This window comes from uncultured Megamonas sp. (genome assembly GCF_958438645.1).
Taxonomy (GTDB): Bacteria; Bacillota; Negativicutes; order Selenomonadales; family Selenomonadaceae; genus Megamonas.
In genome coordinates, this window is the sequence record NZ_CAUBSM010000001.1 from 1 (window position 1) to 230686 (window position 230686).

222 protein-coding genes, 1 pseudogene, 1 CRISPR repeat array, 3 riboswitches and 1 other annotated feature (1 of these 228 cut by a window edge) are annotated in these 230686 nt (G+C 31.4%); of the genes and pseudogenes, 64 read left to right on the forward strand and 159 right to left on the reverse strand.

The genetic code is table 11. From position 1 onward, the window contains the following. Positions 1-174: 174 nt before the first annotated feature. The 13 genes from Q5I67_RS00005 to Q5I67_RS00065 form a co-directional block, all read right to left on the reverse strand. Positions 175-1872 (reverse strand): phosphoethanolamine transferase, encoded by a 1698-nt coding sequence (locus tag Q5I67_RS00005; protein ID WP_302485956.1) that lies wholly within the window; start codon positions 1870-1872, stop codon positions 175-177. 178 nt (positions 1873-2050) lie between these two features. Next, positions 2051-2773, reverse strand: coding sequence for a SagB/ThcOx family dehydrogenase (locus Q5I67_RS00010; protein ID WP_302485957.1), 723 nt, complete (start codon positions 2771-2773; stop codon positions 2051-2053). 15 nt (positions 2774-2788) lie between these two features. Next, positions 2789-3490 carry a bifunctional phosphoribosyl-AMP cyclohydrolase/phosphoribosyl-ATP diphosphatase HisIE gene (gene hisIE / locus Q5I67_RS00015; protein ID WP_302485958.1) on the reverse strand — a complete coding sequence of 234 codons (702 nt, stop codon included), beginning with the start codon at positions 3488-3490 and terminating at the stop codon, positions 2789-2791. Further along, positions 3490-4248, reverse strand: a complete 759-nt coding sequence (gene hisF, locus Q5I67_RS00020) for an imidazole glycerol phosphate synthase subunit HisF (RefSeq protein WP_008538428.1) — start codon at positions 4246-4248, stop codon at positions 3490-3492. Before hisF ends, hisIE begins: the two co-directional genes overlap by 1 nt. Before the next feature lie 3 nt (positions 4249-4251). Beyond that, positions 4252-4983, reverse strand: coding sequence for a 1-(5-phosphoribosyl)-5-[(5-phosphoribosylamino)methylideneamino]imidazole-4-carboxamide isomerase (hisA, locus tag Q5I67_RS00025; protein ID WP_008538429.1), 732 nt, complete (start codon positions 4981-4983; stop codon positions 4252-4254). Between the two features lie 7 nt (positions 4984-4990). Next, a complete protein-coding gene (gene hisH, locus Q5I67_RS00030; RefSeq protein ID WP_296897066.1) occupies positions 4991-5611 on the reverse strand; it encodes an imidazole glycerol phosphate synthase subunit HisH in 621 nt (206 codons plus the stop codon). A 32-nt stretch (positions 5612-5643) separates the two neighbouring features. Beyond that, positions 5644-6249, reverse strand: a complete 606-nt coding sequence (gene hisB, locus Q5I67_RS00035; protein ID WP_302485959.1) for an imidazoleglycerol-phosphate dehydratase HisB — start codon at positions 6247-6249, stop codon at positions 5644-5646. A 14-nt stretch (positions 6250-6263) separates the two neighbouring features. Next, on the reverse strand, positions 6264-7331 hold the full coding sequence (gene hisC, locus Q5I67_RS00040; RefSeq protein WP_302485960.1) for a histidinol-phosphate transaminase: 1068 nt from the start codon (positions 7329-7331) through the stop codon (positions 6264-6266). Continuing rightward, positions 7324-8673, reverse strand: coding sequence for a histidinol dehydrogenase (gene hisD, locus Q5I67_RS00045; protein ID WP_302485961.1), 1350 nt, complete (start codon positions 8671-8673; stop codon positions 7324-7326). Before hisD ends, hisC begins: the two co-directional genes overlap by 8 nt. Beyond that, on the reverse strand, positions 8674-9336 hold the full coding sequence (gene hisG / locus Q5I67_RS00050; protein WP_296896771.1) for an ATP phosphoribosyltransferase: 663 nt from the start codon (positions 9334-9336) through the stop codon (positions 8674-8676). It lies immediately after the preceding gene. Between the two features lie 19 nt (positions 9337-9355). Further along, positions 9356-9907, reverse strand: a complete 552-nt coding sequence (locus Q5I67_RS00055) for an HD domain-containing protein (RefSeq protein ID WP_302485962.1) — start codon at positions 9905-9907, stop codon at positions 9356-9358. Then, positions 9907-11097 (reverse strand): ATP phosphoribosyltransferase regulatory subunit, encoded by a 1191-nt coding sequence (gene hisZ, locus Q5I67_RS00060; RefSeq protein ID WP_302485963.1) that lies wholly within the window; start codon positions 11095-11097, stop codon positions 9907-9909. The genes Q5I67_RS00055 and hisZ overlap by 1 nt, the downstream gene beginning before the upstream one ends. A 29-nt stretch (positions 11098-11126) precedes the next feature. Beyond that, positions 11127-11414, reverse strand: coding sequence for a YerC/YecD family TrpR-related protein (locus Q5I67_RS00065; RefSeq protein ID WP_302485964.1), 288 nt, complete (start codon positions 11412-11414; stop codon positions 11127-11129). A gap of 377 nt (positions 11415-11791) precedes the next feature. Here Q5I67_RS00065 and Q5I67_RS00070 point away from each other — a divergent pair, with 377 nt between their 5' ends. From Q5I67_RS00070 to Q5I67_RS00090, 5 genes are all read left to right on the forward strand, one after another. Then, positions 11792-12361, forward strand: coding sequence for a biotin transporter BioY (locus tag Q5I67_RS00070; protein ID WP_302485965.1), 570 nt, complete (start codon positions 11792-11794; stop codon positions 12359-12361). 23 nt (positions 12362-12384) lie between these two features. Further along, positions 12385-13053 carry a dethiobiotin synthase gene (gene bioD, locus Q5I67_RS00075; RefSeq protein ID WP_204922228.1) on the forward strand — a complete coding sequence of 223 codons (669 nt, stop codon included), beginning with the start codon at positions 12385-12387 and terminating at the stop codon, positions 13051-13053. A gap of 52 nt (positions 13054-13105) precedes the next feature. Beyond that, positions 13106-14458 carry an adenosylmethionine--8-amino-7-oxononanoate transaminase gene (bioA, locus tag Q5I67_RS00080; protein WP_296896788.1) on the forward strand — a complete coding sequence of 451 codons (1353 nt, stop codon included), beginning with the start codon at positions 13106-13108 and terminating at the stop codon, positions 14456-14458. Between the two features lie 138 nt (positions 14459-14596). After that, positions 14597-15502, forward strand: a complete 906-nt coding sequence (locus Q5I67_RS00085) for a hypothetical protein (RefSeq protein WP_302485966.1) — start codon at positions 14597-14599, stop codon at positions 15500-15502. Positions 15503-15518: 16 nt separating this feature from the next. Further along, positions 15519-17429 (forward strand): TonB-dependent siderophore receptor, encoded by a 1911-nt coding sequence (locus tag Q5I67_RS00090; protein ID WP_302485967.1) that lies wholly within the window; start codon positions 15519-15521, stop codon positions 17427-17429. Between the two features lie 126 nt (positions 17430-17555). Here Q5I67_RS00090 and Q5I67_RS00095 read toward each other — a convergent pair whose 3' ends face one another. Further along, positions 17556-18035, reverse strand: a complete 480-nt coding sequence (locus tag Q5I67_RS00095; protein WP_302485968.1) for a hypothetical protein — start codon at positions 18033-18035, stop codon at positions 17556-17558. A 42-nt stretch (positions 18036-18077) separates the two neighbouring features. Beyond that, on the reverse strand, positions 18078-18347 hold the full coding sequence (locus Q5I67_RS00100) for a hypothetical protein (RefSeq protein ID WP_302485969.1): 270 nt from the start codon (positions 18345-18347) through the stop codon (positions 18078-18080). A 195-nt stretch (positions 18348-18542) separates the two neighbouring features. On the opposite strand from Q5I67_RS00100, the gene murQ reads away from it, so the two are divergent. From murQ to Q5I67_RS00125, 5 genes are all read left to right on the forward strand, one after another. Beyond that, positions 18543-19448: an N-acetylmuramic acid 6-phosphate etherase gene (gene murQ, locus Q5I67_RS00105; RefSeq protein WP_302485970.1), complete on the forward strand. Its 906-nt coding sequence runs from the start codon at positions 18543-18545 to the stop codon at positions 19446-19448. A 13-nt stretch (positions 19449-19461) separates the two neighbouring features. Further along, positions 19462-20850: a PTS transporter subunit EIIC gene (locus Q5I67_RS00110; RefSeq protein WP_302485971.1), complete on the forward strand. Its 1389-nt coding sequence runs from the start codon at positions 19462-19464 to the stop codon at positions 20848-20850. Between the two features lie 4 nt (positions 20851-20854). Further along, entirely contained in the window at positions 20855-21922 is a 1068-nt protein-coding gene (locus tag Q5I67_RS00115) for a DUF871 domain-containing protein (RefSeq protein ID WP_302485972.1), read from the forward strand. Between the two features lie 51 nt (positions 21923-21973). Next, positions 21974-23110: a restriction endonuclease subunit S gene (locus Q5I67_RS00120; protein ID WP_302485973.1), complete on the forward strand. Its 1137-nt coding sequence runs from the start codon at positions 21974-21976 to the stop codon at positions 23108-23110. A 1250-nt stretch (positions 23111-24360) separates the two neighbouring features. Then, a complete protein-coding gene (locus Q5I67_RS00125) occupies positions 24361-25308 on the forward strand; it encodes a reverse transcriptase family protein (RefSeq protein WP_302485974.1) in 948 nt (315 codons plus the stop codon). 214 nt (positions 25309-25522) lie between these two features. Here the strand turns inward: Q5I67_RS00125 and Q5I67_RS00130 are convergent, their stop codons facing one another. The 10 genes from Q5I67_RS00130 to Q5I67_RS00175 form a co-directional block, all read right to left on the reverse strand. Continuing rightward, positions 25523-25879: a hypothetical protein gene (locus tag Q5I67_RS00130; protein ID WP_302485975.1), complete on the reverse strand. Its 357-nt coding sequence runs from the start codon at positions 25877-25879 to the stop codon at positions 25523-25525. A 103-nt stretch (positions 25880-25982) separates the two neighbouring features. Further along, positions 25983-26846: an alpha/beta hydrolase gene (locus Q5I67_RS00135; RefSeq protein WP_302485976.1), complete on the reverse strand. Its 864-nt coding sequence runs from the start codon at positions 26844-26846 to the stop codon at positions 25983-25985. A 233-nt stretch (positions 26847-27079) separates the two neighbouring features. Beyond that, the gene (locus tag Q5I67_RS00140) at positions 27080-28315 is read right to left on the reverse strand and encodes an LL-diaminopimelate aminotransferase (protein WP_296922283.1); all 1236 of its coding nucleotides are present in this window, start codon (positions 28313-28315) and stop codon (positions 27080-27082) included. 166 nt (positions 28316-28481) lie between these two features. Continuing rightward, positions 28482-28835 carry a 50S ribosomal protein L20 gene (gene rplT / locus Q5I67_RS00145; RefSeq protein WP_008538460.1) on the reverse strand — a complete coding sequence of 118 codons (354 nt, stop codon included), beginning with the start codon at positions 28833-28835 and terminating at the stop codon, positions 28482-28484. Between the two features lie 36 nt (positions 28836-28871). After that, complete coding sequence (gene rpmI / locus Q5I67_RS00150; protein ID WP_008538462.1) at positions 28872-29069, reverse strand: 50S ribosomal protein L35; 198 nt, start codon at positions 29067-29069, stop codon at positions 28872-28874. Then, complete coding sequence (infC, locus tag Q5I67_RS00155) at positions 29056-29610, reverse strand: translation initiation factor IF-3 (protein WP_296922279.1); 555 nt, start codon at positions 29608-29610, stop codon at positions 29056-29058. The genes rpmI and infC overlap by 14 nt, the downstream gene beginning before the upstream one ends. 26 nt (positions 29611-29636) lie before the next feature. Further along, positions 29637-29775 (reverse strand) — a sequence feature (ribosomal protein L20 leader region). Between the two features lie 107 nt (positions 29776-29882). After that, entirely contained in the window at positions 29883-30383 is a 501-nt protein-coding gene (locus tag Q5I67_RS00160) for a hypothetical protein (protein WP_302485977.1), read from the reverse strand. 93 nt (positions 30384-30476) lie between these two features. Beyond that, a CRISPR array of direct repeats spans positions 30477-31429; the repeat unit is 30 nt; unit sequence ATTCAAATACAACTATTGTTTCTATTAATC. Between the two features lie 179 nt (positions 31430-31608). Then, complete coding sequence (locus Q5I67_RS00165) at positions 31609-32514, reverse strand: dihydroorotate dehydrogenase (protein WP_296898873.1); 906 nt, start codon at positions 32512-32514, stop codon at positions 31609-31611. Then, positions 32514-33278 carry a dihydroorotate dehydrogenase electron transfer subunit gene (locus Q5I67_RS00170; RefSeq protein WP_302485978.1) on the reverse strand — a complete coding sequence of 255 codons (765 nt, stop codon included), beginning with the start codon at positions 33276-33278 and terminating at the stop codon, positions 32514-32516. Before Q5I67_RS00170 ends, Q5I67_RS00165 begins: the two co-directional genes overlap by 1 nt. A gap of 99 nt (positions 33279-33377) precedes the next feature. Next, positions 33378-34292 (reverse strand): DMT family transporter, encoded by a 915-nt coding sequence (locus Q5I67_RS00175; protein ID WP_302485979.1) that lies wholly within the window; start codon positions 34290-34292, stop codon positions 33378-33380. A gap of 457 nt (positions 34293-34749) precedes the next feature. Here Q5I67_RS00175 and Q5I67_RS00180 point away from each other — a divergent pair, with 457 nt between their 5' ends. Further along, positions 34750-36126 (forward strand): dihydroorotase family protein, encoded by a 1377-nt coding sequence (locus Q5I67_RS00180; RefSeq protein ID WP_302485980.1) that lies wholly within the window; start codon positions 34750-34752, stop codon positions 36124-36126. 63 nt (positions 36127-36189) lie between these two features. Here the strand turns inward: Q5I67_RS00180 and thrS are convergent, their stop codons facing one another. Next, positions 36190-38103 carry a threonine--tRNA ligase gene (thrS, locus tag Q5I67_RS00185; RefSeq protein ID WP_302485981.1) on the reverse strand — a complete coding sequence of 638 codons (1914 nt, stop codon included), beginning with the start codon at positions 38101-38103 and terminating at the stop codon, positions 36190-36192. 610 nt (positions 38104-38713) lie between these two features. Between thrS and Q5I67_RS00190 the strand changes: the two genes are divergently transcribed. Together Q5I67_RS00190 and Q5I67_RS00195 are read left to right on the forward strand one after the other, a co-directional pair. Next, complete coding sequence (locus Q5I67_RS00190; protein ID WP_302485982.1) at positions 38714-39331, forward strand: DUF1349 domain-containing protein; 618 nt, start codon at positions 38714-38716, stop codon at positions 39329-39331. Positions 39332-39345: 14 nt separating this feature from the next. Beyond that, entirely contained in the window at positions 39346-40146 is an 801-nt protein-coding gene (locus Q5I67_RS00195) for an ElyC/SanA/YdcF family protein (protein WP_302485983.1), read from the forward strand. Between the two features lie 63 nt (positions 40147-40209). On the opposite strand, the gene cobD is transcribed toward Q5I67_RS00195, so the two are convergent. From cobD to rpmB, 15 genes are all read right to left on the reverse strand, one after another. Further along, the gene (cobD, locus tag Q5I67_RS00200) at positions 40210-41286 is read right to left on the reverse strand and encodes a threonine-phosphate decarboxylase CobD (RefSeq protein ID WP_302485984.1); all 1077 of its coding nucleotides are present in this window, start codon (positions 41284-41286) and stop codon (positions 40210-40212) included. 3 nt (positions 41287-41289) lie between these two features. Next, positions 41290-42150 carry a hypothetical protein gene (locus tag Q5I67_RS00205; protein WP_296898857.1) on the reverse strand — a complete coding sequence of 287 codons (861 nt, stop codon included), beginning with the start codon at positions 42148-42150 and terminating at the stop codon, positions 41290-41292. A gap of 14 nt (positions 42151-42164) precedes the next feature. Beyond that, positions 42165-43496, reverse strand: coding sequence for a TrkH family potassium uptake protein (locus Q5I67_RS00210; protein WP_302485985.1), 1332 nt, complete (start codon positions 43494-43496; stop codon positions 42165-42167). 25 nt (positions 43497-43521) lie between these two features. After that, complete coding sequence (locus Q5I67_RS00215; RefSeq protein WP_302485986.1) at positions 43522-44880, reverse strand: TrkH family potassium uptake protein; 1359 nt, start codon at positions 44878-44880, stop codon at positions 43522-43524. A gap of 12 nt (positions 44881-44892) precedes the next feature. Then, positions 44893-46164 (reverse strand): DUF445 domain-containing protein, encoded by a 1272-nt coding sequence (locus tag Q5I67_RS00220; protein WP_302485987.1) that lies wholly within the window; start codon positions 46162-46164, stop codon positions 44893-44895. Continuing rightward, positions 46164-47414 (reverse strand): DUF445 domain-containing protein, encoded by a 1251-nt coding sequence (locus Q5I67_RS00225; RefSeq protein WP_302485988.1) that lies wholly within the window; start codon positions 47412-47414, stop codon positions 46164-46166. Before Q5I67_RS00225 ends, Q5I67_RS00220 begins: the two co-directional genes overlap by 1 nt. Positions 47415-47611: 197 nt before the next feature. Beyond that, a complete protein-coding gene (nspC, locus tag Q5I67_RS00230) occupies positions 47612-48754 on the reverse strand; it encodes a carboxynorspermidine decarboxylase (protein WP_302485989.1) in 1143 nt (380 codons plus the stop codon). Positions 48755-48879: 125 nt separating this feature from the next. Continuing rightward, complete coding sequence (locus tag Q5I67_RS00235) at positions 48880-50079, reverse strand: saccharopine dehydrogenase family protein (protein ID WP_008538479.1); 1200 nt, start codon at positions 50077-50079, stop codon at positions 48880-48882. A 29-nt stretch (positions 50080-50108) separates the two neighbouring features. After that, positions 50109-50978 carry an agmatinase gene (speB, locus tag Q5I67_RS00240; protein WP_302485990.1) on the reverse strand — a complete coding sequence of 290 codons (870 nt, stop codon included), beginning with the start codon at positions 50976-50978 and terminating at the stop codon, positions 50109-50111. Further along, positions 50959-51819, reverse strand: a complete 861-nt coding sequence (gene speE, locus Q5I67_RS00245) for a polyamine aminopropyltransferase (protein WP_015562656.1) — start codon at positions 51817-51819, stop codon at positions 50959-50961. Before speE ends, speB begins: the two co-directional genes overlap by 20 nt. A 7-nt stretch (positions 51820-51826) precedes the next feature. After that, positions 51827-53254 carry an aminotransferase class I/II-fold pyridoxal phosphate-dependent enzyme gene (locus tag Q5I67_RS00250; RefSeq protein ID WP_302486185.1) on the reverse strand — a complete coding sequence of 476 codons (1428 nt, stop codon included), beginning with the start codon at positions 53252-53254 and terminating at the stop codon, positions 51827-51829. Positions 53255-53322: 68 nt separating this feature from the next. Further along, positions 53323-54114: an adenosylmethionine decarboxylase gene (speD, locus tag Q5I67_RS00255; RefSeq protein WP_296898839.1), complete on the reverse strand. Its 792-nt coding sequence runs from the start codon at positions 54112-54114 to the stop codon at positions 53323-53325. A gap of 28 nt (positions 54115-54142) precedes the next feature. Next, positions 54143-55030, reverse strand: coding sequence for a YitT family protein (locus Q5I67_RS00260; protein ID WP_302485991.1), 888 nt, complete (start codon positions 55028-55030; stop codon positions 54143-54145). A gap of 592 nt (positions 55031-55622) precedes the next feature. Next, complete coding sequence (locus Q5I67_RS00265; protein ID WP_296898836.1) at positions 55623-56867, reverse strand: methionine gamma-lyase family protein; 1245 nt, start codon at positions 56865-56867, stop codon at positions 55623-55625. Positions 56868-57000: 133 nt separating this feature from the next. Further along, positions 57001-57189 (reverse strand): 50S ribosomal protein L28, encoded by a 189-nt coding sequence (gene rpmB, locus Q5I67_RS00270; RefSeq protein WP_008538486.1) that lies wholly within the window; start codon positions 57187-57189, stop codon positions 57001-57003. Between the two features lie 381 nt (positions 57190-57570). Between rpmB and nadE the strand changes: the two genes are divergently transcribed. The 9 genes and pseudogenes from nadE (at position 57571) to Q5I67_RS00315 (ending at position 65786) form a co-directional block, all read left to right on the forward strand. Further along, positions 57571-59469, forward strand: coding sequence for an NAD(+) synthase (nadE, locus tag Q5I67_RS00275; RefSeq protein WP_302485992.1), 1899 nt, complete (start codon positions 57571-57573; stop codon positions 59467-59469). Further along, positions 59466-60038, forward strand: a complete 573-nt coding sequence (gene rsmD, locus Q5I67_RS00280) for a 16S rRNA (guanine(966)-N(2))-methyltransferase RsmD (protein WP_302485993.1) — start codon at positions 59466-59468, stop codon at positions 60036-60038. Before nadE ends, rsmD begins: the two co-directional genes overlap by 4 nt. Positions 60039-60041: 3 nt before the next feature. Further along, positions 60042-60539 (forward strand): pantetheine-phosphate adenylyltransferase, encoded by a 498-nt coding sequence (gene coaD, locus Q5I67_RS00285; RefSeq protein WP_296898960.1) that lies wholly within the window; start codon positions 60042-60044, stop codon positions 60537-60539. A gap of 26 nt (positions 60540-60565) precedes the next feature. Beyond that, entirely contained in the window at positions 60566-61060 is a 495-nt protein-coding gene (locus Q5I67_RS00290) for a hypothetical protein (protein WP_296898961.1), read from the forward strand. Positions 61061-61157: 97 nt separating this feature from the next. Continuing rightward, a pseudogene (locus Q5I67_RS00295) lies at positions 61158-63718 on the forward strand (TIGR03960 family B12-binding radical SAM protein). Between the two features lie 160 nt (positions 63719-63878). Next, a complete protein-coding gene (locus tag Q5I67_RS00300; protein WP_296898962.1) occupies positions 63879-64259 on the forward strand; it encodes a universal stress protein in 381 nt (126 codons plus the stop codon). 34 nt (positions 64260-64293) lie between these two features. Next, the gene (locus Q5I67_RS00305; protein WP_302485994.1) at positions 64294-64797 is read left to right on the forward strand and encodes a gamma carbonic anhydrase family protein; all 504 of its coding nucleotides are present in this window, start codon (positions 64294-64296) and stop codon (positions 64795-64797) included. A gap of 18 nt (positions 64798-64815) precedes the next feature. Next, positions 64816-65274 carry a nucleoside-diphosphate kinase gene (gene ndk / locus Q5I67_RS00310; protein ID WP_302485995.1) on the forward strand — a complete coding sequence of 153 codons (459 nt, stop codon included), beginning with the start codon at positions 64816-64818 and terminating at the stop codon, positions 65272-65274. A gap of 14 nt (positions 65275-65288) precedes the next feature. Next, on the forward strand, positions 65289-65786 hold the full coding sequence (locus tag Q5I67_RS00315) for a cob(I)yrinic acid a,c-diamide adenosyltransferase (RefSeq protein WP_302485996.1): 498 nt from the start codon (positions 65289-65291) through the stop codon (positions 65784-65786). Positions 65787-65826: 40 nt separating this feature from the next. Here the strand turns inward: Q5I67_RS00315 and Q5I67_RS00320 are convergent, their stop codons facing one another. The 19 genes from Q5I67_RS00320 to Q5I67_RS00410 all read right to left on the reverse strand — a co-directional run bounded on the left by Q5I67_RS00320 (position 65827) and on the right by Q5I67_RS00410 (position 82404). Continuing rightward, positions 65827-66327 (reverse strand): Gx transporter family protein, encoded by a 501-nt coding sequence (locus Q5I67_RS00320; RefSeq protein ID WP_302485997.1) that lies wholly within the window; start codon positions 66325-66327, stop codon positions 65827-65829. 9 nt (positions 66328-66336) lie between these two features. Next, a complete protein-coding gene (locus Q5I67_RS00325; RefSeq protein WP_302485998.1) occupies positions 66337-66708 on the reverse strand; it encodes a NusG domain II-containing protein in 372 nt (123 codons plus the stop codon). Next, positions 66705-67649: an FAD:protein FMN transferase gene (locus Q5I67_RS00330; RefSeq protein ID WP_302485999.1), complete on the reverse strand. Its 945-nt coding sequence runs from the start codon at positions 67647-67649 to the stop codon at positions 66705-66707. The genes Q5I67_RS00325 and Q5I67_RS00330 overlap by 4 nt, the downstream gene beginning before the upstream one ends. 144 nt (positions 67650-67793) lie before the next feature. Beyond that, positions 67794-68492 carry a flavodoxin gene (locus Q5I67_RS00335; RefSeq protein ID WP_302486000.1) on the reverse strand — a complete coding sequence of 233 codons (699 nt, stop codon included), beginning with the start codon at positions 68490-68492 and terminating at the stop codon, positions 67794-67796. Positions 68493-68548: 56 nt separating this feature from the next. Next, complete coding sequence (locus tag Q5I67_RS00340) at positions 68549-68926, reverse strand: MerR family transcriptional regulator (RefSeq protein WP_296898969.1); 378 nt, start codon at positions 68924-68926, stop codon at positions 68549-68551. A gap of 22 nt (positions 68927-68948) precedes the next feature. Continuing rightward, positions 68949-69188 carry a hypothetical protein gene (locus tag Q5I67_RS00345; RefSeq protein ID WP_296898971.1) on the reverse strand — a complete coding sequence of 80 codons (240 nt, stop codon included), beginning with the start codon at positions 69186-69188 and terminating at the stop codon, positions 68949-68951. Between the two features lie 109 nt (positions 69189-69297). After that, positions 69298-69516: a hypothetical protein gene (locus tag Q5I67_RS00350; RefSeq protein ID WP_302486001.1), complete on the reverse strand. Its 219-nt coding sequence runs from the start codon at positions 69514-69516 to the stop codon at positions 69298-69300. 89 nt (positions 69517-69605) lie between these two features. Then, positions 69606-70211 carry a LysR family transcriptional regulator gene (locus Q5I67_RS00355; protein WP_302486002.1) on the reverse strand — a complete coding sequence of 202 codons (606 nt, stop codon included), beginning with the start codon at positions 70209-70211 and terminating at the stop codon, positions 69606-69608. Positions 70212-70278: 67 nt separating this feature from the next. After that, a complete protein-coding gene (locus tag Q5I67_RS00360) occupies positions 70279-70554 on the reverse strand; it encodes a hypothetical protein (protein WP_302486003.1) in 276 nt (91 codons plus the stop codon). A gap of 348 nt (positions 70555-70902) precedes the next feature. Further along, positions 70903-73506, reverse strand: a complete 2604-nt coding sequence (gene cas3 / locus Q5I67_RS00365; protein WP_302486004.1) for a CRISPR-associated helicase Cas3' — start codon at positions 73504-73506, stop codon at positions 70903-70905. 69 nt (positions 73507-73575) lie between these two features. After that, entirely contained in the window at positions 73576-74415 is an 840-nt protein-coding gene (cas5b, locus tag Q5I67_RS00370) for a type I-B CRISPR-associated protein Cas5b (protein ID WP_302486005.1), read from the reverse strand. A 3-nt stretch (positions 74416-74418) separates the two neighbouring features. Beyond that, on the reverse strand, positions 74419-75336 hold the full coding sequence (locus Q5I67_RS00375) for a type I CRISPR-associated protein Cas7 (protein WP_220450892.1): 918 nt from the start codon (positions 75334-75336) through the stop codon (positions 74419-74421). Positions 75337-75350: 14 nt separating this feature from the next. Then, positions 75351-77183 (reverse strand): hypothetical protein, encoded by a 1833-nt coding sequence (locus Q5I67_RS00380; RefSeq protein ID WP_118204335.1) that lies wholly within the window; start codon positions 77181-77183, stop codon positions 75351-75353. Positions 77184-77213: 30 nt separating this feature from the next. Next, positions 77214-77906: a CRISPR-associated endoribonuclease Cas6 gene (cas6, locus tag Q5I67_RS00385; protein WP_227152664.1), complete on the reverse strand. Its 693-nt coding sequence runs from the start codon at positions 77904-77906 to the stop codon at positions 77214-77216. Between the two features lie 75 nt (positions 77907-77981). Beyond that, complete coding sequence (locus Q5I67_RS00390; RefSeq protein ID WP_118035805.1) at positions 77982-78194, reverse strand: hypothetical protein; 213 nt, start codon at positions 78192-78194, stop codon at positions 77982-77984. Positions 78195-78558: 364 nt separating this feature from the next. After that, a complete protein-coding gene (gene codA, locus Q5I67_RS00395) occupies positions 78559-79812 on the reverse strand; it encodes a cytosine deaminase (protein WP_302486006.1) in 1254 nt (417 codons plus the stop codon). 43 nt (positions 79813-79855) lie between these two features. Next, a complete protein-coding gene (locus Q5I67_RS00400; RefSeq protein WP_302486007.1) occupies positions 79856-80608 on the reverse strand; it encodes a creatininase in 753 nt (250 codons plus the stop codon). Positions 80609-80644: 36 nt separating this feature from the next. Continuing rightward, a complete protein-coding gene (locus Q5I67_RS00405) occupies positions 80645-82117 on the reverse strand; it encodes a sodium/solute symporter (RefSeq protein WP_302486008.1) in 1473 nt (490 codons plus the stop codon). A 116-nt stretch (positions 82118-82233) separates the two neighbouring features. After that, on the reverse strand, positions 82234-82404 hold the full coding sequence (locus Q5I67_RS00410; RefSeq protein WP_302486009.1) for a hypothetical protein: 171 nt from the start codon (positions 82402-82404) through the stop codon (positions 82234-82236). A 316-nt stretch (positions 82405-82720) separates the two neighbouring features. Between Q5I67_RS00410 and Q5I67_RS00415 the strand changes: the two genes are divergently transcribed. After that, positions 82721-83911 carry a PucR family transcriptional regulator ligand-binding domain-containing protein gene (locus Q5I67_RS00415; RefSeq protein WP_302486010.1) on the forward strand — a complete coding sequence of 397 codons (1191 nt, stop codon included), beginning with the start codon at positions 82721-82723 and terminating at the stop codon, positions 83909-83911. Positions 83912-83980: 69 nt separating this feature from the next. Beyond that, positions 83981-84463, forward strand: coding sequence for a prolyl-tRNA synthetase associated domain-containing protein (locus Q5I67_RS00420; RefSeq protein ID WP_302486011.1), 483 nt, complete (start codon positions 83981-83983; stop codon positions 84461-84463). On the opposite strand, the gene Q5I67_RS00425 is transcribed toward Q5I67_RS00420, so the two are convergent. Continuing rightward, the gene (locus tag Q5I67_RS00425) at positions 84458-84895 is read right to left on the reverse strand and encodes a GNAT family N-acetyltransferase (protein WP_302486012.1); all 438 of its coding nucleotides are present in this window, start codon (positions 84893-84895) and stop codon (positions 84458-84460) included. The genes Q5I67_RS00420 and Q5I67_RS00425 overlap by 6 nt on opposite strands. 70 nt (positions 84896-84965) lie before the next feature. After that, the gene (locus Q5I67_RS00430; RefSeq protein ID WP_266286458.1) at positions 84966-86186 is read right to left on the reverse strand and encodes a class I SAM-dependent rRNA methyltransferase; all 1221 of its coding nucleotides are present in this window, start codon (positions 86184-86186) and stop codon (positions 84966-84968) included. A gap of 131 nt (positions 86187-86317) precedes the next feature. On the opposite strand from Q5I67_RS00430, the gene Q5I67_RS00435 reads away from it, so the two are divergent. From Q5I67_RS00435 to Q5I67_RS00470, 8 genes are all read left to right on the forward strand, one after another. After that, positions 86318-86755, forward strand: a complete 438-nt coding sequence (locus Q5I67_RS00435) for a GNAT family N-acetyltransferase (protein WP_302486013.1) — start codon at positions 86318-86320, stop codon at positions 86753-86755. A 172-nt stretch (positions 86756-86927) separates the two neighbouring features. Next, positions 86928-87686: a class I SAM-dependent methyltransferase gene (locus Q5I67_RS00440; protein WP_302486014.1), complete on the forward strand. Its 759-nt coding sequence runs from the start codon at positions 86928-86930 to the stop codon at positions 87684-87686. Between the two features lie 29 nt (positions 87687-87715). Next, a complete protein-coding gene (locus Q5I67_RS00445; RefSeq protein WP_302486015.1) occupies positions 87716-88453 on the forward strand; it encodes a class I SAM-dependent methyltransferase in 738 nt (245 codons plus the stop codon). Positions 88454-88500: 47 nt separating this feature from the next. Further along, positions 88501-89436, forward strand: coding sequence for an ABC transporter permease (locus Q5I67_RS00450; protein ID WP_117584944.1), 936 nt, complete (start codon positions 88501-88503; stop codon positions 89434-89436). A 1-nt stretch (position 89437) separates the two neighbouring features. Continuing rightward, positions 89438-90247, forward strand: coding sequence for a nickel transporter permease (gene nikC, locus Q5I67_RS00455; RefSeq protein ID WP_302486016.1), 810 nt, complete (start codon positions 89438-89440; stop codon positions 90245-90247). A gap of 19 nt (positions 90248-90266) precedes the next feature. Beyond that, complete coding sequence (locus Q5I67_RS00460; protein ID WP_302486017.1) at positions 90267-91808, forward strand: ABC transporter substrate-binding protein; 1542 nt, start codon at positions 90267-90269, stop codon at positions 91806-91808. Between the two features lie 18 nt (positions 91809-91826). Next, the gene (locus Q5I67_RS00465) at positions 91827-92600 is read left to right on the forward strand and encodes an ABC transporter ATP-binding protein (RefSeq protein WP_302486018.1); all 774 of its coding nucleotides are present in this window, start codon (positions 91827-91829) and stop codon (positions 92598-92600) included. A 20-nt stretch (positions 92601-92620) separates the two neighbouring features. Continuing rightward, positions 92621-93376, forward strand: coding sequence for an ABC transporter ATP-binding protein (locus Q5I67_RS00470; RefSeq protein ID WP_302486019.1), 756 nt, complete (start codon positions 92621-92623; stop codon positions 93374-93376). A 133-nt stretch (positions 93377-93509) separates the two neighbouring features. Here the strand turns inward: Q5I67_RS00470 and Q5I67_RS00475 are convergent, their stop codons facing one another. The 23 genes from Q5I67_RS00475 to Q5I67_RS00585 all read right to left on the reverse strand — a co-directional run bounded on the left by Q5I67_RS00475 (position 93510) and on the right by Q5I67_RS00585 (position 115736). Continuing rightward, positions 93510-94511 carry an alpha/beta hydrolase gene (locus tag Q5I67_RS00475; RefSeq protein ID WP_302486020.1) on the reverse strand — a complete coding sequence of 334 codons (1002 nt, stop codon included), beginning with the start codon at positions 94509-94511 and terminating at the stop codon, positions 93510-93512. 135 nt (positions 94512-94646) lie between these two features. Next, positions 94647-96155: an IMP dehydrogenase gene (locus tag Q5I67_RS00480; protein ID WP_302486021.1), complete on the reverse strand. Its 1509-nt coding sequence runs from the start codon at positions 96153-96155 to the stop codon at positions 94647-94649. Positions 96156-96316: 161 nt separating this feature from the next. Further along, complete coding sequence (gene glmS / locus Q5I67_RS00485; protein WP_302486022.1) at positions 96317-98146, reverse strand: glutamine--fructose-6-phosphate transaminase (isomerizing); 1830 nt, start codon at positions 98144-98146, stop codon at positions 96317-96319. Between the two features lie 341 nt (positions 98147-98487). Further along, positions 98488-99837 carry a phosphoglucosamine mutase gene (gene glmM / locus Q5I67_RS00490; RefSeq protein ID WP_296899854.1) on the reverse strand — a complete coding sequence of 450 codons (1350 nt, stop codon included), beginning with the start codon at positions 99835-99837 and terminating at the stop codon, positions 98488-98490. Positions 99838-99855: 18 nt separating this feature from the next. Beyond that, entirely contained in the window at positions 99856-101457 is a 1602-nt protein-coding gene (locus tag Q5I67_RS00495) for an NAD(P)/FAD-dependent oxidoreductase (RefSeq protein ID WP_302486023.1), read from the reverse strand. A gap of 35 nt (positions 101458-101492) precedes the next feature. Beyond that, complete coding sequence (locus tag Q5I67_RS00500) at positions 101493-102440, reverse strand: YbbR-like domain-containing protein (protein ID WP_302486024.1); 948 nt, start codon at positions 102438-102440, stop codon at positions 101493-101495. Next, a complete protein-coding gene (gene cdaA / locus Q5I67_RS00505; protein WP_302486025.1) occupies positions 102437-103258 on the reverse strand; it encodes a diadenylate cyclase CdaA in 822 nt (273 codons plus the stop codon). The genes Q5I67_RS00500 and cdaA overlap by 4 nt, the downstream gene beginning before the upstream one ends. 93 nt (positions 103259-103351) lie before the next feature. After that, positions 103352-103879 carry a type 4a pilus biogenesis protein PilO gene (gene pilO / locus Q5I67_RS00510; RefSeq protein WP_302486026.1) on the reverse strand — a complete coding sequence of 176 codons (528 nt, stop codon included), beginning with the start codon at positions 103877-103879 and terminating at the stop codon, positions 103352-103354. 2 nt (positions 103880-103881) lie between these two features. Then, entirely contained in the window at positions 103882-105078 is a 1197-nt protein-coding gene (locus tag Q5I67_RS00515) for a PilN domain-containing protein (RefSeq protein ID WP_302486027.1), read from the reverse strand. A gap of 1 nt (position 105079) precedes the next feature. Continuing rightward, positions 105080-105529 (reverse strand): hypothetical protein, encoded by a 450-nt coding sequence (locus Q5I67_RS00520; RefSeq protein ID WP_302486028.1) that lies wholly within the window; start codon positions 105527-105529, stop codon positions 105080-105082. 19 nt (positions 105530-105548) lie between these two features. Then, positions 105549-106145, reverse strand: a complete 597-nt coding sequence (locus Q5I67_RS00525; RefSeq protein WP_302486029.1) for a hypothetical protein — start codon at positions 106143-106145, stop codon at positions 105549-105551. Beyond that, positions 106099-106461, reverse strand: a complete 363-nt coding sequence (locus Q5I67_RS00530) for a hypothetical protein (RefSeq protein WP_302486030.1) — start codon at positions 106459-106461, stop codon at positions 106099-106101. The genes Q5I67_RS00525 and Q5I67_RS00530 overlap by 47 nt, the downstream gene beginning before the upstream one ends. Beyond that, on the reverse strand, positions 106458-106901 hold the full coding sequence (locus Q5I67_RS00535; RefSeq protein WP_302486031.1) for a hypothetical protein: 444 nt from the start codon (positions 106899-106901) through the stop codon (positions 106458-106460). The genes Q5I67_RS00530 and Q5I67_RS00535 overlap by 4 nt, the downstream gene beginning before the upstream one ends. A gap of 6 nt (positions 106902-106907) precedes the next feature. Further along, positions 106908-107381 (reverse strand): prepilin peptidase, encoded by a 474-nt coding sequence (locus Q5I67_RS00540; protein WP_296896271.1) that lies wholly within the window; start codon positions 107379-107381, stop codon positions 106908-106910. 50 nt (positions 107382-107431) lie between these two features. Further along, positions 107432-107839: a prepilin-type N-terminal cleavage/methylation domain-containing protein gene (locus tag Q5I67_RS00545; protein ID WP_302486032.1), complete on the reverse strand. Its 408-nt coding sequence runs from the start codon at positions 107837-107839 to the stop codon at positions 107432-107434. Between the two features lie 42 nt (positions 107840-107881). Beyond that, entirely contained in the window at positions 107882-109099 is a 1218-nt protein-coding gene (locus tag Q5I67_RS00550; RefSeq protein WP_302486033.1) for a type II secretion system F family protein, read from the reverse strand. A gap of 4 nt (positions 109100-109103) precedes the next feature. After that, a complete protein-coding gene (locus Q5I67_RS00555; protein ID WP_302486034.1) occupies positions 109104-110138 on the reverse strand; it encodes a type IV pilus twitching motility protein PilT in 1035 nt (344 codons plus the stop codon). Then, complete coding sequence (locus Q5I67_RS00560; protein WP_302486035.1) at positions 110086-111339, reverse strand: GspE/PulE family protein; 1254 nt, start codon at positions 111337-111339, stop codon at positions 110086-110088. The genes Q5I67_RS00555 and Q5I67_RS00560 overlap by 53 nt, the downstream gene beginning before the upstream one ends. A gap of 148 nt (positions 111340-111487) precedes the next feature. Next, a complete protein-coding gene (locus Q5I67_RS00565) occupies positions 111488-112348 on the reverse strand; it encodes a shikimate dehydrogenase (protein WP_302486036.1) in 861 nt (286 codons plus the stop codon). A gap of 38 nt (positions 112349-112386) precedes the next feature. After that, positions 112387-113916 carry a YifB family Mg chelatase-like AAA ATPase gene (locus Q5I67_RS00570; protein WP_302486037.1) on the reverse strand — a complete coding sequence of 510 codons (1530 nt, stop codon included), beginning with the start codon at positions 113914-113916 and terminating at the stop codon, positions 112387-112389. 99 nt (positions 113917-114015) lie between these two features. Further along, on the reverse strand, positions 114016-114609 hold the full coding sequence (locus tag Q5I67_RS00575; RefSeq protein WP_302486038.1) for a UbiX family flavin prenyltransferase: 594 nt from the start codon (positions 114607-114609) through the stop codon (positions 114016-114018). Beyond that, positions 114606-114959, reverse strand: a complete 354-nt coding sequence (locus Q5I67_RS00580; protein ID WP_302486039.1) for a YraN family protein — start codon at positions 114957-114959, stop codon at positions 114606-114608. The genes Q5I67_RS00575 and Q5I67_RS00580 overlap by 4 nt, the downstream gene beginning before the upstream one ends. Before the next feature lie 9 nt (positions 114960-114968). Continuing rightward, the gene (locus Q5I67_RS00585) at positions 114969-115736 is read right to left on the reverse strand and encodes a ribonuclease HII (protein ID WP_302486040.1); all 768 of its coding nucleotides are present in this window, start codon (positions 115734-115736) and stop codon (positions 114969-114971) included. A gap of 199 nt (positions 115737-115935) precedes the next feature. Between Q5I67_RS00585 and fba the strand changes: the two genes are divergently transcribed. Both fba and guaA read left to right on the forward strand, forming a co-directional pair. Beyond that, on the forward strand, positions 115936-116901 hold the full coding sequence (fba, locus tag Q5I67_RS00590) for a class II fructose-1,6-bisphosphate aldolase (RefSeq protein WP_204921818.1): 966 nt from the start codon (positions 115936-115938) through the stop codon (positions 116899-116901). A 139-nt stretch (positions 116902-117040) separates the two neighbouring features. Then, positions 117041-118561: a glutamine-hydrolyzing GMP synthase gene (gene guaA, locus Q5I67_RS00595; protein ID WP_296899419.1), complete on the forward strand. Its 1521-nt coding sequence runs from the start codon at positions 117041-117043 to the stop codon at positions 118559-118561. 614 nt (positions 118562-119175) lie between these two features. Here guaA and Q5I67_RS00600 read toward each other — a convergent pair. After that, a complete protein-coding gene (locus Q5I67_RS00600; RefSeq protein WP_302486041.1) occupies positions 119176-119577 on the reverse strand; it encodes a C-GCAxxG-C-C family protein in 402 nt (133 codons plus the stop codon). Positions 119578-119761: 184 nt separating this feature from the next. On the opposite strand from Q5I67_RS00600, the gene mscL reads away from it, so the two are divergent. Then, complete coding sequence (gene mscL, locus Q5I67_RS00605; RefSeq protein WP_296898430.1) at positions 119762-120220, forward strand: large conductance mechanosensitive channel protein MscL; 459 nt, start codon at positions 119762-119764, stop codon at positions 120218-120220. 59 nt (positions 120221-120279) lie between these two features. On the opposite strand, the gene Q5I67_RS00610 is transcribed toward mscL, so the two are convergent. Then, complete coding sequence (locus tag Q5I67_RS00610; protein ID WP_302486042.1) at positions 120280-121899, reverse strand: alpha-glucosidase; 1620 nt, start codon at positions 121897-121899, stop codon at positions 120280-120282. 71 nt (positions 121900-121970) lie between these two features. Here Q5I67_RS00610 and Q5I67_RS00615 point away from each other — a divergent pair, with 71 nt between their 5' ends. From Q5I67_RS00615 to Q5I67_RS00630, 4 genes are all read left to right on the forward strand, one after another. Continuing rightward, positions 121971-122831 (forward strand): AraC family transcriptional regulator, encoded by an 861-nt coding sequence (locus Q5I67_RS00615; protein ID WP_302486043.1) that lies wholly within the window; start codon positions 121971-121973, stop codon positions 122829-122831. A gap of 159 nt (positions 122832-122990) precedes the next feature. Then, a complete protein-coding gene (locus Q5I67_RS00620; RefSeq protein WP_302486044.1) occupies positions 122991-125222 on the forward strand; it encodes an alpha-galactosidase in 2232 nt (743 codons plus the stop codon). A gap of 133 nt (positions 125223-125355) precedes the next feature. Then, complete coding sequence (locus tag Q5I67_RS00625) at positions 125356-126342, forward strand: Gfo/Idh/MocA family protein (RefSeq protein WP_296898421.1); 987 nt, start codon at positions 125356-125358, stop codon at positions 126340-126342. Between the two features lie 44 nt (positions 126343-126386). Continuing rightward, positions 126387-127082 carry a YitT family protein gene (locus Q5I67_RS00630; RefSeq protein ID WP_302486045.1) on the forward strand — a complete coding sequence of 232 codons (696 nt, stop codon included), beginning with the start codon at positions 126387-126389 and terminating at the stop codon, positions 127080-127082. Between the two features lie 71 nt (positions 127083-127153). Here the strand turns inward: Q5I67_RS00630 and tnpA are convergent, their stop codons facing one another. Next, complete coding sequence (tnpA, locus tag Q5I67_RS00635) at positions 127154-127603, reverse strand: IS200/IS605 family transposase (RefSeq protein ID WP_302486046.1); 450 nt, start codon at positions 127601-127603, stop codon at positions 127154-127156. Between the two features lie 190 nt (positions 127604-127793). Then, a complete protein-coding gene (locus Q5I67_RS00640; RefSeq protein WP_302486047.1) occupies positions 127794-128690 on the reverse strand; it encodes a LysR family transcriptional regulator in 897 nt (298 codons plus the stop codon). A gap of 137 nt (positions 128691-128827) precedes the next feature. On the opposite strand from Q5I67_RS00640, the gene Q5I67_RS00645 reads away from it, so the two are divergent. Then, a complete protein-coding gene (locus Q5I67_RS00645; protein ID WP_302486048.1) occupies positions 128828-130144 on the forward strand; it encodes a sodium-dependent transporter in 1317 nt (438 codons plus the stop codon). A gap of 77 nt (positions 130145-130221) precedes the next feature. Here Q5I67_RS00645 and Q5I67_RS00650 read toward each other — a convergent pair whose 3' ends face one another. From Q5I67_RS00650 to recG, 7 genes are all read right to left on the reverse strand, one after another. Then, entirely contained in the window at positions 130222-131469 is a 1248-nt protein-coding gene (locus tag Q5I67_RS00650; RefSeq protein ID WP_296922769.1) for an MFS transporter, read from the reverse strand. 121 nt (positions 131470-131590) lie between these two features. After that, positions 131591-132487, reverse strand: a complete 897-nt coding sequence (locus Q5I67_RS00655; RefSeq protein ID WP_296899819.1) for a LysR family transcriptional regulator — start codon at positions 132485-132487, stop codon at positions 131591-131593. 143 nt (positions 132488-132630) lie between these two features. Then, on the reverse strand, positions 132631-133350 hold the full coding sequence (locus Q5I67_RS00660; protein ID WP_302486049.1) for a DUF169 domain-containing protein: 720 nt from the start codon (positions 133348-133350) through the stop codon (positions 132631-132633). Positions 133351-133487: 137 nt separating this feature from the next. Next, complete coding sequence (locus Q5I67_RS00665) at positions 133488-134525, reverse strand: aspartate-semialdehyde dehydrogenase (RefSeq protein WP_302486050.1); 1038 nt, start codon at positions 134523-134525, stop codon at positions 133488-133490. A 26-nt stretch (positions 134526-134551) separates the two neighbouring features. Then, a complete protein-coding gene (gene dapB, locus Q5I67_RS00670) occupies positions 134552-135346 on the reverse strand; it encodes a 4-hydroxy-tetrahydrodipicolinate reductase (RefSeq protein WP_302486051.1) in 795 nt (264 codons plus the stop codon). A gap of 102 nt (positions 135347-135448) precedes the next feature. Next, positions 135449-136135: a TVP38/TMEM64 family protein gene (locus Q5I67_RS00675; RefSeq protein ID WP_296895920.1), complete on the reverse strand. Its 687-nt coding sequence runs from the start codon at positions 136133-136135 to the stop codon at positions 135449-135451. Positions 136136-136179: 44 nt separating this feature from the next. Then, entirely contained in the window at positions 136180-138261 is a 2082-nt protein-coding gene (recG, locus tag Q5I67_RS00680) for an ATP-dependent DNA helicase RecG (RefSeq protein WP_302486052.1), read from the reverse strand. Positions 138262-138453: 192 nt separating this feature from the next. Here recG and Q5I67_RS00685 point away from each other — a divergent pair, with 192 nt between their 5' ends. Together Q5I67_RS00685 and Q5I67_RS00690 are read left to right on the forward strand one after the other, a co-directional pair. Further along, entirely contained in the window at positions 138454-138936 is a 483-nt protein-coding gene (locus tag Q5I67_RS00685; protein WP_302486053.1) for a copper amine oxidase N-terminal domain-containing protein, read from the forward strand. Positions 138937-139105: 169 nt separating this feature from the next. Next, positions 139106-140260 carry a TAT (twin-arginine translocation) pathway signal sequence gene (locus Q5I67_RS00690; RefSeq protein WP_302486054.1) on the forward strand — a complete coding sequence of 385 codons (1155 nt, stop codon included), beginning with the start codon at positions 139106-139108 and terminating at the stop codon, positions 140258-140260. Between the two features lie 207 nt (positions 140261-140467). Here the strand turns inward: Q5I67_RS00690 and aspS are convergent, their stop codons facing one another. From aspS to rplU, 12 genes are all read right to left on the reverse strand, one after another. After that, positions 140468-142270, reverse strand: a complete 1803-nt coding sequence (gene aspS / locus Q5I67_RS00695; RefSeq protein ID WP_302486055.1) for an aspartate--tRNA ligase — start codon at positions 142268-142270, stop codon at positions 140468-140470. A gap of 22 nt (positions 142271-142292) precedes the next feature. Beyond that, complete coding sequence (gene hisS / locus Q5I67_RS00700; protein ID WP_296896070.1) at positions 142293-143555, reverse strand: histidine--tRNA ligase; 1263 nt, start codon at positions 143553-143555, stop codon at positions 142293-142295. A gap of 24 nt (positions 143556-143579) precedes the next feature. After that, positions 143580-145070, reverse strand: a complete 1491-nt coding sequence (hemZ, locus tag Q5I67_RS00705; RefSeq protein WP_302486056.1) for a coproporphyrinogen dehydrogenase HemZ — start codon at positions 145068-145070, stop codon at positions 143580-143582. Further along, positions 145067-145531, reverse strand: a complete 465-nt coding sequence (locus Q5I67_RS00710) for a Fur family transcriptional regulator (RefSeq protein ID WP_296896073.1) — start codon at positions 145529-145531, stop codon at positions 145067-145069. The genes hemZ and Q5I67_RS00710 overlap by 4 nt, the downstream gene beginning before the upstream one ends. A 206-nt stretch (positions 145532-145737) precedes the next feature. Then, positions 145738-146805 carry a branched-chain amino acid aminotransferase gene (locus Q5I67_RS00715; protein ID WP_296895766.1) on the reverse strand — a complete coding sequence of 356 codons (1068 nt, stop codon included), beginning with the start codon at positions 146803-146805 and terminating at the stop codon, positions 145738-145740. Between the two features lie 126 nt (positions 146806-146931). Then, entirely contained in the window at positions 146932-148161 is a 1230-nt protein-coding gene (locus Q5I67_RS00720) for an AMP-binding protein (protein WP_302486057.1), read from the reverse strand. 18 nt (positions 148162-148179) lie between these two features. Next, positions 148180-149319 carry a thiolase family protein gene (locus tag Q5I67_RS00725; RefSeq protein ID WP_302486058.1) on the reverse strand — a complete coding sequence of 380 codons (1140 nt, stop codon included), beginning with the start codon at positions 149317-149319 and terminating at the stop codon, positions 148180-148182. A 4-nt stretch (positions 149320-149323) separates the two neighbouring features. Next, complete coding sequence (locus Q5I67_RS00730; RefSeq protein WP_296895769.1) at positions 149324-149869, reverse strand: biotin transporter BioY; 546 nt, start codon at positions 149867-149869, stop codon at positions 149324-149326. A 5-nt stretch (positions 149870-149874) separates the two neighbouring features. Continuing rightward, a complete protein-coding gene (locus tag Q5I67_RS00735; RefSeq protein ID WP_302486059.1) occupies positions 149875-150438 on the reverse strand; it encodes a hypothetical protein in 564 nt (187 codons plus the stop codon). A 153-nt stretch (positions 150439-150591) separates the two neighbouring features. Continuing rightward, entirely contained in the window at positions 150592-150870 is a 279-nt protein-coding gene (gene rpmA / locus Q5I67_RS00740) for a 50S ribosomal protein L27 (RefSeq protein ID WP_008538610.1), read from the reverse strand. 6 nt (positions 150871-150876) lie between these two features. Continuing rightward, positions 150877-151197, reverse strand: a complete 321-nt coding sequence (locus tag Q5I67_RS00745; RefSeq protein WP_008538611.1) for a ribosomal-processing cysteine protease Prp — start codon at positions 151195-151197, stop codon at positions 150877-150879. Further along, the gene (gene rplU, locus Q5I67_RS00750; RefSeq protein WP_022227966.1) at positions 151197-151508 is read right to left on the reverse strand and encodes a 50S ribosomal protein L21; all 312 of its coding nucleotides are present in this window, start codon (positions 151506-151508) and stop codon (positions 151197-151199) included. The genes Q5I67_RS00745 and rplU overlap by 1 nt, the downstream gene beginning before the upstream one ends. Positions 151509-151748: 240 nt before the next feature. Here rplU and Q5I67_RS00755 point away from each other — a divergent pair, with 240 nt between their 5' ends. Together Q5I67_RS00755 and Q5I67_RS00760 are read left to right on the forward strand one after the other, a co-directional pair. Further along, positions 151749-152642 (forward strand): MBL fold metallo-hydrolase, encoded by an 894-nt coding sequence (locus Q5I67_RS00755; RefSeq protein WP_302486060.1) that lies wholly within the window; start codon positions 151749-151751, stop codon positions 152640-152642. Between the two features lie 109 nt (positions 152643-152751). Then, positions 152752-153183, forward strand: a complete 432-nt coding sequence (locus Q5I67_RS00760; protein ID WP_296895772.1) for a MarR family winged helix-turn-helix transcriptional regulator — start codon at positions 152752-152754, stop codon at positions 153181-153183. 65 nt (positions 153184-153248) lie between these two features. On the opposite strand, the gene rnc is transcribed toward Q5I67_RS00760, so the two are convergent. The 12 genes from rnc to Q5I67_RS00820 all read right to left on the reverse strand — a co-directional run bounded on the left by rnc (position 153249) and on the right by Q5I67_RS00820 (position 162810). After that, positions 153249-153959, reverse strand: coding sequence for a ribonuclease III (gene rnc, locus Q5I67_RS00765; protein WP_302486061.1), 711 nt, complete (start codon positions 153957-153959; stop codon positions 153249-153251). 14 nt (positions 153960-153973) lie between these two features. Continuing rightward, on the reverse strand, positions 153974-155215 hold the full coding sequence (fabF, locus tag Q5I67_RS00770) for a beta-ketoacyl-ACP synthase II (RefSeq protein ID WP_296896997.1): 1242 nt from the start codon (positions 155213-155215) through the stop codon (positions 153974-153976). Between the two features lie 16 nt (positions 155216-155231). Beyond that, positions 155232-156176: a nitronate monooxygenase family protein gene (locus Q5I67_RS00775; protein ID WP_296896995.1), complete on the reverse strand. Its 945-nt coding sequence runs from the start codon at positions 156174-156176 to the stop codon at positions 155232-155234. 86 nt (positions 156177-156262) lie between these two features. After that, positions 156263-156493 (reverse strand): acyl carrier protein, encoded by a 231-nt coding sequence (locus tag Q5I67_RS00780; protein WP_008538619.1) that lies wholly within the window; start codon positions 156491-156493, stop codon positions 156263-156265. Positions 156494-156543: 50 nt separating this feature from the next. Then, positions 156544-157287 (reverse strand): 3-oxoacyl-[acyl-carrier-protein] reductase, encoded by a 744-nt coding sequence (gene fabG / locus Q5I67_RS00785; RefSeq protein WP_296896991.1) that lies wholly within the window; start codon positions 157285-157287, stop codon positions 156544-156546. A gap of 1 nt (position 157288) precedes the next feature. Beyond that, on the reverse strand, positions 157289-158233 hold the full coding sequence (fabD, locus tag Q5I67_RS00790; protein WP_296896986.1) for an ACP S-malonyltransferase: 945 nt from the start codon (positions 158231-158233) through the stop codon (positions 157289-157291). A 42-nt stretch (positions 158234-158275) separates the two neighbouring features. Continuing rightward, positions 158276-159223, reverse strand: coding sequence for an enoyl-[acyl-carrier-protein] reductase FabK (gene fabK, locus Q5I67_RS00795; RefSeq protein ID WP_302486062.1), 948 nt, complete (start codon positions 159221-159223; stop codon positions 158276-158278). 3 nt (positions 159224-159226) lie between these two features. Further along, a complete protein-coding gene (locus tag Q5I67_RS00800) occupies positions 159227-160231 on the reverse strand; it encodes a beta-ketoacyl-ACP synthase III (RefSeq protein ID WP_296899728.1) in 1005 nt (334 codons plus the stop codon). Next, positions 160212-161246, reverse strand: coding sequence for a phosphate acyltransferase PlsX (gene plsX, locus Q5I67_RS00805; protein WP_296899726.1), 1035 nt, complete (start codon positions 161244-161246; stop codon positions 160212-160214). Before plsX ends, Q5I67_RS00800 begins: the two co-directional genes overlap by 20 nt. After that, positions 161243-161818, reverse strand: a complete 576-nt coding sequence (gene fapR, locus Q5I67_RS00810) for a transcription factor FapR (protein ID WP_296923462.1) — start codon at positions 161816-161818, stop codon at positions 161243-161245. The genes plsX and fapR overlap by 4 nt, the downstream gene beginning before the upstream one ends. A gap of 254 nt (positions 161819-162072) precedes the next feature. Then, on the reverse strand, positions 162073-162252 hold the full coding sequence (gene rpmF, locus Q5I67_RS00815; protein ID WP_008538627.1) for a 50S ribosomal protein L32: 180 nt from the start codon (positions 162250-162252) through the stop codon (positions 162073-162075). 54 nt (positions 162253-162306) lie between these two features. Beyond that, on the reverse strand, positions 162307-162810 hold the full coding sequence (locus Q5I67_RS00820) for a DUF177 domain-containing protein (protein WP_302486063.1): 504 nt from the start codon (positions 162808-162810) through the stop codon (positions 162307-162309). A 149-nt stretch (positions 162811-162959) separates the two neighbouring features. On the opposite strand from Q5I67_RS00820, the gene Q5I67_RS00825 reads away from it, so the two are divergent. Then, positions 162960-164198, forward strand: coding sequence for a nucleotidyltransferase (locus Q5I67_RS00825; protein WP_302486064.1), 1239 nt, complete (start codon positions 162960-162962; stop codon positions 164196-164198). A gap of 7 nt (positions 164199-164205) precedes the next feature. Here the strand turns inward: Q5I67_RS00825 and rodA are convergent, their stop codons facing one another. From rodA to Q5I67_RS00895, 14 genes are all read right to left on the reverse strand, one after another. Beyond that, the gene (gene rodA, locus Q5I67_RS00830; protein WP_296898308.1) at positions 164206-165324 is read right to left on the reverse strand and encodes a rod shape-determining protein RodA; all 1119 of its coding nucleotides are present in this window, start codon (positions 165322-165324) and stop codon (positions 164206-164208) included. A 109-nt stretch (positions 165325-165433) separates the two neighbouring features. Then, positions 165434-165991, reverse strand: a complete 558-nt coding sequence (gene yfcE, locus Q5I67_RS00835; RefSeq protein ID WP_296923172.1) for a phosphodiesterase — start codon at positions 165989-165991, stop codon at positions 165434-165436. A gap of 140 nt (positions 165992-166131) precedes the next feature. Further along, positions 166132-166809 carry a transaldolase family protein gene (locus tag Q5I67_RS00840; protein ID WP_302486065.1) on the reverse strand — a complete coding sequence of 226 codons (678 nt, stop codon included), beginning with the start codon at positions 166807-166809 and terminating at the stop codon, positions 166132-166134. Between the two features lie 11 nt (positions 166810-166820). Beyond that, entirely contained in the window at positions 166821-167768 is a 948-nt protein-coding gene (locus Q5I67_RS00845; RefSeq protein ID WP_302486066.1) for a glycyl-radical enzyme activating protein, read from the reverse strand. Next, the gene (locus Q5I67_RS00850; RefSeq protein WP_302486067.1) at positions 167731-170067 is read right to left on the reverse strand and encodes a formate C-acetyltransferase/glycerol dehydratase family glycyl radical enzyme; all 2337 of its coding nucleotides are present in this window, start codon (positions 170065-170067) and stop codon (positions 167731-167733) included. Before Q5I67_RS00850 ends, Q5I67_RS00845 begins: the two co-directional genes overlap by 38 nt. A gap of 118 nt (positions 170068-170185) precedes the next feature. Beyond that, positions 170186-170950 (reverse strand): DeoR/GlpR family DNA-binding transcription regulator, encoded by a 765-nt coding sequence (locus tag Q5I67_RS00855; RefSeq protein WP_302486068.1) that lies wholly within the window; start codon positions 170948-170950, stop codon positions 170186-170188. A 130-nt stretch (positions 170951-171080) separates the two neighbouring features. Further along, positions 171081-172274, reverse strand: a complete 1194-nt coding sequence (locus tag Q5I67_RS00860) for an acetyl-CoA carboxylase biotin carboxylase subunit family protein (RefSeq protein ID WP_302486069.1) — start codon at positions 172272-172274, stop codon at positions 171081-171083. Positions 172275-172328: 54 nt separating this feature from the next. Continuing rightward, positions 172329-173081, reverse strand: a complete 753-nt coding sequence (locus Q5I67_RS00865; protein WP_289146554.1) for an alpha/beta hydrolase-fold protein — start codon at positions 173079-173081, stop codon at positions 172329-172331. 70 nt (positions 173082-173151) lie between these two features. Then, on the reverse strand, positions 173152-173928 hold the full coding sequence (locus Q5I67_RS00870; protein ID WP_302486070.1) for an alpha/beta hydrolase: 777 nt from the start codon (positions 173926-173928) through the stop codon (positions 173152-173154). A 372-nt stretch (positions 173929-174300) separates the two neighbouring features. Beyond that, positions 174301-174768 carry a 6,7-dimethyl-8-ribityllumazine synthase gene (ribE, locus tag Q5I67_RS00875; protein ID WP_008538641.1) on the reverse strand — a complete coding sequence of 156 codons (468 nt, stop codon included), beginning with the start codon at positions 174766-174768 and terminating at the stop codon, positions 174301-174303. Positions 174769-174832: 64 nt separating this feature from the next. Further along, a complete protein-coding gene (locus Q5I67_RS00880) occupies positions 174833-176032 on the reverse strand; it encodes a bifunctional 3,4-dihydroxy-2-butanone-4-phosphate synthase/GTP cyclohydrolase II (RefSeq protein WP_018999070.1) in 1200 nt (399 codons plus the stop codon). An 18-nt stretch (positions 176033-176050) separates the two neighbouring features. After that, positions 176051-176698, reverse strand: coding sequence for a riboflavin synthase (locus Q5I67_RS00885; RefSeq protein WP_302486071.1), 648 nt, complete (start codon positions 176696-176698; stop codon positions 176051-176053). A gap of 18 nt (positions 176699-176716) precedes the next feature. Beyond that, positions 176717-177829 carry a bifunctional diaminohydroxyphosphoribosylaminopyrimidine deaminase/5-amino-6-(5-phosphoribosylamino)uracil reductase RibD gene (gene ribD / locus Q5I67_RS00890; protein WP_302486072.1) on the reverse strand — a complete coding sequence of 371 codons (1113 nt, stop codon included), beginning with the start codon at positions 177827-177829 and terminating at the stop codon, positions 176717-176719. A gap of 133 nt (positions 177830-177962) precedes the next feature. After that, positions 177963-178079, reverse strand: a riboswitch (FMN riboswitch). 53 nt (positions 178080-178132) lie between these two features. Beyond that, positions 178133-178939 carry an MBL fold metallo-hydrolase gene (locus tag Q5I67_RS00895; protein WP_302486073.1) on the reverse strand — a complete coding sequence of 269 codons (807 nt, stop codon included), beginning with the start codon at positions 178937-178939 and terminating at the stop codon, positions 178133-178135. A 266-nt stretch (positions 178940-179205) separates the two neighbouring features. Here Q5I67_RS00895 and Q5I67_RS00900 point away from each other — a divergent pair, with 266 nt between their 5' ends. The 8 genes from Q5I67_RS00900 to Q5I67_RS00935 all read left to right on the forward strand — a co-directional run bounded on the left by Q5I67_RS00900 (position 179206) and on the right by Q5I67_RS00935 (position 186756). Next, the gene (locus Q5I67_RS00900) at positions 179206-180165 is read left to right on the forward strand and encodes a polyprenyl synthetase family protein (protein WP_302486074.1); all 960 of its coding nucleotides are present in this window, start codon (positions 179206-179208) and stop codon (positions 180163-180165) included. Positions 180166-180195: 30 nt separating this feature from the next. Further along, on the forward strand, positions 180196-180543 hold the full coding sequence (tatA, locus tag Q5I67_RS00905) for a twin-arginine translocase TatA/TatE family subunit (protein WP_302486075.1): 348 nt from the start codon (positions 180196-180198) through the stop codon (positions 180541-180543). Positions 180544-180620: 77 nt separating this feature from the next. Then, positions 180621-180812, forward strand: coding sequence for a twin-arginine translocase TatA/TatE family subunit (locus Q5I67_RS00910; RefSeq protein ID WP_296896188.1), 192 nt, complete (start codon positions 180621-180623; stop codon positions 180810-180812). Positions 180813-180823: 11 nt separating this feature from the next. Continuing rightward, positions 180824-181618: a twin-arginine translocase subunit TatC gene (tatC, locus tag Q5I67_RS00915; RefSeq protein WP_296896190.1), complete on the forward strand. Its 795-nt coding sequence runs from the start codon at positions 180824-180826 to the stop codon at positions 181616-181618. A 46-nt stretch (positions 181619-181664) separates the two neighbouring features. Beyond that, on the forward strand, positions 181665-183125 hold the full coding sequence (locus Q5I67_RS00920; protein ID WP_302486076.1) for a menaquinone biosynthesis decarboxylase: 1461 nt from the start codon (positions 181665-181667) through the stop codon (positions 183123-183125). After that, positions 183118-183966 (forward strand): 4-hydroxybenzoate octaprenyltransferase, encoded by an 849-nt coding sequence (locus tag Q5I67_RS00925; RefSeq protein ID WP_296896193.1) that lies wholly within the window; start codon positions 183118-183120, stop codon positions 183964-183966. The genes Q5I67_RS00920 and Q5I67_RS00925 overlap by 8 nt, the downstream gene beginning before the upstream one ends. 17 nt (positions 183967-183983) lie before the next feature. Further along, on the forward strand, positions 183984-184850 hold the full coding sequence (locus Q5I67_RS00930; protein WP_302486077.1) for a bifunctional 5,10-methylenetetrahydrofolate dehydrogenase/5,10-methenyltetrahydrofolate cyclohydrolase: 867 nt from the start codon (positions 183984-183986) through the stop codon (positions 184848-184850). Positions 184851-184883: 33 nt separating this feature from the next. Continuing rightward, positions 184884-184969, forward strand: a riboswitch (ZMP/ZTP riboswitch). A 116-nt stretch (positions 184970-185085) separates the two neighbouring features. Then, positions 185086-186756: a formate--tetrahydrofolate ligase gene (locus Q5I67_RS00935; RefSeq protein WP_302486078.1), complete on the forward strand. Its 1671-nt coding sequence runs from the start codon at positions 185086-185088 to the stop codon at positions 186754-186756. 78 nt (positions 186757-186834) lie between these two features. Here Q5I67_RS00935 and Q5I67_RS00940 read toward each other — a convergent pair whose 3' ends face one another. Then, positions 186835-188019, reverse strand: coding sequence for an MFS transporter (locus Q5I67_RS00940; protein ID WP_302486079.1), 1185 nt, complete (start codon positions 188017-188019; stop codon positions 186835-186837). Between the two features lie 166 nt (positions 188020-188185). Then, positions 188186-188271: riboswitch (ZMP/ZTP riboswitch) on the forward strand. 78 nt (positions 188272-188349) lie between these two features. On the opposite strand from Q5I67_RS00940, the gene Q5I67_RS00945 reads away from it, so the two are divergent. Both Q5I67_RS00945 and Q5I67_RS00950 read left to right on the forward strand, forming a co-directional pair. Continuing rightward, positions 188350-189591, forward strand: coding sequence for an OFA family MFS transporter (locus Q5I67_RS00945; protein WP_302486080.1), 1242 nt, complete (start codon positions 188350-188352; stop codon positions 189589-189591). Positions 189592-189737: 146 nt separating this feature from the next. Next, positions 189738-191309: a serine/threonine-protein kinase gene (locus tag Q5I67_RS00950; RefSeq protein ID WP_302486081.1), complete on the forward strand. Its 1572-nt coding sequence runs from the start codon at positions 189738-189740 to the stop codon at positions 191307-191309. Here Q5I67_RS00950 and Q5I67_RS00955 read toward each other — a convergent pair whose 3' ends face one another. Then, entirely contained in the window at positions 191310-193301 is a 1992-nt protein-coding gene (locus Q5I67_RS00955; protein ID WP_302486082.1) for an ATP-dependent DNA helicase, read from the reverse strand. It abuts the gene before it with no gap. A 102-nt stretch (positions 193302-193403) separates the two neighbouring features. Here Q5I67_RS00955 and Q5I67_RS00960 point away from each other — a divergent pair, with 102 nt between their 5' ends. Next, a complete protein-coding gene (locus tag Q5I67_RS00960; protein ID WP_302486083.1) occupies positions 193404-193829 on the forward strand; it encodes an XRE family transcriptional regulator in 426 nt (141 codons plus the stop codon). Between the two features lie 301 nt (positions 193830-194130). Continuing rightward, entirely contained in the window at positions 194131-194796 is a 666-nt protein-coding gene (locus Q5I67_RS00965) for a hypothetical protein (protein ID WP_302486084.1), read from the forward strand. An 82-nt stretch (positions 194797-194878) separates the two neighbouring features. Here the strand turns inward: Q5I67_RS00965 and ileS are convergent, their stop codons facing one another. Continuing rightward, complete coding sequence (gene ileS, locus Q5I67_RS00970; protein ID WP_302486085.1) at positions 194879-197992, reverse strand: isoleucine--tRNA ligase; 3114 nt, start codon at positions 197990-197992, stop codon at positions 194879-194881. A gap of 512 nt (positions 197993-198504) precedes the next feature. On the opposite strand from ileS, the gene cysK reads away from it, so the two are divergent. Then, complete coding sequence (gene cysK, locus Q5I67_RS00975) at positions 198505-199434, forward strand: cysteine synthase A (RefSeq protein ID WP_302486086.1); 930 nt, start codon at positions 198505-198507, stop codon at positions 199432-199434. A 119-nt stretch (positions 199435-199553) separates the two neighbouring features. Beyond that, positions 199554-200846: an O-acetylhomoserine aminocarboxypropyltransferase/cysteine synthase family protein gene (locus Q5I67_RS00980; RefSeq protein ID WP_302486186.1), complete on the forward strand. Its 1293-nt coding sequence runs from the start codon at positions 199554-199556 to the stop codon at positions 200844-200846. Positions 200847-200895: 49 nt separating this feature from the next. Here Q5I67_RS00980 and Q5I67_RS00985 read toward each other — a convergent pair whose 3' ends face one another. From Q5I67_RS00985 to Q5I67_RS01045, 13 genes are all read right to left on the reverse strand, one after another. Beyond that, positions 200896-201654 (reverse strand): SDR family NAD(P)-dependent oxidoreductase, encoded by a 759-nt coding sequence (locus Q5I67_RS00985; protein ID WP_302486087.1) that lies wholly within the window; start codon positions 201652-201654, stop codon positions 200896-200898. 106 nt (positions 201655-201760) lie between these two features. Continuing rightward, complete coding sequence (locus Q5I67_RS00990) at positions 201761-202036, reverse strand: HU family DNA-binding protein (protein ID WP_008538666.1); 276 nt, start codon at positions 202034-202036, stop codon at positions 201761-201763. 219 nt (positions 202037-202255) lie between these two features. After that, on the reverse strand, positions 202256-203713 hold the full coding sequence (mazG, locus tag Q5I67_RS00995; RefSeq protein WP_302486088.1) for a nucleoside triphosphate pyrophosphohydrolase: 1458 nt from the start codon (positions 203711-203713) through the stop codon (positions 202256-202258). A gap of 193 nt (positions 203714-203906) precedes the next feature. After that, positions 203907-207212: a transcription-repair coupling factor gene (gene mfd / locus Q5I67_RS01000; protein WP_302486089.1), complete on the reverse strand. Its 3306-nt coding sequence runs from the start codon at positions 207210-207212 to the stop codon at positions 203907-203909. Between the two features lie 203 nt (positions 207213-207415). Continuing rightward, positions 207416-208063, reverse strand: a complete 648-nt coding sequence (locus Q5I67_RS01005; RefSeq protein ID WP_302486090.1) for a response regulator transcription factor — start codon at positions 208061-208063, stop codon at positions 207416-207418. Then, positions 208056-209417 carry an ATP-binding protein gene (locus Q5I67_RS01010; RefSeq protein ID WP_302486091.1) on the reverse strand — a complete coding sequence of 454 codons (1362 nt, stop codon included), beginning with the start codon at positions 209415-209417 and terminating at the stop codon, positions 208056-208058. The genes Q5I67_RS01005 and Q5I67_RS01010 overlap by 8 nt, the downstream gene beginning before the upstream one ends. A gap of 98 nt (positions 209418-209515) precedes the next feature. Beyond that, positions 209516-210415 carry a phosphate/phosphite/phosphonate ABC transporter substrate-binding protein gene (gene phnD, locus Q5I67_RS01015; RefSeq protein ID WP_302486092.1) on the reverse strand — a complete coding sequence of 300 codons (900 nt, stop codon included), beginning with the start codon at positions 210413-210415 and terminating at the stop codon, positions 209516-209518. A gap of 369 nt (positions 210416-210784) precedes the next feature. After that, positions 210785-212128, reverse strand: coding sequence for an MFS transporter (locus tag Q5I67_RS01020; RefSeq protein WP_302486093.1), 1344 nt, complete (start codon positions 212126-212128; stop codon positions 210785-210787). Between the two features lie 206 nt (positions 212129-212334). Next, positions 212335-213942 carry a CTP synthase gene (locus Q5I67_RS01025; protein WP_302486094.1) on the reverse strand — a complete coding sequence of 536 codons (1608 nt, stop codon included), beginning with the start codon at positions 213940-213942 and terminating at the stop codon, positions 212335-212337. A 33-nt stretch (positions 213943-213975) separates the two neighbouring features. Further along, the gene (gene rpoE, locus Q5I67_RS01030; protein ID WP_018999104.1) at positions 213976-214323 is read right to left on the reverse strand and encodes a DNA-directed RNA polymerase subunit delta; all 348 of its coding nucleotides are present in this window, start codon (positions 214321-214323) and stop codon (positions 213976-213978) included. A 43-nt stretch (positions 214324-214366) separates the two neighbouring features. Beyond that, a complete protein-coding gene (gene argS / locus Q5I67_RS01035) occupies positions 214367-216022 on the reverse strand; it encodes an arginine--tRNA ligase (RefSeq protein ID WP_302486095.1) in 1656 nt (551 codons plus the stop codon). Between the two features lie 69 nt (positions 216023-216091). Then, positions 216092-216505: a DUF1934 domain-containing protein gene (locus tag Q5I67_RS01040; protein WP_296897178.1), complete on the reverse strand. Its 414-nt coding sequence runs from the start codon at positions 216503-216505 to the stop codon at positions 216092-216094. A gap of 80 nt (positions 216506-216585) precedes the next feature. Then, on the reverse strand, positions 216586-217494 hold the full coding sequence (locus Q5I67_RS01045) for a DUF2156 domain-containing protein (protein ID WP_302486096.1): 909 nt from the start codon (positions 217492-217494) through the stop codon (positions 216586-216588). Positions 217495-217725: 231 nt separating this feature from the next. Between Q5I67_RS01045 and Q5I67_RS01050 the strand changes: the two genes are divergently transcribed. From Q5I67_RS01050 to Q5I67_RS01070, 5 genes are read left to right on the forward strand one after another with little or no spacing between them, the layout of a single operon-like run. Further along, positions 217726-218127: a cytidine deaminase gene (locus tag Q5I67_RS01050; RefSeq protein WP_296897181.1), complete on the forward strand. Its 402-nt coding sequence runs from the start codon at positions 217726-217728 to the stop codon at positions 218125-218127. 51 nt (positions 218128-218178) lie between these two features. Beyond that, positions 218179-218820, forward strand: coding sequence for a deoxyribose-phosphate aldolase (deoC, locus tag Q5I67_RS01055; RefSeq protein ID WP_302486097.1), 642 nt, complete (start codon positions 218179-218181; stop codon positions 218818-218820). Between the two features lie 19 nt (positions 218821-218839). Further along, positions 218840-220021, forward strand: coding sequence for a NupC/NupG family nucleoside CNT transporter (locus Q5I67_RS01060; RefSeq protein ID WP_296897184.1), 1182 nt, complete (start codon positions 218840-218842; stop codon positions 220019-220021). Between the two features lie 14 nt (positions 220022-220035). Continuing rightward, complete coding sequence (gene deoB, locus Q5I67_RS01065; protein ID WP_302486098.1) at positions 220036-221226, forward strand: phosphopentomutase; 1191 nt, start codon at positions 220036-220038, stop codon at positions 221224-221226. Between the two features lie 26 nt (positions 221227-221252). Further along, positions 221253-222554 (forward strand): pyrimidine-nucleoside phosphorylase, encoded by a 1302-nt coding sequence (locus Q5I67_RS01070; RefSeq protein WP_302486099.1) that lies wholly within the window; start codon positions 221253-221255, stop codon positions 222552-222554. A gap of 53 nt (positions 222555-222607) precedes the next feature. Here the strand turns inward: Q5I67_RS01070 and ahpC are convergent, their stop codons facing one another. The 9 genes from ahpC to Q5I67_RS01115 form a co-directional block, all read right to left on the reverse strand. Further along, positions 222608-223171, reverse strand: a complete 564-nt coding sequence (gene ahpC, locus Q5I67_RS01075) for an alkyl hydroperoxide reductase subunit C (protein ID WP_302486100.1) — start codon at positions 223169-223171, stop codon at positions 222608-222610. A gap of 187 nt (positions 223172-223358) precedes the next feature. Then, positions 223359-224381 carry an aldose 1-epimerase family protein gene (locus tag Q5I67_RS01080; protein WP_302486101.1) on the reverse strand — a complete coding sequence of 341 codons (1023 nt, stop codon included), beginning with the start codon at positions 224379-224381 and terminating at the stop codon, positions 223359-223361. A 3-nt stretch (positions 224382-224384) separates the two neighbouring features. Then, positions 224385-225701, reverse strand: coding sequence for an L-fucose:H+ symporter permease (gene fucP / locus Q5I67_RS01085; protein ID WP_296897192.1), 1317 nt, complete (start codon positions 225699-225701; stop codon positions 224385-224387). A gap of 338 nt (positions 225702-226039) precedes the next feature. Further along, entirely contained in the window at positions 226040-227341 is a 1302-nt protein-coding gene (locus Q5I67_RS01090; RefSeq protein ID WP_296897193.1) for an anaerobic C4-dicarboxylate transporter, read from the reverse strand. A gap of 81 nt (positions 227342-227422) precedes the next feature. Continuing rightward, positions 227423-228361, reverse strand: a complete 939-nt coding sequence (locus Q5I67_RS01095) for a sugar-binding transcriptional regulator (RefSeq protein WP_302486102.1) — start codon at positions 228359-228361, stop codon at positions 227423-227425. 124 nt (positions 228362-228485) lie between these two features. After that, positions 228486-228878 carry a 30S ribosomal protein S9 gene (gene rpsI / locus Q5I67_RS01100; protein ID WP_091695066.1) on the reverse strand — a complete coding sequence of 131 codons (393 nt, stop codon included), beginning with the start codon at positions 228876-228878 and terminating at the stop codon, positions 228486-228488. A 20-nt stretch (positions 228879-228898) separates the two neighbouring features. After that, the gene (rplM, locus tag Q5I67_RS01105) at positions 228899-229339 is read right to left on the reverse strand and encodes a 50S ribosomal protein L13 (protein WP_296899320.1); all 441 of its coding nucleotides are present in this window, start codon (positions 229337-229339) and stop codon (positions 228899-228901) included. 199 nt (positions 229340-229538) lie between these two features. Then, complete coding sequence (locus Q5I67_RS01110; protein ID WP_296899322.1) at positions 229539-230453, reverse strand: LysR family transcriptional regulator; 915 nt, start codon at positions 230451-230453, stop codon at positions 229539-229541. Between the two features lie 32 nt (positions 230454-230485). Then, positions 230486-230686 carry the 3' portion of a trimeric intracellular cation channel family protein gene (locus Q5I67_RS01115; RefSeq protein WP_296899325.1) on the reverse strand. Its footprint extends 432 nt past the window's final position, so only the last 201 of its 633 coding nucleotides appear in the window; its start codon lies off the right edge, out of view; its stop codon occupies positions 230486-230488.

The following is a 230686-nucleotide window of genomic DNA, read 5'->3' on the forward strand; positions in this document are numbered from 1 at the left end:
ATTAAAAATATAATACAATAAAAAACAATGATATCGAATCATTGTTTTTTAGCGAACTTATATCCCCATAAATAAATTTAGGGGCTTTACGCTCGCATTTGGTAAAATTCAGATTTAAAAATTATAAAATTCAATTAAAAAATCTCCACCATAGAATATAGTGGAGATTTTATTTTATCTTTTATCTTTTATTTCTTTATCATAGTCCATGCCATCAAAAATACGCGGTCTATTTTCATTAAAATTATTATTTACAATACTTCTTGTAGGATCAAATTCAGCCGTTTTTATATCTGCTAAATCCATAACAGTATGAATCATATCATCTGTCATATAAGGTCTATCTGCAGCAGCTTTTATTTGTTCCCATTTTTCCGGATATTTTGCCCTGAATTTTTCTGACGCCCACATGATAACTGGTATTTCAATCATATGATGTGTAGGATTTTCCTCAATATGACCTGACATATCTTCGCCTTCATCATACACAGCTTCACCATGATCAGGAACATAAATAACTAAAGTTTCACTGTCACGGAATTTATCAATAATGCTACTTACTATATAATCATTATAATAAAGTGCATTATCATATTGAGCTACGATTTCTTTTTTACCATCTGTAATTGGCAAATTGATATCATCTTTACTAAATTTACTGAAACTATAAGGGAAACGATTATAATATAATCCATGTCCCCCCATCAAATGAATTACATAGAAATTTTTATCTTCACTTCTATTGGCTATAGCATCATCGATGAGTGGGAATAATTCACCATCAACAATACCATAATCTTCTCTCGAGTCACGAATACGAGTAAATGCACTTACATCACTATGAGCGGCATAAATCTGAGCTACATTTCCCCATATACCTGAAGTTTCCTGATTGGATAACCAATATGTCTTATATCCTGCTGTATTCATTACATCAATTAAATTATTGTAATGATACCATTCTTGGTCTGATTCGCGATTACAAAATGTAAATAGCTTACTCAATACAGCAATTGTAGTAGAATGAGGACTAACTACATCACGAAATACACTGATTTCACCTTTTTCATTTAATTCATCAAGATTTGGTGTATTTGGTAAATAATAGCCATAAAGATGCATATGGTTTCTATTTGTAGACTCGCCTAAAATAAATACAATATTTTTTATCTGACTATTATTTTCCGTAAGTTCCACTTTACTATTTACTTGAGAAGATAATTCTTTATATGCTTGCATATTTCTTACAGCAACAGAAGTTGAAGCATATACCCTTTGCACGGGCAAAACTTCATCATCCCAGATAAAATCTGTATATACAGTAAACATTCTTATAGTATAAAACACGCTTAAAACCATCAAAGTACACACTATACCTGATTTTGTCTTTTGTTTTAAAGTAATTTTTTTCAGTGGATTATATTTATATAAGCCTACAATCAAAGCAATCAAAACAATGACAGAAGCCACTCCCGAAAAACCTATATACATAGAGAAAAATTCTGTAGCTTCTCGCATATTAGTTTCTAAAGCAGAATTTATAATACCTGTACCGATTAAAGCCTTATAGCAATACATAGTGAAAAACTCACCAATAAAAATAAGCCCTATTGGTATAACCAATACTGCTTTTACAATCTTTTGCAAAAATCTCTTTGGCAATAAATCAATAAAACAAGTTATTATCAATGAACCTAACCATACAGAAAAAATATATCCAATAGCCACATCTATTTTGTCTTCATCAAAAAGTGACCACGCTGTAGTTAAACTATTAATTATAAATAAAATCATGATAAACATAAAATGTTCATCAAAAATTCTTTGTAAATAACCTGTAAGTTTTCCTATAAAACCTTTATTTAACAACACAAAACGCCCTTTCTTAAGTCTATTTATTTTATATGTAAAATTTTTGTAAATAACTAAAATAAATATATACTATAAAAATTATTTTGGCAATAAAAAAGAATATTTTTATACTAAAAACCTCAAGAATTATTATATAACTCTTGAGGTTTTACTTATTTCTAGATTATGCAATTAAAAATTATTTACCTACGCCAGCTCCGTAGACAACAAATTGATTTTCTCCATCGAAGCCAAGATTTTGATTTAAAACTTCATCATCAAAAGCACCTAATGCACATACTTTTATTTTCATTGTTTGAGCAGCTAAATATAGATTTTGACAAACATGTCCAGCATCTAAATAAATATAGCGATATGCTCTTTCGCCGAACATACAAGCCATTCTTTCATAAACAGCAGTCCATAAAAATACTACATCTGCATTATTAGCTACACCTACTGTAGAAAACTGACTACAGATTTTTTCTTCAATATCTTCTGCATCAGATACTAATAATAATTTGTGTTCCAATGGTAAGAAACGATATAAACCTGGTTTTATACCTTCAACACGGCGAATATATAAAAACGTTTCTAATGCATTTCTACCGCCAGCAGATGGTACATTTCTAATAGTCTTTGTCTGCATTACCATTTTTACGCCCTGAGTACACCATAAAAGATATGATAATTCTTTATTAGATAACTCTTTCGTATCATCATATTGACGAAGTGTAGCACGAACTTCTATCATTTCCAAAAAATTCACCTGACTATCAGGTAAAATATCTGGATCTACAAGGTCAACTAATACAGCATCTTTTGCATATGGCAATTCAAATGGTGGCAATTTATCTATTTTTTTTGCTGTGCCACGTTTCCATGCAGAATCTTTCATATAATCAAGCCTAGCTTGTCCCATCATCAATTCTCCTCATCAAGATTTATTTTTTTTGATTTCTTTCTTGCCAAATCTATGATATTCTCCACCATTTCTTCTGCTCATCAATTCAGCTAATAAATCATCTGGAGTAATATTATGATATGCCAATAAAACAAGACAATGATACCATAAATCGCTCATTTCATAAAGAATTTCTTCTTTATCCATATTTTTAGAAGCAATTATTGTTTCAGTGCATTCTTCGCCCACTTTTTTCAAGATTTTATCTTGACCTTTTTCAAATAAATAATTTGTATATGAACCTTCTACTGGATGAAGTTGACGGTCTTTGATTGTATCATACAAATCATTTAAAACTTTCGTAATAGATGTATTATCCTGCGGTTGAGCCATAGGAACTAAATCTTTACTATCTGGGAATAATCTGCGATCAGTAAAGCAAGTATATGTGCCAGTATGACAAGCCATACCTGTTTGATGAACTTTTACCAATAAAGTATCGCCATCACAATCATAATAAATTTCACTAACAGATTGTTTATTGCCAGAAGTTGCCCCTTTATTCCAAAGTTCTTGGCGAGAACGGCTATAAAACCAAGTATATCCTGTTTCTATAGTTTTTTGTAGTGATTCTTTATTCATATATGCAAGCATCAAAACTTTGCCATTAGCTTCTTGCACTACAGCTGGTACCAAGCCTTTTTCATCAAATTTTACTTTTTCAATATCTATCATTACAATCTAACCTCCACACCACGAGATTTTAAGTATTCTTTTACTTGGCGAATACTAAATTCTCCATAATGGAATACTGAAGCAGCAAGTACTGCATCAGCTTTTCCTTCTGTTAATACTTCGTAAAAATGTTCTAATTTTCCTGCTCCACCTGAAGCAATTACTGGTACATTTACAGCTTCTGAAACTGCACGCGTAAGTGGTATATCATAACCATTTTTTGTACCATCAGCGTCCATACTTGTGAGCAAGATTTCACCCGCTCCCAAAGAAACTGCTTTTTTCACCCATTCTAAACAATCTATTCCCGTTGGTGTTCTACCACCATTTATATAAACTTCCCAAGAGTTTTCGCCATTTCGTTTAGCATCTACAGCAAGCACGATACATTGATTGCCAAATTTTTCTGCTCCTTCTTTGATTATAGAAGGATCTTTTATCGCTGCTGTATTCATCGATACTTTATCTGCACCAGCTTTGAGCATTTTTCGCATGTCTTCTACAGTTCTAATTCCTCCACCAATAGTAAATGGAATGAAAACTTGACTTGCACAATCATTTGCTACTTTTACAATAGTATCACGTTGTTCATTAGAAGCTGTTATATCTAAAAAAACAAGCTCATCTGCCATTTCTTTATCATATACGGAAGCAAGTTCTATAGGATCGCCTGCGTCACGCAAAGAAACGAAATTTGTTCCTTTAACAACTCGTCCTGCTTTTACATCAAGACAAGGGATTATTCTTTTTGTGTACATTATTTATCCCTCCTTAGCTATTTTTATAGCCTCTTGTAAAGATAAATTATCTGTATAAATAGCTTTACCTACGATTACACCTTCAATGCCATCTTGTTCATAGCCTTTTAAAATTTTAATATCTTCAATAGAAGATACTCCGCCAGAAGCTACTACTTTTACTCCGCTATAACTTGCAAGTTCTGCTGTTGCTTTTGCATTTACACCAGATAAAGTGCCATCACGAGAGATATCTGTATAAATAATATGTTTTACACCAGCTTCAGCCATTTTTTTAGCTAATTCTTTCGCTTCCACATTGCCAGATACACCCCAGCCATCAACAGCTACGATACCATCTTTAGCATCAATGCCTACAACAATGCGTTCACTGCCATATTTTTTGCAAGCATCTTTTACCAATTGAGGATCTTTTACAGCTACAGAACCCAAAATAACACGGCTAACACCCATATCTAAAACTTGTTTGATATTTTCCATAGTGCGAATACCGCCACCGAGTTCTACAGGAATATTCACTGTTTTTAATATCATTTCTACAACATCTAAATTCTGTGATTTTCCCTTTAAAGCTCCATCTAAATCAACTAAATGAAGATACTGACCGCCTTCATCTTCCCATTTTTTTGCCATGATTTCTGGACGTTCAGAAAATACAGTTTCCTGATTAAAATCACCTTTTACAAGGCGTACACATTTACCATTTCTAATATCTATCGCTGGAAAAATAATCAATCTTCATTCACCCTTCTACAAAATTTTTAATAATTTTTAAACCAATATCACCTGATTTTTCAGGGTGAAATTGCGTTGCTAATACATTATTTTTTCCTACAGCAGCTACCACTTCTTCACCATAACTAGATTTAGCCAAAATTATGGATTTATCATCTGGACAAGCCTGATAGCTATGTACAAAATAAACATATGGTTCTTCTTTCAATCCTGCAAATAAATTAATATTTACATTTTGATTATTTTCTTCATCAATGACTATAGAATTCCAACCCATATGCGGAATTTTTAGCCCAGGAGCATTTATTTTTTTTACTATGCCTTTGAAAATTCCTAAGCCCTTTACCCCTGGTGATTCTTCACTGCCTTCAAACATGATTTGCTCACCTACGCAAATTCCCATTACAGGCTTTCCTTTGTCGATTGCTTCCAAGACAGAATCTTTTAATCCTGATTGCTCAAAATTTTTCATACAATCACCAAAAGCCCCCACACCAGGAAGCACAATCTTATCAGCTTTTTCTATTACTTTGGCATCACTTGTAAGCACTACATCTGGAGAAAATTTTAAAAATGCTTTCTCTACGCTAAATAAATTGCCTACACCATAATCTACAATTGCAATCATTAGAATAACTCCTTTAACTAAAAATTTTTATCTTATTCTAATACTCCTTTTGTTGAAGGAATTTTATCTAATGCTCTTTGATCGAATTCTACAGCGTGTCTTAAAGCATGACCTAAAGCTTTAAATACACCTTCTACTTTATGATGAGAATTTTTTCCATACAATACTTTTATATGTAATGTAATTCCAGCATTAAAAGCAAAAGCTCGCATAAATTCTTCAACAAGCTCTGTATCAAAACCGCCAATCATCGGAGCTAATTCACCCATATCACACACTAAATAAGGTCTACCACTTATATCTAAAGACACTAGAGTTAATGCTTCATCCATAGGAACATAAAATGTTCCATAGCGATTTATACCACGTTTATCGCCGATTGCTTCTTTAAAAGCTTGCCCTAAAGCAATACCACAATCTTCTACACTATGATGACCATCCACTTCTATATCACCATCACAGATGATATCCATATCTATCAAGCTATGTGCTGATAATAAAGTCAACATATGGTCAAAAAAGCCGATTTTAGTCTTAATATTTGATTTTCCTGTACCATCAAGATTTATCTTTATATCAATAGATGTTTCTGCTGTAGTGCGTTTTATAGCACCACAGCGTTTTTTATTTAAATCCATACCATTCAATCCTTTTAATTTTGACTTTCTACAAAATCTTTTATAGCTTTATAAATAGCATCATTTTCTGGTCTAGTTCCCATAGAAATACGCAAACAATTTTCAAGTCTAGGAGCATTGCCAAAAGAACGCACACCAATACCGATATTTTCAAGATATTCATTTAAAGCTACAGCTTTATCATATTTTATCAAGATGAAATTAGTTGCAGATGGATAAACTGTTATTCCATCAATTTTGCTCAACTGTTCGCTCATGCGTTTTCTTTCTGCCACTGTCATTTGAATGCGTGGAATATATTCATCTCTCATTTGATACACTATATCAGCAGTGATAGCAGATAATACATTTACATGATATGGCATACAAGCTTTGCCTACCATTTCAATAATTTTTTTATCAGCAATCAAATAACCAACTCTAGCACTAGCTAAACCATAAGCTTTAGAGAAAGTTCTTGCAATCATCAAATGTGGATAATCTTTTAAAAATCTCATTGCAGACTCGCCATCAAATTCTACATATGCTTCATCAATGACTAAAGCACAATCAATATTTTTGGCTACATATTCAATATCTGCCATAGGAATTTTTGTACCAGTAGGATTATTTGGGGAACAAATAACAGCAAGAGAAGCTTTATTTTCTTTTACAGCATTGACAAAATCACTTGCATTGAACGTATAATCATCATTTAAATCCACAGGTACACCAATGGAAGCGCTAAATTTGGCATAGATTTTATACATGGAAAAAGATGGTTGTGGATATACTATTTTTCTGCCTCTACCACCAAAAGCGAAGAATAATTTTTCCAAAATTTCACTTGAACCATTAGCGATTAAAATATTTTCTTTTGCCAATCTGAAATTATCGGCTATCTGTTCAGCTAAAGTTTCCACCTGTTCATTAGGATAACGATTGAATGCTACTGTTGATAATCTTCCCATCAATCTCTCTTCAATCATTGGTGGTAAATTCATATTAGACTCATTTGCATTTACTTTTATATTCCAATCACGCTCTACTACATCGTAGCTAGGCATATCTTTTAAACCAGTTCTATATTTTAATTTAATCAATTTTTTCACCTCTTAATTTTATTGCATTTGCATGAGCTTGTAATCCTTCTGCTTCAGCTAAACGTATGATATCAGGACTTACTTCTTGCAAAGCTTTTTGTGTATAAGAAATTATACTTGTGCGTTTCATAAATGTTTCTGTATTCAATACAGAATAATAGCGTGCTGTGCCACCTGTAGGAAGTACATGGTTTGGCCCTGCAAAATAATCTCCAAGTGGTTCAGGAGAGTACGCACCTAAAAATACTGCACCTGCATGACGCACATATGGAAGCAAACTAAATGGATTTTCAGTCAAAATTTCCATATGTTCTGGTGCAGAATAGTTTGCCAGTTCCATTGCCTGCATGAGATTTTCAGTCAAAATGATGCGACCATTTCTTTCTAAAGATGCTTTTGCAATTTCTTTTCTAGGCAATTTAGCTAATTGTTTTTCTACTTCTGCCAAAACTTTATCTGCTAAAGCTTCATCATCAGTGAGTACAATACTAGAAGCGAGCATATCATGTTCTGCCTGACTTAACATATCTGCTGCTGTATATACTGGATCTGCTGTTTTATCTGCTACGATCAAGATTTCACTAGGGCCTGCTAACATATCAATATCACAATGTCCATATACTGCTTTTTTGGCAAGAGTTACGAAAATGTTACCAGGACCTGTGATTTTATCCACTTTGGGAATAGTTGCTGTACCAAAAGCCATAGCAGCTATAGCTTGAGCTCCACCTATCTTATAAATAGCATCAACACCTGCTTCTTTTGCAGCTATCAATACATACGGATTTAATTTTCCATCACGAGATGGTGGTGCCATCATGATGATTTCTTTAACACCTGCCACTTTTGCTGGCATCACATTCATCACTACAGATGATGGATAAGCTGCTGTTCCACCTGGTACATAAACACCTACTCTATCTAATGGTATTACAGATTGACCTAATATAGAGCCATGATTTCTATATGTAATCCATGAATTTGGTTTTTGTTCTTGGTGATATCTACGCACATTTTCAATAGCTTTACGCAAAGAATTTACGATATTTTCATCAGCCACTTCATATGCTTGAGCATATTCTTCTTGTGTTACTAAAAATTGTTCAGGTGTGAAATCTGCTCCATCTAATAATTTTGTGTATTTAATTATAGCTTCATCGCCATTGTAGCGAACTTCATTTACAATGCGTTCTACAATCTGATTTGCAGACAAATCTTCACCATATAATTCTTTATTTTTTTCACGAATACGTGGATTTAATTCAACTTCATCAAAAGCGGCTTTATCCAATGTTTTTTGTACTGCCTTCAATCCCAATTCTTTTACTTTTAAAACTTCCATTTATTCATTAGCCCCTTTCAATTCCATTTCCAAATCTTTTACTAATTTACTGATGCGGTCAAATTTCAATTTAAAACTTGCACGATTAGCAATCAATCTAGCACTGGCTTCAGCGATAAATGCTATTTCTTCTAAATTATTTTCACGAAGTGTAGTTCCAGTTTCTACTATATCGACGATGCTTTCAGACAAACCTACGATTGGCCCTAGTTCGATAGAACCATTCATTTTTATATATTCCATCTGCATGCCTTTACTTGTGAAAAATTGTTTTGCCACATTAGGGAACTTAGTTGCTACACGTGTATGTGTATAATCTGTCAATTTTGCTCTTTTTTTATCTTTTGGTACAGCCATCATCAAATGACATCTACCAAAACCTAAATCCAATAATTCATAAACATCTTTTTGAGCTTCCATCAACACATCTTTACCAATAACACCTATATCCGCTGCCCCATGTTCTACATATGTAGGTACATCAGCTGTTTTAGCTATGATAAATTTTAATTTTAATTCTTCATTGGTTATGACTAATTTTCTTGATTTTTCTTCTAAATTTTCTGCAACAAAACCAACTTTAGCAAATAAATCTTTAGCTAAATAAAATAATTTGCCCTTTGGTAATGCTATCGTTAAATATTGCATATCGTCTTTAATCATAAAATCTAACCTCTTTTTATCAATTTAAACTGTCCGCTAAACAAAGTATCTGTAGTTCACTACAAGCTTTATTATCGATTTTATCATGATGATATCTTATTATTTCAGCTATATCATTAAGCCCTAATTCATTTAATTTTTCAGCTCCAAGTTGAGCATGATTGTAATAAATATACAAAGCATATCTTCTTTTTTGCCAAAAACTTTTTGCTTTATTTGCTTTCAGCCCTTTAGCCACACTAGCCCAGCGTTTACTCTTTTGTGGTAAAAATTTTCCTAAAAGCACATTTATTACTTTATCCATCAAACAAATATCTTCAGCTGTTCTTCCTACATCATGCAGTAAACAAGCTCTTATCAATAAATCATCATCAATATTTTTATACTGCTCTTGTTTTTTTATTCTCTGTGCTGTATATGCTACATTTAATACATGGCGTTGGTCATATACTCGCATAGCAAAAAATAATTTTTGTTCTTCATCATTTAAATATTTATCAATAAATACTCTGTCTTCTACTGTCAACTTAGCTTTAATAGCTCGCCAAAATTGTCTTACACGCTTAATCATTATTCTAAATAAATTAATTCCTTAAATGATTTATTATTGACATAAAGCTGAGCCTGTTGTTTTGTTTGATTTGTCATTGCCAATTCCACTACTTTGCCCTCAGCTCGCAATTCATTTACCATAGCTATAGCTTCAGTTAATTTATTATCAGCATAAGCAACATATACATCTTTTTGATTTTCTTTGATATTTTCTTCTAAATCATTTTGCTTAGCTAAAGCTAACATCAATCTTTCTATACCCATTGCAAATCCTGTAGCAGGGCAATCTGTGCCAAAATCAGATAACATTTTATCATATCTACCACCACCGCAAATTGGATAACCTATCATCGGTGCATAGATTTCAAAAATCATACCTGTATAATAATCAAAATCGCGGATAACACCTAAATCAAATTTTACAAAATCTGCTAAATTATATGCTTTCAATAAAGTATAAATATCATGTAGATTATCTAAAGCTTTTCTACTTTGTTCATTCAATGCCAAATTATTTGCTACTTCTAATACTTCTTCTTTTCCCTGTAACATTGGTATTGATTTTAATGCTTCTTTAGCTTGTTTAGGCAATTTTGTATCCTCTACAGCTCTAGCCAAGTCCACTAAATTTCTTTGCTCTAAAGCTTGTCTAATCTGATATTGTTTTTCTTTAGATAAGCCCATTTGTTGCATGATGCCATTGATAAAATCAACTTGACCTATACATACTTCAAAATTTTTCAAGCCCACTTTTTGCAGACTATCTATTGCTAAAGCTATTATTTCAGCATCTCCTAAAGCTTCAGCTACTCCCATTAATTCTACGCCAGCTTGATAAAATTCACATTGACGACCTTCTTGAGTCTGCTCATAACGATATACATTACTGATGTACGAAAGTTTATATGGAAGAATATCATCACTCATTCTACTAGCTGCTACTCTTGCTATCGGTGTTGTCATCTCATGACGAAGAGCTACAGTTTTATTATTTTTATCAAAGAATTTAAATAGATGTGTTTCAATCCCACTGCGATTATTAATTGTTAAAGTATCTACATATTCAATTGTTGGTGTAACAATTTCATCATAACCCCAAAGACTAAAATTTTTTGCCAATTTAGATTCAATTTCACGTTTTACTTTTGCATCTTTTGGCAAAAAATCTCTTGTTCCATATGGGATTTCTAATAATAGACCTTTATTCATAAAAAATATTCCTCCATTCATAACCTTTGTTATTTTAAACGGTTTAATACCGTATCATAACCATCTGCTCCATAATTTAAGCAACGCTTCACTCTGCTAATTGTTGCTGTACTTGCTCCTGTTCGTTCTACTACTTCTTCATAAGTATGTCCCGCACGAAGCATTCTAGCTACTTCTAATCTCTGAGCCAAAGCTTTTAATTCACTAACAGTACAGATATCTTCAAAAAATTGATAACATTCTTCAACGTTATTAAGAGTTAACATCGCTCTACACAGCTGATCAGTTAAACTATCTTTTAACTTAGGATTTACCATTTTTTTACTTCCTTTACTTTTTTACTTTATCACTTTACTTTGCGAAAATTTTATATATATGATAAGTCAATTATTAAAAACTGTCAAGTCTTTATCTGCTAAATAATTGTATATATGTAAACATTTATCATCAATAAAAACCATTTATTTTTATGTTAACCATTATTTAAAATAAGTTGACATTATTTTTAATCTATGCTAATTTTATACTTGTTTATTATTCTTTTATATAAAAAATAATAAACATTTAATAGCTATTAAAAATTTTTACATTATAAAATTATAAAATTTAAATTTTATCTATGATGATTTTCAAGTTTATTTTATTTTGAGAGCAAAAGTAATCTAAACGTAAATTTTTTTAATTGGTGATTTTTATGATATTAACAAAGAAAAAAGAAATCTTATCCACGAAAAGTATGATTTTATCGGCTTTATTCGTAGCTTTAATCACAATTGGTGCTTTTATTAAAGTTCCTGTTCCAGTTTGTCCTTTTACTTTGCAATTATTATTTACTACTTTAGCTGGACTTCTTTTAGGAGCTAATCTTGGTTTTGTCAGTGTCTGTGTTTATATAATCATTGGCTTAATCGGTATTCCTATTTTCACTGAAGGCGGTGGCCCTGGATATATTTTTCAGCCAACTTTTGGTTATCTAATTGGTTTTGCCTTTGGTGCTTATGTCGCTGGCTATCTCACACAAAATCGCACTAAATTATCTTTCATTTATCTACTATGCGTTAACTTCCTCAATCTTTTAATCGTCTATGCCTTTGGTATGGTCTATGTATATATCATCAACAATTTTTATTTAAACACTCCTATTGGTATTTGGCCTGTAGTTTTATATTGTTTCTTATTAGCTGTTCCTGGCGATATTGTTCTTTGCATTCTCGCTGCCATATTAGGTAAAAAATTAATACCTAATTTAAAACATTATAAATAAATTATTTAGAAAAGAGATGTCTTATGAGTAAAGGTCTTTTTATTACTGCAACTGGTACTGATATCGGCAAAACTTATGTTACTGCCTTATTAGTAAAAAAACTTCGCGAAGCTAGTTTCAATGCTGGCTATTATAAAGCAGCTTTAAGTGGTGCTGATAATATCGCTGAAAGTGATGCTGGCTTTGTCAATCGCATTGCCAATATCCATCAAGATGAGCAAACTTTATTATCTTATCTATATAAAAATGCTGTATCTCCTCATCTAGCTGCTAAAATCGAAGGCAATCCTGTAGAAAAAGATACTGTAATTTCTGATTATGCTACTGTACAAAAAAATTATGATTATGTAACAGTTGAAGGCAGTGGTGGTATAATCTGCCCTATTCGCTATGATGATAAAGCTAAATATTTTCTCACAGATATCATAAAATGGCTACATCTTCCAACATTGATTATCGCTGATGCTGGTCTTGGCACTATAAATTCTGTAGTGTTAACAGTGGAATATTTAAAACATCAAAATATTAAAGTACAGGGAATTATTTTAAATAATTACACTGGTGGCATTATGCAAGAAGATAATATCAAAATGATTGAAGATTTAACTGATATCCCTGTCATAGCTTTAGTAAAACCAAATGATAAAGATATCGATATTGATGCTAAATTTTTAGCAAGTTTATATTTATAATTAAAAACTAACTACAATTAAATATTAAATTCAAAAGAAATGGATTGATTTTATGTGTAATATTAATTGGATAGATGAAGATTTAAAATATATCTGGCATCCTTGCTCACAGATGAAAGATTATGAAGAATTAAAACCTATCGTTATCGACCATGGAAAAGGTTCTTATCTTTATGATATCAATGGCAAAGAATATATCGATATCATCAGCTCATGGTGGTGCAATCTCTTAGGACATGCCAATCCTAAAATTAATGAAGCAATCAAAAATCAATTAGATAATCTAGAACATGTTATTTTTGCCAATCTCTCACATAAGCCAGCTATCAAACTTTGTCAGGAATTGATTAAAGTCGTGCCTAAAGGTTTATGCAAATTCAATTTCAGTGATAATGGCTCTGCTTCTGTAGAATGTGCTTTAAAGATGGCTTTCCAATACCATTATCAAACAGGCAATCCGCAAAAACAGCGTTTTATGTGTTTATCCGAAGGTTATCACGGCGAAACAATAGGTGCTTTATCTGTAGGTAGCATGGATTTATATGCGAAAATCTACAAACCAATGCTCATGAATGCTGTACATACATCAGCACCAGATTGTTATCGTTGCCCTTATCATCAAAATCGTGAAACTTGCAAATGTGAATGCTTCGTGCATGCCGAAGAAGATTTCGCTAAATATGGCAATGAATTAGCGGCTGTCATCGTTGAACCACTCATTCAAGGCAGTGCAGGTATGCGAATTTATCCGCCACTTTATCTAGAAAAACTCCGCAAACTCTGTGATGAATATAATGTATTATTAATCGCTGATGAAATCGCCACTGGCTTTGGTCGCACAGGCAAGATGTTCGCGTTTGATTATACAAATGTTTCCCCTGATATCATGACTATCTCCAAAGGCTTGACAGGTGGCTATATGCCAATGGCGATAACTGTAACTACACAAAAAATCTATGATGCTTTTTATGCAGATTATAATGAAGGCAAAGCGTTTATGCACAGCCATACTTATAGTGGCAATCCATTAGGCTGTAGTGCTGCTTTAGCTGTACAAAAAATCTTGCGTGAAGAAAATATTTTAGCCAAAGCTCAAGATACGGCAAAATATCTCCATGAAAAATTACAAGCAACTTTTGCTAATCATAAAAATGTCGGTGAAATCCGCCATTTAGGCTTGATAAATGCCATTGAACTTGTAAAAGATAAAGATACAAAAGAAGCTTTTGACAGCAAAAAACGACTTGGCTATCAAATATATAAAAATGCCCTCCAAAAAGGTTTATTGCTTCGCCCTCTAGGTGATGTATTGTATTTCAATCCGCCATTAAATATCGATAAAGAAACATTAGATAAAGCTATCTCTATTTGCAGTGCATCTATAAATGAAATTTTAAATTCCTAAAATTAAAGACTATATTTAGACTAAAAAAATCTCTTAGTTTAAATATAGTCTTTTTTTATATATCTTTCCCTATAATTTCTTGATAATGTAGTTATAAAAATTATATACTATAAAAAACTACATTTTTAGGGTATTCATATGATTTTACGTAAACAACGAAAAAAATTAAAATTGCGTTTGCAAGCATTTAAACAAAGACCTTTTTTATACTTACGTCATTTTTTACTCATCATTATTTTTCGTTTCTTAGGTGTCATTATCTGCTTATTTTTCACTGTTTTGCCATTACCACTCAGTAATTTTATTCAGCATTTGATGAATCTAAATCTATCGCTCAATTCATTGAAAGATATCATCTCTTCTATAAAACAAATTGCCACTAATTTTCATAATTTAATACCTTCAACTAATGATATTCTACGCATAATGAAATCTTTCTTGCTGAATTTTTCTCCTACCAATCTCTATAATATCTTACGCAGTCTACCTCATGATTTACGTCAATTTTTTTTGCAATTATTTGACTATTTACGTCAACGCTTAAAAGACATCCGTTTATTTATTAGGTCTTTATTTCCTTTGCGACAAGCTTTTTCACGACTTCATAAATTCATCATCACTCATGCCAATTTGGCTAAACGTCTCTTACGCAATCTTTTAATGATGTTTTTCAACGTATTATTGATTAAATTACTATTTTGGATAATTATTCCTCTACTCGGTATCAGCACCATTTATTTTATTGGTGTAGATATCACTTTAATCATCATCGCCACTTTGAGTTTATTGACTTCACAATTAGGTACTTTGATCGGTAAATTAATTACTAATACGCTCATTCATCTATATGATTTAATTCAAAGACGAACTTCAAAGATGAATATATTCTTATTTCTCATAGCTTTAATCTATCATAAAATATCATTATTAATCAAAAAAATCCGCTTAAGATTAATCTATCTTTGCAGTTATTTTCTACGAAAAATATGTTCATATCTCATTATTTTTTACCTTTATTATAAAATCCAACGACAAAAATTCTAATTAAGGAGCATCTTCTATGTATTACAAAAAATCTCTTTCTTTATTACTAACTCTCAGTGCATTTGGCTGTTTTATGCCTACTACATTTGCCAATGAAACACCCAATGCTCACAGTCTAGTAGAAAACAATAATCTCATCGCTACACCTAGCTATACTACAATCATCACCAAAGAACAAATCCATGATAATCACTATAAAAATCTAGCAGAAGCTCTTTCCTATGCTAATGGGGTAATTGTAAATTCAGGCTCACTGAATACTTCTCATATGGTAGTACGCATTGATGGAGATGATAGAGTTGCTATCTTCGTCGATGGTCGTCGCATGAATATGAATAAAGGTATCATGAGCGGTCGTGCTTCCTATGATTTAGATTTATTGCCTTCAATAATGAATGTAGAACGCATAGAGATCATTCATGGTGCTGTAGGTTCTACATATTTAAATTATGATACTCCTGGTGGGGCTATCAATATCGTCACTAAAAAAGGCGATAAACGCGAAACAACTGTTGATTTAGCTGCCGGTGAACATGGTTCTTGGAAAGCCAAAGCTATAACAAGTGGCAGTTTAGATGGTTGGTCATGGGTGGCTACTGGTGGCTTTGATAATGTCGATTATATGAAATATAAAGGCACTGATGATCACAATCATGAAATGCCAAATTCTGACAACAATCGCCGTGAAATGGCTTATCGCATTGATAAGAAATTGACCGATAACACTTCTTTGACTTTTGACTATGGTCATCTAAGCAATGATACAGGTACATGGATATCCAAAAATTATCCACAGGATTATAATTATGAAAAATTAATCAACCATTTCGCACTCACTTATAATTATAAAGAAAATACCGATACTCCCGCATTTTTAGCCATTTACCACTATTATACTCAAGGAGATAGCTATATTCCTACTGGCTTCATCAATCAAGAAGATGAAAAAACTTATAGTCGCTGGGAAAACACTACGCAAGGCATTGATTGGCATGATGCTTGGAAAATCAGCAAAGACCATACTATTTCTGCGGGACTTACTTATCGCAAAGATGAAGTCGATAATATCAACAATGATTATAGCAATATTTTCAGTAGTAATTATAATGAATCCATGGATAATTTCTCTGTTTATCTACAGAGTACTCGCCGTTTTGATAAATTAACACTTACAGGGACTTCTTCTTATAATGATAATAGCGAATTCGGTGGAAAATATGTTTCTAATGGTGCTTTAGATTATAAAGCTGATGATAATACTACTTTTTATGCTTCTTTAAGTCAGATTTATGCTACACCATTTTTAGATGATTTATATTTTCACAATGATTATATCCAAGGAAATCCTAATTTGCGACCAGAAACAGGTCATAAAGGCAGTCTAGGTGTACGTTATAAATTAGATTCAACAAGTGATATTAATTTCAATGCTTTTGTTGAAAACATCGATGATCCCTTGGGCTGGAAATATGAAAATGATAAATTCCGTGCTGTAAATTTTGAAAATCAGAAAAAACGTGGTTTCCAATTAGAATATAATAAAATCTTCAGTCCAAAATACGATATGTCTCTTGCTTATGCCCGTACAATCACTCATACTGATTTTGCCGACGGCAATGGTAATCAAACTGATGTCAGTGCAGTAGCTCCAAATAGCTATAAACTTCGTTTTAGCTACCATGACGACACATGGCACAATAATATCTTATTAAATGCTGTATCTGGTAGAGATACGAATTATTATAGCGACAGTAATTATTATATACTCGACGCTAATCTCAATTATAAAATCAATGACCAATGGTCTACGTATTTAAAATTAGCCAATATCACCAATGTATCATATGAAACTATCGGTTCTTTCTTGGACGGAGATTGCCCTGCTCCTGGTAGAACTGTACTCATGGGTATGGAATACACTTTCTAATTAAAATCTAAAATACAAATAACAAATAAAAAATAAAAAGGTAGATTAATTTATATATTTAATCTACCTTTTATTTATTTTGCTTGTTTATTTTGCGATATTTAATTTTCAAATCATCTAATATTATTAAGTGTTTTTGGCAATGATAGCACCGATTACACCGCCGATTAATACTGCAGCTGTGATATCGCCTTTATCATAATCTTTGTCACTATCATCATCACGATCATCTCTGTCATCACGGTCATGACGTGGAGGTCTATCTTTGTCCCAATCATCGTCATCATGACGAGGAGGTGGTGGATTCCACTTATCTTCATCATCTTTATCTGGACGAGATGGTCGTTTATCATTTTTATCTTTATCATCACGAGGAGGTGGTGGATTTTTCCAATCCTTATCCTCATCAGAGCGTCCACGATTCCAGTGATCATCTTTAGCAAATCCTGCTGTATCAAATTGCTGTTCATAAGCAACATTTGTATTCAAAGATGCAGCAGATACTTGGCTCATACTGAAAACATAACTCACTGGACTGCATAAGAAACAAGATAATGATACAGCCGTTATGATTTTCTTTGCTCTCTTGGAAAATAATTCTTTCATTTTGCTACCCTCCCTATCTAAAAATTATATACATATTAAACATCAAGTATTTTTAGCAATTACTGCACCAATTACGCCACCGATTAACACAGCAGTTGTGATATCTCCTTTATCGTAATCATTATCATCATCATGTTTATCGTGTCTATCGTGTTTTGGTGGTGGTGGAGGTGGATCATGTCTTTCTTCATGACGAGGAGCTGCACTTACAGTTGATAACTCTACAGCATAACTTACAGGGCTACATAAAAAACATGCTAGAGCTATTACTCCAATAAATTTTTGCAAACGTCCTTTAATTAATTTTAACATATTTACACAACCTTTTATACATCTTTTTTTATTTATGTACATCTTATATATTAAATATATCATGAGAAAATTAAATTATACTTAAAATATTATTTAAAATTAATTAAAAAATCCTAGCTTATCCTTGCCAATAAAAAAGCCATTATCTATAATGAAAAAATGTATTAAATATTTTTAAAGGAGTATCTTTTATTTATGATAAATTTAAACAATCTCTTAACTGAAAAACGCAATCCTTATACATTAAATATTGATAATGTATCTACTTTGGAAATGTGTATGCTTCTAAATGAAGAAGATAAACGCGTAGCTATTGCCGTTAGAAATGTTTTACCTCAAATTGCCATGGCTGTCGATGAAATCACCTCTCGCCTCAAAGACGGCGGACGCTTATTTTATATCGGCGCTGGTACATCAGGTAGACTTGGCATCTTAGACGCTGTAGAATGTCCACCAACTTATAGCACTGATCCGGAAATGGTACAGGGAATTATCGCAGGCGGTTATAATGCAATCTTCAAAGCCCAAGAAGGTGCAGAAGATTCTTTGACTCTTGCTCAAGAAGATTTACAAGCAAAAAATTTATCCGCCAAAGACTGTGTTGTCGGTATCGCAGCCAGCGGTAGAACTCCTTATGTAATCGGTGGACTAGATTTTGCCAATAGCATAAATGCCTTGACTATCGCCATCAGTTGCACTAGTAATAGTGAAATCAGCTCTCATGCCAAAATCGCTATCGAAGCTTTGACTGGCCCAGAAGCAATCACAGGTAGCACACGCATGAAAGCAGGTACTGCCCAGAAAATGATTTTAAATATGCTCTCTACTTGCACCATGATAAAATTGGGCAAAGTATATAGTAATCTAATGGTTGATGTAAAATCATCTAATAAAAAACTCGAAGAAAGAGCAAGACGCATATTGATGGAAGCTACTAATTGCGACCGACAAACTGCTATTGATACCTTAGCCATCACCCAAGGCAAAGTAAAACCTGCAATTTTAATGCTACTTGCCAATATCTCCTATGAAGAAGCACTCTCTAGCTTAAATAATAATGAAGGTTTTATCTCCAAATCATTAAACAGTATGAAAAAATAATTGCGAGGTTTCTATGAATTTACAACAAACAGCTTTTGCTATCTATGAACTTATGAAGTCATTTTCTATCTTAAAAATAACTAATTGTATGACTAGACTTCGCTTACAATTAAAAACAGAAGATATCACTAATTTACCGTTAAAAGAATTAAAAAATATTCCCAATGTCTTAGGCGTAAACTTAAATGATAATGAACTACAAATCATCTTAGGCCCTGGGAAAGTAAATGAAGTAACGGCTGAATTCAAAAAATTATATGCAAATAAAAATCTTGAAACTAATGCTCAAAATACAAATCAAGATACAAATAACGAACAAAAACAATTTGGCAATGCCGAAGAACTTCATCAACAAATCCGCAAAAAAAATGCTACACCTTTTAAATTATTATTAAAACGCATTTCTAATATCTTCATGCCACTTATACCTGCATTTATCGCTTGCGGTCTAATCACAGGATTATTAAATATCGCCTTAAAAATTGATCCTACTATCACAAACTACCCAGCAATCCAAGTTTTACAAATAGCAGGAAATGCCGTATTTTTCGGCTTAAATCTTTTTGTCGGTATCAACACCGCCAAAGAATTCCACGCTTCTCCTATGCTCGGCGGTACTATGGCAGCTATCATCACACACCCCATGCTCAACAATATCAGCCTATTTAATATAGATTTACTAGCAGGTCGCGGTGGTATCGTTGCCGTCTTATTAGTAGTAGCTTTTTCCTCATGGTTAGAAAATAAATTGCACAAAATCGTGCCAAAAATTTTAGATTTATTCTTAACACCACTACTTGTAATCTTAATCGCCACTTTCCCTGCTCTATTCATCTTACAACCTATCGGCGGTATCATCGCTGAGACTATCGGCGTACTCGTAACATCTGCAATCAATTCTGGTGGTGCTATCACTGGCTTTATCATCGGCGGTATCTTCTTGCCACTCGTTATGACAGGTCTTCACCAAGGACTCACACCTATTCATGCTGAACTGCTCAATCAATATAGTGTTACTATCCTTCTGCCTATCTTAGCTATGGCAGGAGCAGGGCAAGTCGGTGCTTCTATCGCTGTATATCTCAAAACTAAAAATCAAAAATTAAAACAAACCATAGCTTCTGCCCTTCCTGTCGGCTTTATGGGCATTGGCGAACCTTTGATTTACGGTGTAACCTTACCACTTGGCAAACCCTTCATCTCTGCTTGTATCGGCGGTGCTTTTGGTGGTGCAGTGCAAGCATTTTTCCATGTAGGTGCTACCTCCATTGGTTTATCTGGTCTACCACTCACAGCTAGCACAGACAAAATGCTTTATTATCTAATCGGACTTTTCACAGCCTATATTTTCGGCTTTATCGCCACATTAATAATCGGCTTTAACGATCCTATTGAGGAGTGATATTTTGCAAAACGGCATTTCCATTTATCTTGGCTTAGATAATACATTAGCAGAAAATTTAAATCTAATTCATCTAGCCCATAAATATAATCTCAATCGCATTTTTACCTCATTTCATATACCAGAAACAGATATTTCCCATTTCCAACAAGATTTACAGACAATTTTAGAACTCACACAGAAATATAATATGGAAGTAATCTGTGATGTATCGCCAAATACTCTAGCTTTATTAAATTTAGATACATTAAATATCCAAGAATTAACTACTCTTGGCATAACTACACTTCGCTTAGACTTTGGCTACAGTGCCGAGCAAATAGCCCAATTAAGTCATCAAAATATAAAATTACAATTCAATGCCTCAACCATCACTCAAGAATTTCTTGATGAATTAAATCATTACCAAACAGATTTCCAACATATTGATGCACTCCATAACTTTTATCCTCGTGAAGGCACAGGTCTAAACGTAAAAAAATTACAACAACAAAACGAATTACTTCATAAATATAATATTTCCGTAGGTGCTTTCATACCTAGCTATAATAAAGCTCGCTCACCAATCAAAAAAGGCTTGCCAACATTAGAAATGCACCGCTATCAAACAGCCAGCCTTGCCATGCGACATCTAAAATTACTAGGTATCGACTCCATTTTTATCGGCGATAGCCTACCTACAGAAGACGAAATCCAAGAATTAGCCAATTTAACTGATGAATATATCTTATTAAAAGCAAAAAATTTAACACAAAATAAAGATATACTAAAAACCCTACAACAAAGCACTTTCACCGCTCGCCTAGATGAAGCAGACGGAGCCATTCGCACCCAAGAAAGCAGGGCATTATTCAAACAAATATATATCTGCCCTGAATATATCGCCCCTAGAGAAATAGGCTCTATCACCTTAGATAATGCCCTTTATGCACGCTACGCAGGAGAAATGCAAATCATCACCCATGCACAAAAAAAAGATAATAAAATCAATACCATTGCTAAATTATTAGACAGCGAATTAATTTTATTACCTTATATAAAACCAAATAGCAAATTTAAAATAAAAGTTTAAATTAAATTTCTAGCTAAAAATAACAAGTTTCAAAGATTGGAGGTTGATATATTGAATATACCAAAATTAAGATTTAAAGATAATAACGGTAATGATTATCCACAATGGGAAAAGAAATTAATTAAAGATATCTTAAAAATTTATCATGGTAAAGATTATAAAAATGAACCTAATGAAAAAAAATTATATCCTGTTTTAGGAACAGGCGGAATTATTACTTATATTGATAAATTTTTATGTGATTGGGAATGTGTTCTTATCGGCAGAAAAGGAACTATCAATAAACCTCAATATATGAAAACACCTTTTTGGTCTGTAGACACGCTTTTTTATTCTAAACCTAAACTAAAACAAAATCCTAAATTTCAATATTATTTATTTCAAAATATTAATTGGAAAATTTATGATGAATCTACAGGAGTACCTAGTTTATCCGCTTCAACAATAGAACATATTAATAGATTTATTCCAACATATGCTGAACAAGAAAAAATTGCTAGTTTTTTTAGTACAATAGATAAAAAAATAGAAAACCTAACAAATACTATCACTAGCCTAGAAAATCAGAAAAAAGGTTTACTACAACAAATCTTTAGCCAAAAACTACGTTTTAAAGATAAAAACGGCAATAATTATCCTAATTGGGAAAAGAAAAAACTTGGCGACATTACTACATCTTATTCTGGTGGAACACCTTCTGTTAATGTAAAAGATTATTATAATGGAACTATTCCATTTATAAAATCAGGTGAAATTCATAATAGTTTTACTGAAACATTTATTACTGAAACTGGCTTTAATTCATCATCTGCAAAACTTGTAAAAAAAGGTGATTTATTATTTGCTCTTTATGGTGCTACAAGTGGTGATACTTCTATTTCTAAAATTAATGGTGCTATAAATCAAGCTATTTTATGTGTACGTAGTACTACATTAAATTTACATTATTTATATCAATTATTAAATTTTTATAGAAATAAACTTCTTAGTATTTATTTACAAGGTGGACAAGGTAATTTTTCTGCTACCATATTCAAAAATCTAATATTTAATTTTCCTTGTTTGGAAGAACAAACAAAAATAGCAGATTTCCTTTCAGCATTTGACCGCAAACTCGATAACCAAAAAGCCCAGCTAGAACACTGGCAACAAATAAAAAAAGGACTATTACAACAAATGTTCGTATAGTCCGATTACTTTTCTTTCATAACTAAGAAAAACACCAAAAGAACAACAATAAATAATACCAAACTTTTTCCGCATTTTAAAATTTTAATAGTAACGCCAGTCATTAAAAATCTTTAATAACACCTAACCATTTCCCGCATTTTAGCATCTTTTTACGGTAGCTATTAGCTATTGGCAAAGATAAAAATATAGCTACGCTTTTAGTTCTACTGTTTGAGCCTTGCGAGTTTTAAGCGTTGTATGCAATGATAATTTTTTCCAAAGCTAAAATTTATCTGCGGTGATTTTAACATAGTTCTTAGTGCTTTAGCACTCTAGAAATATGTTATGCAACTTGTTGTGATTTAGTTCGTTTCTTTATCACTAAAGAAATGAACAAATATCTATTTTATATTTACTTTTCTTTCATGAGCAAGAAAAGTAACAAAAGAACTCTACCTCCCGATATCAATTTTTCTTTGTCAATTATAAAACCATGACTATAACGCTCTAAACTCGCTTCGCTCAAACAGTAGAGCTAAATTCATAGTCATGGTTTTATTCTTGCCAATAGCCTACGGCTACCGCAAAATTCGCTAACGTGAGGAATATTTGGTTATTATTTTATCTTGAATATTTTTATAAATAATACGTTATTTTTCCGTATTCTAAAATTTAACTCACTACTAATAAATCTAATAGTTTAACCATTTGACATTATTTTTTTATTTTGCTATTATGATATTCATAGCTATAGTAACTAGCATGGTATCTCCCGATTTTTGGAACTATATGTTCGTGGAGTAAATATTTTAATTTACTCTATTTTTTAAGGGCACATGCAATAACACTTGCTACTCTTTGTGCAACAGCAAGAGCTCCGGCGGGAGCCTTCGCTCTTGCTTAGAAACAGTTAGATGGGTTAAACTATGTTTGCACCAACTCCTTTTGCGGGAACAGACTAACTTACTACTAAAGTAGAATTGTCTGGGAAAGGAGTGATATAATATGAATTTATTATTTTTATTGTTACTCATTCATAGTAATTTTCATATTAAGCAAATAAATATGTCAAAAGAATCTTTACAGAATAAAGTAAAATTATTTGCTTATTTATCTAAAGGAATATATTATTCTTCTATGTTTATAAAAGAAAATATATCTGATTTCCTAGATTTCCTAGATAATCTATTTTAATATATTTCTTTAGTTTATATAATATGAAAAGCCCATCTAACATCTTAAAATAATTTATTTGGAGAAATTTTATAATGATAAATAAAAATAAATTATATAGATATGATATTTCCCAATCTGCCTTATATAAGTGTCATAGCAAGAGTAAATTATCTGAATTTTTAAAAATAAACATTAAGGATATTAACAAAATTATTAAATATTATACATTTAATCTTCCTAAAAAAAATTCTTCTAAATTTCGTCAAATTTCTGCACCTCAAAAAGATTTAAAAATTCTCCAAAAAAGATTATTATATTTAATAAAAAGAATTAAACGACCATCTTGGCTATTTTCAGGAGAAATGGGTAAATGTTATTTAGACAATGGTAAATATCATCTAAAAAATTCATATGTTCTAACAATAGACATTAAATCATTTTATGAAAATTGTACAAGAAATGCCGTTTATCTTTTTTTCTTAAAAAAAATGCAAACTTCTCCCGATGTAGCTAAAATTTTAACTGATATAACAACACTTGAAAAAAAACTTCCTACTGGTACTCCAACTAGCCAACTTATAGCCTTTCATGCTTATGAAGATATGTTTAATGAAATTAATAACTTAGCTAAATCGTATAATTGTCTATTTTCTTTATATGTTGATGATATGACTTTTTCTAGTTCTAAACCTTTTGATCCTAAAATATTAACATATAAAATAAAAATTATATTACACAAATATAAACATAATTTAAGCAGTAAAAAAGTAAAATATTATTCTAAAAATATGGCTAAAGATATTACTGGTCTTATTTTAGCAAAAGATAAGCAACTCGCTATTCCCAATAGATTACAAAAAAAAATTTATGATAATTTTCTAGAAATAAAAAATTACGAAAAAATGACTATTCATGATAGAAAAATAATAAAACTAATTAACACATTAAAAGGACAACTCCAATCTGCTAAAAATATAAATCCTAATGTTTTCCCTGAGATAAGTAAAATAGTAAATTCTATAAATTATAAAATTAAATAAAAAGCCAAACATGAAATATGTTTGGCTTTTTTATATTTGTTTAAATAATTTATATTACTATTATCTAAAAAAATTTATCTAAATTCATACTTTTGTCATTTTCCCCCGCATTTTAACATCTTTTTATGATAGCTATTAGCTATTGACAAAGTAAAAAGTGCGTGAGCGGGTGATTTCTTTGGTTCGTTTCTTTGCCACTAAAGAAATGAACATATCATTTTTTTATCTCATTTATCTTTTCAACACTTAAACCTGTTACATCAGCAATAAAATTAACATCACTGCCATTTTCTAACATTTTCAATGCAATTTCTATTGCTTTATCTTCTGCACCTTTTTTTAGTCCTTCTTTTAACCCTTTTTCCAATCCTTCTTTTAGTCCCTCTTGGCGATTATATAAGATTGTAGAGTTATAATCTCTTATCGCTTTTTCTTGTATTTCATATTGACGTCTTTTTATCTCATCTTGTGAAAATACCATCTCATAATTTAAAGCTTCTTTTATTACAGGATTGTTCATAGCTATCGCCTCTCTTTGTTCATCTATACATTTAGATAAAAAATACTTCATTTTTACTATACATCAAATCATTATCTAATAAAAAAACTGTACCCTAAAATATTTTATATCCATCTTTTAGGGTACAATCCATTATTTAATAACTTTTTTCATATTAGAGTAAATATTTTCTTAATCCTTCGATTATCATCTGTTGTCCATATTTACCTTCTTCTTCAGAATGTACAGTAAATCCATGTCTTGCATTCATGAATTTTCTTACTGTTACTTCTACACCATTGTGTGCTAATCTCATCGCATAATCAATACCTTCATCACAGAGTGAATCTATTTCACAGACAAGCATCACTGTAGGTGGTAATTTACTTAATTCTTCATCACTTGCAAATATTGGTGAACAATGTGGATCTACTGACTGTTCACTAGTGCAATAACAACTATTATAAAGTACAGAAACATTTGGTGGAATAGCACCATCTATAATTGGTTTTGTATATGGATTTTTGGCAAGGTCTATTGGTGGATAATCAAGCACTTGACATTTAAACGCAAAATCGTTTGTTTCATTTGCCATCATAGCTACAACAGTTGCGATATTTCCACCAGCAGAGTGACCGCCAATTGCCATATTATGTACATCTATATGGTATTTATCATTATTTTTTACATAATAATTTACTATATCGTATACATCTTCAATACCCTGTGGCCATGGATTTTCTGGTGCTAAACCATAATCCATGCTAATTACACAGATATTCAATGTATCACTGATTGCACGAGATAATCTATCATCTTGCTCTAAAGAACCAATGACAAATCCGCCACCATGAATATCAAAATAAACTGGAAGTGGTTTATCTAAATTATTTACATCCATACCAGTTGGATAATATACACATGCTCTATATACACCATTGCGTGTATTAATTTCTTCTATCATTCCAGAAACTTTCACATCTTTTACGGATTTTTTATAATTATCCTTCATATCTTGTACTGCTTGCGGTACTTTCACAGCACTCGCCTCCCCTGTGTTATTGCTTGCAATAAAAAAAGGAACTAATAATACACATATTGCAAACATAAATTTTAAATATTTCTTCATTCTCATTTATAATCTCCTTTCTTTTAATAAATACTATATATAAATTATAATAAACAAATTTTTAGAAATCAAATTTTTATGTATAAAAAAAGGTTTTCCATGCATATTAATTACATAGAAAACCTTTTTAGTTTATATTTTTATTAAAGTTTTAATTGAGTTTTGATGCGTTCTACAGCTTTTAATGTATTTTCACGGCTACCAAATGCAGTGAGACGGAAATAGTTTTCACCAGATGGGCCAAAACCAGATCCTGGAGTACCTACGATATTTGCTTCATGAAGAAGTTTATCGAAGAAGTCCCAAGAAGTCATGCCTGCTGGTACTTTAAGCCATACATATGGAGAATTTACACCACCAAAAACAGTAAGACCAAGGCTTGCTAAACCTTCACGGATAATTTTTGCATTTTCCATGTAATAGCCAACCATTTCTTTTACTTGTTTTTGTCCTTCTTCAGTAAGTACAGCTTCTGCACCACGCTGAATGATATATGCTGTACCATTAAATTTAGTTGTATGACGACGATTCCAAAGAGGATTTAATGCTTGTTCTTTACCATCTTTTGTATAACCTTTAACAGCTTTTGGTAATACGATATAACCGCAACGAGTACCTGTGAAACCTGCTGTTTTGGAGAAAGAACGGAATTCAATAGCTACTTCTTTTGCTCCTTCGATTTCATAGATTGTATGAGGTACATCATCTTCTGTAATATAATAAGAATATGCAGCATCATATAAAATAATTGCTTTATTTTCTTTAGCATATTTAACCCATTTAGCTAATTCTTCACGGGATAAAGTTGTACCAGTTGGGTTATTAGGACTGCATAAGTAAATCATATCTACATGCTGTTTTGGAAGTTCTGGTGTGAAATTGTTTTCAGCAGTACAAGGCATATATACTACACCTTCGAAAGTACCATCTTCTTTTACAAGACCAGTACGACCAGCCATGATGTTTGTATCAAGATATACAGGATATACAGGGTCAGTAATCGCAATAGTATTATCTACACCAAAAATTTCTTGGATATTACCGCAGTCAGATTTTGCACCATCACTAACAAAAATTTCATCAGTTTCGATATCTACACCACGAGATTTATAAATTACATCACGAATTTTTTCACGTAAGAAAGCATAACCTTGTTCAGGGCCATATCCACGGAAAGTTTCTTTATTAGCCATTTCATCAACAGCTTTATGCATAGCTTCGATACTAACTTGTGGTAATGGTAATGTAACGTCACCAATACCTAAGCTAATAACTTCAGCTTCTGGATTTTCTGCTTTAAATTTTTGTACACGATGTGCAACTTCAGCAAAAAGGTAACTACCTTGCAATTTTAGATAATTTTCATTAACTAATGCCATTTATAATCCTCCTAAACTTTTTTTATTTATCACATAAATAAAATTCATTCTTATTTATTATACAGTATTTGCCATATTTAAACAATGTATACTTGTTCACTTACTTTTAAACAAAATAAAAAAGCCGTCTCTAATTCAAGATTAGAAACAGCTTTTATTTTTTATATTAGAGATTGCTTTTTGCAACTTCAACAAGTTTAGCAAATGCAGCTGCATCGTTGATGGCAACGTCAGCTAACATTTTACGGTTAACCTGAACACCAGCTTTTGTTAAACCGCAGATGAAACGGCTGTAAGACATACCGTTTGCACGAGTAGCAGCATTGATACGAGCGATCCAAAGTTTACGGAATTCACCTTTTTTCGCACGACGGTCTCTACGTGCATAGTAAAGAGCTTTCATAACGAGTTCGTTAGCTTTTTTGAACTGTTTGCTTCTAGCTCCTCTATAACCTTTAGCTAATTTTAAGATTTTTTTATGACGTGCATGAGCGGTTACGCCACTTTTTACTCTTGGCATTATTTACCCTCCTAAATTTCAACAATAAATGATTAATTAAGCGTATGGAAGCATTTTGCTTACGCGTTTATGATCAGCAGCAGTGATGATAGCTGCTTTACGTAAATTACGTTTACGTTTTGGTGATTTCTTTTCTAAGATATGGCTTTTGAAAGCTTTATTACGTTTGAATTCACCAGAACCAGTAGCTGTAAAACGTTTAGCTGCAGCTCTGCGAGTTTTAATTTTTGGCATTAGTGTTTCCTCCTTTAGTTTGCACTTTAGGTGCTAAAATCATAATCATATTTTTACCTTCAAGTTTAGGTTCGCGTTCAACAGTAACAGCTTCTTGCATTGCTTCAGCGACCTTTAATAAAAGCTCTTTACCCATTTCTGGATGAGAAAGCTCACGGCCACGGAACATGATTGTAGCTTTTACTTTATTGCCTTCGGCAATAAAACGCATAGCATTTTTAACTTTGAAGTTAAAATCGTGTGTTTCAATACCAGGGCGAAGTTTTACTTCTTTTACATTGATAACCTTCTGTTTTTTCTTCGCTTCTTTTTCACGTTTTTGTTGTTCATAGCGATATTTACCAAAGTCCATGATTCGGCAAACAGGTGGTTTTGCTTTTGGAGCAACTTCTACTAAGTCTAAATGAGCTTCTTCAGCTTTGCGAAGAGCATCTCTAGTAGACATAATTCCCAGCTGTGCACCCTGAGCATCTGTCACACGAACTTCTCTAGCGCGAATTTCGCCATTAATTCTTAAAGTTTCTTTACTAATAGAAAACACCTCATTATTTATATATTATTTTTATTATATACACAAAAAAGAGGATGACGCACGTCACCCTCTGCTATTACAAATTAAAATATACGTCAAACGTTTTTGTTTTAATTAGTAACCCTAGTGACTAGCACGCCATAAGGTGAGAAGCGGTGACTTCTTCTTGTGCAATACGTTGCATCTCAGATACAACATATGTTAATATAACATAAACTTTATATACTGTCAATAAGTTTTTTATAAATACAACTATTGTTTCTATTATTTATTATTTATTTTTATTTTGGATAAATACTTTCGATTGACTGATAAGCTAAATTGATTAAATCATTTTTAGAAATAGGATTTTTTACTAATATTGTAGTAGAGAATAATATATTATTTTTTATATAGATAGTATATATATATGATTTTTTACTATCTTTAGTAATGTAAATAATTCCCTTTTTTATAGGTATAGTTTCTATATAGTATATACCATTAATATTATTTAATATATTGTTTTTCCATTCATCAAGAAAATTATCATTATTTATATCCAATGGAATATGATGTATAGATAATATTTTATCTGTAATTGGTTTGGCTCTAAAAGTATAAATTGTATTATCTTCTGTTGTTATAGATAACGGAAATGCTCTATTTTGAAATATACTTTTTATAGGACTAGATGTATTTAGTGTAGCATTGAATAAATCATCAGAAATAGTTACAGTATTAGCCGATACTGGAACACAAAAAACAAATAATAAAAGAAATATAATAAGAATTTTTTTCATTTACAAAACTCCTTTTATTTATTCTTGGTCAATTTTTCACCTTCCTTATCCCAATATAATATAATTTTTCCATAAAATTCTTATTTGTTCTTGTCATAATAACGTATCTTATTTCTATTAATCTTTTTGCAAAATTACATTACCACACACACAACGTTTCCAAAATTCAAATACAACTCTTGTTTCTATTAATCTATCCTACCCCAGAACCTATCGGCTACAAAATGGTATTCAAATACAACTATTGTTTCTATTAATCTCAAGTTAAGCTTAAAGCTTTAGTTAACACAGATGAATTCAAATACAACTATTGTTTCTATTAATCCGAATAATCTTTTTTCTTCGTCAGCTAATTTAGCGAATTCAAATACAACTATTGTTTCTATTAATCACATCTATGGTATATTTACAGCATATATCATAGATAATTCAAATACAACTATTGTTTCTATTAATCTTATTTCCTTCTTGTATATAACAACTTCCCCACTGTATTCAAATACAACTATTGTTTCTATTAATCCCTTATTTTCTATATTAACTAAATATATCTTTTTCCATTCAAATACAACTATTGTTTCTATTAATCTCATAAATGATTTTTACCGACATTTGGTCGATAAATTCAAATACAACTATTGTTTCTATTAATCTTATGTATCTATGGTGTAACAAAAATTAAAGATATATTCAAATACAACTATTGTTTCTATTAATCATGTGTTATAAGGTGCCATTCTTTACAATTAGGGCATATTCAAATACAACTATTGTTTCTATTAATCATATTGGGGCTTTTCTTCTTGCCTGCCCCTTATCTATTCAAATACAACTATTGTTTCTATTAATCTTGCTTATACAGACGCGGGCTTTTCGGCGTATTTTAGATTCAAATACAACTATTGTTTCTATTAATCTGATTGAAAGCTGTTTTGCTGGATTTATAAAAACATTCAAATACAACTATTGTTTCTATTAATCACATGCAGTATTTTCTAATATTCCACTTAGCACAAATTCAAATACAACTATTGTTTCTATTAATCCCTATATTTATTAATATTTCTTTTTTTATTATAGTCTCTAAAGTCTTGCTATTCAAGGATATAAAAAAATTTTACCAAGTGATTTTAATTTTTATTAGTTATATAAAAAAATAGCCTATAAAGCTTATATTTCTTAGCTTTATAGGCTATTTAGTAAAAATTCACTTGGTAATTTTTATTTAATCTTGTAATGCTCCTACAAGTTCATTTACATCTTCAATATTGTGTTTTTGCATATATTCAGCAATGCCGTCAGCAATTACTTTTAAAGCTGATGGATCAATGAAGTTATGTGCTCCTACTGCTACTGCTGTTGCACCTGCAAGCAGGAATTCAATAGCATCTTCAGCATTTGTAATACCGCCCATACCGATGATTGGAATATTTACAGCTTTTGCTACTTGCCATACCATGCGAAGTGCTACAGGTTTTACAGCTGGGCCAGAAAGACCACCTGTGATATTGCCAAGTAATGGTCTTCTTGTATTGATATCTATTGCCATACCAGTCAATGTATTAATCATAGAAATAGCATCTGCACCAGCTTCTTCTACTGCTTTTGCCATTTGTACAATATCTGTTACATTTGGAGAAAGTTTTACAATTACAGTTTTCTTTGTATGCGTTTTTACTGCATGAGTTACAGCAGCTGCTGCTTTTGGATCTGTACCGAAAACGATACCGCCTTCTTTTACATTTGGACAAGAAATATTTACTTCTACAGCATCTACGCCGTCAATATCCAAACGCCATGCCATTTCCGCATATTCTTCTACAGAACCTGCGGAAATATTCACGATAACAGCTGTATTATATTTTTTAATTTTTGGTAAGATATCATAGATAAAAGCATCTACACCTGGATTTTCAAGACCGATACAGTTGAGCATACCAGCAGGAGTTTCTGCAATTCTAACACCTGGATTGCCAGCACGAGGTTTTGGTGTAACGCCTTTAGTAACGATTGCACCGATTTCATTTACATCAAGAAAATCTTCATATTCTCTACCAAATCCGAATGTTCCTGAAGCTCCCATTACAGGATTTTTTAATTCAAGATTACCAATCTTTACAGATAAATTCATCAAAATACCTCCTTAGCTTCAAAAACTGGGCCTTCTGTGCAGACTTTACGACGTTTTTTAGTGAGTTTACCTTCAAAAGTACAACCAAGACATACACCGATACCGCAAGCCATGCGTTTTTCTAATGATACTTGGCAATCAATATCATATTCATAAGCGAGTTTTGCCACGCCTTCCATCATGATATTTGGACCACAAGTATAAATACAGTCAATATTATTTTCTTTTAAGATTTCAGGCATTAACTGAATAGTGAAACCTTTAAATCCTACAGAACCATCATCTGTTGTGATATAAATTTTATCTGCATATTCTTTTAAATATTCTTCCCAGAATACTTCATCTTTATTTTTACCACCGATTAGTAAAATAGGTTTTTGGTCTTTGAGTAAGCGAGATAAATAGATAAGTGGTGCAATACCTACACCGCCACCTACGAGTAATGGTCTACCTTCTTTTAATTTAAAACCATTACCGATAGGGCCTAAGATACTGAATTCTTCGCCTTCTTTTAATCTAGCATATTCAGCTGTACCTTTACCTACGATACGATAAATTAAAGTGATCGTTCCTTCATTTTTATCTACGTCAGCAATACTGAAAGGACGACGCAAGAAATTTTCACTATGCAAAGTTTTTACATGAACAAATTGTCCAGGTTCGGCAAGATTTGCAATTTCTGGAGCTTTGATAACCATGTGTTTTACATTTTCATTTACTGCTTTGTTGAGCAAAATTGTTCCTGTTACTACAAGCTTTTTCAAAAGAAACCCTCCTATTTTTTTACACATTATACTTTATAATCATAATACTATATAACTAATTTTTTCGCAAAATTTCTAGCTAAAAATCTATAATTATATTTAATTAATTTTTCTTTGTATATTCAACTTATCTAAAATCTGTTTTGTATGTGTCGTTATATATACTCCTAATAGAATAACCACTGCCCCCAAGCATTCTTCAATAGTGATTATTTCATTTAACATTATTGCAGCTGTAACAATACCGACTATAGGCATGATATTCAAAAATATTGAAGCTGTACTGGCACCTACATTTTTTACGCCAATATTCCAAAATATCATTGCTCCTACACCACCGAGCCATACAATATATGCAAATGAAGCCATGGCTTTCCAAGACAAAGCAGGTATAAATAAACCGCAGATAAAATATCCATAGATTGCAATAAAAATTGCTCCAAATACACCTGCCCATGCTGTAACAGATAATACAGACATTTTCTTCATCACACGAATACTTAGCAAACAATAAATCGCCCAACTAGTCTGAGCTACGAAAAATAATATATCCCCTAAATTAAATGAAATATGTAAAATAGCATCTAAATTGCCATTGCTGATCAAATACAATGCTCCTGATATAGAAATAATTATTCCTAACCATTGCAGTAATGCCAATCTTTCACGCAAAAATATAAATGCCAACAAAGAAGTAACCGCTGGTGTAAGTGCCGCAATCAATGTAGCATTAGCTACGGTGGAATACTGTAGCCCCGTAAATTGTGAACCATTATTCAAACTAACACCTGTTAATCCCATAATCATAAGTGGTAACCAACAACTTTTCGGCGGTATAAAATCCTTTTTATGTGTAATTTTCATCAATAAAAATAAGGTAGCACTGAGTAGTAAATATCGGAAAGATACTAAAGTAGGTGGGTTCATCTCCGCTACAATAAATTTCACCACTACAGGCTGAAAACCCCATAAAATCCCAGCTAAAGATAATAATACATAAGCCTTATTCTTCAAAATAACATCTCCATTTAACTAAAAACCTAAGTCATCATTATAACATATCCCCATAACTAGATTAAATACAAAATATATTCTAATATTTATCACTATGCTATAATAAGTTATTATTACTTTTCTTTTATGAACAAAGATTATTCATTTTTCTTTTATATAAAAGAAAAACGAAGCAAAAAGAAAAATCCCGCGATATTGATTTTATCTTTATCAATAGCTTTCAGCTACCGTAAAAATCTGCTAACGCGGGTATGTTTTGTATTATTCTTATATCATATATAAGAAAATAATATATACTATTTATTTCTCAAATTATAAATCTTATCTGCGGGATTTTTAACGTAATTTTTATTATTTTTAGCATTTTAAAAATATGTTATGCTATTTGTTATGATTTAGTTTATTTTTTATACAAAGGAAAAATGAATTTTATAATTCTTAGGAGGGATATTTTTTTATGTATGATTTAGCGTTAAAAAATGGTTTTATTGTTAATGAAAATGAAATCTATCTAGGAAATATTTATATACAAGATGAGAAAATTGCTGAAATTTCTTTAGCTGATAAACCTGCTAATAAAGTTTATGATGTAACTGGCAAATATCTTTTACCTGGCTGTATTGATACGCATTGTCATTTTCGTGATCCTGGAACTACTGCTAAAGAAGATTTTACAACTGGTACACAAGCAGCTATTGCTGGTGGCGTAACTACTGTATTTGATATGCCCAATACTAATCCTTCTGTTTTAAATGAACAAGATTTATTGCAAAAAGCAAATTATTTTGCTCCTAAAGCTTTTGCTGATTATGGCATCTGGGGACTTTCTTTAGGTGAAATCAATCTTTGTGATTTACCTAGACTCTGTGAAGCCGGTGCTAGTGCTGTAAAATTTTTCTGGGGATATGCTATAAATGCCAAGACTAAAGCTTTAATTTATAATTATGATCCTAAAGATGAAGATATTATCCCACCTCTTGGCGACGGTGAAGTCTATGAAATCTTTGAACAAATGGCAAAAACAGGTAAAATAATCGCTATTCATGCTGAAAATATCGAATTAATCCAGACTTTAACTAAACGTCTTCAACAATCTAGCAGAAAAGATTATGAAGCTTTAATCCAATCTCGACCAGCTCTAGCCGAAGCTTTGACTATTCAAACAGCTAGTCTACTTGCTAAAACCACTGGTGCTAGACTTCATATTCTTCATTTGACTTCTAAAATGGGAATGGAAGCAGTAGCTCAAGCAAAGGCTAATGGCGTAAATATAACTGCTGAAACTTGCCCGCAATATCTATTTTTATCTGCTAAAGATTATGATAGTGTAGGACCAATGATGAAAGTATATCCTGTCATCAAACATGAAGAAGATAGAGTTGCACTTTGGCAAGGATTGAAAAATGGCACTATAGATTTTATTGCTTCTGACCATGCACCGCATATCATCAGTGAAAAACAAGGTGATTTATTCTCTATTCCTGCTGGCATGTGCGGGGTAGAAACTATGCTTCCATTAATGCTCAATGAAGTAAATAATGGTCATATCACTTTACCTTTCTTGGTGAAAGTCATGGCTAAAAATGTAGCTACTATCTATAATTTACCAAATAAAGGTAATTTAGAAATCGGTAAAGATGCCGATATTGTGGTTGTCGATATGAATAAAATCGATACTATTGAAAATGAAAAACTTCACAGTAAACAACCTCTTACTGCTTTTGCTGGTAGAAAAATCAAAGGCTGGCCAATTAAAACATTTTTACGCGGTCAATTAGTTGTAGATAATAATAAAATCTGCCAAGATAAAGCTTGTGGAAAATGGATAAAATAATTAAATTTTAAAACAAAAAGCTCTTAATAGTTAAAAACTATTAAGAGCTTTTATTTTTATTAATTACTGAGCTTTTGTTTTGATTTCTTCAAGAAGATTATTGATGAATGTATCAGTATCCATTGTAACAGTATCTTTTTCACGGCGTTTACGAACAGAAATATTTTTATTTTCTAATTCAGATTCACCTACGATAATGCTGTATGGAATTTTTTTAACTTGAGCTTCACGGATTTTATAACCGATTTTTTCATTGCGGTCATCAACTTCTACGCGAATGCCGAGGTCAAACATTTTGCGTTTGATTTCATAAGCATAATCAACATATTTATCGCTGATAGGTAAGATTTTAACCTGTACAGGAGCAAGCCAAGCAGGGAATGCACCAGCATAGTTTTCAATCAAGATACCGATAAAACGTTCGATACTTCCGTATACTACACGGTGAATCATTACTGGACGATGTTTCTGACCATCTTCACCGATATAAGTGAGGTCGAATTTTTCAGGCATTAACATATCAAGCTGAATTGTACCGCACTGCCAAGTACGACCGATAGAGTCAGTTAAATGGAAGTCGATTTTTGGACCATAGAAAGCTCCATCGCCTTCGTTGATAACATATTTAAGACCACGATGTTCAAGTGCATTTCTAAGTGCATTAGTTGCAGTTTCCCAAACTTCATCAGAACCCATGGAATCTTCAGGACGTGTGCTGAGTTCTGCATGATAAGTTAAACCAAATGTACTATAAACTTTATCGAATAAGTCAATAACTTTTTGAATTTCGCCTTCAATTTGGCTAGGTAACATGAAGATATGAGCATCATCTTGTGTAAAGTTACGTACACGCATTAAACCATGTAATGCACCAGATAATTCATGACGATGTACAAGACCAAGTTCACCGAGACGAAGTGGTAAATCACGATAGCTATGTTGCTGTGTTAAATATACAAGCATACCACCTGGGCAGTTCATTGGTTTGATTGCATAATCTTCATCATCAATTTTAGTGAAGTACATATTTTCTTTATAATGATCCCAGTGACCAGAAGTTTCCCAAAGTTTACGATTTAAAATCATTGGAGTTTTAATTTCTTGGTAACCGAATTGACGATGAATTTCACGCCAGTAGTTAATAAGTTCGTTTCTGATTACCATACCATTTGGATGGAAGAATGGGAAGCCTGGACCTTCTTCATGTAAGCTGAATAAATCAAGTTCTTTACCGAGTTTACGGTGATCGCGTTTAGCTGCTTCTTCAAGCATTTTTAAATAAGCATCTAAATCAGCTTGTTTTTCAAATGCTGTACCATAGATACGTTGAAGCATTTTATTTTTTTCACTGCCACGCCAATAAGCACCAGCAACGGATTGTAATTTTATTGCTTTTACTTTACCTGTAGATACTACGTGTGGGCCTGCACAAAGATCAGTGAATTCACCTTGACTGTACATAGTGATCATAGCATCTTCTGGTAAATCATTGATTAATTCTACTTTATAACTTTCGCCTTCAGCATTGAAGAAATCAAGTGCTTCTTGACGAGTAACTTCTTTACGTACAATTGCTAAATTTTCTTTAACAATTTTTTTCATTTCTTTTTCAATTTTCGCTAAATCTTCAGTGCTGAGCTGATGATCCATATCGAAATCATAGTAGAAACCATTGTCAATTGCAGGGCCAATTGCAAGTTTTACATTTTTATCGCCATAAAGACGTTTTACAGCTTGAGCTAAAATATGAGAAGCACTATGACGAAGTGCCCAACGACCATCTTCATCTTCAAAAGTTAAGATTTCTACTTGATGATCTCCATCTATAACAGTCATTAAATCTTTAGTTTCTCCATCAATTTTGCAAGCTAAAGCTTTTTTTGCTAAAGAATTACTAAAGGATTTTACAAAATCAAGAACAGTAGTGCCTTCAGCTACTTCACGAACAGCACCATCTTTTAATGTGATATTTGCCATTTTTTATTAACCTCCTAAAAAATAAAAAGCCTCCATCCCAAAACTAGGGACGAGGCTTGTAGTTCGCGGTTCCACCCTGTTTGCCATAAAATATGACCAACTCAAAAATGATAACGGAATTTCTCCGGTAAAACTTAATAAATAAATCTAAATTTATAGTTCAGCTCTACAGTTTGAAAGTGGTAATTAAAGAGTACGTTTAAGAAGTTTCCAGCCTCGACTTCTCTCTCTGTAAACATATAGTTCTTTAATCATGTCTTTCGCATTACTTTTATATCTTTATGATGTTCTCATTATAATAAACCAATTTACCAATGTCAAGAGCTCAAATCCTTCAATATTTAAATTTAAAATACAAAAAAATACAAAATAAAATATATCTATAATATTTTATCACTGTATAATAATATTCATTTTAATCTAAATTTAATCTTACCTTTAATCAATTTTTAATCTAATGAGATTATACTTTATTTATAACTCAATAAAGTTATATAAGTTTTTGCTCTCCGATAGGTTTTCTCTCCCTATCGGCTTTTTTTTATTTTCATGATATACATATACAAATTTAAAATAATTCATATATACTATAAATAAAGGAGATGTTACCATGTTTTTTAATGTAAATAAATTAAATTGGACTCGAAAACCATCATCATACACCATAACTAATGATAAAATCGAAATCATAACTTCACCGCATACTGATTTATGGCAAAGAACATATTATCATTTCAGAAATGATAATGCTCCTGTACTTCAAATAAATACAAGTGAAGAATTTTTTTCTTTTATTGTTAAAACAGATTTTGATAGCAAGATACGATTTGACCAATGTGGTATAGTTGTGTACCTAAATAGTGAAAATTGGCTCAAAGCTTCTGTTGAATATGAAAACGAAGAAATTCAACATCTAGGCAGTGTCGTTACTAACAAAGGTTATTCCGATTGGGCAACAACTGTCATTAATAGTTCTATAAAATCCATTTGGTATAGATTAAGTCGCCGAAAAGATGATTTTCGCATAGAATGTTCTTTTGATGGCATAAATTATGAACAAATGCGTGTATGTCATCTTTGGGAAGCTTCTGGTGATATCCAGTTTGGCATCTACGCTTGTAGCCCAGAAAATTCTTCATTTAAAGCTACATTCACTGATTTTAAAATGACTGAATGTGTTTGGCAAGCCCATGATGGTCAACAACCTGATGAAGATTTAGCTGATTAAAGGAATGTTATTTTATGAATACAAATACATTTATCGCTAAAAATTTAAATACGCTCATTGATTTTCTAGCTAAAAGAGATTTGACTGCACTTTCAACTGAGAATTTACAACAAAAGTATAATTTATCGCAAGTAGATTTACTGATTTTATTCGGTGGTTCTATTCCTGAAGGTGCTGATGTATTTGCTAAAGCTCATCAACAGAACATAGCTAAAAATTACCTTTTAGTCGGCGGAGCTGGTCATACTACAGAAGCACTCCGCAAAAAAATGCAATCATCTTTAGTCGATATAGATATCTCCACTAAATCAGAAGCAGAAATCTTTGCTCTTTATCTAAAAAACAAATACAATATCGCAGATTGTCTACTTGAAACTAAATCGACTAATTGCGGTAATAATATCACTAATACTCTAGAACTTTTAAAAAATCTAGATTTAAAACCCAAATCCATCATTTTTATGCAAGATGCCACTATGCAAAATCGCATGGATGCAGGTTTTCGAAAATATTGTCCTTGTGATACTACTTTGATCAATTATGCCACCTATAAAGTTCATTTCACTGTTCAAAATGATAAATTATGCCTAAAACAAAATAATATCTGGCAAATGTGGCATATCGATAAATATATTGAACTACTCATGGGAGAAATACCTCGTCTTACAGATAATATCAATGGTTATGGCCCTAAAGGTAAAGACTTTATCGCTCATGTAGATATACCGCAAGAAGTCCATAGTGCTTATCAATATCTCTATCAACATTTAAATATAAAATCTCGTCAAGCAAATCCGCTTTATGCTACAAAATAAAGAAAGTGTCTACTAATTATATTTTTATCATATTAACAAAATATAATTTAGTAGACACTTTTTTTAAGCTAAAATCTCTGTCAAAGCATCAATTAATTCATCATTTTCTTCACGAGTTCGCACTGCAAAACGCACGAAATACTCATTTAATCCAGGATAATTTTCACAATTGCGAATAGCTATGCCATATGATAATAATTTTGCTTTAAATTCATTTGCTGTCATATTCGTTTTTTCTATATTCACTAAAATAAAATTAACAGTTGGCTCATATACTTTCAACTTATCAAAATTAGATAATTCTTCATATAAATAATTTATTTCCGTTCTCGTATATGTTCTACTGCGACGCTGATATACTTTATCTTCCAAAGCCACCATACCTGCAACTTGTGCTAAAGTATTTACATTCCATGGGTCTTTTGCCTGATACAGTGGATCTAAAACTTCATGGTCTGTAGCTGCAAAGCCTAGACGAAGTCCAGGTAATGCATAAAATTTAGTTAAAGAATGCAATACAAATAAATTATGATATTTTTCCACTAGAGGAAGCACAGAAAAAGCCTCACTAGTTTTGATAAAATCCATAAAAGACTCATCAACAACTACAAAACAGCCATTATTTTCAGCATGTTCAATCAAAAGCTCCATATCTTCTACAGTATATAATGTACCTGTTGGATTATTAGGATTGCCGATAAATAAAATATCATTGCCCTTTATATTTACGATTAAATCCCTCATTGGAGAATTAAATTCCTGTTTTTCAGATAGCATCACATAATTTATATTTGCTCCTGAAGCTTTTGCTGCTCGTTCATATTCGCTAAATCCTGGCGATATAATCAAAGCATTTTTAGGCTTTAAGATATGACAAAGCGTATACAATAATTCTACTGCACCATTGCCTACAATGACTTTATCTGCACTAATACCATATGTATCAGCGATTTTGCCACAAAGTTCTCTAGCATCTGGCTCTGGATAATGAATTATATCATCTATATGTTCGACAATTGCTTTTCTTATATTTTTTGATAATCCATAAGGATTTATATTAGCACTGAAATCTATGATTTTATCTAAATTTTCCTGTGCCATTATTTTTTTCAAATCTCCACCATGCTCAAACTTTTGCATAATTTACTCTCTTTCTATGATAATTCCACCAGAAATCATTTTTACTAAATTTAAATAATGTAAATCAAAACATTCACTCAATATCTTTTGTTTACATTCTTCAACTATCTCATCATCACAATCATCATTAAATAATACGCCGATGACTGTACCACTATGAGCGACATTTACACCAATTGCTTGATAGCCCTCTGATATTATCATGATATCTTCTAACTGCTTTTTATATAATATTTTTTGATTAGCATACGCACTCATAACGCAAGCTTTACCAATATATTTATTGTTTTTTTCTTTAAAGCCAATACGCAAACAATCCAAAGCTTCTTTGATAACATTTTCATTTTCTCGATATAATTTTTTTAAATCCTTGCGACGATTAAATGATAAGGTATCTACTTTACCACCACAATCAAACATCAAGATTTTGATTTTTGGTGCTAAACCTAGATGCTCTAAAACTTGACCATTTAAATGATTATATCTGACAATTCCCTTACAGAAAATACCATCTGTAGGCTCAATGCTCGTAGCAATCTTCGATATTTCATCTTGAGACAACTGTCTTTTACAAGAAAGGGCTGTCAATTGACAAATGCTCGCAATATCTGCACTACTTGAAGCCATGCCCTTTCCAGTCAACAATTCTGTAGTTAAACAAAATTTTGCATAAGATTTAGTGCCTAGATAATCAAGAGTTTTATTACGTGCTAAACGAGCTTTATATGGTAAATAAGAAAAATATTTTGTTATACTCGCCTTGGTATACATTGAAATCGGACAAGTAACTAAAAAAGGTATATCATCAATCATGCCTTGTACTAATTCGCCACAAGAACCCGGTATTTTAACACTAAGACTCATGCAAACAATTCCCCTTAACCAATAATAAATTTATCTTCAGGATAGCGAATTTTATTTTTCTTCTTGCGAATAACAAGAGCCATCGCAAAAGAAATAATCCCAATTCGTCCCATTAACATCACAAAAATAATTACAATTCTACTAGAAGCATCCATTTCATTTATCGTTCCTGTAGGTAAACCTACAGTAGCAAACATGGATACAGATTCAAATAAAATTTTAGACAAAGCAATATCTTCTGTCAAACATAAAAACATCGACATCAAAAATACTACAATCGCACTGACAAAGAAAATACTCATCGCACGGAAAATGACTATCGGTGGTACAGTTCGCTCAAAGATAACTACATCTTCTCTACCGCGAATAAGTGACCAAATGGCAGCGAAGATAACAGCTATAGTAGTAGTTTTAATACCGCCACCTGTTGAAGCTGGTGAACCGCCTATAAACATCAAAAACATGATCAATAATAAACTAGGCTCAGTCAATGAACCTATATCGAGCATAGAAAATCCAGATGTTCTAGCCATCGAAGCCATAAAAGTACTTACCATGATTTTATCAAATATACCTAAATCGCCCAAAGTATTTTGATTGCCATATTCCAAGATAAAAATAAATACACTACCTGTAACAATCAAAAAGCAGGTGGTAACAAGTACAAGCTTACTGTTAATACTTAATTTTTGCCATTTACGTTTTTGATAAACATCTAACAATACTGCAAATCCCAATCCACCACAAACAACTTCTACTAATAATACTAAATTAAAAAATGGATGAAAAATATAATCTGCAAAATTATTTCCGCCTAAAATATCAAAGCCTGCATTGCAAAAAGCTGATATCGAATGCCAAAAACCAAAATATATAGCTGTAAGCATATTATAATCTTGACAAAAAATCATGGTTAAGATTACGCCACCTACAAATTCAAAGACGAAAGTCATCTTCACAATACTGATTACAAGTCGTACTACACCAGCCACCGACCATCTTTGCAATGATTCTTGAATCAATAATCTATCACGCAATTGAATGCGTTTCCCCATGACCACTGCCAAAATGGTAGTTATCGTCATGATACCCAATGCACCTATTTGCACCAAAATAATAACTATCATCTGTCCAAATATCGAAAAATTATCACCCAGATTAAATATAGATACACCTGATACACATACTGCTGAAGCAGACATAAATAAAGCATCAACAAAACTCAATGGCTCTATATTCACTACTGTAATCGGCAACATCAATAATAATGTACCCGTTAAGATAATTAAGCCGTAACTACATAAAACAATCTGATATGGATTTAATTTTCTAACATATTTCATCATTTTAATTTAAACCTAATACTCATAATCAACCTACCCCAATGCGTTCAGAAGGATATCCTATTTTAACTTTTTTGCGATTACGCATAGCTATTGCCATCAAAAAAGTCAATACTCCTAAACGACCAATAAACATTATTAAAACTAACATTAATTTACCATAAATTGTTAAACTAGATGTAATACCTGTAGATAATCCTACTGTAGCTAATGCCGATGTAACTTCAAACAATATTTTTATAAATGAAAAATCTTCTGTCAAACATAAAAACATTGTCCCTAAAACTACTAAAGCTGCTGCTATATAAAAAATAGCCAATGATTTTACAATCAAATCATGTTCAATACGTCTTTTAAACAATGTAACTTCTTCATTGCCACGAATAATAGAAGTAACCGTTGCAAATATTATCGCAAAAGTTGTAGTCTTTATCCCACCACCAGTAGAACCAGGAGATGCACCTAAAAACATCAATATGATGAGGAAAAACAATGATGCTTCATGTAAAGCTCCTGTATCCATCAAAGTATATCCTGCTGTACGTGCAGTCGTCGATAAAAAGAAAGTTCCTATCAACTTATGCCACCAATCCCAATTGCCAATTGAATCTGCATTATTATATTCTAAGAAAAATAATACAATTGTACCAACTACTAATAAAATTAATGTCGTTAACAGTACAACTTTTGTATGCAAAGAAAACTTTTTCCAATCATGCTTTTGATAAAGTTCTACCGTTACGCCATAACCTATACCGCCTAAAATAATCAACAAAGCTATGACAATACAAAATAGTGGATCTGTATTATATCTAAAAATATTTGTACCACCAAAAATATCAAAACCCGCATTACAAAATGCTGATATCGAATGCCAAAAAGCCATATATATCCCATGTATTCCATAATCAGGATAAAGTCTAAACGATAATACTACGCCACCCACAAATTCAATACATAAAGTAGTTTTGACCAATAATTTAATTAATTTTACAACGCCCCCGACAGTCAACCTATTCAATGATTCTTGGGCTATCAATCTACTTCTAAGTTGAATACGCTTTCCCAAAATCAAGGCAAATACTGTCGTCATTGTCATTACTCCAAAACCGCCAATTTGAATCAATATAATAATTACTAATTGCCCAAATGTAGAAAAATATTGACCAGTATCCACTACAATTAAACCAGTAACACATACAGCTGATGTTGAGGTAAATAAGGCATCTACAAAAGATAGCGAATTACCATCTTTAGAAGCCATGGGAAGCATCAATAAAAATGCTCCCACCAATATCAAGCCTAAAAAAGAAAATACCAACACTTGATAGGGGCTTAACATCAATAGCCAATTATTAATACTCTTGGGAATTTCTGCTCGTTGCAATATTTATTCCTCCTAATTATTCACTAACTGCAATACCCAAAAAGCAAAAAAACCAATGATACCTCCGACAATAGAACCATTTAAACGAATCCATATCATATCTGTTTCTACTTTGTCATAAACTAATTCATTTAATTGCTTATCTGTTAATCCCTCTAAAAATTTACGTGCTAATTCTAAGATTACATCTTCACCTTTTAAAGCACTGCGATGAACAACATCCAATACGAAACGATTAATTTTCGATTTAAATTCATTATTAGTATTTAATTTTTCAATACATCTATCAATTTCTTCTGCAAATATATGCTCTATAGTTTGATAAAGTTTATTGCTCTTATTACCACTAGCCAATAAATATTCACAGACATTGCGAATTGAATTTTGCACAATTTTTTGCACTACACCCATATCAACAAAATTGTCACGTAAATTTTCTAAACTATTTATCCAATTTTCATCTTCACGAATACCTTTTAAAATAGATTCATACAAATCTATAAAATTCGCATATAATTCGCTATCTTTATCACTGACTTCTTCCAATAAAGTCAAAATACGCTCATGTATTATCAATGATAATTCTTCTGGATCTAAAGCATTTGTCGCTAAGGCAAGTGATAACATCAATCCACCTAGACCACTTCCATATTGCTTTTGATAATTTTCTATAAAAGCATCTATCTTAGCTTTACCATCTCTGCCAGCAAAATAGCCTTTTAATAGATTTATACTCTTATCTACAGCTAATTGACTATTCTCCGATTTTAAAAGAATATCTATCAATTTATTAGACAGATTACTCATAGACTCTTTTAATATTATCTGAGCTAATTTTTCACTATTTTTAGCAGCTACTTTGGAAGCATCTACTTCGGAAATTTTTTGCAATAAAAAATGCATTACTTCATTTAACACATATTGTTTATTCTCTGGTTTTTTTATCCATTTCAAGCCCCAAGATAATAAATCAGCATTGCAGATACGTCTATAAATTTTTCGCTTAGATAAAAACTCTGTCTGCAACATCTTCACACAAGAATTTATAAACGCATTTCTACGTCTTGGCAATATTGCTGTATGAAAAGGAAATCCGAGTGGCTTTTTAAATAAAGCTGTTACTGCAAACCAGTCTGCTATTCCACCAACTAAACTTGCTTCACTACAAAATAATAACAATTCAAAAATAATATACTGCGGATATAATGTCTTCAGTGCCAAAACTACTAAAAAACAAATAAATAATACGCATAATGTTTTATCTGCCTTATTAAATCTGTCCATCAACCACACATCCTTTCTACAACAAAGGATATTACATACAATCCCATACCGGCAATAGCACCGACTACAGAACCATTTATACGTATCATCTGAAGGTCATCGCCCACACGTTTTTCTACCAAATCCACAAATTCCTGCTGTGAATATTTCATCAACTCATCTTTAATGTAATCTAAGCCCCATTGTGAATTATTTTGGATTATCTTCGTTATTGTATTAATAAAAAAATTATTTAATCTAGCTTGCATTTTATCATCCACAGCTAGTTTTTCAATAATACCATCAATATAATCTTCTATCTGTTTCCATAATTGTTCTCTATTTTCATTATTTTGACAAAAACTATCTATCAAAGATACTAAATGATCACTAAAATCAAATTTCTTAACAAAGAAATAATGTTCTAATTGAGCTACTTTTAATTTATAACCACTTCGCTTGCCTAAACTTTCTATTTTTTCAGCAAGAACAACTTTTAAATGTTCACGTTCTTTACTGTCATAATCCAATAATAAATTAGTATATTCATCTATTTTATCATTTAATTTTTGCGTTAAATTTTCACTAGATAAATCCACCATATCAAACATAAAACTGCGTTTTTGACTATCACCAATGTATTTTTGTTTAATTATAGATACATTATCGTCAATCATTTTATGTAGACTATCTTTTGCCAATAAATTAGGCATTATAGCCCTAACCATTTTTATGAGATAATCTATACATCTATCACCTGCTGGTGTTTTGATAAAAGCTAACAAAAACTGAATGATAAGTCTTGCTATATTAAAGTTTTTGCGACGACTTTTCAACGCACTTGCCAAAGAATAACCGACTTTTTTAGTATCTAGTGAATTAATTACCTGCATAACTAATTCTTTTAATGCTACTTTGGCCTTTTCTTTGCCACCTCTTTGAGCATACTCTACTACCATCATTGCCATATTATAATTTTTGACATTGCTGATGATATAATCTGGATTTAATAAATCTCTACCAATAAATTTTACTAGTTCATCCATGATACGCTCACGATTTCGAGGTAAAATTTCTGTACGATAGGAAATAAATCCAAGAGGTTTTCTAAATAAAGCTGTTACTGCAAACCAGTCTGCTAAACCACCAATCAAAGCTGCTAAAAAGCCATGATTTAACAATAAACCCCAAAAAGAATTTAAATTATATGTAGCTATAAATCCTAAAAACATGATGACTAAAACCAATGTAGCCTGCGTTTTTTTCGACATAGTAAACCTCCCTTTCCCAAATGATATACAGTTATTATACCGCAAATGTAAATTTTATAAAATATTTTCAGTAAATTAACTACTATATTAAACAGAAGTCAAACAAAAATAAAGATTATTCAAGCTAAATAAATCAACTTAAATAATCTTTATTTCATTAAATATCATAAGATATAACTAAATTTATAATTAATAATTTAGGACAATCTCATTTTAAAATCTTCATAGCCAAAAGATTTTACTACTTCGATAGTATCATCTTCATGTAAAACGGCAATATCTGGAAGTGGCATACCATTGAAAGTATTATTTTTTACCATGGAATAAATAGCCATATCACAGAAGATAATTTTATCGCCAACTTTTAAAGGTTTATCAAAAGAATATTCCCCTATGATATCACCTGCAAGACAAGTAGGACCACCAAAACGATAAGTATATGCTTTCTCGTTTGGTTTTCCTGAATTAATTACTTTTGGTCTATATGGCATTTCCAATACATCAGGCATATGACAAGCAGCAGAAGTATCTAAGATTGCAATATCTATATCATTATGAATAAGCTCTAATACTTCGCTAACTAAATAACCAGCATTTAATGCCACAGCTTCACCAGGTTCTAAATAAATTTCTAAATCATATTTTTCCTTCATATGATTAATGCAATTTATCAAAAGTTCAATATCATAATCTTCGCGAGTGATATGATGTCCACCACCAAAATTGAGCCATTTTAAATCATATAAATATTTGCCAAACTTCGCTTCAATAGCATCTAAAGTAGTTTTTAAATCATCAGAATTTTGTTCGCAAAGCGTATGGAAATGAAGCCCTTTTAAGCCTTTTAATTTTTCTGGTTCAAAATTATCAAGTGTAACGCCTAAGCGAGAACCTTTAGCACATGGATCATAAATAGCATGGCCTTCTTGTGTAGAACATTCTGGATTAATGCGAATACCACATTCTTTGCCTTTGGCTAAAGCTATATCTTTATATTTTTCCCACTGATTAAAGGAATTAAAAATTATATGGTCGCAAATCTCCACGATTTCAGCAAAATCTTTTTCTTTATATGCTGGGGAAAATATGTGATTTTCTTTACCTTTCATAAATTCATGAGCCAATTTTGCTTCAAAAATTCCACTTGCTGTAGCACCTTTTAGATATTTGCCAATCATAGGATAAAAATAAAACATGGAAAAAGCTTTTTGAGCAAGTAAAATATGACAACCTGTTCTATCTTGTACCATTTTTAAAACTTCAAGATTTTCACGAAGTTTTTTCTCATCCATGACATAACTAGGAGTTGCTACACTTTGTAATTTTTCTTCTAATTTCACTAAATCACTTCCTTAAAATTAATAATTTAATACATTATAATCTTTATTCTCTTTAAAATCCTAATTTATTTAAATAAGACAGTACACCAATGGCATACTGTCTTATTTTTATTGATAAATAAATTTTATTCTACTAAATCAGGGTTGAAGCTTTCTTTCCATGGAAGACCCCATTTATTAAGAGCGTCCATAAATGGATCTGGATCAAATTCTTCAATATTATATACACCTGGTTTTTTCCATGTGCCGTTCATGATAAGCATTGCACCAATCATTGCTGGAACACCAGTTGTATAAGAGATTGCTTGAGAGCCAACTTCTTTATAGCATTCTTGATGGTCGCAAACATTGTATAAATAATATGTTTTATCTTTGCCATCTTTTTTACCTTGGAAAATACAGCCGATATTTGTTTTGCCTACTGTGCGAGGGCCAAGGCTAGCTGGATCTGGAAGTACAGCTTTTAAGAATTGAAGTGGCACGATTTTATGACCTTCAAATTCGATAGGTTCGATAGAAGTCATACCTACATTTTCTAAACATTTTAAATGAGTTAAATAAGACTGACCAAAAGTCATGAAGAAACGAATACGTTTGATGCCTTTGATATTTAAGCCCAAAGATTCAAGTTCTTCATGATGGAGTAAATACATGTCTTTTTCGCCAATTTCTGGGAAGTTGTACACGCGTTTTATTTCCATAGGTTTGGTTTCTACCCATTTACCATCTTCCCAGTAGCTACCATTAGCAGAAACTTCACGAATATTGATTTCAGGATTGAAGTTTGTAGCAAATGGATAACCATGGTCACCTGCATTACAATCCAAGATATCAATATAGTTAATTTCATCAAAATGATGTTTCATTGCATAAGCAGAGAATACGCCTGTTACACCTGGGTCAAAACCACTGCCTAAAAGTGCAGTAATTCCAGCTTTTTCAAAACGTTCACGATAAGCCCATTGCCATTTATATTCAAATTTAGCAGTATCTAATGGTTCATAATTTGCAGTATCCACATAATGAACTTTAGTAGCAAGACAAGCGTCCATGATTGTTAAATCTTGATATGGAAGAGCTAAATTGATTACTACATCTGGTTTAAATTCATTGATTAAATTAATAAGTTGATTTACATCATCAGCATCTACTTGAGCTGTAGTAATTTTTGTTTTGCCACCGCTTAATTTTTCTTTTAAAGCATCACATTTGCTTTTTGTACGGCTAGCAATACAGATTTCTTCGAATACATCACTATTTTGACAACATTTATGGATAGTAACACTTGCTACGCCACCACAACCAATAATTAGAGCTTTACCCATTTGGCAAATTCCCCCTTTTATAATAATTTTTATTTATTATTTATATTATAATCTAAAGCCAATAAATATTCACGTAATAATTTTAAAGCCGTAGCAGTAGAGATACCACTTTGATCATATGGTGGAGATAATTCTACCATATCACAGCCTACTACATTGCATTTATTAGCTACTAAATTCATAGCACGACGAAGTTCATCAAAAGATACTCCACCAGCCTCTGGTGTACCAGTACCCGGGAATACAGCTGCATCTAATACATCTAAATCCACGGTAAAATAAACAGGTTTTCCTTTTAATTTCTCTACAACATCTTTTAAACCTACAAAATCAAAACGTCTAGTCTGTACATGCTCTTTGCCCCAAGCAAATTCAGCACGTTCACCACTTCTAATACCGAATTGATAAATTTTATTATCACCAACGATATCCCATACACGATGAAGCACTGTAGCATGAGATAATTTAGCTCCTAAATAATCATCACGAAGGTCAGCATGTGCATCAAAATGAATGATATGCAAATCATCATATTTTTCTGCTACAGCACGCACACTGCCTAAAGTAACTAGATGTTCGCCACCTATCATAAGTGGAATTTTACCATCATCTACAATCTGACGAGTAAAATCTTCAATATCTTTTAGTGCATTTTCCACACTGCCAAAAGGAAGTTCTAAATCTCCGCCATCAAAAACATAGGCATCTTCTAAATCTAAATCAAGATATGGGCTAAAAGTTTCAAGACCATATGATTCTGCTCTCATAGTACGACTAGCAAAACGAGTCCCTGGTCTATATGAAGTCGTAGAATCAAATGGTGCACCAAATAAAACTATCTTCGCTTCATCATATTCTCTATCACAACCTAAAAATGTCTCAATGTTTTTCTTCAACATCTTCCATTAATTCCTCCACATAATTTGGTAATGCAAATGATGCATTGTGTAAGTTCGCATTATAATAGCGAGTTTTCAAACCTAAAGCATTCCATCTTTTAGCATCAAAATCTAAAACTGGATGATACTTTTTGGACGCAAAGCCAAATAACCAATGACCAGATGGATAAGTAGGGATATGTGCTTGATATACTCTACTTATAGGGAAAGATTTTACAATGCGTTGATGAGCTCTTTGCATAGCAAAAGCATCTTCATCATAAAATGGGCTTTCATGCTGATTTACCATAATGCCATCTTCTTTTAATGCTTTATAGCAATTTCCATAAAATTCCTTAGTGAATAAACCTTCCCCTGGGCCAAATGGATCTGTAGAATCAACGATAATTAAATCATATTCATTATCACAATGGCGAATGAATTTCAAGCCATCTTCAAAATAACAATGCAAGCGTTCATCATCAAAACTGCAAGCTGTCTGTGGTAAATATTTACGGGAAATATCCACAACACGCTCATCAATTTCTACTAAATCAACTGACTCTACATTTTTATAACGCAATAATTCACGAGCAGTACCACCATCACCGCCACCTATGATGAGCACTCTCTTAGGATTAGGATGCACTGCCATAGGTACATGAACTATCATTTCATGATAAATGAATTCATCTTTTTCAGTTAGCATTACATAGCCATCTAATACCATCATGCGACCAAATTCTTTAGACTCAAAAATATCTATACGTTGAAACTCAGTCTGTTCAGAATGAAGTTGTTTATCAATCTGAATAGAAAACTTTACATACGGTGTATGTAATTCACTGAACCATAAATCCATTTATCTATCACTCCTTAATTACATTTAAACGTTTTATTTCCATATCTTCAGGGCCTGTCATAGAACAGCCTTTATCTTTAGCATAGTGAATATATTCTAAAATCTCTGGTGTAATTAATTCCCCTGGTGCCAAAATCGGTATTCCTGGTGGATAACACATTACAAATTCACTGCATACTTTACCACAGCTTTCATCTAATGGTAAAGATACTTTTTCACTATAAAAGGCATCTTGCGGTCCACACATTACTTTAGGGCTGATATATTCAGCTTCTAACATGCCCTTATGGTCTTTTTTATAATTTCTGCGAATTTCAGCTAACGCACTTACTAAGCGTTCAATATCTTTGGCTCTATCACCGACTGATACATAAGCTAGTAGATTGCCGATATCACCAAATTCTGCTTGAATATCATATTCATCACGCAATAAATCATATACTTCAATACCAGCAAGACCTACAGGTAATGTATAAATAGCTAATTTAGTAGTATCAAAATCAAAAACACTATCACCATTTATCTTTTCATCAGCATAAGCATAATAATCGCCGATATTATTGATTTCTTGTCGTGCATAATCAACTAAATCAATTACAAAATCGAATATTTCACTGCCATGTACGGCTAAATTAGAACGAGAAATATCAAGACTAGACATCAATAAATATGAACCACTTGTAGTTTGTGTCAAATTTATAATCTGATGAACATAACCTGCTTTTACATTTTTGCCAGTGAGCAAAAATGAACTTTGGGTAAGCGAACCACCTGATTTATGCATACTTACAGCAGCCATATCAGCCCCTGCATGAATAGCAGCTACAGGCAATCGTTTATTAAAATAAAAATGTGTTCCATGTGCTTCATCAGCTAATACTAACATATTATGTTCATGAGCTACTTTTATAATTTCTTTTAAATTTGAACAAATGCCATAATATGTTGGATTATTTACTAAAACTGCTTTGGCATCTGGATTTTCTCTTATCGCTTTTTTTACATCTTCAACTGACATACCAAGTGATATACCAAGTTGTTTATCCATTTGCGGATTAATATATATTGGAATAGCTCCACACAAAATCATTGCATTTATAGCACTGCGATGAACATTTCGCGGTAAAATAATCTTATCTCCACGCTTACATGCTGTCAAAATCATTGTCTGTACAGCTGACGTAGTCCCACCTACCATGAAAAACGCATGCTCTGCTCCAAAAGCATCTGCTGCTAACTCCTCAGCTTCTTTGATTACCGAAACTGGGTGACATAAATTGTCTAATGGTTTCATTGAATTTACATCTACAGATAAACATTTCTCGCCTAAAAAATTTAACAAAGCTTTATTTCCTCTACCTCTTTTATGCCCTGGCACATCAAAAGGTACTACACGCATTTTTTTAAATTTTTCTAAAGCTTCCAAAACAGGCATTTTCTTTTGTGCTTGTCTATCCAATAATTTCACCAACCTTCTTTAATCAATCAAAATATACAAAATTTCTAAAAAACATTTGTACCACTAAAAATCTCTAACATCTCCCGACGCAAACGATTGCTTATTTCCAATCTTGTTTTTGGTGGTATCTCATAGATATCAGTATTAAATAAGTAATTACTTAATTCTGGCTCTTTAATCAACATTCTTGTATGAAATAAATTTGCCTGATAAACATTTATATCCATTGCATCATAATTCAATAAAGTATCTGGCATAATATAATCTTGAATAGATGTTATCTTATGATCCATAAATAATTTTCTACCACTGACATCACGTGTAAAACCTCGCACACGATAATCCATGGTTATTATATCAGAATCAAAATTTCCAATTAAATAATCAAGTGTACTAAGTGGAGTAATTTCCCCACAAGTAGAAACATCTATATCTACTCTAAATGTAGCAATACTTGTCTCTGGATGATATTCCGGATACGTATGCACTGTAATATGACTCTTATCCAAATGACCTAAAACAGTTTTTCCTTTTACACTATCCTCTAAAACATCATCATTTTTAGCTAATCGCATATTTTCATCTGCTAAAAGAATAGTTACGCTGGCACCTTGAGGATCATAATCTTGACTAGATACATTAAGAACTCTAGCACCTATCATTTCTGCTACATTTGTTAAAATCTTTGTCAAACGTTCCGAATTATATTGTTCATCTATATATTTAATATAGTCATGTTGTTCTCTAGGTGTTTTGGCATAGCAAACATCATAAATATTAAAGCTCAAAGACTTTGTCAAATTATTAAATCCATACAATTTAAGTTTTTCGGCCACTTACCATCGTTCCCTCTTTCTTTTATATCTATGTCTTTTTAATCGTTATTTCTTTCGGATTTTTTATCGTAAATCCATGTCCGGTTACTTCCGATGTATCAGTAATAATCATAAATGCTGTAGGATCAATAGCTGACGCTATCAATTTTATTTTACTAACTTGAGTTAAACTTACTACTACAAAAATAACTTTTCTATCTTTTCTACTATATGCACCTTCACCATGCATAAAAGTAACACCACGTCCTAAATATTGCATAATGCTACCTGCCATGAGCTCTGCAAACGGCGATACAATAATTATTAATTTCTTTCTATTAAAACCTGCTACTACTTTATTAGTTATTTCACCTACAATATACATATTAATCAATGTATATAAACCAATGGAAACATTAAATAATACTATACCAACTAAAATAATAATCAGATTAAAACCAAATACTACTGTTCCTAAATCAAGAGAATAATATTTTTTAATAACGGCTCCTAACACATCGAAGCCACCACCATTAGAATTAGCTCTAAATACAATACCACAACCTATACCTACAAGTACACCACCAAAGACAGAATTAAGTATAGGATCTTCTACAATGTGATAATTACCGATAAAACTTGTCGCATCAATGGCAATAGATAACATCACTGTTCCAATAATCGTATCTATTGCATATAATTTACCAAAAACTCTATATGCTAAATACACAATTGGAATATTATATACTATCAACTGTAAACCGATTGGCAAATCAATGAGATAATAAACAATAACAGCAATACCACTAAGCCCACTAGCAAGCAATTTTGCAGGAATAATAAACGTACTATATCCCAGACCTGCAATCAACGAACCAATCAATATTTTGAAATAACGCCAAATATGCGTATTTGCTAATTCTGAAATATGTTTCATCTTTCTCCTCCTGTTAAAATTTTAAAGTTATGTAAATATCGGCAAAATGTATTTTAACATATTTAATTTATTATTTGTACCATTTTCACATAATCTTAACAATACAAAAATAAAGCTATTTTTTATCAAATAAACATATTCCAGGCAATCTAAAAATTATTTTTCATTTTTCTTTATAAATCAACATCTAATTTATATTCTCGCTTACACTTCCTATTATTTATTTTAACTTATCTAATTATATAAAGCTATTCTAAAAAAAATTTATTTTTATTTATATATTGAAATTGATTATCATTTATGTTATATTAAGTATAAGCTTTTCCTTGACTCTCCAATTATGATATATATACAAGCAAAAAAGGCACGATATAACGTGTCTTTTTTTGTTATTTTAAAATATATATTTGCTAAATAAAAATTTTTATAAATTAATTTGTTTTAGGTATTGAAAATCATTATCATTTATGTTATATTAAATACAAGCTTTTCCTTAGCTCTCCAATATAATATATACACACAAAAAAAGACACGAAAAAACGTGTCTTTTTTTGTATTTATATTGCATTTACTTCATATATTATTTATAAACTCATTTATTTAAATCTTCTACCGCTTGACCTGCACCCATTATAGCAACTAAAGAATGTTCAAAAGTCAAGGCACCTTGAAGATATACATTATATGGTTCACGAATAGGGCCATCTGCACTGAGTTCAATAGAAGCACCTTGTACAAAAGTACCTGCTGCCATGATAACTTGATCTTCATATCCTGGCATATCCCAAGGTTCTGGAGCTGCATAAGAATCAACTGGAGAATATTTTTGAATTCCCTGACAAAAAGCAACTAATTTTTCTTTGCTACCCATTTCAATAGCCTGAATAATATCATTTCTCTTTGTATCTGGTGCAGGTAATGTTTTAAATCCTAATAAATCAAAGAACGCAGCGGCAAAAATAGCAGATTTTACAGCCTGTGCCACTACATGAGGAGCTAAAAACAAACCCTGGAATAATAAGCGATTATTTGCAAGAGAAGCACCAAGTTCTGCTCCCATACCTGGAGCAGTCATACGATAAGAAGCAAGCTCTACTAAATCTTTTCTACCTACAATATAGCCACCTGTCGGTGCAATCCCGCCACCTGGATTTTTAATTAAAGAACCTGCTATGATATCAGCACCTACTTCAATAGGTTCTTTTGTATCCGTAAATTCACCGTAACAATTATCTACATAACAAATACAATCAGGATTGATTGCTTTGACAAATTTGCAAATTTCACCAATTTCATCAACGCTTAAACTTGGACGCATCATATATCCACAAGAACGCTGAATAACTACCATTTTTGTTTTTGTAGTGATTTTTTCCTTAGCTACTTCAAAATCAACTCTGCCATCTTTTAAAGGAACTTCATCATACAAAATGCCAAATTCTTTAAGTGAACCAGGACTATCAGTTGCATAACCGATAACTGTCTGCATAGTATCATATGGTGTGCCTGTGATATAAATCAATTGATCACCAGGACGCAATATACCAAATAAAACAGTAGCTAAAGCATGTGTACCAGATACAAATTGAGTACGCACTAAAGCCGCTTCTGCTTTAAATACTTCTGCATACAATTCTTCGATTTTATTTCTACCAATATCATCATAGGCATATCCAGATGTAGTATTGAAATGTGCTTCAGATACTTTTACTTTTCGCATTGCATCAAGAATTTTTAAAGTATTGACTTCTGCAATTTCATCAGGACGTGCAAAATATTCTTTACATAAAGCTAAAGCTTTTTGTCTAGTTTCAATAATTTTTTCAGAAAATGCCATTTTTTTCTCCTACTATTCTTTTTTATTAATTATCCAATATTTATTTTACTTATAATATTAATTTTATGTTAGCAATAAAAAATAAGCTGCTTAATATTAAGCAGCTTATTTTTTATAATGTCCGTTAAGACCATTAAGCACGCTGGATTTTACCAGAACGCATGCAGCTAGTGCAAACATTAACACGTTTAACTTCACCGTCAACAACAGCACGTACACGCTGAATGTTTGGTTTCCAAGTGCGTTTAGTTTTTAAATGAGAATGGCTTACATTCATTCCTGCTCTTTCACCTTTAGCGCAGATTTCGCAAACATTTGCCATTTAGCACACCTCCTTAAGGAATGGAAGATAGAAAATAATTACTAAGTCATGAACTGCCTTCTATAATAATAACCATAATTTGCATTATATATTATTATAGTTGACTTCTTGCTTCATCAAATTCGTTACCTACTATCTCCACAAGCTTAAATTCGGGTTGTTCGTGCCCTATTGTCTTGACGACTACATATTTATTATATCTAATAAAAATCATGTCGTACTTTTAAAAAACACAGTGCTAACATTATATCATAGAAAGAATTTAAATTGCAAGCATTTTATTTACATATATCTCTATTTATCTGCCCAATTACTTGTAAATCAATACAATTCGTGCTATTGTAGTAACATAATTATTTAAATAATAAAGGCGGTTATTTTATGGTAAAAATCTGTTTCAGCCAAATTGATGTTGAACCAGGTCATCCTGACCTAAATGTAGAGCGTATGCTTCAAGCAATTGCTGAAGCTAAAAAAAATAATACAGATATTATAATTTTCTCTGAAATGTGTATCCCTGGATATTTATTAGGTGATACTTGGGAACAAACAGCATTTTTAAAGGATTGCTTGAGCTATGGTGACGATATTATCGCAGCTTCTCAAGATATTTGTATCATTTTTGGTAATATTGCTGTTGACTGGGATAAGAAAAATACTGATGGTCGCGTTCGTAAATATAATGCTTTATATACAGCCTATAATGGTAAATTAATCAAACCTGAAAAATCTCCATATCCATTTGTCATCAAAACTCTATTTCCAAATTATCGTGAATTTGATGATAGTCGCTATTTCTTTAGTCTTCAAAGTTTAGCTAATGAATTAAAAACTGATTTGACTGATATTTTATCTCCTGTAAAAGTAAATATCAAAGGTCAAGATTTAAATTTAGGCTGTATCTTATGTGAAGATGGTTGGAGTGATGATTATGCTTTTGCTCCAATTGATATACTCTGTCAGAATTATAAATTAGATATGTTGATCAATATATCTGCCTCTCCTTATACTTTTGGCAAAAATAATAAACGCCATCGTGTATTCGCAAAACAAGCAAAAGACAATAATATTCCTTTAATATATGTAAATAATATTGGTATTCAAAATAATGGTAAGACTATTTATACTTTTGATGGTTCTAGTACTGTTTATGATGAAAACGGAAATATCATTGCAGCTTGCCCTGCTTACGAAACTAAAAATAATTATATAGAATTACTTCATAATAATACTTATAATCCACTTCCAGTACCTCAAAAAGATGATATTTCTAATATTTATCAAGCATTACATTATGGTATCAAAAAATTCCTTAAAAATATTCATATGCAAAAGGTAGTCATCGGTATCTCTGGTGGTATTGATTCTGCCGTTGCCTCTGCTCTTTATGCAGATATCTTAGGTGCTGAAAATATTACTTTAATTAATATGCCTAGTAAGTTTAACTCTGCTACAACAAAAGGTCTTTCTAGCCAATTAGCTAATAATCTAGGCTGTAATTATGCTATCGTGCCAATTCAAGAAGTTGTTGATTTTACTGTAAATCAATTTGAGCATACCGATATTACTAATTTAGCTACTAATGATGTTCATAAGGTACAAGTATCTTCTTTTGTCAAAGAAAATATCCAAGCTCGTGACCGCTCAGCTCGCATTTTAGCTGGCATGGCAGCTAGCATTGGTGGTGGCTTTACTTGTAATGCCAATAAAGCAGAAACTACAGTAGGCTATTCCACTTTATATGGTGACCAATCTGGATTTTTAGCTGGTCTTGCCGATTTATGGAAATATCAAGTATATGAATTAGCACATTATCTAAATGAACATGTATATAAACGTGAGGTAATCCCTCAAGGCATCATTGATATCGTTCCTAGTGCTGAACTTTCTAGTGAACAAGATGTAGATGCTGGCAAAGGCGATCCTATTAAATATCCATATCATGATTATCTATTCCGTGCTTTTGTCGAAAGCTGGCAAAAAATCACTCCAGAAGATATTCTTCTTTGGTATAGTGAAAAAACGTTAGAAGAACATATTGGTTGTGAAACAGGTCTTGTAGATAAATATTTTGCTACAGCTAAAGATTTCATCAGCGATTTAGAACGCTGGTGGAATTTATTCACAGGAATGGCTATAGCTAAACGCATTCAAGCACCACCTATTTTAGCTATAAGTCGTCGTGCTTATGGCTTTGACCATCGCGAATCTCAAAATGGCCCATATTATACAAGAGCATATAAACAATTAAAAGCTAAACTATTAGGTGATAACTTATGAGAATAATCACAGGTTCAGCTCGTGGGGCAAAATTAAAAGCCCCTAAAGGGCAAAATACACGACCTACAGCTGATAGAATAAAAGAATCTTTATTCAATATATTAGGCTCTTTTATTTATGATAAAAATGTTTTAGATTTATTTTCTGGAACTGGTAATTTATCTTTAGAAGCACTCAGCCGAGGTGCTAATCATGCCATTATGGTAGATTGCTCATTAGATAGTATCTCTGCTATTAAATTTAATGCTACACATACAAAACTCATAGATAAATCTACTATTTTAAAAGCTGATGTATTTTCTACGATAAAAAAATTACATCTAAAGCAAAAAAAATTTGATATAATATTTTGTGACCCACCATATCATCAAGATTTATGCTTAAAAGTTTTGCAAATGCTCCATGAATATCCTTTATTAACTGAAGATGGTATAATTATCATGGAACATGCTATTGAAGATAATCTTCCTTCAGATTTTCACCAATATACTTTATTGCGTAATCAAAAATATGGTTCCACTACACAAATCAGTATTTATGAATTAAAATCAAATAAAAGTGAGGATTAACTTATGACTATTGCTATCTGTCCTGGAAGTTTTGACCCTGTAACCAATGGGCATATTGATATATTTGAACGAGCTTCTAAAATGTTTGATGAAGTAATTGTCGGCGTTTTCAATAATATAAATAAACATCCTTTATTTACAGTTGATGAACGTGTGGCATTATTAAAGCAAGCTACTGCTCATATACCAAATGTTAAAGTCGATTGTTTCGCTGGTCTGCTCGCTGATTATGCACATCAAAAAAATGCTCATGTAATTGTTCGCGGTCTACGCGATGCCAATGACTTTCTCTATGAATTTCCACGTGCTATGCTCATTAAAAACATGGCTCCAGATATTGAAAATATCTTTTTGACTACTGATAATAAATATTATCATGTATCTTCATCTGCAATTCGCGAATTAGCACAATTCGGTGGAGATATCACTCATTTAGTTCCTCATTGTGTAGAACTCGCTATTCATGAAAAAATCAAACGAGTACCTACATCAATAAAATAATTATAAATTATAGAGGTAAAATTATTATGGATTTATTAGACTCCCTTAATGAATTACAAGAACTTGTAGCTAATTCCTCTCGCTTTCTTTTAACTAATAAATGTTTAGTAAACGAAGAAGAACTCATTCGTCTTATAGATAATATTCGCAAAGAATGGCCATCTGCACTAAAAGAAGCAGAAGAAATCAATGCTAATCGAGATAAAATAATCGAAGATGCCCGTACAGAAGCAAAAAATATCATTGAACAAGCAAAAGTATATGCTCAAAAGAAAGCTTCTGAAAATGAAATCACTTTAGCTGCTGAAGCTAAAGCTAAAGAAATCTTAGAAAAAACATATAAACATTCAGAATCCATGCGTAATGATTCTGTTCAATATGCTGAACAAGTATTTGACCATATGAGTGTTTATATCCAAAACATTTTAAATACTGTTCAAGTAGCTAAAAATGGACTTCAACATGTAGGAATTCCTGAAAAAGAAGAAACTGACGAAAAACAAAAAACTACTGAACAATAAAATTGATTATTACTTGTATATATTATATTTTAAAGCTACTGTATAAAAAACAATCTTTCTTATACAGCAGCTTTTTTCATGAAGAAAGGATATTAAATTGATTAAATTAGACCCTTCTATTTTACAAACCGTTACTAAACCTGCTCGTTATACTGGCGGTGAATTAAATGCTGTACACAAAAATCATGATGAAGTAGATTGTCGCTTTGCTTTATCCATGCCTGATGTTTATGAAGTAGGTATGTCTAATCTAGGTTTAAAAATTCTCTATGAAGTATTAAACGAACGTCAAGATACTGTAGCTGAACGCGTTTATGCTCCTTGGCTTGATATGGAAGCTAAAATGAGAGAACATAATATACCGCTCTATGCTTTAGAATCTTTTACACCAATCAAAGAATTTGATTTTGTCGGCTTTTCTCTTCAATATGAAATGATTTACACCAATGTCTTAAATATGTTAGACTTAGCCAATATTCCACTTTGGCAAAAAGACCGTACAGAAGATGATCCATTCATCGTCGGTGGTGGCCCTTGCGTATATAATGTTGAACCTGTAGCTGATTTCTTTGATTTCTTTGTCATTGGTGAAGGTGAAGAAGTTTTAAATGAAATTGTAGAAACTTTTATCACTTGGAAAAAACAAGGTAAAATTGGTGGTAGACAAGGATTTTTAAAAACACTTGCAAAATTAGATGGCATCTATGTTCCTTCATTATATGAAGTTCATTACAATGAAGACAATACTTTTAAAGAAATTTTGCCTCTTTGCCCCGAAGCAAAACCTGTAATTAATAAACGTGTAATCAAAAATTTCCGCGACTCTTTCGCTATCAAAAAACCAGTATTGCCTTACATTGAAATTGTTCATGATCGTGTAATGCTTGAATTATTCCGCGGTTGTACTCGTGGTTGTCGCTTCTGTCAAGCTGGTATATCTTATCGTCCTGTACGTGAACGTACTGCTGATCGCTTACGCACTATTGCTAAAGAAATGCTCGATAACACTGGTTATAATGAAATGAGCCTCACTTCTTTAAGCTCTGCTGATTACTCCTGTCTTGGTGAAATCGTAGATGACCTCATGGAAGATTACAAAAATGAACGTGTATCTTTCTCTTTACCATCGCTTCGCATTGACAGTTTCTCTATTGACCTTGCTCATAAAATGCAACAAGTACGCAAAAGCGGTTTGACTTTCGCCCCTGAAGCTGGTACCCAAAGATTACGCGATGTAATCAATAAAGGTGTTACGGAAGAAAATCTCATGGAAGCAACTGGAGCTGCTTTCCGTCATGGTTGGAAAACAGTAAAATTATACTTCATGATGGGCCTGCCAACTGAAACTGATGAAGATATCATCGGCATTGCTGAACTTGGTGCCAAAGTTGCCAAATTATATCGCTATATCACTAAACGCCGTGATATTCGCGTTACAGTCAGCGTATCTTGTTTTGTACCGAAACCATTTACGCCATTCCAATGGTTCCCGCAAAATACTCTCGAAGAGTTCCAACGTAAACAACAATTATTAAAATCTCATATCACTGATCGCTCTATTCAATTTAACTATCACACAGCTACAACTAGTATTTTAGAAGGTACTATCTCTCGTGGTGATAGACGTCTTAGCAAAGTAATCTATCAAGCATGGTTAGATGGAGCAAAATTTGATGGTTGGAGCGAAGAATTTAAATACGATGTTTGGATGAACGCTTTTGCAAAATGCAATATTGATCCATATTTTTATAATATGCGTGAATATAAATTTGATGAAAAACTTCCTTGGGAACATACTACTCCAGGTGTTAGCAAAAAATTCTTATTGCGTGAATATGAAAAAGCTACAAAAGGCGAATTGACTAGAGATTGTCGTCATGGTAATTGCAATGCCTGTGGAATTTGCCCAACACTTGGCACTGACATGGATACTATTAAATAATTATCTATTAAGTTTATGGAGGCTTTTATTAAATGATAAAATATCGCTTAGAAATAACTAAAGGCGAGTCTGTAAGATATATTTCCCATCTTGATTTTGCATCTTTAATGCAACGTGCTATTTGTCGTGCACATCTTCCAGCTGCTTACTCAGAGGGCTTCAATCCTCATATGAAAATATCTTTTGCTTCTGCCTTATCTGTAGGCATAACAAGTGAAGCAGAATATATGGATTTAGAATTAAAAAAAGATATTTGCCAACCTGAGTTATTCGATAAACTCTCTAAAGCATTACCACCAGGAGTAAAACTTTTACGAGCTAAACAAATTGATATGCGTGCTAAAGCATTGATGTCCATCGTTGATGAAGGTTCTTATTTTATATCTTTACCTTGTAAAGATGATTTAAATACAATAACAAATGCAATTGAAAAATTTAATCAAGCAAAAGAAATTATCATTATTCGTGAAACACCTAAAAAACGTAAAGAAATAGAAATCAAACAATATCTTCCTAAAGCTATGAAATATACTTTAAAAGATGATACTTTAAATATTTCTTTAAATATAAAAATCACATCTACTGGTACTACAAAACCAAATGAAGTCTTAGATGTATTAAAAAATGAATATAAATTAAATATCGCTGTAGAAAATGCCTTAGTTTGTCGTACAGGATTATATAATCAAGGAAAAGCTTTAATAGATGTAGATTAAGAAAAAATCTCTTAATATATTTTATTAATATATTAAGAGATTTTCTTTATTCTTAATTTATTTCTAAACAAAAAAAGGATTTTCAAAAATTATCACGAAAATTAATAATATAAGAAATATGAAATAAAACTTTATGTCCTATCATAAGGAGGTTTTTTTTATGAGTAAAATTAATAAAATCCTAGTTCCTGTAGATGGTTCCGACAACGCTTGTAAAGCAGTTGACCAAGCAATTTCCTTAGCAGAAAAAGCTGGGGCATCTCTTGAATTTGTTTATGTATCTAGCCATATCAATGAACACATTCCTAGTGATATCGTTTTTGATCGCATTTGGGAAAAACTTCCAAAAAATGTTACTGCAACAAAACATGTTGAAACTGGTTCTCGTCCAAAAGCTATCATTCGTGTAGCTCAAGAAACTAATTCCGATATTATCATCATGGGTAGCCGTGGTCTTGGTATCTTTAAAGGTGCTCTTATCGGTAGTGTAAGTCAAAAAGTCATTGAAGATTCTCCTATTCCTGTAATGGTCGTAAAATAATCACAAATTATTTTTTAGTTAGGGGATTTTTCTGATGATTCAAGCTTATAAATCACATACACCAAAAATAGCCAAAACAGCATATGTTCATCCAAGTGCTGTAATCATCGGTGATGTTACTATTGGAGAATATTCTAATATTTGGCCTGGTGCTGTACTACGTGGAGATTTACAACCTATCGTTGTCGGTGATTATACAAATATTCAAGATAATGTAACCGTTCACGTAATGAGCAATGCACCTACTTATATTGGCAACTATGTTACCATCGGCCATAATGCCGTTATTCATTGCAGTAAAGTCGGCGATAATACATTAATCGGCATGGGTGCAATATTACTTGGATATTCTGAAATCGGTCACAATAGTATTATCGGGGCTGGCTCACTTGTTACCGAAAATAAAAAATTACCAAATAACTCCATGTTATTTGGCTCACCTGTAAAAGTAATCCGTGCTTTAAGAGAAGATGAAATTGAAGCACTTCATGTATCAGCTTTACATTATAAACTTTTAGCTGATGGATACAAAGAATAAAAATAGGAGTTGTCTTTTATGCGAGAAAGAACGTTGGTATTAATTAAACCTGATGCTGTAGTAAATTATCATATTGGAAATATTATCAGTCGTTATGAAAAAGAAAAATTCGATATTGTAGCTATGCGAATGCTTGAAATGGATGATTGCATAGCTTCCAAACATTATGCTGAACATGTGGGTAAACCTTATTATCAACGTTTAGTGGATTTTATGGCTTCAGATAGAATTGTCGCTCTAGTAGTCGAAGGTGAAAATGCTATCGAACGAGTTCGTGAAATCCATGGTAAAACAGATCCTACTTTAGCAAAACCAGGAACTATCCGCAGTGATTTTGCACTTTCTAAAACTGTAAACTCTGTTCATGCCTCCGATAGTCCTGCTAGTGCTGAACGTGAAGTTCATGTATTCTTCAGCGAAACAGAAATTTATATACCAAACCATGATATCGACTTTAGCGTATATGATGGTGATTGATTAAAGGAGAAAATATGTCTATTTGTACAAAAACAGGCGATAAAGGTACTACTTCTTTATTTACTGGAGAACGCGTTGCCAAAAATTCATTGCGTGTACAAGCTTATGGTACTGTTGATGAAGTAAGTTCTGCACTTGGTCTTGCTAGAGCTTTTGCCCAAAAAGAAGAAGTTAAACAACTTTTATTACAATTAGAACAAACTAATCTAAAATTAATGGCTGATTTAGCTAGTATTACTGATAAATATTATATAACCAATGAAATTATTTCTAATATTGATCAAAAAATTATCGAATTCGAAGCTAAATTACCAGCTCTTACAGCATTTATTATGCCAGGAAATACACAATCCGGTGCATTTTTAGATTTAGCACGTACTACTACGCGTAGAGCCGAAAGAGAAGTTTTAACTTTAGCTGAAAAAGAAGCAATTAATGAAAATGTAAAAATTTATTTAAATCGTTTATCTGACCTTTGCTTCCTTCTCATGCGTGTAGAAGAAGAATTATAATAAAAAATCCTATTGCTAAAAATTTTAAGCAATAGGATTTTTATTTTTGCATTAATACAGCTCTATTTTTGAGTAAATATTGTGTACATAAGCCAATAAATAAACCTGTAATCATTGCTGATAATAATAGCCATAGTAAATACATCATAATCGCTAAAGTCTTTGTTATAAATACTGCTACAATTATTTGTCCTATATTATGTGCACAAGCTCCCAACATACTAACTATAAAAATATATTTTTCTCCCACTTTATCATGTAATATAGCCATTATTATAAAACAACAAATACCGCCAGCTAAACTATACATTATAGCCATAAGATTGCCACTAAATACACTACCTAAAATAATTCTAGCCATCAATACCAATAATGCTTCTTTTGCTCTATATCTATAAATTACATATAAAGTCACTATATTTGCTAAACCTAATTTTATACCTGGAAGTGGCAAAGGATTTGGTATCTGTAATTCTACAATAAATATACTCAGTGCAATAGCAGTCAATAAAGATAATTGCACTAAATTTTTTGTCTTCATCACTATCACCTAATTCGCCGTAGCATCAATTTTTTCATCATCATTTACATATTGAATTACTAAATGATTGGGCAAACACACTATAGGAATAAATGCTGATTTTAAAATTCCCATATTTACACATATTTTATCAGGACAATCAGCTTCAATTATGCTTATCTTTTTATCTTTTATTTGAATTATATTTTTATGACCTTGAAAATCTACCTGTATTAATTCATCTTCACTTTCATCTAAATCCAAAGTATAAATTATATTTCCATCTTGAATTATCTCCACTGTATTTGTTTTTTCGGCAAAACTATTTCTTAAACCAATAAAAACAGCAATAAATATAATCACTAAAACAATACATATTACTGATTTATTAATATTGTTCATAAAGTTACCACCACCATATGATAATCTTTATATTTATCTTGCAAAGTAAAACTATCAACTAATTTTTCAGTTATATATATTTTTTTATCATCAGTAATCAATATCATCTCAAATGCATCATTTTCATCTTTACTTTGCTTCCAATAATTAATGGCTTCATCTACTCCCATTACAAATAATGCTGTGGATAAAGCATCACCTAATTTTCCTTGTTTCGTCACAATCGTTACGGAATTAATATGCTTATCTGCTGGTTTTCCTGTTTTTCCATCTAAAATATGCCAATATCGTTTATTATCTTCACCGATAAAATATCGCTCATAATTTCCTGAAGTTACGATCGCACAATCCGCTAATCTTAAAATACCTATATAATCTTGACTATTAGGTGATTTAAGGCCAATAGTCCATAAATCACCATTTTGTTTTGTTCCCAATAATTGAACATTACCACCTAAGTTTATTAAGGCAGACGATATATTATTTTCCTTCAAAATTTTTATGATTTCATCACCTATATATCCTTTAGCTACTGCTCCTAAATCAATCTGCATACCTTCTGGCAGATATATTTGATTTTCTTTTAAACTGACTTTCCTATAATCTACATAATTTAATAAATCTTTTATTTTTGTTTCATCAGGTATTTGGTATTTTCCTGTAGTAAAGCCCCATTCTCTAAGCACTGGATATATAGTCGGTTCTAAAGCTCCGTTTGTCTTTTCTGCCATCTGTAAGGCAAATAAAACTACATTTTTAGTATCTTCACTTAACTTTATATTTTGTTCTTGATGATGATTTACTTTATAAATTTCACTATTTTCATCAGTAACTGATAATAATTTTACTAATTCATATATTCTCGTTTTTATTTTCTCATTTAAATCCAATGGATATAGAGAAGGTTTTTCATATATCACCCATGAAATTTGCGTATCCATTGCTAAAATAGTATCTTTTTCTATTATCGTTTTATTTTCTATGAATATTTTATATGTACCAAAAATAAGAAAGGACAATATAATCACTACAAAAATATATAATTTTTTCTTCATCATTGTCTGTCCTTTCTTATAAATTTATATTTAATAACCTAATCCATTTAACCATTCATCAACTTCATCTTGACTAGACTGTACATTTTCAGCTCTAATAGTTATACCGTCTATCACATTTGCCTTTGGTTCCATTTCTTTTATAGTATTTATAGTATTAGAAAAAGCACTACCACCAGAAGTATTAAATGGAATAATAGTCTTATTACTTAAATCATATTCATCAAAAAAACTATACATTGCCATTGGCATATCGCCCCACCAATTTGGATATCCTATGAAAATAGTATCATAATCATCTAAATTTGTTATATGATTTGCGAGCTCTGGACGAATATTATTTTCACGTTCTTGCTTTCCTTGATTAACTGTTTCATCATATGTTAATGGATATTTATTTACTGTCTGTACAGAAAACATATCGCCCTTTGTTTTTTCTTGAATAATATGTGCTACTATACCTGTATTTCCAGTATTTTCATTATTCCATTTTTGTATACTAGCACTAGCCGAAGCATCTACATCTTGTGGTAATTCACTATTTTCACCATAAGCAAAATACACTATCAACGGTTTTTTCGCATTTGTATTGCCCTCTGTTTGTGTTTCTTCCATATTTGTTGAAACAACAGGTTGAGCATCCTGTGTATCTTTCACTTCTTCATTTGCACAGCCCATAGCTACTAAAGACATCAATGCCATTGAAGTTAATATCATTATTTTTTTCATAATTATTTTCCTTTCTTCTATCCTTATAAAAATCAAGAATATTCAAATATTTTTATTTAAAATATTAAAGCATCTGTCTTAGGTACTAAAATATTATCATAATTATTAATTTGATAATTTGCTTTTTCTATCATAGATTGTAAATTTGACATTTTTTTCAACAGTATTTGCTTAGATTTTATTAATAAATTTTTGCGTTCTTGATATGTATTATTGCCACATTTTGCCAAATTTATATACTCTATAATGTCGTTTAAAGACATTCCACTATTCTTTAATATTTGAATAAATTTTATCCAATTAATAAAATTTTCATCATAATTACGTTTTCCACTACTATCTCTTGGTACATTAGGTAATAATCCTATTTTTTCATAATATCTTAAAGTATCTGCTGATAAACCCATTTCTTGTGATATTTCTCCAATAGTCATATTTATTTTCTCCTTATCACTTTCACTTATACTTATTCTTTTTTATTAAATAAATTACATAATCTATACAATCTAAGTTCTTTTGCATTTCATGAATTGCTTCTAATAATATAAATCTTTTTTTCTTCAAAAATTTTATCTGTTCACTTCTTTCAACTTTAGCTATACTTTCTAAAAAATGATTAATTTGTTTAAAATCTAATTCTCTTAATAAATCTAATTTTTCTAAAGAAATATTTCGATCTTTTTTTATTACTACCATATATACCACCAAAAAAATAATGTGAATGTAATTTAAATATTTTCTATCTCAACTTACATTCACATTATAAAATAAAAATCCAATATATGTCTAATACCTATTTTTAATATTATCGCATGCTTAAAAAGCATTGCATATATTCAATAAATTTTGTTGTAGCCAAATTAAAAGGTTGATGCCTTTTCCAAACTAAAACACTATTAGCTATCAGAGCTGGATATAGTGGTATACATTTTATCTCACTTTCATCTATAAATGGCAATGAGCCTTTAATAATTAAAGCATTTCCCAATCCTTTTTTTACCATAATACTTGCATTTGTACTCATATTACTTGTAAATGAAATACTCAATTTATCATAATATTTGCCAAACCAATGTGCTAATTCATTTTTTGCTTTTGGTCTACGTGCTAATATTATTTGTCTTTTGGTCTACATGCTAATATTATTTGTCTTTTACTCAATTGCTCTGCAGTAACAAAATCTTGCCTAGCTAATTCATCATCAGCTCTCATTACAGCACCCCATACTTCTTTTGTCTGCAATCGAATATATTCATACTTTTCTATATTCACAGGCTCTAACAATAAACCAATATCAATTAATCCTTTATCAATTTTTTCTTTGATCTCATCTGCATTTGCTGTATATAAGTCATAAACAATAAGAGGATGCTTCTTTTTAAAACCAGCTAATATATCTGCTAGTGTAGATACAGAACTTAATTCTCCACAGCCTAAGGAAATCACACCATCTAACATCTCATCTTGTTCATTTAATTCCTGTTCTGTCTTGTCCACTAAAGAAATTATTTCTTCTGCTCTACGTCTTAATAACATTCCTTCATTTGTTAAACTAATCTTTCTAGTTCCACGATCAAATAATTTTACACCAAGATCATCTTCTAATTGGGCTAATTGTCGACTCAATGTTGGCTGAGTAATATGTAATATATTCGCTGCTTTTGTTATATTTTCTTCCCTTACTACAGTTAAAAAATATTTTAATACTCTAAATTCCATAAAATTCACCTCACAATATAATTATATAAAAAAAATGCACTAGAAAAAATTCTAATGCATTTTTTATTTAAAATTTTATCTGATATACTAAAGATTTTACTACTGCATTTGTTAGATCTTTATCGTCCATATAATTAATTGCTGTTGAAGCTAAGAATAATTCCAATGCACTTATTTTTGTCAATCGTTGCACCTCATTAGCAACTAAATATCCCGCTGCTAACTTCAATGCTTGATCATCTTTTAAGTCATCTTTTAAATCATCAAACGCATTTGCACTAACAGTCATAGTAGACATCACCATAATACAAATAGTAACCAATAATATTTTTATTTTTGTCAAATATATACCTCCAAAGTCATAGTTTGTATATTATAACAAAAATAATCCTTTTAGTCTATAAAAATTATTAATAGATTATATATTTATTCATAATAATTTATTATCATTTTTTGTTTAAAAATATCTATATATATCCATTGCTAAGTTCATTTAAAACAACCTTTGTTACTATTAATCTAATCGTTATATTTACCCTAGTATCTACAACAGCAAATTCAAAAACAACATTTATTGATATTAATTCCTTATTTTTAAGATCTTATATTTTATACTCTAATTTAAACAACATTCTAGAAAAATTTTACCCAACATAATAAATCTATATTATTAATAAAATATATTTATGCTTCATTTTTTAATATATAATATCTCTCTATTAAATTTATCTTTTGTAAAATATTTATCGCCATCTTCTAAGCAAATAATATTACCCATTTGTTCATAAAATTTTCCTATATGCAGATTATGTTTACTAACTTGATAGATAAAATTATTCATTTTGCTTGTAATTCTAGACAATTCAATTTTCCATTCGGCATAAGACATAGTTTTTCTGCCATTTTCCCATAAATCTACATAACTATCCCAAATTTGTTTTCCATCTAAAATTTCGCCATCAACACATAAAGTCCTAATTAGATAAATTTGTACCATATCCTGTGTATCATCAATCAATTTCATATGAGTAGCTATACTTTCATAATTTAAATCAGAAATATCTTTTATAAATTCATCAAAATGATAGCCATATTTTTCCATGGTAGTTTCTAATACTTTTTTATAATACTCATCAAACAATTTTAATTCTAAAACCTTTTGCATATTTACATCTTTTAATACAATACTTTCACTCAATCGAACATCATCTATATATATATTGCTTGCTTCATCAACTTCAAAAAAATATGCTATACCTTCTTTTTTGCAGGAACGATTTATTCTGCCCAAAAATTGCTCTTCACTATCTAACTTTGATATATTTTTATATCCAATATCCATATCTATATCTACACCAGCTTCGATAACTTGTGTAGATACTAAAATTATAGTATCTGTAGCTTTTTTGACTTTATCTAAAATTCTCTTTCTTTCTGCTATGCTGTCATCACCAGACAAATACTCTATCTGTACATCTTTAAAATCTTCATTTTCTTGTAAATCTACCCAAAAATCATGTGCTGTTTTCTTCTTTATAAATTCAATCAAAATTTTCTTATCTGATTTCAGATATTGTTTTAAATGTGTTTTTAATTCACCTAATATATCATCTTTATCAATTTTTAATAAATCATAATTTAACTTTACACGATTTTTAAAACAATCCACTGCAAAAAATCTACTCGAGATTTCCAGCAAATCTACTGCTTGTGCTTGAAATCTCGATAAAATATCCAAATCAGGCAAAGTAGCAGACATTATAATGATTTTAATATTAAACATCTTCGCTAATTCTTTTAAATAACATATTATTTCTGACCAAATTTTATTTTTATAACTCTGGATTTCATCTAAAACAATTACACTATTTGACAATTGATAGAAAGCAAATACATCACTTTGTCTGTTACCAAAGATAATATTAAATAAGCTAACATGTGTCGATAAAATCATAGGATAATTTAAAAATTGTCTATCAAGTAGGGCTTTCTGATAAACATTTTTTTCTTCTCTAGCATTTAAATCATTTTTTAATACTTTTATCGGCGTTATTGAATTTATTACTGCAATATTTTGTTTAATGTCTTCATTATCAGCAAAAACCTTCTCTAAAGTTTCTAAGTTTTGTTCAACTAAAGTATTAAAAGGATAAATATAAAATATCTTTTGTAATCTCTTATCATGTTGCATTAATTTAAAACTAGCATTAATAGCTGTATTACTTTTACCACTACCTGTTGGAGCTTCTAAATAAAAGATATTTTCATCAGCATTAGCTTTTATATTTTCTTCTACTTCACAAAAAATCTCACTACGCAAAATATTAATATCTTTTACCGTATTTAATTTTTCATCAGATAATGGATATTTAGTTTTTTGATACTTGCGAATGTTTTTTAATAAAGAAGTATCTTCATAGAATTTATTCCAATATCCTATATTATCTAAATCAGATACTTTACTAAAATCCATATCATTCATAAATTCTGATGTAGCATAATAATCACTAGCAACCAACAAAGAATATATCCAACGTATATACATAGATAAATATATACATTGTTCTTTACTTCTCCCTTTACTTGTGTTATTCGTACATTTTTTTCTTTTAAATTCATTTATTAATAATTTTGTATCATTATTTTCTAAATTTAATTCATATTTATATAAATTATTTTCTGATATTACTTTAATAAATTTGTCCATTAATGACTCTTTATAATTATCATTTTCTTCTAAAAAAATCTTTTTTAAAAATTTTTCTATTTCATTTAAATTACTATGATGTCTTTCTATAATATAGGCATGATACAATAAAAATTCTTTCATCAAATCTCTTATTTTCTTTTTAGAAACTTCTTTCATTAGTTTACTTCTAAAATATGATAAATAGCTAATTGATGAAATAAATGAATGATTTGCATCTATAAATGCTTCATTTCGACTTATTTCTTTATTTCCTATTTTTATTACTTGATAGTTTGGATTTACCTTCCCAATATCATGAAAAATAGCAATACCTTTTATCATTTCTTTTAATATTTTTTTAGCATTTTCTATTTGTTCGTCATTTTTTAACTTATCTTTTAGCATAAGATTGCAAAATCTTTCTAATATCTCATCACCATTTTTAGTTATCCAAAACTTAGCAAAATATTTTTCTGTTCTTTTTATATGTTCTAACAAAGTTTCATATATTTGTTCTCCCTTTTTATCTTTTTCATTTTTAGGTTTTTTATGTGCTTTATACTTATCTACATTATCTATTAACTCATTTAGAATTTTATAGTCCACCTAAATCACCTTCTAACTAACAAAAATTTTTACAACACTTGTTTCCATTAATCAATTAAATACACTTAATCAATAAAATATAATATATTTATCTTCTATTTCTTTTTTATTTTTATCTTGTATATGATATACCTTTCTATCTTCCTCCAACTCTACCAAATTTCCAGTATAAACAAATCTTTGAAGTTTATAATTATTTGTTATCTCATTTATATTGTATGGTAAAGCTTCTTCATATTTAAAAATACCTTTAGGCATAGGTTTTCCTTGAGATTTCCAATCCTCTAATTCTTCTCTTTCTAAATCTAATATATCTACATCATCTCTAAAAACAAAACTATCAATTCTATACATATCATCTTCTATAGTTTTTGCTTCTTCTACACCTAAATATTCAATATCCGCAAAATGGTCATTTGTCCCCAAATATGGATAAAATTTACATTTATGATTTTGTATAGCTTCTTTGATTTTTTTAGCTTCTTCACAATCTAGCAAAATACAAATTTCCCATTTAGGATTTTCAAGCCATTGTTCTTTTACAATCAAATTTACACCATACTCTATTTTATTTTTTTTATCTAACTCTTTAGAACCTGCTCCTGTTGAATTATTAAAAATCTGTATTTTTTTAGTAATGACGCCTTTAGGATTTAAAGGTAAAATAGCAATCTTCAACTCTTTTAATTTCTCATAGAATTCTGGATAAGCTGGTTTCAAATCTATCTCTTCTTTTATAGATAAAATATCTTTCATCTGACTATAACCTTTATATCCTAAGATAGCCCCTAAAATACCTAATAAAGCTATTCTATGAATATTGCCATAAGTGAAATAACAATACGTATTTACTTCGGGCTTTTTAAAAAAAGCACTCTTTCCACTAAGTTTAAATTTCAAAATTTCCATTTATTACACCTCTTTAGAGGTTATAATATTAAAATGTTTAGCAACTTTTCTATTACTATTTACTAATTCTGTAGTATATGGATTATAATAAATTTCTACAGATTTAATTTGCTGACTCATATCATTCAATATATTTGTTAATGCTTCTAAATCTATGATATTTTTATCTTCACCTTTTTCAAAAGTTACATATTCCGATAAATTAGGTAAATAAGCATCACTTTCCGTTTCTACAAAAACAGCAAATTCATTTTCACAACCCACTTTAGAATTTGTTGCAAATGCTGTGGCAGATACTAATGCTGTACGCTTAAAATTTTGATAATCTTCTTCTGTATAACCTTCTGTAACACCTAAATCTACTAATTCTTTATAAGCAAGTGGATTAATCACAAATGGATAAAAATAATGTGCTTCTTCACTTGTGATTTTTGTTCCAATTGTTGAATTCTTTGCTTTTTTATCCGTTTTATCTCTAAACGGAGATAATATCGATTGTACATTTACGTTACTTTTATTGTATCTATTAATTCCTTGACCAATTTGCACCGCACCTGTAATTGCAATATTACATTCTTTTTGTGCAAAAGTGGCACCAAAATTTTTTATATCTACTGCTGTCATTAAATTAGATAATACTTTTTCTATAGATTTAAAATCATCTTTACCAAAAACTTGTATATAACGTTCTTCTAAAGTTTTAGGAAGTAGCTTTTCATTTAAAGACTTAATATAAATTACTTTTTTACTTTCATTATCCCACATTTTTTTCATTGGATATTTTAAAGCCTTATCACTAGCAAATATAGTTCCATCACTTAAAGACTTTGGATAACCAGAAAAATCTGCATTCCAATTTCCCATAACTGAAGAAATACCTAAAATACCATATACTCTTTTATTCATTGTTTTATTTTCCATTTTATATCCTCCCATTATTGTAATGCATTATTATATAATATGTTTCCTCTTAAAAAACCATATTGAATCATATCTTCATTTATAACAATATCTTCATGTGAAATTGTATAAGCCAATATCATTGCATATAGATTATTTATTTCTAATTTATTAATTTCAATAATATAATTATATTTTTTATACATAGTTTCTAATTTATTAATTATCATTCTATTACTTCTAGAATCTAATATAGGATTAGCTAAAGCATGTGTTTTTTTACTAGTTTTACTTAAAGATATTAAATACGCTGTAAATAAGCCTATTGCATAGTAATATTCATCATCTGTTTTTATTTCTGAATTTGCTGTTGTATCAATCATTTTTTCATTAATATTTTTCACTATATCTGATACTAATTCTTTCATAGTCTTTTCTCCTTCTTCTCTATAATAATCTTTAAATGACCATCTTAAATTTAATTGCTTTATAGCATTCAACAAATCTCCTTGTACTACACTATTTATTATTAAATCTAGAGAAAACTTATTTACTACTTTGTTAAAGTCATTATCAATACCTTTATATACCCAATCAAAAATAACATTACGATATATAATTATTACTCTTTTTAAAACACTATCTTTTACACTAATGTCATTTGCCTCAGTAAAATAATTCGTCAATAAATACTTAGAAAAAAATATATTATTTATTAATTTTCCTACATCAGTTCTTTTTGTATAAATGCCTATATCTTTCATATACTCTGGATATTTTTCTATATTCATCTTGAAAAAATCTTGATAATTAAAATTCAAAAGTAATTTATCTTGATAATTTACTAAATTATCTTGAGCTTGAATTTCTAGTTCCTTACCCTTTTGAATACGCAAATAATATCCTGCTTCTATACCTGCAAATTTTTCTCTTTCTTCTTTATCACCATATGCTTCTATTTTGTTATTAACTATATCAACATATACATTATTTTTACCATCAGAAGCTAAATTCATCAGATATTCAAAAAATTGTTTTTGCAACAACGCTTCTTTCATATCTAATAAATATGGTATAAATACCTTTCTAGTTTTTATTTTTAAAAATGGCTTTTTATCATTCATATTAATACCATAATAGGGTAATCCATATCTATCTTTATCTAAGCCTTTTTGTATATTTATAATATATTCACTTTTATTATAAATGTTAGGATAAATATAACGATTATCTTCTTGAATAAATAACTCTCTATTTTCATTTTTAATATCTTTTTCATCTTCATTTACTTCAAAAACTTCAAAGAAAATTTTAAGATATTCTTTTTTTTCTAAATCAACATTTATCAATTTATCAATAGAAAAAATATGCTGTTTTATCCAACTTCTACACTTTTCTAATAATTCTCCATCTACAGCACTATATTCTTCTTCAAAATTTTTATAAATTTTACTTGCTTCTTTAGATTTAGATTTTTTATATTTTTTTTCTAAAGGATTTTTTAAAGTATCATAATAATTATCAATAATTACTTCTGTCAATTTTCCAGTAACAATACTTTCTTTTTTTACTGCAAAAGCTAAATAATTATTAGAATGAATCACTTTTTTACTATCTATTGGCTTATTCATAGAAATTAATTTACTGTGATAATCATAAAAACAAATATCACTTAGTAATGTATCATCTGTACAAATTAAACTTCTTGTTTCTTTAGTTTTTTTATCAAAATTTATATCTGCATTTTTAACAGTACCATCTTGTTTTACAATTATATATGAGCCATCAGCAGGAATATATCCTTTTAAATTAAGATTATCTTCATTCTTCAACATCTCTGTAAAAACATCTAAACATTCTTCAAACATAAAATTCCTCCTTTCTTTTAAATAAAAAATTTATAACCAACGATAATTCAAAAATCCGCAACCACGAGCGTTCATTTCACCCAGACCAACACCTAAAGCAAAATACCATAAATCTTGAGCACGCTTATTATCTGCCACTTGTATTTGAACTTTATCGCCCAACAGCTTTATATTTTTATATTCCATAGCAATTGGCTTTTTATTTTTTAATTCAATCATAGTGTACAAATCAAAATTTTCATCAATTTTTTCATTATGATAAGCATTCCATTTTTTTATTAAATTAACTTTTAATCTTTGCTCAAATTCCGTAAAATTTATAGCCTCTTTCCAATAACCTTTTTCTGTTTTTATGATCATAGGCGTAAGCGTATATACTGTTTCTAACATTTTTTTTGGCAACACTCTGATTTCTGCTACTAATCCTTTAAATTCCTTAGTATAGTTATTCACACATACTAGCTTAAAATACTTTGCTAATTCTAAATCTACTGTACGAATTGTTAAAGTATATATCCTTCCTTTTTTATAAACCCGATCTTTTTCTACTGGATATAACTGATCATAACAATAATTTTTAAAACTATTCTGTTCATGAAAATTCAACCACTCTTCATCAGTCTTAAAACCTGAATCAATAAAAGCCGTTATCTTTTCTTGAATTTTATTAATAGCAATATCTTCTAACAAAAAAATCTTCATTCGTATTTGATATACTTTCATCAAATTGCTCCTTTCTTATTTTGTAAATATTGTGAGCTATCTATTAAATTTAAATAGCCCACAATATTTACAAATTTAATATTTAAGTGCTAGATAATCTTTAACAGCCTTTTCTAATAGTTTTCCACAATCAATATTTTCTGTTCTTATAATATAATCTAAATTCCTAGAAACTTTTATTCTTTTTTCTACTGTTTTATCTTTATATTTTTCCAATACTCTAGTTATAATGTCTTCTTTAAAATCATCGCTATTAAATAAAGACTTTAACTCAATTACATTTCGCATTGCTTTTCCTCCCAAAATATATTTATTTCAAACTTTAAAATAAATATATCATAAAATATTACCTATTTCAAGTCTCGGATTATTAGTATTTTATATATAAATGATTAATTTTATAAAAATATACAAATTGAAAAAAATACCTTTTTCTTATATAATATTTTTATTGATTAAAATTAACATTTTGTATTTGAATGATTATTAGTATTTTCATTCTAGATTAACTGTAACATTTGATGTTTTCTATGTTCTAAGCTATATATCCTACTAAAACTTTTAAGTTTGGCACGATATGACAAAAAAACTGTAATAATTTGAGAAAATACTCAATTATTACAGCTTTTGTTTTACTAAACATTATTTTAATTTAAGATAATAATTCAATATCAGTATTTACTTTTTCTGGAATTTTATTAAACAAATATTTTCCGTTTCTAATAGAAGCTAATACACCTGCACGTTCACAAACTGCTTCAAATTCACTTTTAGCATTAATAACAATAAAATTAGCATCTTTTCCAACTTCAATTCCATAAACATCATCTAGGTTCATAGTTTTAGCTCCATTTATTGTTATTAAATCCAAAGCATTATCAATTTCATCAAAAGACATCATCTGGCAAATATGAATTCCATGGTCTAAAATATTCATCATATTTCCATTTCCTAAAGGATACCATGGATCTGACATGGAATCTTGAGCAAAGCAAACATTTATATGATTATCATTCAATTCTTTTACTCTCGTCAATCCTCTGCGTTTTGGATATGTATCCTGACGACCTTGGAGATAAATATTTTCTGTAGGACATGAAATAAAATTCATTTTTGTTTTACATAATAAATTCATTAATCTAAAAACATAAGCATTATTAGCCGAACCTAATGAACAAGTATGACTAGCTGTAGTCTTCTTATCTATTCCCTCCATATATGTAAGAGCTGCTAATAATTCTACATAACGAGATTGATCATCATCTGTTTCATCGCAATGAACATCTATTAAGCGATCATATTTTAAAGCTAATTCAACTGTTTTATGAATAGATTTTTCACCAAATTCTTTAGCATATTCAAAATGAGGTATTGCACCTACACAATCAGCTCCCATTTTTAAACCTTCTTCGACTAATTCTACGCCATTTTTATATGCATACATTCCTTCTTGCGGAAAAGATACTATCTGAATTGTCACTATATCTTTTAATTCTTCTTTTAACTCTAAAATAGCTTCTAATGCCTCAAAATTTTTATTAGTTACATCTACATGTGTTCTAATATATTGAACTCCTGCTAATACTTCTTTTTTTATTGCTTTTTTAGCTCTATATTTTATATCTTCTTTTGTGAATTTAGATTTTGTTTCACTCCAACGTTGTATACCTTCAAATAATGTTCCGGTTTTATTAGTTGCTCCTTCTAATTTTGCAGTAAATACATAATCTAAATGTATATGTGGGTCTACATACGGAGATACTACTAGATTTCCTTTTAAATCAATAATATTATAATCATCTTGTGGTTCTATTTTACCAATTCTTTCAAATTTGCCATCATTAACTAATATAGATTGTAATTCTTTATTTCCTTTTAAACGAACGTTTATAAATAAATTTTTCATAATATATATCTCCTATATGTTATACCCTAATAATATAAAATTATTATAAATTAAATTCTTTTTTACAAATATTTACTAATTCAGGAAGTACTTTATCCACTATAACTTTCCCTTTTTCAGCACTAGAATAAGCACAACTTGCTAATGCTCCTGATTCTGGTACATCATCTTTTTTCAATGGATATCTAAAATAAGGCAATGCATTTGTTGATACTACATCCACTGTTCTATCCATTTTACAAAGTTCTGGTGCAAAATATAACATCAAAGATGTTTCTGTTACAGCTGCATGTTCTAAAGCCCAACCAGGAAAAGGTACTTTATCGAATATCAAATCTATCACATCTTCAGGCATTGGATCCCACCAATTAGATTCAACTATTGTTGCTGCTCCATTTGTTTCTCTATTGACTAAATCCATTGCTTCAACTACAAATGCTTCATTTTCAAAATGTGCATTCATAATGAAAATTTTTGTAAATCCATCTCTTACTAATTCCATCAATATATCATGAACTAAATAAATTAAAGTATTTCCATTTAAATCTATTGTTCCTGGGAATAATGGACCGCCACCACTTAAAGGTTTTGATTTATAACCATAAACGATTGTCGGCATCACTACTCCATCTATTTCTTCAGCTAAATGTAGAGAAAATTGTTCTGCTATTTTAGCATCTGTACATAAAGGAAGATGTAGGGCATGTTGCTCTGTTGAACCGATTGGTAAAATAACTACTTTATCTTTTTTATCATTGAATTCTGGCCAAGTTAAATCGTGCATATAATACGACATATAAATTCCTCTTTCCTTTAATAATCTAACAAATTATTATTTAGCTTCCGCTACATTACTGATTAAAGCTCTATTCTTTTTATTAATAAATACAGAAATTACTACCATACATATAGCGGCTACAACAATAGCCATCAAACCTGCAAACCAAAAATTAAAACCAACTACATAATTGAAAATGATATAAGCAATTGGTCCAACAATAGATGAAACTATTGCTCCTTCTTTAGTAGATTTTTTAGAAACAATAGCTGCAAATAATGGAATACCAATGCAAGAACCTATTCCACTCAATCCTAAGTACAATACAACAGATAAAAATTCTGGTGGATCAACATAATTAAATGCAAAACAGATAAATGCTACTACTACAATCGCAATTCTAGTAACTAAAACTTCTTTTTCTGGTGAAGCATTTTTGTTTATAGTTTTAGAATAAAAATCTCTACCTACTGCCTGACCAATTACCAATAAAACAGAAGTTGCTGTAGACATCATGGCTGCAAAAATACCAATCATCATAAAAGCTGCAACTGCTGTAGGCAAAAGATTTATTGCCATTGTTACGGTTAAATAATCGGCTTTAACATCTGGGAATAACACTCTACCAGTTAAACCTGCAATATAAAAACTATTGTAAACAACACTTAAAATTAAAGCTGTAATTAAGAATGTTCCAATTGTTTTTCTTTTTACATTTGGTATAGCTAAAAAACGAGAACATAAATATGGTTGACTTATAAAGATAACACACCAAAAAACAAAATTACCAAAAACACCAGATAATGACATTTGTGCATCAGGTGCTTCATCTTGTACAACTCTTAACATATTAGGATCAATTTGTGCTAATTTTTCTTCTAAACCACTAAAACCACCAACGGCATTTAATGAAACAACCAATAAAACTATACTAATAACTAACATCGGTAAACCTTGTACAAAATCAGTCCAAGCTACAGATCTTAATCCTCCAACAATAACATAAAAAATAATTACAACTGTTATAATAGCTAATCCCATATTAAAAGAAATCCCAGTAAAAGATTCTAATAAAACAGCTGCTCCTTTAAATTGAGCTACTAACGGAAAAATATAAAATATAGAAACTACACCTGCAATTATTAAACGCAATGCTGTACTATTATATCTTTGTCCTAAGTATTCAGGAATGGTTAATGAGCCCAGTTTTTCTGCTTGCTGTCTCATTTTTGGCATAAGCAATACAGCTGGAATGATTAAACCTGGCACAATAGCAATAACTACCCAATAATATGGCCAACCCACTGTAGACATAATCCCTGGATCTCCCATGAAACAAGCTGCACTAATTGAAGATGTCACATAAGAAAAGGCTAATACTACTGTAGGAGTGCTGTGTCCACCTAGATAATATTCAACATCAGCAGATACACCAGATGCTTTTTGTTTACTAGAAAAATATGCTACTATTCCTACAAAAACTAAAAATCCAAAAAAGAATATTATTGATAATTCCTGTAACGTCATTATAGCCTCTCCTTTTTATAAAAAATAAAAAAAGTTTATAGAATATATTTATTGATATTTCAATTTATATATTCTATAAACTCCATTGTTTATTATTAATTTTCTACTATTCAATTTTATACCCCAAGAGCTTGTGTTTCTTTCATTTTAATTTGTTTTACTTCTTTCGCCATTTGAACGTCACCTGCATCTAATGGTTCTTTTTTATACATAAAATTTAAAACTACACCCAAAGATAATACTGCTGTAGCAGCCTGACAACCTAACATAATTACCCATGTTTCCATAATAAATTCCTCCTTAAAGTAAAAAAAGCTTATACAAAAATAACTACTGATTTATATCGTAATTATTAATGTATAAACTTCATTGTTTACATTTTATATTATTTTCTTGATGTTCATATCATATCTATTTATGACTTAAAAGTCAATATTATTTATTATAATAGCATAAAATTTATACTATTTTAACAAAGATATTTCATATATTTTGTGCAAAACTTACAAAATACTTTCTCTTATAATTATAAAATCATGATTATACTATATTATATATGCTATAATTTTTCACATATATTATCCCTTATTGGAGGTATTCCTTATGTTTCAATGTAAAGATTTATTTAAATTACCATCTTTATCTAAAATGAAAATAATTGCAGGAAATAAAGGTTTACATAAAATCATTCGCTGGAGTTATAAGGCAGAATCCATTCATCTTGCAAAATGGGTACATGGTGGAGAACTTTTGATTGTCAGCAAAATGGTTATTCATGAAAAAGATTTTAATCTGTATAATTTTTTAAAAGAGGCTATTTCTTTAAATATATCTGGTGCACTATTACTCATTGGGCCAAATTATATTGAGCAAATTCCTCAATCTGTCATAGACTTAAGTAATCAGAAACATTTTCCTTTATTTCTTATACCATGGGATACTCCACTTGTTGATATTTTTGAAGAACTAGGTCATGCTATTGCTAGTATTAATTTGATTAATGACAAACACAAAGATTTATTATTTAGCATCATTTTTAATAATAATCTATCTCTTGATTATCTAAAATATCAAAGTCAAGAAGTAAATTTTCCTTTTGATGGATATTTACAATTCTTTGAGATCAATTTTCTTTTACCTCAAAGTGAAAATGCCATTATTTTAAATGATGTAGATAAAGATACTATATGTCAATTTATTCATACATTATTTGAAAATGAACATATTCCCATTTTATCCTCTAGTTATACTAAAAATATCATTGCTTTAATTAATGTTAATAATACTTCTCTTGATACATTAAATACACTTTTCCCGCAAATATTAAACTATATTAAAGAAAATCATCCCAATTATATTGTAAATATCGGTATTGGTACACGACAAAAATCCTTAGAAAAATATAAACTCAGTTACGAACAAGCTTCAAAATGTATTAATCTAGCCATCAAGCAAAAACAAAAAAATATGATTTATTATTATGAACAATTAGGTTTATATCAATTATTTTATGATATAAATAACAAGACGCTATTAGAGAATTTTGTGCATAATATACTATCTAATTTAATAGCTTATGACAAAAAATATAATACTAATTTAATACAAACTTTAGAAGTATATCTAAATAAAAATTGTAATTTAAATCAAACAGCTGAAACATTATTCATTCATCGCAATACCATAAAATATAGATTACAACGTATTGAAGAAATTACTAACACTTCTTTAGATGATGCTTTCACTCGTTTAAATTTTTTTAACGCTATCTTAATCAAGAAATTTCTCCAATAAAATGATAATCTCTTATTTTTCATTATGATATAATATCTTTACTTATAAAAAATTAAAGGAGATTTTATTTTGAATAAGGCTGAAATCTTACAATATCTTACTGATAAACAAATACCTTTCACTAAATATGAACATGAACCTATATTTTCTGTAGAAGAAGGCGATAAATCCAATCTTCCTAATCGTGAAAAAGTCATTCGCAATCTATTTTTATGTGATGCCAAAAAGAAAAACTTTTATCTTGTTTCTTTATTTGTGCATAAAAATATCAATCTTAAAGAATTAAGTGAAAAAATTCCTAGCAAACGTCTTAGTTTTGCTAAACAAGAAGCCATGGAACAAATGCTAGAAATAAAACCTGGTAGCGTTACACCACTTGCCATATTAAATAACAAGGATAAAAATATCTTAATGATATTTGACAGTGAATTACAAAATCAAACAATAGGTATGCATCCTATGGAAAATACAGCCACTGTATTTTTAAAATTTGAAGATTTATATACTCTATTACTACCTCATGGTAATGAAATTCGCATTATTGATTTATAAGGTTTTTATAAATAATAATTGCCGATTTTCTTTTAGAGAAATAAATTCATGATATATTTCAAATTCTAACTTTTTGTGAAGTTTTATACTAGCTATATTCTTTCTAGCTACTTGAGCAGTAATTACCTTATATCCATAAAATTTAGCTATATTTTGTATTAACAGTATACTTTTAGTTGCTAATCCTTTATTCCTAAATGGTTTAAAAATTTCTACTCCTTCGCTAATTACAGTACTAGTATGTTGATATAATGATATCATACCCACTATCTGTCTATTTTCTACAATAGCAAATATCTCAAAAAATTTATTTTTATATTTCAATAAATTCCATTCTCTTATTATCTGTTTAAATTGTTCTTCTTTTAAATTAGGCATATAATATTTTGTCAATTCAAGATAATCATTTTCATTAAAATGTCGTAAATACAATTATTTACACCTCTAAATAGTTATTATATAGTAAAGAGGCAAATATCAAAAATATTTGCCTCTCTTCTAACTATACGATCTGGAATAAATAGAATTTAAGATAATAAGTTTCTGGAATACCAAATACAATTGGATGGTCAGGAGATTGCTGACGTGCTTCTATCTGACGAAGTGTTACTTTGGCATCACTTGCTGCTTCATTTAACATTTTTAAGAATAAATCTTCTTTCATGAAATGAGAGCAAGAACAAGTTGCTAAATATCCGCCACGTGGCAACAATTTCATTGCACGTAAATTGATATCTTTATATCCACGATAAGCATTTGTTACAGTCGCATGAGATTTTGTAAATGCTGGTGGATCTAAGATGATAAAATCATAATCTTTATTTTTTTCTTCAATAAGTTTTGTTAATAAATTAAATACATCAGCTTTAATCGCTTTTGCATTATCAAGCCCATTCATCTCAATATTTTTATTAGTCATATCTACTGCTTCTTGAGAAATATCCACAGCTGTTACAGATAATGCACCGCCACTAGCAGCATTTAAAGCAAATGCTCCTGTATGCGTGAAGCAATCTAATACTTTTCTGCCTTTTGCTAAATGAGCTACAGCTCTACGATTGTATTTTTGGTCTAAGAAAAAGCCTGTTTTTTGTCCGTTTTCTACATCAACATTATATTTAATATTATTTTCAGTAATGACTAAAGTTGTATGTTCCTTACTTTCGTCTAATAATGGATGTTTATAAAATCCTTTGTATTCTTCCATACCTTCAAGTTTGCGGATTTTAACATCATTGCGTTCATAGAAGCAATTTATTTCTTCGCCATATTCACGCATGATTTCAATTACTTTGCTAAAAATAACATCTTTGCGAACTTCGATACCTAAAGATAAAACTTGTGCCACTAATACATCTTCAAAACGGTCAATTGTAAGTCCAGGGAAACTATCTGCTTCACCAAAAATCAAACGACAGCAGTTGAAGTCTTCACCCATTACTTGACGGCGATAATCTATAGCATAACGCACGCGACGTTCCCAAAATGCTTCATCAAATTTATCATTAGCATTTGTGGAAATAATTCTTATGCGAATTTTAGAATTATCATTAATAAAACCTGTGCCAAGGTATTTGCCTTTATTTGTAAGTACATCAACTAAATCGCCATTTTCATAAGTGCCATCGATGTCGATTACTTCATCGCCAAAAACCCATGGATGACCATGTTTTACAGAACGTTCTCCTTTAGGCGTAATTTTTATTTTTGTAAATTCTCTCATTTTCTTCGTCCTTTTCTTTAAAACTACAAATAAAATATTATGCTCTATTATATCAATTCTTATTAAAGCCTTCAAATATAATCTATAATAAATTAAAATATATTTATCACCTTAGCGAAAGGAGTTTCATTATGTATCTAAAAGAAATAGATTATTCTTTGCGAAATGAAACACTCATAAATAAATTGACAATTATTTGGCAAAAATCAGTTGAAGCTACACATTTATTTCTTTCTCCTCTAGATATAAAAGATATTTTGCCTCAAGTAGTTATAGGATTAAAACAAATTCCGATTTTACTCGTATCATTTACAGATGATGATGAGCCTATCGGTTTTGCTGGAATTGCTGACGATAAATTAGAGATGTTATTTTTAAGTCCTGATTATTTTCAACAAGGTATCGGCTATAAAATGATTTCCACAGCCATACAAGATTATCAAATTAAATATGTTGATGTAAATGAACAAAATCCTAAAGCTCTAAAATTTTATCTGCGACAAGGTTTTACTATTTTTAAACGTTCACCTGTAGATAGTGATAACGCCCCTTCCCCATATTACATCTAAAAAAATAAATCTAAGCTATAAAGAAAATCTTTCCTAGCCCTGTATTTTCAAGGAATAATCTTCTTTATAGCTTTTTTCATTTTTCGCTTATTTATATCCCCTAGTAGAGCTTGTGGCTGAATATTTATCGTTTTATACTAATTTACATAATCATACAATGGTGAGGATAATTATGACAAAATTATTACAAGAAATACAAACTTATTGGACAAACCGTGCCGAAGGATATTCTCAAGTCAATCAAGGCGAATTACATAGTGAACAAAAATATAAATGGCAACAAACTTTATTGCAATACATTCCCTTTAAAGCTAATAAAAATATAAAAATCTTAGATATTGGCACTGGCCCAGGCTTTTTTGCCATCATTTTAGCTCAATTAGGTTTTGACATCACAGCTATTGATTATACTGAACAAATGCTTTTAGAAGCTAAACAAAATGCAGAAAAATTCAGCGAACAAATCAAATTTCAACAGATGGATGCTCAAAATTTAAACTTTCCTGATGAAAAATTTGATATCATCGTTACACGCAATCTGACATGGAATTTAGAAAATCCACAACAAGCTTATAGTGAATGGTATCGCATCTTAAAAAAAGATGGCGTTTTATTAAATTTTGATGCTAATTGGTACAACCATTTATTTGATGAGCAAAAACGACAAGCTTACGAAGAAGATAGAAAAATGGTTGCCCAAGCTCACATGGATGACCACTATACTTGCACCGATATTGATGCTATGGAAAATATCGCCAGACAAATTCCTTTGAGCAGTATAAATCGACCTGATTGGGATAGAGAAATTTTAACTAAAATCGGTTTTACTACGATAAATATTATTCCAGACATTTGGCAACAAGTATGGAGCGATGAAGAAAAATTAAATTATGCTTCCACGCCAATGTTTTTAATTAAAGCAATCAAGTAATCTAAATCAATATTAAATGAGGAATTTTTATGGAAACAAAAATCAAAGATAGAATTGTTAATTATTGGACAAAACGCAGTGAAAATTTTGCTCAATTGCGACAAGAAGAATTGCATAGTTATATGTCTGAATTATGGCTCACTGAAATCACTAAATATTTACCGCAAAGACCTTGCAAAATCCTTGACGTTGGCACAGGTACTGGCTTTTTTGCCAATCTACTTGCCCAATATCATCACGAAGTAGAAGGCATTGATTTAACAGCTTCCATGATTGAACAAGCTAAACAATCTTTAACAAAACTTCAACAGCATGATTATAAAATCAATTTTCAAGTGATGGACGCTGAAAATCTTTATTTTGCAGATAATACTTTTGATGTCGTCATCTCTAGAAATCTCACATGGACTTTGCCCAATCCACAAAAAGCTTATAGTGAATGGTATCGCGTATTAAAACCACAGGGAATTTTATTAAATTTTGATGCTGATTATGGCAATGAGCAATTTTATCAAACTAAAATAGAAAATCTACCTTTAAATCATGCTCACCGCCAAGTGAAACCAACACTTATGCACGAATGTGATTTAATCAAAAATAGCTTAGAAATATCTTCAAAAATACGTCCTGATTGGGATTTACGCATTTTAAAACAACTTCAATTCAAAGATGTATTTGCTGATACAAATATTGGTCAACGTATTTACAAACATCAAGATAAATTCTACAATCCTGCTCCTGTATTTTTAATCTACGCACAAAAATAAATTAATTATTTATTATTACTCTATTTATATTTTATATGGGAACAATCATGAAAAAATATATATTACATCGTTTACTCTATTTAATACCTATTTTATTAGGTATTACTTTATTCACTTTTATTTTATTGCATTCAACTAATGATATTGTCGATATCATGGAACTAAATCGTGGAGTCGTTTATTCAGAAGCCACTAAAACACAAATTCGCCAAGATTTAGGCTTAGACCAGCCGATATTTATTCAATATCTAAATTGGCTATTATCCATATTATCTGGCAATATGGGAACTTCTTACCTTTCTGGAAAAGATGTTTCTTCTCTATTTTTTGATAAATTGCCACAAACTTTATATTTAACACTTAGCTCTATCTTATTGACTCTATTGATATCTTTGCCACTTGGTATTTTATCAGCGATTAAACAAAATAAAATAATTGATTATATTATTCGCCTATTTAGCTTTATCGGCAATTCCTTACCTGGATTTGTAGTGGCTTTGATTTTAATTTATATTTTCTCCGTACAATTAAAATTAATTCCTGTTTTAATTGATAATAATTTTATCGGTCTTATTTTGCCTTCCATAGCACTTGCCTTGCCTATGAGTGCAAAGTATATCCGCCAAATCCGCATTGTAGTCATTGAGCAACTTCATCAAGATTACGTACGCTGTGCTAAAGCTCGTGGTTTAAAATTATCTACAATTTTAATTCACAGCATTTTAAAAATGATTACACTTCCACTTTTAACGCTTATCTGTCTATCTATTGGTTCACTTTTAGGTGGCAGTGCCATCATTGAAACTATTTTCCGCTGGGACGGTGTCGGCAAATTAGCTATCGATGCTATCAATCTTCGCGATTATCCCATCGTTTTAGCATATGTATTTTATCTCTCTCTTATCTATATGTTTATCAATCTGATTGCAGATATCTTATATCATTATTTAGATCCTAGAATAAAACAACAATGGAAAGCTTAATATGAATACTAATTTTAAATTTTATTTATTAACTTGTGCTATTTGCATTTTACTATTCATCACTATCTTAGCACCATATATCGTACCGTTTGATCCTTATGAACAAAATTTGGCCAATACACTACAAGCACCTAATGCCATACACTTACTCGGCACAGATAAATATGGTCGCGATATCTTTTCTCGCATCTTAATCGGTGCTCAAACGACTATTTTTTCTTCATTATTTCTCGTCATTATATCAAGTGTTTTCGGTTCTTTAATCGGTGTTATCTGTGGTTATTTTGGCAAAAACTTAGACAATCTTTTAATGCGAATCACAGATATTTTTCTTGCTTTTCCGGGAATTATCTTTGCTATCGCTTTAGTTGGTATTTTAGGTGGTAGTATTTTCAATGTCATACTGGCACTTTCATTGATTTCCTGGCCAAAATTTGCCCTGCTTGCTCGCAGTCAAACTTTAGTTTTAAAAAATTCTCTATTTATTAAAGCAAGCATTATCAATGGTTCTAGTGATTTCAAAATTATCTACAAACATATTTTACCTAATATATTCCCCATTTTACTCACTACGGCCACTTTGAATATCGGTACTATGATTATGGAAATTGCTGGTCTATCTTTTTTAGGCTTAGGTGCTATGCCTCCATCAGCAGAATGGGGTGCCATGATGAGCAGTGGTCGTATTTTTTTACAAATTGCTCCATGGATGATTTTAGCTCCTGCTGCTGCTATTTTTCTCACAGTATTACTATTTAATCTATTTGCTGATGTACTTAATGATAAACTAGATCCTAAACAATTATCCTAAAATAAAATAGGAGGTTTTCATGTCTTTTTCTAAAGTCCTAGCATTATGTTTATTTTTAATAAGTTTTTATTTAACAGGTTGTACTTCCGATAATACTACTTCTTCCACAGAAAAAGTATTTCATTTCGGCACTACTGCCTATGGTATTGAAATGGGCAATACTGGTCTAAATCCGCACCATGATTATTCTGGCTGGTCAGCAGTTCGCTATGGTGTTGGCGAAACTTTATTTAAATTTAATGATAAAATGCAACTTGAACCATGGCTTGCTAAAAGTTATGAACAATTAGATGATTATACTGTAAAAATCACCTTAAAAGATAATATTAAATTTTCTAGTGGTAGAGCCTTAGATGGTCAAGCTGTCAAAGAATGTCTAGAAGATTTAATCAAAAATCATGACAGAGCTCCTTTTGATTTAAAAATTGCCTCAATCACAGCTGATGGTCAAGATGTCATCATTAAATCACAAGAAAAAGTCCCTGCTCTTTTAAATTATCTCAGTGATCCTTATGGTGCTATTATTGATATGCAATATGGCATCACCGCTGATAACAATATAGCTGGTACTGGGCCTTTTATCGCAACTAAGGTATCAGATAAACAAATTGAACTTGTAAAAAATCCTAATTACTGGAACGGCAATGTAGCCATGGATAAAATAATCATAACTGAAGTAGTAGATGGCGATACACTCACTATGGCATTGCAAACTGGAGAATTTGATGCTGTTCAAGGTCTTCCTTATGCCAATTTAGATTTGTTCCAGAACAATCCTGATTATCATGTGAGTTCAATAGCTACTTCTCGCTGTTTCTTTGCCCAAATAAACTATAACAATCCTATACTTCAAGATTATAATGTTCGCAAAGCTATAGCTATGAGTTTAGATAAACAAGGTTTTACGCATAATCTACTCCAAGATAATGGCTCTATAGCCATTGGTGCTTTCCCAGATAATTTCATATTTGGTGGCGATAAATTACAAACTGTAAATTACAATCCAACAGAGGCTAAAAAACTATTAGCTCAAGCTGGTTGGATAGATAATGATGGAGATGGCTATGTTGATAAAAATGGACAAAAACTCATGCTTCGCTGGCTGACTTATCCTGGTCGCCAAGAATTGCCCTTACTTGCAGAAATCGCTCAAGCCAATCTAAAAACTATCGGCATCGACTTAAAAATCAACAATACTATCAATCAACAAGAATTTTTAGCTAGTGGAAACTGGGATATCTATGCCAGTGCCTTTGTAACTGCACCGACTGGCGATCCAGAATATTTCTTCACTACACATTGTCTCCAAAATTCAGCCAAAAATCGTGGTAAATATTATAACGATAAATTAGAAATCTTAGCTCAAAAATTGCATAATGAATTCGATAGTCAAAAACGAGCTGACTTAGCTGTTCAGATGCAACAGATTTTATTAGATGATTATGGCTTTATCTTCGCTTCTCATTTAAAAATGTCTTTTGTCTCTAAGTCCAAGGTCATAAATTTTGTAGCTCATCCTAGTGATTATTATGAAATCACTGCCGATTTAGACTTTAAATAATAAATAGGTAGGTCAATCATGTCCTTATTAACTATTCGAGATTTAACTATTTCCCATAATAAACAAAATATCTTAAAGAACATTAATCTAAAATTAAATACTGCTGAAATAATTGGAATTGCTGGCAGTTCTGGTTCTGGAAAAACTACTTTATTAAATAGCATTTTACATCTATTGCCACAAGATTTTAATATTCAAGGTGAAATCCATTGGCAAGATAAAAATTTATACGACTTAAAGGCAAAACAATTAACTCATATCTATGGAAAAGAAATAGCCTTTATTTCGCAAAACCCGCAAACGTTTTTTTGCCCTGTCCGCACTATAAAAAGTCAATTCATTGAAACCATATCAGCACATCAAAAAATCACAGCTGATGAAATCATCTCTCAAGCATTAGATATTTTTACCAAAATAGGTTTAAATGACGGCAAAAATATTTTAAACACCTATCCCTTTATGTTATCTGGTGGCATGAACCAACGCATTAACATCGCCTTGACAATGATGTTAAAGCCTCAATTATTAATTGCTGATGAGCCTACTTCTGCTTTAGATGTCATGTCCCAAGCTAAAGTTTTGCAAGAATTATTATTGATGAAACAAAAATTAAATACGAGCATTTTATTCGTATCTCACAATTTAAAAGTTTTAGCTAAAATAGCAGATAAAATCATCATCATGCACCAAGGCAAAATAATTGAACAAAATCCCACAGAAATTCTTTTAGCCAATCCACAAGAAGATTACACTAAAAAATTATTACAAGCCATTATCACACTAAAAAAATAAACACCTAAAGAGGTGCTTTTATGCAAGAAATTTTAAAGGTCGTTAACTTAACTAAAAACTATCTAAAAAATGACCATGATTTTAAAGCTTTAGATAATATAAATTTCACCTTACAAAAAGGCGATAGCCTTGCCATTGTCGGCGAAAGTGGCTGTGGCAAATCTACATTAGCCAATATTTTAATAAGACTTGAAACGCCAACTACAGGAGAAGTATTATTTAAAGATAAAAATATCCATCAATATTCTAGACAAGAATTAAAACAATTTTATCGCCAAGTACAAATGGTCTTTCAATTACCTCAAGAGTCATTTAATCCTCGTCAACGTCTAGGCGATAGTATTATCGAGCCACTCATCAATATTGGTACAAATAAAGCTCAAGCAAAACAAATTTTAGATGATTTATTAACTAAGGTAGCTTTACCCTTGGAGATAAAAGATAAATATCCTCATCAAATAAGTGGTGGTCAATGTCAGCGTTGTGCTATAGCTAGAGCTATTTCTATTAAACCTCAAGTTCTAATCTGTGATGAAATAACATCTGCATTAGATACGATAACGCAAATGGAAATCTTAAATTTACTATTAAAACTTCTCCAAGAATTAGATTTAAGCATTATTTTTATCTCTCATGATTTAGCTTTAGTCCAAAAATTATGTAATAAAATATTGATTATGTATCAAGGGAAAATCATTGAACGAGGCTTAACATCAGAAATTCTCACAAATCCTCAAGAAGAATATACAAAAGAATTAATCAATATTTGCAGTTAAAATAAAATATAATCCAGTAACGAGAGTAGATATACCTTTTACTTTTTAAATATTCCATATCTGCTACACGTATATTCAATTTAGCAACAAAAAAGGTAACAGAACAAATAATTCTGTTACCTTTTTATTTTTATCATTTAAATTTTTCATTTATAAATTGAGCAATCTGTTCGTTCATGGCTTTTGATTCTGGTAGTTCTGGCAACAATATATCCCAATCATGTGACATACCAGGATAGATTTTTTCTGTTACTTGTACGCCAGCAGCTTTAGCATGAGCACTAACAAGTGCTGTATCATCTAAAAGTAATTCATCTCCGCCCGCTATGATAAGCATTGGAGAAATGCCCGTTAAATCAGCATATGCTGGTGATACATAAGGATTTGTTATATCAATATTTTTAGCATAAGATGAATTGCTTACTTCTGTTAACATGAATTTATTTTTAGAACCGAGTATTTTATCTTTTTCAAAATTATTTGTATGTGCCGGTAAATTTGTTCCTAAATATGTCCAAGGTGAAAGCAATACAATCGCCTTAGGTTGAGGAATTTTATTATCACGTAAATACACAGCTAATGCTAATGATAAATTACCACCAGCAGAATCACCCATTAAAATTATATCATCTGCTTTATAGCCCATTTGTAATAATCCTTTATATGCTTTTACAGCATCTTCTAAGGCTGCGGGATATGCATTTTGTGGTGCTAAACGATAATCGAGCATAAATACAGTGACATTTCCCGCTACTTCCGCTTTGTGCAAGCCCCAATCACGATAAGTATTATTTAATCCACCAACATATCCGCCACCGTGCAAGAAAAATAAAATGCGATCAGTCTTTGTCGTTGTAGATGTGTATTTTTCTACAGGCACGCCATCAAATGATAATTTTTCCTGCTGCCAACCATCTGGCACAATGTATTCTTCTGCAACAGGTCTTGAAGAATTGAAAAAGTTTGTAGTCTTTTCATCAATATAAGCTACCTTAGCTTCGCCTGAAATATTTAATGTTTGTACATTAGAAAACGGATTCACACGTGAAGCCTCTGAAAATTGCATTCCTAAGAATAATACACATGCTGTCATAGGCAATACAATCATTTTTTGCATAACATTTTTTAAGTTCATTTTCATCACTCCTTTTTAATTCATTTTGTTTATAATAAAACATGGTGTTAACTCTAAGTCAAGCATAATAAAAGATTGCATCAGTTTTCACCAATGCAATCTTTTATTCATTTTAAATTATAGTTTAAATCAAAATCAGTCATTACCTCTGAATTTATCTTTAAGAATAACGTCATGTGAACCGCCTTCTACGATACTTGTTGCAGAAACTAATGTGAGTTTTGCTTTTTCTTGGAATTCTTTAATAGTTAAAGAACCGCAGTTGCACATTGTAGAACGCATTTTGCTAAGAGTTAACATTACATTGTCATGTAATGGACCTGCATATGGAACATAGGAGTCAACGCCTTCTTCGAAGGATAATTTTTTATCTCCACCAAGGTCATAACGTTGCCAGTTACGAGCACGATTAGAACCTTCACCCCAATATTCTTTTAAGTAAGTACCATTGATACGAACTTTATTTGTTGGGCTTTCATCAAAACGGGAGAAATAACGTCCGAGCATGAGGAAATCTGCACCCATAGCTAATGCAAGAGTCATATGATAGTCATGTACAATACCACCATCAGAACATACAGGAATATAAATACCTGTTTCTTTATAGTATTCATCACGAGCTTCAACTACATCAATTAAAGCTGTAGCCTGTCCACGACCAATACCTTTTGTTTCACGAGTGATACAGATAGAACCACCGCCGATACCAACTTTTACGAAATCAGCACCTGCTTCAGCTAAGAAACGGAAACCATCTTTATCTACTACGTTACCAGCACCGACTTTTACATCGTCACCAAAGTTTTCATGAATATATTTTAATGTAATTCTCTGCCATTCAGAAAAACCTTCAGAAGAGTCAATACAAAGTACATCAGCACCAGCTTTTAAAAGTGCAGGAACACGTTCAGCATAATCACGAGTGTTAATACCAGCACCTACAAGATAGCGTTTGTTATTATCTGTAAGTTCTAATGTATGTTCTTTGTTATCTGTATAGTCTTTTCTAAATACCATATAACGTAAACGCTGATTTTTATCAACAAGTGGTAACATATTTAATTTATGTTGCCAAATAAGGTCATTTGCCATAGACAATGTAGTAGTATCTGCATCAGCATAAATCAATTTTTCAAATGGAGTCATAAAAGTTTCTACTTTTGTATCCATGCTCATGCGACTAATACGATAATCACGACTAGTTACGATACCTACTAATTTTCCAGTTGGTGTACCATCTTCAGTAACAGCCATTGTGGAATGTCCAGTTTTAGCTTTCAATGCTAATACTTCGCCTAAAGTTGTAGAAGGCATAATATTAGAATCACTACTTACAAAACCAGATTTGTAATTTTTAACTCGACTAACCATTGCTGCTTGGTCTTCAATGCTTTGGGAACCATAAATAAAGGAAATACCGCCTTCTTTTGCGAGTGCAATAGCCATTGTATCATTAGATACAGCCTGCATAATAGCGGAAGTCATTGGAACGTTAAGCTTTATTTTTGGTTCTTCACCTTTTCTGAATTTTACAAGTGGAGTTTCAAGAGAAACATTTGCAGGGATGCATTTATCAGAAGAATAACCTGGAACTAATAAATATTCTCCAAAAGTATGAGATGCTTCTTTAAAATAATATGCCACGACAATACCTCTTTCCTTATTTTTTATAGTACTAGTATAACGCAAAATAAAATGTAATAAAAGTATTTTCTCGATAATAGTCTTTTTTTTCTTATTTGTCAACTACTATTAAACAAATTTAATAAAAACGGCTGTATTTTGTACAGCCGTTTTACATTTTTTTATTCTACAGTTACAGATTTAGCAAGATTACGAGGCTTATCTACATCACAACCACGAGTAATTGCTGCATAATAAGCAAGTAATTGTAAAGGTACTACAGTTAAAAGTGGGATTAATAATTCATCTGTAGATGGAACTTTGATTACATGGTCTACATATTTTTCAAGTTCAGTATCATCTTCAGAAGCAATACCAATTATCACTGCATCACGAGCTTTTACTTCTTTAATATTACTTAAAGTTTTTTCATATACACCTTTTTGTGTAGCAATTGCAATGACAGGTACACCTGATTCAATCAATGCGAGTGTTCCATGTTTTAATTCACCGGCAGCATAAGCTTCTGCATGGATATAGGAAATTTCTTTTAATTTTAAAGAACCTTCAAGTGCTACATTATAGTCTAAAGAACGACCAATATAGAATACATCATCATTAAATGCATAATTTTTAGCAAAAGTTTTAATTGGTTCTACATCTTCTAAAGTACGACCAATTTCATCTGGAAGTAAACGAAGCTGTATTAAAAGTTCGTGAGTTCTTTCTGCTGTTAAAGTGCCTTTTAAACCAGAAATATACATAGCAAATAAGAACATAGCTACAAGCTGAGTTGTATATGCTTTTGTAGAAGCTACAGCGATTTCTGGGCCAGCCCATGTATACATTACCTGATCAGCTTCACGAGCGATAGAAGAACCTACTACATTTGTAACAGCTAAAGTTTTTGCACCAAGACGTTTGGATTCTTTAAGTGCTGCAAGTGTATCACTTGTTTCGCCAGACTGACTGATAACAATTGTAAGTGTATGTTCATCAATGATTGGATCACGATATCTAAATTCAGAAGCAATATCGATTTCTACTGGTATACGAGCTAATTTTTCAATGTAATATTTACCTACAAGACCAGCATGATATGCTGTACCACAAGCTACAATATAGATTTTATTAAAGTTTTCTACATATTCTTTAGTCCACTTTAATTCATCTAAAACAACTTGTGTATTTTCTTTATTAATGCGTGGAGAAATTGTATCTCTTACTGCTTTTGGCTGTTCATGGATTTCTTTTAACATGAAATGTTCATATCCGCCTTTTTCAGCAGCTTCTGCATTCCAATTTACTTCAAATACTTTTTTAGTGATAGGATTACCTTTTCTATCTGTTACCCAAATACTATCTTTTTTTACTACCGCAATTTCACCATCATTCATGATATAAGTACGACGAGTATACGCAATGATAGCAGGAATATCAGATGCTATAAAGTTTTCCCCTTCACCTAAACCGATAACAAGTGGATTGTCTTTTTTTGTACAAATAAGTGTATCTGGATGATCTTGACACATAAATGCAAGAGAATACGAACCTTCAATTTTATTTAAAACTTCATTTACAGCCTGTAAAAAATCACCTTTGTACACATCTTCAAGTAAATGAGCTACTACTTCAGTATCTGTTTCAGAAACAAATTTATGTCCTTTTGCCATTAACTCTTCTTTCAAAGACATGAAATTCTCAATGATACCATTGTGTACTACAGCAAATTTACCGGAACAATCTGTATGTGGATGAGAATTTACATCAGATGGACGTCCATGAGTTGCCCATCTAGTATGACCAATACCAATTACACCTTCAGGAATATGATTTTTGATTTTTTCTTTTAATGCAGCCAAACGACCAACGGATTTTGCTACATTAATTTTTTCACCATCAAAAATAGCAATACCAGCAGAGTCATATCCTCTATACTCTAATTTTGTTAATCCATCAATTAAGAAATTAACCGCCTGCTTCTCGCCAACATAACCTACAATACCGCACATAAAATATGCCTCCTAAAATATTAAATTTTTGAAGATATATTTTCTGTATAAATCTTTTGCTGTATTGTCCTTTTAATCACTTAAAAGTTTTGCCAGCTACTATCGACTAGATTAAGCCGAGAAGCATCCGCTGATATTTTCGACGACTTCTTCCTCGTACTCTATTTCATAAATATAAAACAGAGCCAGCGCTAAAGTTTATAAAACCCTTTTATTATCTTTATATACAAAAATATATCAAATGAGCATGCACTGATTTATTTCATCTTTGTGCATGCTCATATTTTAAATATAAGTTATATATTTGTCAATAGAAATAAATTAAATATATTTTTTCCTATTTAACCTTGCTGAGCTTTTACTACATCAGCAATTTTATTGCAAATTTCTTCTAATTCTTTTTGATCTGGACCTTCTGCCATAACACGAATTAATGGTTCTGTACCAGATGGACGTACTAAAATACGGCCATTTTCACCTAATTGCTGTTTACCTTCTTCAATAGAAGCTTTTATAGCTTCATTATCTTCCCAACCATCTTTAGTGGCAACTTTTACATTGACTAAAAGTTGTGGATAACTAGTCATGATTTTTGTAATTGCAGAAGCTTTATGTCTTGTGCGTTTTAAGTAAGATAATACTTGAAGTGCTGTAACAGGGCCATCGCCAGTAGTGGAAAAATCAGTGAAAATAATATGACCAGATTGTTCTCCGCCTAAATTATAGCCATTAGCAAGCATATTTTCTAATACATATCTATCGCCCACTGCTGTAATTTCTGTACGTCCGCCATTTTCTTTAATAGCTTTATGGAAACCGATATTTGCCATAACTGTAGTAACTACAGTATTATCTTTTAATTTGCCTTTGCCCATCATATAAATAGCACAAGCTGCAATCATATGGTCACCATCGATGAATTCACCATTTTCATCGATACATAAGCATCTATCAGCATCACCATCATGAGCGATACCAATATCGGCTTTATGTTCTTTAACAGCTTCCTTCAACGATTCTAAATGTGTTGAACCGCAATTATCGTTGATATTAACGCCATTTGGTTTATCGTGAATTACGATTACATCTGCACCTAAACGGCGTAGAATTTTTGGCATAGCTTCATAAGCTGCACCATTTGCACAGTCTAAAACAATTTTCATGCCTTCTAATTCAATATCAGTAGTTTTAGTTACGAAAGATACATATTCATCTAATAAATCATGACGATAAATTACATTACCAATTTTATCATCTGTTGGACGATATAAATTGTCATTATTTTCAATTTCATGTACTAATGCTTCGATTTCATCTTCTACTGCATCAGGCAATTTATAACCATCGCCACCAAAGAATTTAATACCATTATCATGGAATGGATTATGAGAAGCAGAAATTACGATTCCTGCATCAGCTTTATGTTTGCGAGCCAAATAAGCTACAGCTGGAGTTGGCATTACACCTGTTAATACTACATTACCACCAGCAGAACAAATCCCAGCAGATAAAGCTGCTTCATACATTGGACCAGATAAACGAGTATCTCTACCAATATAGATTGTGCAAGCCTCTCCATCTTTTTTTGTAAAATAAATAGCAGCAGCACGTCCTAACTTATAGGCCAATTCTGGTGTTAATTCTACATTTGCCTTACCTCTAACACCATCAGTTCCAAACATTCTAGCCATAAAATAAACCCCTCTCAATTATTCTATAATATTTTCTATATAAGCATAAGCTGCATTTACGCCGTCAACAGCAGCACTCATTATACCGCCAGCATATCCAGCACCTTCGCCTATAGGATATAACCCTTTTATATTTTCAGACATATAACTTTGTCTATTACGGATAATTCTACATGGTGCAGAAGAACGCATTTCTACACCTGTCATCACTACATGCTCACCTGCAAAACCTGGAATTTTCTTATCAAAATTAGGCAATGCTTCAGCTAACATCTGCGTTGTAAAATCTGGTAGACATTCGCGTAAATTGCAAATCTTTACTCCTGGTTTATACGTTGGTTCTACTAAAAAATTATCATCACTTACTTTATCTTTTAAGAAATCACCAACAGTTTGCACTGGTGCATGATAATTTCTACCGCCACAAATATATGCCATTTCCTCATAATGACGTTGAAAAGCAATGCCATCTAAGACATTATGACCAAAATCATCTGGCGTTACATTGACGAGCAAAGCACTATTTGCAATACCAGAATTGCGTTTATAATTACTCATACCATTTACAACAACTCTACCTGGCTCTGAAGCAGCAGCTACTACTTGCCCACCTGGACACATACAAAAAGAATATACACTTCTACCTTTTTGGCGATTATTATATGTCAATGAATAATCTGCTACTGGCAATAATTCACTTTTATAATCTTCACCATATTGAGCTTTATCAATTAAATCTTGCGGATGTTCTATGCGGACACCAATTGCAAAAGGCTTTGCTTCCATGGATATTCCCTTGGAATATAACAATTCATACGTATCTCTTGCACTATGACCAATACCTAAAAATACATCACTTGCTGTAAATTTTTCTTTATGATTAATTTCAACTCCACAGATTTTATCATCTTTTATTATAAAATCTGTAACTTGCGAATTAAAGAAAATTTCTCCACCTAAAGCTTTTATCTTTTCACGAATATTTTTTACGACAACACGTAAAATATCTGTGCCAATATGAGGCTTATGCAAATATTTTATTTCTGGTGGTGCTCCAGCCTCTACAAAAGCTTCTAATACATCTGTAATTTTACTATCATTTATGCGAGTTGTTAATTTACCATCAGAAAAAGTTCCTGCTCCGCCTTCGCCAAACTGTACATTAGAATTTTCTTTTAATTGTCCACCTTGCCAAAATTTTTCAATATCTTGATGTCTAGTATCCACATCACTACCACGTTCAAAAATAAGTGGTCGATATCCATTTTTAGCTAAAACTAATGCCGAAAACATTCCCGCAGGGCCAAAACCAATTATTATCGGCCTAGATGTTTTACTTTTTTGACAATTAATTTTATCTGCTTTCTTTGTAGTTACAATTTCTACATTCTTGTCTTTTTTTAATCTAGCTAAAACTTTATTTTCGGCAATATTAACTTTTACATCTAATATATACACAAAATAAATTGGAGCTCCTTTATACCTTCTAGCATCAATCCCCTTACGAACAATTACCACCTCATCAATATGTTGAGGTGGTAACTTTAATCGTTTTGCAACTAAATTATTTATCGGAGATTGGTCATTAAATGGTACATTAAAATTTTTAATTCTTATCATTTAAAAACCTACTTCACTTCATTTTATTATTAAATTTATTGATTTGTTTTATTATCAGTTTTATTTTCTTTTGCCTCTATTTCTACCAATACTGTCACTTCCTGATTAGGAACATTTACATTTTCAGGAACAATTAATTTAACAGTTTGTTTTGTAGATTTTGTAATATTTGCTAAAGATATATTTTCTGTAGATAAATATGTCATATTGCCGATTATATCAGCACTTCCACTGACTTCTATCTTTTCAGGTTCTACTTTCACAGATTTTAAAATATATCCCATAGGTAAATCAGACATTATCGTTGGCTTTATATCTACAATTTTTTTATTTAGACCTTTAGCTAAAATAATAGAAACATCTACTGTTTTCGGCAATAATTTTACGCCTTCTACCTCTTTATCTTTGTCATTAACTGCAATAAGAGGAACTGTTACACTAAAGTTTTCACTATTTCCATTTACACCGATATAACCAACTGCTGCTGTAACCTTATTCAAAATACTTATAGGTCCTTCAATTGTTATATTTTGTAAAGATTGTTCTACACTAGCTACTACTTTACCATCACCAGGAATACCTGATAAATTCAAGCGGACTGGTATTTCTTTTTGTTCTATCTTATCCACATTTACAGATACCTTTGTTGTTCCCAAAGATACCAATTCGAAGCCACTTGGTAAAACCGTCTGTATTTGCAAATCATGAATACCATTTTCTACACCATTTAAATCTACATATGCTTTAAAATTAGAAGTTTCTATATTTGAAAACAATGATCTTGGTGCACGTACTCTGATTTTTACTTCTTCAACATCTTTAGATATTTGATATCCGTCTGGTGCATTAACTACACTTATTGGCACTGTATAAGTGTTTTCAATTTGTGGATTTTGATCATTCATTACAAAAATCCAACAACCAATCGCTACTATAAGTGCTAAACATTTTTCAGGAAGATTTTTTCTAAAAAAGTTTATCATTTTTTTTGCCTCCATTTCAAGACAACATCTTTCAAAGTCGTCTTTCTTGGTGAAAATATTGGCATCAAATATTGTTTTAACTGTTCAGAATCTAAATGACGATATATTCTTCCTGATTCTGCCACTGAAATCGTTCCTGTTTCTTCACTGACAATAACGACTACAGCATCACATTGTTCAGACAAGCCAATCGCTGCACGATGACGTGTTCCAAGCTCTGTACTCAATGATCTATCATCTGTCAATGGCAACAAACAACCTGCAGCAATCAAACGATTACCACGAATAACTGCTGCTCCATCATGTAATGGAGTATTAGGAATAAATACATTCAATAAAAATTCAGAACTTACAATCCCATCTATTTGAATACCACTTGCACAAATATCATTTAATCCCATGGTACGTTCAAGTACAATCAAAGCCCCTGTTTTTGTAGATGACAATTTCGTAACAGCTTTATCTAATTCTGATACTAACGAACAAGCTTCTTCATAATTTAATAGCATTGAACGTTTAAAAAATCTGCCTTCACCTATATGCTCTAAAGCACGTCGCAACTCTGGTTGAAATACAATCGGCAAAGCTACAAATAATAAAGTAACCGTCTTTTGCAATAACCAGTTTATAACATGCAACTCTAACCAACTAGTGATGATTGTCAAAAGCAATAATATCAATAAACCTCTTGTCAACGTTATCGCTCGTGTATTTTCCAGCATTTTATATACTCGATATAAAATAAATGCCACAATTAAAATATCAAAGACATCTAATATGCCTATAGTTTTTATAAGACCTTCTAGCTGTATCAACATATAGATTTCTACTCCCATCTATATTAAGTATAAAAAATAAATATAAAAATATTTTATTTAATTATAACAGATTTTGTTTATCTTTATCTATTATTAATTATTCGCATAAATTTGTAAAGTTAATTTCGCATTTATCGCATTATTTTGTATAAAAATATTGCTATCTTGTATACTTACTAATCTATTATTTAAACTCAATTGATGTAAAAAATCAACTATGGAAAAATAATTTCCCTGTAAAGTAATCTCTATTTCTTGTTGTACTACATTATCTTGCATTTGTTTTTCTTTAGGTGATACCTCTACAATATCAATAGCTGAATATTTTGCTATATCATTTAATTGCAATAAAAATTTTTCTTCATATATATCTGAAGGTATTTTTTCATCTAGTAAATTTAAATTAAAATTTATTTTCTCTCTGTATTTATCTATATTTTGATTTTTAGCCATAAAATCATGATAATTTTTCAATTCTTCCTGTTGCTCGTTTTTTATATTCACTAAATTATCTATTCTAACCTCAATTATATTTTCTAAAAAAAATAGTACCATTACCCAAAGACTAATGATACTTATACAAATAATTAAATGCTTATAATCCTGATATTTATATTTCATCTTTACCTCATCACTATATTCATTTCAAAATCAATTAAATCATCATTTTCATTAAATTTTATTTCTCCCATCTCACTGGTTGCAAAAAATTTTATTTCTGTTAATTTTTCCTTATATTGAGCTATACTTTGATAATCCTTTGCCTTTCCTTTGATAAATATTTCTTTACCTTTTACTTTTATATCACTTAAAGCTACATTATCTACAGTTTTTGCACCTAAATTAATCAATATAGCATAAATATTTATAGATTTATCCTCTAAAGTCTTCACTAAATTTTGTTTTTCTTTAATCGTTGATTCTTCTTGTTTTAATTCATTAATATCATCGATATCTCTTTGTACTAAAGCTAATTCTTCTTTTACTACTTGTGCCTGATTTACTACTCGATAATATTTTGCAATTAAAAAGCCACCAAAAAAGCAACTAATAGATAACAATACAGTAATCAATAATAAATATATATTTTTCCAATTAAAATAACTTATTAATTGTTTTTTAGGTAAAAATTCTTGATATTTTTTCTGTACAAAACACACTAAAAGCTTACAAAAATCATCAAATATTTCTATTTGTTCTTGCTCATCTTGTATATATTCTCTATCTATCTGCAATTCACAACTAAAAAAATTATCATCTTCTCTACTTGAAAACACTGATATATACTCATCTTTCTGCTGTTTATAAATTTTTATCTCCTTAGAAGCAAATATACTCATTATTTCAAGATTTTGTTCCTCAGCAATTCGTTGCCACATAGCAATCAATTCTTTATCTAGCAAAGCAACATTTATATCATAACCATCTTTTAACACTTTTATATCATATGTATAACAATACTTTTCTATATTTATATCTTCTTTTAACTCCCAATATAAAGCTTTCTCCACTTCTGCTATAGGTATCTGAGGAAAATTATACACTAAACGCTTTTGCCATTCATCGGCAAAATTTATTGCTAAATATTTTATTTTTTCCCTTTCTTGCTCACGACAAAACCTATACAAAACCTCTTGATAAAAATAAATATCTTCATTATTTTCTTGTATTTGTTCTTTATGAAAATGAACAATTTGCCATCTATCATCTGTTATTTTTTGTACTGTCGCTAAATATATTTCTTGCCTTTTAATATAAATAAAAATAAATCTATCCAAATCATTTACATATAAATTTCTTCCTATTTTCTTTAATTGCAATTTAACGTTCCCAACGCTGTACAATACAATCATCGTCTTTCTTTTGCAGATATATAATATTTTGATTGGTAATATCATTTAAACTACTTTCTACAATTAATTTATAAATATTATCCTTCTCTGTTTTCAATAAATACGCTTTTATTTGCACTTGTTCATTCAATTTTTCATCTATAAATACTCGTTTATCTATATAAAAAATCTTGTCCATGTCATCTATTTCATTTGCTCTTGAACAAATTTCTTGCCACCTTGTTTTATCACCTTTAAAGTCTTCAATCATTTTCAAACTTTCACTTATAGTATAATTTTCTACATTTACATTGATTTTTAATAGATTTAAACTATCATTTTCTATAATACTCATTTTATAAATACATAATGAAAAAATTGTCATCATGCTCAAAACAATAAGCATAGATAAACTTATCGTCCCATCTTCTTTTTTCATGGTCATGACCTCATTTAAACTAAGGACCTATGTTTTCTGATGCATTTTGATTTCGTTGCAATATTACCGTGACGAGCTTAAACTCTTGATTTGTTCTATACGTTGTACCACTCACTTCCAATTGATATAAATCATCACCTATTTTTTGACAACTATAACTTATATTATCGTTGCCAAAATAATTGCCACTATTTAAAGGTTGCTTTGCTCGAATAGTATAAATCCCATTACTTAATTTAGATACTTCACAACGATAAATAATCGCACCTTCTTTACGAAAACCAATATACTTTTCCATATCATCAGAATTGGCTGTAGCTCTTCTTTTCGTTGCAATAATCAATGTTTCTCTTTTAGCAAAATCTATTTGGTCTATAATCTCATCAGCATAAGTGATTTCCGTCACCATACTTTCAAAAACACTCTTTGTCTGTTGTTGCAACATCCAATTATCCACATAGGCTAAAATATTTTCACCAATTGCTTGTGCTACAATTAAAATTACAATCAATAAACTAAATATAATTGGCAAAATAATCAATGTATTAATTAATAAAAATCCTCTATCATCATTTAATAATTTCTCGTCTTTGATATTCAATTTGTTCTTTATCATGATATTGCCATTTTATTTTCACACTAATTTCATATACATTATCTGCTAAATTCTGTTCATTTTTATTTACGCTATAATTCATGCCATCATATTCAATTTGACTTGGTATGATATCTTCCTGTTGCCTTTCCATGAGGTTTAAATATCCCCAAGCCAGATATATCGCTGTCATTCTATAGCCATTGTTCATTTGTTGATTTCTCAATAAAGCTACACAAGTAAATACCATCACTATACTCATCATCACACTTATCAAAATCAACACTTCTACACTAAAAAATCCATTTTCATCATCCTGTAATTTTAAATTTTTCATGATGACTCCTCATAAGCATTTACAATGCGAATTCTTCCTACACGACTAATCACAATATATTTTGCTATATTTCCTCGATAAACTTTTATCGTTTTATTCGGCCAACTATTATATAAACTATTTTGACGAAAAACGTATAAATTGGCATTATCCTCAAAATCCATTCTTATATCATTAGATAAATAATGAACTTCTTCCGCTGCATTTTCATTTAATTTCAATATATATTTATCTCGATAAATATAACAAATAGGTCTAAAATCACTATCTTTCATATAATGGTAATTTCTCGAACGCTCTTGTATATTCATCAATACATTGACTAAATTTATCGCTTCACTATCCACTTGTTGCTCTTCACTAGCAAAATCTATAAACATCACACTTTGCGTACATAATGCTATAAATCCTGCTATTATGATCAATTCTACATACCACATCTATTATTAACCTATCAAATTAAACCACAAATTTAATATTCTATCAGCTTCCCAAAAAGCTATGATATTGCCTAAAATAAGCATAGGTGCAAAAGATATTCTGTCTTTTTTATTTACTTTATCTATATTCTTCAATAAAAAATATACTGCTATTATTCCGCCAATAATAAAGCTCAAATATATAGCTACAATACACTGCGGATAATTACACCACAATGACAAAACTACAGCTAATTTTAAATCTCCTGCACCCATTAACTGCTTTGGATAAAAATATATTGTTCCAAAAATAATTAAATTTATCATTATCGACCAGATTACATTTTTTAAATCTACATCAAGAACAATCAATCTAATAGTTAGAATTATTGATAAACAGCATAAACTTTTATTTTTTATCTTCAATATTTTAAAATCTACCCAAGCAATCTTTGCTAAATACATGCAAATAATCAAATCAAAAATATATTCTATCACCATTTAAATCTTTACCAACTTTAACGACAGCCCTTAATTTTAATATTTAACCTTTATTCATTTCCGCTGTTTTTACCAAATTCCACCCTAGTTTTTCCCATAAATGTAGCATTTGTTTTATCTGAATTAAGACTATAATTTTCACCTGTTTCATTAGCAGTCAATACTCCATTTACATATACATCACCTGTAGGTGCTTTCACATTATCCACATCAATGTATTCACTTAAATCACTTATATCTTGTGGAGCTTTATTATTTTGCACTTTATACATAGCAATTGCCGTATCCAAAGATTGCAAATCAGCCTGTACTCTAGATGTATTTGCCATAGCCAATGATTCATTAAATTTCGGCAAAGCTATTGCTGTTAAAATAGCAATGATAGCTACTACAATCATCATTTCAATTAAAGTAAAACCATCTTCATTTATTTTCAATTGTCTTATTTTATTCATCATTTTTATCATTCTTTCTCTCATTAAAACTTTATAATACCGCTCTTACATGCCAATATTATTTATTAAATCAAATAAAGGCATAATAATAGCTATAACAAATATTCCCACTATAACGCCTACACTTACCATTAAAACTGGCTCTAACATCTGCAAACATATTTTTATAGTATTATCTATTTCTTTTTCCCAAAAGACTATCAAATATGACAACATTTCTTTTAACATACCTGATTTTTCACCAATATCTATAAATTCCTGTAGAATATTTAAATTTAATGATACCTTAGCAAAAGAATTTGCTAGTGAAAAACCTTGTATTATCAAATTCTGCACAGATTTTAAACTATCTTGAATCAATATATTTTTATTACTAGCTAACATAATATTTAATGTTTCATCTATACTGATACCGCTATTCAACAAAAATGCTAATTGATGCACTATATTCAATAAATAATACTTTTTCAAAAAATCACCTATTAACGGGAGTTGTAAAAAAATTTTTTTTGATTTTAACTTAAAATCATCTTTTTGATTTAAAATCATGATACTTATAAAAATAAACATCAATACTATACAAAGTTTTAAAAAATGTGATTTTACATTCAAACCAATCGATAAAATAGCAGCTGTCAAATAAGGTAAATCAATATGCATACGTTGAAAAATATCTGCAAATGCTGGAATAACTAAAAAAATCATCAGACCAATTACTATACATAAAATAAACAATAAACATAAAGGATAAATACATATCTGTCTTATTTTTTGTTTTAATTCATATTGTTTAACTAAAAATTCTCCTGTATCTTTCAAAGCATTTGCCAATAATCCTGTATGTTCGGCTATCTGCACTGAACTTACTAGATAAGCTGGTAAATTAAACTTTTGCCAAATCGATGATAAACTAGCTCCTTCTTTTAATCCCATTATTGTCTTTTCAATAAAAATTTTCATCATTTTATCTTGTAAATTATGCTGTACTATTTGCAAAGCTTCTATGATATCTATACCGGACTCTAAGATAATTGCTAATTGTTGACAGAGCAAAATTATATCTTTTTGCGTAATATTTTTATCTTTTCCTATACTTTGTATATATTCTTTTATACTATAGATATTATTATTATGGATAGCTATTATTAAATATTGCTCATGCTTTAAATAGTCAATTACTTCTAATTTACTATTTGCCACTAAAGAGCCTTTAATTAAATTGCCACTACGATAGTCTCTGGCCTCATAAAAAAATTTTTGCATAATTCTAACCCATATATTGTTTTACTTTATTTTCATCTACCAATTTTGTCTTAATTAATTTCAAAATATCATCTCGCATAAATTGCATTCCCATTTTTTTACTCAATTGCATCTGTGAAATTAATTGTGCTAATTGATTTTTAGCGATTAAATTTTTTACAGCCATGCTCGCCAATAAAATATCCATGCAACAAACTAAATCATTATTTAATGTTGGCACCAACTTTTGAATAATAATGCTATTTAAAGAACTAGCTATTTGCATACTAACAGCTTCTATCTGTTTTTGATTAAAAAAACTTTCCATTCGTATTATCGCTTCCACTACTGAAGAGGCATGTAGTGTTCCTAATACTAAATGACCTGTTTCAGCTGCATTTAAACAAGCCTTCATTGTTTTTGAATCTCTTATTTCACCTACCATGATCACATCTGGATCTTGTCGCATTGCCATTTTTATAGCATCACTAAAATTTTCAAAATCTACATGGTATTCTCGTTGATGAATTAATGATTTTTTATTCGTAAATACATATTCAATAGGCTCTTCTAACGTTATGATATGTTTGTATTTATTTTGATTTAAATACTCTATCATCGAAGCTAATGTCGTAGATTTTCCTGTTCCAGTAGCTCCACAAATTAAAATCAATCCATTATCATTATGCAAAATATTTTGTAAAATTTCTTGCTGGTAAAATTCACTTATAGATTTTACTTTGTCATTTATCAATCTAATAGCTAAACTGTAACCTTTATAAATAGCATAAATGTTTATTCTAAATCGATGCTTAGCAAATTCATAAGCAAAATCAATTACTTTTTCGCTTCTAAATATATTTTGTTGTCTTTCATTTAATATCGTAGTTATTATTTCCTCAAAATCTTTACTCAAAAAAATTTCATCTGCTAATATTTTTAATTCACTCTTTTGGCGATAATATATATATTCATTTGTAGTCAAATGAACATCTGACCATCTTCCTTCAATTGCTTTTTGCAAAACTTCTAGGAATTTCTTCAATTTGATATACTCCATTCAATGTCTTCCAAACTTCTGGGGCTGTTGTTATTCCCTGTAAAATTTTCATTTTTCCGTCGTCTAATAAAGATTTAAAATTCGTTAACATCACCTCTCGTTTAAAATTTACATCAACATCATCTTTACTTATCATCTGCCTCATTTTTTCTGTTGGTCTTAAAATCTCTTGAATAGCTATCTGCCCTAAAAAACCTGTATGATGACAATATTCACAGCCTTCACCTTTATATAAATCCATACCTGAATAAAAATCTTTTCCCAAAAGTAATGCTTCTAATGAATTTGTATTTGGCTTATAGCTAACTTTACATTTAGGACAAATCTTTCTCACCAATCTCTGTGAAGTCATGCCTAATAAAGCAATACTAAGCATCACAGGGCTAACGCCTAAATCAATCAATCTAGCTGGCACACCTAGGGCATTTTTAGTATGCAAAGTAGTCAATACTAAATGACCTGTCAAAGCTGTAGTTATTGCCTGTTTTGCTACCACTTCATCTCTTATTTCCCCTATCATTACAATATCAGGATCTTGCCTGAGTGAAGCCCTCAATGCCACCGCATAATCCATGCCTGCTTTTTGATTTACCTGCATTTGATTTATGCCTTCAAGATTTAATTCTATAGGATCTTCAATAGTGATAATATTTGTATCTTCTTGATTTAAATAATTCAAACTAGCATAAAGTAAGGTTGACTTTCCTGAATTTACAGGGCCAGTTATCACGATAAGACCACTTGAAGCGTTTATCATCTCCTTAAAATATTTTAAATTTATCGCCGAAAACCCCATTTGATTTAAACTCAATAAATCTTTTTTATTGCCTAATAATCTTAAAACCACCTTTTCACCAAAAATTATGGGAATCGTCGATATCCTAATATCTATATTTTGAGCAGAAAAAATAAATTTTCCATCTTGAGGTAACCGTTTTTCGGCTATATCTAAGTTACTTATCAATTTTAAATATGATATTAAAAAGTTACTGATCTTATTTGAAGCTTTATATATCAATACTAATTTACCATCTATTCTCAAGCGAATTTGTAGATATTTTTCCTGTGGCTCCAAATGAATATCACTAGCTTGCAATTTATGAGCATATTCTATTACACAATCTATAAAATCACTTACTGGAGATTTATTGCGATAACCTTGCAATATATTATGCTTTCCTTGTAATTCTAAATTTCGCATAATTTTTGAAGATATCTGCTCTAATCTTTCTCTTATTTGCTCTGACAAACTTTTCATCTTCATTTCTAAATTTCTAAAAAAAATAGATGTACAGGCCTCATCTCAATCTCACCCATACATCTATGTTCATAGCGGTCTAAATAAACCCTTATTTATTTTTATTTAAATAATCATGTAATGTTTTTACCATGATATCTACATTTATATCTTTATCAGTCCATAAATGAAGTGCTGCTGCTCCTTGTTCTGCTAACATTCTTTCACCATTTAATATCTTATGTCCATATGCTTTTGCTTCTTGTAAAAATTTCGTTTCTGCAGGAACATATACAATATCATAGACAAAAGCTGATTTTTTTACATTTTCCCAATCAACTGGTGGTTTACTATCAATATTTCCTTCCATGCCCAAAGGTGTAGTATTCACCAATAAATCCGCTTGAGCTAAATACTGTTTAAAGTTTTCACTATGCCAATCACATACTTTTATATCAATTAAATCATTAAAATCATTTGCTAATAATTGTGCTTTTGCTGGATTTCTAACAGCTAAGACAATATTCTTTATCTCTTGCTTAATCAAACCACAAACAACAGCTCTACAAGCTCCACCAGCTCCCAAAATCACAGCTGTTTTATCTTTTATTTCCACATTTTCCTTTAATAATGGAGTGATAAAACCAATAGCATCTGTATTATATCCATATAATTTTCCTTCTTTTATATGTACAGTATTTACTGCTCCGATTAATTTTGCCATCTCATCAATTTCATCTAAATACTTCATAATATTTACTTTATGTGGAATAGTTACATTAAAACCTGTAAAATTTAACGCTTTTAATCCTGCTACTGCATTTTCTAATTCATCTGGAGCTACAGGCATAGCTATATATGCATAATCAATACCTGCTTCTTGAATAGCTGTATTTTGAATTACTGGTGACAAAGAATGTTTTATAGGATAGCCGATTACGCCTAAATTTTTTGTTTTTCCTGTGAATACCATAATTTTCGCTTCCTTTACTTTTAAAATTTACGTTAAGTTTAAATTTTTTCTTGTAAATTAAAGTTATTACGATATTGAACGGCTTCTGCTATATGCTTATCTTCAATAACGTCACTATCATCTAAATCAGCTATAGTTTGTGCCACTTTGATAATCCTATCGTAAGCTCTAGCACTCAATCGCATCTGTTCAAAAACAATTTTCAACATATCTTGTGCTTTAGTTGTTAATTTACAATATGATTTTATCATAGCATGTGACATCTGAGCATTACAAACTATTTTAGTCTGAGCGAACCTTTTTAATTGTATCTGCCTTGCCTTTTCTACACGTTGACGTATTTGAGCTGAAGACTCTGCTTTTTTATCTGTTACAAAATCTTTATATTCCACCCGTGGCACTTGAATTTGTATATCTATCCTATCGAGCAGTGGCCCTGATATTTTCTTTGTATAGCGTTTTATTTCATAATCACTACAAGTACAATTGCGTGTATTATCATATTTATAACCACATGGACAAGGATTCATTGAAGCTACCAATATCATTCGTGATGGAAATTTCAAAGAAGCATTTACTCTAGTGATCACGACTTCGCCGTCTTCTAAAGGCTGTCTTAGAGCTTCTAAACTAGCTTTACTGAATTCCGGCAATTCATCTAAGAATAAAACACCATTATGACTTAAAGTTACTTCTCCTGGTTTTGGTATAGTACCGCCACCGATAATACCTGCACTAGAAATCGTATGATGAGGACTGCGAAAAGGTCTTTTTGTCACTAAGCCACTATTTCGCGATAATAATCCAGCTATACTATAAATCTTAGTTACTTCTAAAGCCTCTTGATATGTCATTTGCGGTAAAATTGTCGCTAAACGTTTGGCAAGCATCGTTTTTCCTGTTCCTGGTGCTCCCACCATCAAAACGTTATGTCCACCTGCTGCCGCTATTTCTAAAGCCTTTTTAGCCAAAAACTGCCCTTGTACATCAGCAAAATCTTCATTAAATTTTATATTTTGTGATATTTTATTTTCTCTTTTTGCCGGTTTTAATTTTTTTCTGCCTTGCAAAAAATCTATCAGTTCAGATAAATTCTCTATTGCATATACTTCAATACCATCTACCAATAAAGCTTCTTGTTCATTTCCTTTTGCTACCAAAAATCTTTTTAAATGCAAATCTCTACATAAAATAGCCATAGATAAAATACCTGTTATAGTTTTTACTTGACCATCTAACGATAATTCAGCAGCTAATAAACTATCACTGCAACAATCTTTAGGTAAAAATCCATATGCTTCTAAAAGAGCTATTGCTATCGGCAAATCCAAAGATGAACCATTTTTTCGCAAATCAGCAGGAGCTAAGTTTATAGTCACCTTTTTCGGCACCAAATTAACATTTGTATTTCTAATAGCAGGACGAACTCTCTCTTTTGCTTCCTTTACTGCCACATCAGCCAAACCAACTATTTCAAATTTTGGTAAACCATTTGCTACATCGGCTTCAACTTCTATAAGTACACCATCTATGCCTAATGTTGTCGCTCCATAAGTCTTAGCAAACATAAAATCACCCCATAAAATTTGGGGTGATTTATCAATTTTACTTTTCTAAGTTTTACTTTTATACAGTTAATCTATTAATAAATTATCCCCAATAAAACTCTAAATCTCATCAGGTCCTGTCCAACGTTCAAATAAATCATTATCCACATTTAAAGCATCGCAAATTTTACCCACTAACATATCAACTAATTCTTCAATAGTTTTTGGTCGATGATAAAAGCCTGGACATGCTGGCACTATTCTTGCTCCTGCATGTGATAATTTCAACATATTTTCTAAATGAATAGCATGTACTGGTGTTTCTCTTGTCACTAAAATAAGCTTACGACCTTCCTTTAAAGTTACATCAGCTGCTCTAGTAAGCAGATTTCCCGCAATGCCATTTGCTAGTGAACCCAATGTCTTCATCGAACAAGGTACAATAACCATTGATTCACAAGGAAATGAACCACTTGCTATTGCACTATCAATTCGACTCACATCATAAACCTTATGAACCATTTGTGTCAATTGAACCATAGTTAAACCACATTCATACTCCAATACTTCAAGACCTGCTTTTGAAGCCACAAAATGCACCTCAATCCCGCTATTTACAAGGACTTGTATCAATCTATAGGCATAAATTGCACCACTTGCTCCTGACACACCAACAATAATACGTCTTTTTCGCTTAAAACCCTTTATTTTCAAACCTCAAACGCTCCTTTCAAATGATTAAATTTCACCTTATTATCATCATAGTGAAATACCTCTAGTATATCAAATCTATAATCAAATTCTGCATTAAAATTATCATTAATATACAATTGTGCTGTTTTCATGATTTTTTGCTGTTTTTGATAATTCACAAATTCAGCAGGAAATCCAAATGCAGTATTTTTTCTAGTCTTTACTTCAACAAAAATAATTGTATTTTTCTTTCTTGCTATAATATCTATTTCGCCAAATCTACTATAATAATTTCTCGTCAATATTGTATAATTTTTTGCCTTTAAAAACTCTACAGCCTTATCTTCTCCCCATAAGCCCATGTTTTTCATACAAATACCTTATTTCTGCATCACCATTGATTTTATTGGCTCAAATGATCTTCGATGAATTTCACATGGTCCATACTTTCTTAAAGCTTCTAAATGTTCACTTGTTCCATACCCTTTATTTTTAGCAAAGCCATATTGTGGATAAATCTTATCAAATTCATTCATCATTCTATCTCTTTCCACTTTAGCCACAATAGAAGCCGCTGCAATAGAAGCAGATTTTGCATCACCTTTTACTATTGATTGATGATAGATATCCAAACTTTCTAAAGGCATAGCATCAATCAATACAGCATCAGGCTTAGGGTTTAATCCATAAATAGCTTCATACATACCATTCATAGCAGCTTGATAAATATTTACTCTATCTATAGTTTTTTCGTCAATAATCGCTCTATTTACAGCTATCGCATTTTCCATGATAATATCATAAATCTTCTCACGTGTTGCCTCGGATAATTTCTTAGAATCATTTATTTTCTCAATGAAAAAATTATCTGGTAAAATAACAGCGGCTATCACTACAGGTCCAGCTAAAGGCCCTCTCCCCACTTCATCTACACCAGCTATTAATTTATAACCATTAGCTCTACATTCATTTTCGAAAGTATATAAATTAGCTACACGCTCACGTTCTTTCATTTCACGTTGATAACTTTTATATATACTTTGCACACCTTTACGAGTATCATTTTTTATCGCTGTTAATAATTCTTCATTGCAGTCTTTAACAATTAAATCTTTTATCTGTTTTATAGATAATTTTTCAATATTCATATACTCACCTACTCAAACAAAAATTATATTTATTTTAAAATTATATCATAATGCATTTAACTATAATTCATTATAAAAAATATTTATAGATTACAAGAATTATCTGAATTAAATAATTTTCAGATTTTGATATACAAATAAACAAATTTTATGCTATAATAGTCTTGAAATTTAAATTTTGTCTATGGGGGTTTTTTTAATGCCATTAGTAACAACAAAAGAAATGTTTAAAAAAGCGTATGAAGGCCACTATGCTATTGGTGCATTCAACGTAAACAATATGGAAATTGTTCAGGGTATCACTGAAGCAGCTAAAGAATTAAACGCTCCTTTAATTCTTCAGTGCTCCGCTGGTGCTAGAAAATATGCTAAACATCAATACCTTGTACACCTTGTACAGGCTGCTATTGAAGACACTGGTCTTCCAATCGCTTTACACCTTGACCATGGTGCAGATTTCGAAACTTGCAAATCTTGTATCGATGGTGGTTTCACTTCCGTTATGTTCGACGGTTCCCACTACAGCTTCAAAGAAAATATTGAAAAAACAAAAGAAGTTGTTGAATATGCTCACGCTCATGGCGTAGTAGTTGAAGCAGAACTTGGTCAGTTAGCTGGTATCGAAGATGATGTTAAAGTAGCTGCTCATGAAGCTCATTACACTGATCCTAACGAAGTTGAAGAATTCGTTAAAGAAACAGGTGTTGACTCCTTAGCAATTGCTATCGGAACTAGCCATGGTGCTTACAAATTCACTCCTGACCAATGCACAAGAAATGAACAAGGCATTTTAGTACCACCTCCACTTCGTTTCGACATTCTTGAAGAAGTTGCTAAACGTCTTCCTAACTTCCCAATCGTTTTACATGGTGCTTCTTCCGTTCCTCAGGAATTCGTTAAAATCATTAACGAAAATGGCGGTCATATGCCAGATGCTGTTGGTGTTCCTGAAGACCAACTTCGCAAAGCTGCTTCCATGGCTGTTTGCAAAATCAACATTGACTCCGACCTTCGTCTTGCAATGACTGCAGGTATTCGTAAACACTTCAACGATCATCCTGATCATTTTGACCCACGTCAATATGTTGCTGACGGTAGAACTAACATCAAAGCAATCGTTTCTCACAAAATTAAAGAAGTTCTTGGTTGCGACGGTAAAGCTTAATTTTAAATTAAATTTCGCTTAATAAATAGCAACAAATATAAAAGCTCTCTTTACAGAAAAACTACTGTATAGTAAACTATTTTTGTAAAGAGAGCGTTTTTTATTATTAGGAGGTAAAAAATTGAGCACAATTCATGAAATGGTTCTCGTTATTGACTTTGGCGGTCAATATAACCAATTAATTGCACGTCGTGTTAGAGAATGCGGTGTTTACTGCGAAATTGTTCCTTATGACTATACAGTAGAAAAAATTAAAGCTAAAAATCCACAAGCTATTATTTTCACTGGCGGTCCTAGCAGTGTTTATGCTGATAATACACCACAGGCTGATCCAAAAATCTTTGAACTTGGTATTCCTGTACTTGGTATTTGCTATGGACATCAATTCATGGCTCATAATCTCGGTGGTAGCGTAGCTCATGCTGAAGCTGGCGAATATGGTAAAATGGATATCACTCTTGATACTAATAGCGTTTTATTCGATGGTATCAATGCTGATGAAATTTGCTGGATGAGCCATCGCGACTATGTAGAAAAAGTTCCAGAAGGCTTCAAAGCTATTGCTCATACTAAACATACTCCTGTCGCTGCTATGTGCGATGACAGTCGTAAATTATATGGTGTACAATTCCACCCAGAAGTTGAACATACTCCATTTGGTCAACAGATGATGAAAAACTTCTTATTCAAAATCTGTGGCTTAAAAGGCGATTGGACTATGAGTTCTTTTGCTCAAAGCAAAATTGCAGAAATCAAACAAATCGTTGGCGATAAAAAAGTATTATGTGCTTTAAGCGGCGGTGTTGATTCTTCTGTTGCTGCTGTTTTAGTTCACAAAGCTGTAGGCAAACAATTAACTTGCGTATTCGTTGACCATGGTTTACTCCGTAAAGATGAAGGCGACCAAGTAGAAACTATTTTCCGCAAACAATTCGATATGAACCTCATCCGTGTTGATGCTAAAGATCGTTTCTTAGGTAAATTAGCTGGCGTTTCTGACCCTGAAAGAAAACGTAAAATCATTGGTGAAGAATTCATTCGTGTATTTGAAGCTGAAGCTAATAAACTCGGCAAAATTGATTTCCTTGTTCAAGGTACAATCTATCCTGATATTGTTGAAAGCGGTACAAAAACTTCTGCAACAATCAAGAGCCATCACAATGTTGGCGGTCTTCCTGAAGATATTCAGTTCGACCTTATCGAACCACTTCGCGAACTCTTCAAAGATGAAGTTCGTGCAGTAGGTGAAGAACTCGGCATTCCTCATGACCTCGTATGGCGTCAACCATTCCCAGGTCCTGGTCTTGCTATCCGCGTTCTCGGCGAAGTAACTGAAGATAAACTCGCTGTTGTTCGTGAAGCAGATGCTATCTTCCGTGAAGAAGTAGCTAAAGCAGGTCTTTCCGAAAAAATTTGGCAGTATTTCGCTTGTCTTCCAAATATCCGCTCTGTAGGTGTTATGGGTGATAGCCGTACTTATTGTCACACTGTAGCACTTCGTGCTGTTACAAGTAGCGATGCTATGACTTCTGAATGGGCAAGAATTCCATATGAAGTATTAGACACAGTTTCTCGTAGAATTGTAAACGAAGTACCTGGTGTAAACAGAATAGTTTATGATATAACTTCTAAACCACCAGCTACAATTGAATGGGAATAAGATAAAAAATATAGCTAAGTCCTTTATTTTAGGACTTAGCTTTTTTTATCATAATTTATTGTTATAGTTTCAGACATATATCTTATGCTCTTTAATCTTATTATATCTAAAATTTACCAACCTAAAATTTATAAAATCTTCACAAAGCTTGATTTCATTGACCTACTCAAATCTAATATATTATCTATCATTTGCTGGTAAAAATTATAAAAATCTTGCAATATCAATAGTTTATAACTATAATGTAATTAATAAATCCTAATAACATTAGGGGATAAATATCAACAGATGCTGTACGAAAACTTTCTTGCTTCTCTAAATTCTCTATACGCTATTTTTAGATAAATATCAACAGATGCTGTATATCGAAAATTAAATATGTATTAGTATAGCGGTTATTGTTAATAAAACACCGCCTTATTTTGATATATAACTATTAGTCAAAACTAATTGGTATTTTGCTATATTCATATATAGCGATTAAAATTAATGTACTATAAATTTCAAATTGAATTATGTAAAACAATCTATATTATATAAAAAAGAAACATATAAAAAATATAGCTAAGTCCTTAATTAAGGGACTTAGCTTTTTTATTTTATAAGATACTATTTTATTTAAAATAATGTTTCTTTAAAATTTTATCTGCTACTTGTACGCAATCTTCACAAGATAAAATTTTATTCTTCTGCATATTTTTCAAATCTCTACAATATATTGAACCACATTTTTCTTTAAATAATTTTGTTACTTCCTGAAATTTATTATATGTATCTTGTTTACTTTTCAATGGAGAATTTTTATCACCTGCACTATTAGCTAGACTTATTACTAAAAACATGCCTGTAACAGCTCCACAAGTATCTCTTAATCCTCCCATGCCAGAACCAAATCCTTCTGTTAATTTAAATGCTACATCTTCTGACAAACCTAATTTTTCACAATAAGCACAAACAATAGCTTGACAACAATTATAATTATTATCTATAAAATTTTCCATTACTTTATTTTTCACAAAAAGTCATCACCATTCTTAAAAATATGTATTTATTATACTTATTTGTATTTATATTTTATAGATAAAATAATGCACAATATTTGTTAAAAAATGACTTTTTATCTTCTTATTATTTATCTTTATAAGTTATACTTTATAAGTTATAATTATATACATTATATTCAGAAAGGTTCTTGTCATTATGAAAAATTTCTTTATTGAATTTAAAAAATTTGCTTTTAAAGGCAATATGCTTGATTTGGCAGTTGGTATGATTATTGGTACTGCTTTCACAGGGCTTGTAAATTCCATTGTAAAAAATTTAATCATGCCTATAATCAGTATTTTTACTGGTGGTATTGATTTTAATAATATGTATCTGCCACTCAGTAAAGCAACTTTTGCACTCGCTGAAAAAGGTGCTGACCTTGAAACAGCCAAAAAAGCTGGTGCAGTTTTCGCTTATGGGGCTTTTTTAACAGATTTTCTCCAATTCTTAATTTTGGCTTTTGTAGTCTTTTGTCTAATCAGACAGCTAAATAAATTAATCCCTATTCCTAAAGAACCGCCAAAAACAAAAATCTGTCCATTTTGTAAATCACAAATTCCTCACGATGCCGTTAAATGTCCTAATTGTACCTCTGATTTACCGACAACTTAAATACACATAAAGAAAGCATAGTCTAATCACAACGATTAAACTATGCTTTTCTATTTATATTATTTCTGCCACTGATAAATTACTGCTTCATATGGTCTTAAATGACCTTTTGTCAAATCTGTTATTGTATCTTCATAATTGCTGATTAAGATTTTTCCTGTGCCTTCCAAACTAAAATCAACTTCTTTATCATAAAAATTACATACTATAAGCCAAGTTTTATCTTCATATTTTCTTGTATAAGCAAAAATATTTTTATCTTCAGCTAATAATAAATCATATTCACCATAAATCATAATAGGATTTTCTTTACGCATCTTAATCAATTTTTGATAACAATAAAAAATAGAATTTTTATCAGCTAAAGCTTTTTCTACATTTATATCTACATAATTGCTATTCACTCTATACCATGGTTTAGCTTTGCTAAAACCAGCATTTACATCACTATTCCACTGCATAGGCGTTCTTGCATTATCTCTAGCTTTGGCACGCAAAGATTTTAAAATTTCTTCTTTAGGTATATTATTAGCCATTCTTTCTCTATATGCATTCACAGATTCAATATCGGCAAAATCAACTAAATCATTAAACTCAATATTGGTCATGCCGATTTCTTCACCTTGATAAATATATGGTGTTCCCTGCATACCATGAAGCAATATCGCCAACATTTTCGCAGACTGCACGCGATATTCTTTGTCATTACCCCAACGAGATACAATTCTTGGTAAATCATGATTATTCCAAAATAAACTATTCCAGCCCTTGCCATTTAATTCTTTTTGCCATTTAGTAAATACTTTTTTCAACTCAATTAAATCAAGCTTTTTCAAATTCCATTTATCTGCTCCTTCTTGGTCAAGCATAATATGTTCAAATTGAAATACCATACTCAATTCATGTCTATCTGGACTGGAAAATAACTGTGCTATCTGCGGATTTGCACCCCAACATTCACCCACAGTCAATAAATCTTTGCCTTGCAAAGTTTCTTTATGCATTTCTTGAATATATTCATGCAATTTAGGCCCATTTTCTTTGATTTTTAAATCTGGAACTTTACCAATCATATCAATAACGTCCATTCTAAAACCACCAACACCTAAATCGATCCAAAAATTCATCATCTGCCAAATATCTTTACGCATATCTTTATTTTCCCAATTTAAATCTGGCTGTTTTTTACTAAAAAAATGCAGATAATATTCTTGAGAAGCTTCATCATATGCCCATGCTGAGCCACCAAAACAGGATAATAAATCATTAGGTGGATTGTTGTTCTCACCTTTTCGCCAAATATAATAATCACGGTATTTGCTATTTTTATTTGCCTTTGCTTCTATAAACCATTTATGTTCATCTGAAGTATGATTTACCACTAAATCCATGATTATTTTTATATTATGTGCTTTAGCTTCTTTCAATAAAGCTTTCATCTCGTCTAATGTCCCAAATTCTGGAGAAATATCATAATAATCGGAGATATCATAGCCATTATCATCATTAGGTGAACAATATACAGGGCTTAACCAAATTACTTCTATACCCAATTTTTCCAAATAATCCAATTTAGAGCGAATACCATTGATATCACCGATGCCATCATTATTGCTATCACAAAAACTACGAGGATAAATTTGATAAACAACAGATTTTTGCCACCATTTTGTTTCCATAAAAATCACCTTTTATTTCTTATCTATTTTATTATATTATAATATTAAATTAAATTTTGAGGTTATTTATTATGGAAAATTCTCACGTACTTCAAATAACAAAGCGTCATTTTTCTGATTTATATCTATGTTTTTGTGGCTCTGCCAAATGTGAACCCAATCATAGTTTCGGTCCTGGTATCCGCGATAATTATATCATTCACTATATAACTAAAGGTAAAGGAAAATACTATGTAAACGATACTTGCTACGAATTATCTCAAGGTCAAGGTTTTCTCGTCGAACCACATTCACAAGTATTTTATCAGGCCGATAAAACTAATCCATGGCATTATCTTTGGATCGGTTTTAATGGCACTAAAGTCACTCAATATCTAAATGATATCAACCTTAATTCTAAGCATTTAACATTTCAATGCAATTATAGGGAAGACTTAAATAAAATCGTTCAAGATATGCTTTCTAATAATAATTTTGCCACTAGTAATCAATTTTTATTAGAAAGTTTGCTTTATGCTTTTTTCTCTATTCTAAGTAAAGATATCAAACCTGTATTGCCAAGCAATGATAATAATAATTTTTATGTAAAAAAAGCCATTGAGTTTATTGAAAATAATTACACCAATAAGCTTAAAATTACTGATATAGCTAAATATGTTTGCATCACTAGAAATTATCTTTATCTACTATTTCGTAAATATTTAAATGTTTCTCCTCAAGAATATGTGACTAATTATCGCATAACTCGTGCCGAAGAACTATTAAATAGTACTACATTATCTATTGAAACCATCTCTAATTCTTGTGGCTATCAAGATCCTCTAGTTTTCGCCAAAGCTTTTAAAGCCAAAAAAGGCTTTACGCCTTCACAATATCGCAAAAAGTTTTCCCAAGAATATTTTTATAATCAAATAACAAATAACAAAAAATAGAAACTATAAGTTTTATATTTATAGTTTCTATTTAACATTTAAACTGATTTTCTCAACAACAGTATATTTATTTTCATAAAATTCTTATATATAATAATTTATAGATATCACTTATAAAAACCAATAAAATCCTATATCTATAAAGGAGTATATATAATTATGCAGATTTTATTTAATGAACAAAACCGCACTTTTCATTTAACTAATGATAAAATTAGTTACATTATGACTGTACTTCCTAATGGTCATCTAAGCCAAGTTTATTTTGGTAAAAAAGTACATGACAAAGCAGATTTTTCCTATTTAATTCAATCTTGTGCTCGTCCAACAACTTCCTATATTTCTGAAGAATTCCATAATATTATATCTTTGAGCCATATTCGCCAAGAATATCCTGTTTATGGTACTTCTGATTATCGTCAGCCTGCTATTGAAATTTGCCAGCCAAACGGCAGTAAAATTTCAGACTTCCAATATCAAAGTTATTCTATCAGCAAGGGTAAACCAAAACTTGAAAATTTACCTGCTACATATACAGAAAACGATGATGAAGCTCTCACTTTGACTATTCATTTGCAAGACTCTGTAACTTTGATTGCCATAGATTTGCTCTACACTATTTTTGCTCAAAATGGCATTATTGCCCGCAGTGCTAAAATATACAATCAAGGAAAAGATGATGTTCACTTAACAACAGCTATGAGCCTTTGTCTTGATTTACCTGATTGTAATTATGACTGGCTTCAATTTTCAGGATCATGGGCTAGAGAACGTCATTTAAAAGTACGTAAATTAGAACAGGGCATCACTGCCATCAATTCCACTCGCGGTCATTCTTCCCATGAACACAATCCATTTATTATTTTAAAACGACCTACTACAGATGAAAATAAAGGTGAAGCTATTGGTTTTAGCTTAATCTATAGCGGTAACTTCTTAGCTCAAGCAGAAGTTGATACTCATGATGTTACACGCATTCTAATGGGTATCAATCCAACTACATTTGATTGGAAATTAGAACCAAATACATCTTTCCAAACTCCAGAAGCAGTGATGATTTACACTGATGATGGCTTAAATAATTTAAGTCAATCATTCCATAAATTATTCCAAAAACGCCTTGCTCGTGGCTATTGGCGAGATAAAGTAAGACCTATTTTAATCAATAATTGGGAAGCTACTTATTTTGATTTTAATGAAGATAAACTCGTAGCTATTGCTAGCAAAGCTAAAGAATGTGGCGTAGAATTATTCGTATTAGATGATGGCTGGTTTGGCAAACGCACTTCTGATTATGCAGGTCTTGGCGATTGGTATCCAAATACTGACCGTTTGCCAAATGGCATCAAAGGCCTTGCAGAAAGAATTGAAAATCTCGGCATGAAATTCGGTCTTTGGATTGAACCAGAAATGACTAATATGGACTCCGACCTCTATCGCAATCATCCAGATTGGATTTTACATGTACCTGGCAGACACTCTTCTGAATGTCGTCATCAATATGTTCTCGATTATTCTCGTAAAGAGGTAGTAGATTATATCTATAATTTACTTGCTAAAATCTTACGTGAAGCTAAAATTTCCTATATTAAATGGGATATGAACCGCAGTATTACAGAATGTCATTCCGTAGCTTATCCTGCTGATAGACAAGGAGAAATCTTCCATCGTCATATCTTAGGTGTTTACGATTTATATGAACGCTTAACTTCTGAATTTCCTCATATTCTCTTTGAATCCTGTGCTAGTGGTGGTGCTAGATTTGATCCAGGTCTTTTATATTATGCTCCACAAGGCTGGGCAAGTGATGACTCCGATGCTATAGAACGCTTAAAAATCCAATATGGTACATCTTTTGCTTATCCTATCAGCTCTATCGGCAGTCATGTTTCTGTTACTCCTAACCATCAAGTATATCGCCTGACACCTCTTCATACTAGAGCAAACGTTGCTTACTTTGGTACTTTTGGCTATGAGCTTGATTTAAATAAATTAACTCCAGCTGAACAAGAAGAAGTAAAAGAACAAATTAAATTCATGAAAAAATATCGTGAAGTTTTCCAATTTGGCACATTCTATCGTTTGAGCAGTCCTTTTGAAAATAATGTAACTGCTTGGATGGTAGTAAGCGAAGATAAAGAAACTGCTATTGTCGGTTGGTATCGTGTATTAAATGGTGTAAATTTGCCATATAGCAGAATTTATCTCCAAGGTTTAAATCCAGATTTCTGTTATCAGCAAAGCATTGATGGTAAATCTTATTTCGGTGATGAACTCATGAATATCGGTCTTGTAATTGATGATCCAAGTGCAGGTCAAGCACATGGTGATATGGCTACAAGCTGTGACTTTGATTCTAAAATTTATGTATTAAAAGCAATAAATAAATAAATAAAAATTTTAAGGCTTAGTTTTCAATTGATTAACTAAGCCTTTTACTCATATTATTTATTATTTTACTATTTCTTTATAAATTTATTTTTTTTATAATAATAATAAATATATATTTAGGAGGATAAACGTTATGACTTCTACCAAACAATTAAATTGGGCTGTTTTAGGCACTGGTGTAATCGCTAATGAAATGGCTCAAGCCCTGCAAAACATGGGCAAAAAATTATATGCGGTCGGCAATCGCACTCATAGTAAAGCCATTGATTTTGCTAAAAAATACGGTATTGAAAAAGTTTACGATGATTTTCAAGATATCTTCACCGATCCTGATGTAGATATCATTTATTTAACAACTCCACATAATACACATTATCCATTTATGAAAAAAGCTCTTGAAAATCATAAACATCTATTTGTAGAAAAATCCATTACCTTAAATAGTGATGAATTACATGAATGCGTTAAACTTGCTCAAGAAAATAATTTGATTTTAGCTGAAGCTATGACAATCTGGCATATGCCTATTTATAAAAAATTATGGGAAATAATACATAATAATGAACTTGGTAAAGTACAGATGATCACTATAAACTTTGGTAGTTTCAAAGATTATAATATGACTAATAGATTTTTTAATAAAAATTTAGCTGGTGGTGCTCTACTTGATATCGGTGTATATGCCCTTAGTATCACACGCAGTTTTATGCAAAGTAAACCAACAAAAATTTTAAGTCAAATGCTTCCTGCACCTACTGGCGTTGATGAACAAGCTACTATTTTATTGATGAATGAAGATAATCAAATGGCAACAATCGCTTTATCACTTCACTCTAAACAACCAAAACGAGCTATGATTAGCTGTGAAAAAGCTTATATTGAAATCATGGAATTTCCTCGTGCTAATAAAGCCGTAATTACCGATGCTGTTACAGGTGAAAAACAAGAAATTATCTTAGGCGATACAAAGAAAGCTCTTCAATATGAAATGGAAGATATGGAAAAAGCAATTTTAGAAGGACAAACTGACCTGTTGCAATTTACTTATACGCAAGATGTCATGGATATCATGACTAAATTACGTCGTGAATGGAATTTAATATATCCTGAAGAAATGTAATCAATATTTTTATCAAAATAAAAAATAATCTAAAAGAGGTCTTTATGTCTACATTTGCTAGTGATACATCAAAACGCAGTTTAAAAAACTGGATTATTGCACTTGGTATTTTATTACTTGGTCTAATCATTGCCCATCTGGGGATTTCTTTATTTTTATTATCTGAACTCGGTACAGATACTTTTACGGTATTTATTCAAGGACTTGCTCGAACATTTAATTTATCCGTAGGTACTTTTCATGTCATTGTCCTATGTATTTTATTAGTCATCATGCTTCTTACCACAAAAGGTTATGTAAAACCTGGCACTATTTTATGTGCTTTTTGCGGTGGCCCAATCATCGATTTTTTCACATGGCTCTTAGGTGATTTTGTCAATGCAGATTCTACTTTACCATGGCGTATTATAGCTATGATTTTAGGGTGCATTATTTTATCTATCGGCATGTCCATTGTCATCAAAAGTAACGCTGGTACTGGCCCTAATGATTTGATAGCCATTATCTTAACTGATAAATTACAAAAATTTCAATTTCGCTGGGTACGTATGACTTGTGATTTATTTTTTGTTATCTTAGGCTATATCTTAAGTGGTACTGTTGGTATAGGTACAGTCATAGCTGCTTTTTTAACTGGTCCACTTGTGCAGTTTTGGCTTCCTAAAAGTGAATTTTTAATTAAACAAGTTTTAAAAGAGTCAGTACCACACGTAAAACGTGTGGCTTGCACAAGCCTATAAGGCTTTTAACAATAGCCAGCGCCTAAATGACGCTGGCTTTCTCTTCGTTCAAGCCATTGTGCACTGATTACTTAACAATCCCTAAAGGGATCATTTAATTCTTTTGTGCTTATTTTATCCATCATTTTATCATACGTATCTTGTTCTCTTATATATTTCGCTATTGTTGCTTCATTTAGTCCTACTGTCGATACATAATATCTTGTTGACCAAAAATTATTGTTTCCAAATTTATATTTTAAATTTCCATGTCTTGCAAATATCATCATTGCACTTTTTCCTTTTAAATACCCCATAAAATTTGATATACTCATTTTTGGTGGTATCTTAACCAAAATATGAATATGATCCGGCATAGCTTTCCCTTCTATTATCTCTATGCCTTTCCACTTACATAAATCTTTTATTATTTGTACAATATCTCTACGCAATTTATTATATATAATTTTTCTTCTATATTTTGGGGTAAATACTATATGATACTTGCACATCCATCTTGTATGTGCTAAACTTCTTTCCATAGAAATTCTCCTCTCTTTAATAATGACTTGAACACTTATTATTTTAATAGAGGAGAATTTCTATTTCTATAAGAAACTTATTAACCACTCGTAAAACGAGTGGTTTTTTGTTTCGCACGCTCTGCGTACTCAACTAACTAAAGTACATAATAAAATTTAAAGTCTATAGCAAAAGCTATAGACTTTTATTTTAACTAAAATTCTTTCTTTCATATTCATAATCTTTGATTAAATCCATCATGACCTTCATAGGTGCTGTAACCCATTTATGCTTATGATAAATTAATTGTCGCCATACTTTAAATACTTCTGGTATATTTATTTTCATCAATTTATGTTCATGAATTTGCGATTGAACTGTAAATTCTGGTAAAAAAGAAATGCCTGCATTTTTCTCCACCAAAGATTTTAAAATCTCTACATTTCCCAATTCCAAAAAAGGATTTATTTCTAGTGATTTAGAAGCTAAATATTCTTCTAAATGTCTGCGATAACTCATATCTTTTTCTGTAAGTAAAAAATCTTCGCCCATTAAATCCTCTATTAAACAATTTTTCCCTGCTAATCTATGCTTAGGACTAACTACAAAAAATACTTCTTCTTTTTTCTCCATTACAGTAACTATTTCTGAAGAATAAATTCTTTTATCTAGAGTATAGACTAAATCTGCTTCATTATGTCTTAATTTATAAAATAAACTATCCGTACCAGCTGTATATAGAGTTATTCTTATCTTTGGATACAATTGATGAAATCGCTCTAATATTTCAGGGAAAAAAGTATTCGCTATAGACTCTGCCATGGCAATTCTCAATTCTCCCGACTCTATAGGTAAGTTTTTCAATGCTTTTTTTGCATCTTCACTAGTCCTGATAATTCCATGGGCATATTTTAAAAATTCTTGTCCTGCATTTGTCAATCTTACTGTTTTATTAATTCGTTCAAATAATAAAATATCTAATTCTTCTTCTAATTTTTGAATTTGTGCTGTAACAGTTGATTGTGAATAATTTAATAACATTGCCGCTTTTGAAAAACTACACTGTTCTGCTACATACAAAAAAGTCTTTAAATTTCTTAATTCCATTTTTTATATCTATTGCTCCTAATTATCTATCGAAAAAACTGAATTATATTATAGAAATTATCGTTTTTACAAATAATATATATACAAGTTATAATTATAAATGATTTTTCTTAATAATTCTATAAAGGAGTTTTTCTATGGATAATATACATCAAAATGGAGGATTTAAAAGCAGTACAGGCTTTATCCTTGCTTGTATCGGCTCAGCTGTTGGTATGGGAACGATTTGGATGTTTCCCTATCGTCTAGGTGAATATGGAGGCGGTGCGTTCTTAATCCCTTATATTTTATTTTCTATCTTATTTGGACTTGTTGGTTTATCAGCAGAATTTGCCATAGGTCGCCGTGCTAAAACTGGTACACTTGGTGCTTATGAATATTGTTGGAGCAAAATCAAACAATCAAAATTAGGTTATTTGCTCGGTTGGATACCGCTTCTAGGCTCACTTGGTATCGCTATCGGCTATGCTATCATCATCGGTTGGGTTCTTAGAGCTTTATGGTGGTCTATCACTGGTGAAATGTTGTCTGGTCATCATGAAGTATTTTTACAAGAAGTCACTGGTGAATTTGGCAGTGTATTTTGGCACACACTTGTTATTGTAATAACTGCTATGATTTTAATGTTCGGCTCTACATCGGGAATTGAAAAAGTAAATAAAATTTTAATGCCTTTATTTTTTGTCTTATTTTTAATCTTAGCTATTCGCGTGTATTTCTTACCTAATGCTAGTGCTGGATATGAATTTTTATTTACACCGAATTGGGAATATTTAACACATATTGAAACATGGGTTATGGCTATGGGACAAGCCTTCTTTTCTTTATCCATTACAGGTTCAGGTATGATTGTCTATGGTACATATTTACCAAAAACAGAAGATATTCCTAAAGCTTCCATTCGCACAACTTTTTTCAATACTATAGCTGCTCTCCTTGCTGCTTTCGCTATCATCCCTGCTGTTTTTGCTTTCAATATTGCACCAAATGCAGGCCCAACACTTATGTTTATCACTCTTCCTAATGTTTTTGCTCAAATGCCATTTGGTCAATTATTTGCTATATTATTTTTCATTTCTGTAGCTTTTGCAGGTATCACTAGTTTATTAAATATGTTTGAAGCAGTGAGCGAATCCTGGCAGACAAGATTTAAACTCTCTCGCAAAACAGCTGTTATGCTATGCTCAATCATCGCTCTATTTATTGGTGTATTCATCGAAGCTGAGCCAAAATTTGGCCCTTGGATGGATGTTGTAACTATTTATATTGTTCCATTTGGAGCTGTTCTTGGTGCATTTTCTATTTATTATATCTTAGGATATAAAGAAATCCGCCAAGAATTGGAATTCGCCCGAAAACCTCTCGGTGCATATTTTGGATTTACAGCTAAATATATCTATGTACCATTAACAATTATAATTTTCATCCTCGGTATTATTTACGGTGGTATTTAAAAAAAAGCGTCAATAAGATTTTTACTTATTGACGCTTTTCTATGGATAAAAACATTATTAAAATGAAGGGCAGCTATTTATTTTTCATCAATTGCCATTTTAGCATTTGCATGAAATTCTTCTGTTATTTCTTCTTTGCCTGCATAATTCTGTTTTCTTGAACCATACATGACAAAATACATAACTAGACAAATAACAGACATCACACCAGTTAACATATATAAACCTTCAAAACCAAGCATTGGTCTTAATACACCGAGAATATAAGGGCTAACGCCAAGGCCTAAATCCAAAGCTACAAAATATGTGGAAATAGCGACACCTACACGATGATTTGGTGTTAATTTTATACAAATAGCTTGACCATTAGACATAAATGTACCATATCCTAAACCTACAAATACACCAGCTAATAATAACATCCAAGCAGTTTGTGTACCACTTAATAAGAATAAACCTATTGCTAAGCAGACAAAGCAAGGATACATAACATAGTTTTCTCCTCTGGCATCAAATATAATACCAGTCATTGGACGAGAAATTGTAATTACTACAGCATAAACTACAAAGAAGAAAGTGCCTGCTTCTACTAAATGAATTTCTTGTGAATAAGCTGCTAAAAAGCTCAATACACTTGCATAACAAAAAGCAACCCAAAAACCTATGAAGGAAATTACAGATACTTTGCTTTCTACAAAATTATTTACAGAGATTTTGCGAAGTTTAGCTTTTTCATCTGGAGAAAGTTCAAGCTCTTTGATATTGAGGAAGAAACAACCTATTACACATAAAACAATTAAACCTACACATAATTCAATGATAGCTGCAAAAGAAGTTCGTGTCATCATAAACATGCCAATAAATGGGCCAACAGCGGCAGCTACACTTGTAGATAAACCATAATAATTTATGCCTTCACCTTTACGTGAAAGAGGTATACAGCTAGCAATAATTGTACTTGTCGCTGTGGAAACTACACCATAGGCAAAACCATTTGCTAAACGAATAATATACATTATCATTAAATTTGGTATGTAAAAATAAAAAACAGTCGTTATCAAATATAAAGCCATACCAGTATATAGCATTTTCTTTCTACCAAATAATTCAATTTGTTGTCCTGCCAATAATCTAGCAATTAAAGTACCGACAATATAGATACCAGAAGCAAGACCAGCTTCAGCTAGACTAGCATTTAAATCATTTTTAGCAATGACAGCAATTATTACCATCAATAAATAATAAATCAAATAAACTAAAAAATTAATACCAGTGTCCAAAAGGAAATCTTTTGTCCACAAACGTTCTTTAGAGGAACTACTCATGCTCTCATCTCCAAAATCTTAATTAAAGGATATTTCATATTGTATACATCCACTTTATATTTGTATAGCTTAAGATACTAATGAGAGTCATCAATATTTTTTATCTAAACCTAATTAAAATTTATCTATTTTCTTGATATAAATCTAAAATATAATCTACAAAAATTTCGATACTCTTAATCTTAGGATTTTCATGTTTATATAGTAAATATGAATCAAAATTCAATGGTTCTAGCAATTCATAATAACCTTTTTTGATGCCTAATTCCTGTAATAAACGCTTTGATATCAATGTTCCTACTTTATTATGATCGCAATAATGAACTATCGCATATGGTGTAGATAATCTAGCTTCAATATGTGGTTTTATATCTAATTCTACAAAATAATTTTCAAGGGCATTTGTCATAAAATAATCTGGTGAATGTGTGACAAATGAATTTTCTTGGATTGTATTAGCTGTTATTTTCGCTTCTGATATATTTAAACATGGTGCATAATATACAAATTCATCTCTACAAAATAATCTCTTTTCACAGCCATCTACATGCATTTGTGGTAATAAAAATGTAGAAGCTATATCTATTTGTCCATTTTCTAATTTCTTCAACATGGATTTTGCTTCTAAATTGTATATATTAAAGCAAATATTATTATCATTATGTTGTTTAAAATAACTGATATGCCTATTCATTAAAATATCACCTAAGGACATCAAAGCTCCTATATTGATATATACAGCTTTTCCTGTAAACTTTTGTAATTCATCGATAGCTTCATCTAATTCATCAATTATAGGTATGATTTTTTGCAGAAAAAACTCACCTTCTCTAGTCAAATCACTGCCACGATTAGAACGAGTTATTAATTGTATATTAAGCATTTCTTCTAATTTTTTCATCTGAAAACTAAATGCTGATTGAGTAATATTTGCTCTATGTGCTGCAGTTGCAAAATTACGCACTTTACCATAAATAATAAAATTTTCTAATTGTTGTATACTAGGTCTTTCCTGCATTTTGACACCTCATAATAAAATTTTATTCTCTATTATATACTATATTTCTACAACATCAAATAAAAAATTAACAAAAAAGACAAAGCAATAATCTCATTTATATTATCCTTTGCCTTTTTTGTATATTAAATCTTATTTATTTTTTATTCTATGCGTTTAGCTAAATTTTTCCATGTAGTTTTAGTCAAAAAGCTTTCTTCTACCTGTGTTTCTAATTGTATATAACGATAATATGGTATACTAAATGACAAAATTTCTTTATCTATACATTTTCTAGCAGATGGATCAGTCAATCCGATCGTACATTTTATACTATTCTCTTCAAAAATTTTTAAAGCAAACAAAATAGATTGTGCACAGCCTGCACCAAATTTTAGCTCTACATTATCTTGCGTTTCTTGGTCATAATTTGCTAAGACTGTAAGAGCTGATAATTGGTCAGCATTTACTAAAAATACAATTATTTCTGGTTGATTTTCATCTTTTATCAATTCTAATGGCTTGAAAACTACATATTTTTTAGAATTTATTTTTGGCACATTCATAATAAAATTTCTCGCAAGTTCAGGGTTTTTCTTATAACACTCTCCTTCTTCGTCATCATTTGCTCCTGTGGATAAAAAATATTCTATATATCCTAAATCATACGCTTTCAATCCAAGACCTGCTCTGCCACCCATACAAGCAGTTGTCTCTTGTGAAAAAATTGCTGTTTTGCCTTTAGAAGCAGCATTTAACATAGCTATCACACAGCCCCAAACACCTTCTTTAAATTGCAGTGCATTATCTTCTTTTATATCCGTTCTATATACTGCAATCGGTTGATTTTTTAATTTTATCGCTTTTGCTATTTTACTATCCATTATTTTCACCTCGCTAAAATTTATTTTCTATCTAAAATTATACTATGAATAATAGAAAAAATAATAAAAAAAAAGCAGTTTACGAATATTTTATATCCATAAACTGCTTTTTATTTATAACTATATATTATTTTATATTATTTTTCTAACATATCGTTTTTAATCATGTATTCAGCGATTTGAAGTGCATTTAATGCTGCACCTTTTCTAATCTGGTCACCGCAAAGCCATAAGTTTACAGCATTAGCTACAGAATAATCTTTGCGGATACGTCCTACATAAACATCATCTTTACCAGATGTCATGAGAGGCATTGGATATTCCATTTCTGCTGGATTATCCTGAACTGTTACACCATCAAATTTTGCTAAAGCTTCTTTGATAGCATCTAAACTTACTTCTTTTTCAAGTTCTACGTTAACAGATTCAGCATGGCTACGATATACAGGTACACGAACTGTTGTTGCTGTAATACCGATTTCATCATCTTCTAAAATTTTATGTGTTTCATTGATCATTTTCATTTCTTCTTTAGTGTAAAGATTATCTTGGAACACATCAATCTGTGGAATTAAGTTAAATGCAATCTGATAATGTTTTGGCAGAGAAGCACCTGGTAAAATATTAGCTACTACTTCTTTGCCTTCTACAATAGCTTGTACTTGGTCTTCAAGTTCTGCCATAGCTTCTTTACCGCCACCAGAAACAGCCTGATAAGTAGATACTACAATACGTTTAATTCTTGCTAAATCATAAATCGGTTTTAATGCCATTACCATGATGATAGTGGAACAATTTGGATTTGCAATAATACCTTTATGACGAGCAATAGCCTGTGGGTTTACTTCTGGAACAACGAGTGGAACTTCTGGATCCATGCGGAATGCACTGGAGTTATCGATTACTACTGCACCAGCTTTTACAGCAGATGGAGCAAATGTTTTACTTGCAGCACCGCCAGCAAAAAGAGCAATATCAATATTTTCAAAAGAATCATGAGTTGCTTCTTCTACTGTATATTCTTTGCCCATAAATTGAATTTTTTTACCAGCAGAACGATGAGATGCTAATAATTTTAATTCATTAAAAGGGAAATTTCTTTCTTCAATAAGATTTAAAAATTCTTGACCTACGGCACCTGTTGCCCCTAAAATCGCCACATTATATTTTTTCATTTATATCACCTATCCAATATTAATAATTAGTCCATAATTTTATCTAAATTACAAGTAAGTCCTGCATTAAGATCCATAATTTTTTTACAAGCAAGTACAACACCTGGCATGAAAGAAGTACGGTCAATAGAATCATGACGAATAGTCAAAGTCTGTCCTAAACCACCAAAAATTACTTCTTGATGAGCTACATAGCCTGGAAGACGTACACTATGAATTCTCATACCATCATACTCTGCCCCTCTAGCACCAGCTAATTTTTCTTTTTCATTTTCATGACCTTGTTTATGACTTTCACGAACCTGTTTAATCATTTCAGCAGTAACAAGAGCTGTTCCTGATGGAGCATCAAGTTTATTATCATGATGAAGTTCAATGATTTCTACATCTGGCATATATTTTGCTGCTTCGCAAGCCATTTTCATCATGAGTACAGCACCGATAGCAAAATTAGCTGCAATAAAGCAAGGTGTATTATTTTCTTTGCCTAAAGCATCTAATTGAGCTTTTTGTTCATCAGTGAGTCCAGTTGTACCAATTACAGGGCGAACATGATTTTTAATAGCGATACTTGCAGTATTAAATACTACAGATGGCTGAGTAAAATCTACCATAACATCTGGATTTGTTTCTTTAATAGTAGCTTCTAAATCAGTAGACACGATGATTCCTGTTTTTCCACAACCAGCTTTATCACCAACATCCATACCGCCAACTATATCTACAGCTCCCACAAGCTCTAGTTCACTATCTTTCATTACAGCATCAACTACGGTACTGCCCATACGACCGCAAGCACCATTTACAATAACTTTAATCAAAATAATTCATCTCCTAGTAAATTATACGATTTTAACTATGAACAATATTATAATGGGAAAAGACTTTAAAATCAATATGTTTCATCTTATTTATGGACTTTATTATGCTGTTTTTCTCTCTTTTCTTCTGTTATAGTACCATATTGCACCATAAATAATACATACTAACACTATTACAATCATTAAGCGGTCTAAGTTATTTTTATAGTTAACTACATCATGACCTATCACCACTTCAAGTGCAGTAGAGGGAAACTTTCCAATCAAATTTGCCAAAGCATAATCTTTTAAACTAATGCGACTAACAGCTCCAAGTGCAGTCAATATTCCTGAAGGAAAATACGGCATAGCACGTAAAATAAGCATTACTTTAAATCCATTTTTACCACTGAATTCATCTGCTTTTTTTAGATACTTAGATTTGGCAATTAATTTTTCTGCTGAAGAACGCAAAATTGTTCGCATCAAGATAAAAGATATTATTACACCCGCTGTTTCAGCAAGCCATGATAAAATAATTCCCGGCACTATACCAAAAAGTAAGCCATTAGCCGTAGATACAAAAATCGAAGGCAAAAAGCCCAGTGCATTTATCAGTACATCTAATAAAAAACTAAATACCATCGCCCATATACCATATGAAGCAATATAATTTACAGTTTCTTGCATATTACCACTTGTGGCTACATGCCAAAGATCACCATAAAAATTAGGATTTAAAATATAAATAACAACAAATATTGCTATCAGAATAAATGCTGTAATTATTTTTATTGTAGACTCTTTCATTAACTTATATCCCTTCTTTATCTTAAAATTTAGCTATTAGATATCTACACATCAGAAATATTTAAGAATTTATGTTTATATTGTAACTCTAAAATTTCATTTAATGCTCTTTTATCTATGCCATAATCAATAGCTCTTTGGGCTTCCACTCTTGCATTGACTAAGACATTTACATCATTTAATACATCTGCAATTTTTAAATCAGGTAAACCATGTTGCATTGAACCAAAAAATTGCCCTGGCCCACGTAATCGCAAATCTTCTTCAGCCAAAACAAAACCATCAGAGATCTTCTCCATGAGATGCAATCGCTCTAAGGAATTTGCATTTTTGCCACGATTGATCAAAATACAATAAGAAGCATACTCTCCTCTACCGATACGACCACGAAGCTGATGAAGCTGAGCCAATCCAAAGCGTTCAGCACCTTCAATCACCATAATATTAGCATTTGGCACATTTACACCGACTTCAATCACTGTAGTTGATACTAATACATCTATATCGCCAGATAAAAAACTTTGCAATAAATTTTCCTTCTCTTTTGGTTTTAATTTACCATGAAGCAAAGCACAATTCAAGCCGTATAAATAACCTGAAGTAAGCTCATCATATATCATTTCTACAGAAACAGCATCACTATTTTCGCTATCTTCAATCAATGGACAGACTACATAAGCTTGTCTTCCTTTGGCCACTTCATCTTTTACAAATTTATAAATTAAATTTCTTCTATCTGGCATACGCACAAAAGTTCTTATAGGCTTTCTGCCTGGTGGTAATTCCTTGATAAAAGAAACATCTAAATCACCATATACTGTAAGCGTCATTGTTCTTGGAATAGGTGTGGCTGTCATCACTAATACATCTGGCAAAAATTCTTCTCCTTTTGCCTCTAATTTTGCTCTTTGATTTACACCGAAACGATGTTGTTCATCAGTTACTACTAGACCTAAATTTTTAAATACGACATTATCTTGTATCAAAGCGTGTGTACCAATGACTAAATCCATTGTACCATCAGCTAAACTTTCTAATATTTCTCGTTTAGCTTTAGTTTTCAAACTTCCAGTCAATAAGCCTACATGTATATTCAATGGCTCTAATAATTCTTTTATCTTGCCATAATGTTGCAATGCCAAAATTTCCGTTGGTGCCATCAAAGCTCCTTGGTATCCATTTTCAATAGCTTTTACTAAAGAAAGTATGGCTATTACTGTTTTCCCTGAACCTACATCACCTTGTACTAAGCGTTGCATCTGCACATCTTTTTGCATATCTAAACAGATTTCTTGCCAAACTTTTTCTTGTTCTGCTGTTAAATTAAATGGCAATTTATTTTTTACTGTTTTTACTAATTCACTATTAGATAAAAATTTTATGCCTTTATGTTTTACCTGATGTTGCTTTTTCAACAATAATAAACCTGCTTGAATTAAAAATAATTCTTCAAAAATTAAACTCTTCTTCGCTTTTTCTAATTCTTGTCTTGTCTGAGGAAAATGTATCTTTTTGATAGCCGTCTGTTTATCGAATAAAGCATATTTTTCACGAATAAAACTTGGCACTATATCCTCTACTAAAATATCTTGAGTACAAACCTGCTCAATTAAATTGCGAAAATCTTTTGGCTTTAAATAATCTGGAAGTGTATATATAGGCATAAAAGCACAAGGGCCATCATTTATTTCACTATTTATATTATCGTTATCTATGATATCAAAAGAAATAATCTGACTTATGGCAAGTTGACCATATCCACCATAGGCATAGCCTACTTTACCATGTACAAATAAACTGCTTTTTTGCACCTTTAATTTCTTTTTTAAATAATCTTGATTAAAAAAATTAAGCTGAACAACACCTGTATCATCAGCTAACATTATAGTTAATAATTTTAATCCTCGCCTTGTATTTTTTTCTGCCATAGCCATGATTTTACCCTGAATATTTACTACTTCTCCGACTTTTATTCTGCCGATAGGCATTATCTGACTCTGGTCTTCATATCGTCTAGGATAATATGTGATTAAATCATATATATTTTCTATACCTAATTTTTTTAAAGTTTGTGCCTTTTTAGGGCCAACTCCTTTTAAAAATTGTACATTTTCTCGTATATCCATTTATTACACCTATCTATAAAAATTAATTTTAATTATAACATATTTAAAAATCCACTGCTTTAACTTATTTTTTAATCCTATTTTAATTTTTTTGTAATTGATTTTAAAGTCTATTATGTTCTAATATATATTAGAGTTTTATTAACCTTATACGATAAATTTCTAAACTTAATACTTTTAGAAGGTGATTTTATGAAATTAATTTCTCGACTAATACTTTTAGCTTGCTTTACTTTGGCTATATTTACCTATATTCTACCAGTTGAAGCCACCTCTACAAATGGAGAAGCTACACAAATTCAACAACAAGATGAAATCATTGTGAATGGCACTAAAATTAATGCTTATCCTATCGTCATCAATAATTGTACATTAGTTCCCGCTCGTGATGTTTGTAAAAATTTAGGCTTTACTATTTCTTGGAATAACAATAAAGAAACTGCTACCATTAATAGTAAAAATATGAAATCCACTGTAAAAATAGGTCAAGATTTGTATACTGCTCAAAGCACTATTGCCATCGGCATGACTGCACCTATATCCCTTGGTTCTGGGCCACTGCTCATCAACGATAAATTATATATTCCAGCAGAAATTTTTCGTATACTACAAGGAAATGATCCTAATTGTTTAGTTTATACTGACCATCAAATAATTTTAAATACTGTTGAATAAATTAAAAAGCATTAAGATATATTTTATATACTTAATGCTTTTTTATCTATTTTTTGCAAAAGATTTACTGAAATTTAGCATAAATTAAATTAAAATTACACATTTCATCTTTATACTTAAATTAACTTAAAAATATCGCTTAAAACTTAGCAGATTGGAATGTTAATATATGCAAAATTTATCTCGTCGTAATTTTTTTAAATTAGGTGCTGGTGTTTTGGCCGGAGCAGCACTTTTTGATTTAACAGGATTAAACCATAAAGCTTTCGCTCAAAAAATAACACCTTCTAGTTTTAACATAAATCCCGTTAAATTATCTGATTTACCACCAGCTACAAAAGCACCACTCAATTCTCAGCTAGTTAATAACGCTTATGATTACATAATCTCTAGTGTGGAAAAAATAACAGATAATAAGCTTCGTCAACAAACATTAGATTTAATCAAAGATACACATCCTAAATTTATGCAATTATACACATCTTCTACAGATGTAACTAATATTTATAATGAGCTTGCTAATAAAGGCTTAATTGATACTTCCATCATCAGTCCTGAACAATTATTTCCACCATTAAAAACTAAAAATAATCCACAAGATTTTATCACTGCTCCTGGTAGTGGCTATTCTAGTCATCATGCTTATCCTGGAGGACTCCCAACTCATACAGCAGCAAATCTCTCTATTTCTGAGGGCATAGTTAATACTTATAAATTAATCTTTGGTTATACAGTGAATAATGATATCGTATTATCTGCTCAAGCATTACATGATTTAGCTAAACCATGGGTTTTCCAATGGAATGAAGATGGAACTTGTCTTCCTGAATATACAATCTGCGGTACTGGTGCACATCATATTTTAGGAATTGTAGAAGCCATTTATCGCAATTTACCTGCAGAAGAAATCATAGCTCAAGCTTGTGCTCATAATCATCCTGGCAGTGATAAAGATGAACATGATGTAGTAAATTGGATAAAAACTGCTAGCATTATCGCTCAAAAAAATCCTGTAAAATATGGTTTACTTGATAAATCTGGAGATAAATTACCTACACCACAACATCAAGAAGGTTATATCGTCCACTTAGGCGACCATGACTGGGTATTGAGTGGTATTGTTGCTAAAAATACAGTAATCTATCTCAAAGAAATTGCTAAAACTGATTATAATTTTTCTGATAAAGACTTAAACGGTCAATTATTCAACGATTTTAGAAATTATATTGGTGCACAAGTTTCTTTTATGTATTTGCATAATCTCATGGCTCAAAATGGCCTTGAAGATGTTCGCAATCTTGTTCATCAAATAGTTTTAAAATAAAATATTAAAATCTTACCAATCCTAATGACTCCTCTTATTGTCATTTATATAAAAGCCATAACTCTTCAACCCTTAGAGTTATGGCTATTTTCTTTATTATTAAGTAAATCATATACGAATAAAAAAAGAACAGACAAAAACGTCTGTTCTTTTTTATCTTATGCTATCAAATAAAATATTAAAATTTATCTTTAATAATCTATATGATTAATTTTCAGCTTTTTTCTTAGGAGCTACAGCAGTACGAATAGAAAGTTCACGTAACTGTTTTGCATCAACTTCAGAAGGAGCCTGTGTCATTAAGCAGCTAGCACTTTGAGTTTTAGGGAATGGAATAACGTCACGAATAGAATTGCGTTTAGCCATAAGCATAACCATACGGTCAAGACCAAATGCAAGTCCACCATGTGGAGGAGTACCATATTTGAAGGCATCAAGCATAAAGCCGAATTTTTCATGAGCTTGTTCTGGAGTTAAGCCGATTGCTTCAAATACTTTTTCTTGAGTATCGCTATTGTAAATACGAAGGCTACCGCCACCGATTTCTACACCATTTAATACCATATCATATGCTTTTGCTTTTACGCGACCAGGATCAGAAATGAGATATTGTACATCTTCATCACGTGGTGCAGTGAATGGATGATGCATTGCTTTCCAACGTTTATTTTCTTCATCATATTCAAACATAGGGAAGTCAACAACCCAAAGGAATTTATATTCGTTTTCATTGATAAGACCACGACGACGGCCCATTTCAAGACGTAATTCGCCAAGAGCTTGAGCTACTACAAGTGGTTTATCTGCAACTACGAGTAATAAGTCGCCTGTTTGAGCATTAGTTGCTTCTTTGATTTTCTGGAATGTTTCTTCGCTGTAGAATTTTTTGAATGGAGATTTGATTTCTGTTTCAGTGTACTGAATCCATGCTAAACCTTTTGCACCATATCTTTGAGCATATTCTACAAGACCATCAAGTTCACGGCGAGGAATATTTGCATAGCCATCAACTTTGATAACTTTAACCTGTCCGCCATTATCAAGTACAGATTTAAATACTTTAAAGTCAGAGCCTTTAACGTATTCGGAAATATCCATGAGTTCCATGCCAAAACGGATATCTGGTTTATCGGAACCATATCTTTCCATAGCTTCGTCCCAAGTCATACGTAAGAATGGAGTCTGTACTTTTTCACCGATAGTTTTTTCAAATAAACCGGATACTAAGCCTTCCATTAAGTTTAAGATATAATCTTGGTCAACGAATGACATTTCAATATCGAGCTGAGTGAATTCTGGCTGACGGTCAGCACGTAAGTCTTCATCACGGAAGCAACGTACGATTTGGAAATATTTTTCATAACCAGCTACCATCAATAACTGTTTGAAAATCTGTGGAGATTGTGGCAATGCATAGAATTTACCAGGATTTACACGACTAGGAACTAAATAGTCACGTGCACCTTCTGGAGTACTCTTTGTAAGCATTGGTGTTTCAATTTCTAAGAAACCATGTTCATCAAAGTAATCACGCATTAATTTTGTAACGCGATGACGAAGCATGATATTTTTCTGCATTTCAGGACGGCGAAGGTCTAAATAACGATATTTTAAACGAACGTTTTCATCAACATCAATACCATCTTGAATATAGAATGGAGGAGTCAATGCTTTATTTAAAATACGTAATTCTTCAGCATAAATTTCAATTTCGCCAGTTTCCATATTTGGATTTATTGTTTCTTTATCACGTAAAGAAACTTTACCACGTACAGCTACTACGAATTCAGAACGAAGGGATTCTGCTTTTGGAAATTGGTCTGCACCAATTTTATCTTCAGCAAAAACGAGCTGAACAAGGCCACTTCTATCACGTAAATCAATAAAAATAAGTCCACCATGGTCACGACGGTGAGATACCCAACCGCATAATACTACTTCTTGACCTTCGTTTGTGGCACGAAGTTCACCACAATGGTGAGTTCTTTTCATACCTTCCATTGTTTCCATTTTACTAATTCCACCTCAATAATTATTTTGTTAATGTAGTGAGTTTATTAAGCAATTCATCTATAGAGATTGTTTCTTGTGTACTTTCATTCATATTTTTAAGTACAACAGAATTTGCTTGCAATTCATCTTCACCTAAGATAATAGTGAATTTTGCATTTGCTTTATTTGCTTGTTTCATTTGAGCTTTCATACTACGTCCTGCAAAGTCCATAGCAGCTTTAAATCCAGCTCTACGCAAATTAGCTAAAATTTCAAATGCTTTTGCCTGTACAGTATCACCTAAAGCTACAATAAATACATCTGTATCATAATTAGTTTCAGGTAATAAATTTTGCATTTCAAGAGCGAGTAATACTCTTTCAAGACCTGTAGCAAAACCTACAGCAGGTGTAGATTTACCGCCACATTCTTCAATAAGACCATCATAACGGCCACCACCTAAAACGGCAGATTGAGCACCAAGTGGTACATATTTTAATTCAAATGCAGTTTTAGTATAGTAATCAAGACCACGTACAAGACCTGGATCTAATTCAAATTCAATACCTGCAGCTGTCAAAAATTCCTGTACTTTATGGAAATGGTCGCTACATTCATCACAAAGACAATCAGTAATAGCAGGAGCATTTTCAGCAAGTTCTTTACATCTTTCGTTTTTGCAATCTAAAAGACGCATTGGATTTCTATCATAACGAGATTTACAATCATCACACATCTCATTGATTACAGGTTTGAAAAACTCTTGCAATTTTTGACGATATACAGGTCTACATTTTGGACAACCTACAGAGTTTAATAATAATTTTATATCTTTAAGCCCTAAATCTTTTAGGAACTGTACAGCTAAAGAAATGATTTCAGCATCAACAGCTGGATTTGCTTCACCTAAAGCTTCTACACCAAATTGATGAAATTCACGATAACGACCAGCTTGTGGGCGGTCATATCTAAACATTGAACCAATGTAGAATAATTTGCATAAATTTGTATCTGCATATAATTTATTTTCTAAATAAGAACGTACTGCTGCTGCTGTATTTTCAGGACGAAGAGTAATACTTCTATTACCTCTATCTGTGAATGTATACATTTCTTTTTCTACAACATCAGTAGTTTCACCTATGCCACGCTGAAATAATTCAGTATGTTCAAAAATAGGTGTTCTGATTTCACGGTAGCCATATTGACCACATAATTTTCTGATTAAATTTTCAAGATATAACCAATTTCCTACTTTATCAGGGAGTATGTCTTTTGTTCCACGAGGAGCTTTTGTCAACATATAAAATATCACCTCTACATAATTTTAGTCGCCATAAGCTTCTTTTAAAAGCATTGCTCGGCGGTCAATATATTTATCTATACTATTTAAATAAGTATACAAATCTTTTGCATTAAAAGATGTTTGCAATCTTTTTCCTGGATAAGTAATCTTACTAGTTGCTGCACCGCCAACACCTAAGATAGTCTGGCGTTCACCCATTATTTGAATATTATATATGCCTTCTTGTCCTTTTTTACTATAGCCTACATTTTCTAATTGACCACTCATATATCCTTGACGATAAATATAATAAGGTATTAAACCATATTCATCAATAGCAGTAGTGATTATTTTAGCCATAGCTTGAACCGTTTCATCATCAGGCAAAACAATATTATCTCTTATGAGTTTTAGCTCTGAACCCTTTTTCAAAGCCAATGCATGCAATGTTATATCATCTGGAGCTAAATCAATTACTTTATTAATCGTATCTTGAGCATCTTTTGTATCTTCTCCAGGAAGTCCAATGATTAAATCCGTATTCACATGCTTTATACCAGCTTGTCTAACCTGCTTAAACGCACGCAAAATATCTGCTGAAGTATGTTTTCTGCCAATCAAAGTCAATGTTCTATCTTGCATTGTCTGTGGATTTACACTAACTCTATCTGCACCGTATTTCACTATGGATTTTGCCTTTTCCAGACTCAAAGAATCAGGTCTACCTGCTTCCACAGTGAACTCTTCAACATAATCGCCTTTAAATGATTTAGATACTAATGATAATAAATCATCAAAATCATTTTCATTTAAACTTGTAGGAGTGCCCCCACCTATATAAATACTTTGAACTTTAAATTCATATTGTTCAATTAATGCCTTAATTTTAGCAATCTCATAATTTAAAGTTTGTAAATACTTACGAGTCACTTCACTACTTGGCAATATACTAGATGGAAATGAACAATACAGACAACGAGATGGGCAAAATGGTATGCCAACATATACACTGATTAATTTAGGATCATTTGCTTTAGCTAAAAAAGGCAATTGTAAATAAGCAATATCCGTAATTAAATTTGCTTTATCTATTTGCACTTCATAATCATCTTGCAAACGCTTTATTAAACCTTGACGGTCTAATCCTTGCTCCATCAAGCGATGTACTATTTTTGTTGGTCTAACCCCATGAAGAATTCCCCAAGGAGCTGTTTTGGCCTGTAAATCTTCACAGAAGATATGATATAAATTTAATTTAATTAAACGATTAGTCCCTGCTTTTAGACTTTCATCTTCATGTAAAAAACTTTGTCTTGTATAAGTCCATATTTTATCATCTTTTCGCAAAGTCAAAACTGTTTTTACGCCATTTAAAGCTACATTATCTGTATTATTTTCTATTTTTAATTCATCATAATCAAAAATAGCATCTTTTACATTATCAATATCAACTTTAAATAATACTAGAATTTCTTTTACTATTTTTACAATAATTTCTTTTGTACTATTTAAATAAAAATCTTTTATCTTCACGATTTCACTTCACGCTTTTTCTGACATTCTTCACAATAACCAAAGAATTTCAACTGATGATCTACAATCTTAAAATTACATTTATCTTCTATTTTTTGTTCAAGATTACCCAATAAATCATCTGTAAATTCTAAGACTTTACCACATTCAACGCAAATCAAATGATGATGTTGATGCTCATTAGGACTTGCATCATTTAACTCATAGCGACGACAACCATCACCAAAATCAAGGTAATTTAAAATATTTAAATCACTTAATAATTCTAAACTACGATATACTGTCGCTAAGCCAATTTCACATTTTTGCTCTTTCAAAATAAAATGCACATCTTCTGCACTTAAATGCTGACTTGGTCTATCTAAAAATATCTGTAATACAATTTTTCTTTGAGGAGTTAATTTATATTGAGGACCCGCTAATTTTTGCTTTAAATCCTCCATAGTTATTTTTACAGGCACTAAAAACCCTCCTTTAATCTCTGTTAGTTTCAAATATATATATTTTAGCAAAAATATACTTATATTACAAAGTTTTTATTATGATTATTATAACATTTTCTGAAAAACCCTTTCAACCAAGGTAAGAACTCTTAAATTTTTAAACAAAAAAGCTCCCGAAAATAACCTCGAGAGCTTTTCTTTATAAATATATTTCTTTAATTAAATTAGTCTACAGTTGTTACTTTATCAATGAAGCCATGAACGTCTTTTTCTTCACCGCTCTGAAGACCTGTGATATAATCGAACATTTTCTGAGCGAATGGTCCAATTTTACCATCATTGATAGTCATTACTTTATCTTTATAGCCAAGTACGCCAACAGGAGAAATTACAGCTGCTGTACCAGAACCAAATACTTCTTCTAATTTACCATTTTCGTAGTCTTCTACTAATTCATCAATAGTGATAGGACGTTCTTCTACATCCATACCCCATTCTCTAGCTACTGCAAGTACAGTTCTTCTTGTAACACCATTTAAGATTGTACCATCTAAAGCAGGAGTTACGATTTTGCCATCGATTTTGAATAAAATGTTCATAGAACCAACTTCACCGATGTATTTACGATGTACGCCATCTAACCACAATACTTGGTCATAACCATTTTTGTGAGCTTCAAGTCCTGCATGAAGACTTGCTGCATAGTTAGCAGGAGTTTTTGCTTCACCTAAACCACCTTTTGTTGCACGAACATATGTATCTTCAACCATGATTTTTACTGGAGCAAATCCATGTGCATAATAAGCAGCTACTGGAGAAAGAATGATATAGAATTTATATCTTTTAGATACGCTAACACCTAAGAATGGATCATCAGCAAAAATGAATGGACGAATGTAAAGACTTTGACCTTTTTTATTTGGAACCCAATCTTTTTCGATAGTGATTAATTGATGAAGTGCATCATAAACAAAATCAACATCGATTGGTGGAATATCAAGAATACGAGCTGAATTATTTAAACGATTTAAATGGTCTTTTGTACGGAAAATAACTACATCTTTACCTTGACGGAAAGCTTTCATACCTTCAAAGATTGCTTGACCATAATGAAGTGTTGCATTCGCTGGGCTAACTTTTATTTCTTCATAAGGTACAATCTGAGCGTCATGCCATCCTTGACCTTCATCATAAGTCATTTCAAACATATAATCAGTAAAATGTGTTCCAAAACCGATAGTGGAAACATCAACTTTTTCTTTTAATGTTTTTGTTTCAACAAATTTAACCATAATTACATCTCCCTAATTGATAGTGTATTCATTGTACAACTTATCTTTTACATAGTCAAGAAAAAAGTTTACATATTTACATATTTTTTACTATTTTTTTTATAACTTATGCTGATTATTATATCATTATATCTTATTTTTAATTATTTCGTTTAATTTCAATTTATCTATTTTCCCGCTTTCATTCTTAGGCAAACTTAATACTTTTATAAACTTTTTCGGTATTTCGTATTCACTAAGATATTCTCTTAATTTATTTATTATCTCCGATTTTTTAGGTAAATCATCTTTAACAACAACAGCTATCATTATATCTATATTATTCTGATTAATTATGGTTATTGCTACTTCTTCTAAAGATAATTTATCTTTTAATATATTCTCTATTTTATATTCAGAAATTTTTATACCATTTAAGTTACAAATATCATCTTTTCTTCCTAAAAAATGTAAATTTCCATATTTATCAATATAACCTCTATCTTTTAAAGAAAAAGGTCTTTGTATTCCCTCAACACCATAAGGTGTATCAATCATTATCTCTTCATCTTTAATAAAGACTTTTACTCCCTTAAAAGGTTTACCTATACAAGTTTTATCCTCGGTCATATTATCATCTTGAATATATGATATGTAATTTAATTCACTAGCACCATAATATAAAGTTATTTTTACATTAGGAAAAACTTTTTTCAATTCTTCTGCCTGAAATTTTCCCATACTTTGTGAACCACTAATTATAGCCTTTAGTCTTGCATTTTTATCGCTTATGATTTTAGGCAACAATAATAATTTTGATGGTATTAAATAAATTGTATTTACTTTATTTTGTTCCATCATATTCACCCACGTTTTAGGAGCAAATTTTTCAGTAGCTACAATTGAACCACCTACAAATAAAACACTCATATATATATTTAAATTTCCTGTGAAAGCCAAACTTCCTTGGCAAAATATCACTGTATTCTTATCTATATTAAAGATTTCATTTTGCTTTGGGAAAAAATCCACCCAACTACTAAAACTTCTCCACAATAATTTACTTTTTCCCGTAGAACCAGAAGTCATTACTCCCATGCAAGCATTTGAAGGAATATCCTTTACAACAAAATCTTGATTTTTGCTTACATTCGTAGCAATAATTGGCACTACATTTGTACCACTATAAGCAATAAACGTACATAATTGATCTACAATTAAATCTTCATAAATAAACTTATATTTATCTGTATAATCTATATGTCCTCGTATTTTCTCAACTTTCTTTATTAAATCTTCATATGAAAAACTATCCTTATCTGTTACCAACGCTTTATCTTGCAAATTTTGTCGTTTCAAAATAGATAAATAATCCATAGAATTCACCTCTATCTTTTAAAGATATTCAATCGTCATTGCACTGCCCAATCCTCCAGCACCAGCAATACTACAACAACCTAATTTTCCTTTTCTATATTCCAAAGATTTTATTAAATGTAATAAAATCATAGCACCTGACACTCCATAAGGATGACCATATGCCAAAGCTCCGCCAAAAATATTATATCTATCTATCACTTCTGGAAAATTACGTTCAAATAATACATCAATAACAGCAAAAGCTTCATTTACTTCAAAACAATCTATATTTTTTATATCCATATTTTTTTGCATTAATAATTTCTTTATAGCTTTAATACTACCCATTGGACTAAGCATAGGATTAACACCACAAGCACAATAGTCTAAAATTCTAGCTTGTGCTTTTTGTCCAATTTTCTTTAAATATTCTTCTGAACATACTATTACAAAAGCCGCTCCATCATTAATCAAACAAGAATTTCCTGCTGTCGTTACCTCTCCATTTAGCAATAACTTAGGCATTCTTTTTAACAATCTTTCACTCATTTTAGCTCTAATACCTTCATCTTTATCACTATCATTAATTGAAACAACTATATCATCTAATAAATGTTCTTGTCTTGCTCGTACTGCTCTTTCATGACTTTTTAATGCCCATAAATCCAATTCTTCTTTAGTTATATTTTCTTTTATTGCCGTATATTCAGCTCCTTCAAGCATTATAGTCTCTCGATGATTATTTGGTATAAATTTTGCTACTGTATAAAAGCTATTTTCAGTATAATCAGGATGGTTTTTATTATATCCACGTATTGGCTGAGTTGAACTACTCTCAAAACCACCAGCTATTATCATATCCGCTTGCCCAGAAGCAATTTTAGCATAAGCTACTGCAATACTTTCTAAACCACTACAACATTGCATATCTACAGTAAAAGCAGGTACATTTTCATCTATACCTGCTTCAAGTGTCATTAATCTAGTAATATTACCGCCAGCTCCCACTCCATTACCAGCTATTATATAATCTATATCCTTATCTTCTATTTTATATTTCTCTTTTAAATTTTTTAGTACCTTCGCTCCCAAAATTTCAGCTGGAATATATCTATACATACCATTACATAAACCAATATAACTACGAAGACCACCTAATATATATACTTGTTTCATAATCTTAATATCCTCTATTAAAAATTTTCCCTATAGGTCTGGCTAATATTACAGCCACAATGCACTTTACAATATCTAATGGAATAAAAGGTAATACTCCTGTTAAGAATACTGCTTCCCAATTCATATCTGTTAATAATTTCAATTGAATTGCACCCAAAAGATAAATCACTGGTATACCTAAGCCTACCCCTATTGAAGCATATCGCTTAAAATTATATTTATTTCCCTTAAGCCAAGCTATCAATACGGCAGCAACTAGATAACCCCAAATATAACCACCTGTTGGTCCAAAAATTTTAGCAGGTCCTGCTGACCCGCCTGTAAATACAGGAATACCCACAAGTCCTATCAATATATACACAAACATAGTGATAAAAGCCTGTTTCGGTGATAATAAAAAAGCTACCAAATTAACTACTAAAGTCTGTAAAACTATTGGTGACAAAGAAAATGGTAATGGTATTACTATATATGCTGAAACACAATTCATCGCTATTAATAATGCTAATCTAGTCAATTCTAACGTTTTATTGGAATAATTACTCATTTTTTCTACCTACTTTTTATTACAATATTAAATACATTTTTTCCATTTACATATGCCTTTAATTTATCTTCAACTGCATACACTCTTAGTACATCTTCAGAAAATACAGGAGCTAAAAAATCTACCTGCCAATGTAGCATTTCTATTTTTAAAAAATTTTGCAAAGATAGAGCCATTAATAATCCAGGCACTATAGGATTTTTAGTTTGATGAATAATATTTTTATCTCCACTTAATTCAACATACTTCTTTATTTCATCATCATTAAAACAATGCTCATAAATACAATTTTTGTCCATTAATTCTTTTGAAAATTCATCTTCTTTTTCATTTGAACTTTTTACTATAGCTCTTTTAGGTAATAATAATAATGTCTTTAATTCTTGCTGTATTTTACCTGCATTATCACTACCTAATACCTGCATAATAGCCTTATTTTTCTTATGCAATAATAAGTTATTACTAAATAAATCAACGTCTTTTCGAATATGTATCTCTGCTCTGGCTAATAACCACCCGCCAAAAAAAGAATTATCGCAATCTGCTAACTTTTGAATAAGCTTTATCATTATCTTTCAACCTTTTACACTTAAGTTTTATTTTTTTAATCCCTTAATATTATATTTAAGCTAAAGCTATTAGTCAACCTATACAAAATTTTAGTTGACATTAATGATAAAAAAAAGCCGTATTCTTTTTAGAATACGGACTTTATTTCTTAATTATTCAGCATATACGCTGATTTGACGGTTGTAACGACCTTTACGTTCGAAAGCAACACGACCAGCAATTTTAGCGAATAAAGTATCATCTTTACCGATGCCTACGTTAGCACCTGGATGGAAATGAGTACCTCTCTGACGAACTAAAATGCTACCTGCAGTAACGATTGTACCAGCGTGTTCTTTAACGCCAAGACGTTTAGATTCACTATCACGACCGTTACGAGTACTACTAACACCTTTTTTATGAGCGAAAAGCTGTAAATCAAAATTGAACATTCAAATTCACCTCCTGATATTTAGAACAGAAACGTTTTTCGGATTAGATTTCTCTATTTCCGCAAAACCAAGTACAGCTACAGCAAAGACAGCTTCTGTTAAATCATCAGCTTTATCTTTCAGAGCCACACTTAAATATCCGGGCTTTACATCATAATTTATTTCACGATGTAAATGTTTTGCCAAACCTAAAATAACTGACTGAGCCAATGCAGAAATCCCAGCACATACAATATCTTGACCATATGCGCCTGCTCCTGCATGTCCTTCTACTAAAAGACCGATGACTTTATCATCATCTTGACGCATTACAGATATTTTTATCATTATGCTTCGATTTTTTCAATAGTTAATTTAGTGAAAGGCTGACGATGACCCTGACGACGACGATAGTTGGATTTAGCTTTGTATTTGAAAACTAAGATTTTTTTAGCTTTATCTTGTTTTTCAACTTTTGCAGTGATTTTAGCACCTTCAACAACTGGAGTACCAACTTTAACATCTGCATCATTAACAACAGTTAAAACTTGATCAAAAGTTACAACATCGCCTTCATTAGCTGCGATTTTTTCAACAGTGATAACGTCACCTTCGGAAACACGATACTGTTTTCCGCCTGTCTGGAAAATAGCGTACATTCAATTACACCTACCTTAATTAATACTCGCCAATTACGGTTAGTCAAAGACTATTTATAAACCTTTTTGTGCGGTTGGGAAACCTTAATTTCTTAAGGCTTACATCTTGAAATTCTATCATATTTAAACTAATAATGTCAATAAATTTATTAAATAAATAAAATTATTATTTGACAATAGTACGTATACATATTAATATAAAATCATACGTATACGTATTATTATTAAGGAGGTTTATTTATGTATTATATTGCCAAAGCAAAAAATATTTTATTTACACTTGTTTGCTGTTGTATCTTGCTTTCTAGCTCAGCTTATGCACAAGACACATCGCCAACTTCCCCACCACCTAATTTACCTAGTGAATTATTCGATAATACTCCCCTAACGCCTACAAAAGTTTTTGACAATCTTTATTGTATAGGTACAAAAAGTGTCGTAGCTTGGGCATTGCAAACTTCTGATGGCATCATACTCATTGATTCCATGTGGGATAATAACGATGCTCAATTGATCATTGATGGCATGGAAAAATTAGGATTAAATCCTCATGATTTAAAATACATCTTAATCTCTCATGGTCATGGTGACCATTACGGTGGAGCACAGTATTTAAAAGATAAATATAATGCTAAAATCTTTATGAGCAACACTGATTTTTATTATATGAATAACACTTTTGATGGTGCAAATGCTGCTCGTTCACCAAAATGTACTGTAGATGAATTCTTAACAGATGGACAGAAAATCACTCTAGATGATACTACTGTCACTATAGTATCCACTCCTGGTCATTCTCCTGGTTGTGTCTCTTTTATATTCCCAGTAAAAACTCAAGGTAAAACTTATATGGCTGCTCAATGGGGTGGCACAGGCATTCCTAAATCCATAGAAAACAAAGTCCAATATAAATCTTCCCTAGAACATTTTACTCAATATTGTCATGATAATAATGTAGTTGTTGAAACTACTGCTCATTTATTTGCCGATAATGGTTATGCTAAATTAAATAATGTAGTAAATTCTACTTCCATAGAAAATAATCCATTTTATCTAGGTCAAAAAGGCATTGATAATTATCTCAATAACTTATCTTTAGAAATAGATAGAGCCATCGCTAATTCTATAAAATAAATATCTAAATATAAAAAAGGAGTCTAAATATCTTAGACTCCTTTATCTATCTTCACCTTTATATTTTATGTTACAATAAAATATATTTAAAACTTGAGGTGTTATTTTAATGTTTCTCGAAAAATCTTTAGGATATACAATTTGTACCATAGCTAGAAAAATTCATCAAAATTTGACACATAAATTTTCCCCATATAATATTACTCCAGAGCAATGGGTAGTATTAAATCAAATTCACATCAATAAAAATATATCCCAGAAAAAATTAGCCGATATTATACAAAAAGACCCTAATAATGTAAAAGTTCTTGTCGACAAATTAGAACAAAAAGAATTAATTAAGAGATCTCCCAATCCTGATGATAAAAGAGCATTTTCTCTATCTACAACCGATAAAGGCATTAATCTCATCAATACTTTAAATCAAGTAGATATTTCTGTAATTTCTGATGTAGAAAAAAGCTTGACTGAACAGGAAAATATTCAATTATTGAAATTATTATCTAAGATTGAAAAAAATTTTTCATCTTCACTAAAATAAAATATTTAACAAATAAAAAGGACTAAGACAAATGCACACATTATCCTCATTTGTCTTAGTCTTTTTTATTTTTCTATGCCATATTTTTTTAAAGCTTCATAAGCTGCATGTTGTTCAGCTTCTTTTTTAGTAGTACCTTTTCCTTTGCCATCGATTTTTTTATCAATAACTACAGCAAATTCAAAAATTTTCGCATGATCAGGACCTGTCTCTGATAATAATTTATATTCGACATAGAGACCTTTTCCTTGTACTACTTCTTGTAAAATAGTCTTATAATCTTTTAAATTATAACCATATTTTACAGCAATAAATTCCTCTTTTAACTTATCAAGCACATATTCATAAGCTGTCTGCCAACCTTGATCTAAATAAATAGCACCAATGATTGATTCAAAGGCATCTGCTAAAATCGATGGACGATGTTCTCCACCTGTTAAGCGTTCACCTTTACCTAACAATAAATACTGCCCAACATTTAAATTCATAGCAAGTTTTGCTAAACTTGTTTCACAAACTACAGAGGCACGAGCCTTCGTCATTTCACCTTCTGGCATTTGACTAAAAGTTTTAAATAAGTATGTGCTAGAAGCTAATTCTAGCACAGCATCACCTAAAAACTCCAAACGTTCGTTATGAAGACTATGGTCTTTAGCCTCATTAGCATATGAAGTATGTGTCAAAGCCTGATTTAATAAGTTCAAATCATTAAACTTCACACCTAATATAGAGACTAATTCCCCTAATTTCTGTTTGCGTTTTTCTGATAAATTCATTTATAAAACCTGATTTACTTAAGTTTTTTCAATAAAATAGCTGCATTATGACCGCCAAAACCTAAAGAATCAGAAATAGCTGCATTGATAACTCTTTCTCTAGCAACATTTGGTACATAATCTAAATCTAATTCTTCATCTGGAGTTTCATAGTTGATTGTAGCAGGCATAATATCATTTTTAACAGCTAAAGCTGTAGCGATACATTCAATACCACCAGCAGCACCAAGAAGATGTCCTATCATAGATTTAATAGAGCTGATAGATAATTTATACGCATGATCACCAAAAGCACGTTTAATAGCTGCTGTTTCAGTTCTTTCATTTAATGGTGTAGATGTACCATGAGCATTGATATAATCTACATCTGTTAATTCAAGACCTGCATCTTTTACTACATTTGTAAAGCAACGAGCAGATTGTTTTGCTTCTGGATCTGGGCTAGTCATATGATAAGCATCAGAAGTTGCAGCATATCCAGCAAGTTCAGCATAAATCTGAGCTCCACGAGCTACTGCATGTTCATAACTTTCTAAAATAACGATACCTGCACCTTCACCCATAACAAAACCGCTACGATTTTTATCAAATGGACGAGAAGCTTTCTGTGGATTATCGTTCATATCTGTGCAAAGTGCTTTCATGGAAGCAAAGCCTGCTACTGGAAGTGGAGAAATACAAGCTTCTGTACCACCAGCAACCATCACATCAGCTTCACCACGCTGAATAACACGCATAGCATCACCAATAGCATTTGTACCAGTTGCACAAGCAGTTACAGGGCAAATACTAGGGCCTTGAAGACCAAAAGTAATAGAAGTCATTCCAGCTGCCATATTACTAATCATCATAGGTACGCAGAAAGGACTTACACGATTTGGCCCTTTAGTAAAAATAGTATTATATTGATCGTGTAGTGTTTCAATACCACCGATACCACTACCAATAAATACACCAATACGTTCTTTATCTTCTTTGGATAAATCCATATTTGCATCATCAAATGCAAGTCTAGTTGCTGCAATAGCAAACTGAGTATATCTATCCATGCGTTTTGCTTCTTTTTTATCAATAAAATCAGAAGCATTAAAATCTTTTACTTCTGCTGCAATCTGTGCTTTAAAATCGCTAGCATCAAAATGTGTAATTTTATCTATCCCACTTTTACCAGCAAGAAGACCTTGCCAAAAAGCGTCTTTACCAATACCGATAGGAGATATTGCTCCTAAACCAGTAATTACCACTCTATTTGTCAAAACAAACACCTCTCATTTAATCTATTGCCGCAACTTCTGATTTTATTCTAGAAATTATTTCCTTAACTGGCAATATTTCTTTGATTCTGTGTATATATTCGCCTGTAAATACCAGACCATTTTCTACGTCTCCCTGTTCTGCACGAATCAATGAATCAATTATACAGAAATTATGCTTACAGTTCTTTAGACATGCCCTACATCCTTTTGGAGGAACTGGACCCACCATTATTTTATCTGCAAATGGATTTCTTACAGCACGTCCTGGAAGACCTACTGGACTGTGTATAACTACAATGTCGTCCGGTTTAGATTTCAAATAAAAATTCTTCAATGCCGGAGCAGCATTGGATTCTTCACTGGCAGCAAAGCGTGAACCCATTTGTACACCACTTGCGCCCATCTTTATAAGATCAACAATGTCTTGGCCAGAAAGTACTCCGCCTGCCGCAATAACAGGAATATCTACCGCTTTTGTAATATCCGGAATTAATTCACGTATAGATGTGCTAGTTCCTAAATGTCCACCAGCTTCTTTTCCTTCAACCACAATAGCAGTAGCACCAAGACGTTGGGATATTTTCGCTAATTTAACAGATGAAACAATCGGTACGATTGGTGTACCAGATTCTTGTCCAAGACCAAACATATCGCGGGAAAATCCTGCACCAGCTACTACAAGGTCAATACCTTCGTCAATAGCAGTTTTTACAACTTCACTAAAACCTCTAGCTGCAACCATGATGTTAATACCAATAATTCCAGACGTTAAAGATCGCGCCAAGCGAATTTCATACCTTAATTCATCAGTAGGCATACCAGATGCAGCAATTAAACCAATACCGCCTTCATTGGCGACAGCAGCTGCAAGTCTTGCCGTTGATAATCTAACAGCCATACCACCCTGAATAATCGGTACTTTTGCAATTTTATTGCCAATTTTCAATTCAGGAAGTTTCAAAATAACTCCTCCAATCCGCTTTTCTTCTATTATCTTTAGAAAGTCCCGTGGAGTAACCACGGGACTTTTCTAAGAAAACGCTAAAATTATTTATTTTGGTCTATATAGGATACAACATCCTGAACTGTTTTAATTTTTTCAGCAGCTTCGTCTGGAATTTCAATACCGAATTCTTCTTCAAAAGCCATGATTAATTCAACAATATCAAGAGAATCTGCACCTAAATCGTCGATGAAAGTAGAATCAATATTAACTTCATCAGCTTCAACGCCTAACTGATCAACAACGATATCTCTTACTTTATCAAAAGTAGCCATTCCTCGTCACCTCCTCCTCAGAATAACCTTTTTTATTTATTTATTCATTATTACATTACCATACCGCCATCTACATTGACAACCTGTCCTGTAATATATGAAGCCTTATCAGATGCCAAAAATACTACTGCATTTGCAATATCTTCTGGCTGACCCATTTTACCAAGTGGTATAGAACCTACTACTTGGGCTTGTGCTTTTTCTGGCATAGCTGCTGTCATATCAGTAGCAATAAAACCAGGAGCTACAGCATTAACGGTAATACCACGACTAGCCATTTCACGAGCTAAAGATTTTGTAAAACCAATTACACCAGCTTTAGCAGCAGAATAATTTGTCTGACCTATATTTCCCATTATACCAGAAACAGAACTCATATTGATGATTTTTCCAGAACGTTTTTTCATCATATATTTTGCTACTACTTTTGTACAGTTAAAAATACCTGTCAAATTAGTATTGATAACAGCATTCCAATCCTGAGATTTCATGCGAATGAATAAACCATCACGAGTTATACCTGCATTGTTAACTAAAATATCAATCTGACCAAATTCAGCTATTACTTTTTCTACCATTTCACTAGCAGCCTGTTCATCACTAACATCAGCTTGAACAATCATGGCCTTACCGCCCATATCAGTAATTATATTCTTTACTTCTTCGGCAGCAGCCACATTTCCTGCATAATTGATAGCTACAGTAGCACCTTCCTTTGCAAGTTCAATAGCAACTGCACGACCAATTCCACGAGATGCTCCTGTTACTAATGCAACCTTACCATCTAAAAGCATATTATCGAACCTCCTTGAAATAGTCAAGAGTTTTTTCAAGAGATTCTATATTTTCTACGTTTAAAGATTTCAATTTACGGTCAATACGTTTATTAAATCCACATAAAACTTTACCTGGACCTACTTCAACATAAGTATCAGCACCAAAATCTTTCATTGTTGCGATACAATCTTCCCATTTTACAGGGCTTGCAGCTTGTTTTACAAGACTTACTTTAATATCTTCTGCTTTTGTTAAAGCCTCAGCTGTAACATTTGTTACTACTGGAATAGTAGCATCAGATACAACTACTTTATCAAGTTCTACAGCGAGTTTAGCTGCTGCAGGTTCCATTAATTTACTATGGAATGGGGCACTAACTGGTAAAATAACACATTTTTTAGCACCAGCTTTTGTCATTTCTTCACTAGCTTTTTCTACACCTTTAGCAGTACCTGCAATTACAATCTGACCAGGGCAGTTGAAGTTTACAGCCTGTACTAAGGAAGTTGTGTTACTTACTTCTTCGCAAATTTCCACAATTTTATCACGATCAAGACCAATTACAGCTGCCATTCCGCCTTCGCCAACAGGAACAGCTTCTTGCATGTACATACCACGTTTATGAACGAGATATACTGCATCTGCAAATTTCAAAGAACCTGCTGCTACTAGTGCAGAATATTCTCCTAAACTATGACCGCCTACGATTTCTGGAGTAATTCCATTTTCTTTTAATAATTCATTGCAGATAACACTCATAGTCAAAATAGCAGGTTGAGTATTTGCTGTAAGTTTTAAATCTTCTGCTGGGCCATTAAAGCACATGTCCATGATAGAATATCCAAGTGCTTCGTCAGCTTCTTTAAATAACTTTTTCGCAATATCATATTTGTCATAAAAATCTTTACCCATTCCCACTACTTGAGAACCTTGTCCTGGAAATAAAAATGCGAGTTTACTCATTTAGTAATCACCCTTTCACCATTATTTTTATAAATTTATTATTTATTTGCAAGAATTCTGTGCGTTTTCCATCACTTTAGCAAGATTATTTACAATATCATCTATAATTTCTTGAACAGGTTTTATTTCATTCAGCATACCTGCAATCTGTCCAATCATTACAGAACCCATTTCCACATCGCCTTTTCTTGCTGCGAGATTTAATCCGCCTGCACCTAATTTTTCAATTTCTTCAACTGGTGCATTTGCTTTTTCTAATTCATCAAATTTACGTGTTAATTTATTCGCTATAACGCGTACAGGATGTCCTGTAGAACGGCCTGTTACTACAGTAGAGCGATCTTTTGCACGTAAAATTAATTTTTTATAATTTTCATGAGCAATACATTCACTAGATACTACAAATCTTGAACCCATTTGTACACCACTAGCACCAAGTGCAAATGCTGCCATCATTCCACGGGCATCACCAATACCACCAGCTGCAATAACTGGAATATCCACTGCATCTACTACTTGTGGTACAAGTGCCATAGTAGTGATTTCACCTACGTGTCCACCACTTTCTGTTCCTTCAGCAATAATTGCATCAACGCCAGTACGAACTAAACGTTTTGCAAGTGCGACTGATGCAACAACTGGTATTACTTTAGTACCAATTTCTTTAAATGCAGGTATATATTCACCTGGATTACCTGCACCTGTTGTTACAACTGGTACACGTTCATCAAGCACCACTTGAATGACTTCTTTAACAAATGGAGACATAAGCATTATATTTACACCAAATGGTTTATCTGTCCATTGTTTTACTTTTTGTATTTCGGCTCTCAAAAGATCAGGAGGCATATGTCCTGCTCCAATAATACCAAAACCACCAGCATTAGAAACGGCAGCAGCTAATTCTGCTGTACCAAGCCAAGCCATACCGCCTTGAAATATTGGATATTTTATATTTAATAATTTACAGATAGGATTATTTTCGAACATTATTTAGTCCTCCTTAGCCCATTTCATAATGCAAGATGCCCATGTAAGACCTGCACCGAAACCAGAAAGAGCTATGATTTCACCTTTTTTCAATTTCCCAGATTGATAAGCTTCTGCCATTGCAATTGGAATTGATGCTGCTGATGCATTTCCATACTTTTCTATATTTACAAATACCTTATCCATTGGTAAATGCAAACGTTTCGCCGCAGATTCAATGATACGAATATTAGCTTGATGTGGAATTAAATAATCAATATCTTCTTTTTGCAATCCTGCACGTTCTAAAGATTTCAATACTGTAGAGCCCATTGCCTTTACAGCAAAACGGAAGGTTTCTTTTCCGTTCATATGCAAGCAATGCATATGATTATCTATAGATTCTTGATCAGCTGGATGTTTACTTCCACCACCAGGAATTTCAATAGTTGTAGCACCGCTTCCATCGGCACCTAAATCAAAAGATAACATACCATAACCTTGTTCAACTTCACCGAATACAGCAGCACCTGCTCCATCAGCAAAAATGATACAAGTATTTCTATCCTGCCAATTTACAAATTTAGATAATGTTTCAGCACCTACAACTAATACTTTTTTATACACACCAGTTTCAATAAACTGTGTCGCTATTGCAGACCCATATACAAATCCAGAACATGCTGCTGATAAATCAAAAGCTGCTGCATTTTTAGCTCCTAATTTATCTTGTAAAATACATGCTGTTGAAGGTGTATTACAGTCAGCAGAAATAGTTGCCACTATAATCATATCTAACTCTTCAGCAGATATCTTAGCATCTTCTAAAGCTTTAAGAGCAGCTTTATATGCTAATTCTGATGTTGGCTCATCTTTTGCAGAAATACGTCTTTCTTTGATACCTGTACGTTCTGTAATCCATTCGTCATTAGTATCTACTAATTTTTCAATATCTGCATTAGTGAGGATTTTTTCTGGAACATGATATCCTATTCCAATAATGCCTGCACTATTTAACTTCAGTGTCATGGCTCCAAATCTCCTCCTTATCTATATTATCCCTAATTTGAGTTAATACATCGTTTTTTACAAATTCACAGGCTTGTCTAATAGCACTACAGATAGATTTTGCATTAGAACTACCATGAGATATTATACAACAACCATTAACTCCTAGTAAAGGAGCTCCACCATATTCAGAAACATCTATATCTTTTCCTAATTTCTTTAAAGCTGGCATCAATAACAATGCACCTAATTTAGCTAATATACCACCTTTTTTTATAGCATCTTTAGCCAAACCTACTAATGTTTTTGCCAAACCTTCAGCAAATTTTAAAACAATATTTCCGACAAACCCATCGCAAACTACTACATCAAAATGACCTGTTGGTATATCTCTACCTTCAGCATTTCCTTGGAAATTAATAGTATTCATACCTTTTAACATTGGATATGTGGCTTGGGCTTGCTCATTTCCTTTTGTTGCTTCTTCACCAATATTTAATAAACCTACTGCTGGATTTTCTTTTCCTAGCATACATTTAGCATAGATAGAACCCATTAATGCACTTTGACATAAATGTTTTGGTTTACAATCTACATTAGCACCTGAGTCTAATAATAAAGTAACGCTACCTTTTCCTGTAGGTATAGGTGTAGCAATTGAAGGTCTATCTATCCCTTTTATTCTACCTAAAATAAATAATGCAGATGCTGCTGCTGCACCTGTATTGCCTGCAGATAAAACAGCATCACATTCACCATCTTTTACCAGACGAGTAGCAACAACAATAGAGGAATCTTTTTTTCTACGCACTGCCACTCCTGGATGTTCTCCCATACCTATGACATCACTTGCGTGATGTATAGAGATATTACTATTTCTCCATTCCGGATAATTTTTATCTAACTCTTTTTGTATCTGAGCTTGATCACCGACTAGTACAATTTCACAATCATAGCGTTTAGCCGCAAGTATTGCACCGGCTACAATCTCTTTAGGTGCAAAATCTCCGCCCATAGCATCTACTGCAATTTTCATACCTCGGATCCTCCATTACCTTCCAATGAAACAAGAATAAATTTTGCTCTAAAAACTTCTTCTGTAACATTTTTAATTTTTACCCAAACAAAGAATTTATTTCCTCGTTTGTGCTTTAATTCAGCTTTGGCAATTAATTTATCACCAACACGAACTGGTGCTTTATATTTTATATTAGCAACACCTGTTACCGCCATTGGGGCATCAATTAAAGCCAATGCTAATGAATTAGCTTGTGCAAACATATATGCACCTTTAGCTATTTTAGATTTTTCAAAAACCATATCTTCCGTAATATTCATTAACGAAATACCTGATTTCCCCAATTCTAACTCTAATAGCTCTCCAGAAACTTCACTACTACTAATAGATTTAACTTTTTTCTGCGTAGCTTCAGCTAATTGTTTTACTCGCTCTCTAAGCTCTGGTATGCCTAGTTCTAAACGGTCTAACCTAATAGTCTGTATACTAACATTCAAAAGTTTTGCCAATTCCTCATCCGTAAAGAAGGGCTTGGATTTCACATAATCTATTAATAGACTTTGTCTTATTCTCTTTTTTTCACGTGTCATCCTTCACACCAACTTTTAGTACCAGATAATATAATCAGTTACAATTGGTTATTATACAAACTTTTTTTCTAATTGGCAAGTACAAAATCCCTTAACTAATTCACTATCTATAACAAAATCCAACTAAACATTGAATAATTATTATTTTATAAAATCCCTGATTTATCCCTAAAATAAAATATGCTCCCTTTATAGATAGAGAAATATAATATCACTATATCTATAAAGGGAGCATACTAATTCGCTCCAGAAAATTATTCTGCAGAAGCGATAACTTCTTTACCATCATAATAACCACATTCAGTGCAAACATGATGAGGCATTTTTGGTTCATGACACTGAGGGCATGCAACATAACCAGGAGCTTCTAATTTCCAGTTAGCACGACGTCTGTCACGACGAGCTTTTGACATTTTACGCTTAGGTACTGCCATTTACTACACACCTCCTTAAATAACTAAAGGTTCTTCAAGCTAAATTGCTTTTACCTATTTTTTCAATAAATCCTGCAAAGCTGCAAGTCTTGGGTCAATACTTTCCCTATTGCAACCGCATTCGGTCTTATTCAAATTAGCACCGCATACACTACATAATCCTTTACAATCTTTCGAACATAAATGTTTTGTTGGCTGAGCAGAAATTATAATATCACGCACTAAATCGCCGATATTAATAATATCGCCGTCAAAACAATTTATTTCTTTAATTTTTGCAAATTCTTTATCTCTTGTATATTCTTCCGTAAAAGAATATTCGCTTTCTTTCTGGAAAAGTTCTAAACATCTATCACATATCTCTGAAATAGTGCACAAAATCTTTCCTTCTATGCGAAAACAAGTACCAGTATTAGTTGCGGTTCCTTTGACCATGATGGGACCTTCTAACTTACAATCATCTAAAAGTGGCCCAATGTCTTCGGGTTTTGCATTAAAACTAAAAGCCATTTCATGACCAATTTGTTCAGCTATTTCCGATACATTTATTTTCATCATTGCAATCAACCTCAATTCATTATAGCTGTAGCTATATATTTTGTCAAACAATCCAAGTAAATTTTTTAGGAAAAATTCTTCTTCTATGCTAAAATATTTTTTATTACTGAAAAAATTATAAAATAAAAAATCAAGAAAGTGAATTAAAAATGTCAATAACTGGAATTATTAGCGAATATAATCCATTTCATAATGGTCATAAATATCTCATAAAAAAACATAAAGAAAAATTCCCCGATAGCTATTTTATAGCTGTCATGAGTGGCAATTTTACCCAACGTGGTGAAACGGCCCTAGTTAACAAATGGCAAAGGGCAAAACTTGCCGTAGCAAATGGCATAGATTTAGTCATCGAACTTCCTTTTGTTTTTACCGTTCGCAGTGCTCAATACTTCGCCAAAGGTGGCATTGATTTATTACAAAAATTACACTGTGTAGACTCTATTTGTTTTGGTAGCGAATACACTAATGAAAAAGAGTTAACATTTATTGCCCAAACTGCCCAAAGCGAAAAATTTCAACAATTGTTGAAAACTAACCTTTCTGACGGTCAATCATATGCTGCCACAACTAGTAAAATTTTGAGTAATCTTACAGGTATTTCTGAAAATATATTAAAAGCACCCAATGCTATTTTAGGCATTGAATATTTAAAAGCCAATTTAAATTATCCCCAACCCTTGCAAGTAAATATCATCCAACGTGTAAAAGCAGAACATAACGATTTAAATTATCAGGAAAATTTTGCCAGTGGTACAGCTATTCGCCATTCTTTATATACAAATAATAACAATTTTTCTAAGCTTAAACAAGTTGTACCTACAGAAACATTTTCTCTTTTACAACAAACTCACCAAAAACAAGATTTACCTCACTTGGATTATTTGTTCACTACTTTAATCTCTAAACTAAGATTAGCCAAACTCGAAGAATTAACTAAAATATACGGTATTCGCGAAGGATTGGAGTACAAATTATTAAAAGCTGCTAACGAAGCTACCGATTTAGCTGATTTCTATCAACAATTAAAGTCAAAAAGATATCCTTTAACTAATCTACAGCGTTTATGTTTATATCTACTATTAAACATTACCAAAGAAATGATACAAACATTTGATGATACAGGTGTTTTATATGCCCGTATATTAGCTTTTAATGATAAAGGTACTCAAATAATCAAACAAATGAAAAAGAATGCTTCTATTCCTATCATAACTAAAACAACATCATATTTAGACAGTAAAAAACGTTGTCAACAAAAATTGACAACGTTTGAAGAAATGTTAGCTATAGATACTTACGCTACAGAATTATATAATTTATGTTTTAAACCATTTAAACCATATGGCCAAGATTTTACAACTTCACCATACTATCTACAAAGATAACTAAATTTTAAAAATGTAAACTTTGTTGTTTTAAATGAATATTCATCAATAAACCAAGACAAGTTATATTCGTCAATAACGAGCTTACACCATAACTCATAAGAGGAAGCGGTATACCTGTTACAGGCATAATCCCCATCGTCATACCTACATTTACTAATAAATGGAATGCCAACATAGATGTTATACCTGATGCTAATAACATGCCAAAAGTATCCTTACATTCACGTGCAATTTTTACGCCACGCCATAATACAATCAAATATAAACACAATAAAAATACTGCACCAATAAAACCAAATTCTTCACCGACAACGGCAAAAATAAAGTCTGTATGATTTTCTGGCAAGAAATTTAATTGACTTTGTGTACCACCAAAAAGACCTTTACCAAAAAGCATTCCCGAGCCAATCGCTATTTTAGACTGAATAATATGATATCCCGAACCTAATGGATCAACATTTGGATCAATAAATACCATGATACGCATTTTTTGGTAATCATGTAAAAACTGCCATATTATCGGTAGCATTGCTAAGAAAGCACCAAATACAATACCTAATATTTTTAAACTAATACCAGCTACAAAAATCATACCTAAGAAAATAGCTAAAAATACTAATCCTGTACCTAAATCCGGCTGTTTAGCAACTAACAAAAATGGTACTAAAACAAATAAAGCTACCGGTGCTACCTCTCGCCATTTATTTAAATGTCCAATCCTGCTTTCTAATAATGTTGCCAAAGCAATAATCATAATTACTTTAGAAAATTCCGATGGTTGAATACTGATAGGACCTATCTGTATCCAACGCTGTGCTCCTAAAGCAGCATGACCAAAAAACATAACAGCAAGCAACATAATCAAATTAAAAATGTAAATCTTATTGCCCCAATTTTTCAAAGCACGATAATCAAAAAAATTCGTTATCATAAATGCCCAAATCAATCCACCAATGGCAAACATGCCTTGTCTTTGTAAATACCAATATCTATCATCACTAGGTGTATTTACATGAGTCGCACTAGCGATTGTAATAAGACCTACTATTAAAATTCCAATGACTGCTAAAGTCAAAGGCAAATCCAACCGACGCAATGTCCGATTCTCTCTAATATTGAACATAATTACCTACCATTTCTTCTTTTCATTTTCGTTAACAAATCCATTTAGTTTTACAAAATAAGTGAGGATACAATATCATTTGTATCCTCACTTATTATAGCAATTCTCATCATAATGTCAAAGCCATTATCACTTCATCAGTATCTATATCAACAATTTTAATAGTTTTATCTTCTAATATAGCCACTGTTGCTCTCTTATCTTCTCGTTTACTAAGTGATGGTGAGCCTGGATTCAAAAATACTGTATTTCCTCTTTTTTCTAAAACATTGATATGCACATGACCAGAAATAAAAATATCTGCTTTTAAAGCTCTAGCCATTTTATCTTTTGCTTCATCTGTTTCTACATAATGACCATGAGTAGTAACTATTTTTAAACCTTCTGCTACAACATAAGTATATGGTGCTTGAATTGGCATATCTAATACTAAAGTATCAACTTCACTATCGCAATTACCACGACAAATAACGACAGGCATACTACAAGCATTTAATTTTTCTGCGAGTTTTGCAGGATTATAATCTGAAAGCATTGGATTACGTGGACCATGATATAATACATCGCCTGCATGAATAATCATATCTGCATCTTTAAAATATTTATCAAAAGCAAGAGAAAATCGTTCATGACAACCATGTGTATCGCTAATAATTCCAATTTTCATATCTAAGCACCTCTTTATCATTATAATAAAATTATTCTAGCATTTTTCTAAAAAAAAATACATACTTGGCATATTCATTCTTAAAAATATCTCCAAAAGAAAAAAGATTTCTTGAAAAAATCCAAGAAATCTTTTTTTTATTAAATATTACTCATTGTTTTCTTTTCACCACAAAGAATTTCAAAATCCTTTACGAATACATCAACTGCACATCTTGCTGCATCAACTTTAATGAGATTTTCAATAACATCTGGAGCTATTGTACTTGCACCTACACCATATTTAGCAAGTTCTAATACTTGCTGAGAATTTTTAAAACTTGCAGCTAAAACTTCAGTTTCAAGACCTGCATTTTTCAACATATCATGAATATCTTTTGCAACTTGAATACCATTCGCCCCTAGATTATCAATACGATTTACATATGGAGCTACATATTTGGCACCAGCTTTACCTGCTAAAAAGCCTTGCATCTGATTATAAACGGCAGTGCCTGTGATATTTATACCTTCTTTAGCCAAATTTTTAATAGCTTTTAAGCCTTCTGGAATTACGGGAATTTTGATAAATGTATTATCACCTAATATTTCACGCATTTTATAAGCCTCTTCAATCATGCCTTGAGCATCTTTTGATATTACTTGTGCATGAAGTTCAGACTCACTGCCGATAAAAGCTCTAATTTCACTTAAAACATCAAAAGGATTTCTTCCTGCTTTTTTCAAAATTGAAGGATTTGTTGTAACACCATCTACTGGATAATATTCATACATTTTCTTAATAGCATCAATGTCTGCATGGTCAACTAAAATTTTCATTCTCATCGCTCCTATTCAATAATTAAATTTTTTATTCCATTTTGCTTAGCAATATCATAAAAAAACTGTAATTGTGCATTGCTATACAATTTAGGATTTTCTGTAAAATAATATTTTTTATCTAAATAACTGTATTTTGCTTTTGCCAAAGGATTATAGTTTAACAATTCATATTTTACATCATGATAACAATTACTGATAAACTTACTAATCTGTGCAATATTTTCTTTTGTAGCTGTTAAAGTTGGAATAAGTGGTGTTCTTACAATCACACAATCTTTCTTATTCGTTTGCAATAAATACTTTAAATTATCTTTTATTATCTCATTATCTACATTCGTACAATTTTTATGCCAATCATTATCAAAAATTTTTAAATCAGTATAAAACTCATCAACATATGGCAATATTTTTGCCAAAATCTCTCGTTTAGTAAATAATGAGGTCTCTATTGCTGTATGCAAATTTTTCCGTTTACAAGCCTTTAATATAGCTAAAGCAAATTCATACTGAAATAATGGTTCTCCACCGGAAAGAGTAACTCCTCCATCATATTTAAAAAAAGCTTCATCTTTCATTATTTCTTGCATAATTTCCACTAAATTATAGTATCTACTATCAAATTGCAAAGCTCGTGTTGGACATTCTTCTATTATCTGCAACCAATTACTATCTTGCTGACGATTTATATTCATCTTATCATCTACAAATTTTATCGCATTATTTTTAGCAATATGCTCACAAGTCTTGCACTTTATACATTTATTTTCTAAATATAATATTTGCTGTTTATAATCCAATCCTTCCGGATTTTGACACCATTTACAACGAAGGGGACAGCCCTTCAAAAATACAGTTGTACGAATTCCTGCCCCATCATGCACAGCAAAACGCTTAATATCAAAAACTAAGCCTTTATCTTCAGACATTGTCATATGTTGTTCTGGCGATGATTTCATTTTGTAACTCCCCTGCAAGCTCTGTAAAATACGCTGTATAACCTGCTACTCTAACAGTGAGTGAACTATACTGTTCTGGATTTTTTTGAGCTTTTAGTAAATCTTCTCTACGCACTACGTTAAATTGAATATGCGGTATTTCTAAATCGACAAAAGTTCTTAAAAAATTAGCAAATTTATCTATACCTGTCTGTGTTTGGAAAAATTCTGGCAAAAATTTCATATTTAACAGTCCGCCATTTGTCGTCAAATTATTATCTAAACGGGAAACAGATTTCAGTACTGCTGTTGGGCCATTTAAATCTCTACCATATACAGCAGACATACCGCCATCTGCTAATGGAGTTTGCGATAAACGACCATCTGCACTAGCTCCTAAATTTTCGCCCATAGGCACATGAGCACTAACTGTATACATGCCCATATGATAAGCTCCACCTCGATAATTTGTAAATTCTCTGAGTTTTGCTCTGAATTTTCTAGCCCATTTAACGCCTAATTCATCCACCCAAGCAATATCATTGCCATATTTAGGTACATGATTTAATAATTTTTGACGAAGAATTTCTTGATTAGCAAAATTATTTTTCAAAGCTTCTTCTAAAACTTTTGCTGATACTTTTTGCTCATCAAATACTAATTGTTTTATCACAGCTAAACTATCTGCTAAATTAGCCACCTGAATAAATTGTATTCCTGATAAATTATATTTTGCTCCACCTGCTGTTACATCAATGCCTTTTTCCATGCAATCGTCAATTACACTAGATAAAAATGCTGTTGGCAATATTGCAATATGACCTTTTTCCACAGCCTCGCAACAAGGAATCATCTTTTCTACAAAATAATTCATTGTTTTCTCTAAAGCTATTTCTAAATCTGCAAAAGTTTTATAAGTGCTAAGTGAACCAAAATCAGGTGCCATCTGTTTATCCGTCAACAGACATCTACCATGATTTAAAGTGAGCTCTAAAACTTTGTTCATATTAAACATAGCCGCATCACTCCAGCCAAGATTATTGCCCTGAGTCGTGAGTTCTACACAGCCAACAATAGCATAGTTCATAGCATCTTGATGGGTTACGCCTAAATTTTCCATTTCTTTAATGATAGCTTTATCATTGAAAAATTGTGGCATTCCACTGCCTTTGGCTACTACACGAATAGCATGTTTTAATAATTTATCATTAGTTTTTTCATGAAGTCTTACCGATAAATTAGGTTGTGGCAAATCTAAATCTTCTTGTGCTGATAAAAACAACTCTGATAAATCATTGCTAAAATCATTACCCTGTTCATCTACACCACCAATAGCTATATTAAAGCCAATAGGGAAACCTGCAAAGTATTTTGCACTATGCTGATTGCGTAAATAAACAATTTCATTAAATTTTAACCATAAACATTCAATAATTTCTAAAGCTTCATCTTTAGTTAAAATATTATTTTCTATATCCTTTATATAATATGGATATAAAATTTTATCCAATCTACCTGGAGAAAAACTAGACGCATTGCTTTCCATATGCAAAATCACGAATAAAAACCATGTAGCCTGCACAGTTTCATGAAAAGTTTGCGGTGGTCTTTGACTGATATTTCTACAAATTTCTGCTACTTTTATTAAGCTAGCTCTATTTTTTTCATCAGTTTTAGCAGTAACAATCAATAAATCATGATAACGAAGCATAAAATCCTGTACTGCTTTCATTACAATGATTATTGCCTGATAAAAATTTTTCTTATCCTCATCTGCATTTTCATAATGATTTTGAGCATCTGCTAGTAGACCACTAACGCCTTTTTGTAGCCACTTTTCTACATTTGGACAAATATGACCTTGTGCGTGGTCTGTCTGATTTATTTTTACTACTTTGTTTATCGCACTTATTTCTTTACCAAAATTTTGTTTTATTACATCTTCTAGACTTTTACCCTTCCAATAAGGTACTATCTGTTCACGAAAAATTTTTATATCTTCATCTCTTACTAAAAATTTATCTTGTTTTCGCGTTGGAATAGTTTCAAATTCTCTATCCACCCAAGAAATACCACTTTCAGGAAAAACTACACCATAACGCACACCTTTAGTACGATTTCCCACTATCAATTCTTCATTTTCTATACCGATTTCTAATTCTCGCAAAGCATTTGCTAGTGCATAAGCTCGTTTTAAAATTATAGGTTCATTTTCATGTTGTTTATATGTTTTTGTAATAATTAATGCTTGTTCTATACTGACATATCTAGGTTGGGACAACATTTTTTCTTTTAAAATTTGTACGCGATCTTTTATCATAAATACACTCTCCTCAACTATACTCAACTGTCAGAAAATTCCATTCATTAATTTTATTATATAAAATTTCTTATTATTGTCAACAATTTTATATTATTTTTTATTATTTATTATTATTTTATTTATTTATAATTTCTATATTATATTTTAATAATTCTTTTTCTTCTGTTTCAGTTAGATTTTCATCAGTAATTATTCCTTGAAAATCTTCGATATTAGCATATTTATAGCTTCCCGATTGTTTTAATTTTTCACTTTCTGCCATCATATAACTTTTTCTGCTAATATTTAACACTTCTTTTTTCGTAATACCATCATTTGCCATATAAGTAGTTATTGCATTATCGTGAACATCCACACTGACAACACCCATAAAAGCTAAATCAAAACGGAAATTTTTCAACATCTCTATCGTTAAGCTACCTACAAAACCATCTCTGCCAAAATCAAATTCTCCACCGATAAAAATCACTCTTATATTTGATTTTGCCAATATATTCACTATCTCCAACATATTAGTTACAATAATAGCTTTCAAATCACTTTTAGCAATGAGATAAGCTAGCTCAATATTTATTGTAGATATATCTAAAAACACAACATAATCGTCTTTTATCAAAGATAATGCCTTTTGTGCTATCTTTTGTTTAGCTATTAAATTAATGGATTTTCTTTGTGTAGCAAATTCACGATGCACATTTTCCTTTACTAATACAGCCCCGCCATACGTTTTTTTCAATTTACCTTGCTGAGCTAATAAAGCTAAATCCTTGCGAATTAAGTCTTCACTTACTTTGAATTTTGCACTCAATTCTTTTACTTTCACGCGACCATTTTCTTTTAATTCTTGTATAATCAAAGCATGTCTTTCTTCTACAAACACTTTTATCACCTTCAAAATTAAATTATTTCCCTTATTATTTTACTGCATAGCCAAAAAATCCAAAATAAAAAGATGAGACATCTATTTAAAATATCTCATCTTTTTTATCTCTTATATTTAATTTTAAAATTTATCTACAAGCTAATACATCTCTATAAAAAGCGTCCATTTCTTCTCTTGTATTGAAATTAGCTATATACATTCGATTGCCCATTGCTCCAGAAAGAGCCTCTGCCACTCTTCCTGCCATCTTCATATTAGCACCATATTTACGCATTATATCTTCATCGCTTATTACAAAATTTTTGCCATCACGACGACCAGCAAATGCACAAAAAGCAGTCTGACCGATTCCTCTTAAGGAACTATCATATGCTATCATATCTGCCCAAATTTTATATACATCGGTACTTTGAGAAAAGTTCATCATATCTGGACTAATACCGCCACTTGGTCTCATATTTACTTCGAGACCAATGAGTTCACCTTTTCTTCCTAATCCTTCATGATCTGCTAATAAACGGAAAAATTCGAAATGTACAAAACGGCTCTTTACACCAAAGCTCTTTACCGTAGCCCTACCCATAGCACGTGTATCATCAGCTAATCTATTTAAAATATAAAAAATACTATTATCTGCATTATTTACTACGTCCATAAGAGACATCGGCGTTACATTGCCAATTTCAAAAATTGGTTCTCCGTGAGAATTGATAATCGCATCATAAGAATTTATTTCTGCATATATGTATTCTTCCATAATATATTCTATGTGCGAAAATTTCGTTGCAAAGAAATATGCCACTTCATCTTGATTATTAAGTTTATAAGTAAAACTAGCACCCACACCATTATTAGGTTTTACAATTACTGGATAACCAACTTGTTGTATAAATGCCATGCAATTTTCCCAGCTATCAACTATATGATAACGTGCTGTAGGAATACCTGCTTTAGCATAAAATTCTTTCATTCTAGATTTATATTTTACCTTTGGCATATCTTCATTATGAAAACCAGTTTGAATATTAAAATCTGTACGCAATCTAGCATCGCGTTCTAACCAATATTCATTATTGGATTCTAACCAATCAATTTCGCCATATTTATATTTAAAAAATTCTACAGCTCTATAAACTTCATCATAATTTTCAAGACTACCGACTTTATAATATTCATTTAAGCTTTCTTTTAACTCTGGACATAAATTATCATAAGGAGCATCGCCTATACCTAATACATTCAAGCCATTATTTTTTAATTCTCTACAAAAATGCCAATAATTTTCTGGGAAATTAGGAGATATAAATATAAAATTTTTCATGATAATATCATAATATCCTTTCTTTATAATGTCTTTTTTTCATCTCTCTTCATCTCAACCTAGTAAATACGGCACAAAATAAGCTACTTGCTTATGCCACCAATACCAATCATGACTACAATCATAACCCCAATAATCTACCCAAGTATTAATATTTTTTTCTCTTAAAATATCATCAAGTTGACCTGTTGAAGAAGGTATTTCCCAAGCTCCTTTACCTACACAAATTACAGATTTCTTCAAATTATATAAATGAATATATGGATGATCGTATGGCATATTTTTCAAATAATCCACAGGTGAATTATTATAAACTATATCGTCCATGTAACCATCAAAACCATAACTTGCAGTATATATACCACTCAAAGCTAATAATCGATCAAATAAATCTGGTCGACGATAAAATAAATTTGCTGCATGTGTAGCACCCAAACTACAACCAAAAACCATTATTCCTGGATACCCACTCCAACCATTACGCAAGTTTACCATATCTCGCATAAAAGGAACCATCTCATCTGTAATATATCTCATCCATTGTTCATGACGTTCTGCTCTCCATCTTGGATCAGCACCTTTGTTTGACCAAGTTTCTTTATCCATTGTATCAATAGAAAAAACCATTACCTGTCCACTTTCTATCCATGGAGCCCAAGTATCTGTCATTTTAAAATTCTCAAAATCAAAAAAACGCCCATCTTGACAAGGAATATATAAAACTGGTCTACCTGCATGACCATATACTTTAAATTCCATGTCTCTGTTCAGATTATAACTATATCTTTTAAAATATTGTACTTCCATAAATAACTGCTACATTATATAAAACATACTTATTTTTATATCGTAGCGAAAATTCACCTCTTATTATTTTTTATTTTTCATATAATAGGGTATTCACAAAAAAAGGTATTTGTTTTTCCCAACTTGCTTCACTATGTGTACCATTTGGCACAATACGAGAATTCAATCTGATATTTTTTTTCATCAACATTGAAGATATCATCGCAAATTTTTGTATCATATGTTTATATCTTGGAAGTTCTTCTGTACCATAATCCATATAAACTACAGTATCTGGATTAATATCAGCATTTTTTATCATTTTGGCTAATTTTTGTGGACCTGTCCATATAGATGGTGATAAAGCTGCCGCTCTAGAGAATATATGATTGTATTCAAGTATTGCATATAAACTCATTAATCCTCCCATGGAGCTTCCTGCGATAAATGTATTTTCTCTATCTGAAAGTGTACGGAAAGTTTTATCAATTGTTGGTTTTAATTCATTGACAAACCAATCCATAGTAATCTTTCCTAAACTTTTTATACTACCAAAAGTTTTATCTTTAAATGGATATGGTGTATATTCTTTCAATCTGCCATTATCTGGATTTTGATTACAAGCTGGAGCCACTACTATCATTTGTGTATCTGTATACTCCATATATTCTTTCATGCCCCATGCTTTTCCATAAGTAGCATCGTCATTAAAGAAAACATTCTGTCCATCAAACATATATAATACAGGATAGTATTTATCTGGCTGTTCATCATAGGATTTTGGAAGATAAATGTATAATTTTCTATTTTCTTCGTCTGTCAATTCTGGTATAGTAATGTTCCATACATCAATCACAATTATCACCATTACTGAAAACTCATAAATAAATTACTTTATCTATAAGGTTACTCATTTTCAATAAATCCTTTCTTTTCTGATTAAGTATTTACTTAATACTCAACGTGGTAACTTACGTTTTAATATAAAATATAATAAATCACTATTAAATATCCTAAAAATCATCATGTCTAATATCAGGAGATTTTAAGGTTTTTAGAGAGATTTTTTATTAAATATAACATAATATAACATATTTTAAAACAAATTTCAACACTTCTGATAAAAACACCATGTAAACATGTAAACTAACAATAAATAAAAATAATAAAAAAAGAGGATATTTATATACATAACGCATAAAAATATCCTCTTTCTTTATTTATAATCTCAATTTATTTTTTATTTTATTTTTTTCAATAAACTTGCCATTTCCATAGCTGCCATAGCTGCATCGCTACCTTTATTGCCTGCTTTTGTACCAGCACGTTCTACAGCTTGTTCGATATTTTCAGTAGTTACTACACCAAAAATAGTAGGTACACCTGTGCTCATTCCTACTTGAGCTACACCTTTAGATACTTCATTACATACATAATCATAATGAGTAGTTGACCCACGAATAACAGCACCTAAGCAGATAACAGCATCATATTTTCCTGTTTGTGCTAGTTTTTTAGCTACTACAGGAATTTCAAATGCACCTGGTACCCAAGCAACATCAATATCATCTTCATTTGTTTCATGACGACGAAGTGTATCGATTGCCCCAGATAATAATTTACTTGTGATAAACTCATTGAAACGAGCCACTACAATACCAATTTTTAAATCTTTACCATTTAAATATCCTTCTAATATATTAGCCATTAAAAAAACCTCTTTTCTTTATACTTAATGTTTGTATTAAAGATTATTATTTAGTATCTATTTATTATTTTAATAAATGTCCCATTTTTTCTTTTTTCACTTTTAAATAACCTGCATCATATTTATTAGCAGGAATTTGAAGTGGTACTCTTTCTACGATTTCTAAGCCGAAACCTTCAAGACCTGCTCTTTTAGCTGGATTATTAGTCAATAAACGTATGCTAGATAAACCTAAATCTTCTAAGATTTGAGCACCAATACCGTATTCACGTTCATCAGGAGCAAAACCTAATAAAACATTTGCTTCAATTGTGTCTTTACCTTGGTCTTGAAGTGCATACGCTCTGATTTTATTTGCAAGACCTATGCCACGACCTTCTTGACGAAGATATAATAATACACCTTCACCAGCTTCTTCAATTTTTTGCATTGCTAAATGAAGTTGATCGCCACAATCGCAACGCATAGAACCTAATACATCACCTGTTAAACATTCAGAATGAACGCGTACTAATACATTCTTTTTATTTCTTACATCGCCTTTGACAATAGCTAAATGACATTTTCCATCTAATTTACTTTCATAAGCCATTACTCTAAAATGACCAAATTTATTTGGAAAATCTGCTTCAGCTACTTTTTCTACCATTTTTTCTGTAGTTTTACGATATTCTACTAATTGAGCTACAGTTATAAATACTAAATCATGTTTTTTCGCAAATTCAATCAAGTCTGGAGTACGAGCCATATGACCGTCTTCCTTCATGATTTCACAGCAAAGACCTGCTGGTTTCAAACCTGCTAATTTTGCTAAATCTACAGTAGCTTCTGTATGACCAATACGGCAAAGTACACCACCTTCTTTAGCACGAAGAGGGAACATATGACCTGGACGACGTAAATCTTCTGGTTTTACATTATCATCGATTAAAACTTCAACTGTTCTAGCTCTTTCAAAAGCAGAAATACCTGTAGTTGTATCCACAGCATCAACAGATACAGTGAAAGCTGTTTCATGATTATCTGTATTATGGCTAACCATCTGATTTAAACCAGCTTTATCAATGAGTTCACCAGACATTGGCACACAGATTAAACCTTTAGCATGAGTAGCCATAAAATTGATGATTTCTGGAGTTGCTTTTTCGGCAGCTACAATTAAATCGCCTTCATTTTCACGGTCTTCATCATCTGTTACCAATACCATTTTACCTTGTTTAAATGCTTCAATAGCTTCTTCAACTGTATTGTATTTAAATTCCATATCTCTATACCTCATTTCTTAAAAACCATTTTCACGTAAAAAATCTAAACTCAATGATGATGATTTTGGTTTATCTTGTTTAAAACTCAATAATCTTTCTACATATTTACCCACGACATCATTTTCTACATTAATTATTGAACCCACTGACTTATCAAGTAGAGTTGTAACTTCAGATGTATGTGGTATTAGCGATACTGTAAAATTATCTTCACCTAAATGTGCTACAGTAAGACTTACTCCATCTAAAGCAACAGAACCTTCAGAAATGATATATTTTAAAATTCTACCATTAGCTGTCAGAGTGACACGTGTAGCATTATCATCTTTTTTCATTTCAATAATTTTAGCAGTGCCGTCAATATGACCACTTACAATATGACCGCCTAATCTACTTGATAAAGTCAAAGCTCTTTCTAAATTAACTTTATCGCCAATTTTTAATAAACCCATATTTGTCTTACGCATAGACTCGGGCATAACATCTGCTATAAAATAATCGCCAGCTAAAAAAGTAACTGTCAAACATACACCATTTACAGCAATACTATCACCTAATTGTGTATTTGCTAAAACTTTCTTGGCTTTAATAGATAATTTTATAGAATGAGTGCCTTTTGCTATAGCCTTTACAACACCGATTTCTTCTACGATACCTGTAAACACTGTATCACACCCTATCTTTTACACTCTACCTATGATTAAAATATCTTCATCTAATTTTTCTACTTGTATATCTTTCAAAGATAGTGCTTCTTGTAAATTTAAAATACCTGTTCCTGCTACAGGAGTTTTTGCTTCTTTACCGCCAACAATTTTTGGAGCAATAAAGAAATATACTTTATCTACTAATTTTTTTGCAACAAAACTTCCGTTTAAAGTAGCACCGCCTTCAACTAAGATGCTACAAATATTTTTCTGTCCCAAAATATCTAGTAATTTTTCTATATCTACTTTATCATTTTCATCTTTATCCACTACAATGACATCAACATCTTGAGCTTGCAGTTTTAAAATTTTATCTTTATCCGCTTTATCTGTAGTAGCAACAATGGTTTTTGCTGATTTATCTTGTACTACATTAGCATTTATATCAATTTTTAAACTGCTATCTACAACTATTCTAATTGGATTTTTTCCACCATCTACTCTAGCAGTGAGCATAGGATCATCTTCTATCACAGTATTAATTCCCACCATGATGCCATCATAAATATCACGTAATTTATAACCATATGCTCTTGATGTTTCATTTGTTATCCATTTTGATTGACCTGTTGCTGTCGCAATTTTTCCATCTAAAGTCATAGCTGCTTTTAATACCACAAATGGTTTTTTATGCTCAATCCATTTAAAGAACACTTCATTTTGTTTACGCAATTCATCTTGTAAAAATCCATATTCTACATGAATACCTGCATCTTCTAAAATCTTAAAACCTTTGCCTGCAACTTTAGGATTTACATCCAATAGACCGCCATATACATTTTTTACCTTTGCTTCTACCAAAGCTTTAGCACATGGTGGCGTTTTTCCATAATGAGCACATGGTTCTAATGTCACATATACATCAGCACCTTGAGCTAATTCTCCTGCTTGATTTAATGCGTGAACTTCCGCATGTGATGTGCCTGCTTTTCTATGCCAGCCACAACCCACAACTCGATTATCTTTGACAATCACAGCACCGACTAAAGGATTAGGAGAAGTTCTACCGATTGCATTTCCTGCTAATTGCATGGCAAGTCTCATATATTTTTCATCGTAACTCAAAAAATCACCATTCTTTCTGTTCATTCTTTGGTCATATTTTTAAAGAATTAAACAAAAAAGGCTGTTAAATGCAATGCAATTAACAGCCTAATCAGCTTCATATTTATTATAAATTAATTATTTATATCATTTCACTTTAATAAACTAATTTATAACTATACATCTTTTCTCATCCAGACTTTACTGTCGGCTTTGGAATTTCACCAAATCATGCAAATAAATGCTCGCGGGCTTTACCGCCGGTAGGGAATTTCGCCCTGCCCCAAAGACTGCTTTATTTAGTTACAAAAACATCATAGCACTTTACTATGAATAAATCAATATTTATTATTTCAAATCTATCACATCTAAATCATCAGGTACATACAAATTACCATAATAATATTGTTTACCTTCATTTGTATATAATTCTTTGCGTTCATTTATATGTTTATCTTCTGTATGATACAATACTAAATTTTTAACTTGCAATTTTTCTGCTAATTCACAAGCTTCTTTTACTGTACTATGATGCTTTTCATATGGTTTGAAAATATCTCTATCACCGTACAAACAAAACGCTTCTGATAATAAATAATCAGCATTTTGAGCATAAATTTCACAGATTTCATTATAAGGCTCATCACCTAAACAACATAAATTCATACCATCTGCAAATTCCGCACTAAAGCCAAATTGTTTTTCTTTTGTAGATAAAATATCAAAGAAAATAACCTGCATATCTAATATTTCTCTTTGATCACCATCTTCAACTACATCAAAAATAATATTTTTGCCAATTTGTGCTAAGTCTTTCTTTTTCAATGTTAAATTTGCAATAGTTTCTACTACCATTTTTACTTTATCATGACAATAGATATGCAATTTACCTCCATATTTTCCTTGATTTATCAATGTAGCTATTTTGCGTACTACCCAAATCACACCAAGTACATGGTCTGTATGAGCATGTGTAACGAATAAATGATGTATTTTCGTCATGTCAACTTTAGCTTTTTCTAATTGAGCTAAAATACCATTTCCACCACCAGCATCAACTAAAAAATACTCATCATTTGTATTTATAGCAAAACATGTATTAAAACATTTCGTAACCATTGCATTTCCTGTTCCTAATAATATTAATTTTCTCATCTTTAGCACCTCTATTGATTGTGATAGCTGTTATTATTTATTATACCACAAAAGCATATTTCTAGTGTTTATTTTACTATTTTATATATTTACACATGATAAAATCCATATTTTAACGTATTTCACTTTTATTATTTTTTATTTATCATTGAAGATATTCATATAATAATAATTTATTGTTTACTAATATGTCTATTTTGTAGTAAACTTAATTAAGTTAGTAATTCGAAATATGCAGGTGATATAATTTGTTGACAACAAACAAAATGTTTTTCATTATTAAGAAAGATTTATCATCGCTAGAAAATTTATTACATGAGACGGTTACATCTCCTGTTGACCTTATAACTGATATCGGAAATCATCTTATAAGCTCTGGTGGGAAACGCATCCGACCCGCATTATATCTTCTAGCGACTAAAAGCAATCCTAATTTAGATAAAGATTATGTATTGCCTCTGGCTATGGCACTTGAAATGATTCATACTGCCTCACTTGTTCATGATGATGTATTAGACAAAGCTTCTACTCGCCGTGGCATAGCAACAGCTAATGCTAAATGGGGAAATAATATTGCTGTACTCACTGGAGATTATCTTTTTGCTAAGGCATTTGCTGCTATTGCCAAAAATGACTATGGTACACGTATTTCTGAACGTTTAGCTACTATTGTATGTGATTTAAGTGAAGGCGAAATTTTACAAAATCATTTTGGTTATAGTATACCTGATTCTATGGATATATATTATGATCGTATCGCCAAAAAAACAGCTAATTTCATCGCTACTAGCTGTGAAATTGGTGCTATTATAGCCAAACTTTCTGAAGCAGAAATATCTGCTCTTCGTGAATACGGCTATTGTATTGGTATGGCTTTCCAAATAGTTGATGATATTTTAGACTTAACATCTGATTCCAAAAAAATTGGCAAACCTGCTGGTAATGATATTTTACAAGGTGTAATCACACTTCCTGTAATTCATGCTTACAATCACAGTCCTAATAAAGACGAGTTAAAAAATATCATCGAAAATCGTCAAATGAGTTTAGATGAATTAAATCGTGCTATTTCCATTGTCAAAGAATCTGATAGTATTGATTTTGCTAGACAAACTGTTGCAGAATTTTTAACACGAGCTAAAAATATTTTACCTGATAGTTTACCAAAATCAGTAAGAAATTCTTTCATTGAAATAGCTGACTTTATTGGTAATCGTGATTATTAAAATAATTTAATTCTAACTGAGGTGACTTAAATGTTTGGTATTGGTTTTCCTGAGCTTATTCTCATCTTAATTATCGGCCTTATTGTCTTTGGTCCTGGTAAATTACCAGAAATCGGTCGTGCTGTAGGTAAAGGCTTACAAGAATTTAAAAAAGCCACTTCGGACTTAACAAACACTGTTAACAATCCTACCAATAATGCTTCTATTACACCTACACCACCTAATCCAGCTAATCCAGAGCAACCAGCCGTAGCTCCTGTATTTATGAAGGAAACTACACCTAGTGAAAAAGTTGCTGCAACTGCTCAAAAAACAGAAACTACGACTGAAGTAAAAGCTCCTATTAATAACGAGAATAATGAAAAATCTACTAAATAAATATTTAAATATTTTATAAACAGATATTTAGTTCATTAGCTTATTTATTAAATAAAATAAAAATAAAGGTGATTTAAATGTATAGTATTGGTATTCCTGAACTCATATTAATTTTGGTTATTGCTTTGGTAGTATTTGGTCCTGGCAAATTACCAGAAATTGGTAAAGCTGTAGGCAAAAGTCTTCGTGAATTTCGTTCTGCTTCTACAGAAGATACAACAAAAACTATCGATGTTAAAAATGAAGACGAAAAAAAAGATAAAAAGTGAGGTAGCGATTTATGTCTCAAGATATGAACGAACATACTTCTGCTAATACTGTCACTGCTCCTACTTCAGAAAATCTTCCTTCAACTGAAGTCAGCGAACAAACAAATACAAATAATGGCAGTATGTCCATTATTGCTCATCTTACGGAACTAAGAAAACGCCTTATTCGTTCACTAATCGCTATAGGTATTGGTAGCTGTGTTGCTTATTATTTTATTGAAGACATAATGCACATCTTAACAGGCCCTGCTGGAAAGCTTTATTATATGCAACCAGCAGAGGCATTTTTTACTTATATAAAAGTTGCTTTATTTGTCGGATTTTTACTTGCCCTACCTGTAGTCTTATATCAAATATGGCGATTTATCTTACCTGCCCTCATCGGCATGGAAAGATATCTAATTTCTGTTATAGTTCCAGTTTCTTTAATTTTATTCTTATCTGGTTTAGCATTTTCCTTCTTCTTTGTTATGCCTGCCGGAATAAAATTTTTAATGGGTTTTAGTACAGAAGAATTACAACCTATGTTTTCGCTAAAGCAATATTTTGATTTTGTCATCGCATTTCTATTGCCATTTGGTTTCATATTTGAAATGCCTCTAGCCATTATCTTGTTAGCTAAAGTAGGTATTGTTTCTTCAAAATTCTTAGCAAAACAACAACGCATTGTTATCTTCTTGACCTTTGTCATTGGTGCTATCATTTCACCAACTCCAGATATATTTTCACAATCTATGATTGCTATACCTATGATTTTACTTTATGAAATAAGTTATGTCATAGTTCGTTTTGCTATGAAAAAATAAATATATTAATTTTAAATATGCAATGTAAAATAAAGGAGCGATTTTTTTGGCTTTTTATGATTTAAGAGAATTTATCAATGCTCTAGAGTCTCGTGGTATGCTCAAACGCATCAAAACTCCTGTTGATTGTAATTTAGAAATCACTGAAATTACCGACCGCGTTTCTAAAATGGAAGGTAAAAAAAATGTGGCTCTACTATTTGAAAATGTAAAAGGCTATGATATGCCTGTTCTCATGAACGCATTTGGTAGTATGGAACGCTTAGCTCTAGCTTTTGGCGTAGATGATATTGAAGAAATTCCTAATGAACTTCGTGAAATCTTGAAATTACCTTATATTTCTCTTCAAAATAAAATGGATTTAATCCATATTATTCCAACTGCAAAACGAGCTATCAATTTCCCTAAATACGTAAAAAAAGCACCTTGTCAGGAAGTAGTTATCACAGATAATCCTACTTTAGATAAGTTCCCTATTTTAAAATGTTGGCCACAAGACGGTGGGCCATTCATTACTTTACCACTTGTATTTACTCGCAATCCAAAAACAGGTAAACGCAATGTCGGTATGTATCGTTTACAAAAATATGATGGACAAACAACAGGTATGCATTGGCATTTACACAAAGACGGTGCTAGCAATTATCGTGCTTATAAAGAAATGGGCAAAGATAAAATTGAAGTTGCCGTTGCCATCGGTACAGATCCTGTTATCACATACGCAGCTACTGCTCCACTTCCTCGCGACATCGATGAAATGGTATTTGCAGGTTTTTTACGTAAAAAATCTGTCGAAATGGTAAAATGTAAAACTGTAGATGTTGAAGTACCTGCTTGCAGTGAGATCGTACTTGAAGGATATGTAAATATTGGTGAAACTCGTCGTGAAGGTCCATTTGGTGACCACACTGGTTATTATTCCTTAGCTGATGATTATCCAGTATTCCATATCACATGTATAACGCATCGCAAAAATCCTATCTATGCCGCTACTATAGTTGGTAAACCTCCTATGGAAGATTGCTTCTTAGCCAAAGCTACAGAACGTATTTTCTTACCATTATTACAGCAAACATTACCAGAAATCCGCGATATTAACTTCCCACTTGAAGGTGTATTCCATGATTGTGTAATGGTTTCCATCAAAAAAACATATCCTCAACAAGCCAAAAAAGTAATGCATGCTATTTGGGGTATGGGACAAATGATGTTCACCAAAATGATCATTGTCGTTGATGAACACGTTGATGTTCAAAAAGAAAAAGAAGTTTGGTGGCGTGTATTCAATAATATTGACGCAAAACAGGATATTGTAATGGTTGATGGTCCACTTGATGCCTTAGACCACTCTTCACCAATGGCAAAATGGGGTACAAAAATAGGTATTGATGCTACAAAAACATGGCCAGAAGAAGGACATACTCGTGAATGGCCAGATGAAATTACCATGTCTGACGATGTTAAAAAAATTGTAGATGCAAAATGGCAGGAACTCGGTCTTGAGTAAATTATCTGCTCATATTAATAATATAGCTCTTCATCATTCTGTATTTGCCCTACCCTTTGCTTATATGGGACTTTTCCTTGCAGCAAAGGGTATCCCTACATTTCATGATTTTTTATGGGTAACACTTGCAATGATTGGAGCTAGAAGCTCTGCTTTAGCTATGGACAATCTAGTCGATTTAAAATTTGATAAACAACAAAATCGCATGTCTAAACGCCCATTAGTTACTGGAGCAATTAAACCTATTGAAGTTATTATTTTAATCATCGTCAGTCTATTTATATTTTTATTTTCCGCAAGTCAACTTGCACCAATCTGTTTAAAATTAACACCTATTTGCTTATTTTTCTTATTATTTTATCCTTATACAAAGAGATTTACTTTTCTTTGTCACTATTTTTTAGGTGTAGCTTTAGCCATGGCACCTGCAGGTGGTTATATCGCTGTCACAGGTGAATTGCCTTTTGGCATCATCTTATTAAGTGGTGGTGTTTGTTTATGGATTGGCAGTTTCGATGTTATCTATGGTAGCCAAGATCGCCAATTTGATTTAGACCACAAACTTCATTCTATGGCAACACAGTTTGGTGTAGCTAATGCTCATAAAATAGCTGCTTTTTTCCATTTCGTTTCTATTTTATGCTTTATTGGTGCTGGTATTTACTTTAATTTATCCTTTATCTATTATATTGGAGTATTCATAGCTATCTTAACTTTAATCTATCAACATAGCCTTATTACTCCATATGATTTCAGTCGCTTGACTCAAGTTTATTTCATGCGTAATGGCATTGTTTCTATTGTCATATTCATATTTACGCTGATTGATATTCTAAGTTAATAAAAGAGGTGTTATCCTTGAGTGCACAAATTTTATCTGGTAAAGTATTTGCCAGCCAATTTAAAGAAGAAGCTAAACAAGAAGCTTTATCCCTCAAAGAAAAATATAATGTGACCCCTGGTCTTGCTGTCATCATCGTTGGCTCTAATCCAGCTTCTAAAGTATATGTTGCCAATAAACATCGTACTTGCGAAGAAATCGGCATCTATTCTGAAGTAATTGAAATGCCTGAAACCACTACAAAAAAAGAGCTCATCGCTAAAATTGATGAACTAAACAATCGACAAGATATCCATGGTATATTAGTTCAATTACCTCTTCCTGAAGCTATTGCCAAAGAGGAAGCCGATATATTAAATGCTATTATGCCAATAAAAGATGTCGATGGCTTCCATCCTGTAAATGTAGGTAAACTCATGACAGGTCAAAAAGATTGTATGATTCCCTGTACACCTCATGGTTGCCTAAAAATGCTCCAAGCAGCTAATATCAATATAGATGGTGCTCATGCTGTTATCGTTGGTCGCAGTAATATTGTAGGTAAACCTATGGCTCAATTATTACTCTCTCAAAATGCTACTGTGACTATCTGTCATTCACATACGCACAATCTCAAAGAAATTTGTCAAAGTGCTGATATATTAGTAGCAGCTGTTGGTAGACCTCATTTTATCACTGCTGATATGATAAAACCTGGTGCTACAGTAATTGATGTAGGTATCAACCGCATTGCACCAAAAAAATTAGTTGGCGATGTGGACTTTGATAATGCTGTAGAAGTAGCTGGTGCTATAACTCCTGTGCCAGGCGGTGTAGGTCTACTCACTATTGCTATGCTCATGCAAAATGCTATTACTGCTGCAAAATTACAACTTGCTAAATAAAATTGCCTTTGCTATAATAAAAGCATAATTTCATAAATAGTATGGAACTGACGGATTTTAGTGGAATTAACCACATGAACCGTACTATTATCAAAACGTCGACCGTCTGGGCATAAATAACATATGCTCAGGCGTTTTTTTATGTCTAAGTATATGTTTGGCAAAAATTTTATTGCCTTTTTTCAAAATATATAATACTATCAAATTAGCTTAATTATTGGAGGTATTAAACCACATGAAAACAGACGTGCAAATTGCTCAAGAAGCTACTATGGAACCTATTGCTAAAATCGCTCAACATCTTGAAATTCCTGAAGATGAACTCGAATTATACGGAAAATATAAAGCTAAAATTTCTTTAAACTATTGGAATACAACTCTTCAGAAAAAAGAAAATGGTAAACTCATTTTAGTAACAGCAATTAACCCAACTCCTGCTGGTGAAGGTAAAACAACTACTAGTATCGGTCTTGGCGATGCTCTTCACAAACTTGGCAAAAAAACTGCAATCGCTCTTCGTGAACCTTCCTTAGGTCCATGCTTTGGTATGAAAGGCGGTGCAGCTGGCGGTGGTTATGCTCAAGTAGTGCCAATGGAAGATATCAATCTTCATTTCACTGGCGATTTCCATGCTATAACATCTGCTCACAATTTACTTGCTGCTGTTATCGATAACCATATCCAACAGGGCAATGCTCTTGATTTAGATGTTCGTCGCATCACTTGGAAACGCGTTGTTGATTTAAATGACCGTGCTCTTCGTAACATCATCTGTGGTTTAGGTGGTAAAGCTCATGGTGTACCACGTGAAACAGGATTTGATATCACTGTTGCATCTGAAATGATGGCTATTTTATGCTTGACTTCCGACCTTGAAGACATGAAAAAACGTCTTGGCAATATCATCATCGGTTACACTAGAAGTGGTCGTCCTGTTCGTGCTGAAGAATTAAATGTAACAGGTGCTTTGACATTATTATTCAAAGATGCAATTAAACCAAACCTTGTACAAACTCTTGAAGGCACTCCTGCTCTTATTCATGGTGGTCCTTTTGCTAATATCGCTCATGGTTGCAATAGTGTAATGGCTACTAAATACGCTTTAAAAATGGCTGATTACACTGTCACTGAAGCAGGTTTCGGTGCTGACCTTGGTGCTGAAAAATTCCTTGATATCAAATGTCGTTTCACAGGATTTAAACCTGATGCAGTAGTAATCGTTGCTACTATTCGTGCTTTAAAAATGCATGGTGGTCTTGCAAAAACTGAACTTGGTACAGAAAATATTGAAGCACTCAAAAAAGGCATGACTAACCTTGCTAAACACATCGAAAACATTCAAAAATTCGGTTTACCAATCGTTGTAGCTATAAATGCTTTCCCTACTGACACTGAAAATGAACTTCAAGAATTAAAAGCTCTTTGCGAATCCATGGGAGCTTCTGTAAGTATTTCCGAAGCTTGGGCAAAAGGTGGCGAAGGTGCTATTGACCTTGCTCAAAAAGTTATTGAAGCAACTGAAAAACCATCCAACTTCCAATACATGTATGATGTAAATGATTCTATTAAAGATAAAATCAATGCTATCGCTACAAAAATCTATGGTGCAGATGGCGTAAATTATACACCTGCTGCCGAAAAAACTATTGCAGAATTTGAAGCTGCTGGTCTTGATAAAATGCCAATTTGCATGGCCAAAACTCAATATTCTTTAAGTGATGACCAATTCAAATTAGGTGCACCAACAGGATTTAAAATCACTGTTCGCGAACTTCGCATCAGTGCTGGTGCAGGCTTTATCGTAGCTTTAACTGGTAATATCTTAACAATGCCAGGTCTTCCTAAAAAACCTGCTGCTGAAAATATGGATATTGATATCAATGGAAAAATCACAGGTTTATTCTGATTTTATCTGCTAAACTAAATCTAATTATCGACAAAAATAAAAACCCCAAAAGCTATCTTAAACTTTTGGGGTTTTACTTTATCCTCTTTTATTAAATTTGGTCATATTTTTTAACAATTTAATATTAACAAGCATAGCAATTATAGCAAAAATAGCACCGCCTAAACCAACAAAAGGCATTGAAACTAAATTTATGATGACTCCACCACAAGCTGAACCAATAGCTATACCAACATTAAATGATACTGGATTTAATGCAGAGGCCAAAGCCACAGCTTCTGGTTTTTCTCTTTTAGCAGTCCTCAAAAAATGTAATTGTGCTGGTGAATTTTGCAAATACATAATTACACCCATTATTAAAATATTTATCAATCCTAAATATAAATTATAACTAGTAAAAGCAATTGCAAATAAACAAATAGCTTGTAAAAAATACACTATTGGCATTTTTTTCATGCCACCTAAACCAGCAATTCTTCCTGAAATTAAATTACTGATAATTGTACTGATACCAAATAAACTCAATACTACACTAGTCATCGCCACTGGTATCTGTACATATTGCTGTAAAATAGGCGTCATATATGTATAAAACACGTAACTACCAGCTGCACTACAAATTACTATAAACATACAATAATTTATACGCATACTCTTTAATAAAGCAAACTGGCTTATCAAATTTGATTTTTTACCCTTACCTACATTAGGTAAATAATGCCATAATAAAAACAAAATAAAAATACTAATTATGGATAATAGTAAAAATGTCATTCTCCAATTGACCATCTGACAAATAATTGTACCAATAGGCACACCAAAAACAGACGCAATACTAAAACCCGAGAAAATCCAACTGATGACTTTTGGTTGATACTGTACTGATGCTATCTCCGAAGCAAATGTCATTGATATAGATAAAATTGTTCCTGATATAATAGCCGTTATAATTCTAGCTAATACTAAAATATAATAATTGGGTGCAAAAGCACACAAAAAATTACCCAAAATAAAAGTAATTGTCAAAACCAATAAAGTGTAATATCGATTATATGAACTTAATCCTGCTGTAAAAAAAGGTGTTCCTATAGCATACGCAAAAGCAAAAACTGAAATTAAATTTCCTGCCATAGCTAAAGTACAATTTATATCATCTGCGATATTAGGTAAAATACCTACAATAATAAACTCACTCGTTCCTAAAATAAAACTTAACAATACTAAAGATATTACAGATCCCTTATCATATGTAGTTGTTGACATAAAATCCTTACACTCCTTTTAATATATACTTAGATATAAAATTATACTCCAAAAAATAAAAAAATCTATATTTAAACAAAAATTTTTATTAAAAATACATATAAATAGAATTAATTTTATTCTTGACATGATTTTAATATTTGTTATAATAAAGCTATCAATTGAATAAGCATTGTGGAACTGACGGATTTTAGTGGAATTAACCACATGAACCGCATTGCTATAGAAAAGTCGACCGTCTGGGCAAAGAAAATTTTGCCTAGATGGTCTTTTTGTTTTTAGGCATAGATTTTCTTGTATTTTATAACTTTTTGAAAGGGAGATTATACAATGAAAAACAGATGGCTTATCGCTTTATCCGCAGTTGGTATTCACATTTGTATCGGCAGTGTTTATGCTTGGAGTGTACTCACCAAACCGATCATGGCTCAAATGGGTTTTAGCCTGCAAGAAACTACATGGACATTTTCTATCGCAATTTTATTTTTAGGTTTATCCGCTGGTTTTTTAGGAACTTTTGTTGAAAAAAAAGGTCCTCGCATCAGTGGTCTTACTGCTACTACTTTTTTCGGTATAGGTATGTTTGGCACTGCTTTAGCTCTATATTTACAAAATCTTGCATTATTATATATCTGCTATGGAGTAATAGGTGGTATTGGTCTTGGTATCGGATATATCACACCAGTTTCTACGCTTGTAAAATATTTCCCTAAAAAACGTGGATTTGCAACTGGTCTTGCTATCATGGGATTTGGTTTTGCTAGTTTAATTGCTGGCCCTATCATGCAAATTCTTGTAAGTAATTTTGGTCTTGTAACTAACTTTATAATTTTAGGTTGTGTATATATTTTAATCATGGGAGCTTCTTCTTTATATCTTGCTCCGCCACCAAAAGAATTCGTCGAAAAATACTTACCAACAACTATTAAAACAGCTACATCTACAGTTAAAATAAAACAATATAGCGTAGCTGAAGCCACTCGTGATTGGAAGTTTTACGCACTTTGGTGGATATTCTTCACTAATATAACTTGCGGCATTGGTCTTTTAGCTGTTGCTTCTCCTATGGCTCAAGAAGTAGTTCATATGAGTCCAATAGCAGCTGCTTCTATGGTTGGTATCATTGGACTTATCAATGGTTTTGGTCGCATCGCTTGGTCTAGCGTTTCCGATTATATCGGTCGCCGAAATACTTATATTTTATTCTTCTTAATCGAAATCTTTGCTTTCTATGCACTCGCTAATACAACTGAAGCCTTTCTCTTCCAATTATTAGTTTTAATCATCGTTTCTTGCTATGGTGGTGGCTTCTCTTGTATGCCTGCATACTTAAGCGATTTATTTGGCACAAAACAATTAAGTGCTATTCATGGTAGAATTCTCACAGCTTGGGGCATGGCTGGTATCGCAGGACCGCTTTTATTATCCTTTATTCGTGAAACAACTCAAAGTTATGCACTTTGCCTCTATGTATTCGCATTTTTATTTATTATCAGCTTCATCATAGCTGTAATATTAAAAATAAAAACAACTAAAAAAGAAAAACTCATTTCAAGCAACACTATTGCTTAAGAAAAAAACTCACTCTAAATAAAGCCTAGTAGTTAAAATTCAACTAACTACTAGGCTTTATTTATGTGCTAAAATAATATTAACTATTAATATACTTAAATCTCATTAATGAAAAATATATATTTCTATAGAAAGGTTAATTTATTATGTCTGAGCTCTTCCATGAATTTTTATCCAATAATTTTACAATAACACAAGAAATAAAAACATCATCAAAGAGTAGAATTGTTTTAGCTATTAATAAATTAACAAATCAACCTTGTATCATAAAATATCTTTATCACAATACAAGTCCTTATGATGAATTAAAAAAACTCTCGCATAATTGTTTTCCTGAAATATATTATCTATATCAAGATGAAAACATCACTATCATTGTTGAAGAATACATCAATGGACGCACACTTTTTAATATTTTAGAACAACAAGAACAACTTTCTGATGATATCATCAAAAAAATAATCATTCAATTGTGTGATGGATTAAAAATTTTACATGAACATAATATTTTACATCGTGATATAAAACCTTCTAATATAATGCTCACGAAAGATAATATCGTTAAACTAATCGACTTTGATACAGCTCGTCTAATCAATCCTGATAAAACATACGATACAGAATACCTTGGTACACGTGGATATGCTCCTCCAGAACAATACGGTTTTGCTCAAACAGATATTCGCAGTGATATCTATGCCTTAGGTATAACTTTACAAAAACTTCAACCTAAAAATAAAAAACTCCAAAAAATCATCAAAAAAGCGATTAAATTTGATCCAGATAGACGCTACCAATCTGTAAATGAAATTTTGCAAGAATTTATCCCTATGGCGACATGGAAAAAATTTTTAATCACTTTAAGTGCTATCCTGCTTACATTAATTTTAATCATCATCTCTTATAGCTATTATTTAAATAAAACTTCTGAAACACCTACAGATTTTGATATCCAAAAAATTGAAGATGATATAAAAAAATTACCTGAAAAAATTGATACAGAAAAAATAAAAGAAGAAATTAAAGATTTACCTCAAAAAAACCCATTCAATGATATTAATATCAAATCAGAAGATAAATCATCTACTCCCAAAAATAATGAAATGACACCTTCCACTACTACTCCGATAACTACACCTAATGAGGAAAAAAATCAATCTAATAAACAAAAACCTCAACGAAAATATACTAGAGAATATTTAACTAATCATGTACCATTTACTTACGATATTGATGGCAATTTTAGCCCTACAACTTTATCTTGGCAAGATTATGGAGATTATATTGGAGGCAAAGGCACTTTACATTTTAAAATAGTAAATAATACAGACATTGATTTACCCCTTAACTACGAATTTGTAACACATGGAATGAAAATACCTACTTCAGCCATTACTACAAGCGATAATTTATCTCTTGCTAATCTAGACATCTATCCTGGAGATGGTATCTATGGTGCAACAACTATGCTTATTCTTCCTAAAAAAGATATTTCACCAAGTGAAGTATCTGAAATATGGATTGATTTAAGTCAATGTAAGTTTTATGATAAAACGCTCTATGAAGATTTTTCCAAGAAAGTTGACTTAAGCAATGGGCTTCCAACAAATAGTTCTTTAGATAAAGATAAAAACGCTCCTTACATGATAGATATAAGCTTTTATTCACCTACACTAGATATTATCTATCTTTATAATGATGAATTTCCTGTTTATTAATCATAAATTATCATAAAAATATTGTAATTCTTTTAAACTATTTGTTCTTTGTTTTATTGGCAAAGCTTGCCATACTTTTTCTTTATAGCTTGCCTTTGATTTATCACCTAAACGCGAGTCAATAATAGATACTATGCCTTTATCTGTTTTATTGCGTATTAATCTACCTACACCTTGTTTTAATTTAATAATCATCTCTGGGACTAATACTTTCTCTAAAGGATTTGTACTGCGTTTACATTTTTCATTAATGATTGGCTCTGGCAATGGAAATGGCAATTTATAAATAATCAAATTCGAAAGTGCTACACCTTCTATGCTTATACCTTCCCAAAAAACACCCGTTCCTAATAATACAGAATTTACATCTTGCTTAAATTTATGAATTAATTGTTGTTGTGAGGATATTTCATTCTGCTTAATTAACGTATAATTTAAATTCAAAGCTTTTAGCCTTGTATATACAGCATTCATATCCGCTTTAGATGTAAATAAAATCAGAGCTTTTCCTTGAGAAATATCCAATATTTTTTTTACTAAATCTATGCTTTCGTCAATAAATTTTCCTCTATCTTTACTAGGACTTGTAATATCATCCGTATAAAAAAATTTTGCATGTTTATCATAAGCAAATGGAGAATATTTCACTTCTGATAATATGCTATCATTTATTGGAAACATCGTATTTTGCATAAAATAACTATATGCTTTCGTCAAATCATCATTGACTAAATTCGTCAAAGTCGCTGAAGTAAAAATCGTATGGAAATTTTTTCTCAGTTTTACTCTATCGCCAAAAAATAATTCATTGATTTTTTCATTTACATTTGTAGGACAAAGATATATTATTGGATTTTTAGCCTCTTCAGCCCAGACAATATAGTTTTTTTCATCTTGCCATGCTTTGAAAAAGTCTAAAATAATCTCCATATCACTATTGATTTTTCCGCCAGTTTTACGAATACTTACAGCATGTGCTATCATTATCGCTTCTGCTATCTTATATACACTTTGCAATAAATCAATCGGTATATTTAACTTAAATCTATCAGCATCTTGATGTTGTTTTCGTGCCTGTTGTATCTGATATCTTATCTGCTTATCTACTATCCTAAAAATTTTATCTATATCACTAAATACACCATCTATATTTTTAGCTAAATTAGGTGGTATTTTTTTTATGCTTAAATAGCATCTTTTCAATGTATTTATCAATTGCTTTTTAGTCAACATATCTGTATATGAAGAACGTACTTTGTCTTCCAAATTATGAGCTTCATCAACGACAATCAAGCTTAATTCTTCGGTAAACAAGCCATCTTTCATCTCTCGCTTTAAACGTAAATCAGTAGTGAGCATATCTTGATTACAAATAATTATGCCCTTTGTCTGTTTTAACTTCAAACGTAAATTATGGTAATGACAAACATCTCGATATTCACAATATTTACATTCACGATAATTATAATTTTTAATTCTAAATTTCTGCCATAAATCTTCTGGAAGCTCTACATTCCAATCACTTGGCTCTTTGCCACCTTGATTTAGACATTCATATATTTTCTCATATTGTTTTAAATTTGTTCGATCATCAAAAAATCTTTTAAAATGATATCTACAAATAAAATTAGTCATACCTTTAGCTAGTAAAACTTCTGGAAATATCTGTAATTTCTTCATGATATAATGTATATCCCCTTGCAATTGTTCTTGCAAAGCTATTGTCGATGTAGCTATTACTACAGGCTTTTGCAAATAATAATTGTAATAAATAAGTGGTACTAAATAGGCAAAAGATTTACCTATCCCTACGCCTGCTTCTACTACTAAATTTTTCTTTTGACTGATGGCATCTACTATTTCACAAGCCATCTCTGATTGACCTTCACGAAATTCTAAATTATTATTTTCCATTTCAGGATTTTCAAAGAAAAAACTATATACTTTTTCTCCAATTTCTCGCAAATATTTAGCTTCTAATTTTGATTGCACTGCTTTTCCCTCTACTATCTATAATTTAATCAATATTGCATTCTTTAAAATGTTATTTTATTATAATATAAATCAATTAAAAATAACAAAGGAAGTATTTTTATGGGAGTAATCACAGATAAATTAGGTGCTGATTTAAAACAACAAAAAGATATTCATACATTTTTAAAAAATAACCAAAAAAATTTTTTAAATATAACTCTGTCAGCATATCTAGATGAACTTTTGTCACAAAAAGCTTTAGTAAAAGCCGATGTTATAAAAAAATCTGGTCTACCTGTAACATATGCTTATAAGATTTTTTCAGGTCAAAAACATACTGCCAGAAATCGCATATTAGCTCTTGCTATAGCTATGCAATTAAATATTGATGAAACAAATCACCTTTTAAATCATGCCAAGCATAGCTCTTTATATGCACGCAATCCATGGGACGCTATAATCATGTATGCACTTGAAAAACATTTAAGTGTAATTGAAACAAATATATTATTAACTGATGCTAAAGCTTCACCTCTATTAGAATAAAACTTTTAGGCTAATAATTTTTTATTATTATTAGCCTATTTTTTATTCTATATAATGTATTTTGTATTTTTATTTTTTGTATTAATTAAAATATAAAAAATTATTGCAAAATTTAGTCATATAGTGTATGATTATAAATCATAGCTGTAATAACAAAAATTAATCGTTATATAGATTTTAGTAATGGAGGTTTTATATATGTCTTTTTTAGAAGCTGGAACAAAATATTTAAAAACAATAGAATCTTATGATAGACTTTCTGCAGTAGAAAAAATTGAAGCAAATCATTTACTATTAGCTTATGAAAGACGATTGTTATCGCCTCTGTTTAACCGATCTACATCTTCTATTGCGTCTTACTGAAAGTGGCCAAGCAATTTGTCTTCAAGATCCTGAACTTGCCCATGTTATTTTCATAAAAACCATTGAATTATCTCCTTATAATAAATTAGTTTTACGCCATTATAGTGAATTTTTGAACATACATGGCTGGGATTTAGAATCCATTCAACTCAGTAAATTTTTAAAACAAAATCAACTAAAAGATGCACAAAATTTTGCTTTAAAATTAGAAATCTTCTTAGATGGTATGCCTATTAATCAATTTAGAGACCCTAGTGCATTGACTTCTTTTATCAAAGGCAATTTTACATCTGTATTTAGTCATATTGCTAAACGCTATTTAAATTTTATTTATCAAAAAATCAATTCTAATAAACGTCAATTTACCGAAGATATGAATTGGCTTAATAGCAAGATGAAATTATTCATTCCTTATATTGATAAATCTGATTTAGATATTTTACATGAATTCACGGAAAAAGGATTAGCAAAATACATTACTTCTAACGAAGTCTCCTTTATGCTTTACAAAAAAAATATGGAACTTGAACCATATAATCGCAAAGTAACAGAAAAATTCTATAAACTGCTCAGTTTAAATCGCTATAAACAATTCAGTTATTAATATTTTCCCCTAAAAATAACAAAAATGATAATAAAAAGGAAGCCTATATATTATAGACTTCCTTTTTTATTTTACTTATTTATTATTTTACACCTAAAGTTACTTTTTCACCATTGATATTCCATTCTTTAGTGAATCCGTCTAATTTATCATAAACAAGTTCATCAGCTAAAGTGATTTTCTTGATTGCTTCAGCGTTATCTTGCATGAATTTAGCAATCTTTTCATTACCTTGAGCAAATACTGTAATTCTATCAGTTACTTCAAAGCCATTTTCTTTACGCATTGTCTGAACTTTACTGATGATTTCACGAACGAAACCTTCTTCAATGAGTTCTTCTGACAATACTGTAGAAATAGCAATTGTTACTTCACCATCACGCTGAGCTGCAAAACCTTCGGTCTGAGTCATTTTTACATCTAAATCTTCAGGTACAAGTGTTACTTCACCAGAAGAAAGAGCAAGTTTCAAGCATTTATTTTTATCGAGTTCTGCTTTTGCTTGATGACCATTTAATTTAGCAAGTGCAGCAGCAATTTCTTTCATCTGTTTACCATATTTTGGACCAAGAACTTTAAACTGTGGTTTGATTTCATAGTTTAAGTATTCGTCCATATCATCTTTAAATTCAACTTTTTTAACATTTAATTCTTCAGCAACGATTTTTGTATAATATTCATTGAGTTCAAATGGTGCTTTGATATACATGAGTGCAATTGGCTGACGGTTTTTGATATTAGCTTCATTACGAGCAGCACGGCCAAGAGCTACAGCTTTTAATACTAAATCCATTGTTTTTTCTAATTCAGTATCAATGTATGCTTCATTAGCTACTGGATAATCGCAAAGATGTACACTTTCTGGAGCATCTTTTTCTGTATTTAAAACGAGGTTCTGATAAATAGCTTCTGTCATGAATGGAATCATTGGTGCTGCTAATTTAATAACAGTTGTAAGTGCTGTATAAAGTGTCATATACGCATTGATCTTGTTTTGGTCTGTATCTTTTGCCCAGAAACGTTCACGGCTTCTTCTTACATACCAGTTAGAAAGTTCATCCACAAACTGTTCTAAAGCTTTAGCAGCTTCAGTGATTTTATAAGTGTTCAAATCTTCATCTACTGTTTTTATTACTGTATTGAGACGAGATAAGCACCATTTATCAAGAACAGATAATTTATCATATTCAAGTGTATATTTAGATACATCAAATTTATCGATATTAGCATAGAGTACAAAGAACGCATATGTGTTCCAAAGAGTACCCATGAATTTACGTTGACCTTCTTGAACAGCTGCATCATGGAAACGATTTGGAAGCCAAGGTGCACTATTTTCATAGAAGTACCAGCGAATTGCATCAGCACCATGTTGAGCTAAGGCTTTCATTGGTTCTACTGCATTGCCTTTAGATTTACTCATTTTGCGACCTTGAGCATCAAGTACATGTCCTAATACGATAACGTTTTTATATGGTGCTTTATCAAAGAGAAGTGTAGAAATTGCCAATAAAGAATAGAACCAACCACGAGTCTGGTCAACTGCTTCAGAAATGAAGTCTGCTGGGAATTGTTCTTCAAAGAGTTCTTTGTTTTCAAATGGATAGTGCCACTGTGCAAATGGCATGGAACCAGAGTCAAACCAGCAGTCAATAACTTCTGGAACACGGTGCATTTCTTTACCGCAATGAGGACATTTTATAGTTACCGCATCGATGAATGGACGATGTAATTCAATGTCATCAGGACAGTTATCGGACATGGATTTTAATTCTTCAATGGAACCGATAGCATGTTGATGTCCACATTCACATTCCCAAACGTTAAGTGGTGTACCCCAATAACGGTTACGAGATAAGCCCCAATCTTGAACATGTTCAATCCAATCGCCAAAACGACCTTTACCGATCGTTGCAGGAATCCAATTAATCTTATTATTATTAGCAATGAGTTTATCGCGAACTGCTGTCATGCGAATAAACCATGTTTCACGTGCGTAGTATAAAAGTGGAGTATCGCAACGCCAGCAATGTGGATAGCTATGTTCAAATACAGGTGCAGCAAAAAGTAAGCCTTTTTCTTCAAGGTCTTTTAAAATTTTTGGATCTGCTTTTTTTACAAATACGCCAGGCCAATCAGTATCATCTGTCAAGCAACCTTTTGCATCAACGAATTGTACAAAGCCAATATCATATTTATGACAAACACGAGAGTCATCTTCACCAAATGCAGGTGCTAAATGAACAATACCTGTACCATCAGTAGTTGTTACATAATCATCACAAGTTACGAAGAATGCTTTTTTACCATTTAATTTACCTACAGCATATGGATAAAGTGGTTCATATTCTTTATATTCAAGGGATTTACCTGGCATTTCTTCGAGGATTGTATAATCTTCACCAAGAACTTTATCACAAAGTTCTTTTGCCATGTAATAAGTGTAATCGCCTTGTTTTACTTTTACATAAGTAATTTCTGGATTTACACACAAACCAAGATTAGAAGGTAATGTCCAAGGTGTTGTTGTCCATGCGAGGAAATAAGCATCTTCACCTTTTACTTTAAATCTTACAAATGCAGATTTTTCTTTTACATCTTTATATCCTTGAGCTACTTCGTGAGAAGAAAGCGGTGTACCACAGCGAGGGCAATATGGAACGATTTTATGTCCTTTATATAAAAGACCTTTATTCCAAATTTCTTTTAATGCCCACCATACAGATTCAATATAATCATTATGGTATGTAACATATGGATCTTTCATGTCTGCCCAATAGCCTACAGCTTTGGAGAATTCTTCCCACATGCCTTCATATTTCCAAACGCTTTCTTTACATTTTTCTACGAAAGGTTCAATACCATATTCTTCAATTTGTTCTTTACCATTGATGCCTAATAATTTTTCAACTTCAAGTTCTACTGGAAGACCATGTGTATCCCAACCAGCTTTACGGATAGTTTTATGACCTTTCATAGCTTGATAGCGAGGAATCATATCTTTGATTACACGAGTTAAAACGTGTCCAATATGAGGTTTACCATTTGCTGTTGGTGGTCCATCATAAAATGTGAATACATCTGCATCTTCATGTTGATGTACTTGTTTTTTAAATATATCATGTTCTTCCCAGAATTTTTCAATTTCTTTTTCGCGTTCTACGAAATTTAGATTGGTATCAACTTTGTTATACACAAAAAAGCCTCCTCTGTATACAAATAATAAATAAAAATTCCAGTATATGAAAAAAGCCCTTGCCAAATAGGACAAGAGCAACTGTAATACATAACTAAAAAAAGCTTCCACCCAAAACAGGATGAAAGCTGTGCTGTCATTATACCACCTATTTCACATACCAACATATGCAACCCCTTTAACGGAGGGACCCGACACGGTCTATTCTTAAAAATTAATTTCAACCTGTAACTCCAGAGTGATTTTCCATTAAAAACTACTTGTACCAATTTCCAGCAATACATGGCTCTCTGTGACTTTTATTTTTAATTTACTATCTCTTTCATTGTTTTTCTTCTTTGTACTATTGTGTACGCTTGATATAATATCACAATAATAGAAAATGAGCAAGAAAAAATTTACCTTAAATAGTTTACAATTATACAAAATTAAATTGACAAATAGCATTTTATCGTTTATAATTCATTCATACTTTTTCACTATGAAAATACATATTAACGGAGGTAATTACCATGAATATCTATCATAATTTTATGGAACTCGTAGGACATACACCTCTTGTTCAAATTAATAATTACAGTAAACTCCATGATATAAAAGCTAATTTATTAGTAAAACTAGAATATTTCAATCCTGCCGGTAGTGCCAAAGATAGAATTGCCAAAGCCATGATTGAAGATGCTGAAAAACGCGGTATTTTAAAACCTGATTCTACTATCATCGAGCCAACAAGTGGCAATACTGGTATTGGTCTTTGTGCTGTAGCTGCAAGCAAAGGTTATAAAATCATCATCACTATGCCAGAAACTATGAGCATTGAACGCCGAAAACTCATGAAAGCTTATGGTGCAAAGCTTGTATTAACAGATGGTAATAAAGGCATGACAGGAGCTATCCAAAAAGCTGAAGAATTGGCAAAAGATATACCTAATAGCTTCATACCTGGACAATTTACTAATTTGGTAAACCGCCAAGCTCATTACATGACGACAGGCCCAGAAATCTGGCAAGATACTGATGGTAAAATCGATATCTTCGTTGCTGGTATTGGTACTGGTGGTACTTTAAGCGGTACAGGAAAATACCTTAAAGAACAAAATCCTAACATAAAAATCATCGGTATTGAACCTCAAACTTCTGCTGTAATAACAACTGGCAAGGCAGGTGCTCATAAAATTCAAGGTATTGGGGCTGGCTTTATTCCAAATACTTTGGATACCTCTATCTATGATGAAATCATAACTGTAGACAATGAAGTATGTTTTACAGCTAGTAAAGAATTAACTAAAACAGAAGGTCTTTTGACTGGCATTTCTTCTGGGGCTGCACTTTGGGCAGCTACTCAAGTTGCTAAACGTCCAGAAAATGTTGGCAAAAATATCGTTGTACTTCTTCCTGATACTGGTGAACGTTATCTCTCTACACCATTATTTGAAGAATAATATTTCAAACTCAATAACATCATCATATTGTAAATATTTTTATGTGATGATGTTATTTTTTTATAAGTTATTCATAGTTTTATAATAGGATAAATATATTTTAAAAGGAGAGTTTTATGATGACAAAAAAATTAGATACAAATAATTGGGCTTTTGAAACTAAACAATTACATATAGGTCAAGAACTAGCCGATCCTATAACAAATTCTCGTGCTGTACCCATTTATCAAACGACCTCTTATGTATTTGACAATTGCCAAGTCGCTGCTGATAGATTTGCCTTAAAAGAAGGTGGCAATATTTATGGTAGATTAACTAATTCCACCCAAGAAGTATTAGAAAAGCGTATTGCTAGTCTTGAAGGTGGTGCAGGAGCTTTGGCTGTAGCATCTGGTGCTGCCGCTATTGCCTATACAATACAAGCTCTCGCCAAAGTCGGCGACCATATTGTCTGCTCAAAAACAGTATATGGAGGAACATATAACCTTTTTGCTCATACTTTAGTGGATTTTGGTATAAATACGACTTTTGTCGACATTCATAATTTAGATGAAGTCGAAAATGCTATCACAGAAAATACAAAATGTATTTATTTTGAAACTTTAGGCAATCCAAATAGTGATATTGCCGATTTAGAAGCTTTAGCTAATCTAGCACATAAATATACTATTCCTGCTGTTGTAGATAATACATTTGCTACACCATATCTTGTACGACCTATCGAATATGGTGTTGATATCGTTATCCATTCTGCTACTAAATTCATCGGCGGTCATGGCACTTCTCTAGGCGGAATTATCGTAGATAGTGGTAATTTCGATTGGGAAAAAAGTCATAAATTTCCTTCTTTAGTCGAAGCTAATCCTAGTTATCATGGAATTTCTTTCACTAAAGCTACAGGAAAACTCGCTTTTATCACTAAAGTTCGTGCTATTTTACTTCGAGATTTAGGTGCTTGTATCTCTCCATTTAATGCATTTTTACTTTTACAAGGATTAGAAACTTTATCTTTACGTGTAGAACGCTATGTACAAAATACACTTAAAGTCATTGAATTTTTGCAAAATCATGATAAAGTCGAAAATGTCAATCACCCTTCTATTTCCTCACGCTTTGACCATGATTTATATCAGAAATATTTTCCTAATGATGGTGGCTCTATCTTTACATTTGAAATCAAAGGCACAGCAAAAGACGCCCAAGATTTTATCGATAGACTCCAATTATTCTCCTTACTTGCCAATGTCGCAGATGCAAAATCCCTCGTAATTCATCCAGCTAGTACCACTCACTCACAAATGACTGCGGAGGAATTATCTGCTTCTGGCATAAAGCCAAATACAATTCGCCTTTCTATAGGTCTTGAAAATATAAATGATATCCTCCGTGATTTAGCTCAAGCTTTAGCATAATAACAAAGCCACATTATATTATTTAAATTTAATATAATGTGGCTTTTATTTAACAAGCTGTAATTCCGCCATCAACGCTCCATACAGCCCCTGTTACAAAACTAGCTTCTGGACTTGCCAAAAAATAAATTACATTCGCTACCTCTTCTGGTCTGCCTATTCTTCCTATAGGATATAAACTACTCGCTTCTTTTATGCCTTCTTCCACATCGCCTACAAACTGATTTCGCGTGAGAGGTGTATCTATATCTCCAGGGCAAACGCAATTTGCTCTGACCTTATACGGTGCTAATTCCAAGGCTAAAGCTTTTGTAAATACAGTCAACCCACCTTTAGAAGCACAGTATGCACTGCAAAAGAAATTTCCATTAATCCCCGCATCAGAAGATACATTTACAATAGAAGCATTCTCTCCTTGTTTCTTCAAATGAGGAACAGCATATTTACATAAAAAATAAGCTCCTTTTAAATTTATATTTATAATTCTATCAAATTCATCTTCTTCTACATCTTCAATAGCATTTTCCAGATAAATCCCTGCATTATTCACTAAAATATCTAGTTTTTTATATTTTTCAATCACTGTATCTATGACGGTTTTACAATTTTTAGCACTGCTGATATCTGTTTGAATAAAGTCGCAAAATACATCTTTTGTAATAAATGATTTTAAATATTTTCTAGCTTCTATATATTTATCTTTATTTCTACCTACTAAAATCACATTTATTTTATTTACTAAAAATTTTTTAGCACATTCAAGACCTATACCAGATGTCCCACCTGTGATTAAAGCTATTTTCTCCATAAACTTCACCATTTCTTCATCATTCTAAAAAATAAAGCCGAGTCTAAATATCACGTGATATTAAAAACTCGACTTTATCATTTCTTAACGTTTATTCAATTAAGAATTACTGATTTACAGCTTCTTTTAAAGCTTTACCAGCTTTGAATACTGGGTTTTTGGAAGCAGGAATTTCGATAGTTTCGCCAGTCTGTGGGTTACGACCTTTACGAGCTGCACGAGTTCTAACTTCGAAAGTACCAAAACCAATAATTTGTACTTTGTCATCTTCAACAAGAGCTTTTTGTACACTTGCAAAAACAGCGTTAACAGCTTTTTCTGCATCTTTTTTTGTTAATTCTGCTACTTCAGCAACACTTGCTACTAATTCGGATTTATTCACGAAGATAGCCTCCTTTAAAATTATTATCAAATATAATTGTTCGCCGCTAAAGAGGTATTTCCTCTAAATAAGAGTCTAATTTATATATAAATTACGGCAAAACTCTTATTTTGTAAGGATTATTTCACAACATTAAATCCTTATATCATGAGATTATAAAACCACCTTATTATCTCATCATATAAGGACTTAATCAAGTCCTTATTTATATTTATTTAATTATTTTTCATCTTGAAGCTTAGCTTCTTGCCACAATTCATCTAAATCAATCAAAGATAAACTTTCCCAATTTTGTTGTTTAGCTTTTACTTTTTCTTCAATATAGGAAAATCTTCTTCTAAATTTGCGATTTGTGCCAGTTAAAGCTACTTCTGGATCTATTTTTAAGAAACGAGAAATATTTACACTTGTAAATAAAACATCTCCTAATTCTTCTTCTATCTTTTCTTTTTGTCCATCAACAATGGCTTCTTCTAATTCACGAAGTTCCTCTTCTAATTTATCCCATACAGGATCAATGTCTGGCCAATCAAAACCTACTTTTGCTGCCTTATGTTGTAATTTATAAGCAGCCATAAGTGATGGTAAATCTTTTGGCACACCATCTAATATGGAAGTTCTTTCTGTTTTTTCCGCTTGTTTGATAGCTTCCCAATTAGCTAAAACTTCGCCTGCATCTTTTACATCGACATCACCGAAAACATGTGGATGACGGCGAATTAATTTTTCAGTTATACCATCGATAACATCTTGCATGGAGAATAACTTAGCTTCTTCTGCCATACGAGCATGGAATACTACTTGCATCAATAAATCGCCAAGTTCTTCACAGAGCAATTTTTCATCTTCTAAATCTATAGCTTCAATAACTTCATAAACTTCTTCAATCAAGTTACGACGAAGAGATTTATGTGTCTGCACGATATCCCATGGACAACCGCCAGGACTACGAAGTGTTTTTACTACATCTTCTAGTGGCTCTAAATCAAAAGTCTGCTCATTTTTTGGCATTTTTCCTATATATAAACTTGTCAAATGATCAATATGAGGTTGACGGTCTAATTCATATAGAGGAATTTCGCGAATTTCTTCATCTGGCAAACTCAAATTGCGAATGAATGTTACTGGATAATCTTCTGGATAATTTTCCATCAAAGTCAATTTTGTATCTGAAGCTACATGCTGATTATATACTTGCGTGATTACAAGTGCTGATGGCATTTCACTTGGCAAGTTTTCTAAATCGCAAGCATCTAAAATAGTAAGCCCATCAATAGGGTCTATATTTAAACGCTGATATAAAACTTCCATAAAACTCATACCTGGCATGATGTTTAATTTTACATCAGCTTCTTTGGCTTTTTGTCTGATAATCACTACTGTTCTTTCTGCAACAAGTGGACTACCTGGAACAGCATATACTACATCATGACCATTTTTAGCTTCTTCAATCAATTTTTGAGCAATGCTATTATACACATCATCAAAAGAAGCCCCTTGTTCATAAAATTCATCACAAGAAGTATAAACTACATTTCGTTTATCTAATTCAGCTACTGTAGGGTGAATAGCAGTACGCAAAATCAATTTATCTGTATTTGTTATTTTATCCCAAGTATCTAAAGTAATAAGACCAAAATCGCCTGGTCCTAAGCCTACAATTGTTATTTGTCCCATATTATACCTTCCACTTCTTTCAGAAAAAAAGTAACCGCTGTGGAAAACCGTGCGGTTACTATGGATTGTGATTACTATAAATATAAAGCAAGAAAAGTGATTTGTCAATCAAAGATTGCAATAAACTAAGGTTTCATAAGGTTTTAATGCAATTTTTTTTGCTTTTGCTTCATTTTTTATTATTTTATAGGAATTATTTTTTTTGTAATTTTTCTCCCACTAATATTTTCACTACTTTTAAGCATAAATTTATTATATGTTTTTTATTGATAGGAGTTATTTTTATCTGCAATAAATTCTGTTTAGGAACCATTTTTAATAAATTGCCAAAATAATTTTTTAATGAAATTATATTTTCAGGATTTATCTCTGGTGCTTGAGCAAAACTTATTTCCACAAATGCTGGTTTTTCAATAATAGATTTTATATTTAATTTTCTTGCATAATTTTTCAAACGAGCTACTTGCATTAATTTCTTTACAGGTTCTGTCAAAGCACCAAAACGATCTACTAACTCTTCTTCTAATTGACTTGCATGTTCTTCTGTTCGTATTGCAGCTATACGCTGATATACTTCTATCTTGTTTGTAGCATCACTGATATACTCTCCGTCTAAGTAAGCATCTTCTTTTAATTCAATAAGTGGCTCTATTACTTCTTTTGGTGGTTTACCAGTTTGTAAAGTTTCTACAGCTTCTTCTAATAGACGACAATACATTTCAAAACCTACACTAGAAATATGACCATGTTGCTGAGAACCCAATAAATCGCCAGCACCGCGAATTTCTAAATCTCGCATAGCTATTTTAAAACCAGAACCTAACTGAGCAAATTCTTTTATCGCCTGTAATCTCTTTTCTGCCATCTCAGATAAGATTTTATCTTTCTGGTAAATAAAATATGCAAATGCCATCTGTTTAGAACGACCTACACGGCCTCGCATCTGATAGAGCTGAGACAGACCAAAATAATCTGCATCATAGATAATTATAGTATTGGCATTTGATACATCTAAACCATTTTCAATAATGCTTGTAGCCAATAAAATATCGTATTTTCCTTCATAAAAATTGAGCATAGCCCTTTCTAATTCTTCTTCACTCATTTGACCATGAGCTATCCCTATTTTTACATCAGGAAGCATGGATAATAAATGCAAATACATCTTATCTATAGTTTCTACTCTATTGTAAATAAAATATACTTGACCGCCACGACGGACTTCACGCTTAATAGCATCTTTAATGATCGTATCATTATTTTCAATTACATAAGTCTGTACAGGGAAACGCTCCTGCGGTGGAGTTTCGATAACGCTCATATCTCTAGCACCTACAAGAGACATATGAAGTGTGCGTGGTATAGGTGTTGCACTCAAGGATAATACATCGATATTTTTACTTATGCGTTTTATTTTTTCCTTTTGTTTTACGCCAAAACGCTGTTCTTCATCGACAATCAATAGACCTAAATCTTTAAATTTCACTTTTTTCTCATTTAAGATAGCATGAGTACCAATCAAGATATCAATTTGACCTGTTGCCAAATCTTCTAAAACTTTCTTTTGTTCTTTAGGGCTATTAAATCTACAAATAATACCGATTTTCGGCCCAAAATCATTAAAACGATTGCTAAAAGTCTGATAATGTTGTTGCACTAATACGGTAGTTGGCACTAATACAGCGACTTGTTTATTGCTCATTACAGCTTTAAATGCGGCTCTAATGGCTACTTCTGTTTTTCCAAAACCTACATCACCGCATAAAAGTCTATCCATAGGAACTGGTTTTTCCATATCAGCTTTTATCTCTGCTATTGCTTTTAATTGGTCAGGTGTTTCCTCATAAGGAAAAGCATCTTCAAATTCTTTTTGCCATGGCGTATCTGGAGCAAAAGCATAGCCTTTTCCATTTTTGCGTTCTGCATAAAGATTGATTAAATCCTTGGCTATATTTTCTACAGAAGCTTTTGCTTTTGCCTTCGCTTTTTTCCATGCTGTACCATTCATTTTGGATAAACGAGGAACTTCTCCTTCTGAACCAATATATTTTTGAATTAGATGTACTTGGTCTGTAGGTACAAACAATTTATCTGTGCCACTGTATTTTATATATAAATAATCTCGATGAACATTGCCTATAGTCAAGGTTTCTACACCCATATATTTACCAATACCATGATTTACATGAACGACATAATCACCGATATTTATATCCCTAAAATGAACTATTTTATTATTTTTATTTTTACTTGATTGACGCGGTCTTAATTTTTTCTTTTGACGACCTAATATATCTTTTTCTGTGATTACCACCAATCGAGATTGAGGGAATTCAAAACCATTTAAAAGTGAACCTACGATAAAAGTAACTCTATCTTTAGCTAATTTTGTTGGCTTAACTTCTCTAGATACAGGTATCTTTTGTTGTTCTAATACATCTTGCAAATAAGCGACTTTTTCCTTATCACCTAAGCAAATTAAAATTTCATTTTCCTGTTCCAACCAGTTTTTGATTTCTTCACCTAATAAATGCATTTGCTTTTGAAAAGGTGCTGTAGATTTTACAGCTACGCTGATGAGATTTTCAGGTTCTGTATCTAATACTCTTTGCATCATCAAAGACATATAGATGATATTATGCTTTTTAGCAGAAGATAAAATATAATTCCAGTCATAAACAACGTCTTTTATCTCTGGATTTTCTTTGATATTGCCTTCCACTGTTTCTTTTAAATGTAGGGGTTCATCTAAAATAACATTACAATCTTTATGCAAATATGACAAAAATATAGCCGGCGAACCTGTATTATCCATTTGCATCAATGGCAAGATTTCACAATTAGCTATACTCTTTAATGAACGTTGACTATCGATTGAAAACTCTCTAATAGATTCTATTTCACTATCAAAAAATTCTATACGAATTGGAGTATCTGAATTTATAGGATAAATATCTACAATTCCCCCACGTGCACTAAATTGACCTATTTGCTCTACTTTATCTACACGTTCATAGCCTAAAGAGACTAATTGTGCTAAAAACCCGTCATGATCATATTCTTTATTTAATTCTATTTGAATACTAGAATTTTCAAAATCCTGACGAGACATATCTTTTTGCATTGCTGCACTTGCTGTCACTAAAATAATACTAGGCTCTTTTCGTGTAAGCATACCTAGAACTTTCATTCTCTTCGCTTTTAACTCTAGGCTTTTCGCTGTAGCACTCACAGACATCACATCTAATGCTGGTAAATCCCAAATAGAAACATCTGGTAATAATGAAGAAAAATCACTATACCATTCTTCTAAACTATCTTGATTATTAGTAATTATTATTGTAACCTTAGGATTTTGCTTATAAGCATTAGCTATCACTACATGTTTTTGCGAACCTGCTAATCCATAAATATAATTTTGTCCACAATCTTGTCTAAAACATTCATTTATTTTAGTCAAAGTCGTCTCTTTAGCTAATGCAGGAAATAGTATATCCATCTATTTATCAACCTTCTCTATATCAACTATTCTAAATACGATAAAGGGGACTGTACTATATAGTACAGTCCTCAAAAAAATCTTATTTAAAATTTTAATTTAATAAAATACGTTCCCTAAAATTTAAATAAATCATTTTAATCTATATAATTTAACTACTATATTATTTCATAAGATATATTTATAGTCAAACTCAAAAATAATTATTTATTTAAAAAATTATTCTTTAAAGCATAATTTACTAAATCAGAATTTTGTTTACAATTCAATTTTGTCATAATTCTCGTCTTATATGTTGAAATAGTTTTAACAGATAAACATAATTTCTGTGCTATATCAGATAAAGAATATCCCCTTACAATATAATTCAAAACTTCTTCTTCTCTAGTAGATAAACTTTCTTTCTTTTTAGGAACATCTATCAAGCTATCTAATAAAATACTAGCATCACCTTCTGCTAAATATCTTTTTCCTTCAGCTAAAGTCCTCAAAGCTTTAAATAATTCTGTATCCAAAGTGTCTTTTCGCAAATATCCTTTTGCTCCCAATAGCATTACTTCTTTAATATATTGACGCTCATTATACATAGTTAAAACTAATACATTTATCTCTGAAATCTTTTGTAATCTATTTAATTCTCGTAAACAATCAAGACCACTCATAACAGGCATAGATAAATCTAATAAAATTACATCTACATCTAAACCTTTAGCTAATAAATCTAATACTTCCTTTCCATTAGAAGCTTCGGCTACTACTTTGAAATCATTTTGAGTAGAAAGTAATAACTTTAAACCAGTTCTCAATATACTATGGTCATCTGCTAATAAAATTTTTAAAATTCTACTCATAATCTACAACTCCCTTTGACGATATGTTTTCTATTGGTATCGTTATTTTTATTATTGTTCCTTTATTTAATTTGGAAATTATCTCAAATTTTCCTTGTAATAATTCTATGCGTTTTTGCATACTTCTAAGACCTAAATGTTGATTTAATTTTGCTCTTTGTGCCGTTTCTTCATTAAAACCAATACCATTATCAATTATTTCCATTCTTATTTTTGTCTCTTCATAAAAAATTTTCACTTTGGCTCTTCTTGCATTCGCATGTTTTACTATATTCGTTATTCCTTCTTGAATAATTCTATAGCATACTAAAGCCAGCATATCTGGCAATTTAGAAAAATCTCCCTGATACTCAAATTTTATCTTTATATCTGTAGATGTTTGTTGTACCATATCTAAAAATTTTTCAATAGCTACAATTAAACCTAAATCTTTTAATAATGGTGGATGTAAATTTACAGCTAAAGCACGTATACTATCTAAAGTTTGTGATATCAGTTCTCTAATTCCTGCTAAAAAATCTTTCTGTTCCTTTGTTGTCAATTTATCATGCAATATACGCAAATAAGTTAATATAGACACCATAGTTTGGCTTGTTCCATCATGTAGCTCTTGTGATATTCTTTGTCTTTCATCTTCTTGAGCTCTAAATAATTGTGCCATCAATAAACTATTATGCTCTTCTTTTTTTCTTAGTTCAGATAATAAATACGTATTTTCCCTTTCCTTTTTCGATAATCGCCTTGCCATATTATTAAATATTTGCATCAAATATCCAAGTTCATCATTTCCTATTCTATCTACAGATATATCATAATTTCCCTTGGATATTTCCTTCACTGCTTTAGATAATATTTCTATTGGCTGTAAAAAATGCCATGCATAATATGTTGCCAAAATAGATGAAACCACACAAATTATAAAAATAGTTAATATAATTTGTATAAATTTTTCTTTCATTATTTCCAACATAATACTTTCTTTTAAACCTACACGTATAGAACCAATTATATTATTATTTGGTGTATACATATATTCTCTAATATTTCCTTCATTGCTATCGTACACTACTATATCAAATAATTCATTTTCATATTCTTGACTTTTTTCTCTATATACAGGTAAGCCTACAGGAAATCCCTTTACAAAAGTACTAGAAATTATTTTTCCTTCAGGAGAAGTCACAATAATATATTTTATTTGTTCATTTTGATGTAAAGTATCTACTAATTGTTCATATATTGCAAATTTATTATCTAATAATACATCATTATTAATAGCAATATTTAATGCTAAGATAGTATCTTTTCCATACTGATCTAATTCTTGTCTTAACATTACCTTAGTTGTATACATAAAAATACAACCCATTAATATACCACATAAGCAAATCGCTCCTACTATTAATAAATTAAATTTAAAATATATACTATTACGTTTTATATTCATCATTTTTAATTGTCCATATTATAATTTTTTTTCAATTTTTTATATAATTCTTCATCAGGTTTTACAAATTGTTCTATCATAACTGTATTAAGAGCTTCCTTTACCTTTTTTGATTCATGAATATTAAATAAAGCCTTTTCAATTTCGTCTTTCTCTTCCATACCTTTACGAATAACAATTGGCCCACTTGGTGCCCGTTCTAATACATCTATAATTTTTATTTGACTTATCAAATCTGGATTAGTATCCACAATATAATCATAAACCTGACTATCAATACTTGCTGCATCAGCTAAATGATTTGCTACAGCTAAAATTGATTTATCATGATTATAAGTATAAAAATACCGATAAAAATACTCTTCGGCATTTGTACCTTTAGTAGCTAATATATTATCCACTACTAATTTCCCAGAAAGACTAGAAGGATCTGTAAACGCAAATGTTTTATGATATAAATCTTCAAAACTATTAATATCGCTATTATTAGATGTGATTAAATATGTATCATAAAAAATTGTCCCATTTGTTTTTATCATCGCTAATAATTCAATAGGAACTCTTCCTTTATAAGATATATATGCCCCTGTAGATAAAAACGCAATATCTGTCTCTCCATTAGATAATAATGTTTTTAATTCATCATACGTTTTCTTTTGAATTAAAATAACCGGTCTATTTAATTCTTTAGATAATTCCTTAACTAATATTTGATATGCTCTTCTCGTTTCTTGCGGAGATATCACTGAGGCAAATGCTACTCTTAGTGGTATTTGTTTCTCTACTAAATTGCCGTTATTAACTTCTTGTACTTGTGAAAAATCTATTTTATTGGCATTATTACCACAACCATTACAGAAAATTAATATAATTAAAATAAAATATATAATTTTAAAACTTTTCATTTTATACCTTCTTGAAATATTATATTTATATATTATCTATATTATCATAATTTTTTTTTATCAACAAATAACTTTTAAGCTAATACATAAATCCTCACCCATCTTTATAGATAATACAATGATTTTCCCCATTACTTTTTCAAAATAATAAGTGACTAATAAAAAATACTTAATAAATATAATTGATTAATAAAAACCACTACTTTCCAAGAAAAAACTCCCACCCAAAAATACAAAGTAAATTTAAATAGGAGAAGTTCACTAGCTTATAAATTATATAACTAAAAATACTATTTTCACAAAATAAAGAGCTCCTAATAATAGAATTTATTATTAGGAGCTATATTTAAATTTATCTAGAAGGCTTTTTTATTCTTTAGCTTTTGCATTCCATACTAACAATGTTAATAATGTAGAAACGACAGCTGCACCAAACCAGAAGTCACCTGCATATGTGAAATTATATATTTTTTCACCATCGATAACTTCAATTATCATCAATTTACCAGTTATAAATTCTTGAATAGCTGCACCTGCATAACTCAATAAACCAATCATACCCATTGCTGCACCTGTAACACGTTTAGGTACAATATCTACAGCCATTAAGCCGCCAAGGTAACATACTAAAGCACCCATTGTAAATCCATAGAAAGTCATACACATCATATCCATTGTAAATGACTGTGGTGCCCATAAGAATAAACCAATTGCTGCACTATATAATATTCCATATATTAATGCTGGAGCATTTCTTTTATGATTAAAGAATTTATCTGAAATTAAACCACATAATAACGCACCAAAAATACCAGCTACCTGCATATAAGCCATAACGCCAGCTGCACCCATCATGTCGTATCCTTTTTGAGATGTTAAATATACAACACCCCAGCTTTCAATAGCATAACGTGCGATATAACAACATAATGAAGCTAAACCTAAAATCCATACAGCTGGATTTTTAACAACTTCCCACTGCATACTGCTTAATTTTTTCTTTTTCATGGCGTCTACTTCAGCTTGAGTTTTTTCGCCATAATAAACAGCTGCATTTGGTAAACCTTGAGTTTCTGGTCTATCGCTCATACCAAAATAAATGAATATTGTACCAATGAGACAAATCACACCAGCTGCGATAAAGCCCATTGACCAGCTATATGCACTAACTACAGCAGCGATAGCAAAATAAGCAAATGAAGAACCTAAATTATGACTAGTAAACCAAATACCATATAATGTACCGCGTTCTTTATTACTGAACCACTGATTCAAAGATACGATAGAAGGACCTGCACCATAAGATTGGAACCATCCATTTAAGCCCCATAAGATAGCTAATGGAACAAATGAATTTACTAAGCCCATGCCGACCATTGTTATTGATGAAATAAATAGACCAAATGAGAAGAATCTCTTATTATTCAATCTATCTGCTAAGAAACTATTTGTAAATTTTCCTAAACCATAAGTAACAAAGAATATAGAACCTATAATACCGACTTGTTCTGGTGTAACAATTCCCGAAGCTAATAAAGGCTTTTTAATTACAGAATAACTCTGTCTAATAATGTAGTAAAAGGCATAACCAATTGTGATTGAAACAAACACTCGCCAACGCAACATATTAAATTTTTGTTTTACTTTATCCTTATCTTGGATTAATGCTGCATCTGGAGCTGTTTTAAAAAGATTCCAAAAAAAACTTTTCATAATGTAGCTCTCCTTACATATAAATTTATTTACCAGCACGATAATTTCTTAATTAATTATCTCATATTCTGTTTATTTGTTATATCGGCAAAATTCTGATTTTTTTGTAAGAATTTTTCTGATAGTCTTATAGGAATATTACCTATAAAAATAGAAAGGAAAACAAAAAAAGAGTAGAGAATAACTCTCTACTCTTTTTATTTTTATTATTTACCAAAATTTAAAGCTGCTTTTATGAAATCACGGAATAATGGTTGTGGATTATTTGGACGAGATTTCAATTCAGGATGGAATTGGGAAGCTACAAACCAAGGATGATCTTTTACTTCTACAATTTCTACAAGTCCATTATCTGGGCAAACACCAGCGATTACAAGACCTGCATCAGTGAGTTCTTGTTTGAATTCATTGTTGAATTCAAAACGATGGCGATGACGTTCATGAATTAATTCACTGCCATAAGCTTCATAAGTTTTTGTACCTGGTGTTACTTTACATGGATAAGAACCAAGTCTCATTGTACCACCTTTATCTTCAACATTGATCTGAGAAGACATCAAAGCAATTACTGGATGATTTGTTTCTGGATTGAATTCAGAGCTATGAGCATCTTCCATGCCACATACATGACGAGCAAATTCAATAACAGAACACTGCATACCAAGGCATAAACCTAAGAATGGAATTTTATTTTCACGGGCATATTTAATTGCAGAAATTTTACCTTCAACACCACGGTCACCGAAACCACCTGGTACTAAGATACCTTTGCAACCTGCGAATACATCGCTAAGATCAGTATCTTCTTTTTCAATTTCTTCAGCATTAACCCATTTGATTTTTACATCTGTAGAGTTGTAGATACCTGCATGATGCAATGCTTCTGTAACAGAAATATATGCATCTGGCAATTCTACATATTTACCTACAACAGCAATTTTTACTTTGTTTGCAGGATTTTTAATACGATGAACCATGCGTTCCCAATCTTCCATATGAGCTGGGCGATAATCCATTTCTAATTTTTCAAGAACAATTTTATCAAGACCTTCTTTTTGCATCATTAAAGGTACTTCATAAATTGTAGAAGCTGTCATATTTTGAATAACTGCATCTGCATCTACATCACAGAAAAGAGCTAATTTTTCTTTCATATCTTTAGAAAGTTCTTGTTCTGTACGGCAAACAAGGATATCTGGCTGAATACCAATGCTGCGAAGTTCTTTTACGCTATGCTGAGTTGGTTTTGTTTTTAATTCACCAGCAGCAGAGATAAATGGAATTAAAGTTACATGAATGTATAATACATCGTGTTTACTTACTTCTTTTTTAACCTGACGAATAGCTTCGAGGAATGGAAGACTTTCAATATCCCCTACTGTACCACCGATTTCAGTGATAACTACATCTGCATCATCATGAGCAGCAACGTCATATACACGTTGTTTAATTTCATTTGTAATATGTGGAATTACCTGAACTGTTTTACCAAGGTAATCACCACGACGTTCTTTATTCAATACAGACCAGTAAATTTTACCAGTAGTTACATTAGAATTTTTTGTAAGGTTAATATCAATAAAACGTTCATAATGTCCAAGGTCAAGGTCAGTTTCAGCACCATCTTCTGTTACGAAAACTTCACCATGCTGATAAGGACTCATAGTACCTGGGTCAATGTTAATATATGGGTCAAATTTTTGAATTGTTACTTTAATACCACGGCTCTTTAATAAACGACCTAAAGAAGCTGCTGTGATACCTTTACCTAAAGAAGAAACTACACCGCCAGTAACAAATATATACTTTGCCATTTAAAAATACTCCTCCTCTATTATATATCTAAATTATGCTTTATCTGTATCGTCTTGAATGCCTTCTAACAAGGAAGTGCGACGTCTATTGGACATTGCTTTCATCTTACTAGCACTAGAAGAACTACTAGAAACACTGCTACGTTTTGTTTCTGGTGGATTCCATTCTACAAGACCCCACATACCATTACCTGTATGTTGAAAACGAGCATCCATATTAATAAGTGTATATACTTCAGATATAGAAGCAGATAAGGATTGAACTGGTTTACATTTTTTTTCTATTACTTCTAAAATAAGGTCTTTAAAAAAAATAGGTTTATTAGCTAAATTTAAGATATAGTATGCTACATCTGTTTCTGAACTATGCAGAAAATCCATTAAGTATTTCCTCCTAATTATCATTTACAATCATTAAAAATTATTACATTTTTTCTGGTGCACTAACACCTAAAATTGCAAGTGCATGAGCTAATACATATTTTACTGCTAAACAAAGAGCAAGTCTTGCTCCTGCTAATTTTGCATCTACACCTAAGATACGGCATTTATTGTAAAAACTATGGAAAGTAGATGCTAAATCATGTACATATGTTGCAATACGATGTGGAGCTTTGTTTTTAGCTGCTGTTGCAATTTCATCTGGATAAGATAATAACTTTTTAATTAAAGCAATTTCTGCCTCATCTGTCAATAGAGAAAGCTGAGGATTTTCAGTTATTTCTATGCCAGCTTCTTTCATTTGACGGAAAATACTACAAATACGAGCATGAGCATATTGAACATAGTATACAGGATTTTCATTAGATTGGGATTTTGCCAAGTTTAAATCAAAATCAAGTTGGCTATCTAAAGAACGCATGATAAAGAAGAAACGAGCTGCATCAGCACCAACTTCTTCAATCAATTCAGATAATGTTACACTTTGACCTGTACGTTTAGACATTTTTACAAGTTCGCCATCACGATAGAGGCTTACCATCTGTAATAATAAAACTTCTAAATCATCTGGATTATAGCCAAGTGCTGCCATTGCTGCTTTTACACGACAAACATAACCATGATGATCAGCACCCCAAATATTAATGAGTTTATCGAATTTGCGTTCAAATTTATTATTATGATAAGCAATATCTGCTGCTAAATAAGTAGGCACTCCATTATCACGGATAACTACACGGTCTTTATCATCACCGTAAGCAGTAGATTTTAACCATAAAGCACCATCTTTTTCATACATATTGCCATTAGCTAAAAGTTTATCACAAACAGCTTTTACAGCATCTGGATGAAGTGTTCTTTCACTGAACCATACATCAAAATGAACATTAAATGCATCCAAATCTTCTCTTAATGCAGCTAATTTTTCTTTTAATGCTAATTCTTTAAAGATGGATAATCTTTCTTCATCAGACATATTTAAATATTTATCATTATCTTTGGCAATAATGCGTTTTGCTGTCTCAATGATGTCTTGACCATGGTAACCATTTTCTGGAAACTCTACTTCTTTACCTAATAATTCAAGGTAACGAGCATTTACAGATAATGCTAAGTTATCAATTTGTTTTCCAGCATCATTAATATAATATTCACTAGAAACATTATATCCTGCTGCACGCATAAGATTTACTAAAGCACTACCAAAAGCAGCTCCACGACCATGACCTACATGAAGTGGACCAGTTGGATTGGCACTTACATATTCCACTTGAATTCTTGGTGTTTCTTGTTTTGGTAAATTACCATATTCACTGCCGGCTTTTAATAAATTAGCTAAAGAATCATAAATAACATCAGATTTTAAGTAAAAATTAATAAATCCAGGTCCTGCAATTTCTGTTTTTTCCAAAAAAGTAGCATCTAAACGGCTTACAATTTCCTCAGCAATTTTTCTTGGTGCTACATGAAAAACTCTAGCTGATTGCATAGCAATATTAGATGCAAAATCACCCAATTCTTTTTTTGGTGGTACTTCTAAGATAACAGTAGGTAACTGTCCTTCAGGAAGTGCCTGCTCAGCTATAGCTTTTGCAACTGCATCTTTGATGGCTTGTATAAGCAAATCTTTAGTATCCAATCAAAATCCTCCTAAGTTTTATATTTATCTCTATATTAATTGTATATTAACAACATATAATTAGTAAACTTAATTTGCTGGCTCTAATTTAATCACAAGTTCATTATCACTTTGCCAACTATCATTTATATATAAGGCATAATTTATTTTTATAACACGTTTTACACCTGTAATCATTTTTAAACGATGTGTTTTCACCTTCATCTTTAAATTGCCAAAAGGTGTTACATATTCACTAACGCTTTCCTGACCTTGAGCAAAGAACTGCTGTTGTTGCACTCCGCCAGTTCTTGTAAGCGTTAAGCTATCTTCTTGTATTTTCAACATCGTGGAAGTCTCTTGTTTTTCATTTAAATCTTGTTCTTTATAGATGACATACAAAATACCATTTTTGTCATATGCATTAGCAAGTGCTTGCATTCTTATCATATCTTGTTTATCACTATTTTGTTTACTGTTAATTTTAACAATAAGTTTATTCATTAAATAAACAATCTCCCTATAAACACACTAAGTTTTATTATAACTTAATCTTTATACCTTGCCAACTATAATTTAAATAATTATCTTTTAAATTTAGCTGTAAATTTTTTTATCATTTTCACAGGGCGATAAGATTGTTTTGCTTTTCTCAAACCTTCAATCCCCATATCTTCTTCACGATTAATATAAGTCATATCTTGCCATTCATTAGCCACAAAAGCCTGATTTATTGCAGTATAAGCACCATTGACATCAGGATCAGCTTTTTCTACATGAATTACAGCTGTATCTTTATTTAACTGTTCACCAAAAGTAAAAGCCATTACTTTATTAACTAAAAATAGTGCTCCACCTTTTAATTTTAATTGCTCAAAATTATTAAGCACTTCAATGATAGCATCTCGCTCTGCTTTAATAAATGGATCATCAGGAGTAAGTGCTAAACGTTTTTTATACCAACCATTAATCGTAATCTTACACAATGTTATTATATCATTATTAATTGGTAAATATTTAGCCTCTGGATAATTTTTTCTAAAACTATTTAAATGATTTTTCTTAGAATGAAATTTTCGTCCAGATAAATTAATCAAATCAGTTGAATTATATACATAATCATCATCATCTATATTAGTATTGAATTCAAACTCACCATTTGGATAAGATTTTAATTGTTCTACTACATTTTCCTCTAAACCTGAAAAAGTGAGTTCCATACCTCTTTCTTCAAAATATGATTTTAAATTATCTACTGCTTCAAACAATCTATCTTGCTTGCAAAGAGGTTCTAATGCAAATTCATCATTATTATATTTAGCCTTAAAATATAAAATATCATCTTCAATGCACCACATAATGTTATATGCTTTACGCCACATAAACAAATTTGTAAAATTCAAATGCGAATTTTCATGATAATTTAATTTAAAAAAGCTATCTAATCTATCTTTATCATTTATAGTCAATTCATTAAAAATAATTGTAATCACCTTCTTTTTTTAATCTAAAGATACATTATAACAAATTTTAATTATTTAAAGCAAGGATTGTTATTGTTAAATTAGCTATATTCATTTGCAATAAAGTTTTTGAAATTATTCTCATTTTAATATTTACATTTGTTCAAAAATGAATTATAATTAGCTTGTTTAATAAAGCAAAAATTTTCTTTTAATTTAAAATTTTAAATATATACTTTTTATCAATAGGAGGTTTTCACCATGATAGATTGCGATTTACTAGTAAAAAAAGCTTACGAAGGCCGTGCTAATGCCTATGCTCCATATTCTAATTTCAAAGTAGGAGCTGCCGTATTAACCGATAGCGATAAAATTTACACTGGTTGTAATATCGAAAATGCTTCTTATGGTGCTACTAATTGTGCTGAAAGAACAGCTATTTTTAAAGCAATCTCTGAAGGAAATCAAAAAATCAAAGCCATTGCCATCGTTGGCGTAGAAAATGACTACACTTATCCATGTGGTATCTGTCGCCAAGTAATAGTTGAATTTGCCACTAAAGATATAAAAATCATTTTAGGTAAAAGCCCTACAGAATATATCGTAAAAACAATGGACGAAATCTTGCCAGGTGCTTTTACTAAAGAAGATTTACAAAAATAAAATTTTTATCAATCATTAATTAATCTACAAATTAAAAAGGGGTATACATTCATGAATATCAACAAATTAATTGACCACACAGCTTTAAAACCAAATACTACTAAAGATGAAATTTTAAAATTACTTGATGAAGCTAAATCTTATGATTTCGCTTCTGTTTGTGTAAATCCTTGCTGGATTGAACTTGCTCATCAAGAATTAAAAAATACAGATGTTAAAGTATGTACTGTAATCGGTTTTCCTTTAGGTGCAAATACAACAGAAGTAAAAGTTTTTGAAGCTAAAGATGCCATCGAAAAAGGTGCTCAAGAAATCGATATGGTAATCAACGTAGCTATGCTCAAAGATAAAGAATATGACTATGTTGAAAATGAAATTCAAAAAATCGTAGAAGTAGCTAAAGATAAAGCTCTTGTAAAAGTAATTATCGAAGCTTGTTTATTAACAGATGAAGAAAAAATCAAAGCTTGCGAACTTTCTCAAAAAGCAGGTGCTGATTTTGTAAAAACTTCTACTGGTTTTTCTACTGGTGGTGCCACTGTTTATGATGTTGCTCTCATGCGTAAAACAGTAGGAACTGATATGGGTGTAAAAGCTTCTGGTGGTGTGCATACTCATGAAGAAGCTCTCGCTATGATCGAAGCTGGTGCTAACCGCATTGGTGCTAGTGCTGGCGTTAAATTATTAAAATAAAATCACGGAGGATATCACCATGCAATATATTATTGGTATCGCTGGCCTTGCATTAGTTTTTGGTATGGCTTTTATTGCTAGTAATGATCGCAAAAAAATAAAATACAGACCAATTTTTATAATGCTTATCCTTCAATTTATTTTGGGATTTTTACTCTTAAATACTTCCGCTGGTAATGTTTTAATCAGTACAATTGCTAACGGTTTTACAGCACTTTTAAATTGTGCTAGAGAAGGTATAAATTTCGTTTTTGGCCGATTAGCTAATCCTGATGATCCTATATTCTTTATGAGTGTTTTAATGCCAATCACTTTTATCTCGGCTTTAATTGGTATTTTACAGCATTGGCATATATTGCCTTTTATCATTAAATATATAGGCCTTGCTTTAAGCAAAGTAAATGGCATGGGTAAACTTGAGTCTTACAATGCAGTAGCTTCCGCTATCTTAGGTCAATCTGAAGTATTCATTTCTGTAAAAAAATTGCTCGGTCCACTTCCTGCTAATCGTTTATATACTCTATGTGCTTCTGCTATGTCCACTGTCTCTATGTCCATCGTCGGAGCATATATGGTCATGATTGAACCTAAATATGTAGTTACAGCTCTCGTTTTAAATCTTTTTGGTGGATTTATTATCGCTTCCATCATAAATCCCTATGAAGTTAAACCAGAAGATGATATTCTAATAGTAGCAGAAACTAAACGACAATCTTTCTTCGAAATGCTAGGCGAATACATCTTAGACGGTTTCAAAGTTGGTGTTATTGTGTGTGCTATGCTGATTGGTTTCGTCGGCATTATCACCTTAATCAACAATGTATTTTTAGGAATTATCGGTATTTCCTTCCAAGAAATACTCGGTTATATTTTCTCCCCATTTGCCTTTTTCATGGGAATTCCAATGAGCGAATGTGTAGATGCTGCTAGTTTAATGGCAACAAAAATAGTCGCAAATGAATTCGTAGCTATGATGCAACTTTCTAATGGTACAGTTATTCTTTCCGCAAAAAGCGTTGCTATTGTATCCATTTTCTTGGTATCTTTTGCTAACTTCTCTTCCATTGGTATTATCGCTGGTGCAGTCAAAGCACTCAACGAAGAAAAAGGAAATGTAGTCGCTTGCTTTGGACTTAGATTGTTATATGGTGCAACATTAGTTAGTATTTTAAATGCTACAGTTGTGAGTTTAATAATTTAAAATCAGGTGATACTATGAAAAACATTAAAAAATTCAAACGCATTCATGTTGTAGTTATGGACTCAGTAGGCATTGGTGAAGCTCCTGATGCTAAAAACTTCGATGATATCGGTACTAATACACTCCTGCATATTGCTACAGCCAAAAATGGCTTAAATATACCTAATCTAGAAAAATTAGGTATTGCTAATATTTATAAACTCAGAGGAGTCAATACTGTTTGTCCTTCCCTTGGATACTATACAAAAATGCAAGAAGCCTCTTGCGGTAAAGACACTATGACAGGTCATTGGGAAATGATGGGACTTTATATAGATAAACCATTTCAGGTCTTCCCTGATGGTTTTCCTGATGATTTAATCGCTCAAATCGAAAAATTCTCTGGTAGAAAAATCGTTGGCAACTGCCCTGCAAGTGGTACAGAAATCATTAAACAATACGGAGAACATCAATTAAAAACTGGCGATTTAATCGTTTATACTTCAGCCGATTCTGTACTTCAAATTGCAGCCCACGAAGAAGTCATTCCTCTTGATGAACTTTATCGCATATGTCAATTCTGTAGAGATATCACACGTGAAGGCAAATATCAATTAGGTAGAATTATCGCTCGTCCTTATATTGGCACTTGCAAAGAAAACTTCACTCGCACAGCTAATCGACATGACTATGCTTTAAAACCATTTGGTAAAACTGTGATGAATAGCCTTCAAGATGCTGATTTTGCTTCTATCGCTATCGGCAAAATCCGCGATATTTTTGATGGTGAAGGTGTTACCAAAGCTATCCGCACAGTTTCCAATATGGACGGTATGGATAAATTTATAAATATTTTAGATGAAGATTTTACAGGTCTTAGCTTCACAAATCTCGTAGATTTTGATGCTAAATTTGGTCATCGTCGTGATCCTATCGGATATGGTGATGCTATCGAAGAATTCGATGCTAGATTGACAGAAGTCTTTGCTAAAATGCATGATGATGATTTACTCGTAATTACTGCTGACCATGGCAATGATCCAACATATAAAGGCACTGACCATACTCGTGAATATGTGCCATTATTAATCTACAGCAAACAATTTAAAAATTATGGTAGCATTCCTATTAGAAAAACATTCGCTGATTTAGGTGCTACTATCGCTGATAATTTTGCTGTCGAAATGCCAAAATACGGTCAATCATTCTTAGATAACTTAAACTAAATTAACAAAAGGAACGGTGCTTATTTATGCGTATGGTAGATATTATTGAAAAAAAACGTGATGGCAAAGAATTAACAACTGCGGAAATTAATTTCTTTATCGAAGGATATACAAAAGGAGATATTCCAGATTATCAGGCAAGTGCTTTGGCTATGGCTATTTATTTCCAAGATATGAATGACCGTGAACGTGCTGATTTAACTCGTGCCATGGTAGAATCTGGTGATACCATAGACCTTTCTGGCATTGAAGGTATTAAAGTTGATAAACATTCCACCGGTGGCGTTGGTGATACTACCACTCTCGTATTAGCTCCGCTCGTTGCCTCTCTTGGTGTACCTGTAGCCAAAATGTCTGGTCGTGGCTTAGGTCATACTGGTGGCACAATCGATAAATTAGAATCTATCGCAGGCTTTCATGTAGAACTCACTCGTGAACAATTCATTGATTTAGTAAATAGAGATAAAGTTGCAGTTATTGGACAAAGCGGTAACTTAACTCCAGCAGATAAAAAATTATATGCACTCCGCGATGTAACTGGTACAGTAAATTCTATTCCACTTATCGCAAGCTCTATCATGAGTAAAAAGATCGCAGCTGGTGCTGACGCAATCGTTTTAGACGTAAAAACTGGCGATGGCGCTTTCATGAAAACTCAAAAAGATGCAGAAGAACTCGCTCATGCTATGGTACGCATCGGTAATCATGTTGGCAGAAAAACAATCGCTATCATCTCTGACATGTCTCAGCCTTTAGGCTTTGCTATTGGTAATGCTTTAGAAGTAAAAGAAGCTATCGAAACACTTCAAGGAAAAGGGCCAAAAGATTTAACAGAACTTGTTTTAACTTTAGGTAGTCAAATGGTAATCCTTGCAGGTAAAGCAAAAACTACTGAAGAAGCAAAAGAAATGCTTTTAGATGCAATTCACAGCGGAAAAGCTTTAGCTAAATTTAAAGATTTCTTAACTAATCAAGGTGGAGACGCTTCTATCGTTGATGATTTAACAAAATTACCACAGGCAAAATATAAAATTGAATTACCAGCAAAACAATCTGGCTATATCTCCAGAATGGTAGCTGATGAAATCGGTGTTGCTTCCATGATTTTAGGTGCTGGACGTGCTACAAAAGAAGATGTAATTGATTTAGCTGTTGGTCTTGTACTTCATAAAAAAGTTGGCGATAAAGTAGAAGAAGGCGAATCTATTCTCACTATCTACAGCAACCGCGAAAACGTTGAAGATGTAAAACAAAAATTATACGACAACATCTTTATCGCAGATATAGCTACAGCTCCAACATTAATTCATACAATTATCACTGAATAAAATAATCTCCTTAATGAAAAAGACTGCTAAAAATTTTTTAGCAGTCTTTTTTATTAAATATTCCCAACTAATTCAATACTTGGTTTTAATGTTTTAGCACCTGGCTTCCATCTTGCAGGACAAACTTCACCACCATGTTTCGCTACGAATTGAGCAGCTTCTACACGTCGAAGCAATTCATCAGCATTTCTGCCAACACTTCCCATGATTACTTCATAAGCTACGATTTTACCTTCTGGATTTACAATAAAGCTACCTCGCTCTGCAATACCATCTTCTTCAATCATCACATCAAAAGCTCGTGCTAATAATCCTGTTGGATCAGCAAGCATTGGATATTTAATTTTCTTGATAGTATCAGATGCATCATGCCATGCTTTATGCACAAAATGAGTATCACAAGATACACTGTAAATTTCACAATCTATATTTTTAAAATCAACATATTTATCAGCTAAATCTTCAAGTTCAGTCGGACAAACAAAAGTAAAATCAGCAGGATAAAAGAAAAATACTGACCATTTCCCTAAAACATCATCCTTTGTTATTTCACGAAATTCACCATCAACAAAAGCCTGAACCTTAAAATCAACGATTTCTTTATTAATTAATGACATCTTACTGTCCTCCATTTAAATAATATTTTCTAATTGATAATAATTATTATTTTATGCTAATATAATATCATTTTACTTTTCATTAGTCAATAATAATTATCATTATCTTTTATAAAATAAAAAAAAGAGATATCAATAATTAAATTAACTATTAATATCTCTAAGCAAAATATATTATTATTACTTATTATTTTAAACCAGTAATTACGCTAAATGTTTTTTCTTCATTAGGTTGTAACATAAGTAGACTACCAGCTTTTTTTGCTGCTAAAAATCCTTCTGGTCTACATGTTCCTGGAATTATGCAAGAAGATACTTGCTGTTCTGGTGTGTACATAATCCAACGTGTACCATATTTAAAATCTTTAGTTGAAAACTGAGTTTTAAAACCATAGCCTTCTGGAGAATTAATTTCTACTATAGCTTCATCTGTGTATTTATCAAGTCTATCAGCTAGAAATACCACTTCTGTATTATATAAATCAGGATTTTCCAATTTAGTCAAAGTTTTTCCTTCAACTTGTACTTTTTTTATTTCATCAGTATAAGCAAACCATTCTTTCGTAGGTTTTATATGACTAGGAATACTTTCACGCAATTTAAAAGCTTCATCTGGTATATTAGCTTTGAATTCACCTTTATCCACATAATGGTGATTTATATGACACATATATTGTAATGGCATTTCTACGCTTGTAAGATTTTTTACTTGCATGCTGATTTTTATATTTGTAGCATTTGCTTTCAAACTTACACTAGGTCTAGCTAAATATTTAAAACCAAAACCTTGGCAATATTCATATTCACCGCCAATAATAACTTCATTTTCATTAAATTCAAGCCATGTAGCATCTAAGTCAGCACAACAAAATTCACCATGCATTGGATGAGTATCTTCACTTGATGGACAACCATTAGCTAAAAGACCTGAATGAAAAGCAAAACAACCATAAGTATCTAAAATATTATTCACTTTTCTTGGTCTAGAAAACATATTTTTCATGGTCAAATCAATGCCATCAAATTCAACTCGCCAAATCATCTGTCCCATATAAGGAAGAACAATGATTTTACCACGAGAATTTATTACTTCTATCGCTTCTACACCTGAATTATATTTAAATAAATTTACTTTAAATTCATCATTTTCCATGATAGTTTTTACATTTTCAGCAAAAAAACTACGCTGTAAATATATCTTCGTATTCATAAATTAACCCTCTTTATTTTCAAGTTTCATTTTGTAATAGAAATACCAACCTATATAAGCAAAGCAGAAGAAATTAACAATAAAGGAAAATTGCATAGAGCCTACCATATCGGATACAAAACCTTGTACTGCTGGCATGAAAGCACCACCGATGATAGACATTACAATTATTGCCCCTGCAGTTTCTGTATATTTTTTCTCTACGGATTTCAATGTTTCAGCATAAATAGTTGCCCAGCAAGGTCCAAGTAAAATGCTGATAGCTACTGCTGCATAAATAGCTGTTAAATTTGGAATAAATGCTACATATAAGATTAAAATACAACCAATAATAGCATAAGCTAATAAAACTTTATTTACAGAGAACTTAGTCATCAAGAAATTCGCAATAAATTTACCAACGAAGAAACAAGCAAAGCTAATTACCATGAAATCTGCTGCCATACGTTCATTAATATGAGGCATTAAATCTAAAGCTAAACGAATGGTAAATGACCAAACTGCAACTTGCATACCTACATATAAGAATTGAGCTACAATACCTTTTTTGAATAAGCTATTGCCAGAAAGATATTTTAAAGTTTCGCCTAAAGTTACTTTTGGCGTATTTTGGTTATTTGCTACTGATTTTACCTTACATTTTGGATATTTAGTGATTAAGAATAGAATAAAAATAGCTACTAAAATACAAATCATAATTTTATAAGGCTCTAAAGTATGTTGTAACATCTGTAATCTGAATAAATGAATTTGATCTGGAGTCATTTGAGCCATCTGACTTGCTAAACTCTCACCTTCTTGGAAAACTAAATATTTACCAAGTAAGATACCAGATGCTGAACCAATTGGCTGGAATGTTTGGCTAATATTTAAGCGAAGTGTTGCATATTTACGAGGGCCAAGCATAGTACTATAAGTATTAGAAGCTGTTTCTAAGAAACCAAGACCAATAGCAATGGAGAAAATAGCTACTAAAAACATAGTATACGTCGCCATCATAGAAGCTGGGAAAAATAAACTACAACCACCGATATAAAAAATTAAACCAATCATAATTGCTAATTTATATGTAGTTTTGCGAATAACTACAGATGCTGGTATAGAAATTAAAAAATACCCACCATAAAAAGCACTTTGTACTAAAGCACTAGCAAAATCGCTCAAAGTAAAAACTGATTTAAATTGTGTAATCAAAATATCATTTAAACTAGCTGCCGCACCCCAAAGTGCAAATAAACAAGATAATAACACAAATTGGAATATTGGTGTCTTATTCAAATAACCATCATCATACTGAATTAATTTACTGCTTTCTGTCATTTTTAACTCTCCTTAAAAATTTATATCAAAAGTTTTTATAGAATTTAACTAAAAATAAATAATTTTCTCCTATAAAATTCACGTCTCCTCTTTCTTATCATTTAAATAAAACGTTTTACTAAAAATTATAAAATAAAAATATATCTTCTCATTATAAGATATATTTAAATAAAACGTTTTACTAAAAATCAAATCAAAAAATTACATTTATATAGTAACATGTATATTTATCTAAGTCAATATTTTCTAAAAATTTTTATTCTACATTCAATTAAAAATTTATAAAAATAAACCCCACATTCATCAATCTAAATGCAGGGTTTTATATCTAAATAAATTTAAAATATAATATATGCTAAAATTAAAGACAATATTGTAGAAGCTACCATAGCAACTAAACCTGGAATTAAATAACTATGATTAAAGCCAAAACGACCAATTTTAGTTGTTCCTGTACGATCAAAAGCTACACAACTGATTTGAGCTCCACCTGGAATAATAAATACTGCACAAGTAGCTGGTATAAGACCGATTAAGACTTCTGCTGGTAATCCTAAAGATACACCAATGGGCATCAGTGCTACAGCTGTCGCTGCTGGACTATACAATACCATTGAAGTAACAAATAACATTGCACCAAAAAGCATAGGATATTGTATCAATGTCTGAGCAAAAACATCTGTGATAAATTTTAAATGTGTAGCAAAAAATGTATCTGTCATCCAGGAAATACCTAAAATACCTACAGCTCCGATAAGTCCCGATTTAAATACAGAACCAGAGTCTAATTTTTCTCTAGGCACACGACAAACTACCATGATTATAGCACCTGTAGCAAGCATCATGATTTGCAATAAAGTTGGTACAGAAATAGGTTTTCCACCTGGACCAATATTTGGCAATAATTCTGGATGAGAAGTCATACCCACAATGATAGCAATAGCTATTAAGAAAATAACTACAGATACTTTTGCCGATGTAGTAGCTTTCTGTGTATCTCTTTCCAAAACATAATCTTCTTGGAATTGACCTGTAGCTACACGATGTTTAAATTCTGGATCATCAGCAAGTTCTGCACCGCGTTTATACACAAATAAACAACCAACTAACACCCCAATCAAACAAGCAGGAACTGTAACTGCAAGTAAACTAAGTGGAGTAACACCAATTGGTGCAGTGATCGCAATCATTGCCGCTGCAATCGCACTTGTAGGGCTAGCACAAACTGCCATATTGGACGCAATAACTGACATGGACATAGCACGCTCTGGACGTACCTTTGCATTAATCGCAATTTCTGCAATAACTGGATATACAGAAAATGCTACATAAGAAGTACCACAAATAACTGTAAAAATATATGATACTAATGGACCTAAAAAAGTAATAGCACTAGGTTTCTTACGCAGAATTTTTTCTGCCATAGATATCATATAATCAAGACCGCCTGCACCCTGTAATAAAGATACACATGTAATCACAGTCATGATGATGAATACTACACTTGTTGGCATTTCTCCTACAGGAAGACCAAATCCTAAAGTCAAAATAGCAAGACCAAAACCACCTGCTACACCAAGACCAATACCACTAAAGCGTCCACCAATAGCTAAACAAACAATTATAACTATCAGTTCCAACCAAAAACTAAGAATAAAAATCCACTCCTTATTATATTTTATTGAATAATAATATATTAAATATATTATCAATATATAAGTTTAATCTTTTAATAATTCTTCTGCTGTATATTGATCTGTAACTAAAATATTTGCAAATTCACCTTTTAATGCTGCTTTTATTGCTGTTATTTTTCGTTGACTGCCTGCTACTAATATGCGTTTTTCTTTAGATTTTAATTCTTCTAATTTTATTCCTACTGTACGTTCATCTAATTCTTTATCACAAATATTTCCCTGCACATCAAAAAATCTTGAGCAAATATCTCCAGCTGCTCTAGTTTGTATAATATCTTTATCTTTTTTATCAATATAGCCTAACCTAAACAATAAAGCATCATTTTTTACCGTTCCCACTGTAAATACAGCAATATTTGCTTGTCGTCCTAAATCTAAAATCTTTTTAATATGTTTATCTTTTTCAATCAATTCTTTTATTTGTACCGTATCAAACATTACTGGCAATGGCAAATATCGACCTACTGTCGAAAATGCCTCTGAAAATAACTCTACTACTTCATACGCATATGTATTGCTTTGTGAATGGCTTATTCCACCCTTTAACTGTACAATCTGCACACCTTTTAAAGCTTTATGCTTTAAATTTAATGCCATATTGTAAATAGTCGTTCCCCAGCTTACACCAATAATATCTCCATCTTTTGCTATTTCATGTAAATAATCCGCTGCTTTTCTACTTATAGACTTTTTTATTTCATTTGTTGTATTTAATGGTGCATATGCTATTTTTACTACATCTAAATTATATTTTTCGCATAATGCTTCTTCCAACGCACTATTATCTTCTACCGGATCAATGATATTTATCTGTACAAAGCCTTTATCTTTAGCATGTTGCAATAACCTTGATACTGTAGGCCTTGATAAATCTAACTTGTTAGCTATCTGTTGCTGACTATAATCCGATTGATAATATAATTTAGCTACATCAATGCTTAATCTATCTTTATTTTGCTCCATTATTGCACCTCCTCTTTATCATAGACAAAATTAGTATTTATATCTTAGCATATCAAAATCAAAAGAAAAAGCCCACAACCAGAAAGATTGTGAGCTTTGTATTCTCTTTGATAATCGTATGTGATTAACGTTTGGAGAACTGGGATGCTTTACGAGCTTTTTTGAGACCGTATTTACGACGTTCTTTTTCACGTGGGTCACGTGTTAAGAATCCAGCTTTTTTAAGAGCAGGACGAAGTTCAGCATCGAGTTCTAATAATGCACGGGAAATACCGTGACGAATAGCACCAGCCTGACCGGAAGGGCCACCACCCTGAACGTTAGCGATAACATCATATTTATCAGCTGTTTCAGTTAAGTTAAGAGGCTGTTTAACGATTAAATCTAAAGTCTTAATGCCGAAATATTCATCAATATGACGGCCATTGATTACAACGTTGCCTTCACCTGGAACCAGACGAACTCTAGCAACTGAAGTCTTTCTGCGGCCTGTGCCGTAGTAGGATACTGCCATTATATTGTTCCTCCTTCCAAGTATTATCTAATATTTAATTCCAAAACTTCTGGTTTCTGAGCAGCATGTGGATGTTCAGGACCTGCATAAACGCTAAGTTTTCTGTACATCTGTGCACCTAATTTGTTTTTAGGAAGCATTCCACGAACAGCCATTTCTACAACTTTTTCAGGCTGTGTTGCAAGCATTTTCTGAGGAGTTGTAAAAGATGTGCCTCCTGGATATCCAGAATGACGGAAATAAGTTTTATCAGTTAATTTTTTACCGCTGAATACCACTTTATCAGCATTAACTACGATGACAAAATCACCAGTGTCAACATGTGGTGTGAATGTTGGTTTATGTTTACCGCGAAGTACTTTTGCAACTTCAGCAGCTAATCTACCTACTGTCTGGCCTTCTGCATCAACTACGAACCATTTACGTTCAACGTTAGCAGCGTTTGCCATGAATGTTGTTTTCACTTGTATATCCCTCCCTGTACAATTTTCAACTATTTAATATTGAATATTTTTTCTCAATAGATGTCCTTTGCACGGTTCCGGGGCTAGTGGAAGCCGTCATCGAACGTCATACGAAAATATTTTAAAGTAAATGACCTTTAAAGTCAAGTGTTTTATCAAATAAATTTTACAATATTTTTATCAATGCTTAATAAAAGTCCTACAACTTTGCACTTAAGGCTATATAATGTTCTAATTTTTTTATATAACTTTGAGCCAATTTACTTAAATGATTATATTTATTATAAATATAGCCTACACAAATTTTTTCGTCACTATCTAGTGGAATAGCTATGATATTTGTACCGTTTAAATCTTCACTCAATACACCTGTAGATATAGTATATCCATTTAAACCTATAGCCAAATTAAATAAAGTCGCTCTATCACTGACATAAATATTTTTGCGATGAGATATAGTTGAATGTATCTCTTCGGCAAAATAAAAAGAATTATATATCCCTTGCTCAAAAGAAAGACAAGGATATGGTTCTAAATCATCAAAAGTAACAATTTTTTTACCTGCTAATGGATGTTTAGCTGATAAAAACACATGTGGATTTGCTGTAAATAATTCTTTAAAACACAAATCATTTTCTTGCAAAATTTTTCGTATCACTTGCTCATTAAATTTACTCAAGTACAATACGCCAATCTCACTACGCATATTTTTTACATCATCAATGATTTCATGAGTCTTTGTTTCTCTTAATGTAAATTCATATTCATCTTGAGCATATTCTTTGATTAAATTTACAAAAGCATTTACAGAAAAAGCATAATGCTGTGTAGAAACAGCCAATAATCTTCGTGCTGGTTTATCCTTATGATATCGTTCTTCTAATAATTCCGTTTGCTCTATAATCTGCCTTGCATAACCTAAAAATTCTTGTCCACTGGAAGACAAGGTTACACCTTTATTCGTACGAATGAATATTTCTATACCTAATTCTTTTTCTAATTCTTTTACTGCATTAGATAAACTAGGCTGAGAAACAAATAATTTTTGAGATGCCAAATTCATTGAGCCACAATTTACAATTTCTATAATATATCTTAATTGTTGTAAAGTCATACTACTCCCTTTACTCCTATTTATTTAAACTATTAACGCACTTTTGGTAAACTTAAATGATAATAAATACCTATTGAACGCAAAAGAAATACAACGAAAAAAGAAATTGGTGAAGCTAGATACCAATAATCATTACTGCTACTTGCCACAAGATAAAATACTATTCCACCTACAATTGAAGGAAGTGCATATATTTCCTCTTGCAATACAGATGGTATTCTTTGAGCTAGTAC

Coding starts and splice junctions, on each gene's coding strand:
- Q5I67_RS00010 (WP_302485957.1), bottom strand. CDS start 2,773: ATGGGACAAGCTAGGCTTGATTATATGAAAGATTCTGCATGGAAACGT.
- hisIE (WP_302485958.1), bottom strand. CDS start 3,490: ATGATAGATATTGAAAAAGTAAAATTTGATGAAAAAGGCTTGGTACCA.
- hisF (WP_008538428.1), bottom strand. CDS start 4,248: ATGTACACAAAAAGAATAATCCCTTGTCTTGATGTAAAAGCAGGACGA.
- hisH (WP_296897066.1), bottom strand. CDS start 5,611: ATGATTGCAATTGTAGATTATGGTGTAGGCAATTTATTTAGCGTAGAG.
- hisB (WP_302485959.1), bottom strand. CDS start 6,249: ATGGATTTAAATAAAAAACGCTGTGGTGCTATAAAACGCACTACAGCA.
- hisD (WP_302485961.1), bottom strand. CDS start 8,673: ATGGAAGTTTTAAAAGTAAAAGAATTGGGATTGAAGGCAGTACAAAAA.
- hisG (WP_296896771.1), bottom strand. CDS start 9,336: ATGATTAAAGACGATATGCAATATTTAACGATAGCATTACCAAAGGGC.
- Q5I67_RS00055 (WP_302485962.1), bottom strand. CDS start 9,907: ATGATTAAGCGTGTAAGACAATTTTGGCGAGCTATTAAAGCTAAGTTG.
- hisZ (WP_302485963.1), bottom strand. CDS start 11,097: ATGAATAAAGGTCTATTATTAGAAATCCCATATGGAACAAGAGATTTT.
- Q5I67_RS00065 (WP_302485964.1), bottom strand. CDS start 11,414: ATGGTAAATCCTAAGTTAAAAGATAGTTTAACTGATCAGCTGTGTAGA.
- Q5I67_RS00070 (WP_302485965.1), top strand. CDS start 11,792: ATGATATTAACAAAGAAAAAAGAAATCTTATCCACGAAAAGTATGATT.
- bioD (WP_204922228.1), top strand. CDS start 12,385: ATGAGTAAAGGTCTTTTTATTACTGCAACTGGTACTGATATCGGCAAA.
- bioA (WP_296896788.1), top strand. CDS start 13,106: ATGTGTAATATTAATTGGATAGATGAAGATTTAAAATATATCTGGCAT.
- Q5I67_RS00085 (WP_302485966.1), top strand. CDS start 14,597: ATGATTTTACGTAAACAACGAAAAAAATTAAAATTGCGTTTGCAAGCA.
- Q5I67_RS00090 (WP_302485967.1), top strand. CDS start 15,519: ATGTATTACAAAAAATCTCTTTCTTTATTACTAACTCTCAGTGCATTT.
- Q5I67_RS00095 (WP_302485968.1), bottom strand. CDS start 18,035: ATGAAAGAATTATTTTCCAAGAGAGCAAAGAAAATCATAACGGCTGTA.
- Q5I67_RS00100 (WP_302485969.1), bottom strand. CDS start 18,347: ATGTTAAAATTAATTAAAGGACGTTTGCAAAAATTTATTGGAGTAATA.
- murQ (WP_302485970.1), top strand. CDS start 18,543: ATGATAAATTTAAACAATCTCTTAACTGAAAAACGCAATCCTTATACA.
- Q5I67_RS00110 (WP_302485971.1), top strand. CDS start 19,462: ATGAATTTACAACAAACAGCTTTTGCTATCTATGAACTTATGAAGTCA.
- Q5I67_RS00125 (WP_302485974.1), top strand. CDS start 24,361: ATGATAAATAAAAATAAATTATATAGATATGATATTTCCCAATCTGCC.
- Q5I67_RS00130 (WP_302485975.1), bottom strand. CDS start 25,879: ATGAAGTATTTTTTATCTAAATGTATAGATGAACAAAGAGAGGCGATA.
- Q5I67_RS00140 (WP_296922283.1), bottom strand. CDS start 28,315: ATGGCATTAGTTAATGAAAATTATCTAAAATTGCAAGGTAGTTACCTT.
- rplT (WP_008538460.1), bottom strand. CDS start 28,835: ATGCCAAGAGTAAAAAGTGGCGTAACCGCTCATGCACGTCATAAAAAA.
- rpmI (WP_008538462.1), bottom strand. CDS start 29,069: ATGCCAAAAATTAAAACTCGCAGAGCTGCAGCTAAACGTTTTACAGCT.
- Q5I67_RS00160 (WP_302485977.1), bottom strand. CDS start 30,383: ATGAAAAAAATTCTTATTATATTTCTTTTATTATTTGTTTTTTGTGTT.
- Q5I67_RS00165 (WP_296898873.1), bottom strand. CDS start 32,514: ATGAATTTATCTGTAAAGATTGGTAATCTTGAATTAAAAAATCCTGTA.
- Q5I67_RS00180 (WP_302485980.1), top strand. CDS start 34,750: ATGTATGATTTAGCGTTAAAAAATGGTTTTATTGTTAATGAAAATGAA.
- thrS (WP_302485981.1), bottom strand. CDS start 38,103: ATGGCAAATATCACATTAAAAGATGGTGCTGTTCGTGAAGTAGCTGAA.
- Q5I67_RS00190 (WP_302485982.1), top strand. CDS start 38,714: ATGTTTTTTAATGTAAATAAATTAAATTGGACTCGAAAACCATCATCA.
- Q5I67_RS00195 (WP_302485983.1), top strand. CDS start 39,346: ATGAATACAAATACATTTATCGCTAAAAATTTAAATACGCTCATTGAT.
- cobD (WP_302485984.1), bottom strand. CDS start 41,286: ATGCAAAAGTTTGAGCATGGTGGAGATTTGAAAAAAATAATGGCACAG.
- Q5I67_RS00205 (WP_296898857.1), bottom strand. CDS start 42,150: ATGAGTCTTAGTGTTAAAATACCGGGTTCTTGTGGCGAATTAGTACAA.
- Q5I67_RS00210 (WP_302485985.1), bottom strand. CDS start 43,496: ATGATGAAATATGTTAGAAAATTAAATCCATATCAGATTGTTTTATGT.
- Q5I67_RS00220 (WP_302485987.1), bottom strand. CDS start 46,164: ATGGACAGATTTAATAAGGCAGATAAAACATTATGCGTATTATTTATT.
- Q5I67_RS00225 (WP_302485988.1), bottom strand. CDS start 47,414: ATGTCGAAAAAAACGCAGGCTACATTGGTTTTAGTCATCATGTTTTTA.
- Q5I67_RS00235 (WP_008538479.1), bottom strand. CDS start 50,079: ATGGGTAAAGCTCTAATTATTGGTTGTGGTGGCGTAGCAAGTGTTACT.
- speB (WP_302485990.1), bottom strand. CDS start 50,978: ATGTTGAAGAAAAACATTGAGACATTTTTAGGTTGTGATAGAGAATAT.
- speE (WP_015562656.1), bottom strand. CDS start 51,819: ATGGATTTATGGTTCAGTGAATTACATACACCGTATGTAAAGTTTTCT.
- Q5I67_RS00250 (WP_302486185.1), bottom strand. CDS start 53,254: ATGCCTGTTTTGGAAGCTTTAGAAAAATTTAAAAAAATGCGTGTAGTA.
- Q5I67_RS00260 (WP_302485991.1), bottom strand. CDS start 55,030: ATGAAACATATTTCAGAATTAGCAAATACGCATATTTGGCGTTATTTC.
- Q5I67_RS00265 (WP_296898836.1), bottom strand. CDS start 56,867: ATGGCATTTTCTGAAAAAATTATTGAAACTAGACAAAAAGCTTTAGCT.
- rpmB (WP_008538486.1), bottom strand. CDS start 57,189: ATGGCAAATGTTTGCGAAATCTGCGCTAAAGGTGAAAGAGCAGGAATG.
- nadE (WP_302485992.1), top strand. CDS start 57,571: ATGGTAAAAATCTGTTTCAGCCAAATTGATGTTGAACCAGGTCATCCT.
- rsmD (WP_302485993.1), top strand. CDS start 59,466: ATGAGAATAATCACAGGTTCAGCTCGTGGGGCAAAATTAAAAGCCCCT.
- coaD (WP_296898960.1), top strand. CDS start 60,042: ATGACTATTGCTATCTGTCCTGGAAGTTTTGACCCTGTAACCAATGGG.
- Q5I67_RS00290 (WP_296898961.1), top strand. CDS start 60,566: ATGGATTTATTAGACTCCCTTAATGAATTACAAGAACTTGTAGCTAAT.
- Q5I67_RS00300 (WP_296898962.1), top strand. CDS start 63,879: ATGAGTAAAATTAATAAAATCCTAGTTCCTGTAGATGGTTCCGACAAC.
- Q5I67_RS00305 (WP_302485994.1), top strand. CDS start 64,294: ATGATTCAAGCTTATAAATCACATACACCAAAAATAGCCAAAACAGCA.
- ndk (WP_302485995.1), top strand. CDS start 64,816: ATGCGAGAAAGAACGTTGGTATTAATTAAACCTGATGCTGTAGTAAAT.
- Q5I67_RS00315 (WP_302485996.1), top strand. CDS start 65,289: ATGTCTATTTGTACAAAAACAGGCGATAAAGGTACTACTTCTTTATTT.
- Q5I67_RS00320 (WP_302485997.1), bottom strand. CDS start 66,327: ATGAAGACAAAAAATTTAGTGCAATTATCTTTATTGACTGCTATTGCA.
- Q5I67_RS00325 (WP_302485998.1), bottom strand. CDS start 66,708: ATGAACAATATTAATAAATCAGTAATATGTATTGTTTTAGTGATTATA.
- Q5I67_RS00330 (WP_302485999.1), bottom strand. CDS start 67,649: ATGGATACGCAAATTTCATGGGTGATATATGAAAAACCTTCTCTATAT.
- Q5I67_RS00335 (WP_302486000.1), bottom strand. CDS start 68,492: ATGAAAAAAATAATGATATTAACTTCAATGGCATTGATGTCTTTAGTA.
- Q5I67_RS00340 (WP_296898969.1), bottom strand. CDS start 68,926: ATGACTATTGGAGAAATATCACAAGAAATGGGTTTATCAGCAGATACT.
- Q5I67_RS00345 (WP_296898971.1), bottom strand. CDS start 69,188: ATGGTAGTAATAAAAAAAGATCGAAATATTTCTTTAGAAAAATTAGAT.
- Q5I67_RS00350 (WP_302486001.1), bottom strand. CDS start 69,516: ATGAGTACAAATGCAAGTATTATGGTAAAAAAAGGATTGGGAAATGCT.
- Q5I67_RS00355 (WP_302486002.1), bottom strand. CDS start 70,211: ATGGAATTTAGAGTATTAAAATATTTTTTAACTGTAGTAAGGGAAGAA.
- cas5b (WP_302486005.1), bottom strand. CDS start 74,415: ATGGAAATTTTGAAATTTAAACTTAGTGGAAAGAGTGCTTTTTTTAAA.
- Q5I67_RS00375 (WP_220450892.1), bottom strand. CDS start 75,336: ATGGAAAATAAAACAATGAATAAAAGAGTATATGGTATTTTAGGTATT.
- Q5I67_RS00380 (WP_118204335.1), bottom strand. CDS start 77,183: ATGTTTGAAGAATGTTTAGATGTTTTTACAGAGATGTTGAAGAATGAA.
- cas6 (WP_227152664.1), bottom strand. CDS start 77,906: ATGAAAGTATATCAAATACGAATGAAGATTTTTTTGTTAGAAGATATT.
- Q5I67_RS00390 (WP_118035805.1), bottom strand. CDS start 78,194: ATGCGAAATGTAATTGAGTTAAAGTCTTTATTTAATAGCGATGATTTT.
- codA (WP_302486006.1), bottom strand. CDS start 79,812: ATGAAAAATTTATTTATAAACGTTCGTTTAAAAGGAAATAAAGAATTA.
- Q5I67_RS00400 (WP_302486007.1), bottom strand. CDS start 80,608: ATGTCGTATTATATGCACGATTTAACTTGGCCAGAATTCAATGATAAA.
- Q5I67_RS00405 (WP_302486008.1), bottom strand. CDS start 82,117: ATGACGTTACAGGAATTATCAATAATATTCTTTTTTGGATTTTTAGTT.
- Q5I67_RS00410 (WP_302486009.1), bottom strand. CDS start 82,404: ATGGAAACATGGGTAATTATGTTAGGTTGTCAGGCTGCTACAGCAGTA.
- Q5I67_RS00415 (WP_302486010.1), top strand. CDS start 82,721: ATGTTTCAATGTAAAGATTTATTTAAATTACCATCTTTATCTAAAATG.
- Q5I67_RS00430 (WP_266286458.1), bottom strand. CDS start 86,186: ATGAGAGAATTTACAAAAATAAAAATTACGCCTAAAGGAGAACGTTCT.
- Q5I67_RS00435 (WP_302486013.1), top strand. CDS start 86,318: ATGTATCTAAAAGAAATAGATTATTCTTTGCGAAATGAAACACTCATA.
- Q5I67_RS00440 (WP_302486014.1), top strand. CDS start 86,928: ATGACAAAATTATTACAAGAAATACAAACTTATTGGACAAACCGTGCC.
- Q5I67_RS00445 (WP_302486015.1), top strand. CDS start 87,716: ATGGAAACAAAAATCAAAGATAGAATTGTTAATTATTGGACAAAACGC.
- Q5I67_RS00450 (WP_117584944.1), top strand. CDS start 88,501: ATGAAAAAATATATATTACATCGTTTACTCTATTTAATACCTATTTTA.
- nikC (WP_302486016.1), top strand. CDS start 89,438: ATGAATACTAATTTTAAATTTTATTTATTAACTTGTGCTATTTGCATT.
- Q5I67_RS00460 (WP_302486017.1), top strand. CDS start 90,267: ATGTCTTTTTCTAAAGTCCTAGCATTATGTTTATTTTTAATAAGTTTT.
- Q5I67_RS00465 (WP_302486018.1), top strand. CDS start 91,827: ATGTCCTTATTAACTATTCGAGATTTAACTATTTCCCATAATAAACAA.
- Q5I67_RS00470 (WP_302486019.1), top strand. CDS start 92,621: ATGCAAGAAATTTTAAAGGTCGTTAACTTAACTAAAAACTATCTAAAA.
- Q5I67_RS00475 (WP_302486020.1), bottom strand. CDS start 94,511: ATGAACTTAAAAAATGTTATGCAAAAAATGATTGTATTGCCTATGACA.
- glmS (WP_302486022.1), bottom strand. CDS start 98,146: ATGTGCGGTATTGTAGGTTATGTTGGCGAGAAGCAGGCGGTTAATTTC.
- glmM (WP_296899854.1), bottom strand. CDS start 99,837: ATGGCTAGAATGTTTGGAACTGATGGTGTTAGAGGTAAGGCAAATGTA.
- Q5I67_RS00495 (WP_302486023.1), bottom strand. CDS start 101,457: ATGATAAGAATTAAAAATTTTAATGTACCATTTAATGACCAATCTCCG.
- Q5I67_RS00500 (WP_302486024.1), bottom strand. CDS start 102,440: ATGATAAACTTTTTTAGAAAAAATCTTCCTGAAAAATGTTTAGCACTT.
- cdaA (WP_302486025.1), bottom strand. CDS start 103,258: ATGTTGATACAGCTAGAAGGTCTTATAAAAACTATAGGCATATTAGAT.
- pilO (WP_302486026.1), bottom strand. CDS start 103,879: ATGAAATATAAATATCAGGATTATAAGCATTTAATTATTTGTATAAGT.
- Q5I67_RS00520 (WP_302486028.1), bottom strand. CDS start 105,529: ATGAAAAAAGAAGATGGGACGATAAGTTTATCTATGCTTATTGTTTTG.
- Q5I67_RS00525 (WP_302486029.1), bottom strand. CDS start 106,145: ATGATAAAGAACAAATTGAATATCAAAGACGAGAAATTATTAAATGAT.
- Q5I67_RS00530 (WP_302486030.1), bottom strand. CDS start 106,461: ATGAAAAATTTAAAATTACAGGATGATGAAAATGGATTTTTTAGTGTA.
- Q5I67_RS00535 (WP_302486031.1), bottom strand. CDS start 106,901: ATGTGGTATGTAGAATTGATCATAATAGCAGGATTTATAGCATTATGT.
- Q5I67_RS00540 (WP_296896271.1), bottom strand. CDS start 107,381: ATGGTGATAGAATATATTTTTGATTTGATTATTTGCATGTATTTAGCA.
- Q5I67_RS00545 (WP_302486032.1), bottom strand. CDS start 107,839: ATGATGAATAAAATAAGACAATTGAAAATAAATGAAGATGGTTTTACT.
- Q5I67_RS00550 (WP_302486033.1), bottom strand. CDS start 109,099: ATGCAAAAATTTTTTTATGAGGCCAGAGACTATCGTAGTGGCAATTTA.
- Q5I67_RS00555 (WP_302486034.1), bottom strand. CDS start 110,138: ATGGAGTATATCAAATTGAAGAAATTCCTAGAAGTTTTGCAAAAAGCA.
- Q5I67_RS00560 (WP_302486035.1), bottom strand. CDS start 111,339: ATGCGAAATTTAGAATTACAAGGAAAGCATAATATATTGCAAGGTTAT.
- Q5I67_RS00565 (WP_302486036.1), bottom strand. CDS start 112,348: ATGGTATTCACAGGAAAAACAAAAAATTTAGGCGTAATCGGCTATCCT.
- Q5I67_RS00570 (WP_302486037.1), bottom strand. CDS start 113,916: ATGTTTGCTAAGACTTATGGAGCGACAACATTAGGCATAGATGGTGTA.
- Q5I67_RS00580 (WP_302486039.1), bottom strand. CDS start 114,959: ATGAAAAACATGGGCTTATGGGGAGAAGATAAGGCTGTAGAGTTTTTA.
- Q5I67_RS00585 (WP_302486040.1), bottom strand. CDS start 115,736: ATGAATATTGAAAAATTATCTATAAAACAGATAAAAGATTTAATTGTT.
- fba (WP_204921818.1), top strand. CDS start 115,936: ATGCCATTAGTAACAACAAAAGAAATGTTTAAAAAAGCGTATGAAGGC.
- guaA (WP_296899419.1), top strand. CDS start 117,041: ATGGTTCTCGTTATTGACTTTGGCGGTCAATATAACCAATTAATTGCA.
- mscL (WP_296898430.1), top strand. CDS start 119,762: ATGAAAAATTTCTTTATTGAATTTAAAAAATTTGCTTTTAAAGGCAAT.
- Q5I67_RS00610 (WP_302486042.1), bottom strand. CDS start 121,899: ATGGAAACAAAATGGTGGCAAAAATCTGTTGTTTATCAAATTTATCCT.
- Q5I67_RS00615 (WP_302486043.1), top strand. CDS start 121,971: ATGGAAAATTCTCACGTACTTCAAATAACAAAGCGTCATTTTTCTGAT.
- Q5I67_RS00620 (WP_302486044.1), top strand. CDS start 122,991: ATGCAGATTTTATTTAATGAACAAAACCGCACTTTTCATTTAACTAAT.
- Q5I67_RS00625 (WP_296898421.1), top strand. CDS start 125,356: ATGACTTCTACCAAACAATTAAATTGGGCTGTTTTAGGCACTGGTGTA.
- Q5I67_RS00630 (WP_302486045.1), top strand. CDS start 126,387: ATGTCTACATTTGCTAGTGATACATCAAAACGCAGTTTAAAAAACTGG.
- tnpA (WP_302486046.1), bottom strand. CDS start 127,603: ATGGAAAGAAGTTTAGCACATACAAGATGGATGTGCAAGTATCATATA.
- Q5I67_RS00640 (WP_302486047.1), bottom strand. CDS start 128,690: ATGGAATTAAGAAATTTAAAGACTTTTTTGTATGTAGCAGAACAGTGT.
- Q5I67_RS00645 (WP_302486048.1), top strand. CDS start 128,828: ATGGATAATATACATCAAAATGGAGGATTTAAAAGCAGTACAGGCTTT.
- Q5I67_RS00650 (WP_296922769.1), bottom strand. CDS start 131,469: ATGAGTAGTTCCTCTAAAGAACGTTTGTGGACAAAAGATTTCCTTTTG.
- Q5I67_RS00655 (WP_296899819.1), bottom strand. CDS start 132,487: ATGCAGGAAAGACCTAGTATACAACAATTAGAAAATTTTATTATTTAT.
- Q5I67_RS00660 (WP_302486049.1), bottom strand. CDS start 133,350: ATGGATAGTAAAATAGCAAAAGCGATAAAATTAAAAAATCAACCGATT.
- Q5I67_RS00665 (WP_302486050.1), bottom strand. CDS start 134,525: ATGAAAAAATATAATGTGGCGATTTTAGGGGCAACAGGTGCCGTAGGT.
- Q5I67_RS00675 (WP_296895920.1), bottom strand. CDS start 136,135: ATGAAAGAGTCTACAATAAAAATAATTACAGCATTTATTCTGATAGCA.
- recG (WP_302486052.1), bottom strand. CDS start 138,261: ATGGATATACGAGAAAATGTACAATTTTTAAAAGGAGTTGGCCCTAAA.
- Q5I67_RS00685 (WP_302486053.1), top strand. CDS start 138,454: ATGAAATTAATTTCTCGACTAATACTTTTAGCTTGCTTTACTTTGGCT.
- Q5I67_RS00690 (WP_302486054.1), top strand. CDS start 139,106: ATGCAAAATTTATCTCGTCGTAATTTTTTTAAATTAGGTGCTGGTGTT.
- aspS (WP_302486055.1), bottom strand. CDS start 142,270: ATGGAAACAATGGAAGGTATGAAAAGAACTCACCATTGTGGTGAACTT.
- hisS (WP_296896070.1), bottom strand. CDS start 143,555: ATGTTGACAAAAGCTCCTCGTGGAACAAAAGACATACTCCCTGATAAA.
- Q5I67_RS00715 (WP_296895766.1), bottom strand. CDS start 146,805: ATGGTTAAATTTGTTGAAACAAAAACATTAAAAGAAAAAGTTGATGTT.
- Q5I67_RS00720 (WP_302486057.1), bottom strand. CDS start 148,161: ATGGATTATTTATCTATTTTGAAACGACAAAATTTGCAAGATAAAGCG.
- Q5I67_RS00725 (WP_302486058.1), bottom strand. CDS start 149,319: ATGAAACAAGTATATATATTAGGTGGTCTTCGTAGTTATATTGGTTTA.
- Q5I67_RS00730 (WP_296895769.1), bottom strand. CDS start 149,869: ATGAGTAATTATTCCAATAAAACGTTAGAATTGACTAGATTAGCATTA.
- Q5I67_RS00735 (WP_302486059.1), bottom strand. CDS start 150,438: ATGATAAAGCTTATTCAAAAGTTAGCAGATTGCGATAATTCTTTTTTT.
- rpmA (WP_008538610.1), bottom strand. CDS start 150,870: ATGTTCAATTTTGATTTACAGCTTTTCGCTCATAAAAAAGGTGTTAGT.
- Q5I67_RS00745 (WP_008538611.1), bottom strand. CDS start 151,197: ATGATAAAAATATCTGTAATGCGTCAAGATGATGATAAAGTCATCGGT.
- rplU (WP_022227966.1), bottom strand. CDS start 151,508: ATGTACGCTATTTTCCAGACAGGCGGAAAACAGTATCGTGTTTCCGAA.
- Q5I67_RS00755 (WP_302486060.1), top strand. CDS start 151,749: ATGTATTATATTGCCAAAGCAAAAAATATTTTATTTACACTTGTTTGC.
- Q5I67_RS00760 (WP_296895772.1), top strand. CDS start 152,752: ATGTTTCTCGAAAAATCTTTAGGATATACAATTTGTACCATAGCTAGA.
- rnc (WP_302486061.1), bottom strand. CDS start 153,959: ATGAATTTATCAGAAAAACGCAAACAGAAATTAGGGGAATTAGTCTCT.
- Q5I67_RS00780 (WP_008538619.1), bottom strand. CDS start 156,493: ATGGCTACTTTTGATAAAGTAAGAGATATCGTTGTTGATCAGTTAGGC.
- fabG (WP_296896991.1), bottom strand. CDS start 157,287: ATGCTTTTAGATGGTAAGGTTGCATTAGTAACAGGAGCATCTCGTGGA.
- fabD (WP_296896986.1), bottom strand. CDS start 158,233: ATGAGTAAACTCGCATTTTTATTTCCAGGACAAGGTTCTCAAGTAGTG.
- fabK (WP_302486062.1), bottom strand. CDS start 159,223: ATGTTCGAAAATAATCCTATCTGTAAATTATTAAATATAAAATATCCA.
- Q5I67_RS00800 (WP_296899728.1), bottom strand. CDS start 160,231: ATGACACTGAAGTTAAATAGTGCAGGCATTATTGGAATAGGATATCAT.
- plsX (WP_296899726.1), bottom strand. CDS start 161,246: ATGAAAATTGCAGTAGATGCTATGGGCGGAGATTTTGCACCTAAAGAG.
- fapR (WP_296923462.1), bottom strand. CDS start 161,818: ATGACACGTGAAAAAAAGAGAATAAGACAAAGTCTATTAATAGATTAT.
- rpmF (WP_008538627.1), bottom strand. CDS start 162,252: ATGGCAGTACCTAAGCGTAAAATGTCAAAAGCTCGTCGTGACAGACGT.
- Q5I67_RS00820 (WP_302486063.1), bottom strand. CDS start 162,810: ATGATGAAAATAAATGTATCGGAAATAGCTGAACAAATTGGTCATGAA.
- Q5I67_RS00825 (WP_302486064.1), top strand. CDS start 162,960: ATGTCAATAACTGGAATTATTAGCGAATATAATCCATTTCATAATGGT.
- rodA (WP_296898308.1), bottom strand. CDS start 165,324: ATGTTCAATATTAGAGAGAATCGGACATTGCGTCGGTTGGATTTGCCT.
- yfcE (WP_296923172.1), bottom strand. CDS start 165,991: ATGAAAATTGGAATTATTAGCGATACACATGGTTGTCATGAACGATTT.
- Q5I67_RS00840 (WP_302486065.1), bottom strand. CDS start 166,809: ATGAAAATTTTAGTTGACCATGCAGACATTGATGCTATTAAGAAAATG.
- Q5I67_RS00845 (WP_302486066.1), bottom strand. CDS start 167,768: ATGAAATCATCGCCAGAACAACATATGACAATGTCTGAAGATAAAGGC.
- Q5I67_RS00850 (WP_302486067.1), bottom strand. CDS start 170,067: ATGATAAAAGATCGCGTACAAATTTTAAAAGAAAAAATGTTGTCCCAA.
- Q5I67_RS00860 (WP_302486069.1), bottom strand. CDS start 172,274: ATGAAAAATTTTATATTTATATCTCCTAATTTCCCAGAAAATTATTGG.
- Q5I67_RS00865 (WP_289146554.1), bottom strand. CDS start 173,081: ATGGAAGTACAATATTTTAAAAGATATAGTTATAATCTGAACAGAGAC.
- Q5I67_RS00870 (WP_302486070.1), bottom strand. CDS start 173,928: ATGGTGATAATTGTGATTGATGTATGGAACATTACTATACCAGAATTG.
- ribE (WP_008538641.1), bottom strand. CDS start 174,768: ATGGCTAATATATTAGAAGGATATTTAAATGGTAAAGATTTAAAAATT.
- Q5I67_RS00880 (WP_018999070.1), bottom strand. CDS start 176,032: ATGGAATTTAAATACAATACAGTTGAAGAAGCTATTGAAGCATTTAAA.
- ribD (WP_302486072.1), bottom strand. CDS start 177,829: ATGAACAGAAAGAATGGTGATTTTTTGAGTTACGATGAAAAATATATG.
- Q5I67_RS00895 (WP_302486073.1), bottom strand. CDS start 178,939: ATGAGAAAATTAATATTATTAGGAACAGGAAATGCAATGGTTACGAAA.
- Q5I67_RS00900 (WP_302486074.1), top strand. CDS start 179,206: ATGTTTTTCATTATTAAGAAAGATTTATCATCGCTAGAAAATTTATTA.
- tatA (WP_302486075.1), top strand. CDS start 180,196: ATGTTTGGTATTGGTTTTCCTGAGCTTATTCTCATCTTAATTATCGGC.
- Q5I67_RS00910 (WP_296896188.1), top strand. CDS start 180,621: ATGTATAGTATTGGTATTCCTGAACTCATATTAATTTTGGTTATTGCT.
- tatC (WP_296896190.1), top strand. CDS start 180,824: ATGTCTCAAGATATGAACGAACATACTTCTGCTAATACTGTCACTGCT.
- Q5I67_RS00935 (WP_302486078.1), top strand. CDS start 185,086: ATGAAAACAGACGTGCAAATTGCTCAAGAAGCTACTATGGAACCTATT.
- Q5I67_RS00940 (WP_302486079.1), bottom strand. CDS start 188,019: ATGTCAACAACTACATATGATAAGGGATCTGTAATATCTTTAGTATTG.
- Q5I67_RS00945 (WP_302486080.1), top strand. CDS start 188,350: ATGAAAAACAGATGGCTTATCGCTTTATCCGCAGTTGGTATTCACATT.
- Q5I67_RS00950 (WP_302486081.1), top strand. CDS start 189,738: ATGTCTGAGCTCTTCCATGAATTTTTATCCAATAATTTTACAATAACA.
- Q5I67_RS00960 (WP_302486083.1), top strand. CDS start 193,404: ATGGGAGTAATCACAGATAAATTAGGTGCTGATTTAAAACAACAAAAA.
- Q5I67_RS00965 (WP_302486084.1), top strand. CDS start 194,131: ATGAAAGACGATTGTTATCGCCTCTGTTTAACCGATCTACATCTTCTA.
- cysK (WP_302486086.1), top strand. CDS start 198,505: ATGAATATCTATCATAATTTTATGGAACTCGTAGGACATACACCTCTT.
- Q5I67_RS00980 (WP_302486186.1), top strand. CDS start 199,554: ATGACAAAAAAATTAGATACAAATAATTGGGCTTTTGAAACTAAACAA.
- Q5I67_RS00985 (WP_302486087.1), bottom strand. CDS start 201,654: ATGGAGAAAATAGCTTTAATCACAGGTGGGACATCTGGTATAGGTCTT.
- mazG (WP_302486088.1), bottom strand. CDS start 203,713: ATGGGACAAATAACAATTGTAGGCTTAGGACCAGGCGATTTTGGTCTT.
- mfd (WP_302486089.1), bottom strand. CDS start 207,212: ATGGATATACTATTTCCTGCATTAGCTAAAGAGACGACTTTGACTAAA.
- Q5I67_RS01005 (WP_302486090.1), bottom strand. CDS start 208,063: ATGAGTAGAATTTTAAAAATTTTATTAGCAGATGACCATAGTATATTG.
- Q5I67_RS01010 (WP_302486091.1), bottom strand. CDS start 209,417: ATGTATACAACTAAGGTAATGTTAAGACAAGAATTAGATCAGTATGGA.
- phnD (WP_302486092.1), bottom strand. CDS start 210,415: ATGAAAAGTTTTAAAATTATATATTTTATTTTAATTATATTAATTTTC.
- Q5I67_RS01020 (WP_302486093.1), bottom strand. CDS start 212,128: ATGAAAAGTTTTTTTTGGAATCTTTTTAAAACAGCTCCAGATGCAGCA.
- Q5I67_RS01025 (WP_302486094.1), bottom strand. CDS start 213,942: ATGGCAAAGTATATATTTGTTACTGGCGGTGTAGTTTCTTCTTTAGGT.
- rpoE (WP_018999104.1), bottom strand. CDS start 214,323: ATGGATTTTCTGCATAGTTCAGAAACAGATGTAGCATACTATATCTTA.
- Q5I67_RS01040 (WP_296897178.1), bottom strand. CDS start 216,505: ATGAATAAACTTATTGTTAAAATTAACAGTAAACAAAATAGTGATAAA.
- Q5I67_RS01050 (WP_296897181.1), top strand. CDS start 217,726: ATGATAGATTGCGATTTACTAGTAAAAAAAGCTTACGAAGGCCGTGCT.
- deoC (WP_302486097.1), top strand. CDS start 218,179: ATGAATATCAACAAATTAATTGACCACACAGCTTTAAAACCAAATACT.
- Q5I67_RS01060 (WP_296897184.1), top strand. CDS start 218,840: ATGCAATATATTATTGGTATCGCTGGCCTTGCATTAGTTTTTGGTATG.
- deoB (WP_302486098.1), top strand. CDS start 220,036: ATGAAAAACATTAAAAAATTCAAACGCATTCATGTTGTAGTTATGGAC.
- Q5I67_RS01070 (WP_302486099.1), top strand. CDS start 221,253: ATGCGTATGGTAGATATTATTGAAAAAAAACGTGATGGCAAAGAATTA.
- ahpC (WP_302486100.1), bottom strand. CDS start 223,171: ATGTCATTAATTAATAAAGAAATCGTTGATTTTAAGGTTCAGGCTTTT.
- Q5I67_RS01080 (WP_302486101.1), bottom strand. CDS start 224,381: ATGAATACGAAGATATATTTACAGCGTAGTTTTTTTGCTGAAAATGTA.
- fucP (WP_296897192.1), bottom strand. CDS start 225,701: ATGACAGAAAGCAGTAAATTAATTCAGTATGATGATGGTTATTTGAAT.
- Q5I67_RS01095 (WP_302486102.1), bottom strand. CDS start 228,361: ATGGAGCAAAATAAAGATAGATTAAGCATTGATGTAGCTAAATTATAT.
- Q5I67_RS01110 (WP_296899322.1), bottom strand. CDS start 230,453: ATGACTTTACAACAATTAAGATATATTATAGAAATTGTAAATTGTGGC.